The following is a 191,227-nucleotide window of genomic DNA, read 5'->3' as shown; positions in this document are numbered from 1 at the left end:
GGTGAGGCCAATTATAGAATTTTCGGGGAGAATGTCAAGGGTTTTTCTCAAAAAATTTCAACTTTTTTTCATTTTTTTTGAAAAAACCGCCAAAACCCCGCTTCTTGCCAGTCTGTCAACAGTATATTCACTATTCCCCGTTCCAGGGAAGCAAATGCTCGGCAAAATTTACGATTAAAAAGCGTCATGCGAGGCAGAAACGTCCTTCGTCGACCATATTCTGCCAATTAGTTTGCGAGCAAACTCGCGAAGAGCACTGCGGCCATGCTTATCACGGAAGAGCGATCCATCCGATTCGATGATTGCATACAAAATAACATCACCGCGTTTCGAGTCTACAACTGAAACCCTGCCACGGTAAAGCGCCTTCATCGATATGTCACGATTTAACGTACGGACGCTCAGCGGCATGATATAAATCTCAATGCCGTTACTCTCGCCTTCAACCCTTTCACGGGAAAGAGGGACGTCATCAACCTGGACCTCGGATATGTAGTGCGGTCGCAACTGTTCCATTTTACGCGACGAGAGCACCCAGAAAGAATCGGCCTTCATCTGCACCTGGATTCTCATGGAATCGACACGGAGCGAATCTGCATCATACTCTAACTTCAGCAGGAGAGCGATTTCTTCTCTGAGCACTTCTCCAAAATGCTCTCCAAACCAAGTTCCAAAATCGCCCTTGTAGGCTTTCCACTCCGTTCCAAACACTTCGTAATTATCAAGGAAGGGCTCCGAATAGTACACCTTCACATTCTTTACGTCGGCCCAGGTCTCTATCCACTCGTGTTCACGAAATACGCTGGAGGCATTCTTCGAATTTTCCGCCACGTAGACATCTGCAAGGGATTTTTTCTGGGCATAATCTTCCAGAACGCACCCAGCAAGGGCTACTGCAATAAGAACCGGAACTACCTTGTTGCAGATTGCAGACAAATTCATTATCGCATACCCTCTGTCAGCATTGACTTGGAGAACCCGGCGCTATAGCCGATAATGATGGCAATGCTATGCCGTATACCATCGACAGGACCATAGTCAGGGAAGTCCCGTGTTTCCGGCCTTTTTTCAAGGACTGTATCGGGCACATAGAGTTCTGCTGTTTCCAAGGTGATAAAGTAGCGGATGCGGAAAAACAAATCCACGAACGAAGTAAGGGGCAGCTTAAAGTCGACTTGCGCACCAAACTGTGGCCCAAACGCCTGAATGGTATAATCGGGGTCATCGGTCATCGTATAGTCGGCAACTCCAATCCCCGCTAAAACATCGAAGGTGACAAACTTAGATTCATAGACGGCCATACCGAGAAAGATCTCGAATTGCCCCATCAGGAATCCGAAACCATCTCCCTCCATTTCATGATCCGTGCCTTCCCACAGGGTCTTCTTCGGCCCTAGCCCTCCAGCAAAACCGAACCCGAACAGGACTCGCCATATCTGGATTTCTCCGTTGAAAAGAAATTCGAACGAAGCATTTACCGTTTCACCGTTTTCTCCGCCAAAGAAGGGAACTCCCCCACCAAGGCCCATCGAGAACATAAACCACTTCTTTTCGGCCCTGCGCGCATCCATGTTTGCCTGAGCATATCCCTCGGGAACGTATTCGCGAATCAACTCACCGTACGCACTTTGTGGATAACGTGCAAAAAACCTGTCGCGAGCCTTTTCCATAAAGTCATAGAACAAGCCAAATTCAGATTCTCCATGAGAATCTCTTTGTATATCGACAAGTCTCGACCTGGAATGCTTGACAATAATAGCCTCAAACACAATCCGGAATGCATCCTTAAGTTCTCGAGGCACATCGAGTTCAACGAAGCCATCTTCGACACCCGTGTAGTTGGCAAGCAGGGCAAGCGATTGTGCAAATGCGGAATCCTGTGCAAACGGATTGTTCCGACGCGAAAGGGAATCCTTTATAGAGCGCGCATTTTCCATAAGCCCGACAAGACCGGCCCAAGCAGCCGACTTGTCGCCATAGAACTGTGCGCTTACCGCATACAGCAAGAAAAGTTCATCGTAGGAGAAAAGCGTCGCATTGGAATCCTTAGACAACAGTTCAGATTCGAAAGAACGGAAAAAGTCACGGAGCGAGCCGGACGCGAACTGTCCGTAACATCCGATTTCGGAGAAACAGTTTATGGACTTTTCCAATATGGCGGCACGGCCTTCCACCAGGCTCCCTTCACGGGAAGCCCCCTCCACAGCATGGTCCCATTTGTAGGCGAAGCAGGGCGCAAGGGCCATAAACACTGTCAAAACAAACAATGCAAGCGCCTTAGGCATTCCCCACTTCCTTTGCAATTGCCGCTACGGGGTCTTCCGTCCGGTCAAGATCGACAGAGACCGACTCAACCTGCCAGCGGAACCATGTCAGTTGCCTTTTTGCGTAATTGCGCGTCTTCTTCTTGACATCATCGACGACCGCCGCGATTTGCCCCGCCGTATCAGCCTGCAAGAGTTCCCGGTAACCCAGGCTTTGCCATGCGGGAGCACTCAACGGGACATTCTTTGCCAGTTCACGAACTTCATCCTGCCAGCCGTCGGCAAGCATCTTGTCGACACGGGCATCGATACGCGCATAGAGATTCTCGCGAGAACGGTTCAGCCAGAAGACAGGGAGCCTGCCGATGCCGCCTTCGCGTTGCTTTTGCCATTCCGAAAGTTTGCGGCCAGTCGCATGGAACACCTCGAGGACACGGACAATGCGCTGCAGATTATGCTCGTCGACATTTACCATCGCCTCGGGGTCTACTTCGTGCGCCATTTTGAACAAACTATCAGTCCCCACCGAGAGCCCCTGGTTTTCGATTTCCGAGCGTACTTCCGAAGCGATTTTCGGAATCTGCGGGAGTCCAAGCATGAGCGACTGGAGATAGAGCCCTGTACCGCCGACCGCGATAAACTTGCGCTCGGGATTTGCGGCAAGCAGGCCCTTTACATTGGCGCAGAAGTCTCCCGCCGAAAACACCTTCTCGGGTTCGAGAAAGTTCACCATATGGTGCCTGACCCTCCCCATATCCGTCGCGGACGGCTGTGCGGTACCAATCGTGAACCCCTTATACACCTGGCGGGAATCGACACCGATAATATCGGCCCCATAACGCGCAGCCAGCTCCACAGCCACGCTCGACTTCCCTATTCCCGTAGCTCCTACGATGGCGAAAAGAATCGGCATGAAACGCAATATAATTATATTTGAATCCGATGAACAAAATCAAGCACATTCTAGCCATATTTATCGTACTCGCGGCAATCGCCACGCTGGCCTACGTGCTCCCGAAAACCGGTCTCGAGAATCTGCTACCCAAGCAGGATGCACCAGAAGAAACCGTCGCCGACACGACAGCGGCACAGGATACCCTGCCATTTATAGACCGTATGAAATCTGAACTCGAAGTTCTGCAGGCGCAGTATTCCAAGAGGAAGAATCGCGACGTGTGGACGCTCGGTAAGGGCCGCACCATCATCAACTACCTGCTGCAAGCGCAAAGAATCCTGGAAAAGAACGGCGGCAAGGTCCTGTACATGGAAGAAGTATTCAACGACAACAATGCTTTCCAGTCCGCACTGCTCGATGCACTCGACCCGAACGGCGACACGCTACACCTGAACTTGCAGGTATCCACGAACATATTCCGCGACAACGCATCGTACCTTTCCATCTCGTTCCAGGTGACAAAGCTCAATCCCGAAATCATCGTAGAACTCAACAAGCTCGACTTCCCCTACGACCTCCTCGTAACGCCGTTCGGGATGCCCGAAGGATTCTACCCCGACCTTGACAGGATAAAGGACAAGGAAATTGTACTTTGGCTCGTGATGGAATCGCAGAACCTGGATTCGAGGTATTCCAGAATGCGGCCAATTCGCAGCCACCACACGGAAGAACAGATCCGGAGCGCCATTTCAGACGCCAAGGCGCTCATTCCGTCGACAAGCGGTATCGCCACACGATTTGCAGAACAGGCCGTCGAACACAAGCCCCTGCTGCAGGCCGTTCTCAATGCGGCAAAGGAAAACGGCCTGTGGTTTGCCGACCTCTCGCTCAACAAGAAATCAAAACTGCTGGAACTCTGCCCCGAGCTCAACATGAACTGCAAGATTCTTTCGCCCTACAATCCTTCGAACAGCAGCCTGGACGACTACATACACCAGAAACTGCGCGGTGCCGCCAGAAGCGGCATGGGAGCGATGATACTCCCGCTTACGCTCGAAAGTATCGCCAAGGTAAGGACTATGAAGGAAAAAACTGCGGCGCAGGGCACCACGCTAATAAATTTATCTACCTTTATGAACACCAACAAGGAGCTTCCATGACCGTAAAACTAGGTGTCAACATAGACCATATCGCCACAATCCGCGAAGCACGCAAGATTCGCGAACCGGATCCGGTTGCTGCAGCCATCATCGCAGAACTCGCCGGGGCGCACGGGATCGTCGCCCACCTGCGTGAGGACAAGCGCCATATCCAGGACCGCGACCTGAAGCTCCTCCGCGGTACCATCGCCACCAAGCTTGACCTGCAGATTTCGACAAACCCCGAGATGGTCCAGTTCGCCATCAACGTGCAGCCCGACATGGTAACGCTCGTCCCCGAGAATAGCCAGGAAATCACCACCGAGGCTGGCCTGAATGTCGCCGCAAAAATTGACGAGATTGCAAAGATTGTCATGACACTCAAGAACAACGACATCGCGACGTGCATCTTCATCGATCCCGAGACCGAACAGGTGAAAGCGGCCAAGAAGGTCGGTGCGGACTTTGTCGAATTCAACACCATGCGCTACGCCACTGCCTGCGACCTTGGAAGCATCCAGGAAGTGAACCGTGAAATTTCGGCCATCCAGGACATGACCGTCCTCGCCAAAAAGTACGGACTGCGTATTCTCGCCGGCCATGGGCTGAACTACAGGAACGTCGAACCGATTGCCGCCATCGAGGGAATCGAGGAACTGAACATCGGTCACAGCATCGTCGCACGCGCCGCACTCATGGGGCTCGAACGGGCCGTGAAGGAAATGGTCGACATCATCCGCCGCGCAAGCACCTAGCCGTATTTACATACAAGATAAAGGCAAACCGACCTCGCCGGTCGGTTTTTTATTAGTAATCAGCGTATTCCACGTCTTGCAGCACAAGTCCCTGTGGAGGGGCCCAGGTGCGTTCGCCCTTGAAATTCTTCTCGAATATAGTCTTGACCGTACCTTCGGGATAGCGGCCGCGGCCCACATCAAAGAGAGTCCCGACCATCGCGCGCACCTGACGGTGCAAAAAGCGGTTGCCGCGGATATGGAACATGCATGTCCAGTCGTTCACGCGCTCGAGCCTAAACTCGGTCAGCGTGCAGAGCGTAGACTTGCCGTCGTTACGCGGAATACAGAAATCGATAAAGTCGTGTTCGCCAAGGAACGCCTGCGCCTCGCGCTCCATCGCACCGAGATCTAGCGACAGGGAGCCGCATTCCCAGCCGAAATCACGCATGAGTGCCACAGGGCGGGTAAATATCGTGTACTGGTAATAGCGAGAGACCGCATCGTAACGGGCATGGAAATCGGGCGCGCACGCCTGCAGGTCACGGATGCGGATAAGCCGCTTGGTAAGTCCGTTTATCGAACGTTCCGTCTTGAACGGGTCCAGTTCACCATCGAAATCAAAGTGGACACACTGCCCGCGGGCATGGACACCGGTATCGGTACGGCCCGAACCCACAATGCGGATTGGGGCTCGGAGTGCTACCGAGAAAGCCTCCTCGAGGGCGGACTGCACCGTCACGAACTTGGTCTTACCGGCTTCGTTCTGTTCTTGCCAGCCGTAAAACGCGCTTCCCAGATATTCGCAGCGGAACCGGTAGCGCATCAAGCCCCCGATTCGAGGGATTCCTTGATGACAGCCTCAACCTGTTCCTGCGGGATTTTCAACTGCGAGGCGATTGCCGACGCGGGGAAACCGCGGCGGGACATCTGCATAATCTTGGTTTTCTCGGTAAGTTCACGGTCGAAACGGCTTGTCTTGAGCGGGGATTTCGCCTGCAGGCTCGGATCGCCGGTAGAATTGTGGCTCTGGGCACGCAGTTTCATGGTGCGTTCGCGGGTAACGCCGCGCGGGGAGCGCAGGACATCGGAAAGCGACTGCATCGCAGAAGTGATGCGTTCCTTTGCCGTGGGCCTAAGCTGCGGGCGCGGGGCATCGAGGTCAGTCGTCAAAATCTTGTTCTCGGGCACGCCATGCTCGTTCTCGAACGCCATCTTGGGCAGTTCCTGTTCCTGGCTGGCAGCCGCATTCTCAACCTCGTCGATAATGGAGCGCTTTTTGGGGCGCGGGCGCGTAACGACAGTCGCATCGTCAAGCCCTTCCTTCGGCTCCTTGAAACGCTGTTCCGCCTTCACGGCCTCCATCTTGAGGGTCAGGACTTTCTTGCGGTGCGCGAGGAAGGCCAGCAAGATGATACAGAGGATAACGGCACAAACGCCGCAGGCTATCCAGATTACGGCCTCGTTGGACAAGCCAAACGGGTTGTTCGAAGGCGCAGGAGCGGGTTCCTTGCGCATATCGCCGAGGGCTTCCCATGAGGATTCCAGTTCACTGCGGATAGAAAGTTGCAAGTCGGGGTTACCCTGGGCTTCAAACAGCGCCACCTGCAGGGAATCAATACGGCTACGAGCCTCTAGATAGGCTTCCGCATCAAAGGACGACCTCACTGCAGGAAAATCAAGCAACAGATAGATACCAAGCCCTGCTGCCAGCACAAACAAGACAATAGGAGCAATAAACTTCTTCATACGCATGTAAATGTAGAAAAACGGAGAAACACAGGCGTGCGCCCCTCCGCCGAAACGGGCCATTTCAAAAAACGGGAACAATATTCTCGATTATTGCGGGGTGATGAGAACTTCTCTACACTTTATTGGCTTTTATTCAAAAAAAACGTGCCGAAGCCCGTTCAAGTGGGTATCTTTATGTTCAAGAACTCTTTGTTCTCCTCCTAACCCCAAAAAAAACATCCTGGCTTCTGGTCAGGATGTTTTTTTATGCTCTTGTAGGCAGGGCTAGCGCAGCGCGTCGACGGAAACAACCCTGTTCCCGCCATTGTTGATGGACAACTGCAGCGCCATCTGGGCGGTATAAATAAGTCCGCCCTCGTCCTGGGCATGGTCAGGCATGACAGACACGCCAAGGCTCAGGTTCGTAGCCAGGATGCCGTCGCCGTACGCAATCTGGAGCTGGGAAATCTCCCTGCGGATGCGTTCGGCGCGCTCAAGGGTTATCTTGCTATCGGCACCGGGCAAAATGACGCAGAGGACATTCCCGTCGTAACGGCACGGGATGTCTTCGGTACGGATAAACCCGGGCAGGCGCTGGCCCAGTTCCCACAGGAGCTGTTCGACCGCGTGATGGCCCTTTTCCTTGTTGATGGTCTCGATGGCATCGGGATACATCATGATAATGCCGATAGGAGTATTGTGACGGCGGGCGGCAGAGACCTCGCGGCGCAGGGATTCTTCCATATAGCGCCTGTTGAACAGCCCGGTAAGGCTATCGCGGATACTGTGCTGCTGGAACCGGAGATTCAGGTTCTGGTTTGCGACATACAGGCCGAAAGTTGCAGCCACGATGCTCACCTTCGCCTTCCAGAACTCGAGACTTTCGCCCTCGGGGAACTTGTCCACCTGGATACAGAGAATGCCAAAATGCTCCTCGAGGCCCTCGATAGGCGCACAGAACGATACTCCCTGCGGGTGATGGTGCAGGTGCGTACAGCCCCCGGTAAATTCTCCCGTGGTGAAGTTCGTGACCACGATATCGCCCACATTGAAGCTCGCGCATTCCGCCGGCATAATCGTATCGTCGCTGATGACGTAATCGCCAAAGGAAAGGATCTTGTGGAGTTCCGTCTGAACCCCGCCATACATGTAGAGGATGCCGGCAGCCTTCGGGAACAGTTCCGGAAGCGACTTTTCGAGCGCCTCGACCACCTCGGAGAACGGGCGATTCTTGAGGATATGCTTGCAGAAGGCGTTCCAGGCATCGAGAGGGAACACCTGCGGGGCTTCCTTGACCTGCTGCTTGAGGGCTTCGGCCGCAGGGACGGCGCCCGGCGGGAGAATGCTGTCGAAGGGGCTCTTCTTTTGCTGCTGGGCAGGGTGTTCAAAAGGCTGAACTTCGTCGCCGATAGAGGGCACGACAGGCACATATTCGGTTTTCGGGGCGGTATTCTGCGTATTGAGGAGTTCGGTGTAGTTTTCTTCGGCTTCGCGCAGCTTACGACAGCAGAGGCTGTGGTAGACCAGCCCGAGAACGGCGCCCCAGGCGCCAACGAGAACGAATTTCAGGTGCAAAGCCAAAGTCTTGTCGGGAATAAAATACGCCGCAACGACGCCACCCGCAAAGAACACAAGGCAAAAGAAATAAGAAAGGAAACTCATACCATAAATTTATCAAAAGAAACGCATTTTGTTCACAAGTAAATGAAAATTTCATGAAAAAGAGGCTTTTTAGGGCTCCCAAAACCGCGAAGGAGAATTTTTCCTAAATTTGAAATAATGACCATTCTCGAAAAAATCGCCTTAGCGTTACCCGCCGTTGAATCCCCCGCCCGTTACATGGGTGGCGAAGCGAACAGCATCGTAAAGGACCACAGCCAGATGCTCGCCCGGATGGCGTTCCTGTTCCCGGACACCTACGAGATAGGCATGAGCAATAACGGCATGCGCATCTTGTACCACGTGGTGAACCGCGAGCCCGACATGCTCTGCGAGGTGGCTTTTGCGCCATGGGACGACATGGCCCGCGAGATGAAGAAATACGATATCCCGCTGTACACGCACGCAAGCTACACGCCGGTACGCGACTTCGACGTCATCGGGATTACGCTCCAGACAGAACTGAACTTCACCAACGTGCCCTACGTACTCGAACTAGCGCGCATTCCGGCATGGCAGAAAGACCGCGGGGAAAACGACCCGATTGTCGTCTCCGGAGGGCCCGCGATGGCGAACCCCGAACCCGTGGCGGACTTCTTCGACGCCTTCATGATAGGCGACGGCGAGAAGGTGATGATCGAACTCTTGCGCTGTGTTGGCGAAGGGCGCAAAGCAGGACTCAAGCGTACCGAGATTCTTGCTAACTTATCCAAAATAGACGGCGTATACGTGCCGACGCTCCGCCCCGTAGTAAAGAACGAATTCGGCATGCTCGTGCCGGCAGAGCCCGCAAAGGGCAGCTACGAGCACACGAACGGGGTTCGCCGCCTGTTCATCCCGGAGATGGACCCGAAGGACTACCCCGTCAAAAACCTGATTGCCAACATGCAGCTCGTACACAACCGCTTCAGCGTGGAAGTCATGCGAGGCTGCGCACAGGGTTGCCGTTTCTGCCAGGCAGGCATCTGGTACCGCCCGTGCCGCGAACTCAACCCGGACGATGTCCTCGACATCGCGAAAGCGGGAATCCGCGCCACCGGCGAACGCGAACTCGGGCTCCTTTCGCTTTCTACCGCCGACTACAAGCCGGTGGAGGCCCTCACCGACTCCATCATCGACGACCCGTTTTTTGACACCGTCGACGTGAGCCTGCCGAGCATCCGCGTGAACAGTTTCGGCCAGACACTCGCCGGCAAGATTGCCGCCCTCAAGGGAGGCCGCAGCGCCACGTTCGCACCCGAAACCGGGTCCGAGCGCATCCGCAAGATGATCAACAAGACCATCAGCGACCAGGACATGTACGACGCGGCCGAGCACGCCTTCAGCAGCGGGTTCAACAAGATCAAGCTCTACACGATGATCGGATTCCCGACCGAGAACGAGGCCGACATGCAGGCTTTCTGCGACCTCATCTTCAACCTCGTGAAAATCGGGCGAAAATACAACCGCGAAATCCAAATAGCCGTTTCCATCGGAATCCTCATCCCGAAATCATTTACCGGGCTACAGTGGGCGCCCTTCATGGACAAGGAAACCGCCCTCAGGCACATCCGCTACGTGCGCGAAAAGTTCTTCAAGCACCCGAACGTGAAAATCAACTGGGCCAGCTGGGAAACAAGTTTCCTCGAAGCCGTGTACAGCCGCGCCGACAGGAGCCTCGCCCCCGTAATATACGAGGCATACAAACAGGGCATAATCTTCGAGAGCGACGCCTACCGCTTTGACTACAACAAGTGGCTGGGCGTGTGGGAAAAGTGCGGCTACGACACAAGCTGGGTGTACCGCGAACGCGAGAAGGACGAAGTATTCCCGTGGGACTTTATCCACGCAGGCACCTCCAAACAGTACCTGCGCCGCGAATGGGAAAAGGCCTTTGACCCGAATTCCGCACCTGTTCCGAACTGCAAGTGGGGCGACTGCCAAAAGTGCGGCATTCCCGGATTCGGAGCCGAAATCAAGCTTGCCGACGACCCCGTGCGCCACAAGGCGCCGAGCCGCACCCCCGAAGAAATCAAGCAGCTCGTCGCGGAGCGACGCCCGAAAAAGGCAGAAAGTTTCAGTTACAAGATCACCTTCAAGAAGGCTGGCCTAAGCCGGTTCCTACCGCACCAGAACATGCTCAGCTTCTTTGAGCGTACGTTCCTGTGTGCAGGGATTCCCGTCAAGTTCAGCGAAGGGTTTAGCCCCAAGCCTCGCATCTCGAACATGGGAGCACTCCCGTTAGGGCTCGAGACCTACTGCGAGATCATCAGCGTGGATTTGCTGCAGAAACTCGACATTTCACCTGAGAATCTCCCGAACCTCATGGCGCAGCTGAGCGAACCGTTCCCGCGCGGCATGGAAATCGTGAACATCGAGCCCCTCAAGGAAAAGCTCAGCAAGCATTTCCCGAAGGCGATGGTGTACCGCCACACGCCCGAAAGCATCCCCGCCGACCTAATGGAGCGGTTCAACGCGAAAGACCTCCCCATAGTCAAGAACCACCGCGGGCAGGAAATCAACCTGAACGAGCATGTACAGGGCATCGAAATTGCCGGAAAGACGATGCTCGTGAAGGTAAAATGCAATGACCAGGGCTGTACAGCGAGCCCGTTCGTAATTTTTGCAGGGCTACTCGGCATAGAAATCGACCCCGCGAAGCTCGACGAAGCGTCCAGACGCTTCCTAATTGCGAAAATCAGCATGGAATGGGGAAAAACGTAACCAAAAATTGCATAGACAGAAGCTTACAGATAGTTTATATTTCTTGAAGCAACTCAACAATATACACATAAGGAGTATGGTAAATGAAAAAGATTTTCCTCGCGGCCCTCACCGCAATGGCTCTCTGCAGCTATAGCTACGCTCAGGACGACGATGATGAATATGAAGACGAAGCCCCGGCAGCCTCCAGCGCCCCTGCGCAGAGCAGCTCCCCGGCAGCCCAGCCGGCAGCAGCCCCTGCCCAGTCCGGTGCAGGCTTCATGGGTCTCGGTCTTGACCTTCAGCAGACCTTCGGTGCCGGCATCCCGACCTTCTACCTGACCTTCAGGATCGCCCCGAACATGGAACTTTCCGCCATCTTGGGCCTCGTCCATCAGGGAGAATCTTCCACTGAATTTAAGGCCGGTGGCGAAGCCGACGGTAACGACGATGCAACAGCCCTGACCTTCGGTGTTGGCTTTGACTTCATCGCCGCCCAGATGCTCCTCCCCGTCCTTGTCGGCGGTGAAATCGTAATCAACCACCTCGGTGAAGACAACAACCGCTTCGACCTGAACCTCCTCGCCGGTTTCCGCGCCAACCCCGTGGCTAACTTCTACATCACCGGCAAGGCCGGCCTCGCATTCATGTACAACACTTCCGAAGATGCCAACGCGGAATACAGCCGCCTCAACTTCGGCTTCAAGACCCAGATCCAGTTGCACTGGTTCTTCATGTAATCGAGTCCCGATAAAAAGCTTAAAGCCACCTCGTCGAGGTGGCTTTTTTTGTATAGTTGCGGCCGCAAACCGCAAGTGACGAACTAGGCGTTCTTTACGCAGCGCACAGAAAGCGCATCCGACCTGTAGACGCCCTCGATATCCATGGATTCATCGGTGAGGCTCATACGGTAGGCGTTCGTGAGCCCGTATTCATCCTTGCACCAGAAGCGGGCGCGCTTGCCGAACTGGCAAAAACTGCCGTTATCGAAGCGGTAGCCGGCGGGCAGGGCGAAAAAGCCCAGGGAATCCGTGCCGGGCTCCTGCCAGACGCACTTGCTGCGGAGTTCACAACCGTTGGACTTGGAATCCAGGTTATTCATCAGCTGTTCCCATTCCTTGCTACTCGGGATATGCCAGCCCTCGGGCGCAATTCCCTGGTAGTTGTCGGCCTTGATCTTGCGGTACATTTCCATGTCGTTCGCTGGGGACTGCTCGCTAAATATCGCAGGGATGCCCAGCGCCGTGGTCCATTTATAGAGACGTCCGAACTTCTTCACGTTGGATTCATCGTTGCCGGCAGGGTAACTGTCCTCGGCGTTGTAGCGCAGGTTTTCGGCCATCCAGACCTGCCCCCCAATCTTGACGGTGCGGTAAGTTTCACCGTCGCGGGCATCCGTGAAGGAGCCGTACTTGAACTTGTTCGCGTTCTTGGCCAGGCAATCCTCGTAGGGCGTGGTATTCTGCGCCTCGGGGGATTCCTTCTTTGTAGCCTTGCTGACCCAGGAACCCAGGCAGAAGGCGGCAACGGCCACGACAACGATCGCGACTACAATGAAAACGACAAACGATACACTCATGAAGTCTCCTTTCCCTAAAAAGCCCCCTACTCGGCAGGCAAGATGATTTCGATGTGACTCGTACTCACGTTCAGGAAGTGGGTACGGAACAGGTCCTTGTCGTTCCTGTCGCTTACCTTGACCTGGGTAACCGCGATGAAGTCCTTGTTCTCGCGAATATAGTCGGTAAGGCGCTCGTCACGCAACGTGTCGATTTCGCCCGTAATGATAAAACTGTCGGTCCAGATTTTTACTAGCATAAGATAAATATAAAGTTTTTTTGGCTTTATAAGTAGAAAAAATCGTTTTTTTATTGCATTTTTCAAAATCTGAAGGTATTTTGTCATTGAAATAGATTTGCAAAGGAGACTATCATGGCTGCAAAAAAGAAACAAGTGATTTCAACTGATCCGGGCAAGATGATTTACCACAATATGGACTTTATCGACAGTGACAATGGCCGCCCCATCAGGATTATCGCCGAATTCATGGCTCCCAACCAGATTTTCCAGCAGGAAGGCGTTCAGAACACCATCGTATTCTTCGGTTCGGCCCGTACACTCCCCATGAGCGAAATCAAGAAGCGCATGAAGGGATGCAAGGACAAAAAGGAACTCGCACGCCTCAAGAGGCTCGAAGTCGTAGCGGAATACTACGACGCCGCACACGAACTGGGCGCAAAACTGGGCCGCTGGGCCAACAAGCAGCACAAGGGATTTGCCATCATGACAGGCGGCGGCCCCGGCATCATGGAAGCGGGCAACCGCGGGGCAAACGACGTGGGGACCTCTTCCGTCGGCCTCAACATCAGGCTTCCGTTCGAGCAGCACCCGAACCCCTATATCGACGACAAACTGAACTTGCAGTTCCGCTATTTCTTTATCCGTAAGTACTGGTTCATGAAGCTGGCCAAGGCCATGGTCGTATTCCCCGGTGGTTTCGGTACGCTGGACGAAATGTTCGAAATCCTGACCTTGATTCAAACAAAGAAATACGGCGACCGCATGCCCGTGGTCATCTTCGGCAGCAAGTACTGGAACAAGGTTCTCAACTGGAACTACCTGGCCGAAACAGGTATGATCGACAAGGACGACCTCAAGCTGTTCCATTTCTGCGATACTGTCGACGAAGCTTACGACGTTGTTACGAAAGCACTCGAAAAGACTATGGAATAATTTGTCCCTCGACAAGTTGAGGGACCTTATCTAAATTTGGGCCATGTTGCGAAATCTCTTGGCAGAATCATTGGATCGGTTGTCGCGAAACCTCGCGCTGCGCCCACACTATACAAAAGAAGAATACCAGCGCTGGTTCGACCAGAACCCCGAATTCCTACACAACGGGGCCATGGAAAAAATCGAACTCCTGGAACCGCTGACCCTCGAAGGTACGAACAACCTATACAGGGCGAACTTCTGGATAAAGCACCCGGGCGACAACCAGCATTATGGCGAACGCGAAATCGTCGTCAAGATCTGTAAGTTCTGGGCAGCACCGGGCAAGAACCGCCTGCACAGGCTGAACATGCTCCTGAGTGCGTTCCAGGACGAAATCCGCATCAACAACCTGATCCGCGCCACCAACATCGAAGGCGTGGTGCAGAGTATGGGCGGAGGCATTGCCGGCCGACACCCCTACCTGAAGATGGAATTCATCAAGGGTTGCGCGCTTGACCGAGTTTTCAAGACAAACTTGACCGACGACGAAATACTGCAACGCATCGCACAAATCGCATACCTCGCCAACACGATTAGCCAGTTGCACTACTACCAGGTCATCCACAAGGACTTGAAGCCGAAGAACCTGCTGCTGTGCCAAAACCCGCTACACCGGAACAACCACAAGATATTGATCTGCGACTTCGGCTACGCGCAAGCGAAACTCCGCGAGACGGTGAACGAATACGGTGGTCAGCTCACACCGTGCTACAGCGCACCCGAGCAAGCCATCATGGGCGAAAACCTCTCTTCGTCGGTAGACTATTTCAGTTTCGGAATCATCGTGCACGAGTTCCTGACCGGCTACAAGCTATTCCCGAAGGCGATGGACATATTCATCGAGGACGGACACAAGATTACCGACCGCTACCTGGAATACCTGAAGACAGGCCGTGAGAACCGCTTTAACGACAAACGGTTCCCCGAACTTGCGGAATGGATAGACAGGCTCACGATTTTCGACAGTTTCGAGCGCATGCAGAACTGTCCGAACCTTTTCGATATCGCCCACAAGCTGCGTGAACGCGTCAACGCGCAAGGATACCGCGACGTGAATACGGACTTCCTGTGGAACCAGCTAGGCGAATACGGCAAACGTTAAATGACGAGGGCAACACGATGCTTGGAATAAAGAAATACACGAAACGTCTGAAGGTACACCACTATATCGTGTTTGCCGTCGTTATCGCCATTGGCATATTCAATGCCGTCACAGCGCTTACGCCCGTTATCCAGCAGAGGGAACTCGAGAAGAACATCGCCCTTTCGTTCGAGAAATGGTGGCAAGAAGAAGGCATGCCGCAATTCAAGGTCATCGGACTGCCCGTAAACGACTCCGCAAGAGCAATCGAGTTCGAACAGTACCGTGAACGCGTACTTTCGGCCGGCAAGTCCTTCGACACCGAAGAGAGGATTAAGTCGAAGCGGAAGGAGTTCCGCGAATGGTGGGAAATTGGCGGCGGCAAGGAGCAGTACACCAAGGAACACGGCGTATACCCCAAGGAAGCTCAGTTCGAACGGGAACTGAACAAGTTCATCAAGAAATACACGGACCAGTTCCCGCGATATGCGATGGCTTTTGTCCCGAAGGACAGCGAGTACGAAAGGCTTTTCACCTGCTGGCTCCTTTTCCCGAGCTGGCCAAGCTTTGCGCTGTTCGCACTCCTCTTCCTGTTTGCGTATGCAAGGCTTAGCGACAGATGGGGCGTCATCGCCTCGCTGGGAATGTTCCTCGCGCTTGCCATATTTGGCGGATGCGTCATAGACTTTTTCACGGCGACAAGTTTCTTCAGCCCACACGTAGCCGAACGCTACATGGGCGCAAGCATCGCCATCGCATTCATGCTCGGTGCCACCGCTTTCGGGAATAGCCCCGGTAACGTGTCGCCCATCATCCGCGGAATCGCGATACTCGGAGTCATCCTCGATGTCACCGTCAACTGGATTGTCAATTCAGGAATCTTCGGGGCGGTAGGCTTTGCATCAATCCTGTTCTTCGGGCTCGGCGTACTTGCCGGCATCAAGATTCCCGCACGCCGCAAGAGCCTTGCCGAGCAGCGCAAGGATGCCCTGGAAATGCGCATGCAGCGGACCGCACAAAGGAACATTACCGCAGAGCGGCATGTAAAGACGCGCGAAAAGATTGACGAAGGATTCAGCGAGGCACAGAAGGGGCACTACGATGCCGCAAAGATATGCCTATGCCAGGCGATGACCGCGCTCCTGCAGGAACAGCCGCTGGATCACGAGACCCTGAAAAAGTTTGCCGAACGCATCGTAAGCCCGAGCCTGTTTATCGACGTGACGAGCACGCAGTGGATTGAATGGGGCGGGACGGCAAAGTCCCGAGGCTGCATGGATGCCGCGCTCTCGCTGCTAGAGAAAGGGCTCGCCCTCGAAAAGGACCCGAAGATTGCGCGTCGCGCACTCTACTCCGTAGGCGAAATACGTATCCGTTACGGAATCGAGCCCGACGAAGGCAAGCAACGTCTCGAAAAGGTCATCGAGCTTGGCGACGGCGACCTGCTCGCCACTCAGGCGAAACGGATGCTGGAAAAAACGGGTGTTTAAAAAAAATCCCCACCGGAGTTTACCCCGCACTTGATGCGGGGCGGGAATGACAAGAGAGCTTATTTCTCGTTGGCGAGGTAGGCCTTCCAGGTAGTCGCAATCAGCGTTTCCAAGTCGCTGTACTGCGCCTTCCAGCCGAGAACTTCGTGTGCCTTGCTGGGGTTAGCGACAAGCGTCGCGGGGTCGCCCGGACGGCGTTCCACAATGCGGTACGGGCACTTGCGACCGCTCACCTTCTCTGCCATATGGATAACGTCGAGCACGGAACTCCCCTGCTGCACGCCGAGATTCACAATCAGGCTCTTGTTGTTCTTCTGTAGGTAATCGAACGCCATCCCGTGACCAATCGCTAGGTCATTCACGTGGATGTAGTCGCGCACGCCCGTGCCATCGGGCGTATCGTAGTCGTTGCCGAACACGAGCAATTCCTTGCGCTTGCCGAGCAGAGCTTCCATCACCACCGGGATGAGGTTCGCCGGATTTTTCTCGAGCCCGTTGATGCGTCCCTTCACGTCGTAGCCTGCGGCGTTAAAGTAGCGGAGAGCCGCAAACTTGATTCCGCGCAGCTTATCGTACCACTTGAGGAAGCCCTCGATGGCGAGTTTCGTGTAGCCGTAGTAGTTTTCCGGGTCGGTCGGGTGTTCCTCGTCGACAGGCTGGTACTTCGGAGCACCGTAGGTTGCCGCGGAACTTGAGAACACGAAATACTTCACGCCGGCAGCGGTCGCAGCATTCAGGATGTTGATGGAGCCCGTAATGTTGTTCACGCTATATTTTTCGGGATTGATCATCGACTCGCCGGCAGCCTTGAAGGCGGCCAAGTGCACGAGGCCTTCGGGCTTGAAATTGTTCAGGAACTTTCCAATTTCATCGGGATTCAGGATATCGCCCTTCACGAAGCCCGCCTCGGGGAACAGGTTCTGCTCGAGACCGCTACTGAGGTTATCAAAAACGCAGACCTCGTGCCCGCGGTCGAGAAGTTCCCTTGTCGTGTGCGAACCGATGTATCCGGCACCGCCGATAACTGCAATCTTCATGTCTTTTCCTTTTTCAAACGACCGCTCACGCGGACTCGGTTATAAAATTAACATCCCGTCGCCATAGCTGAACAGCTTCATCTTGTTCTCGACCGCCATCTTGTAGGCGGCCAGCGTGTTTTCTCGCCCGTAGAAGGCCGAAACCAGCAATATGAGAGAACTCTTGGGCCAGTGGAAATTCGTCAGGAGCCCATCCACAATCTTATAGCGGTAGCCGGGATAGAAGAACGCATGCGTCACGCCTGTCTGCGCCTTCACGATTCCGTTATCGTCGGCAATCGTTTCCACAACGCGGGTACTTGTCGTACCGACAGTCACGACGCGGCCACCCGCAGCCTTCGCCTTGTTGATGATGTCGGCATTCTCCTGTGTAAGTTCGTAATGTTCGCCGTGCATCTTGTGCTGGGTAAAGTCCTCGACCGAGATGTTCTGGAACGTGCCCGGCCCTACGTGCAAGGTGACTTCGGCAACGTACACGCCTTTCGCCTTCAAATCGGCCAGCATCTGTTCGCTAAAGTGCAGGCTTGCCGTAGGGGCGGCAACGGCACCCGAGTACTTCGCGAAAATAGTCTGGTAGGCCTTCTTGTCGTCCTCATCGTCAGGGCGGTTTATATACGGAGGGAGCGGCACGTGGCCCTCGCGGTTCATCACCGCCTCGAGTTCCACGGGCGTCACCGCAAAACGCAAGATACGCGCGCCATCTTCGTGAATATCTTCCACCACAGCCTTCACGCCGGCAATCTCAAGTTCGCGTCCAATCTTGAAGGCCTTGCCCGGGCGGACCTGCGCCTCGTAGCGGGCACAGCCGTCTTCGGCCGGGATGAGCGACTGCACAAGGAGAGTTTCCACCTCTCCGCCGTGCAGCGTATGCCCGAATAGGCGTGCAGGGATCACCTTCGTGTTGTTCACCACCAGGCAGTCGCCGGGGCGGAACAGTTCAACAATCTCCGGCGCCTTCATGATGCGGCGCGGCCCGCCATCCTTGGGGCAATGCAATATACGCGTCTTGCCCTTGCCCGCCGTGCGGCTCGCAATCAGTTCCTTCGGGAATTCAAAAGTGTAGTCGGAAAGTCTATGGTCTTTCTCGATATTTTCCATCTTTACAAGCCTTCCTAGCCGTCCATTTCGGCCAAAGCCATCTTCATCTTCTGCTTAATCTTTTCGCGGAGCGACGCGGGTTTCAGTATGCGGATATCGGACGAGGATCCCATGAGCCAGTTCAAGAAATCCGGCGTGATGCGGAGTTTCATATCGACAATCATGTTCTTGTTGCGGTCAAGGCGCTTCGATATCGCCGGGTAAAAATGAGCGCGTTCGAACTGCGTCTGCAGCCACTTGCTCCTAATCTCGAGCGTGATATCCTCAGGTTTACTCGTATCCGTGTATTTTCCGAACGTATAGATGTAGTGGGTCCGCGCATCAAAATTGAACCTTGGCGAGGAATGGTTCGTCTCCGACATGCTCTCGATGTTTTCGAACAGGTAGTTCTTGAAGACTTCCTCACCCTTCTCGTCAACTTCACCCGCAACGAGGTAGAGCGTATCCATGCGCAAGATAACCTTGACCGGGAAAATCTCGCAGGTCTTGATTTCCTCTTCTGATGTCGACGGACGGTAACGGATCTTGAGCGCAAAACCTTCGTGAATGGCCTTGAGAGCGCGGTTCACCATGGCATCCTGAATCTTGTCGTCGCAGAACGGGCCGTAGTCCAGCACGTAATCCGGGTCCGTCGTGACTGCCTCCGGCTTGAATTCTTCAGGATCGGTCGTTTGCAACACGCCGATTACCTTGTCCAGAAGTTTCATGGTCTTGATATCCGGAGCAGATGTCGCCGGCAGGTTCTTCTTGATTTTCTCGAGCTGCTTGACCACGCTCTGATTGAAATTCGCCTGTTCCTCGACCTGGATAACATAGCGCGTCTCGCCTTCGCGCTTGATCTTACGAAGTCCGCAGTTTTCCTGCTCGATGACTTCGAGGTGGCGGAAAACCGTTCGCGGGCTACACCCGAGCGCATCGGCAAGCATCGTGACCGTCATCGGAGTTTTCAACTTCGACTTTATAAGGTTGATTTTCTCATATCCAGTTGCCATAAGCACTCCTTTTATCCCTCGACTACCCTGAGCCGGTTTTCAACCGAAGTGGAAAGCGACATCCTGACCGCATTGACAAACGCCATCTGCTTCTGCCACGCGGAATGGACTCGCCCTTCCAGCAAATACTTGTTCTCGACATACGAGACCTTGATTTTAGCACCCTGGAAGCGGGAATTCAGCGAATAGCTTTCTTCCATTTCCAGGCACTCGTTCCTATTCTGCATTTCCCGTTCGGGAATAGTGACCATGGAATAGGCCAGGTCCACAACGCCAGGGATCTCGGCGATGCGGTTTTCCAGATCCCTCGGGAAGGAATCCTCGAAACAGCATACCGACACCGAGACCTTGCCCCCCACGACACTCACCTTGTAGTCGAACACATTACGCCCGAACGACTCGAGCAGCGTGTAGACACGGTTCTCTATGAGGGAATCCGTCATTCCCGGTTCCGGAATAATCTTCGTAAAATCGACGCATCCGCGAATACGCGGCATGCTGTTCACGCACGCACGCAGCGAGCGCTTAATCGAGAAGTTTTTCACAAGGCCATTGAGATAGACTATGCCCTGCCCGACAGTCACCGATATACGGCCCGCATCTTCGGCAAAAAGCTGCTGCAGCTTGTTCTGCACAATCTCGCAAAGGCGCTCGTTCGGTAGATTCTGCGCTGTCTGCGGAAGCGTAATGAACAGCACAGACGCATCCTCGAGCAGCACGGCAAGTTTGTCCTTGTCTCCATCCTTCACAAGCCCCACCGCCACACCGAACTGATCACGAATGGCATGGTAAACGCAGTCTCCAAGGAGTGTCTGCGCGCTCTGAGCCGGCAACAAGCGGTACCCTTCGGGCGACTTCTCGTCGATATGTGCAAGGCGGTCGAGTTCGATTTTCTTGTCGGACCCGCCATCGTAACTCATGACGATGATTTCCTTGTCGCTCGTCTGGAAATAACTCCTGACCATTCCGGGCTTCACGGAGCCCCTAAAGTAGAGCCAGTTACCCACAGCGATGCGGCTGTTCCCGTAGACGCGGGTATATTCGCCGGCATCTTCCGGATGCGAAAAAGCAAACTCGTTAGAGAATGCGACGAAGGCGGATTCGCACTTCTCGCACACGCACAGGAGCGGCACATGCGATTTCATCCCGCCGTACGTAGAATACGGTTCGCGCGCATACAATCCATGAGCGGTGACCTTGCGGCACCGACAGCAGAACAACTGCTGGGAATGAATCCTATGCGGGAACTGGGAAAGCATTTCTCTAGCGCGCTATTTCATGAGAGGCATTGCCACGTCGATGCGGCGGAGAACCTCTTCCTTGCCGATGATTTCGAACATTTCCCAGAGGCCCGGGCCAGCGGTCACGCCAGAAACAGCGAGACGCGGAGCACCGACGAGTTCACCGACCTTGTGGCCGCAGCGCTCGGCGAGGTCATAAAAACCCTTCTCGATCACCGGGGTCTTGAAATCTTCGATGGAAGCGAGCATGTCACGCACAAGCGTAGCGACTTCCTTGGAACCTTCGCCAAAGTGCTTCTTAGCACCCTTTTCGTCGTAGGTCGTCGGAGCGACAAAGAAGTACACGGCCATCTCGGCCAAGTCCTGCACAAAGTGAGCGCGCGGCTTGAGCTGCTTCACGATTTCATCGAGGCGTGCTTCCGGTTCGTTGGAGAGGTCGATGCCCTTCGCAGCAAGGCCTTCCTTCATGATGCCCTTGAGGAACGCATCGTCGCACATGTGGATGTGCTGGCCGTTCATCCACTGCAGTTTCTTTTCGTCGAAGCTCGCGGACTTCGGGTTGATGCGTTCGAGCGTGAAGCTTTCGACCATTTCCTTGATGGTCATGACTTCGCGGTCGTCGCCCGGGTTCCAGCCGAGGAGAGCGAGGTAGTTCACAAGCGTTTCGGGCAGGTAGCCAAGGTCGCGGAAGTCGCCCACAGAAGCAGCGCCCTTGCGCTTACTGAGCTTACCGCCGTTCTTGTCGAGGATCACCGGCAGATGGCACCATACGGGCGGCTGCCAGCCAAAAGCCTTGTACAACAGTTCGTGCTTAGGCGTAGAACTAATCCATTCGTCACCGCGGAGCACGTGCGTCGTACCCATCAGGTGGTCGTCCACGACGCTTGCAAAATGGTAGGTCGGGTAACCGTCGCGCTTGATAAGTACGAGGTCGTCCAGAAGTTCGTTCTGGTAACTAATGTGGCCGCGAATCATGTCATCGAATTCGGTCACGCCAGTCTCGGGCACCTTGAAGCGGATGACAGCCTTTTCACCGGCAGCAATGCGGGCTTCGGCTTCTTCGCGAGTAATGTTACGGCAATGGCGGTCGTAACCCGTGACCGGCACGTGAGACTTTTCCTGCTCGGCACGGACTTCCTGCAGGCGTTCCTCGGTGCAGAAGCAGTAGTAGGCGCAGCCGGCATCCAAAAGCTTCTTGATTTCGCGGTGGTAAATGTCGAGGCGTTCACTCTGGAAGTACGGACCGCAGTCGCCCTCGCAACCCGGACCTTCGTCCCACTGCAGGCCGAGCCACTTCAAATCGCGCATCAGGTCGTGCAGCGCAGTCTCGTTATAACGCTTGCGGTCGGTATCCTCGATACGCAGGTAGAACGTGCCACCCATATGCTTTGCAAAGAAGTAGTTGTAGATGGCGGTACGCGCACCGCCCACATGCAGGTAACCCGTAGGGCTAGGGGCAAAACGCACGCGGACAGGAGACTTTGAACTGTTGCTGTTATCGGACATAATGTGTTTTTATCCTTGTTTAAATTTTTAGTCAATTTCCGTCAGTAAATATAGAAAAATGGTTTTCCCTACCCAGACGTGAAACTTTTTTCATAAAAAAAACGGCTTTTTTAAAGAAAAGACCAAACTTTTGGCAAAATCATGATATATATTGAAGTCATGCAGCCCCAAGCACTCAGACTTTCAGAGATTACGATTTCGAACCTGCGCTCCATCCAGCGACAGACTTTCCCGCTGAGCGGTTTCACCGCACTCATAGGTTACAACAACGCAGGCAAAACCAACATTTTGATGGGCATCAGATGGTTATTGTCACGTTTTTCGCTAGACATTTCCTTTTTTGACGACCCGAACAACCCCGTCGAAGTCGAGGGTGTTTTCGAAGGCATTACCGAAACGGTCCTCAACCGCCTAGGCGAAGACAAGGCCGCCGAAATCAAGCCCTTCCTATGCGGAGACAGAGTCCGCATCAAGAAAATCCAGCGCGTCCCCGGCGAAGTACCCGAGAACGTAGAGATCTGGGCTTTCGTCCCACCCAACCGCAAGACCGACAAGCGCAGGGACTGGGTGCGTACGGGCGATGCATTCAGGCACGCATTCAGCCGCATGTTCCCCTCCCCGATCGCCATCTGGGATTTCGAGGGCAACGAATCACTAACCAAGCTCCTGCACGAAATCTTCAAGCCTCTCGAAAGGCGCTTCGGCAACGAGTTCAACGATATCCTGAGCAAGTTCAGCGACATGCTCAGTCCCGGTGGCGAAAACCAGGCGGCAGAAATCCAGAGTTTCGACCACGACGTAAACGAGAAACTCAAGCCGCTATTCCCGAGCGTACGTGTGGAGCTGAGCATTCCCATCCCGACGCTGGAGACCTTCCTCAAAAAGGCCACCCTCAAGGTGATTGACGAAGACGACGGCTTCGAGCGCGATATCGACCGCATGGGAGCAGGAAGCCAGCGTGCCATCCAGATGGCGCTCGTGCGCTACCTCTCCGAAGTCAAGAAGCACCACAACAACCATTACCTGAGCCGCACCATGCTGCTCATCGACTCTCCGGAACTTTTCCTGCACCCGCAGGCCGTAGAACTTGTGCGCGTCGCGCTCAAGAACCTCTCGAACGAAGGTTACCAGGTGATTTTCGCGACACACTCCGCGCAGATGGTGACAAGCGAAGACGTAAGCACCTCGCTACTCATCCGCAAGAACAAGGAACGCGGGACATTCATGCGCAAGCGAATGGAAGACGCCGTCCACCAGGTCATCCAGGATGCACCCAGCCAGTTGCAGATGCTGTTCAGCCTATCGAACAGCAACGAACTGCTTTTCGCCGACTACGTGCTCCTTACCGAAGGCAAGACGGAATGGCGCGTACTTCCCGCGCTCTTTGAGCGCATTACGGGGCAGAGTTTCGCCCTCATCAAGTGTGCGCTCGTGCGCCAGGGCGGCGTAAGCAACACCCGCAAGAGCATGCAGGTCCTCGATGCCATGGATATGCCCGTGCGTTCCATTGTCGACCTGGACTACGCCTTCACTACGGCCACCCGCGACGGGTTCCTCGAGGCGAACGATCCCGACATAAAGTTCTGCACAAACCTGTTCCGCGAACTCGCATTCCACAACCACATGCGACTCGTGAACGGGCGTCCCGTGAACAAGCACAGCAATATTTCTGCCGCGAAGGCCTACGCCATGATGGCCGCCATGCCCGAAGCGGAACGCCCCATCCGAAACATCCACATGAAACTCCGCCAACAGGGAATATGGGTGTGGACCAAGGGCGCCATCGAAGAGCATCTCGGGCTCGAAGCCAAGAACGAGGGCGCCTGGAGCACCTTCATCGAGCGCTGCAAGTCGCAGAACTTTATACGCAACCTGCCCGACTACGACGGAATTCTCGCTCTCTGCCAGTGGATTATCGACGGCAGTCACGAGACATAAACATCAAGAAATCGCGATGTAGCTGCTTGTCGCCGTACTTGTCTTCGGCGCCAGGTTTCAAGTCGTCGGCAGTATAGCCGCTCGCGATACTTTCCAGCATCACCCTGCGTTCCGATTCATCGTAACGGAAACGGATGCGGAACGTGCGGTAGGCCAGTACACCCGTTCTTGCATTCTCGTCGATGGTCAGGCGCCGGCGCGAGCTGTCGAACACATCCTTCGAAAAATTCCCGCGAGAAAGTTGCACCCTGGCAAAACTGTCCAGGTCAAATTCGCTATGTTCCGCAATCCACCCGCCCTGCGCGGCAAATACCGCGGTCGTATCGACGGTCCACAAATCGCCTTCCTGTTCCTCGACCCAGCCTGCCTTCGCATTAGGGAAGGCGTCCGCCATCGGGATATACGGCTTGATATCGAGCACCGGAGTACCGCTCAGCAAGTCCGCTTCGTCTACATACAAAGTAAGGCCTTCAATTTTTAGGAGCCGCACGCAGCTGAGCCCGATAGGGTTCGGGCGGTAGGGGCTCCGGCTAGCGAAAGTGCCCACGCGGTCCTTGCCCTTCGGCGGCACTGGCGGCCGCGTCGTCGGGCGCCAACCCTCATTCTCGTGAAACTGGAATATGACCCAGATGCGCTCGAAACCTTCCAAGTCGCGGAGCGCCATCTCGTAGTTGTTCCCCGGAGCAAGTTCAATCCGGCCCGGATGCCCCGCAAACAGGCGCCCCTGCCGGGGAGCATCGTACTTGTACACGGCATCGCCGTAGAATGTGCCTATCGGGGTAAACTGCATGGCAGGAAAAGTAGAAAATTTCTAAATTTGCACGCGATGAAAGACAAGGCACAAAAACTGATTGAAAAGTACGAGGAACTGGAATCGGAACTCGGGAACCCGGATGTTCTCGCCGACCAGGCCCGCTACAACAAGATACACAAGCAGTACAAGGGTATCGAGAAGGCAGTGCAGAAGGCGAAGGAATACCTGCAGATGGTAAACGACCTCGCCGAATACAAGGCCGCACTCGGCGATCCCGACCCCGAGATGGTCGCCATGGCCAAGGCCGAAATTTCGGATATCGAAAAAAAGCTGCCGGGCGTGACCGACGAACTGCAGATTCTGATGGTGCCGAAGGATCCGTGGGACTACCGCAACGCAACACTCGAAATCCGCGGCGGTACCGGCGGCGACGAATCGGCTCTCTTTGCGGGCGACCTGTTCCGCATGTACCAGGGCTACTGCAGCCGCATGGGCTGGAAGATGACCATCCAGGATGCAAGCGAAGGCACCGTGGGCGGCTACAAGGAAATCCGCGTGTTCATCGAAGGCGACAGCGTGTACGGGACTCTCAAGTTCGAGAGCGGCGTGCACCGCGTGCAGCGCGTGCCCGAGACAGAGACGCAGGGCCGCGTGCATACGTCGGCGGCGACGGTCGCCATCCTCCCCGAGGCAGAAGAAGTCGACGTGGAAATCCGCGAAGCCGACATCCACATGGACACCTACCGTTCTTCGGGCGCTGGCGGCCAGTACATCAACAAGACGGACTCCGCCGTGCGACTCACCCATATCCCGACGGGCGTGGTGGTGAGCTGTCAGACCGAACGCAGCCAGCTGCAGAACCGCTTGCACGCCATGGAAATGCTGCGTTCCAAGATTCTTGACGCCGTCATCGCGAAGAAGGAACAGGAAGAGGCCGCAAGCCGCAAGGCCCTCGTGGGTACCGGTGACCGTAGCGCCAAGATCCGCACTTACAACTTCCCGCAGAACCGCGTGACCGACCACCGTATCGGCCTTACGCTGTACAACCTGGACAAAGTCATCACCGGCGACCTCGACGAGATCATCAACGGGCTCCAGATGGCGAACGCCCAGGAAAAACTCGGGAAGTTTAACGCCTAGCCGCATTCATTTTATAGGTAGATAGATGCCCACAAAGCCGCAGATGACCGTCCTCGAAATCCTGAACAGGACAAAAGTATTCTTCGAGAAGAAAGGCGTGCCCGACGCGCGACTCGACGCGGAATACATCATCTGCTTCGGGCTCGGCATCAAGAAGCGCATGGACCTCTACCTGAATTTCGACAAGCCGCTTTCCGAAGCGGAACTTGACAAGCTCCGCCCGCTGGTAGCGCGCCGCGCAAGTCGCGAGCCGCTGCAACATATCGTGGGCGACACGAGTTTCCGCGGGCACACCATCAAGTGCGACACGCGTGCGCTGGTCCCGCGCCCGGAAACGGAAGAACTGATCGACATGGCGAAGGAACGCCTGAAAGATAACGCCAGCCCGTTTATCGTTGAAGTCGGTACCGGGACAGGCGCCATCGCGATTGCCTGCGCGAAGGAAATCGAAGGAGCCCGCGTTCTCGCTACCGACATTTCAAGCGACGCGCTCGCGCTCGCGAAGGAAAACGCGGAAGCCAACGGCCTCGCCGAAACGTTGAAGTTCGCACAGGGCGACCTGCTCGACGCCGTAACGGGCGATGCCGTGACAACGGCCGCGGGCGCTACGGCGGCGAAAATCGACTGCCTTATCGCAAACCTCCCCTACATTCCCGATAGCGAAAAAGGCAAGCTCCAGCCCGAGGTGGACAAGTTCGACCCGGCACTCGCCCTCTACGGCGGACCCGACGGCCTTTCGCTTGTCCGCAAGATGCTCCAGCAGACCGAAGGCAAGCTTAATGCAGGCGCCCCGATCCTCCTTGAAATCGGGTCGGAACAGGCAGAAGTATTGCAGGCCGAAGCCGGCAACTACCCCTGGCTCGAATTTGAGGGAGCGCACAAGGACTTCTGCGGGAACGTACGCTTCGTAAGCTACAGGGCGAAATAAATCCTACATTCCGACTGCGCAGCCGAGGGCGCTGAGCACGTAGGTCTCGCTCTCCCCCATGCGGTAGAACGAAAGTAAATCGGAATCATCGACAATATCGTCCGTAAAACCGCCTAGCTGTAGTTGTTCGCCAATACGGCGCTTGAACGAGGAGAATCCCGAATCCCACGGGAAGCGTTCATTACGTATCATATTTTACCTCTTTTTCGAAAAAAGCCACACAGACAAGAAAGTGACTTTCTGAGCACCAAATATAAAATCACCGAATGTCAAAATATGACATTCTGGCATTTCCCCCAATTTTTTGTTTATTCGATGACGGTTGCGACAACCTTGGCATGGCCAGCCTTGTCGAGACCGATCTCCTTACCTGCAGCGACGCTCAGGTCCAGAATACGGCCATCCACATAGGGCCCGCGATCGTTCACGCGCACGACGACACTCATGCCGTTATCGACACGCACCACCTTGAGCTTGGTACCAAAGGGCAGGCTCTTGTGTGCACAGGTAAAGTCGTCCTGGTCAAAGATTTCCCCGCTCGCAGTCTTCTTCCCGTCGAAACCGGGGCCATAATAACTCGCCTCGCCGGTAATCTTCAGCCCGATTTCCGCCTTCTCGCCCGAGGCATACTGTTTTTCCGGAAACCGCACGTAACCCTTGCGCGAAGCAATCTTCGCGTTACCGGCGGCACAACCCGAAAGCAGGATAGACAGGGCGACGACACCCGCGATGCGGATGCACCCCTGAAAATGTCTATAAGAGAAAGCCACCGGATACTCCCGACTACTCGAAATCGTACATGCTGTTGTACGTATTCTCGAGGACTTCGTCTTCCTTGCTCTTGACTTCGGTCTGCTTTTCTTCGGGCTTCTTGTTCAACGCCTCGTAATACTGCGCCGAAAGCTTGTCGATGTGTTCCAGGCTCTGCTTCACGCGCTTGCGCAGGCGCTCGATATCGGCATCCGAGGTAATGCTTCTGTTGTTCAGCACGGTGGCAGCATACTGGCCCCACGGGGTCCTACCATGCTTGTCGCGGAGCACCTTGTAGGCCGCCGTCGCGCTATCAAGCCTTTCCGGATTCATCTGGTAGTAAACAGCCTTCATGTAGAGCGCCTGTATGCCGGATTCCGTCTCGGGATACTGCTGGTACAGGCTATCGAAAACATAGAACGCGTTCGCATATGCGCTGTCCACAAGTTCCATCTGGTCGAGAGGCATCTCCGAAGCCGTGGTCCACAGGCTCTCGGCACGCATATACATGTCCCGTGCCTCGTCGTCCGGCGTCTTCGCCGTAACCTTCATCCCGAGGTTCACCTGCGCCTGCTTGGCATACTCGGTATTCGGGTACTTCTCTATAACTTCCTTGTAGAGTTCCTCGGCCGTATCGGGATCGCCCTTGAATTCGTCGTATATAAACGCCCGCGCATACGATGCCCGCAGCACCTTCGCCGAATCGTCAGCATTCTCGATAATGCCGGTAAGGCGCGCGATGGCGCTATCCACTTCGGAAAGCTTGAACAGGAATAGTTCGGCAATCTGGAATTCGGTTCCAAAGAACCGGTCCATATTCGGAATCGAATCCTTCTGTACGCTGTCGTTCTGCTTGCGCATCGAAATCAGCCTGCGCAGAGCATCCCTGCGCTCGCGGCTCTTCTGCGCCCACTCGCTTATGGATCTCGAGATATAGCTGCTGTCGTAATAGACAATCGCCTTCTCGTAGTCAAGCGTCTTGTTCTGTTCGTAGTCACCAAGATTGAAGTAACTGCGCGATGCAAACTGCGACTTGGGATATTCCGTATTCACCTTCTGGAAAATCACGAACGCGTCCGGATAGCGGTTTCCCATCAGGGTCGCCTCGCCAATGCGCACCAGATATTCCGCCTGCTTCTTCTCGTATTCAGGATTCTTGTAGAGAGCCTTGTACTCGTCGGCGCCCTTCAAGTATTCCTTCTTGTTGATAAGGCATTCCGCGGCCTGTTCGCCGGAAGTCTGCCTCTCACGCACATTCAGCAGTTCAATCTCTTTCGCAGTGTAATGCTCGCGAGCCTTGTCCCAGTTTTCCTTCTTGTAGTAAAGGCCGGCCAGGCGGAAATGCGCCTTACCCTTCATGAACGGAGTGCCCGCAGTATCGGCAAGTACGGCCTCGAGCGCCTCGATGGCCTGATCCGGATGTTCGGACTGTTCGTCCAGAAGCGAAAGCAGGTTCAGTCCCTGGAAGTAGTACGGATGATTCTTATCGGCAATGACCGGCTCGAGTGCGAAACGGCTAATGTTATATTCAAGGTTCTTGTAGAGGCAGTAGGCACGCTGGTACTCAACAGTCCGCATGGAATCGTGGTCGGCAAAGTAGCGTTCGAACTCGTCGTACTTGATAATCGCCTTGCCCCACTCGCCCTTGTGGCGGAACGATTCGCCGATAAGGAACACGGCCTCGGCAGTACGCTTCTTGTTCTTGGGGAAGCGTTCCAGCACGCGGGAGCCCTTCTCGATGACCTTGTCGTATTTCATCCGCTCTTCGGTAGAGGGCGTAGAAGATTCCGCATCGGGCACACTGTCGAGACGCGCGGTACGCATCTCGGTAGCCTCGTCGTAAATGCGTTCCGCATTGAACATGTGGTTCAGGTATGCACAGCACGTGCAGCCTTCGAACAGGAAGGCCGCAAAAGCAAGCAGGGCATACGCCATGTAGCGGGATAAACGCATCGGTATAAAGATACAAAAAAGTAGGACGCGGGAAAAAGGCCCGAGTCTAGAATTCCTTCAGGTACGGGATGTAGTCGCAGAGCTTGAGGCCGGGCGGGAGCGCCGTCTTGTCAAAGCGCACCATGCGGATTTCAGAAGGCTTGCCTACAACGCGTGCAAGGATTTCGAAGTTGTCCTGCGTTTCCCACACCGATGCGTCGAGCACGGTGCTGTCGCCGCAGTCCGTCTCGCCGGTGCTGCTGCCGATACCCGAGATGCGGGAATTCTGCTTCAAGAGACGCGTAAAGATTTCGGGAGCCATTCCCATGTGGTTCGACTTGACCGACGAATCGGAAACGACCACGTGCACTTCGCGGAAATGGTTGAGCGAATCGAAAACCACCGTATAGGTATGCTTGTACGTGCCCTCATAGAAAGTTTCCTGCCACACGTTCGTCTTGATTGGCCTGAAGTTCCCGATGGCGTACTTCTTGAAGAATTCTCCCGGAGTCGCGCCATAGCGGACAAGGTAATGTCCGAGCATCGTCGTGAAGTCATGTTCCTTCGAGGGAGCATTCGTCCCCTTGATGCTATCGAGCGCGCGGTTCAGGTTCGCCGCAAGCCCGTCAGCAGCCGAGACCGGAGCAGGCTTCGTGACGTTCGACTCCTGCAAGCGCAGGCGGATATCCGGATATTCCGGGTCGCGGTTCAGGATTTCCTGGAACTGCGCGCGGGCGCGGTCGAACTCGCGACCCTTCAGGTACGAAAGCCCGAGGGCCTCGCGAAGCGGCAAGTTCTCGGGATAGCGTTCCACGAGCGGGGCAAGGATATCCACCGCCATCTGCGCGCGGTCTCGCGGAGTAAGGTTCACCGCGGCTCCCGTTCCCGGAGGGGACTTTTCGCCGAGAGTCGCCTCGGCTTCGGACGCCTTCTTGAAATTCGGGTCGAGTGCAAGGATCCTCTGGTAAATCCTGTCCGCCGCGTCAAAATGCCCGCGGTATTCGGCGAGGTAACCCTGCAGCAGGTGCAGTTCCATGTTCACCGGGAACTGCGTGAGCGCGTATTCCACCACGGCAGAGCAACTGTCCAGCTGGCCCTGGTCATGATAAAGTTTCGCCATGATCTCGTAGGCGCGCGGGTCGGCGCCGGCAGAAAGGCTTATCGCCGTGCGGCTTTCCGCGGCGGCCTGGGCAAGCCTGCCATCGCGCAGCAGGAGCTTGGCAAACCAAAGGCGCGCATCGTAAAGTGCAGGCGCCTTTTCGGCAGCAACCTGAGCCAACTGGATTGCAAGCGTAGTGTTTGAAGCGCGGGCAGCGAGGCGGCTCTCGATATACACGGCAACTCCACCCGGATAGCGCGCCTTGAGCATTTCGGCAAACTGCTTCATGCGGTAGTCCTCGCGTTCCGAAAGGGAGTCTTTTTCGAACAAAGTATTAAGTTCTTCCCACTGGACCTTGAGAATGTCCGGGTAGATCATCACGATGGATTCAAAAATCTCGATAGCCGCCTGGTAATTACCACCATGAGAAAGTTCTACCGCACGGCGGAGTTCGGCCTGCGTCTGCACCGGCAGCGAAGATACGCCCGCATTCAAATCGGGAGTATCGCCACGGGCGACAGAGCCCGCGGAAGGCAGCCCGAACGGCACGGCCTCGACCGAGACCTTGGACGGTCCGAATTCCTCGTATGCCTTGTAACCACCCAAAGCAAGTAGGGCTCCGCAGCACACCGCCAGAAACCAATATGCGGCCTTACGGGCCGAAGCCGACGAATGGGACATTAAAGCTCCAGGAAGTCCGCGAGTTTTTCTTTGTGTTCCTTGCTCTTCTGCAAACGGCGCAAGGTCTTGTTCTTGATCTGGCGGACGCGCTCGCGGGAGAGGCGCAGGTCTTCACCGATATCCTTAAGAGTCGTATCTTCCACGGTATCGAGTCCGTAGAACATGCGCAAGATTTCTTCTTCGCGACGCGGAAGCGAAGCAAGTGTCTCCTGGATGAGCTTCTTGCGTTCGTCCTTCTCCATGTCGTCGTCCTGGTTGCCATCGGACCCGAGAACGTCCATAAGCGTACTCACGGAATCCGAACTGCCGCCACCGACATCGTCGCCGATAGGCGCATCGAGCGAAATATCGACAATCTTTTCCATGACTTCGACGATATCGCGTTCGAACGGAGCAAATTCTTCCATCGAAATGGTCTTGTCGTAGTCACCGCCGTTGAGCATGAGTGCTCTCTTGAAGCGGTTGACCAGGGCAAGCTTGTTGGGCGGAATGCGAACCGCACCGACCTGTTCAAACAGCGCCTTCTGAATAGACTGACGGATCCACCACACGGCGTAGCTAATGAACTTGACGTCCTTGTCCATGTCAAAGCGCTTGGCAGCCTTGAACAAGCCAAGGTTTCCTTCGTTGATGAGGTCGAGAAGGGCGAGCCCCCTCCCCTGGTATTTACGAGCAACGCTGACCACAAAGCGAAGATTGCCGCGAATGAGCCGCTGAAGGGCAGACTTGCGAATTTCCTCGCTCTCGTCGGACCGGATAATCGTCAACAAGGCCATCTCCTCTTGCGGAGAGAGCGTCGGATAACGATTCAGGTCGCGAAAATAAAGCGCTTCGTTAAAATCACTCATAACCTTTACACCTGTCAATCCACGTAGTAGAAAACTTCGGTCAAACAAATATGGCTTTTTACGCCTTTTCCGTCAATTCTTTCAATTTGTCGTAAGGGTAAATTCCCGAATTGTGACCATCACTGAAGGTAAGCCCTGCAGCATAGCGCCCGATAGATTGCACCTTCTGTAGTTGAATATCACACGGAATTGTAGAATCGTCGAGCAACTTCTCGCCGGTATGTTCGTCGACACACAAAGCACAGGGGCAAGCCAACCGGAGTGCACGAATCGTGCATGCACCGCGGGAACCATCGCTCCACTCGAACCCGAGGCGTCCGTCCTTTGTTCTAAATATTTTCTTCGGCTGAATCATGCGTCCTCCACCGGAAGTTGTTCGAACTCGAAGTTGAAGTTCTTGAGCACGCCGTCGCCTTCAGCCTCAAACATCGCTAAAGTGCGCACCGTGGCATCGGCAGCCTGCATAAAGGCCTTCGCCGACTCGGAGTTCGGGTAACGGAGCACCGCCGGCGTACCTTCGTCACCGCAACCCGCCACCGCGGGTTCGAGCGGCACCTTCGCGATGAGCGGCACGCCCCAGCTCTTGGCAATGCGCTCGCCGCCGCCTTCACGGAAGATATTGTGGTGCTTGCCGCACTGGTCGCAAATGAAGTAACTCATGTTCTCGACAACGCCCACCACAGGAACGCCCACAGAATCGAACATCGCAAGCCCCTTGCGGCAGTCGGCGAGAGCCACCTCCTGCGGAGTCGTCACCACCACGGCACCTGCCATCGGGCAGTTCTGCGTGAGCGTAAGCTGGATGTCGCCCGTTCCGGGAGGGAAATCCACCAGCAGGTAGTCGAGCTTGCCCCACCGCACGTGATGGATAAAGTGCTGGATCATCTGCGAAACCATCGGGCCACGCCAGATGGTCGCCTTGTCGCTATCGGCGAACATGCACATGCTGACGATGCTGATACCGCCCTTCGCCTCGACAGGCGCAATCGTATTGTCGTCGAAAACCTCGGGAGCGCGATCGATACCGAACATGAGACCCATGGAGGGGCCGTAGATGTCGGCATCGAGGATGCCGACGCGGGCACCGGAAAGACTCAGGGCCATGGCGAGGTTCGCCGTCACCGTGGACTTACCCACACCGCCCTTGCCGCTTGCCACGGCAACCACATGCGAGACCTCGCCGATATACGAAGTCTTCGGTGCCTGCGTAGCGGCGTTGCCGCCATCTACTCGGCCCTGAGCGGTAAACGTCACCTCGACCTCACTCGCCCCGAGGCTCTTCACGATGGCTATACACTGGTCCTTGAACTTGTCGCGGATCGGGCATGCCGGCGTCGTGAGCCGGAGGTCGAAGTTCACCTTGTCGCCTTCTATTTTCAGGTTTTGGACAAAGCCGAGTTCCACGATGTTCTTGTGGAGGTCGGGGTCCTGCACCGCTCGCAAGGCATTCATGATAGTTTGTTCGTTCAGCACCATAATCTTTACCGTGTCGAAAATTTAGGCATACGCAAAAGATGCGTCATGCAGGGGGGCCATTCCTCTTCGTAGTGGCTCACGAGTATTATCGTCGTCTCGTGCGAGAGCAACTGCAGCAGGTTGAAAATCTTTTCGCGGTACTCGCCCTGTAGGCCCTGCGTAGGCTCATCGAGCAGAAGCACCTCGGGCGGGCGGATCGCGGCTCGTGCCATGAGCACCACACGCTTGTCTATCGGCGAGAGATTGCGGTAGCGCTCATGAATATCGCTAAAGCCCAAGTACTCCAGCCACTCCTTCGCCTTCGCGCGTTCTTCCCAGGTAGTGTTGTCCATCTTGCAGAGGTTCGGGGTAAAGCCCGTGCACAATACCTCTTGCAAGTTCAGGTCCTCGCGGTACTGGAGGGCGAGCTCCGGAGAGAAGAACCCGAGTTTCGCCTTGTGGTCCCAGATGTTGAGCCCGCGCCCGGGGCGTTCTCCTAACAAAGTAATATCGTTCTTGTAGATTTGCGGATGGTCCGCAGTAAGCATCCCGAGAAGCGTACTCTTGCCGGCACCGTTCTCGCCCATCACCGCCCAGTGTTCGCCCTTGCGTACCGTCCAGTTGAGGTTCTTGAGTACCGTCGTATCGCCGAACTGCACGTTGACGTTTTTCAGGTCGAAGAGAACTTTATCGTCATCCCCGCGGCCAACAGGCTCGTCATCCCCGCGGAGGCGGGGATCTCCCTTCGCACCGTGCAGTTCCACGATTTCGTAATCCTTCAGTTCCGCCTTCGTAAACTTGGGCTTCGCGGCAGCGCTCGGCAATTCGCCCGCATACTGCGTAAACGTCTTGTTCGCATACACGAATGCAGGTATTTCCGGCAGCAGTTCGTCTTCGCGGGCAAGGCGCACGGTAAGTTTCACGCCGGGGCGCTTCGAGAGTTCCACCACGCTCATGGCCAGGTGACTACGGTATTCGGGATCCAGCCCGCCGAACAAGTCATTGAAATAAATCCACTCGGGCTTTTCCATCCACATGCGCGCCAGCAGCACACGGCGCAGTTCACCATTCGAAAGGCTCAGCAACTTGCGTTCCAGAATTTCCGGCGAAAGTTCCGCTATCGCAAGCGCCTCGTCTATCTTTGCAGGGTCCGTCTCCGGCCAAGCCATGTCATCGATGTAGCGGTCCGTCTGCAAGAAGAACTTCTTCTTCAAAAGCAGATGGCGTACCAGCGGGGCTTCTTCGTCGTGCAGGCTAATAAACCGTTGCTGAAAGAACGGAGCGAGCGCATGCTGAATCTTGCGCTGCATCGCCTCCGACATCGTGGAGACATTTTTCTGCTGGTTCAAAAAATGAGTAATGACCCTATCCAGGTCCTCGCCTTCGGTGCTGAAAATCTGCACCTGCGGGAACATCTCGATCAAAGCTTCAAAGCGCTTGAATTCCATATATATAAAGATAGAAAATGAGGCAAGCAACGCTTGCCCCGCGCATACGCAAGAAACCTCCCCGGCCGCAAAGGCCGGAGAGGTTATTGGAGTGTGGATGAATTTCGTTTAGAACTTGCTGAAGAAATCCCAGGTAGTCTCGGGCACCCAAGACTTGTTCTGGCCCGGATCCTTGTGGTCCCAGATGTGGCCACCGGACTGCGTGCACCAGCGGACAGGGAAGCGTTCCTCGACAGTCGTGTAGTCGTAGCACTTGTGGGCCGCGTTGCGCTGGGCTTCCTGAGCCTGCTCGTTCTTCGCCTTTCCATTTTCGGAGTTGAGCGTCAAGATGATATCGCGGGCGGCGCGTCCCATCTCCGGAGTGCAGAGGTTATCGTCGAGGCCAAGCACGCCCATCCAGCCAATGCCCTTGTTCTGGCGCTGCGGGAGCCAGATGTTGCGTTCGGCAGTTTCGTACACGGCGACAGCGCGGAGCACGTCCTGATGGTTCCAAGAAAGACCGTTAGAGAACATGGAGCCGTAGCTGAAGCCCGTAGAGAACACGCGGCTAGAGTCAATGCAGAAATTGCCTTCGAGATAAGCGAGGAGCTCATCGAACAACAGGTAATCATCCTGAGCCCAGGGCGCCTGGTTTCCGTTGCCTTCGGGCGCCACAAAAATAACCGATTCATCCTTATCGAACGGTTTCAGGCCATAGTAGCCTTCGTCCTGCACGCCGCCGGCCCAGCCGCCCATGCACTGCATGCCAAAGATAAGCTTGTACGGTTTATTCTTGTTGTAGCTCTTCGGGATATCGATACGCACGGTGCGCGTTCCCTTGCTCCACTTGAAATCGATATACGGCTTGTCGCCACGATACTTGTAGTCGAGCCTAGTATCCTTGCCGCAACCACGCGTCGGGACAGGATCGTTCTTGAGGCCCCAACCGTAGGCATACTGCGGCTCCGGAGGAGCGGTCTTCTTGAGCGTAAGCGCAAGGGTCGTATCAAGATTATTGAGTTTCACGTTCAGCGTGTCGAAGCCATCGGCAACAACGCGAAGGTCGTCGCTATCGCCCACCTTGAGCAAGGCCTTCGCCGATGTCTTCGTGCCGAATGTCGCATTGAAGCTACCGTCGGCCGTGAAGCGGAAGTTCTGCTGGGCATTGCCCACGCGGACACGTGCGAAATACACGCCCTTCGCCTTCACGGAGGCCTTCATGTCGACCGTGCCGGAACCATAGAGCGTTTCGTTTAGCAGGCGGTTACCGACCATGTCGAAAACCTGCACGTGCACCGGAGAGCCCGAGCCCTGCGAGAACGAGAGTACCCCGCCGTTCACGGAGAGGTAGCCGACAGCCGCGCGCTGCTGGAACAGAGCGTCAGAGCCGCCTTCGCACCCCGGAGTGCCAGCAACGCACGGTTCGCCCTGGCCGAGAGAATCACCCGGAGTGACAGCCTCGTCCTGATGAATTGTGAAGGCACCGGTAGCATCGGTCTTTGTATCAAGAGCCTTGCCCAAAAGCGAAACGGAAGCGTTCTGAACAGCCTTCCCGCTTTCGTCCTTGACGGTTCCGGTGACAGTAAAAGCGTATGCCGCTGAGGCCATAGCAAGCCCCAGCGACACACTCGCGATGGAAAACATCCTCATACCAAAACTCCCTTTGAGTGTGTACTAAGAAACTATATTCCCACGCGCAGAAAGTTCACGGCCACAACCAAAGTAATATTGACAAAAAGTCCATGTACAAAAGTTTACATGGGCTTTTCCTTTTTTTTCGGAGAATTTGGGGTTATTTACTTGATTCCAAAAACACCCTTCTTCAAGGTACGCGCACCGGTATCAACCCGGACAAAGAAGCTGCCATGCGGCAAGCCACCCAAGCCTATCGAGGTCGCATTTCCGGTAAACACGCTGCTCTGCACCATGCGCCCCTGCATGTCGAAGATGCGGACAGTTTTCTGGCCCGGGGCCCCGACATCCACATAGAGGACGCCCGCCTCGACACGCAACGAGGCCGCAGCAGATGCGATTTCGGGTAAGGCCGTAGTACTGCTACTCGACTGCACCGCAGAACTACTGCTAGGCGGCAATACATAGCTGCTGCTCGGCGGCAAGGCGGAACTGCTGCTCACCTCTTCCGAAGAACTCGAAATCGGGTCCGGATTTTCCCATTCCACCTTGAACGTCACCGCGGAATCCGTCTCGACAATATCATAGATACGCAGGCCGAGGTTCTCGCCCGAATACGTAACAAACTGGTCAAACTCGACAACCTTCTTGTAGCCGGGGAACGGGTCCCCCATCAGGTTCGTATCCGTGAAGGGAGAATAGGAGAACCAACTCAATTTCAATCCGCTATCCTTGTCGGCGCGTATAAAGTTCATGCGATGATCGTCGCCCGTATTGACAATGTTGGTGTTGACCCAGGCGTTCTTGTCGTAGGCAATTCGCCAGACAAGCAGCCCGCTATTCGGCAGCGGAGCAATCTCATCGTATTTTGCACGGTAGTCCAGCACAAAGTACTCGTTCTTCCTGGACGAGGGGATGATAATGGCATCGTTCATATCGATACCGCGCAGAGTCACCTCGCCATTCACCTTGCGCAAGATGCGCGGAGTCAGCCAACCCAGGGAGAACCTCTCAAAACCGGTCAGGCGCGGGGGCGCACTTCCGCTCAATTCCAACGCATCCGAATAGGTATTGTACTCGCCCATATCCATCAGGCTCCAGATATACGGGGTCGAATAGTTATCGCCAGTTGTATCCTTCGTGTCGTAGAAGTCCGGAAGCCCGAGCACATGGCTGTATTCGTGAACCAGCACACCCATCCCCGCAAGGGCAGTCGACCTCGGGTTATTCACGTAGAGCACGCCGTTCAGTTCGCTAGAGCAGGCGAACTTTTCCACGTAGTAGCCTCCACCGACATTTATGGGCCACGTGTACCCCGCCTGCGGCCAGATGGCCTCTTCTATATCGGAATCCGCCTCGCCCACGCCGGCATAGATCATGTACACATAGTCTACGTACCGGTCTCCGTCGCGGTCGTACTTGCTAAACGTGACATCGCCCCGACTCTTAATGGCATTAATCGCCTCCTTGAGGGCCTCGTCCGGAATCTCGGACAAACCGTAGTAGGACTGCGATTTAGAAAGCGTTACCGGAGCCGCCACATCGAAGATCGGCTTGAGTTTCCCCATCGAATTCTCCACAAAGTAATCACGCACGCTCCAGCGCATTCCGTTTTCGGAATACCCTTCCTCGTTTAGGAAGCGCTGGAAGACCTGCTGCGGGTTTTGCGACGCGAACTTGACATCCGAAAATTCCACAAGGACCACCAGCACGTTACCCTCGCCCATCGTGACGACACTATCGAACGGTGGCCGCGTAGCCACGGAGAGCACGGAATCAAGCGCCGTGGAAGTGCGGGCAAAAGAACGGGCCGACCTGCGGAGCGGCAACACGTTCGATAGGGAATCCGCCTTTTTCAGATTATCCCTTTTCGCCTTCACGAACTTTCTGAGAATATCCTTCGGGTTGCGCTTTTCCAGGAACTTCTTCTCGACATCGCTGCGGTCACCCCGCTTGTGCAGCCGCACGCCCGTCGACACCCCCGATTCGTCGGCATAGTTCCAGAAACCGAGACTGTCGCGCACGACAAGATTCCCCTCTTCCGAAACCGTGTAATGGAGTTTTTCGTTACCGACCTTGCGGACAACCACTTCGGAACCATCGGGATTCTTCACCGCCATCGGATGCGGATACGCAGGAACCGCAAGACATTCACCCACAAGAGACATCACGAGGACCAGCAAAGGAGCCGAAACCTTTAGAAAACTCATACACTACCTCATTTTTAAAATAAGCTATTTCCACCCGTTCCGCTCATAAATTTTCCCCTGCGGAGTAAAGTTTCGTTGTCAAAATGTTAAAAGGAGGCCAAAACGGGAACTCCAACCACAAAAATTTATTAACGCAATTTGTGCGTTAAATAACAGAATCCGCGTTTATAGGCAACCAGGACACTCGGCTTTAGAGCACATCATGATACTATAAAAAGAGAAACATCGGCAAACTTAAAGAGCCACAACGGCCCAATTTAAGCCATTTTCACTATTTTTAACGCACGTTTTGCGTTATTTATGCGAATTTTTGGACTATTTTATCACGCACTATTGTTTATGCCGGGCAAAGAACCTACATTTGGCTGCACAACAAAGGAATCAACCATGTACTACGAAAGCATCAAAGTCCTCGACTGCACCATCCGCGACGGCGGCCTCGTCAACAAGCACGACTTCTCCCTGGAATTCGTCCGCCGCCTCTATACCCTCCTTTCCGCAGCCGGCATCGACTACATGGAAATGGGCTACAAGAACTCCCCCGAACTCTTTGACCCCAAGGAATACGGCCCGTGGAAATTCTGCGAAGACGACCTGCTCTGGAAGGTAAAAGACGGCATCGAATCCAAGATGAAGATGGCCGTGATGGCCGACGTGGGCCGTGTGAACATGGACGCCGTGAAGCCGGCAAGCGAGAGCCCCTACCAGATGTTCCGCGTGGCAAGCTACGTGAAGAACATCGACAAGGGCATCAGCATGGTGAACGCATTCCATGACATGGGCTACGAAACTACGCTCAACATCATGGCCGTGAGCCGCGACCGCGGTCCGGAACTTGACGAAGCGCTCCACCAGGTGAACGAAGAATGCAAGGCAGACATCCTGTACCTCGTCGACAGCTTCGGCGCCTTCTACCAGGAAGACATCGACAAGGAAATCACGCGCTACAGGAGCATCGTGAAGAACAAGCAGTTCGGCTTCCATGGACACAACAACCAGCAGCTCGCCTTCAGCAACACGATCCAGGCCATCATCGACCATGTCGACTACCTCGACGGTTCCGTGTCCGGCATGGGCCGCGGCGCCGGCAACTGCACCACCGAACTATTGCTCAGCTTCCTCAAGAACCCGAAATACGACCTGCGCCCGGTTCTCGACGCCATCCAGGAACTCTTCCTCCCGCTCAAGGAAAAGTACGAATGGGGCTACATCATCCCGCAGATGATCACGGGCATGCTCAACCGTCACCCGCAAGACGCCATCGCTGTCCGCAAGACGGAAGACAAGGACAAGTACCGCAAGTTCTACGAAAGAATGATTAACGATTAACTAATCTCTATCAATTTAAACAACGAAAAACGCAGACTCAATCGAGCCTGCGTTTCAAATTTAAAAGGCGATGCCGGAACGGTGTCCGGCATGACATATTGGGCGACTAGCGAACAACCTTGCGGTCGTCAGCAGTCATGTCGAGGAAGGCCTGGACAGTCATGGAACCCTTATCGCCGTCCTTGCGCTTACGCACAGAGACAACACCATCGGCAACTTCCTTCTCGCCGACGATGAGGAGGTACGGCACCTTCTGGAGTTCGCACTGGCGGATCTTGTAGCCGAGTTTCTCATTCGACTCATCCACTTCCACGCGGACGCCGGCGTTCACGAGTTCGCGTTCCACGGACTTGGCGTAGTCAACGAACTTCTCGGAAATCGGGAGCACGCGGGCCTGAACCGGAGCGAGCCACAGCGGGAAATCGCCCATGAATTCTTCGATAAGAATACCGAGGAAGCGTTCGATGGAACCGACGGCCGCACGGTGAAGCATCACCGGAATGTGCTTCTGGTTGTCCTTGCCGACATACTCGGCACCAAGGCGCTGCGGGAGGTTGAAGTCGACCTGGATCGTACCGCACTGCCAGTCACGACCGAGGCTGTCCTTCAGCGTGAATTCCAGCTTCGGGCCGTAGAAGGCTCCTTCACCCGGGTTCAAAATGTAGTCGAGGCCGGCGAGCTTGGTAGCTTCGGCGAGGGCGGCTTCAGCCTTGTCCCAAATTTCGTCGGAACCCACGCGCTTTTCGGGGCGGGTGGAGAACTTCACCACGATATCGTCGAAACCGAAGTCGTGGTAGATTTCCTTGACGAGGGCGCAGAAATCGGCCACTTCGCTTGCAATCTGGTCTTCGGTACAGAAGATGTGGGCGTCATCCTGCACAAAGCCGCGCACGCGCATCAGGCCGTGCATGGTGCCGGCAGGTTCGTAACGGTGGCACTTACCGAATTCGGCAAGGCGCATCGGAAGGTCACGCCAGCTGCGCAGCCCGGTGTTGAAAATCTGAATGTGGCAGGGGCAGTTCATCGGCTTCACAGCCATTTCCACGTCGCCAGCCAGCGTCTTGAACATGTTCTCGTTGTACTTGTCGGCGTGACCGGACTTGATCCACAAAGTCTTGTTCACAATTTCCGGCGTGATCACTTCGAGGTAGCCGCGACGGTCAATCTTTCCGCGGATGTAGTCCTTCAGGGCGTTCACCATCTTGGTGCCCTTCGGATGCCAGAACACCATGCCCGGAGAATGGTCTTCGATGTGGTAGAGGTCCATTTCCTTACCGATCTTGCGGTGGTCGCGCTTTTCGGCTTCTTCGAGGAACTTCAGGTAAGTTTCGAGACCTTCCTTGTCGGCAAAGCAGGTGCCGTACACGCGGGTCAGCTGGTCGCTGTTCTGGTCGCCGTGCCAGTAAGCACCCGACATCGAGAGCACCTTGAAATTCTTGAGCTTGCCTGTAGAAGGCACGTGGGGGCCGGCGCAGAGGTCTTCAAAGTTCTTGCCCGGTTCGCCAGTCACGTAGAAGCTGAGAGTACCGTCGCTACCTTCGCGGGCGAGAGCGCGTTCAGCGTTGTCCGTCTTGTACTTGTCGCCTTCGGTGCGCTTCAGGCCATCGGCGGCACTGACTTCGCAACGGGTAAACGGACGGTCTTCCTTGATGATTTCCTTCATGCGCTTTTCGATGCGCTCGAAATCCGACTGCTGGATCGGGGTCGGTGTCATCAAATCGTAGTAGAAACCCTTTTCGATAGCCGGACCGTAGGCGAGCTTGGTGCCCGGGAACAGGTCGCAGATGGCTTCGGCAAGCACGTGGCTGCAGCTGTGACGCAGGAGCATCAGTGCATCCGGGTCGTCATTGCTCGGCGTGATGATCTTGATGGTGCCGCTCTCGGTGAGCGGGCGCGTGAGGTCGAGGACCTTATCGCCGAGTTTGACGCCAAGCGCCTTGCGTGCAAGACCTTCGGAAATGCCCTTCGCAATTTCGAGGCCGGTGGTGCCCGATGCTACGGAACGTACGGAGCCATCGGGGAAGGTGAGTTCGATTTGAGACATAAGTAATCCTTTTTGTGGGCGGTTCTCGCCCGGTTCCCCAGAAATACGACATCTGGCGGTGCGCGCAAATGTAGAATTTGGCTTGCATTTCGGCAAATAAAAATGCCCGATTGTCACCCTGGAGCGCAGCGATAGGGTCCAAAAAGTGTCATTCTGACGCCGAAGGCGGAAGAATCCAGTCCTGATAATACAAAGGGGGAAGAATCCCCCTGATTGCAGCCCGCTACGCGGTCTTCCATCACCCCTTCGCCTAGGGGACTCGCCCCCTAAGACCCCGAAATGCTCTTTGGCAAAGTTTTTGACTATTTCTTTTGCTCAATTAAATTATCAGAGCATTCCGCAAGCTCTATCAAAAAGTCAATACAAGTTTTAAGTTTCTTTGTACCCACAGGTTGAGCTTTTTGTCCTTGTTTAAAAACACTAATTGAATTATGGGCCAACTCTCCACGGATAGCGGCAATATCATCTAGCTTTTTACAGCATTCATTTGAATCGTAATTAGTTGTTTTCCATTCTGTGGTTAAATCAAAACCTAAAAATTCTTTTGAAAGTTCTTTTATTCTAATTGTTTTGGGTGTTGCGTATTGACCTAGTGCATTTTCAATTTTTCGCGAATAAAAATCTCTAGGTATAAAATTACCAGTATCAGAATCATTCCAAGGCTTTCTAAATCGTGAGTATATAAACGTTTCCCATGCAGTAAAAGCTAATATGTATGCGGAACGACAAATTGCATTAGAATTATGTTTGTCTTCTTTTGCATCTTTTTTATTTAATTCGGATGCTAGAGCCATTAAACGTTTGGCATCCTCAATATCTTTTTTAAACTCTTTCAGCATTTCCGACATGATAGCGCTCCGGTTAATTTTTTAGATATAATAGTAATTCTATTGACACTGACAATCTATTTGTATATATTGTAGCTGATATTCGATAATCCTCGCGACAGTCGACATAGACCTTCGGGTCCGTACGTGCATTCGCGGCGGGGCGCATTAACCTTCTTGTTGATGCTGTTGGATAGCTGGTAGGAACACGACCTACTCGAGTGTGCTCGCTAAGGCGGGTGCCAAGTAACGCCGGGGAAAGCCCCCGCCAACAGAATCGCAAGATCATCCCATTCCGCGCAAGGCGTGGAAAATCTCAATACATAACAAATAAGCAAGGGCATGTTGCGCGCTGTTTTTCGGCGTAATCGCAACGGCCAGTCAAATTGTCGCCCAATGGTGACGGTTTTAATAGCGAGGCTATTCGATGACTTTGGAAGAACTCAAAAAACTGATTTCTAAAGATGAAACGAAGAATATTGAACTGAAAAAATCTACCGGCGAACTTCGAGAAGGCATGCATACGGCATGCGCCTTCCTGAATTCCGATGGCGGCGTTCTCGTTTTCGGTGTCACGCCTTCCTTGAGTATTGTTGGGCAAATCGTTTCTGAATCTACCCGTCGCGATATCGCGCAAGCGTTAGCGGGAATAGAACCTGCGGTCACCCCTGTTATTGAATATGTAGACATTCCCGACAAGGACAACCATCAAGTAATCGTACTGAGGTTCAATCCGTGGGTCTATGGGAATGACCCGTACACATTTCATGGAAGACCATACTATAGACTGGAAAGTGTCACTAAAGCAATGCCTAGGGATATGTTTGATGCTAGAATTCGGATCAACATGCCGCACAAATATTCGTGGGAAATGAGGGTGGCTGAGGGGTATTCTATAAAAGACCTTGATGTCAGCACAATTCGTGGCGTAGTCCGTCTCGGAGTCGAAGAAAAACGAATTCCGGTGGGGTCACTCAATGAGTCAATTAAAGTAATATTGAAAAAATGGAACCTGTTGGATGGCGACAATTTGCGGAACGCCGCTGTGTTTCTTTTTTCTAAGAGATTTTCGTATGATTATGAAATTCGAATGGCTCGTTTTAGAGGAACGGACAAAAATTACTTTATCGACAACCAGCAGGCTCATGGCAATTTCTTTGAACTGCTTGATGCGGGCATGTCGTTCTTTTTCAAGCATCTTTCTCTTAGCGGAGAAATCAAGGGGTTTAAAAGGGAAGAACACCTTGATGTTCCTGCAACGGCATTGCGTGAGGCTCTAATAAACGCCCTTTGCCATAGGGATTATGACATTTACCAGTGCTCTATCGGCATTGCCATATATGACGACCGTATAGAAATTGAAAGTCCGGGCTTGTTACCCCGCGAATTAACTCCCAAAACTATTAAGCGGTCGCATAAGTCGTATCCACGAAACGAGATTGTTGCGACGGTTCTCTATCAAATAACATACTTAGAAAAATGGGGCTCGGGAATAAAGCGCATAATGGATGCTTGCAAAGCTGAAGGTTCTCCACAACCCTTTTGGAGTGAAGAGGGTGGCTATACCGTGGTGACGTTCCCGATGAATAAACTGAACGGTAGGATTGTCACCCCAAATGAACCTCAAAATGAGCACCAAAATGAGCCTCAAAAACGAGCCTTAACTATTGAGAGTCTCATTGTTGAAAACGAAAGTATTAGTATAAACGCAATCGCAGAACGCCTGAATGCAGCTAGAATAACTGTTAGACGAGACCTCAAAAAACTTGGTTACGCTTGGGAAGGGGCGTCGAAAAATGGGCGTTGGGTGAAAAAGGAACCTACGTCCACAAGCTGGTAATGAACATAGGGCTTGCGTCGTCGGCTTTCTTGAAACCGCAATGCTCATAGAAGGCGAGTTCTTCGTTGTAGGCGACCACGACGATGCGGAGGTAATCCTTGTATATTTCATGTACCTTGTCGACGAGGACTTTTCCGATGCCTTTGCCCTGATATTCGGGGCGCACGAGCAGGTAATGCACGTAGGCGTTCATGATGCCATCGTCCATCGCGCAAATCATGCCTACGAGTTTGTCACCGTCCCAAGCTGAGATGACTGTCTTGAAATTCTTCATCGCGACGACGAGTTTGTCGGGGAAATGTCCCGAGGACCATTCGACGGAGAGGAAGAGGTCTTTTAAATCTTGTTCAGAAAATTCGTGGGTGTCTTTGTATTCGATGCTCATGTCTTACTTTTCCCACCTGCGATAAACGTTCGCGAGTATCGCACCCGAAATGTTGTGCCATACAGAGAATATGGCACCGGGGACGGTCGCCATGGCGAGGCCCGAGAACGCAGTCGCCGCAAGGCTTGTCGCAAGTCCGGAATTCTGCATGCCGATTTCGATGGAGAGTGCCTTTGTCTTGGGTGTAGAGAACTTCAGCAACTTGCCGAGGCCAAAACCGCAGCCGTAGCCGAGCAGGTTATGGAGTATCACGACGGCGAACACGATGGCACCCGTGGAGAGAATCTTCGCGGCATTGTGCGAGACGACTGCGGCCACAATCATCGCAATCGCAATCACGGAAACGAGCGGCAAGACCTTCACGGCGCGGACAGTCCATTTGCCAAAGAACTTGTTGATGATAAACCCGAGTGCAATCGGCACGATGACGACTTTCACGATGGAAAGGAACATCGCCAGCACGTCGACGTTCACGGTGGTGCGTAAGAGCAAATAAGTAATCGCCGGAGTCAGCACGGGAGCGAGCAGCGTGTTTACGCTCGTCATGCCCACGGAAAGCGCCACGTCGCCTTTCGAGAGGTAGGTGATGACGTTGCTGGAAGTGCCACCGGGGCACGTGCCCACGAGAACCACGCCCGCCATCAGTGCGGCATCGAGCCCGAAAATTTTGGAGAGCAAAAATGCGAGTGCCGGCATCACGATAAACTGCGATGCGCACCCGATGGTGATTTCCTTAGGGCGTGCAAATACAAGAGCAAAGTCGCTGAGCTTGAGCGTGAGCCCCATGCCGAACATCACGACCATCAAGAGGTAATTCACCCAACTGAGTTCAATCCAGAGGGTCGATTTCGGGACGAACAGCGAGAGCGCCGCGATGGCCAAAACCACGACCGCCATCCATTTGCCCACAAATTCACTGATTTTTTCAAGAACGTGCATTTGTAATCTCCAATTCAATTGCAAAAGATAGTCTTTTTTATTTATATTCAGCGCATGACCAATCTTATCAAGAAAGCTTTTATCGTTGTCGCCTTTTGTGGCGCATCGCTTTGCAGTTTCGCTGCAGACGTAAAACCTTACGTAAAAGCGGATGCGCTCCCGAATGCGCTCAACTTCTACCCGGCACCCCCCGATACCATGTCGCCGCAGTTCATGTACGATATGTCGCAGTACATTTGGGGCAAGACGATGCGCAAGGATTCCGCACGTGCGGCCCTGGCCGTAGCCCAGGCGGTAGAAACGGTCGAGGACATGGCCAAGATGTTCAGCGAACCCTTCGGCATGGAAATTTCGGCAAAGAAGACTCCTGCCATCATGAACCTGCTCGAACGAGGAATCCGGACGCTTAAGCAGGTGGGGAGCTTGCCCAAGAGGCATTACATGAGGCGCCGCCCCTACGACCGCTTTAACGAACCGACTCTTGTCCCTGCCGAAGAAGAGCGCCTGAGAACGAATGGTTCTTACCCGTCGGGGCATACCGTCCGTGCATGGTCCATGGCTTTGTTGCTGATAGAGGTGAATCCGTCCGCTCAGGATGCCTTGTTGAAATACGCATACGAATGGGGACAGAGCCGCGTGATTGCCGGGTTCCACTGGCAAAGCGACGTAGACGCCTCCAAGGTGCTTGTTTCGGGCGCCTACCCGAGCCTCCATACAAACGAAACCTTCATGGCCGACATGCGCAAGGCTCAGGCGGAATTCAAGAAACTTTCTGCCGCTAAGAACGGGAAGAAGGCGAAATAAGGTTACACGACCTAATCAAATTCGCCCAATCCAAACATCTTCTTGAAGCACTTTTCAAAATCGCTATTGAAGCCGTTATAGGTTTCAGCGCTGTAAACGACGTCGTCACTATTGCTAAACGCCACAGACTCGTGGTAGTTAAGGCTACAGCTTTTTTCGGTAATACTAAACGTCTCGTAGACACTCGTGCAAGTCCTTCCGTTTGACGTAAGCTTGTACGTAACAGAACGTTCATGGTAGCCCAACTTGGGGTTGACGACTTCAAGCAAGAAGGTCCGCCCATTCCGAAGGATTTCTATCGAGGTATTCGTCCTGTTGACTATCGTGTATTCGTACATCATCGGGTCATTGGACACCGGTTCAGAGAAGTACGCGATGCTTGCCGCACCAGGGCCATTGTACTGTCCATCCTGGGCGTCAAAAACCGCCGTCATCGACAACTGCATGCCGAACGTTCTTGTAAAGTCGAACGTACTTGCGAGTTCGCTCGTCTCCTTGAATGAGTCTCCGGAGATGGTAATTACCCTATTGGCCGTGAGGCCGCTGCTTTCGCCCGGAACCTCGTAGCCCAACCCGTTATAATAGCGGGCAACCCTCCATGTACCATCCAGTTCGCCAGGCGTTCCGGATGTTCTCACGAGCACAGACTCTCCCCCACTGTTTTTCAGGTAAAGCGTATCGTTAGAGAATGTATAGTCATACACAAACTCGTCAATATCTGCGGTCGGGTCCCATCTCATCCTTTTACTGTCAATTAGGCATTGACCGTTCGAATGCTGCCTAACCTGCTTGGATTCGGTGTCTATCTTGTAATAGTAGGTATCCTCTTCGCTGCCCCTGTCTGGCGGTTCATCCCAGCTAGATGTACTGCTAAACCCACAAGCAGTAAACGTGATTGCCGCAATAGAAGCTGCGGCCAAGCCAAAATATGTGAAATTATAAGAATGCATACATAGACTCCTTCATTTACAAGCAAATATATCTTTTTTTAGTTATGCGTAGAAAAAAAATCAAATTTCAATAGTTTCCTCGTCTCCCTTTATAAAAGAGACAAGGCGTTCTACCGTTTGGTCAAACTTGCTCTTTACAGAGCATTCCCAGACGGTGGCAACGCGGTAGCCCATCAGGGATAGTTTCCAGTTCGTCTTGATATCGCGCACCATATTATTCGTGAATTTTTCGTTCCAGAATTCGGGATTGCTCTTGGGGCGACTCGTAAACTTGCAGCCATGCTGGTGCCAGAAGCAGCCGTTTATAAATACAACTACGCCGTATTTAAGGATAAATAGATCCGGTGACCCGGGCAAATCTCGCCGGTGTAACCTGTAACGCAGTCCTGCGTCAAACAACGCCCGCCGTACAAGCAGTTCCGGCTGCGTATCTACGGAATGAACCGCCTGCATCATCTGCGAGCGGTTCATCGGGGTATGTCTCTTGCGCTTGCGAGGCATAGTTACGGGCTACATCTCTTCGAGTTCCTTGCCCTTCGTCTCCTTGATGAACTTAGCCACAAAGAAGATGCTGAAGATGGCGAAGAACGAATAGATGGCGTATGTCGGGCCCACGCCGATGCCCTGCTTGCCCGTAAGCACCGGGAAGCTCCAGGTGACGATAAAGTTCGCTCCCCACTGCGCAAGGCCGCAGATGGCGATGGCCACCGTACGGATGCGGTTGTTGAACATTTCGCCGAGCATCACCCACATGACCGGGCCCCAAGACACCGCGAAGAAGGTGATGTAGAGGTTTGCGGCAATGAGCGCGATGACGCCCGCAGCTCCGGGGAGGCTACCGTCAGCACCCGCATTCATGAAGCATATCGTGAGCGTGCTGAGCGTTACAGCCATACCGACGCTACCGATAAGCAAGAGCGGCTTACGGCCAATTTTGTCGATAAGCATGATGGCGGCGATAGTCATGACGAGGTTGATGGCACTCGAGATGACGCTCGTGAGGAAGGCGTCGCTTTCGCCGAAGCCTACGCTCTGCCAGAGCATTGTGCCATAGTAGAAGATGACGTTGATACCCACAAGCTGCTGCAAGATAGCAAGGCCGAGGCCTGCCCACAAAATCGGGGTAATGCGCTTTTTGCCACCAATCATTTCAAGCAGGTCGCTGAACTTGGAAGGTTTCTCGTTGCGGAAGGTCTCGTGGATGGCTTCAATTTCCTTGTCGACGCCTTCGGAATCAATCTTGGCAAGGACGCGCTTGGCGTCGTCAATGAGACCTTTGTGAACAAGGTAACGTGGCGATTCCGGAAGCCTCCATGCGGCAAGGCCGTAGAGCGCCGCCGGAATGATTTCGACCCAGAACATGATTTGCCAGGCCTTGAAGCCGCCAATAAACGTATTGTTCGCAGAACCCGCAATGCGTACGATGACGTAGTTCGAGAGGAGCGCTACGAAAATACCAATCACGATAGCGAACTGCTGCATGGAGCCAAGACGCCCACGCAAGTGCGCAGGAGCCGTTTCGGCAATGTAGATGGGGGCGATGATGCTTGCGACGCCGATGCCCACGCCACCGATAATGCGCCACATGATAAAGTCAGGAATGCCGAACGGAACACCGGAACCGATGGCACTAATCAAGAACAGGAACGAAGCCGCAAGCATGCAGCGCACGCGGCCGAAGGTGTCGGCTAGGCGGCCCGCAAAGAATGCTCCTGCTGCGGCACCGATAAGTGCAAGGGAAACGGACCAGGCGAGTTCATAGTCCGTTGCGTTAAAGTGGATTTTAAGGGCTCCGTTTGCACCGTTAATAACGGAAGAATCAAAGCCGAAGAGGAACCCGCCAATGGCCGCAGCCAAGGTAATCAAGATAATGTGGCCCATGTGCTCTTTTTTCTGGGACATGAAAACTCCTTTTTTGGAAACGTCTTATGGCTAAACTAGTAGAAACTGCGCAAAAAAGCCACTTTGAAAAGAATAAATAGCACAAAACGATATTCCAAGTTGGAATAAGGAAGGGGCTTCGCCGCTAAATTGCTAAATTTGAACCCGAAAATTTAATGATGGGCATGTAATGCCCCTGAGGTTCAAAAATGTTTCGTGAAGTAAAGAAAGAAGAGACCTTCCCGCAGATCGAAGAGCGTGTGCTCGGCTTGTGGGACAAGGATGAATCGTTCAAGAAGTCGCTGGACTCCCGTCCGGAAACCGAACCGTACACTTTCTACGATGGCCCTCCGTTTGCAACGGGCCTTCCGCACTACGGTCACTTGCTTGCCGGTACCATCAAGGATATCGTGCCGCGTTACTGGACCATGAAGGGCAAGAAGGTTCCGCGTGGTTTCGGTTGGGACTGCCACGGTCTTCCGATTGAATCTCTTGTGCAGAACGAACTCGGTCTCGCGGGCGTTGCCGAAATCCAGAAGCTCGGTGTGGACAAGTTCAACGAAACCTGCCGTAGTAAGGTGCTCAAGTACACCAGCGAATGGAAGAAGACCGTGCGCCGCATGGGCCGCTGGGTGGACTTCGACAAGGGCTACAAGACCATGGACAAGAACTTCATGGAATCTGTGTGGTGGGTGTTCAAGCAGTGCTTCGACAAGGGCCTCATCTACCAGGGCTACCGCATCCAGCCGTACAGCCCGGCTCTCGCGACTCCGCTTTCGAACTTCGAAACGAACCAGGGCTATAAGGACCGTCAGGACCCGTCCCTCACGCTGATTTTCCCGCTTAACACGGACGAAGCCAAGTTCAAGGACACGAGCATCCTCGTGTGGACGACGACCCCGTGGACTTTGTACTCCAACTTCTGCATCGTTGTGGGCCCGGACATGGACTACAACCTTGTGGAACAGGACGGCAAGAAGTACTGGATTGCCGCTAGCCGTACCGCCGCCTACTTCAAGAACCCGAACATCGTCGATACCTGCAAGGGCTCCGAACTCGTGGGCAAGGACTACGAGCCGCTCTCCCGCATTTCCGATGCGTTCGTGACGCCGGACCAGCTGTCCCGCCACTACAAGATTTACCCCGCCGACTACGTGAGTACCGAAGACGGTACCGGCGCCGTGCATACAGCTCCTTCCTTCGGTGAAGAAGACTTCCAGAAGGGCGCTGAGCTTGACCTCGGCCTTTTCGACCCGCTCGATACCGAAGGCAAGTTCACCGACAAGGTCCCGATGTGGAAGGGCCTCGGTGCGAAGGAAGCCGACAAGGAAATTATCCGCTACTTCAAGGAACAGGGCCGCGTGTTCAAGCAGGACGTGATTGTCCACAGCTACCCGCACTGCTGGCGTACCGGCGTTCCTCTGATTTACCGTGCCCTCAAGACGTGGTTCTTGAAGATTGACGCCCCTGTCACGAGCAAGGACGGCGTGACCAAGACCCTGAAGGAATGGATGGTCGAAAACAACCAGACCGTGAACTGGGTCCCGGACCACATCAAGAACGGACGCTTTGGCAAGTGGCTCGAAGGTGCCCGCGACTGGAACCTTTCCCGTAACCGCTTCTGGGGTACGCCGATTCCGGTGTGGCTCTCTGATGACGGCGACATGATTGCTGTGGGCTCCATCGAAGAACTGCAGCAGCTCACCGGCGTGAAGCTCGATGACTTGCACAAGCATTTTGTGGACAAGCTTACCATCGAAAAGAACGGCAAGGTCTACCGCCGTACGCCGGAAGTTTTCGACTGCTGGTTTGAATCCGGTTCTATGCCGTATGCCAGCCGCCATTACCCGTTCGAAAACAAGGAACTCGTGGAACGCAGCTTCCCGGCGGACTTCATTGCCGAAGGTTTGGACCAGACCCGCGGTTGGTTCTACACGCTGACGGTGCTTTCGAACGCTTTGTTCCAGAAGCCCGCATTCAAGAACGTGATTGTGAACGGTATTATCTTGGCCGAAGACGGCTCCAAGATGAGTAAGTCCAAGCGCAACTACCCGGACCCGAACGACCTCATCGAACGTACGGGTGCCGACGCTATTCGCTTGTTCATGATCAACTCCGCCGCTTTGAAGGCCGAAGATCTCCGCTTTAGCGAAGAAGGCGTGAAGGGCATCGTGAAGCAGGTGATGCTGCCGCTTTGGAACGCTGTGGCATTCTTTGTCTCTAACCACAACGCCGACGCCGCCAAGGGCCAGTTGAATTGGAAACCGGGTCAGGAAGTGAAGTCTGACAACGAACTTGACCGCTGGATGCTTGCAACGCTGCAGGATCTCGCCGCCAAGGTCGAAGTGGAAATGAAGGCTTACCGCCTGTACAACGTGGTGCCCGCCGTGATTGCCGCGGTGGATGACCTCACGAACTGGTACGTGCGCCGCAGCCGCCGCCGTTTCTGGAAGTCCGAAAACGATGGCGACAAGAACGCCGCCTACGCCACCATGTACAAGGTGCTCGTAGACTTCTCCAAGATTCTCGCCCCGTTCCTCCCGCTCCTCGCCGAAGAAATCTACCAGATTCTCGTTCGCGAAGTCGATGCCAACGCTCCGGTGAGCGTGCACCTCTGCGAATTCCCGAGCGCCGACAAGTCCCTGATGGACGAAAAGCTCGTGGAACGCATCGCCATGGTGCGTGGCATGGTCGAAATGGGCCGTGTAATTCGCGCTACGAACAACGTAAAGAACCGCATGCCGATTGCCAGCATGACGGTGGTTGCTCACGGCACCGAAGAAAAGAACGTCGCCGAGACCATGAAGGACTTGATCCTCGAAGAACTCAACGTTCGCGAAATGAAGTTCCTCGAAGACGAAACCAAGCTCGTGCAGCTCTCTGCCAAGCCGAACTTCCTTGCCATCAAGGCTAAGGGCCCGGATTACGCGAAGAACATGAAGGTGATTTCTGCTAAGCTCAACAGCCTTACTGTTGACGAAATCAAGGCTCTGCAGAATGGCGAAACCATCAAGTTCGACTTCGGTGAAGTCGGTGCCGACTGCCTGATGCTCAACCGCATCGTGGCCGACGGCATGGCCGTGGAAGCCAACCAGCACTTTACCGTGGCTCTGGACCTCAAGATTACGGACGAACTCCGCCGCGCCTGCGTGGCCCGCGAACTCGTGAACCGCATCCAGAACCGCCGTAAGGACCAAAACTACGCTATCTCCGACAAGATCGAAGTGACGCTGTTCTCTGCAAGCGAAGTCTTCAAGCAGGCTGTCGCGGAGAACGAGGCGTACATTGCCGGCGAGACGCAGGCCGTTGCCATCAAGTGGGCTGCTGCCGCCGATGGCCTCGAAGCCAACGACGCCGACGGAGAGGCGTTCGCCTTCACAACGGTCCGCGCATAATTGACAGGAATGTCATTCACGACGCCCTAATGTCATCCCCGCGCAGGCGGGGATCTTTTTTTATATTCATAACCATGAAGTTTGTTAGGAATCTGATTCTCGTTTTTATTCTCATTCTGCCAATGGAATCAAAAGCGGAATTTTTTCCCTTATTTTCAGAATTAAGGGACACAACAAACTCCGAAAAGCCCCTCCCTTTTTTTGCGTATTTCATACCTCTTCCATTTAATATTACGATTGGAGGTGGCTCTAATATGTTTTCTGTGGGAACAGACATGTTGTTTGCCGCTCCTCTTAGTGTAATATATGAGAATGAAACTACAAGGCCAGATTCCGTTGCAGGACCATGGACGCCAAATCATATTTTGGCATGGACGAATCGTTTTCGAATGATTTATGATTACAGCAACCATCAATACGGCTTTTTCTTTCAGCCGCATCTACGGTATCTCTACAAATGGATGCTTGCCGATATTGCTGTCGGCCCGGAAATCGGATGGCAAACAAAAACAGGATTTGAATGGGGAGCGTCAATAAGACTGAATAGCCTGTTGACGCTTTGTTTGGCGGATCTTGAATTCGGTTATTTTGCAAATACGAAAAAATATTATTTCAACGTATTGTTTGACTTGTCTATCAAACTGCTGATGGATTAATTTCTGGGCAGCGATGTCCATTTAGAATTATTCCGCGAATCCCGGAGGGGGCAGGTGCATGCCAGCCATCAGGAGTTTGTTGTCGCTTGCGTATTGCATGATGCGCTTGCGGCTTTCGGCGGATTTCGGTTTATCCATGTCGTAGTTGGAATTGATTTCGGGGTGGTCCTTTTGCAATGCGTAACCGTGCATCAGGTCGCCGACGATAAGCAGGTTCGCTAGCTGGAATGCGGTGTGGCCAGGCGTGTGTCCGACGGCGTCCATCGCTAGCACGCCATGGGGGAGCGTGTCACCGAATGCGAACAAGTGAAGGCTATCCTTGTAGAGCGCCATGATGTTCTTCTGCAAATCATTTTTCGGGATGTCGTTCATCCAGGCGTCATATTCCACCTTGCCCGCATACACGGCGGCGTTTTTGAAAGCCTTCGCATCGTTACCGGCGTCATCCTTTGCGACAAGGCCCGAGATGTGGTCCACATGGAAATGCGTAAGGTAGATAAGCCCGATGCTGTCGGGGTTCACGCCGAGAGCGGCGAGGCGCTTCTGGAGCTGTCCGCCGAAAGCCCCGAGGCCTGCGTCGAACAATATGTACTTGCCATCGACCTTCACGAGGAACGTGCTCACGCTGGCCGGGATGCCGTCGGGCATGTTCAGGCTGTTGTAGAGGGAGTCGCTCGCATCGCTGAAGAGGCTCCGCGGATTCAGTTTTTCGCCCTCGTTGTCCTGAATCCAGGTGACGCTCGCCCCATTTGAAAGCGTGAGCGTCTTGGTACCTTCGACCTGTGCGAAGGTTGCTGAGCCAGCCGAAGCATCGGCAGCGGGCGTCTCGGATTCCGCGACAGCGGTATTTGCCGGCGCGGCAGTTTCAGCGGTTTCCTTGGCGGTCTTGGTGTCGCTGCAAGCGGCGACAAGCATCGAAAGCGTTATTGATCCGAGGATAGCGAAAATTTTGTTCATGGCGACTCCTTGACACTGTAATAATAAGAAAAAACGGCTTTCGTTCGCAAGATATGTATCTATCTTTTAGGGCATGAGCGAAGAACTTGTACAGTGTGTCCGCACCGCCGGATTCGAGATGGAATACGCGAAGTTCGGCAACGGCCCGCGCGCCCTCGTGATTATTCCGGGGCTTGCCATCAAGAGCGTGATGAAATCCGCAGCCTCCCTGCAGGTGCCTTACAAGATGTTCACCGAGGGCTACACGCTCTACTTTTTTGACCGGCGCAAGGATGTTGACCCGGGTTACTCCCTCGAGGAGATGGCTCGCGACCAGGTGCTTGCCATGCAGGCGCTCGGCCTCAAGGACGTGGCGCTCTACGGCGTTTCGCAGGGTGGCATGGTGGCCCAGCATATCGCGGCGACGCACCCGGAACTCGTGTGGAAACTCGTGCTCGGCTGTTCGACATCGAAGCCGGAACCGGAACAGCTTGAAGTCATCGGGAACTGGGCGCGCCTTGCCCGCGCGCACGACCGCGAGGGACTCGTCGAAGCCTTCATCCGCGACTGCTTCTCGTCGAAGTTCGCTGAACGCTACAGCCGCGCGCTACGTGCCATGTACAAGGACGTTTCCGAAGCCGACATGGACCGCTTCGCCATATTCGCCCGCGAGTGCGATAACGTGGATACCGGCGACATGCTTGCAAGCATCAGGTGCCCGGTGCTCGTACTTGCCGCAAGCGAAGACCGCGTCGTTCTGCCTATCGCCTCCGACAAGATTGTGGCGCGGTTGAAGGCTGCGAATGTCCCATACGAATTCCAGATGTTCGAGGGCTACGGCCACGCCGCCTTCGACGAAATCAAGGAATACAAGGACCGCATCCTCGCGTTCCTGCAAAAGTAACAACCTGCAAATACATCTCCCTTAATGCGATAAGCATATTTAAAACAGCGATAAACACCTGATACCTAAGATGCGTCGGCCAAGGATGGGGAGGGTGCAGGGAGGGGCCCGTGCGGCCTTCGCAACTCTGAGCTGGGGCCCCTCCCGCAGCATTTTCATACTAAAAACCTCTTTTTCAAAAAAATCAATCACCCATTTAGGCTCAAAAGTCATGAAATGGATTGATTTTTTCTATTTTTCGACCCACTATGGCAAAAATTCTCTTTAAAAAACAGTTATCTCCTGCGGTATTCCAATTCCGCGTCGAGGCCCCGCTGATCGCTCAAGAGCGTAAGGCCGGCCAGTTCATCATCCTCCAGACGAACAAGGACAACGGCGAACGCGTGCCCCTCACCATCGCTGATGCCGACACGACTGAAGGCTCCATCACCCTGATTTTCCAGACCGTCGGTAAGACCACCACCGAACTTTCCAAGTTCGAAGTCGGTGACGATATCCCGGTGCTCGTGGGCCCGCTGGGTTCCCCGACCCACATCGAGAATTTTGGCCACGTGGTTTGCGTGTGCGGTGGCGTGGGCATTGCCCCGATGCACCCGATTGTCCAGGCCATGAAGAAGGCCGGCAACAAGGTCACTATCATCATGGGTGCCCGTAACGAGAGCCTCTTCCTCATGAAGGAAGAAATGACCGCCCTCGCCGACGAAATCATTTTCATGACCGATGACGGCTCCTACGGCCGCAAGGGTCTCGTGACCGAACCGCTGAAGGAACTCTGCGAAGACACGAAGGGCAAGCCCGACATGGTGCTCGCCATCGGTCCTCCGGTTATGATGAAGTTCTGCGCCCTCACCACCAAGCCCTACGGCGTGAAGACCGTCGTGAGCCTCAACAGCATCATGGTGGACGGGACCGGCATGTGCGGTGGCTGCCGCGTGACTATCGGCGGCAAGACGAAGTTCGTCTGCGTCGATGGCCCGGAATTCGACGGCCACGAGGTCGACTGGAACAACATGCTCCAGCGTATGGGCGCCTTCAAGCCCCAGGAACAGGAAGCCTTGCACCGCTTCGGTGCCAATGACGGCCACAAGTGCAACATTGATAAGATGGCTGACGCAAAGGCCAAGGAGAGCAAGTAATGTCTGAACATTTGACTCGTGAACAGTTGGACGCCGCCGCCAAGGTGGAACTTGAAAAGATTAACGCCCTCCCGAAGCCGCTCAAGCCGAAGGACAAGACTGCCATTCCGGCCCAGCCGATGCCGCAGCTTGAACCCAGCTACCGTGCCCGCGTGATGGAAGAAGTGGCTCAGGGTTACACCGAAGCTCAGGCTATCGTGGAAGCTAACCGCTGCCTCGCTTGTAAGAACCAGCCTTGCGTCGAAAGCTGCCCGGTGCACATCGACATTCCGGCCTTCATCGCAAAGATTGCCGAAGGTGACTTCAAGGCCGCTATCGCAAAGATTAAGGAAACCAGCTTGCTCCCGGCAATCTGCGGCCGTGTTTGCCCGCAGGAACGCCAGTGCCAGATGAACTGCACCATGGGCAAGATGCACAAGGACGTGAACCAGGCTGTGGCTATCGGCCGCCTGGAACGCTTTGCTGCCGACTACGAACGCAACAACGGTGGCGCCTCTGTGCCGGCCGTGAAGCCCGCTACCGGCAAGAAGGTTGCCGTTATCGGTTCCGGTCCTGCTGGCTTGGTCGTCGCTGCCGACGTTCGCCGCGAAGGCCACGACGTGACCATCTTCGAAGCTTTCCACAAGCTCGGTGGCGTGGTCCGCTACGGCATTCCTGAATTCCGTCTGCCCAAGAAGATCGTTGACAACGAAATCGAATCTCTCGCAGCCATGGGCGTGAAGTTTGAGACAAATTTTGTCATCGGTCGTACCCGCAAGCTCAAGGACTTGATTGAAAAGGATGGTTTCGATGCCGTGTTCGTCGGTACCGGTGCAGGCCTCCCGCTCTTCATGAACATCGAAGGTGAAAACCTCGTCGGTGTGTTCGCCGCTAACGAATACCTGACCCGCGCCAACCTCATGCGCGCCTACGACAAGGAACATGCCGATACTCCGATGTGGCCCGGCAAGAATGTGGTGGTTCTCGGTGGTGGTAACGTCGCTATGGACGCTGCCCGTATGGCTCTCCGTCTCGGTGCCGAAAAGGTCCGCATCGTTTACCGCCGCAGCATGAACGAACTTCCGGCCCGTAAGGAAGAAGTTCTCCATGCCCAGGAAGAGGGTGTCGAATTCTGCGTCTTGCAGAACCCGGCCAAGATTCTTGGCGACGAAGCCGGCCACGTTCGTGGCATGCTCGTCGACAAGTACGAACTCGGCGAACCTGACGAAAAGGGCCGTCCGCGTCCGGTCAAGGTCGAAGGTGCAAGCTTTGAAATCGAATGCGACACCGTGCTCGTTGCTATCGGTAACGGTTCCAACCCGCTTATCAGCAACACCACGCCGGAACTCTCCGTCGACAAGAAGGGTCACATCCTTCTCGAAGATGCAACCGCCAACAAGACCTTTATGGAGAAGGTTTATGCCGGTGGTGACATCGTGCTCGGCGCTGCTACGGTCATTCTCGCCATGGGTGAGGGTCGCCGTGCTGCCGCTGGAATTAATGAATTCCTGAAGAAGTAAGGAGATGGCGGGTCAAGCCCGCCATGACGTTTAAAACCCCCGCCCCAAGGGCGGGGGTTTCTATTCATTCCAAGTTGGGATAAGTCGCGTTTGGATTTCATTGACCGCGCGGGTTCAAGTGTGTATATTTCAAGCAGCGATGATTAAGATTCCTTTCAACCAGCCGCCCTTCGTGGGGCCCGAAATTGATTACGTAAAACAGGCCGTCGAAAGCGGACGTATTTGCGGCGATGGGCAGTTCAACCAGAAATGCCACGCCTGGCTGGAAAACAGGACCGGAGTTGCGCGGGCGCTCCTTACCACCAGTTGTACGCATGCGCTCGAGATGTCGGCGCTGCTTTGCGGCATACAGCCCGGCGATGAAGTCATCATGCCTTCGTTCACGTTCGTGAGTACCGCCGACGCCTTCGCGATGCGCGGAGCAAAATGCGTTTTCGTAGACATCCGGCCCGACACGATGAACCTGGACGAAAAACTCATCGAAGGTGCCATTACCGAAAAGACAAAGGTCATCGTACCGGTGCATTACGCCGGCGTTGCCTGCGAGATGGACACGATTAACGACATCGCTCGCCGCCACAACCTTTATGTTATCGAAGACGCTGCGCAGGGAATGATGTCTACCTACAAGGGGCGCTCTCTCGGTGCCCTCGGCGACTTTGGCTGCTACAGCTATCACGAAACCAAGAACTACAGCATGGGCGAAGGCGGCGCAATCCTCATCAAGGACAAGAAATACGCCGACCATGCCGAAATCATCCGCGAAAAAGGAACTAACCGCGTGCAGTTCCATCGCGGCGAAGTAGATAAATATACCTGGGTCGAGCTCGGTTCCAGTTACCTGCCGAGCGAACTGAATGCGGCATACCTGTACGCCGAACTCGAAAACGCGCAGAAGATTTACGACAACCGCATGGCCAGCTGGAACGCCTACCGCGAACAGCTGCAGCTGCTCGCCGACGCAGGCGATTTGCAACTCCCCTACATTCCGGCAGAATGCGTACACAATGCGCACATGTTCTACCTGAAAGTTGCCGACCTCAAGACGCGAACCGCACTCATCGCACACCTCGTGCAGAACGGAATTCTCGCTGTTTTCCATTACGTGCCGCTCCACAACGCCCCTGCCGGCAAGCGGTTCGGGCGATTCTACGGCGAAGACATTTGCACCACCCGCGAAAGCGACCGGCTGTTGCGCCTGCCCATGTTCTATGGCCTCAAGCCCGCCGACCTGGAATTCGTGTGCGGCAAAGTGAAGGAATTCTTCGGGAAGTAAGGGCCTGCGCATGACGTCCAAGAAGCTTCTCATTTTAGGCGGCGGCCACGCCGAAATCCCGATGATAAAGGCCGCCAAAGAACTCGGCTGGTACGTGATTACTACGGGTAACAACCGCGACGGTCTCGGGCACCCTTATGCCGACAAGACGGTTTTTGCAGACTTCAGCGACAAAGAAGCGATGCTTGAATTAGCACGCACCGAAGGTGTTCAGGCGGTTTGCTCCGGATGCAACGACTTCTCGTTGCTTTCGACCGTTTACGTGAGCGAAAAACTCGGATTGCCAGGGCACGACAGTTACGCGACAAGCCTAGAGATTCACCACAAGGACAAGTACCGCGCGCTCGCTACAAGGCTCGGCATCCCGACACCGCGCGCCATTACAGTTGATGTCGCAAACACGGACGCCGCAAGCAGCACTGAATTTGACAAAGCCATCGCAAGCCTCACCTACCCCATCATCGTCAAGCCCGTTGACCTCACCGGCGGCAAAGGAATCCACCGTGCGAACAACCCGGAAGAAGCACGCACCGCCTACAAAGACGCCTGCAGCCGCACACGGCAAGACCACATCGTGGTCGAGGAGTTCGTCACCGGCACAAACCACGGTTTTTCTGCCATGCTCGTGAAGAGCAAAGTCGCATTTGCATTCGCCGATAACGAGCAGTACTTTATGAACAAGTACATGGTGAGCGGAGCGAACTCGCCGAGCACATCGAGCAACGAGACTCTCGCAAAACTCCGCAACTACTGCGAACGCATTGCCAGCGATTTGCACTTGGTCGACGGCATTTTGCACATCCAGTACATCGAAAAAGCCGACGGCACTCCCGTAATCATCGAAATCTGCCGCCGCGCTCCCGGCGATTTGTACATCAAGTTCGTGCAATACGCCACCGGAATCGACTACCCGAAATTCATTGTGATGGCCGAAACCGGCGAAGATATTTCTGGCATCCAGGATAAGCCCACGCAGGGCTACTGGCTACGCCACTGCCTAATGCCAGGCCCCGAAATAAAAAAGGGCGATACCGTCCGCGAAGTCGTTTTCGACCCCGAAATCCAGGGGAATATCGTCGACAAACTGCTGTGGTACACACCCGGCGAAACCATTGCAGACAAACTAACATATAAGGCCGGAATAGTATTCTTCCGATTCAATACCTCCGAAGAAATGGCCGACAAGACCGCCAGAATGACGGATTTAGTGAAGATTAAAGTCAATTAACTTCTAGGAGATTCCGTGTCAAGCACGGAATGACGCAAAAAAGCACGGAATGACGATAGAAATAACGTCATGGCGGACCTGATCCGCCATCTAATATCCTATATTCAGAAATATGAAAAAGGAACCTTACCAGATTGCCTTTATCGGCGGCGGCATCAATTCCGCCATCGGCGAAGTCCACAAGGCGGCAAGCCAGATGGACGGTCATTTTGAATTGGTGGCGGGCGCATTCAGCACCCACGCCGAAACGAACAAGAAGACCGCCGAAGTCTGGGGCGTACCTGCCGAACGCACCTACGCAAACTACCGCGAACTCCTCGAAGCCGAAAAAGGCAAACTCGACGCCGTCGTAGTGCTTGCCCCCACCGACCTGCACAAAGATATCGTTATCGATGCACTCCGGGCAGGCTTCCCCGTGATTTGCGAAAAGTCGCTCGCCACAAGTTTCGAAGAAGGCGAAGCCATCGCGAAGGTTGTCGCCGAAACCAAGGGATTCTTTTGCACCACATACAACTACACCGGTTACCCGATGGTGCGCGAACTCAAGCAGTTCATCGCCGACGGCAAACTCGGCAAAATCCAGCAGGTGCAAGTCGAAATGCCGCAAGAAGGCTTTATGCGACTGGGTTCGCACAACGAGCCGCCCAAGCCGCAGGCCTGGCGCCTCAAGGATACCGTCATCCCGAAGATTTCGCTGGACCTCGGCAGCCACCTGCACAACATGATATACTTTTTGACAGGCGAGCGCCCGGAACGCATCGTTGCCGACCAGGCAACCTTCGGGCTTTTCCCGCAGATTGTAGATAACGTAGGGGCCCTTGCGCAGTACACCAACAACATGCGCGCGCAGGTCTGGTTCAGCAAGACGGCACTCGGCAACCGCAATGGCCTGCGCATTCGCGTGTACGGCAGTGAAGGCAGCGCCGAATGGTTCCAGCTGGAGCCCGAAACGCTCAAAACATGCGACCTGCGGGGCAACGTAAGCCTGCGCGACCGCACCGGCGACGTGAAAATTGCAAACCAGCAGCGCTACAACCGCTTCAAGGCGGGCCACCCTGCAGGCTTTATCGAAGCCTTCGCCAACTACTACAAAGATATCGCCGACTGCCTCAGGCAATATTTCGAGACAGGCCGTTTTACAAGCCAATATGTTTGCGGAATCCGCACATCGCTCGAAGGCCTTGCCATGATGCAGGCCGCCGCCCGCTCCGCACAGAGCAACAAATGGGAGAACGTATGAAACTCTCATTTGTAATTCCCTGCTACCGAAGCGAAAACACCATCGAGACCGTGGTGCAAGAAATCCGCGACACCGTCGCGACACGCACCGGCACCGATTACGAAATAATCCTGGTGAACGACTGCAGCCCCGACGGCGTGTGGCAAGTCATCAAGCGCCTCGCCGCCGAAGACAGCCATATCAGGGGAATCTGCCTCGCCAAGAACTTCGGGCAGCACTGCGCATTGATGGCCGGCTACGCACAAACTACCGGCGATTACGTGATAAGCCTCGACGACGATGGCCAAACCCCTGCCAGCGAAACATTCAAACTGGTTGACAAACTCGAAGAAGGCTATGACGTAGTGTACGGCTACTACGAACATTCCGCGCAGCACCTCTTCCGCCGCTTTGGCACGTGGGTCAACAAGAAAATGGCCGAAAACATCATCGGCCAGCCCAAGACGCTGCGCACTACGAGCTTCTTTATAATGCGCAAGTTCATCGTCGAAGAGATCGTGCGCTACCCCCACCCCTTCGCCTATATCAGCGGCCTTGTTTTCCGAGCGACCAAGAACTTGGGCAACGTCGAAGTCCAGCACCGACGCCGCATCGAAGGCGAATCCGGCTACACCATCGCAGGCCTAATCGGGCTCTGGATTAACGGCTTTACCGCGTTTTCCGTCAAGCCGCTCCGTGCAGCGACCTTCATCGGCATCCTCTGCGCCCTTGTGGGCTTTGGCGCAGGCATCTTCGTCGTTTACCAAAAGTTCATGCACCCCGAAGTTCCCGTGGGCTACACCAGCATGCTCGCCACGCTCCTCTTTGTGGGCGGCATGATTATGCTACTGCTCGGGCTTATCGGCGAATACGTAGGCCGCATCTACATCAGCATCAACCAGTCGCCGCAATACGTGGTGCGCGAACGGACATTCTAGGGCAAGCAAATGGCCGCGGCACAGACAAACGAATGGACAACAGTCATTAAGCCAAAGTCGAGCCTACTCTCGGTAGACTTCGGCGAAATCTGGCAGTACCGCGATTTGTACCGTATGTTCGTCAAGCGCGATATCGTCACGTGGTACAAACAAACTATTCTCGGCCCGCTGTGGTTTTTCATTCAACCCATCATGACCACCGTCATGTTCATGGTCGTGTTCGGCGGCATCGCGAAAATTTCGACAGACGGATTACCGCAGCCGCTATTCTACCTCGCCGGCATCTGCCTCTGGACATACTTTTCGGAATGCCTGAACCAGACGAGCAAAACCTTCATCGAGAACGCGAACATGTTCGGCAAGGTGTATTTCCCGCGCCTCGTGGTGCCGCTTGCCACCGTCACGAGCAACCTCGTGCGACTCAGCATCCAGATGGGGCTCTTTTTCCTGGTGTTCGCGTACTACATGATTTTCACCGACGCACCCGTGCACCCTAACTTGTACGCGCTGCTCACACCCGTGCTCATAGCGCTCATCGCCGCGCTCGCACTCGGCTTTGGCGTACTGTTCAGCAGCCTCACCACCAAGTACCGCGACCTCACATTTTTACTAAGCTTCATTGTGCAACTGTGGATGTACGCGACTCCAGTGATTTACCCGCTCAGCACCATCGAGGATCCGCGCCTCAAAATGCTCATGCAGGCAAACCCGCTCACCAGCATCATGGAAACGTTCAAGTTCGGCATGCTCGGCGTAGGCGAATTCAGCTGGGCCGCCCTCGGCTACACCGCCGGCTTCGCCGCCTTCATCCTGGCCCTGGGCGTAATCGTATTCAACAAGATACAGCGCACGTTCATGGACACGGTGTAAAGTGCAACGCACCTGCCGTGCTTCTACACCTTAAATCCCGCTTCAACCATGCATTTCTGCGCAAAGCAGTTGGCCTCATCCTCTTTTTCGGGGTAGTTGTGCGTAATTTCAATATTCTGCAGACAAATACCCTTCTTTCCGTGATACAGCACATGCGCCAGCTCATGGAAGAACGTAAACCACATCGTTTCGCGCTTTTTAAAACGGTCGTGCAACTGAATCAATGGCACATCCTTGTACCAGCGATACATACCATGTATAGGGGCGCTCTTGAAATTCTGCACGAACAGCACGCGAATTCCAATTTTACGGCATAGTTCCTGCAGCCCCGTCATACAGTCGTCAACAACCTCCGCCTCGGGCGTCCAGTAGGTAATGCGTTTTTTGCCCTTCGGGCGCACCTTGTTGGCCGCCGCAAACGCGATGATTTCGGGGAGTGCAGCCTTTAGGCGCTTGCGAACAGGAATCTGTCCCAATTTTTCCATCGGGTCCTGATCCGAAAGAATCTCGCCCCGACGAATCCATGCCGACATGGCATACGGGTCCTTGACCTCGGCAAGAGAAATGCGGAACGCCACCTTCAGGCGGGCATCCTTGTAGTAACCGTCCCACGCCTTGGGGGACGCCACCGCGAAAAATTTGAGGAGCGAAAGGCCCGATTTCTCATTATCTTTGTCTTTTTCCACCCAATCACGAGCATTCAATTCTGGCGGGAAAGATTTTCGCCACAAGGGTTGGTTTTCAAGCGTTGCCTTAATAAGTTCGCGTGAAAGGTATTCATCATAAGCAATTTGGCTACGCAGCCAAAACGAAGCTGGGATTTCTGTAACCATCTCCAACATGATTGCGACTTCCGGCATAATGCGGCAATTGCCCTGCAAAATATCATTCACCGCCTTGGGCGTATACCCCATACGCGCAGCCAAGTCATTCGCATCTAGGCCCATTTCTTCAAGTTTTTCAGCAAGATGCCGCCCAGGAGGCACCACAACAGCCAATTCATCACATCTATAAACCTGCATAAGAGCTCCTACTTATGATAATCTACAATTTCTAAGATAGAAACAGTTTGTTCCACAATCAATCCGACAATATTCCCGTCACTATTTAAAACCGGCTTGAATATAAGCCGATACGGATGATCCAAATCGCACGCCCATTGCCCCGCACGGTCGCCAACCAATTCATGAAAACGCCCCGCCACATATTTCAATGAATCCAAATCAACGGCTCGAAGCAAGGCGTCTATTCTTACCGAATAAACATCCGCACGACGTTGCCCCAACTTTCGCACAGCATAGGCCCTGTCGCCCGCGCAGCGAGCTAATTCTTTGTCTGCGAACACAACCTGCATTTCATCCTATTAATTTTACTGCACCTATAATATATATTAAAATTTTAAATAATGCAATAGGTGTAGTAATTTTTCTAAAAAAAATATATATTCGGCATGCACTGTCCCCGACAAAGGCAACCATTCGGAGGTAAAATGACAAAACGCATCAGATCATACATCTACACACAAGGCAAATTCGGGAAACGTATTCGAGAGACGCTGGATACCGAAAACAAATTCCTTTACTCACACGGACGATACCCCACTAAGATTACGGCAGAAGATTTACCTGACGATTACATCAAAATTCACAGTCGAGTCATTTGGTATATGGATGGATATCTCAAAACTTCGGGAATTGTAGACATCCAGTATCGTTGGACAAAAATCAACCATCTTTTTAAAGATGATTTCATTTACATCTCTTACAAAGAAAAGCTAAAAAAGGAAGTTGACAAATTCGGTTATGAAGACTACAGCAACTACGACGTTTGTATCTGCGGACCAGACATAATGAACATCATCCACGCCGCCGAAAAATACTCACATCTAAACATTTCGCATATACGAAAAGGAATCAGAGCAAAATGCAAATGGCTAAAAGAAAACAAGCCGGAATTCTATGAATTTTGCTTTGCTGGAAACGACAGGAACTTTTTTAAAGAACTTGACAAAAAATGGAAATAAAAAAGGTGAACCAAGCCGAAAACGTCATCGTCAGCCGTATTGCCGCCAGCATTAAATCTAATGTTACCGAATTCGGTATAAATAGGCCTACACCGCGACTTTGAACACGATGCCGCCCGTCACGTAACGGTGGATGATGGAATTGATGAGCGTCTGGTAAGGCATGCCCGCGGCCTTCGCCATTTTCTTGATGCCGTTCAAATCATCAAGCTGCATACGGATGGTGATGTTCTTCGCCGAAGCAGACATAATGTCAGCCCGAATCCGTTCTTCCTCTTCTTGCGGGAGCGGAACAGTTTCATCATTTTCCACCGCTTCCATCAAAGCGCGTTCTTCGTCATCAATCGGCTCATCTATGAATTTCGAGTTCGCCATTTTCAAACCTCCTTTGATACAAACGGCTTTTGAAAGCTGTCTTAAGGAAATATGTTCCATCGTTTTCCTCAATAAACGGAACGCAATGAACATACCCATCCACAAGAACAAGAAACATTCTTTGACCCTTATGTTCTGTTTGGTTATTAACCATCCTAGTGACAAATCGGCCCGCAAGGATTTCTTGCCTTACTGATTCCATATCGATGCTATGCTTCTGCTTGACCACGAGAGCCTTCCCCGGATCAAACCGCACCTTCATCTCTATACTTATAATATACATAATTTACAAATCCCCGTCAAGTATAATTCAATCGCTTTTACCCCAGAATGATGTACATTCGCGGCTTGAGCAGGTTCTTATAAGGGGATTTCTAGGTTTCTTAACCGACACAACGGTCACACCTTCTTTCATCTTTCACTCCTTCCCGCAAACAGGCTTGAAATTGCGGGTCTTTGATCAGTTTTCGTGCATGGTTTATGCACACTTGTGCACTACAATATACTTTTTCAAAACCTGTTTGTCAATAGGTCTGAGACAAATTTTTTTCAATCCCAGGGTCGGCACCAATAACACCATTTTAAGGGACCTGCCGGGACAGCGAAAAACGCGCGTTTTTCGCGCATTTTTTCCGATTTGGGTTCCCGGCAGTCCCTTTTAATCTATATTACTCAACAAGATGACCGCCAACGTCATTGCGAGCCTCGATAGAGGCGTGGCAATCCAGGGCGGTTTACTAAAGACCTTGAAAAGACCATGACCGCGATCGAGTTCGAGAACATCAGCAAGCAGTACCGCCTGGGGCTAGTGAGCACCGGGACGCTCAGCCACGACCTGAACAGGTTTTGACGCCTACGGCGTCCGCTCCTTGGCTCGGCAATAAGAAAGAACAAGTTCTTTCTTGCTGCACTCGCCTTCGGGCTACTGGCAGACCAAGGTGCTGCGCCGCGAGGACCCCTACCTCAAGGTGGGCGAAGTGAACGACCGCGCACACAAGGGCGCAAGCGAATACGTGTGGGCCCTGAAGGACATCAACTTGCAGAAACCCTTATCGCTCGGCCATGGCCAAACAAGTTTGGCCGCGGCTCTCGCTCATCGGGTTTTCAAGGTGGAACAGGGCGACGTCGTGGGAATCATCGGGCGTAACGGCGCCGGCAAGAGCACGCTCCTCAAGCTGCTGAGCCGCGTGACCGCCCCCACCACCGGCACCATCCGCGCACGGGGCCGCATCGCGAGCCTCCTCGAAGTAGGCACCGGATTCCACCCGGAGTAGTGTGCAAGGCGAGTGTCGCGGCGGGACGCTTGCGTACCGACATGATCGAGCCGCAGCCACAGACGCCGTAGGCGTCAAATGACCGGCCTTCCCGAATTATCTTAAATTTCTTGGGCGTTTCCCCGGCAGGCCGGGGTCGGGCCGTCGCGGTATAAAATTGCCGCCTCGCATGGCGATTTTCGAGCCTGTCCTGAGCGAAGACGAAGGATTCAGAGGGCCGAGAGTTGTTGACAAGCGGCCCTCCGAATGGCTTCGCCACCTCCGTCCCTAACGCAAGATTTCACAGAAGCAAATCATCTCTTAGGAGTATCTAAAATTTTTAACAAACTCTCGGTCAAACTGTTTAACATTATACACTTCTGCAGATTTATAAATATATGATTCTAATTTTTTCATATATTTTGCCCAATCAGAATCAGGCCATCTTTTTTTAGCCTTTCTAGCCTCTCGTATCTTGTATATTTCAAGATCATCTTTACCATCTGCTATGACCAAAATAAATTTGCAATATTCTTTGACAAAATTTAGTGGAGAAATGCCAGAAGGGCATGAACTAAAAGATTCGAACGAAAATGAATCGTTATTTTTCAGTTCCTCTAAAATTTTCAGTAACCAATAGACATTGGCATAAGACTTTTCAATGCACTTTTCTTTTGACGCGCCAATCTTTTGATTTTTAAATTCGATAAAATACCAAAAGCCATTTGAATCTATCAAAAAAGAATCTACTGACGCCGGAGATTCGTCCTCTTTTGTTGTGCCTGCAAAATGAATTTTTCTCACAACATCATGAGCAATCGCATCCATCGAAATAGAATTCAAGTCTTTGTATTTTGACATAAAAATCTTTACCGCATTGGCATCGTCTTCCGATGAATCCTGCAAAGATTTCTCTATTTGTATCGGACAGCCAACTTGCCGACAATAGTTTGTCAGCAAATTCACAAACGACTCATACATACTCATCATTCCACCCCGTGTTTTTCTTTGATTTCATCAATAAAAAAACTCGGTTGAACGAGATTGCTGTAAATCTTTTCCAATTGCCCCGTCACATTTTCAAACGAGACTAAATCAGAATCCTGACCACAAGAAGCAAAGTAGTATGAGCAAACATCACTTGTCTTGTGGATTTTGGAATACAAATCCAAGGCTTCCAAAAAATGGGAACTGTGCGTCGTCACAACAACAGTCAAATTGAACGTTTTCTGAAGAAGAACGATGATTTCGGCATACTTCAGCTGCCATTCAGGATGCAAATGAACCTCGGGTTCGTCCAAAATTAGAACATCCCTTTCTTTCAAGCCTTGATTCAAAAGGAGGCGTTTGATAATTGCGAAAGCTTTTAAACCCGTTGACAAGGAATTGACGGACAAGGCTTTTCCGCTTTTTCCCCTTCTGTACAAATATCCATCATGGGTGTTATCAATAGAACCAGGAGCAACCTCATCCAGTTCATCAAGAATCTTTTGCAAGCCCTCGCTAACAATCATTCTTGAAAGAGCCTCGTCCTCTAAGGTTTCATTCCTTCTTTTCTCATTTAAGGAAACGAGTTTATTTGTTAAATCCCTTACCCATGGAGATTCACGATTCTCATAAATTGTCAATTGATTCAATCGGTCCAATACGAATGGATTGTCAATATACGTGGCGGAATTTACCAAGGAAATTTCTCTACGCATGGACTCAAGAGAATCATCCTTAAATACTAATTCAACATACCTTTTTTTTACCAGCAATCCGACAATAGCATCGGCATCTGGGTTGTCAATATTATTAATTCGTTCATTGAAAATCTTTTGGAAAGCTAGCGAAACAACCGATTGCGCAACTTTTTCATCTGGAATAGTTAGGACTTTCTTTATCGACTCGGTAATTTGCGATTTCAAATCTTCATTGAATGTAATTTCAAACTCTTTTTGCTTTTTTTCAAGATCCCGTAGATATAAATCAACGGCATCTTTTTTATTTTCTGAAACAACCAACTCTTCAATAAAATCTAGCGTATATCTAAAAACACTTTGAGATATACTTCCATGCGAATTCAGATTATTCTGATGAAGAAGCGAAACGACTTCTTGTCGAATGTTACGCTTCTTCGCTTGAACAACGGACTTATCTATATTGGCAACAGCACTAAAAATTCCATAAAGAATCTTACCAACGGTACTTTTCCCAGTATCGTTCAAACCGGCAATCGCAGTTATGCCGTCCAACTTAATCTTGGCCGACTTTATCTTCGCGAAATTTTCAATGTTTAATTCCATTGGCACTTTCTCGTGGATATTGTGGTTGTGCACGTTTTCCCCAAATCTAGTTAACATATACACCCCCGTCAGCCACGCCACAACCCAAAACAACCCGTTGGTTTCTCAAAACCAGAATTTTGCCTTTACTTTCGCTCATTTTTCACTCCTTCCCGCAAACAGGCTTGAAATTGCGGGTCTTAGATCAATTTTTGCGCACGGCTTCTGCACGCTTGTGCACTACAATATACTTTTTCAAAACCTGTTTGTCAATAGGTCTGAGACAAATTTTTTTCAATCCCAGGGTCGGCACCAATAACACCATTTTAAGGGACCTGCCGGGACAGCGAAAAATGCGCGTTTTTCGCGCATTTTTTCAAAATCAAGTTCCCGGCACCCCCTTTTAATCTATATTACTCAACAAGATGACCGCCAACGTCATTGCGAGGCCGAAGGCCGTGGCAATCCAGGGCGGTTTATTAAAGACCTTGAAAAGACCATGACCGCGATCGAGTTCGAGAACATCAGCAAGCAGTACCGCCTGGGGCTTGTGAGCACCGGGACGCTCAGCCACGACCTGAACAGGTTCTGGCAGACCAAGGTGCTGCGCCGCGAGGACCCCTACCTCAAGGTGGGCGAAGTCAACGACCGCGCGCACAAGGGCGCAAGCGAATACGTGTGGGCCCTGAAGGATATCAACTTCAAGGTGGAACAGGGCGACGTCGTGGGCATCATCGGCAGGAACGGCGCCGGCAAGAGCACGCTCCTCAAGCTGCTGAGCCGCGTGACCGCCCCCACTACCGGCACCATCCGCGCACGGGGCCGCATCGCGAGCCTCCTCGAAGTGGGCACCGGATTCCACCCAGAGATGACCGGCCGCGAGAACATCTACATGAACGGCGCCATCATGGGCATGAGCCGCGCCGAGATTACCCGCAAGCTCGACGAAATCGTGGACTTCAGCGGCTGCGAACGCTACCTGGACACCCCCGTGAAACGCTATAGCAGCGGCATGACCGTCCGCCTCGGGTTCGCCATCGCGGCACACCTGGAACCCGAAATATTGGTGGTTGACGAAGTGCTCGCCGTGGGCGACGCCGAATTCCAGAAGAAGGCCATCGGCAAGATGCAGGACGTAAGCCGCGGCGAAGGCAGGACCGTGCTGTTCGTGAGCCACAATATGGGCGCAGTGAAGAATTTGTGTAAACGCGGGATTGTGCTTAATCAGGGGCAAGTGGCGTTTGATGGTAATGTAGAAGATGCCGTAGATTTCTACTCTAACCAGAACGCTTATAAAAAAATATGGAAAAAAGAAATTGCATGTATGGAAAATTTAGACAGCACAAAAGACGTCCAATTTTTTTCTATTGAATTTGCGAAGAAAAGCAATGAGTTTGCCTCAGACGAACCTATTGAATTTGTTTTTACTGTTTATGCAAATAAAACTGTAAACGAATGTCGTATTAATTTAACGGTCTTCTCTATAGACGGTTTTCCAATTGGTAGCGTTTCTAATACTCAAACATTCAAAATAAAAGAAGGAGAAACGAAAAAAATTTCTTTAACATTATGTGACCACTTTCTTGCAAAGGGGTTGTACGATGTTTCCTTTGCAACAGGCATTGGAAACTTTTTAACCTGCCAACGAGATTTTGATATCGTTCCGCATGTAATTGCTTTCGCAATTAGTCAATTGTCCGCAAGCAGACAAGAAGATGTTGCCCAATGGAATCGAGGTTGGGGGAATATTATTTGGAAAGGTCAAACTCATATAAAGGAATAAGAAAATGTCTTTGTTTAAATATTTTTTTATTGTTGTTCGCAACTTTATTCGCAATTTCCACTATTTAGGGGAATACGACCTTTTTACAAGATTTAAAGAACATGAGCCCATTGAGTACAGCGATTTTCGTCAAAGCGTCCTTCAATGTAAAAAACAAATTATTAGTAATTATTACAATATGCACCCCCTCGAAGCAGAAAAATACAACGAAGAACTAAATTATCTTAATTCCGTAAACTTAATAGATCCGTTCCCATATCCGACAATAAAAAAAATTTCCGAAGTGCATGTGGAATATGATTCAAAAAAAAGTAAAGTTTTCGTCATTCACAACGGAAAAAAAATGTACCTTCCCAAAGGTTGGTCGAAAGAAACCGCTTCCAAGTATTATCTTAGATTTATAGAACGCGAGAACATTTTAGGCGGTGATTTTACAACCAAAACACCTCATCAATATCAATCCAATCAAATTCATGTTGATAATGGTGATATTATAATTGATGCCGGTGCTGCCGAAGGATTATTCGCTCTAGATGTCATTGAAAAAGCTAAATTCGTTTATTTGTTCGAAGTTGATGAAGTTTGGATAGATGCTCTTAAAGCAACTTTTGAGCCTTATAAAGACAAGGTTTCTATAATTTCCAAATATTTATCCGGTGTAGATTCCAAAGATTGCACCACTCTATCAAGCGTTCTTCCCCAAACAACAGGTGAATCATATTTTATAAAAATGGACATAGAGGGCGAAGAAGAAAACGTTCTTCGGGCCTGCGAAACCTTTCTACAATCAAGCAACAAAATAAAGGTATCTTGTTGCACTTATCATCGAGCCGACCATGAAAAAGACATTCCACTGTTTTTGAAATCACATGGCTTCCAAACGGAGTTTTCTGATGGGTTCATGGTTTTTTACTGGGATCCCAATTTAAATATACCGTATTTTAGAAAAGGACTTGTCAGAGCTGTTCGTAATTGATCTGAAAAAAAAGACCGGTGATATTTACGTCATTCGAAAATGCGAGATTTCCTAGAAAATGAAATATTATGGGTCGTTCACTAAATCAAGCCTTTCTTTAACTAGAGATAGACTCATTCTTTTTAGAGAGTGAATCAATATGTAGACTATCTTCTTTTTTTCTGATCCCACCAATACCTAAGTTTAGCCGATAAAGTAGAAGATGATGTTATTTTAAAGATTTTTGCAAAAAAACGGCTAGACTTGCCAAAAGTTTTTATTTGAGCCCCAGCATTCCAATATGGTTGCGATGGGACGCCCCATACCAGTAACGCCAGAATGTCCTTTGCAGAATATTTCTTTGCAATGCGCGATTTCACACCAAAATCTTCTGATTGCAACTTTGAAATCATCTCATATTCCTGTAGTGATGGTGCTTTTTCTACAGAATTCATTTTTCTAAATCCACAACACAAGAATACATTATAATTTTCTTCTTCAGAAAAGTTAAGACGTGCGTATAATTGGGAAATTTTTTCCACTGCAATTTCATTTATCCGGATTAATTGATTCCCCGAAAACATAGCTTCGGCTTCAATCGGGAAGACCAACTCGTCATTCTGCTCATATGAAAGAACGCTTCCATCTTCATTCATAGAAGCATAATGCTCTAACAATGTTATAGCCAATTCCGAACAAACAAGACCTTGCCTTAGAAAAATAAATGCGTCATCTTTTTCGCCACCAACCATATATCCGCTTGTTACGCCAAAATAAAAAACATAAAATGGATTTTGCCCTTCTTTTTTTAGGATTTTATTTATGCAAACTCGCGTAGTCCCAATCCACCCCAAATCAACAAAAGCCTTTTTTACCTGATCCAATACTCCTTCTTGTCGCAAATATTTCAAAAAAACATTTCTTTTCTGAGAAGAACGCTGCCGTAATAAAGCAGAATCGTTTTGGGCAAACACTTTTATTACTTTCGGAATATTGGCGTTATTCAGCACCATATCTTCGGAAAAAGACTGTTGCCATATTGCGGACATTTCATCCCATTCTATTCCAAGATATGACAATGCGTTTGACAATTTCTGGTTTTTGGAATATCGGAAAAACCATTCCAATTCCTTTTCATCAGCGTTGTAGAATGAACACGGATAAATAGCTTTTCTAGAAAACTTAATATACCTCAGTTCAATATCAGGAAATCGAGATTGAAACTGTTCTGCTATTTTCAAAAAAATCCTCCCATCACGACCAATAAAATAAAGCCGTTTAAAGCCTCTCTTGTGAGATTCTTGTAAAACCTGGTAAACGTAAGGGACATATATACTCGCAACAAAATCAACAGCCAACGTGTATTCAATGCCATTTGGCAAATTTAAACGAACTGCGCGGCAAATCCCACAAAAATGTTCTACAGCAAGTTTACTCGCTGAATATGTGGATTCCCTAAGCCATTCCATTTCATCGCTGGAGAAGTCTCCATTTTTATAAAGTTGAGCGTTGAACCCTTTTTGGCGAGGCATTTCGTAATCAGCCCATGGGTTGTCTCCACAATGCTCCCATTGTTTCGGCGTTGATTTAGTAAAGTCTAATATTTTGTCAAACAGGCTGCCTTCATGTTTTGAAGCGTTCCATTCACATGAAATGGCTAATATATCTCCGTCTTTATAAAAACCATATTTTTCTAAAGTTTTTTTTATCAACGATGATGGAAGATACATATCCGAAAGAAATGCAATTTTTACGCCAGCTTTTCTAGCCTCTTGTACTTGTTTTAGTATTTGACCATTTGGATATAGCAATTCTTCTTGAACAGCCATTTCCAGTTCAATCAAATCGTTTTTGCTTAAGCCAAATGAAGATGAATCAAATTCGTCATACAATTGCGTAATGTTTGCGTTAGGATTATTTTTAAGCACCTCGCTTTCAATACGTTCTCGTTCAGCAAGAAAAGCTTTTTGCAAATGGATCTGGGCGTCACAAAACAAACGTTTTGACATTATGTCAAAAACTTTTTCTGGAGTTCCACAAAGCCTAATTAAGCAGGTGTCGAAGACATCAAATGATTTAAAACTATCCATAGCAAAAAAATAACTTAATTACGGCATCTATCTAACAAACAATACTTTTTTTTCTCAAAATAAAACATCCATCGCTCATGAATTCAAGAAATTTCACCATTTGCCCGTCAAAAATGGTAATTTTTCAAACTCTGGAATATTATATTTAGGATATGGAAACCTTAAAAGCCGAAGATATCTCGTCTTTGATAAAAAAATACAAAAACCTTAAATTGACACAGACAAAATATGCGCCGTTTTGCGGCATGGGCATTCACATTTTCCTTGGACTAGAAAAAGTCAAGCAGACCTTGCATCTAAGTAAGGCGTTCCTGGTTCTTGGACTGAGGATCTCGTAATATGAAAAACATCTTAATTTTGCATAATTCTCTTGACTACAATCAAAGTGGTGTAGAAAGAGTTTCTTTTTTGTTGAAAAAAGAATTATGCGACCATAATTATAATTGTTTTGAAGGCTGTATAAAAGGTGAAAATACAACTCATCAACAAGATGTATTCGAATACAACTTCAACGACTCTAGAAAAAAAGTTTCAGTTGACTTTTTAACTTACATTCAAAAGTACAATATAGACGTTATCATCATTCAGGGACTGTTTGATCCCAATATAAACCATGCAATGTCCTATTTGAAAAAAAGAGGCGTATGCAAAATTGTTTTTTGTTTGCATAATGCGCCATCTGCTCACAATAGGAAAAAGCCATTATCGGTAATAAACCGATTAAAGATTCTCATTTGGTATTTCGTAAAATTTCAAATGGTAATTTTTGATTTTCGCAATCACCGTATCAATATGTTGGGGCAAATGTACGATATTGCGAATAGATTCATTTTACTCTCCGACGCGTACGTCGAAGAATTCCGTAGTATCGTAAAAAGACAAGATGTTGGCAAAATCAGTTGTATAAACAACCCCTTAACCTTTCAACCTCAGCAATTGAATTTCATTCAAAAGAAAAAAGTCGCGCTCATTCTTGGTAGACTTGATGATTTTCAAAAAAACATTTCGGCAGCATTACGCATTTGGAAAATAATTGAGGATTCGGGCATCTGTGATTGGAATTTAATTATTGTCGGCTCGGGAATAGACGAACAAAAATTAAGGGATTACGCAAAAGGCATTAATATAAAGAATTACTCTTTTCTCGGAGCAACGTCAGAACCTGAAAATTTTTATATAGAGAGCCCCCTCTTTATGATGACATCTCGTTTTGAGGGTTGGCCAATGACTTTACTTGAGGCGCAACAATGTGGATGCGTCCCAATAGCATTCAACACCTTTGCTGCACTTCCAGAGGTTATTGAAAATGGAGTCAATGGTTATATCGTAGAAAAAAATGATGAATTGCAATTTGCTAAAAAAGTAATTGAACTAATAAAGAACGAACCTTTGCGGCAACAACTAGCTCAAAATTGCATAAACAAATGCCAGAACTATTCTTCCAAGGCAATCGGTGATAAGTGGGATTCTTTATTACAACGTCTTTAACAAGTGAAGGAGTTTGAAATGTTTGATATGTCTTATTTGAAAAGAGTTCTTTTCAATCTAATAAAAAATTTTCATCTTATGGGTAAATACAATATCCAAGATGATTATCTAAACAAGTTGAATGAAATTGATCGGTTGCGAGGTTTCATTGTTAGTTTGTGTTTAAAAAACATGCCTGAACTTGCTCAGCAATATTCTGACGAATTAGATTTTTTAGATAAAAAAAATATTCATGATATGTTTCCTTATGATCAGGTTAAGACTCTAGAATCTGATGAAATTCTTGTGGGTGTTGATAAACGCTATAAACTACCCTATGTTTTGCATAATGGGAAAAAATTGTTTTTTCCTGCATGTTGGAACCCCAAAGAAGTTTCCGAGAAATACAAATACTACATTGAACGAGAAAATCTGTTAGGGGGAGGATTCACTTCTAAAGCACCACACCAATACCAGTCGGAACAATTTAAAATTGAACCTGGAGATATCTTGCTAGATATTGGATGTGCTGAGGGCTTAATTGCATTAGACTCAATTGACGATTTGAAAAAACTGTATTTGTATGAGGCGGATCCTATATGGCAGAGACCTCTTCATGCTACGTTCGCTCCATACAAAGACAAGGTTGTAATAATCAACAAATGGGTCAGTGATAAAGACGATTCCACGTCGGTTACATTAAATTCCTCTGTAAAAGAAGATCCTATGGAGCATTTTTTTGTGAAAATGGATATAGAGGGCGCAGAAGAAATGGTTATAAAAGGAAATTCTGATTTCTTCTTAAATAGAAAAATCAATGTCGCTTGCTGTACCTATCATAAATACAATCATTACTCCACATTAAAGGATGTGTTCGAAAAATGGGGCTATTCCGTGTCCTCATCAGATGGATATATGCTTTGTTTTATGGACAACGTCTTCCAACCACCTTATTTTAGAAAAGGCGTCATTAGAGCCAGTAATATAAAAACTAGCAATACCTAGTTACTTCATTTTGGGAAATTTCATTTATCTCTAAAAAAAGAGACTATCGGTTCTAATGTATTTTTTTTTGCCGTAAAATACTGCCGACGATAGTACGAAAGGGATTTTTTTACTCCAAAAATTTTTATTCTCAATGCAAATATACCTACAATAAAAACGATTTTACTGAACAGATTTCTCCCGAAAATCTTATGTATACAAGAGGTCATTGTCATAATCTTTTTTTCAAAATCACTCAGCCAACTTCCAGCGAAATGGTGAATTGCATAAGTATTTGACGTTTCTTCAATCGCACCAGTATCTTGATTCATCGCCGTAAAAAAATCATACGAGAAAACATGTTCTTTTATTTCAGAAGTAATAAATTTGCTCATTATTGAAGGCAACGGTTTCGTATCAAGAGATCCGTCGTTACTTATAAAATGTCGATTATTGTAATAAGACAAGCAATTCCCGATAAATTGATTTTTTGGCTCGGCACCAAAGCAACCTGCTTCGAGACCATTCTTTTGTGGACTTTCATAACCAAAGACAACATGACTTTCCAAAAGTCTATTAAGGGATCTTTTTAATTCAATATCAGAATCTAAATAAAACCCCCCATAATTATAGACTGCCCAAAGCCTAATAAAGTCCGCCGCAAAAGCGTATTTCTTACTATTGAAGGCTTCTTTGACCCAAGGTATTGAATCTATATCAAAGTTATCCCTGTTCCAGAGAATGAATCTATAGTCAGGCAAGAGTTGATGCCAGGAATTGATATACCTGATGGATTCTTCTGGCATAGGGTCATCACTCAACCAACAATAGTGAACAATCTTTGGAATCATCGTCTATCTCCAAAATAAGCTGGACTGATTTTTCTATACATGATATACAGCCATGGACAAATGGAAATTAACTTAAATGCGATAAGCAGCAACAGGTTTGATTGTTTTAGCTTTTTACAGTGACTCCTGTAGTCATTTAATAATTTTTTTGCCATTTTTTCATCTTTCAAAATTTTCTTCGTCCCCCACCAACAATATATTTCTCGCATCAGCAACGGCGGCAAAAAAAATTCGGCTATCGCCCCTTCCCCCTTTTGACAAAAATAGTCTAACCCGTCATGAAAAGCTTCTACCATCTCAAGATGTTTCTCTCTAAAGGATTGCCCAAGGATGCTTTGAGGGTTTATACGATAGAAATATAATTTAGACGGGGTAAAGGCTATTTTTTTGGCATTGTCAATCATTTTATAAGTAATGAAAGCATCTTCATATAACTTTCCTACAGGAAACCTGATTGTGTTAAACAATTCTTTCTTGTATATTTTATTGCAGGCAGAAATAAACGGCATTGACAATTCCGCTTTCAATGACCCGTATCGCTTAAAACATTCATCTTTTGCCATTTCAACAAAGGGCAAAAAGTCATACATTTTTTCCAAAGGATTTCCTTCTGCAAAAGCACAAAATGAAGCAATCGATATATCTGCATCCGATTTTAACAAACCATTAAATAACAACTCAATATAATTCTTAGCAACGAAATCGTCGCCATCTATGAAAGTCAGAAATTCACCTTTGGCAATATCAATTCCTGCATTTCGCGCTACAGACAACCCCCCGTTCTTTTGATGAATGACTACTATTCGATTATCAAATTCGGCATATTCATCACATATCTTAGGACATTTATCAGGCGAACCATCGTCTACTAAAATAATTTCCAAGTTTAAATATGTTTGACCAATAATGCTGTCGACACAAACTTTCAAGTACCGTTCTACATTGTATACAGGGACAATAACGCTTATTAAAGGGGAGTCCATAATTACCTCTTGACGAAAGCCTGTAATTTACAGTAGCATGTTAAAAAAATTGACACAGTCCAATACTTTTTATTTAAGAGCAAATTTACTAAAAAAATTTCTAATAAGGTGAAATACGCCTTCTTTGTACGTTGTAGTATTTTTGTACACCAATTTTCATTCAGAATTATCTTTAATAGAGATACTTTCGTAACAAAAAACATTCTATTGTTCTTATGAAACAGGTCTTCTTTCAGTATTCCAAATAAATAGTGCACGAACAAACAATTTGCGGCATCAACAAAGCGTTGGTCTTTTCCCGTATTTTGCAACCACTCCTGTATTTTTTCAATCACAAACATGAAATACTTGTCGCTATTAGGGCGATATCTATTTTGCGCAGAGTCACTACTTTGTTCATAATTATAAAAACACCGCTTTGTATAGCCAATTCTCTGGAAATTATCTAAAGACAACGTATTGAACAGGACGTCTTCGCTGATAATCGTTTCTGTCGCAAAGCGAAGATTATTTTTTAGCAGTATTTCGCGTTTATAAAATTTTCCCCATGCGCTACCAACAAAACGTGTATTCGTTTTATAACTAAAAATCGGAGCCTGGGGAGCAAAGACCTTTATTTGAAGTTCTTCCTTTTGATTTTGAGAAAGCAATTCTATGTCTTTACCAAATAAATAGGTAGTGGTTGTTTTGCTTTTTTTATGATATTGCGCCGAATAGCAAAAAAGATCATAATCATACTTGGCATTTAAGTCGGCAAATAATTCACAGACGTTCGAATCGACCCAATCATCCGCATCAACGAAAGCAATATATTCGCCAGTCGCAAGTTCGATTCCCCTATTGCGAGCTGCAGACACGCCTTTTTCAGCGATGTCAACTACTTTCACACGTTCATCTTCCTTCGCCAGTTCATTACATTTACCGAGGCTCTCATCTGTAGAGCAATTATTAACCAAGATTATCTCTATATTGCCAAATGTCTGTTTTATTAGACTGCGGACACAGTCGTGCAAAGTCCTTTCTGCATTATAGACGGGAACAACGAATGAGATTAAAGGAACTTTTGTGATACACATCTTATTTTAAATATATATTTTCAACATGTCCTTCAAGCGCGCCATAACCTATTCCGTAGCTATCAACCTGTTCTTCTTGGCATTATGCCTTGTTTTTGGTGACCTCAAGTTCGGGGCGATTGACGACTACTTTATGGCAGCTAGGCTCTCCGGTGCATTGGGCACCGACTACAACCCGCACCTGATCTTCGTAAACGCCATCTACGGTTACGCCTTATTGCCTCTTTACCACCTTTTCCCGGAAATCGGGTGGTACTACATAGGCGAGATGCTCTCCGTTTTCCTGTCATTCACGGTCATCGGCTACGTTTTGCTGCAGCGTTGTGGCGAGCGGTGGGGAGCGATTCTGGCCGCGCTGTTTACGGCTCTGTTCGCGAGTGACTTTTATTTGGTGGTGCAGTTTACGCAGTGCGCCTCGATACTGAGTGCAGCGGGGATGCTGCTGTTCGCGTATGGGGTAGTTGAGTACAAGCGGAATTGCGATTGCCGCGCCCCTGACGGGGCTCGCAATGACATCAAAAAAACAGTCCCTTTTGCATTGGGTGTTTTGCTGATGCTGTGGGGCTCCGTGATGCGGTGGCAGGCCTTTTTGATGGGGATGCCGTTCTTCTGCCTCGGGATGCTGTTCATTTTCAAGGACTGTTGGAAAGTCAAGTGGCGGGTTATTGCAGGGCTAGCAATCTTGTTCGCGGGTGCATTCGCCATGCACAGCTGGGACCAGAAAATATACCAGGCCCCCGAATATGCCGACTTCGTTAAATTCCAAGGACCGCGCGTAACATTTGGCGATAACGGGAATTACAACCAGAATGCAGTGTATGAAGATGCCGAAGAACTGGGGCTTTCCGGAAAAGACATGCACATGCTATCAAACTGGATCATGTACGATACCGAAGTATTTTCCGTTGACAGCATCAAGCAATACTCCGACCTCATCCCCCCATACCGAACGAACAACCCCAAAGAATTGATACCCCGAGATCTGCTAAATGCGTTGGCGCATTCCCTGCGTTCGCCCTTATTTTGGACTTGGTTTATTTTGTGCCTACTGATTTACGCGACCAACCGCAAAAGATACATGTACCTGTGGTTGTCATTGGCTACGGTATTGGCACTTGTGGCATACCTACTCGCTATGGGGCGCCTCGTTTACCGCGTAGAAAGCGGTTTCTGGCTTTATGCGGCGGTACTCGCCATACCTCTTTTTGGCAAGTTCACCTTGAACGTTCCTCACAAATTGGTCTATTCTATCCTTGCCATTATTGCTGCTGCCAACATTTTTATCTACGCGACCTCAGGCGAAATGGTCCGCGACCCAAGTAGCGGCGCAATGCGTACCCTCGCCATCGAAGACACCACCGATTACATGCAAGTTTTCGATTACATCGATAGCCAGCCCGACAAGATGTTCCTGCTCAGCATGAACGCCTTTATGCGGTTTAGTCATCATCGCAACCCGCCTTACTTGGCGGAACCAATCGGGCAATACCGTCGCACGGTTTCTTTCGGCTATTGGACTCCGTACCTGCCCGAGGTCACGAATGCATTGAACGATTTTGGGGTAGCAAACCCCATCAAAGATGTTGTTCACGACAACGTAATTGTACTGAACGAGCCTCACTTGGTAGACTTTTTGCAACGGCACTATTACGACAGCGTTGCCGTGGACACCTTGAGAGAAATAGGCGAGATGACATTCCTAAAATATCGCCTTGTACAGCCGACCGATTCCGCAACAAAGGAGGCGGAATAATGAAACGCCTCCTGTATCCGCTAATCGCAAGTGCACTGATTACTATTGTGCCGTTCTTGCTCACATTCGAGAAGGGGCAAGACATTGTCCGCGGATTGTTTGGGTATGAATATTTTGCACTGCTGTTGCTTATCGTATTCGTAAAGAACTACATGTTAAAGGAGATCCCCGCCTTCGCGGGGATGACAAAGGGACGACTTCTCCGATTCTTTTTTTTCATTTTCATTCTTGCTTCGTTCACTATCAGCCTATTCTCTATCGCTTGGATTGACTTACAAAACCAACTCGCCATAAAGGGGTGGCCTACTGGTTGGTATGGCATTTTACCTTTTGCCACATGTGGCATTGCCATCGCTATAGTTTGGAAAATCAAACCATTCAAATTCAATACAATTTGCTTTATTTTATTCGTTGCACTGATGTTACACCTGGAAGCAAACAACCGTTACGCGGCTCAACCCTTGGCCCAATTCCCGACCATAGATTACCTTGAACGAATTGCTCCCAAGCCCGTACAGAGGAAACACATCGCCGAAGACTACAAGGCAAAATACATCGTCACAGACTCTGTCACCATTACACGGGATTATGTTGACTCGACCCGCAACAACGTGATAATCCTTGTAGAAAGTTGGGGTTTGCCACTCGATATGAAGCGTTTTGAAAAACAAATAAGTTTATTCAATGGCATCACAACCGCAGTCGGTACACATAATCGCATGTACAGCCGCACACGCACCGCCGAGCGAGAGGACCTTATGCAAACCTGCACCCGCGATTCCGTTACATTGCATCGTGATACAACTTTCTTGCCAAAAGTTTTTGCCGATACCGGATTCCAGACAACTTTCCTCTTTGGTGGCGACAGTCTAGAACATTACCGATACAAGTACATCAGGAATATCGGTTTTGGCGAGGTTATTTACGGGAAAACTACAAGCAAAGGTAAACAGCTTCGCGATACCGAGATAATCGCGAGAATCGATAGTATTCTAGCCGACACAACACAAAAACATTTTATTGCCTGGACCACAGCAGACACTAAATTCCCAATGTCGGAATTCCCGGACATATACTACAGCAACGCAGATGCAATTGACTCCGTATACAGTTCCAAACTGCATAACGATTTCATCATGATTGCCGATTTGGCTCGCCGGCACCCTGAAACACGATTCATAATCCAGGGCGACCATAACCCGATTTTATCCCCTGTTGGGTTCCAGGAGAAATTCTACAAGCGGTGGGTTCCGTTCATCGTGCTGAACTGACCTGCAAAGCACCGATCACAGTTTGTTGAACTTTTTCATTTCTTTGTCAAGGAACGTATCGACATATTTCGCATAAATTAGCGTCGTTTCTAGATTCCTATGGCCGAGCAACTTACTTGTTGCGGGCAATGGTATGCCAAGCGAAATGCACGTCGTCGCAAAGGTATGACGGGCAAGGTGACAATGGATATGCTTGAGATACCCCAGTTTTTTGGACGCCCTGCGAAGTGTCCGGTTAAAGTGCGAGTTTTCCACAACGTGGAAAACCTTACCCGACGGCATATTCTCCGGCAAAAGTAATCTCGCCTGCGGCGGAATAGGCACATAAACCGGGTCCCCGGTCTTGTGCATCTGCTTGCGAATTTTCCAGTCAAAAATCTCTCCCGCATCAAGAGACTTCAAGTCGCTGTAGCGGAGTCCAGTAAAACAACTGAACAGAAATACACGAACCACATCCTGCTCAGTTTCCGTCAGGAACTGCCTTTTATCATTAAAATTCAGGTAGAGCGACTTGAGCTCACGCATGGTCAGGAATCCCCGACGCGTATAAACACGACCGATCTTCACCTTGTCAAACGGGTTTGTTGCAATCAGGCCATCCGCAACCATCTTGTTCGTAAAAATCCGAAATACGGAAAGCGCCTTGTTGATTGTGGCGGGTTTATTCCCCAATTTTTGCAAATGAAACTTGTATTCTTGGACCAATGCAGGAGTCAAGTCTTCGCAATCCAACTCCGGCCTAAAATCTGCTATTTTCTTGATATTCCAATAATAAGTCCGCACCGAAAGCGGCGCAAGATTGTATTTTTCCTTCTCCAGATATTGTATAGCGACATCGCAAAAAAGCATATCGTAATCCTTTTTTTGATTGTTATTTTGTCCTTTAAAAGCGGCGGGCAAAGTTAGAATTATTTTGTTCCAACATAGCAGGAGAATACGTGAAGTTGCAGAATGCTTATATTGCTGAATCCGGAGACCAACTTGGCAACTGGTTCCTCATTGGTTATAAGGGCCCGGGCACTGTGACGACCGCCGGTTCTAAGACGACGGCAGAAACAAGTGCATCCACCAATTTTGTTTACACCGGTGAATTCGCTGGTTCCGTGGTTCTTGCTACAGGTGGTATAGGTTGGAAGGCCGCTAATAAGGCTAAGTTGAATGATTGCGCAGGCGATGGCGCGACATACAATTGGACGATAACGATTGCGGCTGGATCCGCTGCTGGTGAAGCAACGTATACGCCGAATGTCGCTAACGACAACTGCGAAACTCTCACTCCTAGTTTCAAGTCCATCAAGTAAAGAAAATGGATCTATAGCAAAAGAGACTCCTTAGGGAGCCTCTTTTTTTTGCATTCCTTTGAACTTTTTACTTTGCCAAAGTTTTGAATGATGGCGTAAGGACAACGCAGTCTTGGTCAGCAGCATTATTAGTTACTGCCGCACCTTCCTTAATTCCGGTAGACCATTCAAGCCCGTTTCCGTCCGTGGCTTTTTGAGTGAAAAGGCCCCATTCGGAGTTGACGGCACAGTCGTTGAGAGCGACAATAGCCTTCGCGGTCCACGACTTTGTCGCTGTCCCGTGAGCAGAAATTGCACTTGTTCCATCTGCCGTGTTTGCGACATTATCAGTATATTCAAAGACGTTTCCGTTAGGCATTTTGTAGCCAATAACAGCAAACTGGCCGAGAGAGGTATTTAATTCAGACACGAACGCATCCTGCAACTTCACGTAGGTTGTAGTTTTTTTTGTTTTCTTGTGCATTACATATTGACATATAGTATAAATAATGCTATATTATATGTAAATATGAAAAATGCGGTGGAAAATACGGGGAAATTGGCGGATTTCGCTCCGAGGGTGGGCGGGGTTTTCTCCCTTTCTGAACTAAGCTCTCTTTTCGATATTTCTAGCCAACAGGCGCTTTGGATTGCCGTCCGACAGTTCGAGGCGGTCGGTCTCCTGAAACGCTATTGTCGCGGAATTTATGTCGCCCGCGATTTCGATCCGCAGGTCCTTTCCGCTAAGGTCCGTACAGATTCTTACATCACGTTTGGTTCCGCGCTTGCATACCACAAACTCATTGGAACAGAAAGCCCTTTTCTGGTAAGTTGCGCGACTCCTTCAAGGGCGAGCGAATACGTCGGGGAGATTAATCTATCCTATGCGAGAATTTCCCCAAAACTCTGTTTTGGAACAATACTGCTTGAAAATGGCGTGCGAATGGCCGATGCAGAAAAGGCCGTGCTCGACACACTCTACTTTTACCAGCACAAGAAAAAATTTTATTTCAACATCTTCCAGGATGTCAATTATTCCGTGCTATCCAAAGAAAAGATCGACGCCTATCTAGAGAGTTTTGCCAATCCAAAGTTCAAAGCGTTTGCAAGGAATACGATAAATGGAAAAAATTGAAAGCACAGAAGCCCTGCTGGCGTGGATTGTCGATTTTTTCGCCGACAATTTCGGAAACTCCGCCATTCTCAAGGGTGGCATGTCGCTCAGGCTGATGCATAGCCCGCGATACACGAATGACGTCGACTACATCTTCGTCCCTTTCGATTCTAAGAAAGATGCGAAATCCCTTGTGGAAGGCGCCTTATCCCGAGTTGACGGTTTGCATTTTGAATCTACCATGAATTCAAAGGCCTTGAGGATTCTCGTAGAATACGGCGGGCGGCGGGCGCAAATTGAAATCAACGCTGAAAAGGAATGCCCGTCTATCCCGATGTCCTCGTCGCTACTCACGACTCCGTATGGTCGTCCTGCTAGAATTGTTCGCGTAATGGAGCCTGGCGTTTCGTTTGCGCACAAAATTGCAGCATGGAACGAACGAGAACTGATGCGAGATTTGTACGACGTCTATCAGTACGAGTCGTTGTTCAAGGCTGTGCCGCGAATGGACGTTTTACTCATGCGCCTGAAAAAGGCTCGTTCGTATAAGAATGTAGTCGCAGCCAAAGATTTGGACGGACTTGTCGACAAATTGAGAGTTTGCGCAGAAAACTTGACGGAAGAATCCTTTGGTGAACTCGTGCCGTTGTTGGAATCCAGTGAATTGGCCGGTCTATCTTTCAGAATAAGACCGGCAATTCTCGCACTTTGCGACAAACTAAAAAATCTCTAAGTTTTTGCCACAACCTACGTGAAGTTGCAGAATGCGTTCATTACGGAAACTGCTGCTTTGGGCAACTATAAAACCATCGGTTATGAAATGGCAACGACCACCAATTTTGATTATACGGAAATTGCGACAAACACCTCATGGACTAATGGAACCACGGCCCTTCCGACCTCCACGACTCCCGTGTGGAAAGCCAAGGCTAAGGTCGCTCTCAATGATTGCGATGTCAACTCGGAATGGCAGTTGAATGCAACCAAGCAGACTTCTGGTTCTGGTGTTGATTACACTGGTGGTATTGGTGACGGCGCCGCGGCAAAGATTGGAACGTACGCTGCTGATTGCGCACCTTTGACCGCGTCCTTCAAGACAATCGCTGACAACAACTAATAATTTTGGCTTAACAGCAAAAAAGAGAGTCTCCCGTAAAAGGAAGACTCTCTTTTTTGCTCTATGTTGTTCGAAAAAAAACATTTGTGCTTCATACTACGTGAAGTTGCAGGACGCCTTCATTGCAGAATCTGGCGATCAGATGGGAACGTTCACAGACATTGGCTATGAAATCGGTGACGCAAGTAACGAAACAACCGACTTCACGTATTCAACCGCAATCACCGCAAAGGGTGACATTGCACAAACCGCAGATGCATGGAAAGCGGCTGCAAAGTCTGGGTTGAACAATTGTGCATCGGGAGCATGGTCTTTGCAACTGGATCCCTCTAGCACTGGCAATGGCGCAGCTTGGACCGCATCTGTTTCCTCCAACGACTGCAAGGCGCTCACTCCTCGCTTCGAAGACTTGAGCCGTGGTACAGCAGCAACTGGTGGCAATAGCGGTCAGCAGGGTGGTCAGCAGGCTGGCGGCAACGGCTAGTTTATCTGAAGTTAATTAAAAGAGCCTTCCATTGGAAGGCTCTTTCTACATATATGAACATTTTTTACTTGCCAATAGTTGCGAAACTCGGTGTGAGTTCTGCACAGTTTGTTGTAGAGGTGAATTTAGAATCGCCACCAGAGGCTGCGTTGCCGGCGGATTCAACTTCAACCTTCCAGTTAAAGTTAGACGAAGATGCATCACCAGTTTTTGCTGCGCAATCATTCAGCTGAGCTTTATTGGCTGCCGCAAAGCCTACAACTTTAGTTGTATTTAAAGCCGCTGTATTGTTCGTGTACGAACCAGCATCGGCATAACTAAAATTGGTTGTACTCGATTTGGATCCTCCAGCTGTTGTACCATTGGTGTTATCACCAGGTCCCTTGTAGCCAATAATCTGCCAGTTGCCAACTGCAACAGCTTCAGAGATATAAGCCTGCTGCAACTTCACGTATTCTCCAGCGGCAGGGCCGACTTCAGAGGCCTTGGACTTGGCGATCATGCCGAACAGCTTGGGAACTGCGACGGCGGCGAGGATGCCCATGATCACGATCACGACCATCAATTCAATGAGGGTAAAACCTTGTTTCTTCATAGTGTACTCCTTGTTGTTTGTGACACACTTGTTTGAGTCCTGGCCCGGAATTGAGCGTTCGACTCGTTTACTTCCCTAATATACACAATTTTTTTCGGAAAAGCAATAGTTTTGTCAAACTTTTGTCATTTTTGTGTCATAACAACCTGGAGCAGACGCAAAAATTGCTTTTTTCGACCAAAATCGCCATTTTAGGGGTGTTTCGGATGCTTACAATTATAGATTTTTTTTCCAGAAATGGGAACTTTCGGCAAAAATTTATATTCCAATGTGGAATAAATCACGCCCCATTTGTCATGGTTTTGTCATTTGGAGCAAGCAAAAGAAATTTAAGAGGTCTAAATGCCGTTTTTGAAGTAAATTCGGCAATTTTCTCTTAAAAAAAGCTTAAAACCTCTTAAATTTTCGACAAACCTCTTAAAATTAAGAGGTTTTCATTTCGATAAGACCCATTTCTTAGACGCGTTATACCTAATTCGTCCCGCCATTCTGAGACTAGAATAGCGCATTATGGATAAAATAATTTTTTAAAGAAACGCGGCGACCGCTCAGCGGCCGCCACCAACTGTTTCTTTATATGAATACCTACAGTTTACCGAGGTCGCGGAGCATCTTTTCGTACTTGTCGGCACGAGCCTTTTCTGCGTCAGCCTGCTTCTGAATTTCGTCAGCACGAGCTTCTGCCGCGTCTGCCTGCTTCTGAATTTCGTCAGCACGATCCTTCGCCTCGAAATAACGCCTTTCAGCATCATTTGCACGCTGGCGTTCCTGGTCTACGGCGATGTCGATTTCCTGCTGCCAAGTCATATAGCGTTTCCTCGTTTCGTTGTCCGTCTGGTACCACTTCACCATCCTGTCAATCTTCTTGGTTTCTGGAGAACTCGGTTTCCTGGTGGCGAAATACTCCATATACTCCCTGATCGATTTCTCGGCGACGTCGCGGTACTTATTGAATATATAAAAATTTTTGAAGCAGAGGTCACCCAGTTCGATTTCCGGGTTGTCGACCTCGAGATTCTTGAACCTATAAACGGCTTTTCCCTGTCCGAAAATGTCCTCGGGACACAGGAACATGATGTATAGTTCCTTCAGGTTGTAGTATACCTCGCCCTTGTTCAGCGACTCGCTATCGCACATCGCCTGGTAATAGCGCGTCCGCTTGGGGATTTCCTTGGTATCTTCCATCTGCATTTCGATATCGAAACTGCGGAGGGTCTCGCCACCGGGGCCCGTTTCCTTCACAAAGACATCGTAGCGGATTCCCTTGTAGAAAGGGCTTACCTCGACTGTCTTTTCGGGTTCGGGATCCCTAAGTTCGTGAATCTTGATGCCAAGCACAGCTTCGAGGAAGGGCTTGGCGATTTCCTTGTGGCTGAACACCATGGCGAACATGAAACGGTCCGTGATGGGGAGTTGTTCAAAGGGTATGCGCTTATTTTCCATTTTTTCGTTTATGGCGGGAACGCCCCCGCAAAGGCGGATAGAGATGTCCCTATCTACCTATATAAACGGTTTCGCAGCGAAAATGAGCCAAACAGGGCGTGAAAATTTTGTTTACACAAGGTGGCGCGGGGCTCCCGCGCCTATTTTACCGATTAAGGACGAGACGGTTCGCACACCATACTTCAAAAAACAGTTGGCAAAATCAAGCAACAACTTGGCAAACTATTGCTTTTTGTTGGCAAACTTTTGCATTAACGAAAGAAGATGCAAGAGCAGCAAGCAGCGATATGTAAAGGGCTAAATCACAGGAAACTTAAAGGAAAAACGTTGACCTTTTCCGTCAAGGGCAGGTGCGTCTGCGCCAGGCAAATTACCGCGCCCTCGCCGACATTCACACCATTCTTTTCCAGGATATCAAAGTGTTTGATATCGTTCCTTGTAGGGTTAGACGTCTTCTTTATTTCTACCGGGTACAGCATGCCGCCGTCTTCCACAATCAGGTCTATTTCGCGCCTTTCCTTGTCGCGATAAAAGCTGACATTCGGTTGCCGTCCGTTGTGCCAGTACGTTTTCAGCACTTCCGACACAACGAAGGTTTCAAGCATTTCTCCGCTCTTGGCGCCAGCCTCCAATACTGCGGGCGAGGTCCAGCGCGTCAAATAGCAGGCCAGTCCCGTATCAAGAAAATACACCTTGGGCATCTTCGTCATCCGGTTCCCAATACTTTGTGCGTAGGGGTACAGCAGATAAACTAATCCCGAAGCCACCAGCAAAGAAAGCCAACGTTGCACCGTCGGCACATTCTTCCCGATATCCTTCGCTATGTCGGAATAATTCAGCAACTGTCCGGTTCTGGAGGCTACCGCCGTGATGAACTTCGTAAAAGAGATTTCTTCGCCCGCGTTAATCAACTCGCGGATATCCCTTTCGATATAGGTCTGGATGTAGGAACTGTAGAAATCCTCCCAGTCCATTTCGGGATTCTCGTACAGGGCCGGGTAACTTCCGCGCCATATCCGTTCGAAAATCTCTTCGTAAGTCATCACAGCCTTGTTTGAAGACTTCTTTTGAACCCATTGTGCGGTCGGCACAAACTTCTCGACTTCGGGAGCACCGCGCAGTTCGTCAATGGAGAACCCCTGCAATTGCAAAACACCCACTCGTCCTGCAAGACTTTCCGAAACGCCCCTCATCAAGCGGAACTGTTGCGAACCTGTCAGCCAGAACAATCCCTTCTCGCGTTTTTCATCTACGTAGGCCTTGATATAGGGCAACAGCTGCGGGGCATGGTGAACCTCGTCAATGAGAACGGGGGGCGGAAACCGCTGAAGGAACAGGTCAGGATTCTCCCGTGCCAGGGCCCGCAGCTCGAGTTTGTCCAGCGAAACATACCGCCGATCAGGGTCGCAATTACGGAGAACGGTCGTCTTGCCCACCTGACGCGGCCCCGTCACCATGACCACAGGGAAAGAAGCATTCATCCTCTTGATTGCGGTTTCTAGCGTGCGCTTAAAATATGCCATACAGCCCTCTTTTTGCTTTTCGACCATCCGACAGCCTGCTCGGCCCTGGTTTTGTTGACTAATATAATATTAAATATTAAATTAGTCAATACTTCTGACAAAAATTGCAGAAATAGGGTGTTTTGGCAAAAAAAAGCCCTGCTATCGCGATTTTGTCATTTGATAGCGAGAGCCGCGTCCACTTTTTCAGCAGGAACCCCAATAGAACGGAGGTATTCCGCAATCCTAGCCTCACGGGCGGCGTTCTTAGGAGGCGCGGTGGACTCTATCTCCACTTGAGATTCAACCGGCGCTTCGAGACAGCGCAATCCGTCAGGTACGAATCTATCAGAACCTGATACGGGATTCCCATTTCTTCAGCCATGTTCTTGAAGTATTCGATTGCAGTCGAGTTAAGCCTAATCGTAATCTGCTTCTTGAGAACCTTGGCATAGGGGTTCTTCACAGCCTTCATCTTTGAGAAGTCGTATTCCTTTTTCATAAACCGTCTCCTTTACGTTCGTTCCAATAGTACTGAAATTCCTTTTTTGTAGCTTTACGAGCACTAATTATGCGATGGACGATATGTTCAGCATCAATGCCACTGCGCTCAGTAAAAACAACAACCAGCGTTCTTAAGTTTGTCGACAAGCCAATAAGAATAGACCGATCTTCTTGTGCCGAATGTTCTGCGTCAAAAAACACCCTGGCATGTTCATCTTCAAAACATGTCTTGGCTTCTTCAAACGAAATGTCATGTTTCCTTTGGTTCGCAGCATTTTTCTTTTCGTCCCAGATGAATCCTATCTGCATATAGAACTCCTGGATATAATTATAATATAATTATATTCCACAAAGAAAGCAACATTTTCTTGCGGAAAGACAATGCAATCCATTTTATTGTCCTTTTGCGCGGCAATGCGACCGCTTCGCGGACAGGGAACTCCCCTATCTACCTATATAAACGGTTTCGCAGCGAAAATGAGCCAAATAGGAACTTTTTTTGTTCGCGGGGAGTGTTACGGACTAAATGCACACCCCCAGGCGTTTAGTCTGTAAATTTCTGCCTTTTTGTTAATTTATTTGTATCAAATTTAGGGTGTGCGACAGACTAAAAGCGCACCCCCTGCCATTTAGTCCGTAAAATTTCGATATTTTGGCGCGAAAAAGGGGCAAAAAGTGCCCTTTCGGGGCTTTTTGAGGCAAAATCAGGCATTTTTTAGTGCTTTTTCGTTAATTTTTACGGACTAAATGCGCACCCCCCGTTGTTTAGTCCGTAAGACCCCTCAAAAACGGGGTACATACAAAGTAATTTCGCTATGGGTAATTAAAAAAAAGATCCCCGCCTTCGCGGGGATGACGATGATGGTCGCTGTGTAACGCTAGAAAGACCCCCGCCTTCGCGGGGATGACATTCAAGCCTTACACCTCTTCGATAGAAGCGTGATACTCCTGAAGAGATTTAACAGCGCCGTGGCCGTTGCGGGCGGCGGCGATGCCCTTCACGGTGTTGTAGGCACCGGCGAGCGTCGTGATGTAAGGAACCTTGTACTTGATGGCGGCCTTGCGGATGGCGCTTTCGTCCTTGATGGCGTCGCGCTTTGCCCACGGCGTGTTGATGATGAGGTTCACCTGCTTGTTCAGGATGATGTCGAGGACGTTCGGGCGGCCTTCAGCAATCTTGTTCACCACTTCGCACTTGACACCGGCCTTCTCGTAGAACTTGGCGGTGCCTTCGGTTGCGTAGATCTTGAAGCCGAGCTTCTGGAATTCCTTGCCGATTTCGATGGCCTGTTCAGACAAGTTAACCTTGTCGGAGAGGCTAATCAACACGGCACCTTCGTTCGGGAGGAAGGAACCTGCGGCTTCCTGGCTCTTGTAGTAAGCGAGGGCGTAGTCATCGGAGAGACCGAGGACTTCGCCGGTGGAGCGCATTTCGGGGCCGAGAACCGGGTCCACCTTCGGGAACTTGTCGAAGGGGAACACGGCTTCCTTGGCGCCGTGGTGGTTGAACTTCTTGTCCTTGAGCTTGAGGTCTTCGAGCTTCGCGCCGAGCATCAGACGGGTCGCGAGGCGGGCCATCTGCGTGTTACAGACCTTGGAGACCAGAGGCACCGTGCGGGAAGCGCGCGGGTTTGCTTCGAGCACGAACACCTTGCCGTCTTCGATGGCGTACTGCATGTTCATGAGGCCGCAAACGTGGAGGGCTTCAGCAATCTTCCTGGTGTAATCCTTGATGGTTGCGAGGTTTTCCTTCGTGATGGTCACCGGCGGGATAATGCAGGCGGAGTCACCGGAGTGGACACCGGCAAGTTCGACGTGTTCCATCACGGACGGGATGTAAACGTGTTCGCCGTCAGAGAGAGCGTCGGCTTCGCATTCCAGAGCGTTGTGGAGGAAGCGGTCGATGAGGAGCGGACGGTCCGGGGTCACGCCCACGGCCTTCGCCACGTATTCGCGGAGCATGTTTTCGTCATAGATGACTTCCATGCCGCGGCCGCCAAGCACGAAGCTCGGGCGGATCATCACCGGGTAGCCACCGATCTGCTTGACGCAAGCGAGGGCTTCGTCGATGTTCGTGGCCATGCCGCTTTCCGGCATCGGGATGCCGAGCTGGTCCATCATCTTGCGGAACAGGTCACGGTCTTCGGCGATGTCGATGGAATCGATGCTCGTACCGAGAATCTTGACGCCTTCGTCGCTCAAAGCGCGGGCAATGTTCAGCGGGGTCTGACCACCGAACTGCACGATCACGCCAGCCGGCTTTTCCTTGTGGTAAATCTGGAGAACGTCTTCGAGGCTGACCGGTTCGAAGTACAGCTTGTCGGAAGTATCGTAGTCAGTAGAAACCGTTTCGGGGTTGCAGTTCACCATGATGGTTTCGTAACCCATTTCGCGGAGAGCCATTGCAGCATGGCAGCAGCAGTAGTCGAATTCGATACCCTGACCGATTCTGTTCGGGCCACCGCCGAGGATCATGATCTTCTTCGGGTTGGTGGAAGCGGTAGATTCGTCCTTGCAGTTGTAGGTGCTGTAGTAGTAGAACTGGTTTTCCACACCGCTCACCGGCACTGCGCACCAGCCTTCAACCACGCCGAGTTCGGTACGTTTCTTGCGCACGTCCTTCTCGCGGATGCCGAGAATCTTGGCGATGTACTTGTCGCTGAAGCCGTCCTTCTTGGCCTTGATGAGGAGTTCGTCGGAAGGCAGGCGACCCGGAGTCTTGAGCATTTCTTCTTCGAGTTCCACGAGTTCGCGCATCTGCTGCACGAAGTAAGCCTTTTCGTAGGTGGCGGCAAAGATTTCTTCGTCGGTAGCACCCTTACGGATGGCTTCGTACATCTGGAAGTGGCGTTCGGAAGAAGCGGTCTTCATCATTTCGAGGAGTTCTTCCTTGCTCTTCTTGTTGAAGTCCTTCGCAAAGCCGAGGCCGGAGCGACCGTTTTCGAGGCCGCGGATAGCCTTCTGGAGGGTTTCCTTGTAGGTCTTGCCGATAGCCATGACTTCGCCCACGGCCTTCATCTGGGTGCCGAGGCAGTCATCAACGCCGCGGAACTTTTCGAATGCCCAGCGAGCGAACTTGAGCACAACGTAGTCACCGCTCGGGGTGTACTTTTCGAGGCTTCCATCGCGCCAGTACGGAATCTGGTCGAGGGTGAGGCCTGCGGCGAGCTTTGCAGAAATGAGAGCGATCGGGAAGCCGGTAGCCTTGGAAGCAAGGGCAGAGGAGCGGCTGGTACGCGGGTTGATTTCGATAATCACCACGCGGCCGGTCTTCGGGTCGTGAGCGAACTGCACGTTGGTACCGCCAATCACGCCGATGGATTCCACAATCTTGAAGGCCTTTTCCTTCAGTTCTTCTTCGAGCTTCTTGTCGATGGTGAGGAACGGGGCTGCGCAGAAGGAGTCGCCGGTATGCACGCCCACCGGGTCGATGTTTTCGATGAAGCAGATGGCGATCATCTGGTTCTTGGAGTCGCGAACCACTTCGACTTCCAGCTCTTCCCAACCGAGGATGGATTCTTCGATGAGGCACTGGTGCGTCATGGAGAGTTCAAGACCGTTAGAGCAAATGGTGCGGAGTTCTTCCACGTTGTAGCAGAAACCGCCGCCTGCACCACCCATGGTGTAAGCCGGGCGAACGACGACCGGGTAGCCGATTTCGGCCACGATCTTTTCGGCTTCTTCCACAGAGTGGCAAATGCCGGAGCGCGGAGTATCGATGCCGAGCTTCTGCATGGTTTCCTTGAAGACTTCACGGTCTTCGCCGCGTTCGATAGCGTCGAGGTTCACACCGATGACCTTCACGCCGTACTTGTCAAGCACGCCGGCCTTGTTGAGGGCGCAAGCGAGGTTCAAGCCGGTCTGGCCGCCCAAGTTCGGGAGGAGGGCCTGCGGACGTTCCTTCTCGATGATCTGGGTGAGGCGGGCGACGTTCAGCGGTTCGATGTAAGTGGCATCGGCCATGACCGGGTCGGTCATGATGGTAGCCGGGTTAGAGTTCACGAGCACGATCTTGTAACCCTGTTCGCGCAGGGCCTTACAAGCCTGGGTGCCGGAATAGTCGAATTCGCAAGCCTGACCGATCACGATCGGGCCAGAACCGATGATAAGGACTTTGTCGATGCCTTCAATCTTCATTTTTTATCTCCGTTGAACTAATTAATTTTTAAACTCGGGTAAAAAAAATGCTGAACTAAAAAGTTCAGCAAAATCAGAAAAACTATTAACCTTGAAAAAACCGACTGCTGTTGCGCAGTGGATTGCGCAGTTCGGTTCGGTCTTCAACATTGCAAGAATTTGTTTCATCTTCTTGTCTGATTACTCAAGGTTTAAACTTGCGCAAATATAGACAAAAAGTGTAACACTTTCAATAGCAAAGCATAAAAAATGTAAAGGCCTAGACCGGCACGGCTACTCTACGACTTCCACGTCCTGCGTCGAGCAGAGGGAGGGATCGTCGAGGCAATCGTCCGTCGCTTCGCTGGAGGAATCGTTGCAGGCGACTAACCCCATGACAGACAATAAGATAAGGAGGGCGAACAGTTTTTTCATTTGTGCTCCTGTGTTTTTAGTGTATTGTAAATATACAAAAAGACGCCGTAAAGGCGTCTTTTTAAATGCGATCTCCAGAAGAATTACTTCTTGGCGGGAGCGGCGGCCGGCTTTGCAGTGGGCTTGGCTTCGGCAGGCTTGGCAGCCTTCGGGGCTTCTGCGGGCTTTGCTGCGGGAGCGGCCTTCTTGGCTTCGGCAGGCTTTGCGGCCGGCTGTGCTGCAGGGGCAGCTTCGCCTTCAGCCTTCTTTGCTTCTGCTTCGGCCTTCTTGGCCTCTGCTTCAGCCTTCTTTGCTTCGGCCTCGGCCTTCTTTGCTTCGGCTTCTGCCTTCTTTGCTTCAGCTTCAGCCTTCTTGGCTTCGGCTTCTGCGCGCTTTGCTTCAGCGGCTTCAGCCTTCTTCTTGGCCTCTTCTGCCTTCTTGGCTTCGGCGGCAGCCTTCTTGGCGGCAGCGACGCTATCGGCCTTAGCCTTCTTCACAGCGGCAATGCTATCCTGCTGGGCTTTCTTGGCGGCAGCAGCGGCTTTCTTTTCTTCCTCGGCTTTCTTCTTTGCTTCAGCAGCTTCAGCCTTCTTCTTTTCTGCCTCGGCCTTCTTAGCAGCAGCGACGCTGTCGGCCTTAGCCTTCTTCACAGCAGCGATGCTGTCCTGCTGGGCCTTCTTTGCGGCAGCTGCGGCCTTCTTCTCTTCTTCAGCCTTCTTCTTTGCTTCAGCAGCTTCGGCCTTCTTCTTGGCTTCCTCGGCCTTCTTAGCTTCGGCGGCCTTCTTCTTAGCCTCTTCAGCTTCGGCCTTCTTCTTGGCTTCTTCTGCCTTCTTGGCTTCGGCGGCGGCCTTCTTAGCGGCAGCGACGCTGTCGGCCTTAGCCTTCTTCACTGCGGCGATGCTATCCTGCTGAGCTTTCTTCGCGGCGGCAGCGGCTTTCTTTTCTTCAGCGGCCTTCTTCTTAGCCTCTTCGGCTTCGGCCTTCTTCTTGGCTTCTTCTGCCTTCTTGGCTTCAAGAGCAGCCTTCTTTTCTTCAGCGGCTGCCTTTTTGGCAGCGGCAACGCTGTCGGCCTTGGCCTTCTTCACTGCGGCGATGCTATCCTGCTGAGCCTTCTTAGCGGCAGCTGCGGCTTTCTTTTCTTCTTCAGCTTTCTTCTTTGCTTCAGCAGCTTCAGCCTTCTTCTTGGCTTCTTCTGCCTTCTTGGCTTCAGCGGCAGCCTTCTTTTCTTCGGCGGCCTTCTTCTTAGCCTCTTCAGCTTCGGCCTTCTTCTTGGCCTCTTCTGCCTTTTTGGCTTCAGCGGCAGCCTTCTTTTCTTCTTCGGCTTTCTTCTTAGCTTCGGCAGCTTCGGCCTTCTTCTTAGCTTCTTCCGCCTTCTTGGCTTCAGCGGCAGCCTTCTTGGCGGCAGCGACGCTGTCGGCCTTAGCCTTCTTCACAGCGGCGATGCTATCCTGTTTGGCCTTCTTGGCAGCGGCAGCAGCCTTGCGTTCTTCAGCAGCCTTCTTCTTTGCTTCGGCAGCTTCGGCCTTCTTCTTGGCTTCTTCTGCCTTCTTAGCTTCAAGAGCAGCCTTCTTTTCTTCGGCGGCCTTCTTCTTAGCTTCAGCAGCTTCGGCCTTCTTCTTTTCGGCCTCCGCCTTCTTGGCTTCTTCCTCGGCCTTCTTGGCTTCGGCGGCAGCAACCAGGGCAGCAGCTTCGGCAGCCTTCACCTGCTCGATGGAGTCGGCCTTGGCCTTCTTCACAGCGGCGATGCTATCCTGCTGGGCCTTCTTGGCGGCGGCAGCGGCTTTCTTTTCTTCAGCGGCCTTCTTCTTCGCCTCTTCGGCTTCAGCCTTCTTCTTGGCCTCTTCAGCCTTCTTGGCTTCGGCGGCAGCCTTCTTGGCGGCAGCGACGCTGTCGGCCTTGGCCTTCTTCACTGCGGCGATGCTATCCTGCTGGGCCTTCTTGGCGGCGGCAGCGGCTTTCTTTTCTTCAGCGGCCTTCTTCTTCGCCTCTTCGGCTTCAGCCTTCTTCTTGGCCTCTTCAGCCTTCTTGGCTTCAGCGGCAGCCTTCTTGGCGGCAGCGACGCTGTCGGCCTTGGCCTTCTTCACAGCGGCGATGCTATCCTGTTTGGCCTTCTTGGCAGCGGCAGCAGCCTTGCGTTCTTCAGCAGCCTTCTTCTTTGCTTCGGCAGCTTCAGCCTTCTTCCTTTCGGCCTCTGCCTTCTTGGCTTCAGCGGCAGCCTTCTTAGCAGCAGCGACGCTATCGGCCTTGGCCTTCTTCGCGGCAGCAATGCTATCCTGCTTGGCCTTCTTGGCTTCTTCTTCAGCCTTCTTTGCTTCGGCAGCGGCAACCAGGGCAGCAGCTTCGGCAGCCTTCACCTGCTCGATGGAGTCGGCCTTGGCCTGAGCAGCGGCAGCGCTATCGGCAGCAGCCTGAGCAGCGGCGGCACTGTCCGCAGCAGCCTTCGCGGCAGCAGAATCAGCGGCAGCCTGAGCGGCGGCGGCGCTATCGGCAGCGGCCTGGGCAGCACTATCCACAACAGCGGTATCAGCAGCCGTGGAATCAACAGCAGCGCTATCGACAACAGTAGAATCAACAACAGACGAATCGGCAACGACTGCAGTAGGTGCTTCCGGAGCAGGCTGTTCGACAACCTTCTCTACAACCGGAGCTGCCGGAACGGCTTCAGCGGCCTTCGGCACCGGAGTTCCGAAGAAGTTCACCTTGGCAAGGAAAATCATCATCACCCAGGAGAGCACGAGGCCGACAAGACCCATGACAACGCCCGTAATGGCCATTCCACGGGTATCGGTATAACCTGTAGAATGCGCAAGAGCGTTAGGCGGAGTAGAAATCGGGAGGCTCATACCGAGAGAGCTAGCAAACGCAACAGACACGAGCAGGGCGGTCACACCACCGAGGCCAACGAGATTGTCCTGGCAAGCGATACCCACGGCGCAGAGAATCGGAACAAGCAGAGTCGCAGTGGATGTGTGGCTCATGAAGTTCGCCATGAAAAGGCAGATGACACCGCAGCCAATCATCAGGACAATCGGAGACCAGCTTGCAAACGGAATCGTCTTGATCAAGTGAGCGGCAAGGCCCGTCGCATTGAGGCCAACACCAAGGGCAAAACCACCGGCCACGAGCCAGAGCACGTCCCAGCTCATCGCGTTCAAGTCCTTCTTGGTAATCACGCCAGTCAAGGCAAACACGGCCATCGGGATCATAGCAATCGAGTTATCGTTAATGCCATGGCCCGGAATGATCCAGATACCATCCTTGCCAATCACCCACAAAATCACGCACAGGGCAAAGGTAATGTACACGATGATGGCCTTGGGGCTCGTATCGAACTTGCCGGCACCTTCGATGTTCAGGACCATCTCCTTCATCTTGATGGGGTAAATCTTCACCAGCAAAAGCCAGGCAACGACCATAAGAATAAGCACATACGGAATACCGAATTCCATCCACTGACCGAAGGTCACGGGGTTCGCAACGAGGTCGCCACGGGCAACGGCGTCGTTCAGGGCACCGAGGGCGATGGCGTTAGGAGGCGTACCAATCGGGGTACCCATACCACCGATGTTGGCACCGAGCGGAATGGCAAGGGCAAAGGCGGCCTTACCGCGGTCATCTTCGTCGAAGAGCTTGAGCACCGGAGCGAGGATGGCAAGCATCATGGCGGCGGTAGCGGTGTTGCTCATGAACATGGAGAACACGGCGGTAATGAGCATGAGGCCGAGGAGCACGAACTTCGGGTTCTTGCCGAAGGGCTTCAGGAGCACGCGGGCCAGGTTCAGGTCCATCTTGTACTTGGTCGCGGCAGCGGCCAGGAAGAACCCGCCCAGGAAGAGCATGATGATGGGGTTCGCAAAGGTCCCCATGATGGACTTGTGGCTAATCATCGACACACCGTCCACGCGGAACGGCATGAGGGAAGAATCCGACATGGTGACAATCATCAAGACGATGACGAGCACCGAGGTGGACCAAATCGGGAACGGTTGGAGGATCCAGAAAAGCGCGGCCATGACGAAAACGCCGATGACGCGGATTTCGAGCGGATTCAGGAGTCCCATGGGGCTTGCGGCATCGAATCCGAGGGATTCGTAGGGCAAGAAGAGAGCGACGATGGCTAGCACCGACGCAATGATGAATTTGATGAATTTTGCCTTTGTCATAGTGCGCCCAAATTTAGAAAAAGGGCGCAGGTATGGCAAACAAGGGTCTACTTAAAGAGCACCCGGCGCAAGGCGACCTGGCCCGCCACGGAGACACGGACCATATAGAGGCCACGTCGCGGAACCGCAATCGAGACCGTATTGCGGCCATCGACCGCCCGGAGGGCCGTCTTCGCGACAGAGGCGCCCTTCATGTCGAACACGTCGACCTGGGCCCGCGAGCCGCCCATTCCGGCAGCATCGAAGGTGACCTGGAGCGAGCCGCCCGCCTGGACAGCGTTGAGCCCGCGGAGTTCACGCACCACAACCTTCCTTGCGGCCGGCGCCACGCGGATGGTCGCAGCCTTCGCCGTGGGGGCAAGGTCCACCGGGAGCCTTTCGCCCGCATGGAGTTCATGCGTCTCGCCGTCGAGAGTCACGAATACGCGCAGGCCCCTTTCGGGCAGGGCATCGGCGCCCGCAACTTCCAGATAGCCCCTGCGGCTGCTCGTAGCCGAGAGTTCCACGTTCCATTCGTACGCATTGCCCTCGGTTTCGACCTTCATGCACTTTTCAAGGCGCTTTCCGCCATCAAGAATAGAGAGATTGACGCGGTCGCCCATGCCGGCAGGCGGTTCCTCGAAATTCCAGGCAAACTTGCCTGCACCGAGCGTGTTGCGGGTATCCTTCTTGCCCTTCTCGTCGGAGAGCATAAGGCGCATATTCCAGCCCAAGCTTGTAACTCCGGACTTCGCCAGCTGCTTGGCCAGCGGCCTTGCTCTCTTGAGACTGCCGTCCAGTTGCACCGTATCCATGTAAATGGGATAAGGCGAGAGATACCCGTCGAACCTGGAACTATCGACCAGCTTCACCCAGACCGCCTCGTATGGCTTCAGGGAGGTCACTTCGTCGTACTGGCCCGTCTTCTCGTTCCAGCTCCTGTATTCCACGGCCGGGACAAGGCGACGTTTCATCTGTTCGGCAACCCAGTCATCGTCATAACCGTTGGCCTGCTGCTCATACTGTATTGTCTGCATGATAGGTAGTGTATCGACTTCGTAGCCATACAATTCCATGTCCCAGCCGTACGGGTTGGCCACGAGGTTCCAGCCGGTGTTCACGCTATCGAGCTGCCAGGTCATGGTATCGGCAAACGCATTGTCGCCCACCTTGAGCGGCCTACCCTCGATGGAATTGTACCAATAGCCAACGCCCACCTGCGGCTTGCCCTTCTTGGTGAGTTCCTGGTACTGCCAGTACGATCCGTAGTTCGCGCTTTCGTTCCACCAGTACACCTTCTCGTCGCCATCCCAGCCAAAACTTCCTATATCGGCACTCGCGAGAGCCACCATGTGCCAGGACTTGCCCACGGCAATCTCGCTCTTGACCTCGAAGGTACGTTCGAAGATGGTCGTATCCACACCATTGAACAGTGCCGCGCTAAAGAGGTAGTCGCCGGACTTGAGCGGGAACTTGTCCCAGTAGACATTGCAGTTCTTCGTGAAGCATTCGAACAAGGTATCTTCAACCGAGTTGCCGTCGTCATCTTCGAGTAAGATGTGGTACCAGGAAGTATCGCGCTTCGCGAAGGAGTAGACACTCACGTTAAACTGCACCGCATTGCCCGACTGCATCAGCACGGGTTCGCCACCGGCAGGGCTATTGTCCACGACAAAGTAGGCCGTCAGCTTGGCTCCGTCGACAGAGATGGCAATCGTATCGCCCTCCCTAAATTCCGTTACATAGCCCAGTTCGTCCAGCTCGACCTTATCGAGCTTGTAGCCATTTTCACCCACGCCGTGCACCGTAAACGTGCCGGCAAACTTCATAGGCGGCAAGATAATCCGGTTACCCTTCACGTCGAAGGTGTGTACGCGGGATTTCCCCGTAGCATCCGATTCGATAAGTTCCAGGCTGCCCTTATCGGATTCCGCGGTAACGCTCACATACATGGCCTGTGCCACGCACGAATCGGCTTCGCCCCAGACAGCGTAAAGTTTCTTATCGCTGGCGCCCTGATATATAACGCTTCCAGAATTAGCGGTCCTAAAGTCATAAGTCGGCGCATTTTCGCTGAAGGCCCAGCCCAGCACGCAGGCGTCCGCCGTATAGATCCAGGTCGGCACTTCGAACCACCTATTGGCATCATCAATAACCGTCAAGGGGTCACCCAGCGTATAATCCATGTCATAGAACAAGCCTTCCTCTCCCTTGTTCAGTACGAGTTCTATATCGACATACTGGGCGAAGTTCGCCGTCAGGAGGACCCCGTCGACAACATCCATCGGATAGATGTAGACAAGTTCATCGTTCAGTATGTCGAAATTCGAGGGCGTAAATCCACTATTTAAGTAAGTAACATCTACATTCGCAAGCACGTAGCCCTGCTTGGGCACCGACCCCACATGGAATACGAACGGACGATCTTCCTTTTTGCCTCTCAAATCTGGGATTGCGATTGAATTGTTTTTAAAGTCGTGCCTGAATATCACGGAATCACTCGGGTTCACCAACGCCTGCCAGAGGTAGACTTCGCCAAGGGTCGAATCACCACCGGCGTATTCCAGCGTTATCGTGGTCGTATCCGGATCATAACACATGGCCGACGTTTCGGGAGTACTCCACTTTCCATACAAGCTAAATGTTCCATCCTGAATAGTGACATTGTTCAGGAGATTTGCGTTCAACGCATCGGAAACAATGACGCTCGGTTCACTGGCAGTTTCCTTCCACCCGTCAAAGCAGGCCTTAGTACTGGACAGTTTCGGGAGTTTCACCGTCGAGGTATCCGCCCTAGAGTATGTCGTCAGATTATTCATATTGCCGGAAATAAACACCGGGAAATCACCCTCGTTCACATCGAAATTAATGTAGTAGGGAATCGCATCCATCTTGGGCGTCCACATCAGGACGTAGTCATAGCTAAGGCCCTTGGCCTTGACTGCTCCGATTGCCTTTGCCAGGCTATCCATATAAACCTGGTCAAGGCTATCGATATCCGTCGTCCATTTTACCAACTTGGTCGTATTCATGGCTGCAGACAAGGTATCGACAAAAGACTTCACATCTGTAAAGTAGGAGTCCGTAGCATTGACAGTTATTTCTGTGCCACAAATAGACGGAGGCATCTGGGCAAAATAGCAGGCCTGGATATCACTATCGTACCCCACAGCATAAGCCCAGAAATCAACCGTCCAGCCATGCAAATCAAATCCCGTTTCAACGCTAGCGCTATAGGCGGCAGGTAGTTCGTAGGCAATCATTGTACCGCCTTCATTAATTTTATCGACGTCAACTTGTCTGTAGTCGTAGTGCACGCCTTCCTTGTAACCAGAATAGGTCACCGTAATCTCCGTCTGCGTGCTGGTGTTTCCGACGGACGGTATTAGAGAAGGAGTCCTGTGCACATACCTTAATTGCACCACATTTTCTTGTGTCGGGCCGAGATAGTCCTTAAGCGCGTCTAGGACTTCAGTGTAAGAAACGATACCCGAAACGCCAATCGGAGTCGCCGGGCAGTTGGCTACAGTTCCATTACACTCCATAGTAACTTCTTCCACAGAATAAACCGTCGAAAAGGACTCGGAAAGCAAAGCCGCAGTCGGGACCATGTCCGTCGAGTTGTACCTTGAAACTTGTGTCTTGGGCAGCAAGGAATACACCGGCCCAAGCGAAGGGTCATCCATGTTTACAAAGTCACCCTGGGCATCCGAATACACCAGGTATTCAATCTTGACCATGTAATCCACGTCCATTCCATATTCAATATCCCCGGCAATATTGACATAGTTGAGATTTACCGACTGCAGCGCATCGACAATTCCGTACTTGGCGCTCAGGAACTTGACCTTATCCAAAAAATCGGCGCTTACGCTCCCGTCCTTTTCGGAATAGGTGATAAGGCTCAAGCTACTATCGCCTGTCGGCAAGCCACCACCATCAAATATCGGCGTCTTATAAAGGACACCTTCCTTTTGCAAGGCATCGATATCATCGGCCGACAAACTGGACTTGATTTGTGCAAGGCTTATTTCCACCTTGTACGCAGTGCGCGTATCCGTAGTCGATTCACATACGTGAGGGATTTTACCCTTTTCGCTTTCCCAGCAGATGAACGAAACCTTACCAGGAAAGGAACTCGAGTCAAGGTCATCGTAAAATCCCGAACCATAGCGGTCGACAGACTTCTTGCTCAGGATATAGGTGAGTTCACGCGAAACCATTGTCGAGTCGTCGAGCACACCGTTCTGCACTGAATCTACTACCGCGCCAGTAGAACTCGTAATAAGAATATTGCCGTCGCCGTTCAAGCCCAGCAGGCCCGTGGGCTCCAGCTTGGCAGATCCCGATTCGACAGCATTGCGGTAATTGTACCTGAATACATACGAATAACCACTAACAGAGCCATCACCGGCCGCCCAACCCGTTACGGCACCCCCGGCCAGAGCAAAGGAACCCATAGCATCCTTGGCGTCGACATCGTCTGTACCCTGATGGACGTTCGCATACATCACAATCTTGTCTTTAAATACAAATTCGGAAGAGCAGGAACCGATTACAAAGCCGACATTATCACTACCCGAACGGATGTTCCCGACACTCAGGTTATCGTACAGGTTCGCCCTATAATAGTCCAGTTTGCCAATCATGCCACCCACGCCAACTCCACTGGAAACTGTTTCCGCTGCAATATCGATATCGCCCTCGACATACGCCCTGCGGATCTCGACATCCCCTCCCGAAAAATCAGCAAGGCCAATAAAGCCACCCGCATAAAGCTGTTGCACACCAGTCGACGAAGTCGAAATGAGCGCTTGCCCGTCTGGAGCCTTAACCGTTGTCGAAGTAGACTTGAATGCTCCACATGGCGCAGTCCCATTTTTTACTTCGGCCTTGATACGCCCCGCCAGGCCGCCCGCATAGACAGTGCCCGAAGTCGCGGCTTCCATAGAAGCCGTGACCACATCGTTATCCGATACATACACGGCGCCTCGTTCATAATCGTTTGTTCCGTCATTAAACTCGCCGCCAAAGCCAATGAGGCCACCCATCGTCAGAGTGAAATTTTTCGTACTTGTGCTGGCAATGGAAACATCCACCTGATTATTACGGACAACAACGGAATCGCGATTTGATTTCGTTTGCGTCATCCTCGCCCTACCCACAAGGCCGCCAAAATACTGGTCTCCGTACCCAGCCGAAGAAATACGGGTCTTTACCGATCCGTTCAACACCTTGATGGTCTTGAGTAGAGAGACATCGCCAAACAGGCCCCCAACAAACAGGTCTTCGTCGTTAGAGGGCAAAGCCTCGTATGTCAAGGTGACATTGTTCGCTTCGCACTCGACACTCATGGTATCTGTCGCCATCGACCCGTTAAACACCACCATGCCCACAAGGCCGCCAGCCCTTGTACCGAGAGCGCTTCCCGTAAAGGTGGCCGAAACCGTATTCGACCGGAACGACAGCAATCCACTCTTGTGGGTCATTCTTCCAATGAGGCCGCCCGCCATCGGAGCGTTCAGTTCGACATCGACCTGCAGAATGGAAGCGACAAACTGGGGGTCCGTCGCGGAAGCGGTTGTCACAGAGTCAATGCCGAACAAGCCACCAGCCGCATCAAAGGAAAACACCTTCGATCTATCGACGGAAATATTCCCGAAAGTCACGTTCTTCGCTATCGCAGCGACGACACCTGCCGCGGCAATCCCCCTGTAAGCCGACTTTGCATTCACATAGGCATTGTCAAAATGCAGGTTTTGAATGTTACAGTCGTCTATATTGCCCAAAAAGCCTACCGTTCCCGTACCGATCTGGCAAAAATTACGGATAACATGTTCTACGCCGTCATAACGGCCATTGAATTCCTTCAGCGGCATGTATAGGGCGCCAAAATTAATCGGCTTGAAATCGTTCACGCAGGTGACTTCGGAACCATCGTCCTTATAGCCGCCAAATCCAGGTCCGTCTTCAGGTAAAACGTCACCCCGGTAGCAGGACTCGAAGCTGTCAACCGTGTATCCGATTCTATTGCCGTAACGAGGTCGTTCCACGAATCATACACCTCCGACGTGGTGAAAATGTCCCAGGTCGCATCGTCCACGGAGGCATACTGGCCGATGAAGCAGGCCACCTCGGGCGCCGCCGCCGTAGGTTCGCTACAGGTATACGCAAAGACACCGACATCCGAATTCGACAAATCTGCAGCAACCGATTCGACTGCAGAGCCAAGTCCAAGAATAGCGGAAAACACGATAAACTTCAAATTCAGCTTCATAGAGGCCTCACTTTTCATAGAAAATAAGAAAATTTTAAGGTATTAGGGGTGTCCGGGAGCACATTGTGTTGTAATTCACATCCTCCCCAAAACTTTTTGCTAGATTTCCGATGGTTCAATATTGTCGCCACACAAGGAGTTTAGGATGTTCAAAAGGGTTATTCTGGCCGTCGCGCTCGCCATCAGCGCTTCTTTTGCCACATGGGACTACTTCCCCATCCGCCCCGCAGGGAGCGGTACCGGCGAAATCGGGCTCTACTACGACTGGGACCACCGCTGGTCGCAGGCCGGCCTTTCGGCGGGCGCTCGCTTTTCGCTGCTTAGCGTCTTTGAAATTGCCGTCATGGGCTTTGGCTACCAGGTCTGGGGCGAAGACGACTGCGACGACTGCGTCAACGGCGGTGACGGCCTCCGTGACGTGACGATTGGCGGTAGGTTCCAGATCAACCCGATGGTCAGCGCCTTTATCGACGCCCACCTGCCTATCGGCCGCGAAGTGTACGACGGCTACAACACCACGCCCCCGGGCAACAACGAGTTCGCAATCTACTTCGGTGCACAGTTCTCCATGCCCATCAAGGAAGCTCCGGGCCTCAAGTTCGGTACGGAAGCGGGCCTCGACTGGGGTTTCGAGCACACCAACCCCTATGACGGTCGCAAGGGCTACGAACGCGGGCTCGAGATGCACCTCTCCGGCGAACTGGACTACACCGTACCTAAGTCGCAGGTCACTCCCTACCTCGGCATGCAATTCAAGCTCCAGCTGACCGAAGACACCTGGGAAGACGGCAACAAGGAAAGGGGCGACAACGACGACTTCGACGACGGACAGTTCAACCTGTGGCTCGGCGTCCAGGTCGACATCAGCAGCGCCATCTACGTGAAGGCCCACCTGAAGTTCCGCACCGGCGATATGGACGGCGAGGCGACCGGGCTCTACATGGCCGGCGGCTTCAATTTCTAGTTACGCCCTGCCAGCGGACTAAAACGGCCTTTTCGCCCGGTCTAGACTGCAACGAAAATCACACAACGCACGTTTTTTATTGCAAACGTGCGTTTTTTATATTATTTTAGTACAAAACCCTCAACAAAGGAACAACAATGCTCAAGAAAATCATTCTGGCCGCAGTCGTAGCAGCGACGGCCACCTTCGCACAGATCAACGTCGGTATCCATGCCGGCGTGGACATGAACACCATGTGGGGCGACGACGTCGAAGACGATGCCGCTACTGGCGTAGGCTTCAATGCCGGTGTCGGCATGAAGATTTCCCTGCCGCTCCTGCCGATCACTGTCGCACCGGAAGTCTTGATTGACATGCGCAACCTTGACATCAGCAAGAACGTCACCTGGACCGAATGGGCATTGGACATTCCAGTTCTCGTCCGCTTCTCCCTGCTCCCCATCCTCTACCTGGAAGCCGGCCCGGAACTCGCCATCAACCTTAGCGTTTCTGCCGAAGATGACGACGGCAACGAAGTCGAGTACGACGACGACGAATTCAACACCATGGAATTCGACCTCGTATTCGGCATTGGCACGGGCATCGTTCCGTTCGTCGACATCGACTTCCGCGTGATTCTCGGCCTCACCAACATCTACGCCGACTACGAAACCAAGCTCGTGACCGTCAAGGCTAAGGACGCATCTAACATGCAGTTCGCCCTCGGCGCCACCTACTGGTTCTAAGCCGTTTTTTCAAATAAACGCAAAAGCCCCCGCACCGACGGGGGTCTTTTTTATGGCATTTTATATTATATTTCTTGAAAACCTCTAAACAAAGGATTCAATATGCTCAAGAAAATCCTCCTAGCAGCAGTCGTAGCAGCGACGGCCACCTTCGCACAAATCAATGTCGGCGCCACCCTCGGTGCCAACCTGAGCACCCTCAAGGGCGACGACGCCGAAGATATTGGCACCAGCATCGGTTTCCAGGCCGGTGTCGCCGGCAAGTTCGCCGTACCCGTCATCCCTCTCGTGCTCGTGCCGGAAATCTTGATCGACATGCGCAACTTCAGCTATGATCCCGGTGCGGAATATAACATCACGACTTGGGCATTGGACATTCCCGTGATGGCACGCTTCTCCCCGATGCCCGTGTTCTATATTGAAGCCGGTCCGCAGTTCGCGTTCAACCTGAGCACCTCCTCCGACAAGGTTCTCGGCAAGGACATTTCCGACATCTTCGAGTTCAACACCTTTGAATTCGACTTCGTCCTCGGTGGGGGCACGGACATCCTTCCGTTCGTAGACATCGACTTCCGCGTCGTACTCGGCCTGTCCGACTGGATGTCCGGCTTGGTCGGCGAGAAGGGAGGCGACCCCTGGGACACTTCCAACCTGCAGTTCATGCTCGGCGTCACCTACTGGTTCCTGTAGACCCGCATAACGCGATATTGCAAAAGAGACGTGCCGCAAAGCACGTCTCTTTTTTTATGAAAGATCCCCGCCGGAGTTTACCCCGCACTTGATGCGGAGCCTCCAGGGTGACATTTTCTACTTCTATTTCACGTCGTATTCCGGAATCGGGAGGCTTTCGCCGGATTTCATGGCGGCGTCGAGCTTCTTGGACTTTTCCGGGTCGAGCCACCAGTAAACCGGGATGGCGTCTTCGCGGTTGAAGTGGTCCAGAACCTTCTCGGGAGTGCCGTAGCGGTTCCAGTAGAGGATACGATGGTGGTCGCACTGCCACATGAGCACGTACGGCACGATTTCGGCGAGACGGTTGTCGAGCGCCTTCAGGATTTCGTTACGCTTCGCGAGGTCGAATTCCGTCTTCTGGAGGTTGATTAAGCTATCGACCACCTTGTCCTGCACGCCGGCAAGGTTGTTCGTACCCTTCTGGAGAGCGGTTGCCGAAGACCAGCTGGCTTCGGGGTCGCGGAGGCGGCCAGCGCCCCAGTTCACCCAGTACAAATCGAAGTCGGCATCGTCCAAGCGCTTGCGGAGCGTGCTCTGGCTCATCTGCTCGATGGTCGCCACCACGCCCACCTTCTTCAGGTCTTCCTGGAACAGCGTGAGGTGGCGCAGGTCTTCCTGGCTCGTGATGAAGTTAATTGCAAACGGCTTGCCATCCTTCTCGAGAACGCCCTGGGCGTTCACCTTGTAGCCCGCTTCGGCAAAGAGGGCGCGGGCGCTGTCCGGGTTGAACGTGTAGAGCGGCGCCGTCGGGTTCTTGTTGCCTTCCCACAGGTCGGGGTAGTAGCTGTTCAGCAAGAAGTACTGGCCAAACATGTACTTCTCGTTCATCGCCTCGCGGTTTAAAAGCATGCTCAGGGCACGTCGCACACGCACATCCTGGAACTGCGGCTTACGCAGATTGATGGCCATGCCCTGGAAGCCGATGGGCTCCTTGTTGAAGATGCGCTGCTTCACGGCCCAGCCCTTCTTGACGGCATCGAAATCGGTCTGCTTCATCCAAATGCTGCTGGTGTAGATGGCGTAAGCGTTGAAGTCCTGCTTCTTGAAGGCTTCGAGCGCCTTCGTCTGGTCGTTCATGAAGCGGTAGCGGATCTTTTCGAAGTTGTACTTGCCGCGGTTCCAGTTCTTCTTGAAGCCCCACCAGTCGGCGCGGCGAGCGAGTTCTACGTAGCGGTCTTCGCGGAAGGTCTTGATCTTGTACGGGCCCGAAACTACCGGGAACTCGTAGCGGATCTGGTTGAAGTCCTTGCCCGCCCAGGCGTGCTTGGGGAACGCGAGCATGCCTGCGGCTTCCCAGAAGTTGCCCCAGTGGGATTCCTTCGCGGTCATCTTCACCGTGAGGCTGTCGACCACCTCCGGGCGGTCGAAACGGCTAAGCCCGACCTTGAAAATCGGCGTGAGGTTCTTCTCGTCCATGATGACGTCGTAGTAGTACTGCACGTCTTCGGCGGTGACGGGCTTGCCGTCGCTCCACCGGGCCCGCGCATCCACGTGGAAGGTAAACGTCTTGCCGTCTTCCGATACGCTCCAACTATCGGCGAGGATACCGACTTCGCGGTCCTCGGTGGAGTGCAGACTCACGAGCGGCTCGAACATCATGCCCATGAGTTCGGCAGAGAAACTGTTGTAGTCTTCCCACATGTTGAACGACTTCGGCATCGCGGAGCCCCAGAGGGTAATCGTGCCGCAGGGGCGGGCGTCCTTGGAGGCAATCGGGTCGAACTCGCCCGTGGCTTCCGGGTCCTGCGGCAGTTCCGGGCAGTTCAACTCGCCACCCGCAGCCTTCGCGGACTTAGAAGTTCCTTGCTCGTTGCAGGCGGTAAGGGCCATCGCCGATACCATCAGGGATACAAGTGCTACTCCATAAAACTTCATATTCTTCATTCTTCGTTCTCTCATTCTAGATGGCGGGGCTCCGCCCGCCATGACGATACCACGACAAGGGAGTTCCACACATTTCTCTTCCACTGTTCCTAAGGTCTAAAATACCTTTTGGGTTTCACGGGCTTTTCGGGTTCGGCAACTTCGGGGGCGTTCTTCGCGCGTTCTGCGTCTTCGGCCTTGAGCGCCGCAAGCGCCACGCGGGCAGCCTCCTGTTCGGCCTTCTTCTTGTTCGGGCCAACGCCACGGCCATACACCTTCCCGTTTACGCGCACCTCGGCGGTAAATTCCTTCTGGTGTTCCGGGCCTTCCTCGCCCACGATTTCGTATTCCGGGGATACGCGCAACGCGCCTCCCTGCGTGTACTCAAGCAGTTCGCTCTTGAAGTTCACGAAGTCCTCGGCTACGATGATTTCCTTTACACGCGGGAAATGGAACCTGTTGAGGATGGCGCGGACTTCCTCGAGCCCGCCGTCGAGGTACACCGCCCCGAGCACGGCCTCGTAGGCATCGGCCAGAATGCTTTCCTTGCCACGGCCGCCCATCTTCGCCTCGGCCTTCCCGAGCTTCACGTATTCGCTCAGGCTCCATTCCTTCGAGGACTGCGCGCACGCATGGCCCGAAACAATCGCGCTCTTCCGCTTGGAGAGGTCGCCTTCCGGGTCGTCGGGATACATCTTGTACAGGAATTCCGTGGTGAGCATGTTCAGCACGGAATCGCCCAGGAACTCCAGGCGCTCGTTGTTGCTCTCGTAGGGCAAGTCCCGCCCCGACAGGTAAGACCTGTGCACCAGCGCATGGGCCAGCAGCTCCGGATCCTTGAACCTGTACCCAAGCTTTGCCTCAAGCCCCTCACCGGACTTCTGGCGAAACCAGAGTTTCAGCAGTTTGTGCAGCATGTTCTTTTCTTCCAATATCTACTCCTTTTCTGCTCTCGAAAAGATATAAAAATACCCCGGGTTTGAACCGGGGAATTCGCCGTCCCGGCACAGGCCGGGAAATCCGCTCCGCCCGACCTGCGGGCGAAGTACACGGGGCATAAGAAGATTACTTCTTCTTTTCTTCCAGGAAGGCAACCACGTCGGAAACCTTCTGGAACTTTTCAGCGTCGGTATCCAGGATTTCGACTTCGAAAGCGTCTTCGAGAGCCATCACGAGCTCGACGCGATCGAGGGAGTCGGCACCGAGGTCGTTACCGAATTCAGATTCCATCTTCACGTCTTCGGCCTTGACTTCGAGCTTGGCGACGATGACGTCGGTGATCTTCTGGAAAATTTCTTCTTGTGTCATTATATACTCCGTTTGGATTGTTTGTTATAAATTTAGTAAAAAACGCCTAGGCGTTCAACCCCCCATCAACGCCCAGAATCTGGCCGGTGATGTAGCAGGCGTCGTCAGATGCCAAAAATGCGACCGCATTGGCCACGTCTTCGGGTTTTCCGATACGTCCGAGAGGGATTTGAGCTGCATATTTTTCCTTGGTGGCGTCGTCCATGGCGGCGGTCATGTCGGTACCGATAAAGCCGGGGGCGATTGCGTTCACCGTGATGCCGCGGGAGGCAAATTCCCTCGAGTTGGAACGGGTCATGCCGATGATGCCGGCCTTGGCGGCGGCGTAGTTCGCCTGGCCTGCCTGGCCACGCAGGGCGTTAATGCTCGAAATGTTGATGATGCGGCCGGTACGCTTGCCCATCATGGTGCGGGCGACGGCGCGGGTGCACAGGAACACGGAACGCAGGTTGGTGGCGATGACGGCGTCAAAGTCTTCGTCCTTCATGCGCATCAGGAGGCCATCGCGGGTAATGCCGGCGTTGTTCACCAGGATGTCGACCGTTCCCATGTCGGCGATAATCTGCTTGAACACGTCCTGCACGGTCTGGGAGTCGGCAACGTTGCATGCGTAGCTCTTGACCTGCACCCCAAGTTCGGCGGAAAGTTTGGCCGCCAGTTCTTCCTTGACCGAGGTGGAGAGGATGGCGACGTCGGCGCCTTCGCTCGCGAGCTTGGTGGCGATAGCGAGACCGATACCGCGGGAAGCACCGGTGACAATGGCCTTTTTACCTGTAAGTTTACCCATTTTATTACCCCTTTAAAGCCTGGAAGGCTTCGATGGTTTCGACCGGCGTGACCTTCACGTCGCGGCTAATCTTGCGCATCAGGCCCATGAGCACCTTGCCGGAGCCCACTTCGACACCCTGCGTCACGCCCAAGGACATGGCCTTGTTCATGCAGTCGTTCCAGCGGACCGGAGACACCAGCTGGCGCACCAGCAGGTCGGCAATTTCGGAGCCCTTCGTGACCGGTTCAGCAATCACGTTGGCGATGACCGGCTTTTCGACATCGTTAAACTTGGTCTTCGCGATGGCTTCGGCGAGGCCAGCCTGTGCGAACTGCATCAGCGGGCTGTGGAAGGCGCCGGAGACGGCGAGCGGGATGGCCTTGATACCGGCGGCACCGCAGTTTTCCACGAGTTTGTTCACGCCGGCGACGGCACCGGACACCACAATCTGGCCCGGGCAGTTGATGTTGGCGGGCACCACGGCGCCCACGTCCTTCACGGCTTCGCAAAGTTCAAGAATCTTGGCTTCGTCCTGGCCCATGATGGCGGCCATCGCACCCGGGTTCTTGCTACCGGCGCTGGCCATGAGTTCGCCGCGGGTACGCACCAGGCGGAGGCCCTCTTCAAAGCTAAAACCGCCAGCAGCGTAGATGGCGGAATATTCACCGAGGGAATGCCCAGCCACGTAGTCAAAGGCAAAGCCTTCGGACTTGAGGAGTTCCATCACCATCGCAGACACGGTAAAGAGAGCCGGCTGCGTGTTGTCGGTGCTCTTCAAAACATCTTCGGGGCCTTCGGCCATGAGCTTGGAGAGCGAGAAGCCGAGAATCTCGTCGGCCTGCTGCATAATCTTCTTGGCCGGTTCGAAAGTGGAGGCGAGGGTCTGGCCCATGCCCACGTACTGGGCACCCTGGCCAGGGAAAAGCAGAATCGTCTTAGACATTATATACATACCTCTGCGGTAGACCCGCATTTTTGTTCCCCCCAAATTTAAAAAAGAACAGTCCCGTTTCTAGGGTCGCGGGGCAAAAAGCACTCTTTACCCTCGTATGAAAGGAAAATAGAATGTTTTTGTAAGCAAGGGCCGGATTGGCAAGAAGATCCCCGCCGGAGCCTGCCCTCACGGAGGTGAGGGCGGGGATGACAATGAAGATGTCGGGGATGACAATAAAAAAAGAGACGGAACCTTGCGGTTCCGTCCCCAAAAGCCTTTTACAGACAAACTAACAGAAGCCTATTACTTGGCTTCGGCAGATTCGTCCTTGATGGCGGCAAGGCGTTCGTTGACGTTCTTGAATACACCCTTCTCGGCGTACTTGGCGGCGACTTCCACAGCCTTCTCGATAGCGAGGGCGTCGGAGCGGCCGTGGGCGATGATGCCCGTGCCGTTGAGGCCGAGGAGCAGGGCGCCACCGGTCATGCGGTAGTCCCACATCTCGTCGAAGCGGCGGCCAGCCGGAGTGTCGATAGAGCCGAACATCTTGTGGTGCATCTCGAAGAAGCCTTCAAGCATCTTCAAGACAACGTTGCCCGTGAAACCGGACGTAACGACCACGTCAGCGGCACCCATGATGAGAGTCTCGCCTTCGATGTTGCCGATGAAGTTCACCGGAGCGGCCTTCAGGAGCTGGTGGGCTTCCTGGAGCACTGCCGGGCCCTTGTGTTCTTCTTCGCCCATATTGAGGAGGCCAACCTTCGGCTTCTCGTAACCGAAGTAGGTCTCGGCGAAGGCGGAACCCGCGATGGCGAAATCGACCAGCGTGGAGGCACGTTCATCGACGTTCGCGCCGGCATCGACCAGGATGATCGGGCGGTCGGCGGTCGGGATAACGCAACCGATAGGCGGACGGCTGAACTTCTCGCTAGACTTCCCGAGAAGCATGAGGCAGCTAGCCATCATGGCACCGGAGTTGCCGGCGCTCACGGAGGCATCGACCATACCCTTCTTCTGCAGGGCGACGCAGGTCACCAGGCCGGAGTGGGGCTTCTTCTTGAGAACCTGCACGGGATGTTCGTCCATGGCGACCGGGTCCGGTGCATCGACGACCGAAATACCGTTGCCGGCATACCCGAGCGACTCGAGTTTAGCCTTGACCACGGCCTCCGGTCCGCACAGGACCACGTGCAGGTTGGCATTCTTATTGACGGCGTTTACCGCGCCTTCAACAACGACGTCGGGGGCAAAATCGCCACCCAGAGCATCAAGAGCAACTTTAACCATGAACATCTCCTTGCAACAAACGCTGCTTCAGCAAATTAGGCTTCGGCGTCCTTCATGTTGACAACTTCGACACCATTGTAGAAGCCGCAAACCGGGCACACGCGGTGCGGACGCTTTGCAGAACCGCAGTGGTCGCAGGTAGCCATAGCGGGAGCTTCCATCTTCCAGTGGGTACGGCGCTTGTCACGACGGGCGGTCGAGGTTTTTCTTTTAGGTACTGCCATTTTTAACTCCTATTTTCCATTTTGCTCTTAAGAGCCATGAGTTTTTCCCAGCGCGGGTCCATGGGCTTTTCGGCCTCATCGGCACCGTCGTCGGGCGGATTGTTTGATACAAAGATAAAATATTCGTCAGGATTTTTCACGGGCGCGACCGGTTCTTGCAGCAGAACCAGCTGTCGGATGCACTCGGATACATCTACGAAGTCCTGCCCCTGGGGGATCTTGTAGGCGAAGACATCTGCATCGTCCTCGTCCAGCTCCTGCTTTGCGATGGGGAGCCTCTCGACTTCCGCCACGACTTCGGTCGTGAACGGGCGGTCGAACAAATCCAGCGTCCTGGAACAGGTCAGAGTTTGCACTCCGGAGAGCGTACCGGTCACGAGACACTTACCGGGGCCTTCGGGGCTCACCAGCACCTCGGCTACCAGATCGCCCTTGAGGTGCAGTTCGTCGAAGATTTCGGGAGCGTCGGCATGGGACCAGACCACTCGGCGGTCTTCGGGTTCAGTAAGTTTCTGTGCGATATCGATTCTCAAAGTGGCCCAAATTTAATAAAATCGGGGGGCAAAGTCAAGGATTTGGGCCTACTTCTCCACCACACGGCCAGAGAGTTCGCGGAAATCGTCGCGGGCGTACAGCGTGACTCCCGGCGAAACGATATGGAACACCGACTGTTCGGCAAGCGTATCGAGATTGAACTTGAAGGAATCCAGACGGATGCGGTAACTGTCCACCGTATTGTCGAACGAAACTACATAGGGCGGGCGCGCAAGTTCGCCGCGCAGGAACATGCGGTGGAGCGCGCAGCCGACCTCGTCGTTCACCACGACCCAGGCATCTACATCTTGGGGGGCACTCGCCGCAAGGCGCGCGACAACTTCTTCAAAAAATGCCGGAGGTTCCTTGCTGAATTCGAACGGACTTGCGCGTTCGGCATCCACCGCCTCGAAAACATGCAGGCCCGACTTTTTGAGACCATTCAGGCGGTCGACTGACCAGGAACTCAAATGATACGGCGAAATGTAGGCGACATTCATGCAGCCGCGTTCACGCAAAAAACGCCCTACGGAGCGGCCCGGAAACTCGCCGAAGGCGAGGTTAAAGAAGGCATACCGCGGTTCCTTCTTCAGGGCACGCGGAATTTCGGAAAGCGGGTGTTCCCACCACACCGATATCGGGAAGCGCGTCCTTGCAAAAAGCATAAAGAGGCGGTTCGGTTTAAAGACGAGCATCGTGGAGAGTATCGCCCCGAAGGCATCGCGAAATGTCTCGGGCAACACGGCTTTGCCCGCCGAATCCAAGAACTTGCCTGAATCCTCGTGGTAACCGAGTACATGCACACGCAACTCGCGTTTTTCGGCCTCAGCATAAACTTTCTGCATGAATTCGAGTTCGCGATCTCCCAGGCAATAAAAATCCCCCGTCGGGTTTGAGCGCATTACCAAAAGGATTTCCTTTGCCTTCTGCGCCTGCACCGTGCGGAAGTAGAATCGACCGCGGCCACGGCGCGCGAGAATCCCTTCTGCCCGCAACTTTTCGAGCGTGCGCCTCATGGAGCCAACCGACGTTTCGTATTGCATACAAAGTTCCTTGATTGTCGGTAGCGGTGCATCCGTAGAAAAACGTCCGGACTTCCAGTCTTCTTGAAGCAAGCGTTCCAGGCGTTCCACGACCTGCTCGTGCACGAGAGGTTCCGGCACGGCAACCTTCGCCGCGCCCCAGAAATAACCATTGCCGTGTTCACCGTAAGCCTTCTTGGCCTCTATCAACTTGCGGTAGGCGCGGAACACCGTACAGGTCGACGTCGAAAACCGTTCAGCCACTGTCCTGACAGACGGAAGCCTGGCGCCATCCTTGAATTTAGAGGCTTCTAGCCACTTACAGATTTCTTCCACCGTCATTTGAGCCTCCTTTTTTCGGTCTCGAGTATTGCAGACAACATTGTTCACTTGTACGTACTAAATTTCGTATGACGCACATCACAAAATAATTTGTCTATACCGTGTTTCAAATCACAATCACCTGAAACACTAGATACACTTTGGAAAATAATAAAAAAAACGAAAGTGCGGCCACCGTCCGAGATAAAATATCTTTTACAATGCAAGGAGGTTATATGAAAAAAGAATTATTGCTCGGGGCGTGGGTCGGCGGTACAGGTCTCTATCCGCAACCCACGGAAGACAACATCCAATCCTTCCAGGCGCTGCAAGGCGGTCATATCGACCTGGTGAGCCTTTTTGCGCAATTCGACGTCAACTGCTGGGATTGGGTCGAGCAGTTCGCGGAAACAGCCCGTAAAAACGGCTCCACGCTCGTTGTCACGTGGATGCCGACTGGCTACAGCGCACACAAGATCATCGAGGGCGAAGCCGACCCCTATATCCAGCACTTTGCCAAGGGCGTCAAGAGCTACGGCAAGGAAATCTGGCTCCGGCCGCTGCACGAAGCAAACGGCGACTGGTACGACTGGGGCGTAGGCAAGCTCGGCGCAGGCAACACGGACGAGGACGTTGCGGAAGCATTCCGACACATCGTGCGGATCTTCAGGGAAGAATCCGTCGATAACGTAAAGTGGGTCTGGACGACCAACTCCTCGAACGTGGGCGAAAACACGACGTTCACGGGTACCTACCCTGGCGACGAATACGTGGATTACATATCCATCGATGGCTATAACTGGGGCAATAAAAAGTGCTGGTCCCGGTGGAAGAGCTTCTCGCAGGTATTCAAGAAGTCGTACACTGCGCTCTCGAACATCGACAAGCCGGTGTTCATCGCGGAAACCTCGTGCACCGAATCGGGCGGCAGCAAGGCCGAGTGGATTGCCGACATGTTCAAGGTGCTGCCCGCGGAATTCCCGAAGATTTTCGCCATCATGTGGTTCAGCCAGAGCAAGAGTTTTGAGGCGGACTGGGCGCTCGATACGTCGAAGGCCGCCGTGGACGCCTGGAAGGCGGGCGTCAACGCACTCGCAGGGTAAAAGTTTCTCCTTAAACGACACGTTCTCTCCTTAAAAAACCCTATTCCGGGCTTTGAAAAAAGCCCGGAATTCTTTTTTTTGCGAGCAAGAAGCGGCTTTTACGGACTAAACGTGCCTCCCTCGGGTTTTAGTCCGTAAAGAGCGCTAAAAACTCGTCACTTTTCGCAGCGATTTACGGACTAAATGCCCACCCCCCTGCCTTTAGTCCGTAATTTTGCAGGAGTTATGCCCGAAATCGGTGCATTTTGGTGCCAAAGCGCGACTTTTTTACGGACTAAACGGCCACCCCTCGGTCTTTAGTCCGTAAGGAGCACTAAAAACTCGTCACTTTTCGCGATATTTTACAGACTAAACACCCTACCCCCTGCCGTTAGTCCGTAAAAGGCGCACATTTTACACCGTCAACCCGTCGTCAGTCCGTAAAAGGCGCGGCGCCGGCACTTTTTCAGCCTTCAAACCGCCTTCAACCGCCTTCGGTAGACATCAGCCGCCTTCGGGCCGCGTTTTTCACGTCTGCCACCCGCCGATACATTAACATATATATATGTATCAAGAATTTTCGTCCCGTTCCGGCACCCGCAGTCCAAAATTCCGATTCGATGAACTAAATTTTGCCCGAAAAAATGCTCTGGACAGTACTCACATACGCGGTCATCGGCCTGCTGGTCACCTTCGGGCTGTTCTACCTGGCCCTCGAGGTGCGGTTCTTCCGTGCCCTGGGAGGCGTGCGCGAAGGGGAATCCGACGTGGAGCCCAAGCCGGACGTGAGCATACTGATTTCTGCCCGCAACGAGGCGGCGGGCATCCGCGCTACCCTCGATTCGGTACTCGCCCAGGACTACGCCGGCAAATGGGAAGTCTGGGTCGCCGACGACCGCAGCGACGACGACACCCCGAAAATCCTCGCGGAGTATGCAGCGCGCGACCCGCGGCTGCACGTGCTCACCATCAGGGAGATTCCCGAGGGAGTTAGCCCCAAGAAGCACGCTCTCAGCCAGCTCATCGAAGCCTGCGATGGCGAAATCCTCTGCCTCACCGACGCCGACTGCATCGTGAAGCCCACCTGGGTCGCCGGAATCGTCCGGGAATTCGAACCGGGTATCGAACTCGTGGCCGGGCACTCCTACATCCCGACCGAACCCGGCAAGTCGAAAGTCATCGTGTGCATGCAGGCTGTCGAGACGCTTATTTACCGCGTGGCAGGCACCGCGGGCCTCGCGATGCACCTGCCCCTCACGAGTACCGGCAACAACCTCGCCTACCGCAAGAGTTTCTTCAAGAGCGTCCACGGGTTCGACAACGTCATCAAGATCCAGAGCGGCGACGACGACCTCCTGATGCAGAAACTCGCCGCAGACCGCCCCTGGGCCATGCGCTACTGCATCGCCGAATCTACCTTCGTGACCACAAGCGGCAAGGAGACACTCCACGAACTCTGGGAACAGCGCAAGCGCTGGGCCTCGAAAACCATCTACTACACGCCGAAAATCGTGTTCGTGCTCAGCATGGTGTTCCTGTTCCTCACCATGCAGTGTGTCGCGGCGATTCTCGCGCCGTTCAGCCTCGAAATTCTCATAGCCTTCGCGGCCACCTTCGTGGCCAAGTGCGTCGGCGACCTTGTCCTAATATTACGCGGGCTCAGGATTTTCCGGCAGGAGCACCTGCTCAAGTGGTGCATCCCGGTCGAAATCATCCACGCCCCCTTTACCGTGCTGGCCGTACTCTTCGGCCTGTTCGGGCGCTTCAAATGGAAATAAGCAATGGCAACGACTAAGAAAACGACTGAAAGTGCAAAAACTGCGGCAAAGACCGCGACCAAGACTACAACGAAGAAGGCAGCCAAGGCTACCGGCGAGGGAATCACCCTCATCATCGCCGAAAAGCCGAGCGTCGCCGCCGACCTCGTGAAAGTCCTCGGTGCAAAGTCGTTCAAGAAGAACAACGGTTTTTACGAAAGCGACACGACCATCGTGAGCCACGCCATCGGCCACCTGGTGACCATCGCCGACCCGAAAGATATAGACGAGCGCTACAAGGCATGGGACATGAAGACGCTCCCGATGCTCCCCGAGAAGTTCCCGCTCGTCGCCACGCCCGCCACCAAGTCGCAGCTTTCCATCGTAGGCAAGCTCATCAAGAGGAAGGACGTGACGACCATCGTGAACGCATGCGATGCGGGCCGCGAAGGTGAACTGATTTTCTTCTACATTCTCGACTACGTGCTCAAGGGCAAGTTTACGGGCAAGACCATCAAGCGCCTGTGGATGCAGAGCATGACGCCTGCCGCCATCAAGGATGCCTTCGAGCACCTTCGCACCGCAGAGGAGATGGAAAACCTGAAAAATGCGGCCCTCTGCCGTAGCGAAGCCGACTGGCTCGTAGGCATGAACGGCAGCCGCGGCCTCACCGCGTACAACAGCAGCATGGGCGGGTTCCAGATTACGCCGTGCGGCCGCGTGCAGACCCCGACGCTCGCCATCATCGTGAAGCGCGAAGAAGAACGCCAGCAGTTCAAGCCGCAGAAGTTCTGGACCGTCGAGGCCGACTTCGACAACGACGGCAACGCCTATCTGGGCAAGTGGTTCACCGCCTCGAAGGAAGAGGGCAAGGACCGCGTCAAGCAGATTTTTGACGAGAAGAAGGCAGAGGAAATCCTCGACAAGTGCAAGGGCAAACCCGGCAAGATCGAGGAGACGACCGCCCCCAGCCAGCAGAAGTGCGGGCAGCTCTACGACCTCACCACGCTCCAGCGCGAGGCCAACAACCGCTTCGGCTTCAGCGCGAAGACGACCCTTTCGATTGCTCAGGCCCTGTACGAAAAGCACAAGGCCACGACCTACCCGCGTACCGACAGCCGCTGCCTGCCCGAAGACTATGTGGCCCCCGTGAAGGCGACCCTCGGGAAAATCGAGGGCCCGCTCGCCAAGTTCGCGCAGGAGGCTCTCGACAAGAACTACGTGAAGCGTACCCCGAAGGTTTTCGACAACACGAAGATTTCGGACCACTTCGCCATTATCCCCACGGGTGTCACCCCGAAGGGACTCTCCGAAGCCGAAGAGAAAATCTACACGATGATCTGCCAGCGCTTTATCGCGGTATTCTTCCCGCCGGCACAGTACCTGAACACCACCCGCATCACGACCGTCGAAGGCGAGACGTTCATTACCGAAGGCAAGATCCTCGTGGACCCGGGATTCAAGGCAGTTTACGGCAAGGATAGCGACGAGGAATCGAACATCCCGAAACTGAAGGGTAACGCCGCCAAGACGCTCGACATACGCGCCGAAGAAGACTTTACCAAGCCGCCTGCGCACTACACCGAAAGCACACTCCTTTCCATGATGGAGAGCGCAGGCAAGCTCGTCGAGGACGACGAGCTGCGCGACGCCATGAAGGAGCGCGGGCTTGGTACGCCGGCAACGCGCGCCGCCATCATCGAAAAACTCGTAAGCGACAAGTACGTCGTCCGTGACGGCAAGGAAATGATCCCGACGGCGAAGGCTTTCGACCTCATCAAGGTGCTCTCGGCCATGAACTGCGAGGCCCTCACGAGCCCGGAACTCACCGGCGAGTGGGAATACAAGATGGACCTCATCAGCAAGGGCAAAGAATCCCGCGAGAACTTCATGAAGGGAATCGTCGACATGACGAAGAACATGGTGAAGAACATCAAGGGGTTCAAGGAAGAGAACACCACCGGCGAGGCAAAGTTCAGCCCGGTGAACGGCAAGAAGGTGTTCGAGACCGTAAGCCGCTACACCACCGAAGACGGCATCGTCATCCGCAAGATGATCGGCGGCAAGCACCTGACCGATGAAGAAATCGTGGAACTCCTCACCAAGCGTAAGATTGGCCCGCTGACCGGCTTCCGCAGCAAGCGCGGCGCAGAATTCACCGCGGTGCTCACTATCAACGACCAGAACAAGATCGAGTTCGTTTTCGACGAGAAACCCGAAGAAATCGAGATCGGCGAGAAGGTGGGCAAGTCCCCCATCGACAACACCGACATGTTCGAGACGCTCACCGGCTACGTGAGCCAGAGCTACATCGACAAGAAGCCCTCGGGCCTGAACCTGCCCAAGGTGCTCCTCGGCAAGGAAATCCCGCTCGAAGAAATCAAGAAGCTCCTCGCCGGCGAAAAGACCGCTCTCATCAAGGGCTTCCGCAGCAACAAGACGCGCAGGCTCTTCGACGCCTACCTCACGCTCGAGAAGGGCAAACTCAAGTTTGACTTCCCGCCGCGCGAGTTCAAGCCGCGCCGGTTCTTCAAGAAAAAGGAAGCATAATTGCACTCCGTCCGTTCTGCAATACTGGCCATCGCGATAGCTTGTTCCATGGCAGTGGCGCAGGTTTCGGCAACGAACAATCCGTACAACCTTCCGGCCGAACTTTTCGGCCTCTGGAACTCGCTCACTCTCGAAGAAAAAGTCGGGCAGATGATTATGGTGTACATGACGACCCCGAAGTTCGTCACCGAGAACCACTTCGGCGGAGTGCTCGTGATGAACCCGCACCTCTCAAACGTCAGGCAGTTCGGGCGCACCCTCACCAGCATCACCACAAAGGCGAAGGTTCCGCTCCTCGTCACCATCGACCAGGAAGGCGGCAGCGTGAGCCGCATCGGCAAAATCGACCGCAAGTGGGAAAAGACCCCGAGTGCAAAGGAATTACGCGAGCTGGATCCCGAGGCTATCGAGCGCATCGCAGGCGAAATCGGTAACACGCTCAAGGAAATCCGCATAAACCTGAACCTCGCCCCCGCAATCGACCCGCCCTCCGACATCAACGGCAAGGAGACCTTCATGGAGCACTGGGGCCGTTCCTGGGGCGGCATCGGGAATGCAGACAAGGTTCGCGCATTCGTAAAGGGAATGAAGGCAAACGGCATAACGAGCGCCTCGAAGCATTTCCCCGGCTACGACAGCGAGACGAACAGCGATCTGCAAATGGCCGAAAGCGAGGCGACCGAAGAGACCATCCGCAACAACGTCGAGTTCTTCAAGGCGCTCGCCACGGATGTCCCCATCATCATGATGAGCAGCGTTCGCTACAGGAAAATCTCAAACGCGCCCGCAGTCTTTGAACCGAAAATCGTGAAGATGGCCCACGACATCGACGACGATATCGTGGTACTTACCGACGACCTGTGGGGAACGAATCTGCGTTCATGGATAAGCGGCACCGACACCCTCGAGGACCCCTACCCCGCATCCGAATTCAGGAAGGTCGTGATGGCCGCGCTCGATGCCGGCAACGACATGTTCATGACGACCTACCCCGTGAAGGCGGTCGACATGAAAAACACGCTGGTCGAACTCGCCCAGCAAAATAAGGATTACCTTATCCGTATCGAAAAATCCGTCGCCCGAATTCTAAAGATGAAGTTCCGGGCAGGGATTATCAGGAATTAGAGACTATGATCCGCGCCTTCTTGGGCTTCGAGAGGTTCTTCACCTCTTTCAGGATCTTTTCCGGGCCGACCTTGTTGTAGGCAAGTTTCAGAATCTCGGCACAGGCAAGCGTGTCGGCCATCGCCCTGTGGTGGTTAAAGTCCGGCAGCCCGAGGGCCTCGGTCAAGTTGTGCAGACTGTAGCTCACATGCCCGGGGAAAACCTTGCGCGACAGCTTCACCGTGCAGAGGCGCGGCGGGTCGAACGCAATGCAGCAGCGCTTCATCTCTGTCCGCATGATCTTACTATCGAACATCACGTTGTGCGCCACGAAAATGCGCCCGTCCAGAAGTTCGGCAATCTCTTCTGCAAGTGCCTGGAACTGCGGGGCTCCGCGAACCATCTCGTCGGTAATGCCCGTAAGGTTCTGCACGAACGGCGTAATCGGCACACCCGGATCCACGAGACTATGGAACTCGCCCACCTGCTCGACTCCATCGAGCAGGGCTATCCCTATTTCGGTAATGCGGTTCTCGTCACCCGCTCCGCCGGACGTCTCTACGTCCACGACGGCGAATTTTAGTTCACTCAGGTTTTCCATTACCTGACCGGGACATCGATATCGAGCGTTGCATGATTCTTGCGGTCCTCGACGCGGGCCTTCATCACCTTGGCCTTGGGGCGCCCATAAAGGGGCACGACCAGCAGGTTCGAGACTCCGGCATCTTCGCTGGCCTTCGCTTCGGTATCGCGCACCGTCTTCGTGAATATCGGATTCTTTCCCGTATCGTAGATGGAGTAGGTCAGTTCACGTACCAAGCCCGGCTTGATCTGCTTGGTCGGGACCTGGAAATAGATGTAGCCGCCCTTCGGGACCTTGCGCAGGCTATCCCGGATTTCTTCTTCGGTAGCGAAGTCCGCCTCGAGCGCCATGCGCACGTTCTTCTTCACCTTGTCGGCGCCCTCGTACATCACGGAAACCTCGAAGCGCGCATCCTTCGGCACGGCGGATTCACGCACGTCCCTGATTTTCGCATTGTTCTGGTAGTATTCCCAGCGGCCATTGTCGTGCAAGATTACGGTAGAACCGTTGGAGGTCGTAGCGATAATGTCTTCTGCTAGGGATGGCGCCACGCAAGCCGCTACGGCAAATACGGCAAGGCATAGAGAGCGCAAAAAGCTAAACTGCATATAAGAATCCTGTTTACGGGTTTACCATCCTAACCACCAAGAATATATATAAAAACAATCAAAAACGATTCTGTTATAAATATTTTCCCTAGCCGTAGGGCAAAAATTCTAATATTCCGCGCATGCCTGGAAAAATCCGATTTGCGCCAAGCCCCACGGGCTACCTGCACGAAGGCCACCTGCTTTCGGCTCTATACGTGTGGGCTGCCGCGAAAAAATGGAACCTTTCAATCCACTTACGCATCGAAGACCACGACCAGAGCCGCGCACGCCCCGAATACATCAGGAGCATCTACGAGGACCTGGAATGGTTCGGGTTCGAATACGACAGCGACAGCATACAAAGTAACAGAAAGCCCGTCTACGAGGCAGCCCTCGAAAAACTCAAGCGCGAAGGCCTCGTTTACCCCTGCTACTGCAGCCGCAAGCAGCTCGAGGCAGAAAACCCCAAGAGCGCGACCGGCGAAATCGTTTATAGCGGGAAGTGCCTGCATGCCGCAGAAGCCCACGCAGCCGACGCACCGCATAACCTGCGGGTCATCGTTCCCGACGAGACCATCCACTGGCACGACCTGCGGCTCGGCGACTTCGACGAGAACCCGAAAAAGCAGTGCGGAGACTTCCCCATACGCGACCGCGACGGGCAATGGACCTACCAGTTCGCCGTATGCGTCGACGATATAGACGAAAGCATCACGCATGTCGTGCGCGGCGAGGACATCCTGAGTTCTACCGCCCGCCAGATTGCGCTGATGCGCATGCTCGGGCGCGAGACGCCGCCTGCATACCTGCACCACCCCCTTATCGTAGACACGGCCGGCAAGAAGCTTTCCAAGCGCGAGCTCGCCCACAGCCTGCGGCAGGACCGCGAAGCGGGCCTAAGCAGGGAAACGCTACTCGGGCGGGTATGTTTCAAGGCGGGCCTTGCCGCCTCGCCCGCGCCTATCGGGCTTGCCGATGCTATTTATTTGATATATCAGATTCTGTAAACACTCTAAAACACGAAAAAATCTTATATTCATAGCATGTCGCACGTTACACCATCGTCCGTCGTTTTGAAGATATGTCAAGAAGCAGCCCTTTATGACAACAAGGACCGCTTGCTCCATTTTTCGACAAAGTACGAGTTCCAGACGCCGCTCCTGCTCGAGGCAGGCGACGCCTTCTATGACAGGTGGTTGCAATCCGGTTCGACACTCCCGCTCGATTCCTTCCTCCCCGAATCGCAGGGCTTTACCGCCCAGCAGAAAAAGGAACGTACCGAACTCTTTACCCGCGTTTTCAAGGACAAGGCCCAGGACTTCGGCAAGTCCGACCTGTACCTGCTCCTCGGGTTCCTCAAATGGGACGGCAATGCGCTCGCCCCGACCCTGCTCGTGCCCGTCGACGTGAGTCCCGACTTCAAGTCGCTATCGCTTTCGAAGATGCCGCCCTTGGAGAACATCGTGCTCCGCGAAAGGCTCGCCGACATGTCGCTCCCGAAGGCCGAAGACGCCACCGTCAACGGGCAATTCAACATCCAGCTTTACTTTTCACTTTTTGAAAAGGCCGTCGCCTCCGAGCGCAACTGGAAGTTCACTCGCCACGGCATCTGCCTCGCCTTCCTCAATTCCAGCAGGCTCCGCCTCAAGAAGAACATGGAGGATTTCTACGGCGACAAGCGTATCGACAGCAACTCCTTCGTGAGTTCGCTCCTAGGCGAAGACGGTTTCCAGGTCAAGGAATCCGTCTTTGACGACGCCGATTTCGACCAGCTGTTCAACCCGACCGAGCACCATTTCCTCTACACCACGGACTCGCACACGACGAAGGTCACCATCGACGCGCTCCAGGAGAACACGCTCGGTTACGCCATCCAGTCGCTCCCGGGTACGCAGAAGATGCGTGTTGCCGCAAACATTGTCGCGGAATCCCTCTCCAAGGGCAAGGACACGCTCGTCATCACGCGCCGTGCCGTCACGCAGCAGACATTCAACCAGACATGGAAACCGCCGTTCAGGTCGTACGCCGGCCCCGAACGCCATACGCTTGTCGACCAGGTGAATGCGGCCAGGAACTATTTTGCCTCTTACTACAGGGCCGTGAACCGCGAGGTCGAGCCCTCGAAGACGAGCCTCACCAATATCCTTGCCGAGTTCACGCAGACCCCGAAAATCCGCGGCAAGTACATGGATTCGATTTTCCAGGAATCGAACACGCTCAACTACAAGCAGTTCAACGCCCTGCGCAATACGCTACAGCAGATTGTAGACATCTACTTCAAGCAGAACGGGCTTACTGCACGCAGGACATTCGAGAACGTCACCGCAAACGACCTACCGCCAGAAAAGCGCGACGAGATCCTCAAGGCATTCGGCGAAGCCGAAGAAAAGGCCAAGACGCTCGGCCCGCTGGTAGAGCTCTTCGAAAAGGAGAGTTTCTTCCCGACAGGCATATACCTGCCGCTACTCGCCGAGGTCATCGCGCTCATCCGCAAGAACTTCGACGCGAACACTCCGGAATTCGAGAACTGGGATTTGAAGTCCTCCAGCTGGAGCGCCTACCAGGACACGCTGCGTGCGCTCCCCGAAGCCGGCGACAGCTGGGTCCGCTACCACAGGCAGACATCCGACATCTACACCGACAACGCCGTCGACGAGAATATCCTCTCGTTCCGTGACGAATTCGAGGACAGCCTGAAGGCGACCCTCAAGGGCCTTTCCGACCGCTACCGCAATTCGCGCAAGCGCCTGCTCAAGGTGCTCAAGCACCCGAAAGACGTCACATCGGATGCACACCTGCTCGACCTTATCGACACGCTCATCGAGTTGCAAGAAAACAAGCGCGCCTACAAGGATACCGCGGTTCTCGGCAACCACCTGCTCGGCAAGGACTGGCTCTACGAGAAATCCAACTGGGTAACCCTGAACGCGAAGATTACCTACCTGTACAACTTCCGCGAGAAGTTCAAGGACGATCCGCATTTGGAACTGATGCTCTCCCTGCTCGAGCACTGGCACCAGTTCAAGCAGTTGTTCCCGCAGTTTGCCGACTTTGACCAGAGCATCCAGGACCTGCTCTCGACAACCCGAATCCTCACCAAGGAACTCGGGCTCGACACCCCGCTCGAAAGCCTGAGCTTTGACAAATGCCTTGCAAAGATTAGCCAGTGGAAAACAAGCTGGGGCAGTCTCGAATCGCACCTGCAGCTCACGGCACTCTTCAACCAGGTTGAGGAATACGGCTGCAAGAGCCTGCGGCAATACCTGCAGAACCCGGGCGCCATCAGCGACGAAATTGTCCAGGCCTGCACGCACGCCTGGGCGGGCACCCAGGTGCAGCTCATCAACAAGAACTTCCCCGAGATTTTCGCATGCGCCCCCAAGGCGCACACGCAGCAGAGTAAGCAGTACCGCACGTTGCTCGACCAACTTTGCAACGCGAACTTCCGCGAAGTGCACGCCATCGCCGATACCGGCAAACTCACGGTACTGAACATCGACGAGGCGTTCACCCAGAGCAAGGACTACCAGTACGATACCGTAATCCTCCTCGACGCGGACTGCATCTCGGTCGCCGAGGCCATGCCGCTCGTACTGCAGGGCAAGAAGACTATCCTTATCGGCAACCCGCACGTGCCGACCCTCGAGGAGCAGGCATTCGACGCCTTCCTCGACGTGACTCCCCCGCACACGACGTTCTTCCTCGAGAACATCATGACGGCGGCACTACGCAGGGGCATCCCCACGCGCGAACTCTGGTTCTCGGATTTCTATTCCGACCCCACGCTGTTCCAGTTTGCGAACGACCGCATCTACAACGGCGGCATCAAGCAGTTCCCGCTCCCGATGAAAAAGACCCCGCGGCGCGATTCCCTGAAGATTATTGCAGACAAGGTAAAGGACATCGCGAAGGCCGCGGTACAGCACGCCGAAAAGCACCCCGGGCAGACCCTCGGGATTATCGCCTTCAGCGAAGCGCGTTGCCACGAGATCGAGGCCGCCATCAAGGCGCTCGTCACCAAGGGTTCCGCTGCCGACATGTTCTTCGCGCAGACAAGCCCGGCCATCAGTTTCTACGTGAAGACACCCGACAGGGCCACGGACAAGTTCCGCGACGTCATCTACGTACTTGCCGAACCCGAAGGCATCGACAAGAATTCTGCCGAACGCAAGCTTGCCGTCTGCACCACGCTCGCCCGTCACGAGATGCAGGTGTTCTCCACCAAGCACGATATCGACATTCAGGCGAATGCCAAGCCCGGACTGCTCCGCGACTGGATTGTCTACCTTGCGAAAAAGAGCGTCCCGGCATCGAACGACTCGCATATCGCCGATTCCGTCTTGCGCCCGCAGGTCATGGACCTGCTCGCAAACGAAAACGTCAAGGTCGAACCGAGTTTCGCCGGCAGCGGCATCCCGGTCGGGCCTATCGTCATCGACGCGAACAACAGCAACCGCATTCTCGCCGTCATCGAGGACGACTGCACCACCGAGCGCTTCCGTGAATCCGTAGAAGACCGCGAATACGTGCGCCCCGTGATGCTACGCCAGCTGGGCTGGAAGGTCATCACCATCTGGACTCCGTTCTGGTACGTGTCGTACAACGACGAGGCAAGCCACATCGTCACGACGATCGCTATCGAGCAGAGCGTGGCGCCGCCTCCCTCCGACGAAGAAAATTCCAGCGAAGAATCCGCGCAGAGCACTCCGGAAATCGCGACGGTACCGTACCAGGCGATACACCCGAAAATCGAGGGTACCGCACACGACAAACCCATCGCGGAACTCGACGCCATCGCGCTTATCGTGCAGATGAAGTTCTACGTAGACCACGAAGCCCCCATCCACGAAGAGCTTCTGCTTTCGCGCCTGTTGCATTTGCACCACGTGGACCGCGCAGGCCCGATGATCCTCAAGGCGCTGAACGAGGCCATCAAGCAAGGGTGCCAGAGGCACAAGTTCATCAAGACCGGAAAGTTCTTCTACTCCACGAAGGACACGCCAGTCGTACTCAGGGACAGGAGCGCACGGCCCGCCAGCGAGCGCAAATTCGCCTACGTGTCGCCCGAGGAACGCGCGCTGTTACCTGCATCGATGGATGAATTCGCCATCAAGCAGTTGCTCGGGCTTGAATAAGAAAAATTAAAACGCCTCGTCAATACGAGGCGTTTATTGTTCATAGAAGCGTAATGTATTAGCGCAGCTTGACTACGAGCGCATTAATATTATAGACAGAGAGTTCGCGGGCCTTGTCGTCGGCGGCCTTCTTGCTGGTCCAGCCACCGCCACGGAGCTTGTAGAACGGAGCCTCGAACACCACCTGGATATTGTAGCCGGTAGAGGCCGCAATCTGAGCCCTGCGACGTTCTGCCGCATCGAAATCGCCCACGGCTTCGAACTGCAGCACGTAATAGCCGTTACCCTTGGATTCCTTGCCGTCCTTAGCCTTCGACGGGATCGAGGTGGCCGAGACGTTCGTCGTGTCGCGGAGCGACGGACTCAGTTCGGGCTTGTATTCCTTACCACGGAAAAGGGAATCGATGTCGGTCGGGTCGCCCGCCCACGCGATAGACGCGAGGAGTGCGCAGGCCCAGAAGCAAATAGCAAAATTTCGCATGCGCTAAATGTAGAAAAAAAGAACCCCGCCCAGGGGCGGGGTTACAAAACTATGTGGGTCTGGACAAGTGTTACTTCACCTTACCCTTGCCGCGCTTCACGCCCCAGACTTCGGTCAGTTCCTTCTTGGCTCTCTTGCCCTTGTCGCCAAGCTTCACGTAAGACGTGAACTTGGTGATGTAGGCACCGGTACCCACCAGACGGTGGTTCTCGGAAACCATGTTCCAGGAGATGTAGAAGTTACGCGGGTTCTTGACGCAGTCACCCGGCAGGTTCTGCGACGGGTCAGAGGAGAAGAACGAATCGGTACAGGCGATCGAGCCGCCCTGGTGGGCAACAAACGCACCGAGGTTCGTGTAGTAATCGACAGAGTAGTAGAACTTGACATCACCCTTGTTGACCGTGGCATATTCTTCCTTGGACCCAATGATGGAGCCCATGTCGGACTGCACGAAGTGGCCAAGCGTACCCGGGTAGTTTTCCTTGACGAAGTCGATGTTGTCGCTCGTCTTGATCGGGATAACATTGCCCACAGGAGTGGTATCGTTCACAGAACTCGGGTCGGCGTAGTTGTAGCTGATTGTCGTAACGGCAATCTTGGCGTCACCCACGACTTGTACCCACGGAGACGGCAGGCGGTCCGTCGAATTGTAGTTCGTCGGAGAGTTCCAGTGCCAGTCGGCATCCGTAGGCTGACGCAGCGTATCGGCACCGGCAGCAGCACCGTTCAGGGTATCGGTCCACATGAACGTGTCGGCACGGAAGCGGATGTAGTCGCCCACGTGCGGAGTCGGGCTGTTCGGGTCAGAGTTGTTGTAACGCAGGGTCAGCGTAGCACTACGGTCCTGCGGGCTAGCCTGAGACTTCACGTGGATGTAGCGCTGCAGCGGGTCAGCGATATCGATTGCGGAGTTCAGGTAGTAGGAGAATGCCTCCTTACCCTTAGACGCATCGGTAACCACGACCGGTTCAGAAACTTCGATCTTCACCTGGTCAAACATGCCGCCATCGCCTTCGTTCGTTGCACGGGCCGAGATGATAATCGGAGCCATGCGGTCGGTAAGGCCCTTCTCGAAGAAGGTCTTGGCTTCCTTGCCCTTCCACTTGTAAACCGTGAACGAGGCAATCTTGTCTTCGGGGTTCACCAAGGTCTTCACGTCGGCCGTGAAGGTGGAATCGATGGCGAACGCAAGTGTACGGCCATTATCCGGGCTCTTGGTGTATGCGACGCGGATAGCAGTAGAATCGAACTGCGTGGAGCACCACATTTCCGTATCCTTCTTGTTGTTGGAAATGCCCATTTCGTACGGATTGATCTTCTTCTGCCTGCTCCTGTCGTCTTCGAACTTCAAGCAGATGTAAGTCGGGATAGAGTCCGGATGGAACGCACGGTCATAGATAATAGCCATGGAGTCGGCCTTACCATCCAGGTACTCAGCAGATTCAATATGGAAGTCGGTCGGAATGTTCATTTCGCCAAGCGGCTCGCCCTTCACGTCGAACATGTCGACAATGAGCGGCATCGGTGCAGGCGGCTTGTAGAAGTGCATGTTGGTATAGGGCGAACTGATGAGCGGGCAGTCCGGAGAACCGATGACCATGCTCGCCGCCTCGGTCGCGTATTCCTGGTTCGAACGGATACGGATAAGGTACACGCCCTCGTTGAATCCGATAACCGGGTTACCGTCCTTTGTAGTGCCGTCAGCATATGTGTACTGTCCGGAACCGACGATACCCGTAGAAGTAGAATTGCCAACGAAGTCAAGAGCGTAGTAGCATTCCTTACAGATCTCGTTTGTAGACGGGTCTACGACCAGCAGGTAGAAGTCGACATCAGCGCTCACCCAGTGGAAGTATTCTTCGCCGTTTTCGTCGACATTCGGGTCGGCAGGAGGATTAATCGGCGACCAGGTAATCACATTGCCTGCAGCATCGGTAGAATCCGGGTTAGCAAACACGAGGCGCGGGGCATAGAACTTGAGCGTAGCGCTGGTCGGGCCAACCGTGGCGGTAATCTCTGTCGGGGAGGCCGTGAGGCCGGCCAGCGGGACATCGACCCAGAAGGTATCGATACCGTCGTCGTTCACCCTGCCGGTGTACGGGATCGTGAGAGGCTCGGTGCCGTCCTGCGTCTTGTAGAGGGTTGCACCCGCCGACAGCTTGAGTTCGTAGGCCTGGCCCTTGGCGGAAATGATATCCACTCCACCGTATTCATCCGGAGCGGAGATGTAAATCGGGATGCGCTTACCGGCAAGGGACTCGCCGACAAACTTCCACTGCGTACCAGAATCATACTTGAGGCCGATTTCACCGTCAACGTTGTCAAACGTGACATCCTTGGTGACAAGGCCGAGGTTACCCTTAACCTTGAACTTGAACGGTTCCGTCTTGCCGTCAACCGTAATCTTCAGATAGTAGGTACCCGGAGCAAGTCCGGTAATCTTGTCCACATCGATAATCGGGACCTTCGGGTTGGTGAGGTTGATACCACCATGGACAATGCCTCCGAGCGGGAGTGCGGCACAGTCGCTGCAGCCCGTCGGGTTCAAGCCACCCTTCTTGGTCACGATAGAGTAATTGACGTTCGTCGAGATAGCATCGCCACATTCCTGGGTCGTTTCCTGGCCACCGCCAGCGGTACCGAGAGCGACGGAGGCACAGTCACCGGCGCCAGTCTTGAGCACGCAAATGCCCAACTGCAAACCGCTAGACACAGGGGTCGTTTCGAGCTGGATACCGGTAGCCTGCTTGATGTACATGTTCGTCTTGATACGCACGTTACTCATGTCGGTACGGCGGTCACAGAAGAAGATATCGATGTTGTAATCCTGGCCCGGCACCAGTTTGCCATGCAGGCCGTTAAGGGTATCGAGCTTGACATAGCCCGGAGCGGCAAGGTGGGTACCACCGAGGTCCACGGCCAGTTTGTAGTCGATAAACACCCAAATGTCATCGTCGCCACGGAACGAGAACTGCATGCCGTTGCGGTAGGTGAACTTGGCGTGGGACTCAAAGCAGAACATCTGGTTGTTATCGCCCTTGATACGGGCATCCCAGGTAGAGTTGTCGTAAACGTTAGGATGCTTACCATCGCCAAATTCTTTATCAGAGACCGGATAGAGGTCGATGTATGGCAAGCCGGTTGTCGGTTCAATGGCTGACCAGTCAGAAACACCAGGAAAGAGCGTCTGAGCCTTCTGTGAAATTCCATTTTGAGTAGGTGTTTGCCCTTGTTCACCGATACCATACCTCACGTTACCGAGGCCTTCACGCAGCGTAGCGGCTGTCTTACAATCACCTGCGCAGGTACCGAGTCTTACAGAGTCCGCAAGGTCGTTCAGGATAGTAAAGGCTCCGGTCGGTTCGTTATAGCTATCGTATTCCCACAGGCCGTCCTTCGCGAGCTTGAACACCACGTCGCGACAGTGCTGGGAGTTAATACCCGGAGTTTCCTTGAACATGACATCGAAAGCTTCCTGGCTGACAAAGCATCCGCTAGCCGCATTGTAGACAGGCTTTCTGGTAGCCGTATCCAGGATGGAATTGACGATTCCCGTGGTTACGCCAATGCAGGGCACAGTGTTGTCTTGTCCATTGCCGGGGTAATTATACTTGGCAGTTGCAGAATAGCACTTATTGGAAGCCACATTGGGGTAAGCGTCACAGGTAAAGGCTCCATGCATGGAGGCATCGGTATCATAAAGGATTGCGGCCAGCTTGTAGGAGCAGGTTCCTTCAATGCCCGGGTCCGTCGTAAAGATACCCTTGGTGGAAGGATCGTCAAGTTCGTCGAAATCGGCAACAAAATAAATCTTGTCGGCATCCGGGAAGGCATCGAAGAACGTCTGCATCGGGAACGGCGTCAGCGCATCCGCATCGGCACCATCAAGGCCGATAGCCTCGTCCAGTTCCTCGTCACCATCCGTAAGGATGATCAAGTTGTCCGGCAGGGTTTCGTCGAGCCACACGACATAGTACCAACCACACATATTGGGGTCGGCCCTCATTTCCTTACGGCTGGCATAGGTACCATCCGGAGAATACATCGGCACGGTGCCCTTCCATTCCGCGTTATCGGGAACGAGCACGTAGAAATACTTGATATTGGGCTTGGTGTATTGGACAAGCGTCGTACCCGGTTTCTTGGGGTGTTCCATCACCCAGACATCCGTAGCGCCCTTCACCGACGGGCAGGCGATGTCACGGCCATTCTTCGCTACGTTCGGGTCGTAGGCGGCAGAACCATCCCACACGCTAGAGAGAATGTAATGCATCGGCTTCGCTGCCGATGTTTCCGCAAGGGTCTGCAGGGCGAACATTGTTTCCTGAGCTTCAGGACCTGCCAAGGACAAGTCATAGTCATAAAAACCCGTTGCGGCATTATATCTTGTAGCCGCAATTCCACCCTTACTGCCAGCTTGATCAGGGATGTTGTTCATGGCCACGAAAAATGCAGTCGGCCAGTCATCGGGCTTCTTGAAGTGCAATGTACCCGTACATGCAGACCACGCACTCTGGGCAGCCATCAACAGGAGAGAGGCGCTCAACACCCACTTCCACAAGCTGTTCTTTGTGTTTTTCATCGTTTTTGTTTCCATCAATGGTTTTCCTTCCAACTAAGCATACCAAAAAGACCGGCTTTTTTATATGCCACACCGTCCTCAAATTTATTCTTTTATTTGCCAAAAAGCCAATAATTTTTCTTTTTTTTTGCCTAAATCCCGGTTTTTTTTGTAAACAAAAAGTGAATTAACTAGTTCCCGTGTGAAAAATCACAAAAAACGGCATCCGCTTTGTTACTCAAAATTTACAAGCCTGTAAAAACGGGCCGGAAGTCATCACAAGAGGAGGTCTTTTACTACATTTTAAAACAACAACGGAGCCACTATGCAGGACCTCGACCAGACCATCGTCACCCCGGGCAAGACCATCAAGTTCGAAAAGATCGAACTGAGGCCGCACCTGATTATCCTGTACCCGCAAACGCAGTTCAAGCAGATCGCCCTCGAAAAGGGGACGGTTACCCTCGGCCGCGGTCAGGATGCCGACATCAGGCTCGACGATGAACTCGTGAGCCGAAAGCACTGCACCCTGACATTCGACGGCATCAACGTGACGGTAGAAGACCTGGGGAGCACCAACGGCACGTTCGTAGACGGGCAGCCCGTCACCCGTACCGTGCTCGACTCGGACAACCGCCTGCAACTCGGCAAGATGGTGATGAAGGTCGAATTCAAGGACAAGAGCGAAGAGGCTTTTGACCGCGCGCTGTACGAGGCGGCGACCATCGACCCGCTCACCAAGATTAGCAACCGCAGGAACTTTTTTGACAGGAGCCTCGGTGAGCTCGCTCTCGCCCGCCGGAACAACTACTTTGTCCACACCATCATGGTGGACGCAGACCACTTTAAGCACGTGAACGACACCTGGGGACACCAGTGCGGCGACATGGTGCTAAAGGAAATCGCCCGCATACTGAACGAAGAAAAGCGCGAATGCGACCTGCTCGCCCGCTACGGCGGCGAAGAATTTTTATTGCTGCTCGCGGGCATCGGGCCCGAAGACGCCCGCAAGAGCGCAGAACGCCTGCGCGCCGCCATCGAGAAGCACCGCTTCTCGTGGAAGGATACCATTATCCCGGTGACGATTTCGCTCGGGCTTTGCACCAAGCAGGGCGAAGAAATTCCGAAGATCGAAGAGATGATTGCCGAATCCGACAGGCTGCTCTATATAGCGAAAGAAGGCGGTCGCAATCGCGTCGCCTTCGGGTAGTTTCATTTTATTCCTAATTTCTACTCTAAGCGGTAGATTTTAATGTCCTTGATGTAGAACGTACGTTCCTTTTTGCCGAGGTTCAGTTCGAACCTTGCAAACGGCGTGCTCTCGCTCGGGGTAAATTCCTTCTCGAACGAGTGGCCCGAAGTCTTCACAATCGGGTGTTCCATGAAGCCCACCGTCTCGTAGTCATCGTACGTGCCAATACGGGCGGTAATCTGACCTTCGACATTCGACCAGATGGTAAACACGCACTTGTACTTTTTGCCGGCGACAAGGGCCACGTCTTCTTGAATCAGCTGTACACTATACGAATTGCTGCCACCGTTAGTCACATCAATCTTGAGAACGTGGCCGCCCTTTTCGTTAAGGACCGTAGCCGTAGCGACACCGCGCAACTGCGTGAAGAATATCCAATAGTCCAGGCCGTTAGAGAAGTCTCCATTCCGAATGGTGTTATCGCTCATCGCGCCAATCACGCCATCCCAAATATCCTTCACGAAGTCTTCAACAGCCATGCCCTGGGCATCCGTATAGCTGTAACGCAGCGGGCGGAAACTCGGAACGAAGTTCTTGTTCAAGGCCTGCCACAGTGTAATATTATTCGCATTGTCCAGGTGGATGATTCCGTCATCGGAGACTTCCGCCTTGGAGAAGTCTACCCCTTCGGTAAAGCAACGCACGTGGAACGCTACAGACAAATTAGCAACACTGTCGGATGACAAGTCAATCTGCGAGAGGTGGTAGCGCATACCGACCCGCTGGAACCCGTTGAGGTCGTATTCAAACGGGACGTACTCACCATCGAGCAGCACGCGGCCACGGATAACCGAGTTCGGCCCCTCGGGCTGGAACGACACGCCAATTTCCTTCAGGTATCCATCGTCGTCGAGGTTGATGGACTTGAACGGCTCGTCGACCGAGGTACCTTCCGTGAACGAAATCGGCAGCTGGGACTCGGGAACGTCTTCGCTAGGCCAGACCGGGCGGCCCTTCTCCTTGATATCGTTGGAGACGGCCACATAGTAACTTGAATACGAGCGGACTTCGACCAGTTCCATTGCAAATGAATCAAGCAACACCGGTTCTTCGTCCTTGGCCTGCTTGCGGAGCGAACCAGGAACAACCTCGGCATAGTCTACCGAGAAGTCAGCTGTCAGCGCGAGCGCGGGGTTTCCTATCTCAATTCCAGAAAGAGGTTCCGAACCTCCACCGGAAGAACATCCGATAAAGAAAGACACCGCTAGCACGGAGCACGCTAAGAACCCATTAAACCGCATCACACTCCTCGAGTCAGCGGGAACAGCTGTATATTCACCTGCACCACATCATCACCCTCGCCGGGCTTTGCAGAGAAATCTAGTAGTTCCTTGCGCATGAGTTGGATATGTTTCTTCAAATTGGGGAAATCTTCGCGCTTAATACTGAACGTTAGTGCAGATACATCGCGTTCCGCACTCGGGAGGGAGCTCAGCATGTTGCTCGAAATGCGCAGCATCTGCTGGTGATAGAGCTTGACCATCATGTCCTGCACCTCGTCGTCGGTGGTAAGGAGCGGGTCACGCTGGCGGTATCCGTTGGCGGTTTTCACCAGAAGGCCCGTTTCCAGCAGAAGTTCCAAGGATTCGGTGACCTGAGACGGCGTCACCAGACCGCGAAGGCGCTTGCTGACCAGGTCGGGAATGGGCTTGAAGCCCTTGAGGCCCACCATCTCGAGAATCACGGAATGGTGCCATTCCCTGAAGATGCGGAACTGGGCCTTGTCCATCTTGTGCAGCTTGGAACGCGGGCTTGCCTTGAGCAACTGCGCGTAGTAGACCTGCTTTTCGGTGTCGTTCTGAGCCTGGTTGAAGAACACGAGGCTTTCAAAATAGGCGGCCCTCTGCTTTTCGAGACCGAGACCCTGGATGATCTTGAGCACGGTCCCCTTCGTGATGTTGCGCTTGCCGTCGATAGTAAGCTTCAAGTGGGCGTGGCTAGAAAGCCCCGCCTTCTCGGCAAAGAACCGCAAACTGAAGGAGGGCTGCGTATGCTTCTTGTACTCGTAGTAGTCGCGAAGGTACACCCTGAAGTTGGTGTACTGCAGCACATCCGGTTCGGTTAATATTTTTTTCTCTCCGTTGTCCATACCTATAAGATAGCAGTATCAATCTGAGAAATGCAAAAATAAATGTACTTTCGCGTTTACCCAAGTAACCAATTTCGTAACCATTATTTAAGAAATTTTGGCTTTTTTAGGCGAATTTCGGCAATTTTTGTGGCTACCGAACCGTTTTCAGCGGTCTTTCGCCAGGCGAGAAAACCGCAGGTGGTCCTCGAAATGCCCGTTGATGAACTCGTACTCGCGGCAGGTGCCCTCTGGCAAGAAGCCCGCACGGGTGGCGACCGCAATGCTTGCGGGGTTATTGACCGAGGCCGAAATATCGAGCCGGTTGAGGCCGAGTTCCGTAAACGCATGGCGGGCAAGCAGGCGAAGCGCCTCGGTTGCTAGACCGCGCCCCGTAAACGGTTCACCCAGCCAGTAACTGACGCTCGCGGAGCGGTGCTGCGCCTGGATCCAGCCGAGCATGATAACGCCGGCCAGTACAGGCTTTAAACTGTCCGTCGGTTTTAAACTGTCCGCGCCCTTCTCGAAGATGCCCCAGCAGGCACCGTTCGCCATGTCGGCCTGGATTTCCCACGTGTCGATGCGGGACTCGACATCCTCGACGCTGGTACATTCCGCGGGCCACGGCAGATGGCGGGCAAGGAATTCGCGACTACCATCTATCACAGGGTAGAGCGCGGGCGCATCGGGGCCGTGCAGCAGGCGGAGCGTAACACGCTCGCCTTCGATAGCGATATCGGGTATTTCGGTCAGGAAGTCTTCCATGCGGGTACATATATAGAAAAACCGCCGGACGAATCCGGCGGGTTTTCAGTGCGGATGAAAGGACTTGAACCTTCATGCCCTTGCAGGCACTAGAACCTGAATCTAGCGTGTCTACCAGTTCCACCACATCCGCGTGGTGCACCAAATTTTGAAAAATTCGCCCGTTTTGTCAAGGGGTAGGGCAGTTATTTCTTGGTTTGGACGGCATCCCGTATCCAGTCGAGGTGCTTTTCGCGCCAGTACGACCAGTCGTGCTCGCCTGCGGGGTCAAACCGGAGCATGCAGTCCGCCTTGACCTCCCTGCAGAATTCCTCTATCCAGGGCCTGGCCTCCCCCGCCGGGAAAAGCCTGTCGTTGCCGCCCTGCAAAAAGCGCCACCTGCCATCGCGCATCCTGGAGTTTGCACCGGCAAGCATGCGGGCCTCGCCCAGCAACTTGCCGAACGAACTTGCGAGCAGACGATCCTTCACGCGGCGCTTGCCCTGCATGGAATAGACGAGCACGCCCAGCGCCCCGTCCGAGACGCCGACCAGCGAGACTTCGCCCACCGGCGAGCCACGACGTGCACCGACCGAATCCAGCGCGGCATCGACAGCAGCCAACATCGCTCCCGTAGCCCAGTGCCTGTCCCTGCACGCCGATGCGCTCACCACGACTACATTCGGGAAAAGCTTTGCGAAGTCGTCGCCCGCAACATAGCCCTTCTCGCAGTTACCACTTGTCATGCCGCCATGGAACCACACGACGACACTGGACTTTGCCGCATGATGCGGGAAACTCGCCTTGGAAGATTTCGGTTGTGGCGGCCACCACACGCCCGTCGCGCTCTTGACGAACATTTTGCTCTCTTGATCGATGAACTGAACCGTGAGCGAGTCTGGCCTGCCGCCCGCCCAGGCGCTTACGCAACAAGTCAAGGCTACGAACAGCGCGACAAGCCTACGCATGGTCTATACCCGACGCACGAGACGCTTTTTCGTCTTGATTCCCAAGACAAGGAAAACGACCATCCCGATAAAGCTGAAAAGGACTATCCCCGCGACCACCAGCAAGTGCTCGATCTGATAGTCCGCAATCTCTTCCCATTCCAGCCCGCCATCCTTCGTAGATATCGACTGCACCACGTACACCTTGTCGGTAACGCGCGCAGCCCATATTTCTAGCGGGATCTGGGCCGCATCGGGGCTTGCAAAACTGAACCATTCCGAAAGGTCGTCGTTCAGTTCCTGCGAACTGTAGAGAATGAAGGTCGCATCCTTGTCCCCGTTTATCTGGAAATACGTCTTGTCCAGGAACGGGATGTTCGTACCGCCAAAGAGGCTCGGGATAGAGGCATGGCTAAGCGTGCCATAAAAAAGATGGGGCTCGGCTATAAAGCTGCGCACCACGAGATGCGTACTCGAGACGCACCACGCAATAATCAGCAGGAACAACAAAGACGTGTTCAGATAAACGTATTTACGCGATTGAAAAAAGAAAGGCATAACAAACTAGTTTTTGGACCTGAATATAAAAAAGAATGTCGAGAGCAGCAGGACCAAAGTAAGGAAATAGAACACCAAAGGTATCTTCGCCTTCAAGGTAATCTCGTTCAGGCTTTCTTGCTGGAAAAACTGTATGAGGTCTTCGCTCGCTAGCACGGTCTCGTGGTTGTCGAGGCGGTTCCAGGCAAGGGCGAGTTCCACGTTCTCGTCCAGGAGGCCCTTGATGCGAAGGGCTAGCGAATCGGGAATATCGAGGCCCTGCGGGAGCGTTACCGGGAACCCGTAGCGCGCAGAATCAAGCACCGCAAGCAGCGGGTACGAGACGTTGCCCGGCAGGAACACCGCTTCGGCGTAAATCTTGTCGAAGGAATCGAACCACGCACGACGGACAGGCAGGTAACGGCGCACGCCGGCCACCTTCGAAAGCACGCGGCGTTCAAATTCGTGAACCGAATAGGGAGGAGGCGCAGCAACTCCCTGAGACGAGAAGGTATCCATCTCGCGCGAGAACGACACTGCAAGTTCACGCAGCGACATGGACTGCGAAAGCACCTTCATGGTATCGTTCGTGTAGCCGCACCGGACGGCATTCATGGAGCGCATGAGTTCCATGTCCATGAGTTGGTAGTCGGAAAGCGACTTGATATAGCGCGAATAAACTATGATGTCCGGCTTCTGGGAAATATAGAACAGCGCCGTAAGCCCGAGCGTAAGCAAGATAATCAGCCAAACCCACGGAGTCTTGAGCTTCGCGTTAAAGGTATCGGCGATGGTCCTATTTTTATTTTCGTCCACGACTAGAAATTACCTTTTTTCTACTTTGATGGGCATGCGCGGGAAGTTTTTTTCGACATTTTTGACGTTTTTACCGCTTTTGGGCATCTGTGGCGGGCTTTGCTGCTGCACCATCGAGCATGCCGAAGAGCAGATTGTCGAAAAACACGTGAACGGTACAAAGAAAACCTCCGTGTGGGTGTACCCCGACGGCGAAATTCTCAAGCGCAACGAGTGGTACGACAATGGCATCAAGGAATTCGAGATCCAGTACAAGAACGGCGTACCGCATGGCAGCATCAAGCGCTGGACCGTACTCGGCGACGTAGCGCTCGACGGCGAATACAAGAACGGCAAGCGCGAAGGGACGTGGACAAGCTACTTCGTAGAACGGCTGAACTCCCGCCGCAAAGAATCCGTGCGACACTACAAGGACGACCACCCCGTGGGCGACTGGGAAGGTTGGCACTTCAACGGGAACAAGGCTTTTGAGGAACACTACGACGACAACGGGAACCCTACAGGCGTATGGAAAAAATGGCATGAGAATGGCGTGCTTGCCGAAGAAAACAGCAACTGTCACAACGAAGAAGAAACCGATTTTGACAAACTACAACCAACACCCGGATTCCTCAAACACTATAGTCGAGACTGCAAAATCCTTGAAGACTATGAATGCTTCATGGGCAAAAAACAAGGCAAGTACAAACTATACTATGAATCGTATGGCACCCCAGATTCTTCTGCCGAAAACTGTAACAACGCCAAAATCCGCGAAGAGGGCCTCATAGACGATTTAGAATGCGGTTCCGATTTGTTCCCCACAGCACTCTATAGGGCGGATGGTTCTATCATAAAGAAAGTGGAGTACCATGCCGATGATTGCGGCTACTCCCCATCCCGAGTTTCATGGTTTGACGAGCACGGAAACCTACTCAGGGAAACGGTGTTCAAAAACCATACCCATTTCGGATGGGACGGAATCGTCTACGGACTATGCGAAGAATCCACCAAACATTTTTGCGCTGAAACTTCATTTGTTCAATTTGCAAACCCCTACGGCACCTTGGACAGCAGCACCTTGAGCCAGAAAGACGCCTTCACGCAGAGCATCGGCAAATACAAGGCCAACGTCCGTTACATAAAGCCGGATCACAAGTTGCTCTATGAGGAATACTGGGATTTTAGCGACAATCCAGAATGGAAAGACAGTGGACCGATTCTCCTTGTTAGCCGCAGTTTCTACCCCGACAGCATGGGCGGCGGAATGGCTAGCGAAGGCTTTTGGGGAAACCCTTCCGTCGAAGGCGAATCCAAACGGCACGGCGTATGGCGCAACTGGTACCCGAACGGAATCTTGAAAGACAGCCTCAACTACGTGAACGGGGAACGCGTCGGCGAACAATTCGGTTACGACAGCACCGGCAAGCTCACGATACATAAAACAGAGGCCGGCAAGAACCGGCCCGTAATCATGCACATACCGGGAGAAAAATGAGACGCAAGGATAGAGAAGTTACAGGCGACGAGAATATCGCAAAAATTATCGAGCAGTGCACGACCTGCCACATTGCGATGGTGGACGATGCGGATGCGGGCATGCCCTACGTGATTCCGATGTCGTTCGGGTATAGCCTGGAGGATGGCGTCCTGGAACTGTACTTCCACTGCGCGCATGTCGGCAAAAAACTCGACTGCATCCGCAAGAATCCGAATGTGGCGTTCAGCATGTGCGTCGAGAACCGCATCGAGATTCACGAAGATGTTTATTGCAAGAGCGGGCGCTTTTACGCGAGCGTTGTCGGGCAGGGCAAGGCCGAAATCGTCGAGGATAGCGCCGAGAAATGCCGCGGGCTCTCACTCCTGATGGAACGGCAGGCCGCAGGAGCCGCGCACGGTTCAAGTTCCGCGCAACCTATGCACGCGACCCCGCACAAGTTCGAATTCACGCCCGCGCAGGCCGCCGCCGTGACCGTCCTCAAGATAACGAGCACGAACTTTACCGGGAAGGCGAAAAACGACAATGCTCAAAAGTGCTAGTAAAATATTGGCGTTAGCCTTGGCATGTTCTGCCCTCTGTTGGGCGGAACAAATGCTAAATCTTACTTTGTATGTTACAAAGAACTATATGGCCATATACGCACTCGGAGGGTGGACTAAAGATTTTTATTACAGAGCAGCACCCGATTTGTATGAGAGCCGCTACATTTCGCTTCACAAAGAAAAAGAAGATGATGCCGGACACATCGTATGGGCGCTTTATTCCGAAAAGAACGGCATGCTGGATAGCGTGATTGTCGATGAGAACGGCGAAATCTATTCAGCCGTTGGCCGCGGCGAAGGCGGGATATGGCCTCCCCATCTGAAGCACAAGCTCACACAGCACAGGGCCGATAAAATTGTCGTTGCCCCTTTATCCATATTCGATAAAGTTCTTAAGGAACTGCATATATCTCGTCATGTATCGAAATCTGATACAACCGATATTTTCATTATTTTGGACCCGAATAGAATCGCAGAACCTGATGATAATAGAGAAACCTTCTTGAATAAAGTTCGAACCTACAAGCCGCTGATGCAGATGATAAAAGACGAAGGATTTGCATACCTCACCATCGCATTTTCAAGCGACTTTGATGAAAACAAATTTGACTATAGTGATGTAGCGATTTTAATCCAAGATATATATAAGACTTTGGAGTTAGAAGTACCGCCTCGTCGAGAACGCACATTTATTCAGCCACTTTCAGCTAGAGATCACCTTATCATAAAAGATAAAGAATTACTCGAAAAAATCAATAAAATTCTAAAGGATGTGTTGGACAAAGATAAAACGACAATTCGACCGCAATAGTTTTTGGGGGTCTTAGGGGGCAGGCCCCCTAGGCGAGGGAGTAGCGGATGCCACAAGGAGATCCCCGCCGGAGCCTGCCCTGAGCATGTCGAATGGGCGGGGATGACATGGGGCAGAAGCGAGGGGGAGACCTCCCCCTTTCCCATTATTTTTCTATCTTTGAGGCCACTATGAGTGAAGCTATTAACAATGTGAAGCAGGCGTTTGACGCAGAACTTGCGCAGACCGACCTTACGAACCAAGAAGCCGTCAACAATCTCCGCGTGAAGTACCTGGGCAAGAAGGGGGCCGTCACCGACCTCATGAAGCAGATGGGCACGCTCAGCGCCGAGGAACGTCCGGCTTACGGCAAGCTCGTGAACGAACTTAAGGTCGCCGTCTCCGAGGCCATCGACAAGGCTATCGAGACCGCGAACCAGGCTGCGCTCCAGAAGAAGCTGGAAAGCGGCTTTGTAGATACCACGCTCCCGGGTGCAGGCATTCCGGCGGGCAGCACGCATCCGCTTTACGACGTGCGCGAAGAGATTATCGACTTCTTCAGCCAGATGGGTTTCGAGGTGGACTTCGGTCGCGACATCGAGACGGACTGGTACAACTTCGAAGCCTTGAATACGCCGCCCGACCACCCGAGCCGCGACATGCAGGACACGTTCTACGTGGACGACAAGGTGATGCTGCGTACGCATACTTCTGGCACGCAGATCCACTACATGGAAACGCACAAGCCGCCGTTCCGCATGATTGCTCCGGGCCACGTGTTCCGCGTCGATAACGATGCGACCCACGCCCCGATGTTCCAGCAGTGCGAAGGCCTCGTGGTCGACGAGAACATCAGCTTTGCAGACCTCAAGGGCGTGCTCCAGGTGTTCATGAACAAACTTTTCGGCGAAGGCGTCAAGACGCGTTTCCGCCCGAGCTTCTTCCCGTTCACGGAGCCGTCTGCCGAAATGGACGTGAGCTGCGTGTTCTGCGGTGGCAAGGGTTGCCGTCGCTGCAAGGGAACCGGCTGGATGGAAATCGGCGGTTGCGGTTCTGTGGACCCGAACGTGTTCAAGAACTGCGGCATTGATTCCGAGAAGTACACGGGCTTCGCTTTCGGTTTCGGTCTTGACCGTATCGCCATGCTGCGCCACGCGATTCCGGAAATCGGTTTGCTGACGAGCAACGACCAGAGATTCCTGAGCCAGTTCTAGCTGGAAAGACAGTATGAAAGAAGCGGGCTTTGCGGCCCGCTTTTCTTGTATAAAAAGATCAATAAAAAAGATCCCCGCCTTCGCGGGGATGACAATTGTTGTGCAGGGATGACGCGTGTTACTTGCAGCGGTGGAAGTCGTCTTCCACGCGGATGATGTCGTCCTCGCCGGTGTATTCGCCCACCTGAACTTCAACGATGACGAGCGGGAGCTTGCCTTCGTTCTGCAGGCGGTGAACTTCACCCACCGGGATGTAGGTCGATTCGTTCGGGCGCACGTAGAAAACCTTGTCGCCGACGGTACAGGTGGCGGTACCGCTCACCACGACCCAGTGCTCGGAACGGTGCAGGTGCTTCTGCAGGCTGAGGCGCTTGCCCGGCTTGACCACGATGCGCTTCATCTTGTAGCGTTCGCTGGATTCGAGCACGGAGTACGTACCCCACGGGCGGCTAACAGTCTGCGGAACGTTGATAAGGTCGGAGCCGCGGGCCTTGAGTTCTTCAACGACTTTCTTCACCTTCTGGCTGCTGCTAAGCGGTGCCACAAGGAGAGCGTCCGGAGTATCGACGATGAGCATCTTGTCGAGGTCGATTGTCGCGATGGCACGCTGCGTTCCCAGCACGAGGGAGTTCTTGGAGCCCACCGCAATGTGGCGCGGGTTCACGTTGTTGCCATTGTTATCGTGCGGGTATTCTCCGTACAAACTATCAAAACTTCCAAGGTCGCTCCAGCCAATGTCGCTCGGCACGACCTTCACCTTCTTGGACTTTTCCATCACGGCATAGTCGATGGAGTTGCTCGGGATGGCGAGCATGTCGTCGCGGTCGATGCGGATGGGTTCGCCTTCTTCGACCAAGGCCTTGTCGAGCGCAGCCTTCGATGCGGTGAGAATGTCCGGGGAATACTTCTTGAGTTCCTCGAGGAAGGTCTTTGCCTTGAAGCAGAAGATGCCGCTGTTCCAGTAGAAGTTGCCTGCCACCAGGTACTTCTCGGCAGTCGCGAGGTCAGGCTTCTCCACGAAACGCTTCACGTTCTCGCCGTCGGCCTCGATGTAGCCGTAACCGGTCTCGGGGCTGGTCGGCGTAATGCCGAAGGTCACCAGGTTGCCGGCCTCGGCAAGTTCCTGCGCACGGAGCAGGACCTTCTTGTACTCGTCCTTCTTGCGGATCACGTGGTCCGAGGGGGACACGAGCACGATGGTATCGGGCTTCATGGTAAGGCAAGCAAGCGCAATCGCTGGCGCGGTGTTGCGGCCCACGGGTTCCAGCAGGAACTTGCTACCCTTGTGGCCTTCGGCTTCGAGCTGGTCCTTCGCGAGGAAGAACTGGTCGGCGTTGCTGACAATGAACTGCGACTCGCACACGGCGGAGTTCGTGACGACCGTCTTGCGGAACAGGGACTGCCCGTCGAAAAGCGGCGCAAACTGCTTGGGCATCAGGGAACGGCTCACGGGCCAAAGGCGCGTGCCCGAACCACCACAAAGAATCAGGTTAATCATAACACTAAACCTCTATCGTTATCGGCCCTACTTGCCGTTCATTATAAGTTCTATGTTGCGTGCCGCACCGATACCACCGTACACACCGTTGACGGTCGGGAGAATCAGGTTGACAATGCGGTTCCAAGTTGCAAGACCAGAAGCATCGACATACACGATATCGCGCGGATTCAGGTTGAACCGTTCGGCCATAGCCAGGGCCATCGCATTCTTTGCATCCAGATGGAACACGTCAATCTGCTTTTCAGAAGTGTTGCGGATGACATAGACAGACCTAGAAGATGCATACGTCGTCTGCAGGCCACCGGCATTTGCCAGGGCTTCCACCAGAGAGAGCTTACCCTGATTCACGTTCACGGCACCCACGCGATTCACTTCGCCCAACACGAATACGCGATTCTCTTTCTGCGTTTCGGTAAGAGTCGGGATGAAGATCTGGTCGTCGGGTTTGAGCAAGATACGGTCAAGCGGGAGATTCGACTTGAAAGCGTCGAGATAATTGATATTGTAGACCTTGTCGCCACGGCGCAACTGCAGCATGGCAGGGTCGGCCTCTTCGGCAAAGCCGCCCACGGCAGCGATAGCCGTAGGAATCGTCATCGGATTTTCGTTAAAGGCGACATAGCCCGGCTTGTTCACAGCACCGGAGACAAACGCCTTGAGGCTGTTGTAGCCCGTAACGCGGACATCGACCTGCGGGTCGTTCAAGATCTTGTCAGAAAGGCGCTTCGTGATTTCGGCACGCAGTTCCTGGGCGGTGAGGCCGGCAGCCTTGATTTCGCCCGCATAGGGGTAGAAAAGCGTTCCATCCGTCGTCACGCGCTGGCCGGCAGGCTGGTACTGGCCCATCGGGGACGTCAGTTCGGGGTGTTCCCAGACAACCACCTGAACCATGTCCAGAGGACCGATGCGGTATTCCAAGTTCGGCAGAGAATCGACAATCAGATCGGAAAGCGCATTGTTGTCGGCACTCTCGGTATCGGTGGCGGCACCGGCAGTAAATTCACCCTGCTCGATAGAATGGATGAACACCTTCGCCCCATTATACTCTGCGGAATCCGACGGAAGCGACATCTGCATGTGGGGCCCCATGGAGCACCCAGTCAGGGCGACAGCCACCCCAGCCATCAAACCGTTCAACTTCTTCATTATTTGTCCTCGCTCTGTTTGATTTTTTCAACCCAGTAGGGAGTAAGCTTTGATATAAAGTTCCATGCCAGCACGAAAGCATTTTCAGGACGGCGGTATGGGTCCGGTACGTCCACCTGCTGTGCTTCGCCATAGCGAAACACCTTGCCTTCGAGCCAGGGATACTTATGCAAAAGTTCCCTCTTATGTCCGTTTTCCATCACCAAAATCAGGTCTGCCCACTTAAGGATGTCCAGATTAATCTGGCGGGCGCGATGCGCACTCATATCTACGCCATGTTCCATGGCAATCTTCTGGCTAATCTCGTGAGCAGGATGATCGACAAGGGCCCCCAGCCCCGCACTCATCACATTATATCCATCCCCGAGCCCCTTCTTGAGAAGGTATTCTCCCGTAGGGCTACGGCAGATGTTTCCAGTACAAACAACAAGAATGTTCTTCATTATAGACTAAAATAGAAAATTGCGCATCGGTTACAGTTCGAAAGCGAAGCCCAAGTCCTTAAGGAGCGGGTTCTTCGTGTCCTTCTCGGAGAGGAGCGGTTCGAAACCGTTGCCCACGGGCCACTTGATGCCTATCGCGGGGTCGTTCCACATGAGGCCGCCTTCGTCTTTCGGGTCGTAAAGGCGGGTACACTTGTAGACAAATGTCGCCGTCTCGCTGAGCACCACAAAGCCATGCGCGAAGCCTTCGGGAATGTAGAACTGCTTCTTGTTCTCGGAAGAAAGCACAACGCCTTCCCACTTGCCGAACGTGGGGCTACCCTTGCGCAGGTCCACCGCCACATCGAAGACTTCGCCATCAATCACGCGGACAAGTTTGCCCTGCGGGTTCTTCTTCTGGAAATGGAGCCCGCGTAGCACGCCCTTCTTGCTCTTGGATTCGTTGTCCTGCACGAATACCATGTTCAAGCCGGCAGCGTCAAATTCGCCCTTGTTGTAGGTTTCCATGAAGTAGCCGCGCTGGTCGCCAAAGACCGTCGGCTCGATAATCGTCACGCCCTCGATAGAGGTTTTGATGAAGTTGAATTTTCCCATTATCTGTTTCCGTACATTTTTTCGTAATACTTTTCGTAATCACCGCTCGTGATATTGTCCAGCCATTCCTGGTTGTCGAGGTACCAGCGCACGGTCTTCTCGATGCCTTCTTCGAACTGCAGGCTCGGTTCCCAGCCCAACTCCTTCTGGAGCTTGGTGGAATCGATGGCGTAGCGGGCATCGTGGCCCAGGCGGTCCGTCACGTAGGTGATCAAGTTCAGGTCTTCGCCTTCGGCACGGCCGAGGAGCTTGTCGACGGTCTTAATCACGACCTTGATGATGTCGATGTTCTTCCATTCGTTGAACCCGCCGATGTTGTAGGTTTCGGCAATTTTGCCGTTGTGGAAAATCACGTCGATGGCGCGGGCGTGGTCTTCTACGAAGAGCCAGTCGCGAACGTTTTCGCCCTTGCCGTAAACAGGCAGCGGTTTCTTGTGGCGGATGTTGTTGATGAACAGCGGGATCAGCTTTTCGGGGAACTGGTACGGACCATAGTTGTTGGAGCAGTTCGTCACGATGGTCGGCATGCCGTAGGTGTCGTGGAACGCGCGAACAAAGTGGTCGGAGCCCGCCTTACTAGCAGAATACGGGGAGTGCGGCGTGTACTTAGTGGTCTCGTAGAAGAAGTCGTCGCCGTAGGCCAGGTGATGCTCGGAACTGGAGGCCGTCGTGGTGAACGGGGGCGTAATGCCTTCCGGGTGATTCATCTTCAAGGCACCGTAAACTTCGTCGGTAGAAATATGATAGAAGCGCTTGCCTTCGTACTTTTCCGGGAGACTTTCCCAGTAGAGTTTCGCAGCCTGCAACAGGGAGAGAGTGCCCATCACGTTCGTCTTCGCGAAGGTGAACGGGTCCTTGATGGAACGGTCCACATGGCTTTCGGCAGCCAGGTGGATGATGCCGTCGACCTGTTCATCTTGCATAAGCTTGTAGAACGCGTCGAAGTCGCAGATGTCCATCTTCACGAACTTGTAGTTCGGCTTGCCTTCGATGTCCTTGAGGTTCGCGAGGTTGCCCGCATACGTAAGCTTGTCGAGGTTGATAATCTTGTATTCGGGATACTTGTTCACGAAAAGGCGAACCACATGGCTCCCGATAAAGCCCGCACCGCCGGTAATCACAATAGAACGTTTCATAGACTAATACCTTATCTTTCCTTCGGCAACCTTGCGCAGATGCTGGCCATATGGCGACTTGCCGTACTTGGCCGCAGATTCCAGCAGTTTTTCCTTGGTAATCCAGCCGTTCACGTAGGCGATTTCCTCGACTGCGCTAATCTGGATGCCCTGGCGGTTCTCGACCATCTTCACGAACTCGCCCGCCTCGATGAGGCTATCCATAGTTCCGGTATCGAGCCACGCGAATCCACGACCGAGCAGTTTTACGTCGAGTTCGCCCCTGTCGAGATACGTCTTGTTGAGGTCGGTAATCTCGAGCTCGCCGCGGGCGCTGGGCTTCTGGGCCTTCGCGAATCCGGCAACACGGTTGTCGTAGAAGTACAAGCCCGTAATCGCATAGTTGCTCTTGGGTTCCTTCGGCTTTTCTTCCACCGAAATCACCTTGCCACTCTTGTCGAATTCCACCACGCCGAAACGTTCCGGGTCTTCGACGTAGTAGCCAAACACGCTCGCGCGCCCCTTTTCTTCGGCATTCTTCACCGCAGCCTTCAGGAGCGGGCTGAAGCCATTACCATAGAAGATGTTGTCACCCAGGACCATCGCGCAGCAGTCGTTGCCGATGAATTCCTCGCCCAGGATAAACGCCTGCGCAAGGCCATCGGGGCTCGGCTGCACCTTGTAACTCAGGTTGAGGCCCATCGCGGAACCGTCACCGAGCAGGCGCTCGAAATTTGGCAAGTCCGTCGGGGTAGAAATAATCAGGATATCACGGATACCCGCAAGCATCAGCGTCGACAGCGGATAGTAAATCATCGGCTTGTCATAAACGGGCAAGAGTTGCTTACTCGTGACCATGGTCAGCGGATAAAGACGGGTTCCGGAGCCTCCGGCAAGTACGATTCCTTTCATAGTGCTTCCTGTTATTGGGGCCTTGACTATAAAATGTAACAAATTCGGCACTTTCAGAAAAAAACTATCTTTAGGCGCATGAGTGAAAACGCCCGCAAACCCCTGAAAGATTTTATACCGCAAGCCAAAAACGGAGAGGTCGCCTCCGAGGACTTGCTCGAAGCTTTCATGGAATGGGCGGAATCACGCGGAACAACGCTTTACCCCGCACAGGAAGAGGCAATCCTCGAGCTCCTGGACGGCAAGAACGTCATATTGAATACGCCCACGGGTAGCGGCAAGTCGATGGTCGCGCTGGCGCTCCATTTCGAGAGTATCGCACACGGCCGCAAGAGCGTGTACACCTGCCCCATCAAGGCGCTGGTGAACGAGAAGTGGATGGCGCTCTGCAAGGAATTCGGCGCCGAGAACGTGGGGCTTTCGACCGGCGATGCGACCGTGAACCACGATGCGCCCATCCTGTGCTGCACGGCGGAAATTCTTGCCAACATGGCTCTCAACGAGGGGGAAAAACTCGACATCATGGACGTGGTAATGGACGAGTTCCATTACTACTCCGACCGCGAACGCGGTGTCGCCTGGCAGGTACCGCTCCTCACACTCCCGCAATCAAGATTTCTGCTGATGAGCGCGACCGTCGGCGCGACAGAATTTTTCGAACGCGACCTCACGAAGCATACCGGGCGCGAGACTGTGACCGTACGCTCTACGCAGAGGCCCGTACCACTCGACTTCAGCTACAGCACCTCCGAGATTTCGACCGAAGTGCAGAAACTTGTAAACGAAGGCAAGGCACCCGTTTACGTGGTGCACTTTACGCAGGCCGCGGCCGCAAGCAACGCGCAGAACTTCATGAGCCTCGACCTGTGCAACAAGGAAGAAAAGCAGGCAATAAACGAGGCCATCAAGGAAGTGCGTTTCAGTAGCCCCTATGGCCCCGATGTCAAGCGCTGGCTTAAGCAGGGAATCGGCCTGCACCATGCCGGGCTCCTGCCCAAGTACCGCATCCTCTGTGAAAAGCTTGCACAGAAAGGCTTGCTGAAAGTCATCTGCGGCACCGACACACTCGGCGTAGGCGTGAACGTCCCAATCCGCACGGTACTCTTTACGCAGCTCTGCAAGTACAGCGGCGACAAGACCGCAATTCTCACTGCACGCGACTTCCACCAGATTGCGGGACGCGCCGGCCGCAAGGGATTCGACGACGTTGGCTACGTGGTGGCGCAGGCTCCCGAGCATGTTATCGAGAACTTGAAACTCGAGGCCAAAAGCCGCCAGACCGGAAAGAAGTTCCAGAAGCGCAAACCGCCCGAGCACGGCTATGTGCCCTTCGACGAGAATACATACAAGCGCCTGATTGACGCCCAGCCCGAACCGCTCACCTCGAGCTTCCGCGTAGACCACGGGATGCTCCTGAACATACTGAGCCGCGAGACCGACGGCTGCCGCGCCATGCGGAATCTTTTGAAGGACTGCCACGAGAGCGCGGCGAGCAAGAAGCAGTTGCAGCACCGCGCCTTCATGCTGTTCCGCAGCCTGGTGGAAAAGAAAATCGTGGAGTTCGTCCCCGCAGTCGCTCCAGGTTACAGCCACCTGCGCGTAAACATGAACCTGCAGGACGACTTCGCGATGAACCAGCCGCTTTCGCTGTACCTGGTGGACACGCTCCCGAAACTCGACAAGGATTCGCCGGAGTACGCGCTCGATGTAATTACTTTGTGCGAAAGCATCGTTGAAAATCCCGAGGCGATTCTGCGCATCCAGTTAAGCAAGGCACGCGACGCCCGCATGAACGAGCTTAAGGCGCAAGGCATGGAATACAACCAGAGGCTCGAGGAACTCGACAAGGTCGAATACCCCAAGCCGCTGCGCGACTTCATTTACGATACGTTCAACGCCTTTGCGGAAGTTCACCCGTGGGTCGACGTGAACGTAGAGCCCAAGAGCATCGTACGCGAAATGTTTGAGAACTTCAGCACGTTCAGCGGTTACGTGAAGCAGTACAACCTGCAGCGCATGGAAGCCATCCTGTTGCGCCACCTGAACTACGTGTACAAGGTCCTTTCGCAAACCGTTCCTGACGGCTACAAGAACGAGGAACTCCTCGAGATGCAGGACTACCTGGGCGACATGATCCGTCGCGTCGACTCGAGCCTGCTGGAAGAATGGGAAAAGATGGCGCACCCCGAAGACTACCAGAAGCGTCTGGAAGCAGGTACCGCCGAAGACGAAGCCGAGAAGGCCTTCGGTGCCGACAAGGCCGCCGCCGACATTACCTACGACAAGAAGCGATTCCTCAACATGGTCCGCCAGCGCATTTTCCAGATTATGGGAAGCCTTGCCAAGCAGGATTTTGCAGACGTTCTCGACAGCCTTGCCGAAGACCTGGCCGAAGGCGAACTGCTCGCCGATGCAAAAGGCACGCCGTGGACCGAAAAGCGCCTACTCGAAATCATGGCGAGCTACACTGCGGAGCACCACAAATTCCGCATGGACGTGGAAGGCCGCGCACTTGCCCACACCATCGTCACTTACGAAGGCGACACGATGCATGTACAGCAAATGCTCCAGGACGAAGAGGATTTCAACGACTGGAGCATCGATTTCGATATCAGTTTGAGCGATAGCCGCGAAGCGGGAATGCCGCTTTTGAAACTCGCGAGAATCGGCGAAGCGTAGGAAGCGGGCTGCCGCCCCTAATACTGTGTTTTCAAGACAAAGTTTCGCTTATTCAGGAGCTTGACAACCTTTTCCAATAGCTCTAGGGTTGCAGCATCGTCCTTTGCTTCCACCTTCCCTTCAATTTCACTGAGCAGGCCCACGATTTCATCTTCCTGAATCTTCACGCTTTCAGAAGTCTTGATGGGGCTTGTATGCGCAATGGTATACACATCGTTGATCTTGTCCTTCAGCTTCTGGTCAGCAGCAATGGACTCGATATACTTCAGTGTTGCAGAGATTGTCTTTATGAAGCTGTTCTGGGCATCGTGCACGGCCTGCTTCTTAGCGATCGTATCGTTCATAAGCAAGTTCGATGCAAGAATGACAACGCAGGCAACCGTCACAATCACCTGAAGCGGCAAGACGACTATATTGCCAAATTCCTTGTCGATGAGCATCTCGTACGCCAGAACCGCCAGCATAAGGACAAACTCAACCGCATAGTAGGCATATGCTATTGAAAGAGACGTGAGCTTGGACTCGTACGCCGTCTTCCCTTTCGCTTCAACCACCGGAACGACCAGGGTCGCTATGCAGGCGATGTGCAGAAAGGCGTAGCAGGTCCACACGGGTGCCGAATGGTCACTCCCCGTCGCAAAGAAGAAGATGATATTGAAAGCGACCAGAAACGCCAGGCTTACAATAAGTGAAAGAGTCTTCGTCATAACAGAGTTCCTTCTATTACATCGAGCTTAGAATTTCCGCCTTCTTGGCATCGTATTCGGCCTGTTCGATCAGCCCGGCATCAAGCATCTTCTTTAGCTTAGCGAGCGTTTCCATAGGATCCGGAGCGGCTGCAGCCGGTGTGGGAGCCGGCGCTGCAGGGGCCTGCATACCCGGCTGCATGCCCGGTTGCATTCCAGGCTGCATACCCGGCGCAATATTCGGGTTGAACATCTGGGCGGCCATATTGCCAAATGCGTTAGCAGCAGCGACACCCATGCCAAGGCCCGCACCCATCTGCCCGGCAACGCTTCCGGGGTTGGACGCCATCGCCTTAAGCACTTCTGCCGACTGCTGCTGGGCCCAATTAATGCCCAGCGTATCGAGGGCGACCTTCTGGGCCTGTGCGCCCCTGATGGTCTCGATCTGCTTCATGCCGATCTGGTCATACTTTTCACGCAGGCCGTTCTCGTCGTCGATGTCGATTGCTGCAATCGCAAAAGCAGCGCACTTCAGGCCGTAAGCCTGCAGAAGTTCATGGACCTTGGGCTGGATAAGCTCGGAGAACTCGTCAAGACGAGCGTCAATCCCAAGAACTTCCGTCTCGCTTGCGCTCAGTTCCTTAGCCACAGCAGACTTGATCTTGCTCTGGAACTGCGTGATGAAGAACTTGTTCATGTCCTCCTGTGTGGCACACTGGATGTTGTTACCGACGATAGTCTCCAGGAACTTTGCCGAATTGTCGACCTGGATCTTGTAGGAGCCGCGGGCACGGAGCTTCGTTGCAATCTGGAGGACCTTATCGCGGACCTGGATGGGCGAATCCGTACCCCACTTGATTTCAACGCTGCTGGCCTTGCGGACAAAATAGACCACGCAGTTGAAGGTGCTGATACCACCGGAAAGGGCGTTCCTCAGGCGGCTCAGGAAAGGATAGTTGTTGGTCGAAAGCTTATAGGTTCCGTTTTCAAAGACCTGTTCGATTACGCCCTGGTTCACGAAGATGGCTTCTTCACCAGGCATCACGATAAGGGTCGAATTTGTGTTAAAGTCTTCTTCCGGCTGGCGCCAAAGTAGCAGGTTGCCATCGCCGGTATTCTTGATGACATCAACCCAATGTTTCTTTCCGCCTGCGTAGGCAGCTTCATTCGGATTTCTAGAAAACAGTCCCATGTTTCTTCCTTTTTTTGTTGTTTAAACGATTACGGATAATCAATCCTATACTTGTTGCCATGACATCTTCGACATCTGTCAATGATTTTTGGCACACCCCGCATTACGCCATACTTGTTCAATGCCAGAACGGCATATTCGGAGCAGGTGGGCTTGAAGAGACACGACCGGCGTTTTTCCTCTGGCGAAAAGCGCTGATAGACGTGCACAAGCCCTATCAAAAAAGTTTTCAAAAAGAACGACAGCATTATCAGGAACGAGAACAATGCCAGAGCAAGAAAAAACCTTTCGGGGTTTGCTGACATTTCCTGCTGTGCAACAGCAAGCACACGTTCCAGGTAATGGTCAAACAGGTAGAATAAAACGCTCGTCAACCCAACAACGGAACTTAGGAAGATCAAGCACCACTTCAGCATGGTAAAAATAGTGACATGCGGGCGCACCAGGACCTTGTTCAGCACGTAGTCTTCTGCTTCGATCTCTTCTTCCGTCTTCCTTGGCGGTTCTTCACCATCCTCTAGAACAGGATGTATGGACTTATTCTCAAACATGCTAAAAATAGAGAGCCCAACCCCAGCGTGTAGAGTTGAGCTCTCCCAATCTATTCCTTAGTTGTTCTTCTTGTCGCGAATCATGCCCTTCATGGCCTTGACGCCATTAACCTGTTCTTCCGACGTAACCGTGTAGGCACAGGACATCGTGTCACCAGGGACAACGACTTCAAAGAAGCAGCTCTTCTTCGTCCAGCGGCCTTCCCTGTCGATGGTTTCATCAAGGGATTCGGTCACCTTCACAGACGTAATGTCCTTGTACTGGTATTCAAATGTCGTTTCTTTCTTGCTGTTGCCATCCAGATAGAACACGCACTGGTATGCCAGCAGGGAGGTCTTGCTGAAGAACACCCAGGTTTCCTTCCAGCCCGTAGAACGGACGAAGAAGTCGTCGCCCAGCTTGAACTTGGCATCGTCAAAGATGTAGCCCGCGAAATGAATCGGGTCGGCTTCTGCGACTTCCGTCTCGTCCACCTGAAGAGCTTCCAAGGCCTTTGCCCTGAAGTCTTCCTTTTCAACGATCTTCTGCACGAGGGCATCGTAATCGGCATCAGACAGGAAATGCTTGGACTTCTTGCCAAAGCAGCCCTTCTTGTCGTCATCGAAGTACGGACGGGTTTCTACGGTAGGCATCTTGCTCTTGAAGCAGCCCTTTCCTTCCTCCTTTTCTTCCTTCTTCCCAAAGCAGCCCTTGGGTTCAGCCAGGTTTTCGTCGCTGAAGTAGAAGGCGGCCATTCTCTGGTCATCCGTTCTGAAGACGTTCTTGCGGTACTCCATGTTGAAGAGTTCACCCGCAAGTCCTTCTTCCGAGCCACCTTTTCCGAGAAGATTTAGCAATCCCATAATATGCTCCTTTGTAGTTTAGGAAAGTTTTAAAACAGAAGGGATTTCCTGCTTTAATATTGTGAAGAGCTGTTCGACATCGGCGGGCGAAAGACCGTCCGCATTTGCCTGCGCAAGGCATTCATCCCATTTCGGAGATGTATTCAGGAACTTGCGCTTAAAGAAGTCGTGCTTGATATAGGCCTGGAAGTATCGGAAAATACCCCTTTCTTCAATCATCAGAGCAGCATTGATATACGTCTCAATCCTATCGATATCCTTACGGGGAGTCACAAAGGGCTTATTTCCCGCAAGGATGCATGCCGCGGCATAGAGATACGTTTCAGGGTTGTTCAGGTCGCGCTCGATGGCCTTATCAAACTTTTCCAGGGCCTTGTCGTAGAAGCCCATCTTCAGGTAGCAGAAGCCAAGCGAGTTGTTCAGCTCGGCGCTATCAGGATCTTCGGTCAGGTTGCTCTCGTAGGACTTTGAATACTTGCTAACGTTCGCAGCCGTCATTTTGAATATGTCGGACATGGTGGTAACGATAATCGGGCCATGGCACCATTCACATTCCTTCTGGTTTATCTGCACTCTTGCGCCGCAGCCAGGACACGTTTCAATATGTACTTGAGACATTCATCTTCCTTGTTTGTTTATGTTTACATAAGCAATCTATGTAAAAAAAAGTAAGAAGTACGTCACATAATGTAAATATTTGTAAACATTTGTAACTCATTGACAGTCAAGGGATTCGCCGATTCTAAATCGTATGCGAAATAAAATTTCGCCACTTTCACCCTTCCAATACTTTTATATCTTTATCATCATGCAAAACTTAAACGGCAAATTCGCGGCAGTACTCCCCGCAGGAGGGCTCGGCAAACGCATGGGCGGCAACATTCCCAAACAGCTGATGCTCCTGGGCGGCAAACTCGGCGAACTTATTGCCTGCAAAATGAAGATTGTCGTAGGCGGTGCGGAGCGCTGGCAGTCCGTAGAGAACGGCGTGAACGCACTTACAAGCAATGCGGAATTCGTTCTGGTCCACGACGTGGCACGCCCCTTAGGGCCTCGCAATGACAATCCCTATTAGGTTTAATTAACCTTTCCGCCGAACTCGAAGCCAGCTTCTTCAACGGCCTTCTTGAGCGCCGCCTCATCGACATCGTCTTCGTCGTGCCACTTGACGAGCAGTTCCTTGCGGCTCACGTCGGCTTCTGCAAACAGAACATCGTCCAATCCGCGCACCGCCTTCTCGACACAAGCCTTGCAATGGCTGCAACTCATGCCATTCACGCGGTACGTGCGCACTACCGGTTCGTCGTGGTCACAATGAGCATCGCCATGTTCATGGCCATCATGGCAGTGGCATTCACCTTCGCCATGCTCGTGATGGTGTTCGCCGCAACCGCAGCTTTCATCTCCACAGCCGCAATGGCCGCCGCAACCCTTGTGTGCAAACTTCGCATAGATCATGAAGAACGCGAGCAACGCGGAACACACGTAGTCAAACACACCGAGGGCTCCATGGCCGTGGCATTCGGCAGAACCGTGCGGGAGCATCGCCGAAAGGAACGTATCCATGAAGAACGTATCGACAATCAGGCCGAAGCCGATTGCGCCAACCGCAATGGAAAGCAGGTAGGCAACAAGCGTGCGCTTGCCGAAAGCCTTCCCTACCACGAGCATGCTCGCGATACTCGTCGCAGGCCCGGCCATCAAAAGCACCAGAGCCGCACCGGGAGTAATTCCCTTCGCCACGAGAGCGAGCGCCAGCGGAATAGAGCCCGTCGCGCAGGTGTACATCGGCATCGCCAACACGAGAACCGCCAGCATGCAGAGCAGCGGGTAATCACGCAGCGTGAGGAACAGTTCGTTCGGGACAAACGCCGAAATCAAGGCGCCCAGCACAAGACCGATGCAGAGCCACTTGCTCACATCGCCCACCATGTTCACAAGCCCGTAGCGGAACGTTTCTACCACCTTCTGCCAAAAACTCATCGAGTGCACATCGCGCACTTCGCAACCGCAGCCATGTCCACCGCACCCGCAATGTTCATGCTCGTGATGGTCATGATGCTCGTGTTCACCGTGGTCATGTTCATCTTCTTCGCAATGCCCACAACCGCAATGATGGTCGGTATCGCAGTCGTCAAAGTCGACGATTTCATTTTGCACATGGACATTTTCAGATTCACCGCGCGTAGCGATATTCGTAAACACGCCACCAAAGAGCGCCGTCACGAAAGCCGCAATCGGGCGCAGTATCGCGAAAGGCAGGCCGAGCAGCGAGTACGTCGCCAGAATGGAATCCACGCCCGTTGCCGGAGTCGAGATGAGGAAGCTTACGCTCGCTCCCTTGCTCGCGCCTTCCTTGCGGAGCGCAATCGACGTAGGAATCACGCCGCAGCTGCAAATCGGGAGCGGGACGCCGAAAAGCGCCGCCCACAGAACAGACATGAAATTAGACTTCGAAATCTTCGGGACATACAGGTGGTTCGGCACCCACACATGCAAGATTCCCGCAAGCAAAAAGCCGAGCAGCAAGAACGGCGCCATCTCGGAAAACAACGTGATGAATTCGTGTACAAATTCTCCAAAAATATTTGCAAACAATTCCATATTTACTTCCCCTTCTTCTTGTGAAGGATGTGGGTCAGGCCCGTGTTGAAAATTTCACCGATGTGTTCATCGTCGAGGGCATAGAACATCTTGCGGCCTTCGCGGCGAGGCTTCACGAGGTTCGCCGTGCGCAGGATTCTCAGCTGGTGGCTCACTACGGACTGTTCGAGCCCGAGCATGTCGGCAATGTCGTTCACCGAAACATCGTGTTCCATCAGGAGCTGGATAATGCGGATTCGCGTCGTATCGCCGAAAATGCGGAAGAATTCCGAAAGTTCGAACAGGGTATCGAGATTCACGTTCTGCATGGCCTCACCTCGCCGTTTTAGTTATTTCGAATTTTTCGCCGTTTTGATATATGAACACATATTCATATTTTCATATTTAGATAAAAACAAGCGTTTCGGCAAGGGGTCCGGCACAAAAATCCCATTTTTTCTACATTTTTAGGCATGGCAGGTGATAATCCTAACACGAAAAGCACTCCGGAAGCCCTCAAAGGGCGCTTCGCGGCAGTCCTCCCCGCCGGTGGACTCGGCAAGCGCATGGGCGGCAATATTCCCAAGCAACTCATGCTCCTGGGCGGCAAGCCCGTGTACCGCTACTGTCTGGAGACCTTCCTCAACATGGACGAAATCGCCGAAGTCGTGATGGCCGTCCCCGCCGACTGGAAGGATCATTTCGAGAAGGATTTCTCCCACCCCAAGCTGAAAATCGTTGTGGGCGGAGCCGAACGCTGGCAGTCTGTCGAGAACGGCGTGAACGCCCTCACGAGCAGCGCTGAATACGTGTTGGTCCACGACGTGGCGCGTCCCTTCATCAGCGAAGAGATTATCCGCAATGTGTGCAACACGCTTGTCGAAAAAGGCAGTTGCCTTGTGGCCAAGCCCGCAGTCGACACCATCAAGATTGCAAAAGACGGCAAGGTCGAAAGCACAATCGACAGGAATACCGTGTGGCTCGCGCAGACCCCGCAGGCAGCCTCCATCGCGCTGCTGAAAAAACTCTACGCGCGCATTGCCGCCGAACCTCTGGACTTCACGCCCACCGACGAGGCGAGCATCCTCGAATACTTCGGCGAGAACGTCTACATCGTGAAGGGCAACGCCGCGAACGACAAGCTCACCACGCCCGAAGACTTCGAGATTTTTACCAAGCGCACACGCTAACCGTGCACGATATTTTTTATATATTGTTATTGCAATACACTAATCCTGCTGACAGCGTATTCGATCCGGGCAGGAAGTTTAACTATCTGCTTGACGCCGTCCTCCCTCCGCGTGGTGCGACTAGCCCGCGGCTCGAGGACAGGAACCCTGTGGGGAGTCCGGCCCCATGGCGAGCAACGTAGAGTTCCACCCGCTATAACGCGGGTGCATTTTCAACAAAAAAAAAGCACTTTAATGCCGCATCATCACGGCAAAGGAATACCTATGGAACAGGAAGAATTTGTTCCCGACTACGCACAGATTTCCCGTGATATCTGGATTCAGCAGACTTACGAAGAAATCAAGAAGCGCACCTATCTCGACCCGCTCTACGACGCCGCATTCAAGGCGTTCCTGAGCGACGAACAAGCTCTCATCAACTTCTTGAACGGAGTCTTCAAACTGGAAGGCGACAACCGCATCACCGCCGTCACCATCAAGAATACGGAAGTAAACATCCTTTTCCCGCAGGTCAAAACGTTCAGGCTAGACATTCGCGCCACGACCTCGACCGGCTTCTGCATAAACGTGGAGATGCAGAAGGCGAAGCACAGCCGCTTCATCGAACGCATCCTTTTGCAACACAGTGCGTTCATGCTCCAAAGCAAGCACGAATGGGATCAGGAATTCTTCAAGGAGCCCGCAAGGGAACTCACCGACGAAGAGCGCACCCAGCGCTACGACCTTCGTTACGAATTCCCGCCCACCTTTGCCATCTGGATTTGCGACTTCCATCTGGAAAAGCAGTCCGGATACCGCGGCACCTGGGCTATACGTAACGAGCAGGGCTTGACACTTTCTGAAAAGGTTAAGTATATTTTGTATGACCTGACGCAGTTCAGCAAGAAGCGCGAAGAAATCAATACCGCCGAGGACCGCTGGCTCTACCTGCTCAAGAACGCAGGTTCATCCGACGACCTCCCCGATTTTGATGACGGCGTTATCGCGAAAGCAATCAAGCGCCTTCTTGTGGGAACCGCATCGGAAAAGCTCTTGAAGGAACAGGCAAAGAACATGGTGATGACCGAAGAAGAACTGGACTATCTGGCCTCGCTGAAGGTCCGCGCCCGTGCAGAGGGCAAGGCAGAAGGCTTGGCTGTGGGCAGAGCCGAGGGCAAAGCTGAAGGTCGCGCTGAAGGCATCACCGAAGGAGCCAACAGCAAGGCCCGTGAAACAGCCGCAAAGATGCTAGCCAAAAACAAGCCCATTGACGAAATCGCAGAGTTCACCGGCCTTCCGGAATCTGAAATTCTCGCGATTAAGGCCGAGCCCGCTCAGTAAATTCACAACATCAACAAATTTCAAAACAGCATTACGGACTAAACACAGCCCACCCATTGTTTAGTCCGTAAACCCCTCAAAAAACAGCCGAATTGTGCCAAGTCAAGCGACAACGCGCAAAAAAGAAACCCCGCCGAAGCGAGGTTATGAAATTTAGTGTTTGCGTTAATTATTCTACTGTTACAACCTTTGTGCAAACTCGTGCCGCGGCAGGAGCTTGTCCCTGGGTACATTCAATACTAAATGTCGTCGTTGCATTAACCGTATAGGTCATCGTTCCTGTAGTAAAATTCTGGTTTTGATCACCATTTCGCCAGGTTCCATTTATCTTAAAACCACAAGAATTCGCCTGAGCACCCCAATTGGTATTTGCAGTTCCCGAGAATGTTATCTGAGTCCCTGCAGAAACAGTTTCTGCAGTAACACTGCAACTAACCGGAGGTGCAACAACAAATGTCGGCAACGTTGCACAAGGATTATACCCGTCCTTTTCGAAAGTGCAAATATATTTTCCAGGTGTAGTTGGCGCCGTAAAGTTCACGTTATCACAAGACCCACCCGTTCTGCAAGTTGGCGTAGTTAAAGTTTTTCCATCGCATATCATAGGAATTTGAATATCACTAGTCGGAGCCGGGTTCATCCCAGAAACAGACAGGACCAAATTCTGCTCTCCCGCCATAACGCTATCTTTACTCACAGCACAAGTAGCATTGCCTCCGCCAGTATTTCCTGCATCATACTTCACAGAGCAATCATGTGATGTTGATCCCGCTTCATTTGTCAATATCACTGTATACGCCTTAGTTGTAGCACTAGTTACTGAAGCATCCGTGAAAGAATTAAGAGCTCCATTCTTGTAAGCAGAACCATACGAAGAGGTTCCTTCAACAACATAAGAGCAATCTTCTTCGTTCTCGCTACATCCAGTAACACTTCCCAAGACAAAAGCGACTGATTGACCAACCGTCACATCGGTTGACACAGGACAAGCAAATCCAGGCACATTCATGGACAACGAAACAATACAATCCGTCGCTTCGCCATTCACAAACAATACATACTTACCATAATCACTTATGGTAAAGTTGTAGGGCGAAGTTCCAAGATTCTGCCCAGACGCACCCGTCAAGGAAGTCGTATCTCCCCTATATATCCTTTTCACTTGATATGGGCAGGCATTATTCACACATGGATTTGATACTTCCACATGGAAGTTTCCGTTATTAGAACATGACAACCCTATATCAGCAACCGTAAGACTTGCTGTACAAGATTGTTGATACTCATCATCATCATCCATCACATAAAGTACATACGATTCACTTTGGGCGGTAAGAGTTCCCTGAATATTTACCGGTTGATTACTACCACAACTCGTTGTACCACCAGCAATGCTATCCGTTCCAAGCATCAACTTATACTTACGATTACAGATGTCAATACCCTTTTCATGTACGGAGAATCTAAACGTCGCCTGTGCACCCGGCTGAGTAATGTTTGCGTTATCGAAATTACATTCCGTTCTCACATCTCCACTATTGCTATTGCTCTTTTCTTGAATCTCAAAACTCGTTTCACAATCAGCAAACGGATAAGAGGAGCCAACCGGACTCTTGACCTTATAGGTATATGTACCCGCAGGATAGTCGGCGGTAGCGGTAGCCCCTTCACCAGAAGGCGTACTGCCGTTGCCATCAGGCGTTACATTAATCGTTCCACTACCCGATTTCGGATAGCCATCCAGCATAGCATCGCCAATATAGACTTCGTACTGACAGCCACCAGTGGGGCAACCATCAAGGTTTATATTGAGTCGCGGCAGGCCATCGCCCTGCTTTTTCGGCGAGCCCGTCACACTACAAGAACGCGTAACGCTACCAATAATCGACGGGGTTACATCGCAAGACTTCGAGGCCATCGAGCCAGTTTTGTTCACGATGGACGCCGAAATGTCGTACCTCTTGCCCTGGTATTCCGCATAGGGATTATCCGCCTTCTCGAACAGAATCTTTTCACTGGACTGATTCGGATTAGTGTCTGTCGTATCGAACACGGTCGCACCATCAACCTTTGCCTCGGCACCGTATGTAGCGACGTTATCCTTGTTTTTGACGTCAATCAGAATGGTCCACTTGCCATCTGCAAAGTCAGCAGTACAACCCTCAATATCAACCGCGTTCTTACAAGAAGCAACAACACTCTTCACCGTAAGCGCTGAATTCGTACGATTCTTGAACACAATCTGCGTAACCTTTTCCGGGTCAAAGCCATCCATACCGGCGGTCATCGCCGTATCTACACTAAAGCGGCCAACCTTGCTCGTCACAATGATGGACTTGCTGGCATAGCCCTGAGCGCCCCAACTGCTATTTTCACTTATCAGCCAGACTTCCACGTCTATGCCGGAATTCTCGTTGAATTCAACAGCAATAGAGGTTCCACGCAAGTTAACGGCATTCGTCAAGGAAGCCGTGGTCTCCTGCCCAGCCGAAAGAGTCAAATTAGCCGCATCCGTAATTTCAACGAGGTCAGAACACTCTTTGATTACCCCTGTCCAGAACGTTCCGCAATGGGCGCGTTCGCTCTCGGTTTCCTGCGCCCAGGGAGCATCTTCCGAATTAACCGAGCATTCCAGCCAGGCCTTAGCCGTCTTCACATCGGTCGTGCCTTCCTTATAGCCATGCAATCCATTCGTTTTAAAGTTGTAGCCATTCGACGGGCACAACGTCTCAGTGGTTGCCGAGCCAGAACAGGCGTCCGCTCCGATGTAATAGAACTTTTCGGTACAACCGCTATACTTCTTTGTATCAAACCATCCCGAATGACCTATCCACGGCTTTACATAGGTTTCCGTCGGAATCACGCCATCTGTGGCCACAGCCGCAAAGGAGCACTTGACCGTCGGGTAAGTATCGTGACATTCCGCCGAATAGGTATCACTCTTCCAGCCAATACCGTAAAGCTTGAAGCTGGCATCGGCAAGGCCGAATCCGACAAACTCATGGGCGACGTCCATGTAACTAGTACCAATATCATTCAGATTGAACACCAGGTCGTATTCCGTCGGACTCCCATAGTAGTTGCCCGTAAATGCCGCGATGGCAAGGTAGCCATCGATACCGATTGTCGCAGACATCATTATCATGCTCGAGGAATAGACCGGAGCAGGATTGTTGTTAGCATCCTTCAGCACACCGTTCAAGCACCTACCGCTATTGTTGCACAGTTGTGCTTCCAAGTAGCCGTTCTGCCCGATGAACATATTCAGCATCAAGTATTCACTACCTGTCGTATTGGAATGCAGCAAGAATCCCGACTTGGAAATTTCCTGCGAATTGCGGTTGTGACTCGAGGTTTCCCTAGGCAACTGGAACAGAGCCTTCAGGGTTCCGTATGTACCCGCATTTACCGTACTCAAGATGGTGACAGGATCGGCGGTGCTACGGCCCGAGCGGTGCAGGGAAATATTCCCAGACACCACATCGATATCGCCCAGCCTGCCAGAGACCAGATGCCACTTGGACTTGGTGAACACACCACTACCGTCAACTACGCCAACACAGGTCGCATCGGCGGCATCGCCACACTTGTCGACACAGTACTCCGTCTCGGCATAACTGCACTGGAGAGTACCGGACTTGAATTCGTCGAAGAAACAGTGCCTATCGGCCTCGTTGAAATGCGCATACACCACCGAGTTATCGTCCTTGATGGTAAATGCATTATATGTTTCGCTAGAAATCGGATCTGTGACGGGGCAACTAATACCGGAACAATCCCAGTAGTTGAACTTGGGATAAGAGGTCCTATTGATACTCAACGTCACCGACTGGCCGCTAAATGCCGTCACATAACAAGACTTGTCATCACCAGATTCACTGTACTTACATTCAGACGGAGTGTTATCGACACTAATCGATATCACGGGGTCGTCCGTTATCTGGCCCACAAATGTCAACTTGATGGTACGCTTGAGTGCCTTCAGGCTTGCACGGAGCTGTTTTGTATCGTCCGCATTAATTTCCGAAACATCGATAGTTTCATTGGGAACAATCGCCACGCAATTCGTAATGTCGTGGCCGGCAAGTTGCAACGTGCCCGAGCCGCCAACGATAAGGTTCCAGCGAGAGTTCTTGATTTCTGTACCATAGGTGATGCCTGTCGGTTCAACCCATGTCTCATTCGTGGTACAATTGGGCCAAGCGGACTCGCCTCGTTGCCCTTCGGGCGGGCAATTAGCCGGATGGTCGCTACAGTAGTTAGCGATATCCGTCGCCGTGACTTCTTCCCTGTCGAGCGTTGCGTTACTCGCCATGTGTACCATTGATGTATAGGGGCTACCAATGCTGTAATTCTCGCCCGTGAGCAACTGGAAGGTGATGGAGCCATGCGTTGCTTCGGCATCCGTCGTCACCGTAAACAAATCCACTACCTTGTTCGTAGACGCATCTCCCTGAATGGGGAAAACACACGTCGTCGTTCCATCCAGCTTTTGCCCAGAGGATTCCAGCGTGTAACTCCAATGGTCATCAGCACTCGGGCAATTCACAGCCAACGATACCGACGGCGTATTCGGGGGTACAACCACCTGAACAGTCTTGCTGCCACCTGCCGTAATCTTCTGGTCAGGATCAACAAACGTTATCGGCAGGGAGCCGCGGTGATTATTACCGATAACCACCCAGAACGGGACATCATCATAGCCGCCTGCCTTGGCAGTACACTTGTAGATGCCCTTGGAAAGCGCCGTTCCCGAATACAACTTGCCCGAAGTAGGAATGCCGCCTGCAGCGCCGATACAGGAGTTGACGCTCACATCGGCCTTCTTCAACGTGGAGCCATTCAGCGGGAGCACGTTGTAGTAGTCCCGCAGTTCGCCGAACGGGTCGGAGGGCAGGTAGAGCACACGCGGAAGCACGATAAACGACGGAGAAAGAGTTGCCTGGTTGTTGCTAGTAGGCAGAGCCTCGTTGTTCTCGTACTGGGATTCCAAGGTCACGCCCAGTTGCGGGGCCATCGAAATATAGTACGCATCCGTTCCATTCGACGGAGTCGAGGACTCTTCTTCTTCACCAGACGTAGATCCCGAAGGATCACTGCTACCACCAGAGCCTCCGCTACCAGTGCCACCACAAACAGTACCGTCGTTCGGGCATATAACGCCCGCAGCCGACAGGTCATCTACCAGTTGCTGGTTGTACGTGAGCGAGGAAGACTGCAACTTGCCAAGGCCAGCGCAGGATTCCGCCGTTGCATAGATAGTTCCGGTCAGATTGAACTGGTTACCAGAACCGATGTCACCCTCCGTGTAGATGAAGTAATTCGAAACCGTCACGTCGTTGAGCGTGTTGGCCCCCTTTTCCAAGTACAGGAGAACCGAGGAGCCTTCTGTTGTTGGCGGAAGTTTCGTATAGAGCGCGTCCTGGGCGATAATGATGAACTTACCATCTAACGTTCCCGCAGGGTTCGTACTGTTCGTACCACCGGAAACCTTAACCACTAGGTATCCATTGTAGAGATTCGTCTCCCGCTTGGTCGCATCGTTCTTGTTCTCTTCGTAGCACTGGTTCAGCTTGGTTACAAGGTCACCATTGTACCTTGTAATACTGGCCGCGCAACCCTTGCTTGCGTAGGGTTCGAACTTAGCCCTGGCCGTAACCAACACGTCATCGACCTTGTACGAAGATCCGTCGCACCCGGGTTTCTTTTCCCAGATAGAGTCACAGCTATCCTTCACCGCCTCGGCACATGTCGGTTTGACAGAAGGCGGAGTATTCGTCACAGTTCCATTAGACATGAACCAAGGCGTCACACCACACTTGGGACGATACCTATTTAATTCATTTCCGGGACCCATGCCTGTCTGGTCCGTACAGTAGGGCGAGCCGGTCGGCTTGCCGCCCTCGTAATTCAAACGTTTACGTTCATGGCCTTCATAGCCATCCCAGAATCGTTCGCCATCAACAAAGTATGTCAAGACATTGACTCCGCCCGGAGCCGACGTTTCACAGTATTTTGTTCCAAACATGTTTGTCGCCCAACTAGTACACCATATCCAGTATTCATCGACAAAGTCATCCAGCGTAACATCCGTATGCCCCGGTTCCAGATAATAGGAATAGTACAGTTTATCCTTAGATTCCCTTTCCGGATACGGGGAATAAGTATACCCCTTCCACTTTTCTCCAGGCCCAACATCGAGTTCGCCATGTGGGCGTTCGTTATCGCAATATCCATGGTTTGCATCAGGAGCCATCACTCCAGGTTTCAAGTTGCACTTAATGATGCGGCCCTCTGTTTCCGTAAATGTCTTGTTTTCAACCATCGCGGCGTATTCGCTCCACGAATGCCCGCTCTTTATGTAGACGGTCTTGCCCACGCCACCCAGAACAATCTTGTCGTATTTCGCATAGTTATCCCCATCCGAAGACAGGTTCGCCTCGGCACAAGAAATCAGGGTATACGTTGCCCACCCAGTCATTTCCCATATCTTGCCGCCGCTCGTGCAAGTAGTCGTAGTTTTCTGGCAACCGCCTCCCCAGCCCCAGCTGGGGCAGAATTCCCTCTCGCAGGTACATCCGCTATACTTAATGGTGCCATACCAGATGTTCTGCGGGCCCGGCATCCACACATCACCTTTGCTTTCAAACTTATAGTTCGTACCCTTCGACAATATATGGGCATCTTCATCAAGGCAAAGGTTCCCGCCAAAGGTCATATTCTTTGACGACTGAGCCGTCTGCAAGTTCCCGTTCAGTGTGACATTCCCGTCTATTATGAACTCACCTGCCGAACTGGGAGTCACATCGCCGTCGAAATACGCATTGCCAGAAAGATGTCCCATGTTGCCGGTGAAATTCTTGCCGACATAGATATCCTTACCATTTAAGCCCTGGTTTTCGGGATTCATATTTCCGCCCACACAGGCCAATTCTCCGATACGGACATCGTTACCCGTAAGGTCTGCGTTTCCGGTCACCACGAACTTCTTCTCAATCCCCTGCGGGTTTCCATACCAGTTACCGTTAACGATAGCCGATGTCATCGTGAGGGAACCGGCACCATCGTAACTTCCGCCAAAGTATGCATAATCGAACGGGATTTTCTTTTTAGGATGCTCCTCTTCGGGGAGTGTAACCTGGTACAAACCGTTCACATTGAAAATGGCAACTTCGCTATGCCTTGCACCGCCGCTCGCTTCACCAGACGACAAGATCTTCAACTTATACGTGGAACCATCTGTAGGAGCATTCACGCCGACCAGCCAGACGTGATGATTCTGCCCAGGGCGCTGCAACGAGCGCAGATTCGCATCGAGGTTAATAGGAACGTAGTTCCCATCCTTATACTGCTTGACAAGTGCGCCGACATCATTTGCATGGAATGTCATCCAAGCGCGAGCATTATCGATACCCGCAATAGCGCTCTGGTACGCCATCTGTTTCTGCAGGCGCGAACCCGAGGAACGGCCTTCAGAAGTCAGCCACTTGTAAGTAGCCGTTGCAGCGATTGTCGCCACAAGCATGAAGAGCAAAACGGTGACAAGAGAGACACCCGCCCTTGGCGACAGATTCTCGCCTGCGCGAGAATGACGATGCTGTTGTAATTTCTTATCCATACATTCTCCTAGTCAGTGGGGCCGTTGCTCGGGATAGGCACGACAACTTCGCTGCTACCACCTTCTCCATTGCGCTCAATTTTTAGTGTCAACTTGAGCGCCTTGATATTCTTCTTGTCGTTCTTGTGAGATTCAGGGTTGTATCCGTTATCGAATACATAATTCGTTCCGGCAACCTTCTTCAATTTCAAGTAAGATATTTTAAGCCTTCCCTGATGAACCAGGGGAGAATAGCAGGCAAACGTGAACGCCAGACACACGTTTTCAATCTTTTCCGGAACAGTGAAGCGCATGGTACGCTTGCCGCTACCCTTGCTGGCATCGAGCGGCGGGAAAAATAGGAAGTCGTCGATCAGTTTAGCGCCACCCTTTCTCGGGAAGTCGCCCGTAGTCACGCTCCTGAATCCAACAGACATGTGGTCCACCCCAGGAACAAAGGAAAGGCTCCTGTTCTTTTCGTCTCCTACTCCGGTCGGAGGATCCACATTGAAGGAAATCTCGTACACCTGCCCTTCCTCAAGGGTAATCTTCTCACAAGCGCTCGCCCACGTGTGCGTCCCTTCCAGTGTGTTATTCTCCATAGCAAGGACCTGGTTGAGTTTCTGGCTTGTCTCCTCAATGACATCCTGGGTCGTATTGTCGAAATTCGAGAAGAAATTGGTCAGGACGACACTTGTTCCTCCAACGCCCGCTTCTCCAGTTGCACTTGCGGTCGAGAGTCCCACGTATTTCATGTCACCCGACCTTGAATAGAAATTGAAGGTTCCACCCGCATCGGAAGCAGGGAACACCTGTTCGTTAGCGGTTTCCACGCTGGGCTTTGCCGCCTGGACAAGGAAAGTCTCGACTCCCGAGGCCATTTCGATTCCATCGGGAGATGAGCCGACATCTGCACACGGGTCATCATCGGTAAGAGTCAACCCGGCCTTCTTCTCGATAAGCTTGCAGGAACGCTTGAGAATCTTATCCTCCACATACCAGCGAACTTCTTCGGTAGCCTGGTAATAGCCGTTTGCATCATAGCGAAGGCGACGTATGGTCAAGTCGCTGTAATTGCTGCTGGAAGATATCCGGAACGAGGACTGGTCCACATTGCTAGACGAGGAATTCGTCGGGTCCATATAGACGGTGGTATGAACCGCACCAAAATTATTACCGGCATCCGTAGTACCGGCTTCCATCGAACTCTTCGCGCCGGTCTGCGCGACGTCCGTCTTGAACAAGGTCGCCACGTTCTCTGCCACCTCGGATGCCTTGAGCATGCTCTGCGTACGCACGCGTATCTTGGTCGAGTTGCTGAACGCCTGGCCCGCCACAATGACCACTATACCCAAGATGGCGATATACACCAAGAGTTCGACGAGCGTGAAGCCCGCCTTGCGAAGTAGCATCTGACTGTGACTGGTCTTTTTCATTCTCTACCTACCGAATTACCGTCGACATGTTGATGGACTGCGTGGAACCCTTGAACTGCCAGGACACCTGCACGTTCACCTGCTTCGCGAACACATGGTTTACCTTTTCGAGACTCGACGAATCCGTCACGACATAGTCCGATGTCGGCATGACGGTCACCGTCGGGGTATAGTCGATTGTCGCCTGTCCGCCGCCCACCTTGTCACCGCGGTCCCACGAACGCGAGATCGCACCCCAGTGCCACACATAGTTGCCGGCGGCATCCAGTTCATCTTCATCGCCTTCGGCCGGCGGTATAGACGGGTCCGGGATCGACGCAAGCCCGATACGGTTCAGGGAATCGATAACCTGCTGTGCCACCTCGATGGCGCCGTCACGGCCGCGTATACGCAAGAGCGCCTCGCGGTTGCCTGTCTGCATGTGGAGGACAGCCATGTACAAAAGCCCGAGAACCACCGCGGAGATAAGCACTTCCGTGATACCGAAACCTTTCTTGCTCTTCAGATTCTTACCCATAAAACCCACCTAGAATTCAAACCAGCTGTTTTCGCTTCCGCTGTCGTAACTCAGCTTGTAGTACATCGGGAACCTGCTCGGCATCTTGATAGAGGCGGCAAAGCGGTCCGTTTCGCCATACCGGACAAGGAAGCAGCCCGTAGGTATCGGCGACACGCCCACCTTCGGCACGAGTTCCATGGATGTCTTCGGGCTTCTCTGCGACTCGCCCAGTTCCGGGCAGTTCACGTTGTTGCTCGCCGTTATGAACTTGTTGCCGGCCTCCAGGACAAGCTGGTTCAGCAGATTCCCTTCCTCGAAGGTGCTGCCACACGCGCCCTTGTAAAGCTTCATGGTATGTTGGTTCGAGACGACAACGCACAACTTCTCGTTCAACCGCGTCGCTTCGTTCGCCGCGCTCTGCACAAATGCGGTCACGTTGATACCCGCGTCCTTGATGCGGCTGTTCGCGACGGCACCACGGAGACTAGCCACTCCCATACCGGAGAGGACGCCAATGATGGCGACCACCACGAGCGCTTCGACCAAAGTAAAGCCGCGCTTATCCGAACACGCATTCAACATACACTCTCTCCAGCGAAAACCGTAACTCTTTGACTTACAAGAAGTTAGTAATTTTCGTATTTTCCAAGTACGACAAAACACGCATAAGGCGCCATTCGGCGCCCCTGCTATCTCGAAATATATATATAAAAACCCGAAAGCGGTAAAGTTTTATTTACTCATGTGAGGAAATTCGCCTAAAAGTGCGATTTTTCGTTTTTTTTACGCAATTTCGGGGTTCTGACGGCCGATCCGGCCCTACTTCTTTTTGAGCTTGCCGAAGGTGGACTTTCCGTTATAGCAGGCCACCGCCCCCTTCGCGCATTTCATGGGGTAGTCGGACTGCTCGTTCACGAACACTTCCCTCACCACCTCCTTCATGCTCGCGTTTGCACTCGAACGGTATGTGACGGTGTACTGGACATCGGAATCGCGCGTCCATACGAACACCTCGATATCGATCCCGAAGCCGCTAATGCTGCCCGAGATGCGGAAGCCGTAGGGGATTTCCTTGACAGTGAGGGGGGATTCGGGCGGTTCGAAGTCCAGATCCTTCCAGGTGGCGGCAAGGCCCTGGTCACGCATCCAGAACCAGCCGGAAGCATCGCCATTGCTGTTGGCGTCTTCAATGGCCATGTTCAGGCTAGTTACATAGCTGTCGCGGATAGAAGCGAGCTGTTCCCTGAATTCATCGTAAATATCGCCGGCAAAAACGGACCCGGCCGAAGCCAAGAGGATGGCAATTGTCAATGCTAAACGTTTCATGTCCACAATCTAGCAATTTGTTCGCACTCAGGGAGCATACCGATTCCGTTATTTTTTGTATATTTGGCACGCACACCTGCCCGGGTGGTGGAATGGTAGACACTGGGGACTTAAAATCCCTTGGGGGCAACCTCGTGCGGGTTCAAGTCCCGCCCCGGGCATTAACCTTTAGGGCAATACCATGATCGAATTCTATCCGAACAGCATCTACTACCCGCGCGAAGCGGTAGAGGAAAAACTCGCGAAAGGCGAACTTGAACGCACCGAGAAGCACCTCATGGGCTGGACGGAACGCCACCGCGGTGAAATCTGGGACTGCGCCCGCGACGACTCGGACAACCCGAGCGACGAGGTGCTGCTCGACAACCTGCGCGCCCTGCTGCTGTGCAAGGGCAGCCTCCAGCCCGCCGCCGAGATGGGCGACATGATCAAGGAAATCACCAAGGAAGTGTGGTACAGGAACGAGGACGCTCCCGAGGCTCCCGACCTGGTCGCTGCCGAATGGCGCGCGAAGTACCTGACCAAGTGGCGCGAAGCCCGCATGTTCGAGGCGTTCATCCTCATCGAGAAGCGCACGGAACAGCTGCTGAAAATTCTCAAGGGCTAACAGATCCCCGGTCAAGCCGGGGATGACGATGTAAGCCAACAAGATCCCCGCCTTCGCGGGGATGACGATGCTGGTTAGCGGGGATGACGATGCAGGCTAATTAATGGCGCGGAAGCGCACAGGGAGCCACAGTTCCGTCGTACCCGATTCACTCTTCCTGTATCGCCAGTAGGCCTCGATGTGCAGGCGTATCGCCTCGCCCAGCGACTCGTCCTCGGCGTTCGTGAACTCTATCCCGTTACAAACGAAGTTGCCCAGCGAATCGATTGCCAGGCGAAGCCCCACCACCACATCGTCGGAATGCCTATGCTTCTTGAAATAGGCCTGCGCAATCCAGTGTAGGCCTGCTGACCGGCCTTCGAAATAGGTGTAGAGTTTTTCGATGTCGCGGTCGGCACTGTTCGAGAGCACCAGGATATCGTCTACCGCAGGCAACTCGACGCGACCGTGAAAGGTTCCCGGTTCCTCGGGCTCGACTTCCTCGACGACTTCTTCCTTGGGCTGAGGGGGAGCAACCCTCCTGAGCTCGCGGTAACCTTCATATACGATATAAGCCGCCAGGACGGCGACCGCGAGAAACGAAAAGAGATAGGGCAACAGCTTGCGCATACAAATCTACTCGATGGACTTGATGCAGAGCTGCAAGGTCTTCTTGTTGTTGAAGTAGTTCCACGTAGGCTCGAACACGACCGTAGCCTTGCGGGTCTCCTTGAGTTTTTCCTTGCACTTGCCGAGCCCGAAGGCGATTGCCGAGAACACGGGGCTACCCGCCTGCGAAATTTCGAGCTGGAGGTGACCACCGCGCAGTTCCTTGACCTTGTGGACCGTGACATCTTCGGCCTTGAACACGGGGTACGGGAAGTTCCCGCCGAAGGGTTCCATGCGGTCGAAATAATCGAGTACGGTCTTGTATATGCGGCTGCGCGTTCCCTCGACAACGAGTTCGCGCAAGGCAACCACGATGTCGTAGCTGCGCGTGCCGCATTCCGCAGGCACTCCGCCGGTATAGCCCTGCTCCCTTGCAGAGGCATCCAGGCGCCCGCGCAGTTCGTCGATCTTGTCTGCAGGGAGCGAGAAGCCGGCTGCGTTCGCATGGCCGCCCCAGCGGTCGAACAGGTCCCTGCTTTCGTGGAGCGCCCTGTGCCAGTTGAAACCTGGCACGGCGCGTGCGCTAGCATGCGCCATGCCGTCCACTATAGAGAGGACGGCGGCAGGGCGCGAAAATTCCTGCGCGAGCTTTGCAGAAACAATCCCGATGACGCCCACATGCCAGCCGGGGCCGTCCACCACAAGGACCTTCGGGATCTCTTCACCGTAGATTTCCTTGACGCGCTTCATCGCCATCTCGGTAATTTCCGCTTCCTTCTGCTTGCGCTTCGTGTTCCAGTCCTTCAGTTCGGCAAGCAGCTGCGGGGCACTCGTATTGTCGGGGCACAGCAGCAGCTTGAGCGCGGGGTCGGGCTTTTCCATGCGCCCGGGCGCATTCAGGAGGGGCGCAAACTTGTACATCACGTCGATTCCGCCCACGCAACTCCCGGGCTTCATGAGCGATGCGTAAAGAGCCTGAATCCCTGGCAAGCAGCTTTCTTGCAGGCGGCGCAGCCCCTTCTTGGTAAACATCCTGTTCTCGGGCGTCATCTGCACGAGGTCGGCCAAAGTTCCAAGCGCCACCAAGTCAAGCATCTCTGCCGGAGAGGGCATCCCGAGGCGTTCGTACAGCGCACATATAAACTTGTACGAGACACCGACACCGCAGAGCTCGGGATTGGAGTAAGAGTCACCTTCCTGGTGCGGGTCCAGGAGAACGTCGCTCGGAGGGAGCGCGTCGCCCGAAGGCTGGTGGTGGTCAATGACCATCACGTGCATCCCGAGTTCCCTGGCATGAGCGATTTCGTCGTTCGCCGTAATGCCGGTATCGACCGTCACCACGTAACGTGCTCCGGCTTCAAACATCTCGTCGACCGCAGAAACAGAGAGGCCGTAGCCGTCACCGAACCTGTTCGGCAGTCTCCAGTCCGTCTCGATTCCAATCTGCGCAAAGCTCCGCGAAAGGAGCGTTACCGAGGTCATCCCGTCTAGATCGTAGTCGCCGAAAATAAAGATCTTCTGCTTTTTTTCGCGAACGTCGAGAATCCAGCGCACGGCGTCTTCCATGCCCTTGATGCCCCACGGCGAAAGTTCGGCTTCGTCACCCTCGCTCAAGATACGGCTCGCGGCAACAATGTTGCACACGCCCCTCGAGACAAGGAACCTTGCCACCAGATGGGGAATCTTCAGTTCCCTCGCAAGGGTTGAGGAGACGGTATCCAGCATTACTTGGAACCCTCGAAAAGTTTTATCGCGAGCGACTGCAGGCACACCATCGGCGATGTGCGGCGGCTCGCAATCCTCGATATCGTTTCCTGCACGGTCGCAAGCGCGATTTCGAGTGCAGTGGCATCGATACGCGGGAAGGCGTCCATATCCAGCTGCGCCATGGTATCCGGGAGCCTAAGCGGTGCGCCCGATTCCTTGCGCATGATATCGGAAATGAGGAACGAGAGGACCTCCAGGAACCCGTTCGCCTCGGCGACCTCCCCGAGGGACTCGTCCTCGAGCCTGTCGAAGAGTTCGGCGTATTCGTTCCTGAGGCTATGCACGACAAAGTCCGCGGCAAGCCTGCATTGCGCCTGGGCGTGGTCCACATAGTAGAGCGCCTTTCCCGGCGAACCTTCCGCAAGCCCGATCACGTCGGCAGAAACACTTTCCTCGTCGGCGTCGGGCCCGAGCATGCGCAGGGTCTCCTGGCGGACCTCCGCATCGCTCAGCGAGAGCAGGTGCAGGGCGAGGCAGCGCGAGCGTATCGTCTGCAGCAGGCGGTCGCGCGAAGAGACGGTCAAAATGAAGTACGTATCGGGCGGGACATCCTCGAGTGTCTTCAGGAAGGCGTTCGCGGCGGAATCGTTCATGCGGTCGGCCTCGGCCACGATGACCACGCGCACGCGGTCACCCTTCATGGCGAACGAACCCGTCATCGAGCGGATGAGGCTCACGGAAATCTCGCCTGCCGCGCTGAAGATATCCGTGCGGTAGGGATTCGCGATAATCTGCTCGATATATTCCTGCTTGATATCCTGGATTGTCTTCGCCTTGCTGCCCGCAGAGACGTTGTCGGCGCTCCTGGCCTGCACTTCCTTGGATTCCATCGGGAACAGCCAGTTGTCGGTCACGCCCGGGTCGGCGGCCATCTTGCAGCCAAAGCAGTGCCCGCAGGGGCGCTCGTTTGCGTCGGTACACTGCAGGGCCTTCGCGATTTCCATGGCCAAGGCCTTCTTGCCAATGCCCCCCGGGCCATCGATGAGGATAGCCTGCGGGAATCGGTTCTCGCGGAGCGCCGCCATCACGCGGATACGCTGGCGTTCCTGGGACACGGGACCATTTAGCCGATAGTTAATCATTTACTCTTCAACCACTGAAGCGGGTCCACCGTCTGGGTGCCCTCGCTAACTTGAAAGTACAATTTAATTCCATTTAGGCTCGCGATATCGCCCACTTCGCCAATTTCTTCGCAATTACGTACTTCTTTGCCTTCCTGCACGCGAATGGAACGCAGATGCCCGTACACGGAGTACGTTCCGCCCTCGTGCTCGATAATCACCGAGGGTCCGCGACCATCAATCTCGGCGACCATCGCGACCGTACCCGCGGCCGCGGCACGAATGGACTGGCCACGCTTTCCGCGAATTTCCACGCCGAGGTTCCTCGTGGCGATATGCAGCACGGGGTGTTCCTGCAGGCCGTAGTTGCTGATGACCTCGCCTTCGAGCGGCATGCACTTCGGGCCCTTGACCGAACCTGCAATCGTCTTCTTCGGCTTCTCCACGACCTTCTTCTCTTTTTCCTTCTCTTTCTGCTTCTTCTTGCGGGCGGCTTCCGCCTTGCGCTTTTCTTCGGCCTTGCGTGCGGCCTCGATTTCCTTCTTGCGCTTTTCCTCGAGCTTCTCGATAAGTTTCTGCATCACCTTCTGGTTGCGTTCGAATTCCTGCAACGCCCTCTGCTGCATCGCCTTGTCGTGCTTGAGCGAAAGGAGCATCTTTTCCTGGCTACCCACCTGGTTCACCAGTCCCTTCTCCTCGCTCGCCTTCTTTGTGCGCAGGCGGTTCAGTTCCGCAAGGTGTTCCTCTTCGCTGCGCTTCTTCTCGTCGCGCTCCTGCACCATCGAGGTGAGAGTTTCCACCTGTATGCGGTCCTCGTTCAGCACATGGTGCACCCAGTAGGCCTGGCGTTCGGGGTTCCCCTTCTGCGTAAGCAGCTGATACAGGACCTCTGCATCGCTGTAGCGCCCGTTCACGTAAAGCTTGCGGACTCTCTTCTTCATCGCCTCCTTGCGCACGGCAATCTTCTGGTCAAGCGAGTCGATATCGCGCGAAAGCTGTTCCACGGCCTTCTGCACTAGTGCCTCGTTCTTCGAGAGTTCGGTAATGTATATGCGGGTCTGGTTCAGGTTCTGGTCCAAGAGCGAAAGCGTGTTGAGCACGCCCTTCTCCTCGGTCTCGATGAGGGCCAGTTCCTCGCGCTTTTTGGCGAGGTCCGATTCCAGTTTCTTGAGGGCGGTACGCTGTTCCTTGATTTGCGCATCCGTCTTTTTGGGGGCGGCAAGCGAAACACCGACAAGCAGGCAGAGCAGGGCGACAAGCAAACGCATCGGCTAATCCCGTTCGTTCCGTTTCGCAAGCAGGAATTCCTGGACGGTGCGGTAGCTGAAGTAGGCCGAAATGAGCGTCACCAGCAGCACGACCAGGCAGAGCAGGCTTCCAAGGCCGCCGATATTCGCAGCAACCAGCGGGACAGCCTGCGCGACGGATTCCATAATGGCAAGGAGCAACACGACGGCAAGGCCGCTACCGAGGAACCCCTGCATCACGCCCTCGAGCACGAAGGGGAACTCGATGAAGAACGGGCTTCCGCCGGCATACTTCATGTTCTCGACAAGCAACCTACGCGACATGAGCGAAAGGCGCACCGAATTGCAGATGATGAGCGAGAGCGTCACCAGCAAAAGCAGGCTCAGGCACACCGGCCAGAACACCATCTTGAATTTCCATTTCGAGACGCGGGTCGCCCAGTCCACCGGGGCCTGCACCTCCTCAAAGTAGCCTTCGCGCGACAGGGCGTCCACCGTCTCCTCGAGGGAAGCCGGATTGTGCAGTTCCTTCGCCAGCTTCAAGCGGAAAAACGGAGGAATGGGGTTCTCGTCCACAAGGTCGAGCATCTCTCCCGGGAAATGCCTGCGGAAATCGGCCAGCGCGGAATCGGCACTCACGAACTCGACCGAATCCACTCCCATGAGATGCTCCATGCGGGCCTGGATCGCCGCGACGGAATCCTCCTGTACATTTTCGGGCAAGAAGGCCTCAACCGTATACAGGGAACCCTCGGCCGACAGCACGCGGGCAACGGCCCCGAGGACGGTCAGCGACGACGCGAGAAGGAGCGAACACAGGAAAATCGTCAAAAGCGAGGGCAGAATGACCGTACGGTGCTGCTTCCACCCACGAAAAGATTCCGATATTAGATACCTAAGTTGTCCGAACACGACGTGAATATAACTAAATTTTAGGTGGTCTCCGCAGGACTCCTATGAAACATATCGCATTAAAGATTACGGCATTCATATTCGGGATAGCGCTCTGGCTCTACGTCGTCTCGCTCAACACCTTCAAGGTGGATATCGACGTTCCCGTCCGCCTCGTACGACTCCCCGAAATGCTCGCCATAGCCTCGAAGCCTCCGCGCACCATGAACGTGACGCTCGAGGGCGAGCCGTTCGATCTCATGCGACTCCGCTCAAAAATCAAGAGCGGCGACACAACCATCGCGGCCATCATCGTCGACCTGCAGGATGCCGAACTTGGAGCCACCCGCAGGGTCGTCAACGAGAAGAACTTTTCCGCACCCGGCTTCCCTAACGTCAAGTTCATCGAGCCCGACGACCAGCGCCTGTTCATAGACCTTGACCTCGACACGAAAATCGAAAAGAGCGTGCCCGTGCATGCAATGGTCAGCTTCGATGCCGCCACTGGATACATAATGACGGACGCCCCGAAACTCGAACCGGACTACGTCACCATCGCCGGCGCAAGGAACGTCATCACACGCATTTTCGAAATCCCGACGGACACGCTCGCGTTCGACACCCTCACAAGAGACGCGAAGTTCTCCGTCCCGCTGGACTTCAGCCAGTTCCCGTCACACGTGGCGCCTGCGGATTCCTTCACCACCGTTTCTGTCAGCATCCAGAAAGTTGCAAAAAAATCGTTCAACGATATCCCGGTGCAGCTCATAGGCATGTTCGACAAGAAGACCTTCGTGCTGAAGCCGAACAAGGTATCCGTCGAGATTACCGGCGGCGACCGCACGCTTGATTCCATCAGCAAGGAACACCTAGAACTCTTCGTGGAGTACAACCGATTCCAGATCGAGGACGTAGACAGCCTCGCCCCGACGGTAAAGCTTTCACTCCCCGCCAACGTGAACCGCGACATGTCCATCAAGGCCATTCAGCTCTCGCCCGACAAGGTGTCCCTGCAAGAAATCAAGGAAGCAGCACCGGCTGTCGCCGATTCCCTGGACGAAGAAACCGAGGGCACTCTGGAATGATCTGGCTCGGCATCGAATCGAGTTGCGACGAAACCGCATGCGCCATCTTGCAAAGCGACCCGCTCAAGGTCCTTTCCAACCCGCTTTACAGCCAGATTGACGAACACGCCCTGTATGGCGGCGTCGTTCCCGAAATCGCAGCACGCGCGCACCTGCAGAAAATCGCCCCCATCGCGGAGGCCGCAGTCAAGGAAGCAGGCATCGACCTCAAGGACATCGAAGCCATCGCCTACACCACGGGCCCGGGACTCATGGGACCGCTCCTCGTGGGCGCAAGCTTTGCGCGGGGCCTCGCACGCGACCTCTCTATACCCGCATACGGCATCAACCATCTCGAAGGGCACCTTGCAGCCGCGTGGCTCAGCAACCCCGACATCGAGCCCCCGTTCCTCACGCTCACCGTCTCCGGCGGGCACACGGAACTCGTGATGGAGGAACCCGGCTTCAAGTACACCAGCATCGGGCGCACCCGCGACGACGCGGCCGGCGAAGCCTTCGACAAGTGCGGCAAGCTACTCGGGCTCAAGTACCCCGCGGGCGCAACCATCAGCAGGCTCGCCCAGGGCAGGGACCGCCACTTCGTGGAATTCCCGAGAGCGCTACACTCCCGTGAGAACTGCGAATTCTCGTTCAGCGGGCTAAAGACCGCGGTGCTGCGCTACACCGAGACGCACGATCCGGAATACATCCAGAAAAACCTCGGCGACATCTGCGCTTCGCTCGAGGACGCCATTGTCGGGAGCCTCGTCGAGAAAACCATCAACGCGCTCAAGAAAACCCGCATGAAGACACTCGTGATGGGTGGCGGCGTGAGCGCGAACGCCTGGCTTAGGACAAGGTTGCAGGACTACTGCGGCAGGCACGGGATCCGCTTCTGCGTGCCCGACAGGAGCCTCAGCACAGACAACGGAGCTATGATTGCCGCAGCCGCCATACGGCGCGAAAGGCAGGGCCTGCTCAAATCCATCGACGTGGTGAAACCCTGGATGCCATTGGCCCCCTAAACTGCTAATTTAGACGCAAAAAAGGGGATTTTCCTCACGTACTTTTGCGCGACTCTTTTCTTTTCACTCTCCTGATGCTATATTATAGACATGTTTACGGGAATGCGTAAAATCCTCATCTGTACCGGAGTGCTCGCCTGCACCCTGTTTACGTTCGCACCCGCAGACGATATCGACGTGAACAAGCCCGTCAGCGACGCCCAGATATTCCGTCCGGAAAAGCGCGAGACAAGGGTCGAACTCGTCGATTCCAGCAAGAGCAATTCCATCAAGCTCAACGTGGACATCTTCGGAAGCCTCGACGTTCAGTCGTACTACATCCTTTGGGACAACGTCGACCTCTCCGAAGACATCAAGAAGATGATGACCACGCGCGATTTCGCCCGCGACGAGTTCTTCATGCAGAACATCGACCGCGAGCAGTTCGAGCAGGAACGCATGTTGCAGCTCTTCGAAGACCGCAAGCGCGACTTCTTCGCGATATTCCCCGAAGAGGCGCTCAAGGAACTGCAGGAGCAGAAGGAAGACGAGGAATAAGTCCGCTTTGTCATCCCCGGCTCCGACCGGGGATCTTCATTTGAAAATGTTTTCATCCGAATCAAGATTCACGGACTGGCACCTTACAGGCTTCGGCAGTGCGCCCGCCCTACTCTACGACAGCATCGAAAGCACTCACAGCCTTATGAAGTCGCTCGCCGCAGCGGGGGAAATCCCTCCCGGGACGCTCATTGTCGCCGACTCCCAGAGCGCTGGCCGCGGTCGACACGAACGCACATGGAATTCCCCCGCCGGCAAGAACCTGTACTTCAACATACTCATCCCGCTTGACGGCATCCTCCTGAAAGACGCCCCGCAGATAACGCAGGTGGCGGCGATTACCTTCGCGGAGACTTTCCGCAACCTGCAGGAATCCGGCGAAAGCACAGGACTCGGCAACAAGGAAATCGGCAAGGTGACCGTCAAGTGGCCCAACGACATCCTCTGCGGCGTGAGCAAGTTCTGCGGGATTCTCGCGGAATTAGTTTATATAAAATCCAACACGTCCGGAATTGCGCCGGCACCCACCATCAGCATGGGAGTGGGAATCAACGTGAACAGCGACGCAAGCGACTATGCCACTCTAGGCAGAGCCGTGACGACGCTCAAGGAAATCGCGGGCCGCAAAATCAACCGTGAAAAATTGCTGCAGACGCTTATCGCGAACCTGGAACGCGCCATCGGGCAATTCAAGGCCTTCGGGATTACCCCGTGGGTTGCAGCCTGGCGCAAGATGGACCAGTTCATCGGTGCGCGCGGCACCATCGTCGTGAACAACCACTGCACCGACGAAAATCGCGATGGCGGAACAGGCGTGCAAAAGAAAAAAGGCCGCATCGCCGACATGCGCGCCGACGGCAGCCTCTTATTCGAATGCGATGACGGAACTACCGAGGTCGTCTATTCCGCCGATCTGGAAGTGTAGAAGCAGACACAAAAAATCTGCACTAAGAAGCCTCTTTTATTTTTAGACTCTTTTTTAGTTTTTTTATCAACGCTGCTAGCCGTTCTTCAGGATTATCTGATGCGGCATAGGTCTCGGAATGATGAGTCTTATATATTTTTGCAACCTCATCGTTTTTTGTCAGCCATGAATAGATAACCCCAGCAAACAAAGGCTTCGTCACCATATGAAGTGTTTCGGCATCTTCTATAAAGCCGGCTTTCCATCCATTTAATTTCAACGCAGCGCACCGGTTACAATTAACCACGCTCACATCTGGAGTACAAGGAGTTTTTCCATCGCACCCTATGCACATGCTAATTTCGGCATTCTTTATCTGATTGTACAAATTCGATATATATGTCCATTGGCTAACAAAACGGGCATAATACGAAGTATAAACTGCAGCATAGATGCCACAATACTTCCACCATTCATCTAGCAGTTCCAAACGGGCATCAAGATCCCACCATTCCAAAGTAAAAATACGGTCCCAGGGAGAAATATCCCACCAAAGTCCACGATGGACAACTAGAACAAACAAGGAGATAAAGGACCCTGTAATCACCGTTCTAATAAAAACGGCCAAGCCGCCATTATGGACTTTCTTAAAGACAATTTCCGCAAACACCAGTTGCTGAATAAACAACGAAATACCACGAAGTATCCACTTCACAATAAAAACCACCAATGCTATTGTAAAACTCAATGGGAACATAGCACACAATAGGACGCAAAGCAGCAAAACAAATTTTAATGACGCCATATTTCGCTTCCTAAAGTGTGCCGACCCGTTCTTTTTACCTTATATATTACAGACTACTAGTCATCCTTACTCATTTTCTCCCTACATTTACCACACATCTCATCATGCGGGAACAGGGCTACATTCACCCTAAACTTCCTTCCACAGCAGCAGCACGTCCGATATCTCCACTTCGGATTCTGCTCCGCATATTCAACAGCATCATTTCCACCAATACTCATATATTACTCCTTTTGTTTCTGTAGACTGAAAACTATCTTATTTCATTCCCTTTCCCAAGCATAAAGCACATAAAATTTCATACAAATTTCTTACACAACGTTGTATACAACCCAAAACCCACAAAAATACCCCAGCCGCAATGGCTAGGGTTCATTTTTTATCGTTTTTTAAAAAAACGGCCTTACTTCCGCTTTCCCTTGAAGAACATGCTCCCAGCAAGGGACACGGCGAGCACCACAATCATGGCGGTCAGCCCCATATCGGCAAGGCCCTCGTATTCCCCGGCAATTCCGGTTTCGATAAGGACAATCATCAGCAGGGCAAGCACGGCCGCCGTACCGCCCATGTGTTCGAACATCTTGATCTTGTCTTCGAGGGTAAACTTCCCGTTCGTCTTCTTAATAAAGGGCATTGACATCGCCTCCCAGGCAAATCCACACGATGAGCCCCGCCATCACGAGCACGCTTATGGCGACATTCGCCAAGAAGAAGTCGCGGTTCATGGCATCGAGGTCATCGGACTTGCGGAATAAGTGAATGTAAAGGACCGCGGCGGCCATCAGGGCGGTCACCACCCACCAAGCGGCACCGACGCCCCAGACAAAGCCGAAGGCGACGCACAGGGCGAGCATCGCGATATGGCTCCAGAAAGCTATCTGCAGAGCGCGCTTGCGGCCAAAGCGCGCAGGCACAGACTTGAGCCCCATCGCGCGGTCAATTTCTTCGTCCTGCGTGGCATAGATGATGTCGAAACCGCCCATCCACAGCATGAGAATCACAAGCAGGAAAATCGGGAAGACGGCAAACTCGCCGCGCACGGCTATCCAGGCGCCCAGCGGGCTCATCCCTATCGCAAACCCGAGAAACCAGTGGCAAAGCCAGCTGAAGCGTTTCCAGTAAGAATAAGAAAGCAGCAAAAGCCATACGGGCAAAGCGAGCAGGCCGGCCAGCGGCTGCAGCAATGCGGCAAACAGTACAAAAAGCACACCGTTCAGCACGAGGAACGCAATCACGGATTTCTTGCTTAGGCGGCCCGCCGGCAAGTGGCGCCCTGCCGTGCGCGGGTTCTTCGCGTCGATATCGGCATCTGCAATGCGGTTAAAACTCATGGCGCTATTGCGGGCAGTCACCATGCAGCCCACGATAAGCGCAATCATCTTGGCGGCAGCCGCCACCTCCATCCCGCGGAAACCGTTGGCGGCAACCCACATGGAACCGATGGCAAACGGCATCGCGAAAAGCGAATGGCTAAAGCGAACCAAGTGACCGAACTCTAATATTTTCTTCAGCATACAGGACCCCCGCTCCACGGTTTCACGATCTTGGCACAATCCTCCACCGAAGCTGCGCCCAGGTGTTTCAGGATTTTTGCTACGACGGTATCTACGAGTTCCTCGATAGATGCGGGCTTGCTGTAGAACTGCGGCGAGGCAGGCACAACAATCGCACCGGCGCGCGTCACGCGTTCCATGTTCTCGATGTGGATCAAGTTATAGGGCATCTCGCGGGGTACGATTACCAACGGGCGGCGTTCCTTGAGGCAAACATCCGCAGAACGCACCAGCAGGTTATCCGAAGTCCCCGCCGCAATGCGGCCAAGCGTGCCCATGGAGCACGGCACCACGGCCATGCCCGCATAGTCGGCAGAACCGCTCGCGCATTCCGCAAAAAAGTCATCCACGTTAAATACTTTATCTGCAAAATCAAAAAGCGATGCCTGACCTTCGTATTCCACGACTTCGCGGCCGGGCGCCGTCACCACAAGCGAAACCTCATGATCAAGGCGCTTCAGGTACATCGCCGTACGCGTGGCATAGATTGCCCCGCTCGCACCCGTCACCCCGAGGACATAGCGGCTCATCGCGCACCCCCCGCGGTAGCCGACTTGCGACGCAAAAGCACGCGGTACGCCACCCCGAAAAAGCAGGGTTTCACATGCACGAGTTCAAAGCCGTTCTTTTCGGCAAGCGCGACAAAGTCTGCCACCGGTAAAAAACGGATAATAGAATTCACCAGATACTCGTAGGCATCGCGCTTGCTGAACACTGCTCCCAGCACCGGGATGAACAGGGGCGCAAGGCACTTGTAGAAAAACTTGTTGAACACATTACGCGGGGAGAAAAATTCGAGCACCTGCAGGTACCCGCCATCGGCAAGCACGCGTGCGGATTCCCGGAGGCCGCCCTCCGCATCGGGCAAGTTGCGCATCCCGAACCCGTTCAATATGACATCGAAAGTCGCATCCGCAAAAGGCATCTTCATAGCATCAAGCTGCACGGGCACCGCAGTCGTTTTTTTGTCCGCGGCCCCCTTCAGCATGCCGTACGAGAAATCGCCAAGGATGGCGACATCCTGCACGCCATTGAACTTCTCGTAGGTCGCAGCAAAATCGCCCGTCCCGCCACACAGATCTAGCAGGCGCTTGCCAGGCTTCATGCGCTTCAATTCGCGGCAGCAACTCCTGCGCCACAGAATGTCCTGGCAGCCACTCAACGTATGATTCAAGAAATCATAACGGTTGGCGATATCGTCGAACATCTTGCGCACGGGGCTTTTCATGCACACAAATTTAGAAATATCGCCTTTGCGGGGATGACAGTTTAAAAAAAAGCGCGGGCTTCAAGCCCGCGCAAATCCTTTCCCGAAACAGCAAGCCTTACTTGAACTTCGCCGTAATCGTCAAGCCATCGGTAATCGTTGCACGGCAGGTTTCCGGCTTGCCTTCCACAGCGGTGCAGCCAGACCAGCTATCGAATACGGATCCGCCAGACGGCACAGCAGTCAGTTCAATATCGTTTCCGCTAAAGAACTTACCCGAGTACTTCGTAGAAGTGGCCGTGCTTCCCGGAAGGTTCATCCCTTCCATCAGCACCTGGCCGCTACCGTTCGAAGAAATCGACACCGTGACCATGTCATGGACCTTGAATTCGCTCTGGTACTGTTCCTTGATTATACGGTCGCGCTCTTCAGCCCATTCCCTAATGCTCGAGTTGGAAACCGTGAACGAGCCGTAACCGCGGTCCGTCTGTCCGTTTTCCTTAAGGTCCCTGTCTGCTTCGGCTTCATCGATGGAACCGGCCATCTTCGAGCGGACACTTTCAATCACATCGGCATTCAGGTATTTATGAAGCATCACAGAAGAATGGTTGATGAACAGGCGCTTGAAATCGGAGTTCTTGATCAGGCGCGTGTAGAGCACATGGAAGCAATGAGCCTTGTCACCCTTGAAATCCTTTTCGCTACCCGTGTAGCACTTTCCGCTGGAACGTCCACCCTGCTTGACCCAGTCAAACATGTTCGTGCTCTGCTCGAAGCCCTGTACGTTCCACTTCCAGTCAAATCCGTGGTCCAGGTCGTAGACCATGAACTTCCAGTTCTGACCAGGAGCTTTCCAGACACGCACGTTGTTGTTCGGCCAGTCACCGTTATGGATATAAATTTCGGCGGCCATGTAGTCCGCAAAGTTGCCGACATCCATCATCGTCTTGATATAGGCGTAGTTTTCGTCAGCCCTCTGCTTCGCCACTTCGGAGCTATCTTCAGTCTTACCGAAGTCGTTGTTGGCGGCATATTCAAGCATGGCAATGTATTCATCGGGAGAACCGTTGCTTGCCGTGACCGTCTCGGTAAGGTGCTTCAGCATCGTCACGGTCGAAGCATCAATACCGTAGTTCGACTCGATATAGTTCTTGTTGAAGCGTTCGCGCATGTCGTGAATGCCGAAGTACTTGCCGTTGTAGTACACCACTACCTGACGGCTACGCTGGTAGTCAATACCGCTCCCTTCGAGGATGGCCCCACCGAGTGCGTCGGCAAAGTAGTCGCTCACGAAACGGTTACCATTGTTGCGGAGGTTGAATCCCTTGTACTTGTCGTCGTCCTTTTTGCGGGTATCGAACAGCGAGTAGTGCAGCCAGCCATCCTGGTATTCCTCGCGCATCACGACAGCGACAGACTTCTTGCGTTCAAGGCGGCTGTAGTTACCCATCATCGAGATGCCGGCATCGATTTCCCAGGTATTGGACGAGGAATTGCTGCCTTTATCAAAGTATTCCACATGCACGGGGTACTCGACATCCTCGTACAGGCCTGCAGGAGCCGATTCCGGATTATCCGCATTCGTGCGACCGGCCTCCGGCTGGATGTAGTGCTTGTTGAAGAATTCAGGATCCACGCTGATAGCGACAACCGGCATACGGACCGACTGGTTGATAAAGAACGTCTTGGTCACCACTTCCTTGGAAAGCGTTCCTTCCTTGAATACGGCACAGCGGAACGAAGTGCTGTTCGTGAAGGTTATCGGGCTATTGAATTCCTGGGAATTCGCCGTCGGGACAGAACCATCCTGCGTGCAGCGGAGCTTGACTCCGGACGGCAGCGACGGCGGGTTGATAGTCACCTGGTCATTGAAGAAGCCACCCTTTATCTGGCTCAGGTCGAGAGAGGGAGCCATGGCATCGTAGGCCTTGGAATTCGTGTTCGGCGCTTCCGGAGTCGGCTTGTCAAAGTACTTCCAGACACCGCCATCCGTAATACCCCAGCTCACGTCACCCGAACTGATTGCAGGATACTCGACCGAGTCACGGATACCGTACTGATCGTCAATCAGGAATACCTTGCCGCCATCCTTCTCAATCTTCCAGTTCGTATGGAGGCGCGGATGCTTCCCATCGGAATCGCCACCGTTAGCGATCTCGACAACATTCTTCTTGTCGCAGAAGATGACGCGGAAAGACTTCGAGGCAATAATCTCGTCACCAAAGACCCACTTACGCGGCTTCTCGCGGCTTTCGACAAGAGAATAACCCTTCAGGTTCGCCGATTCACTGCCGGCATTGTAAATTTCGACCCACGCCGGATCCTCACCGTTTTCGTCGAGCCAGCTCAGGTTAAGCGGAGAGATTTCGGTTATCACGAGAGCGGAATTGCCGACCCAGTAAGCGACCGAATCCTTGGGCTTACGGACATGAATCGTGTCGTAAACCGTATCGCCATTAACAATCTTGCGAATGGTATCAATATCAGTTTCGGAAGAACTCGAAACACCCGGTTCTCCACCGCTGGAATTACCACCACCGTTAGAACCTGCAGATTCTATGGGAGGGACAATGGGACCAGTAGATTCCCCATCAGAACAGGCGTACAATCCAAGAAGCAACGACGCGACAGCGAAGATCCGGACAAAGTTTTTTCGACGCATAGAACTGCCTATAAAAGAATTGACAATAACGGGACCCCACAGTCCCATCCGAACCCAATCAAAACATCCAACCTTAAATTTAGAAGAATTTGAGCAAAAAACAAAATATTTTCGGTAATATTCTATTTACCCTTGACAAACATCACGTTTTCTTCTATCTTTGGCTTACCAAATGGTTCTGTAGCTCAGTTGGTAGAGCAGTGGACTGAAAATCCGCGTGTCGTTGGTTCAACTCCAATCGGAACCACGAAGCCCCCGACGAAAGTCGGGGGTTTTCATTTTTCCAGAAAAGAAATCTCTCCGAAAGAAAAACGGAACCCTTTATCCCGGGTTCCGTAAAGTTTTCACAACACAGGCGCGCTTGCTAAACAGCGGCGGCCTCGAACTTCGCACGAGCCTGCCTGAAACACTCGAAGATATCGTCCCAGTGTTCCACGAGCACGTCCACCAGTTCCGGTTGGAACTGGAACCCACGCTGCTTGATGAATTCTTCCTTGACCTTTTCCTCGGGCCACGCGGGCTTGTAGCACCTCGGGCTCGAGAGGGCGTCCAGCACATCGGCTACAGCGCAAATACGGCCCGCCAGCGGGATTTCCTCGCCCTTTAGTCCACGCGGGTAGCCCTTGCCGTCCCAGCGTTCGTGGTGGGAACCGGCAAGCAATGCCGAAAACTTCAAAAGATCGCGCTTGGACTTGAGGAGAATTTCCTCGCCCTTGATGGCGTGGGACTTCATCACCTCGTATTCATCGTCGGTAAAACGGCCCGGCTTGTTCAGGATAGCGTCGGGAATACCCACCTTACCCAAATCGTGCATCGGGGCAGCAAGCTTGATGCGTTGAGCCTCCATTTCGGGAAGCCCGTAATACTGCGCCAACTTGTAGGAGATTTCGGCCACGCGCTGGATATGGTCACCCGTCTCGCGACTTCTGGATTCGGAAACATCACCCAGGATATGAATCAGTTCTTCCTGTGTGGCTTCGAGTTCGTCCTTGGAGTCCTCGACCGCCGACGTGAGGCGCGCCGATTCCACTGTCTTTGCGGAATAGACTGCCGTAAGCGAAAGCCTTTCGAGGTCCTGACTAGAGAAAATCTTCTGGTCACCCTGCTTGTTTATGGCCTGGAACACGCCCATCACCTTGCCCTGCGAATCGAACAGCGGCACAGTCATCACCGAAGTCGTGCGGTAGTGCGTCTTCTCGTCGCTCCTATGGTCGAACCTAGGGTCAAGGTAGGCATCATCGATAAGCAGCGGCTCTCCGTTCTTCACGGACCAGCCGACAAAGCCGGCGGCAATCGGAATGCGAAGCTGGCTCACCCCATGAGCGACCTTCGTCCACAGTTCCCCATGTTCCTCATCGGTAAGCCACAGGGAACAGCGATCCGCCATAACAATGGAGCGCCCCATATCGGCCATAAGCACGAGCAGGTTATCCATCTTCCTTTCGGCAGCAATCTTGGGCATGTACGAGAACAGAAGGTCCAGGACCCGCTTGTTCTCCATCACTATATTATCGGACATGTTCTCCATGCTGAAAAATTAGTTAATAATTGCTTACGGCAATGCCACCGGGGAAAAACCAATTGACGAATGTCCTTTAGTTTTTTATTCTTTGCGCTGATTTTGGAGGAATAGGCTAATTGGTAAGTCAGCGGTCTTGAAAACCGCCGCCGTAAGGCTTGGGGGTTCGAGTCCCTCTTCCTCCGCTAAGAGCTCCCCCAGGGAGCTTTTTTATTTTCCTTTCCACATAAATCACACGTTCCACTCCATCTTGCAGTCCGCGACAAAGTCCATCGTCGCCGTGACAGGCTCGTCGTAAAGTAGCGTGCAGACCTTCGTATCGAGCGGGAAATCGCGCCCGAATGCCGAAATACACGACGATGTTGTCGCGCCGGTCGTGAACACGTCGTCGACAACGAACACCGTACCACGGCGAGGCAGTTCGCGCGGCAACCTGCGTTCAAACGCACCGGCCACATTCCACTCCCGCTCCTCGCGCGAAAGTTTTGTCTGTGAAACCCTGAATTCCCTGCGCGCAAGCCAGTTGCACACACGGCCTCCCGTAACGGTCGCTAATGCGGCAGCAATCCTCTGCGCCTGATTGTAGCCACGCTCCCTGTACCTTGAACTGTGGAGCGGAACCGGGACAAAGTAGTAAGGCCTTGCCAGTAGCGCAATCGACTGCGCCACGCCGCCTTCGCCTACGGCAGAGGAATGACGCACCAAATACGACGCCATCCCCGAGAGGCCCTTGTACTTGAGCGCATGTATGAGCCTGCGCGTAAGCGGGCGCATCGGGAATAGACTCATGGCATCTGGGCCAGGGAACGAGTATTCCCGCGACTCGCGCAAAAGTTCCTCCCTGCACGCAGGGCAAAGCCACGGATCGAGCCGTTCGGAAACACTACCGCATCCGAGGCACTCCATGCCAAATAGAAATCCAGAACAACGACGGATAAATTCCATAGCGAAACCGTCCTCCTATACAT

Annotated in this window: 159 protein-coding genes, 4 tRNA genes and 2 pseudogenes; 62 read left to right on the top strand and 103 right to left on the bottom strand. The window is 53.0% G+C overall.

The genetic code is table 11. The annotated features are described in order from the left end of the window. Positions 1-174: 174 nt before the first annotated feature. From B7994_RS07270 to miaA, 3 genes are read right to left on the bottom strand one after another with little or no spacing between them, the layout of a single operon-like run. Positions 175-942, bottom strand: a complete 768-nt coding sequence (locus B7994_RS07270; protein ID WP_088637790.1) for a hypothetical protein — start codon at positions 940-942, stop codon at positions 175-177. Further along, complete coding sequence (locus B7994_RS07265) at positions 942-2,285, bottom strand: hypothetical protein (RefSeq protein WP_088637789.1); 1,344 nt, start codon at positions 2,283-2,285, stop codon at positions 942-944. The genes B7994_RS07270 and B7994_RS07265 overlap by 1 nt, the downstream gene beginning before the upstream one ends. Beyond that, positions 2,278-3,177, bottom strand: coding sequence for a tRNA (adenosine(37)-N6)-dimethylallyltransferase MiaA (gene miaA, locus B7994_RS07260; protein ID WP_088637788.1), 900 nt, complete (start codon positions 3,175-3,177; stop codon positions 2,278-2,280). The genes B7994_RS07265 and miaA overlap by 8 nt, the downstream gene beginning before the upstream one ends. Positions 3,178-3,206: 29 nt before the next feature. On the opposite strand from miaA, the gene B7994_RS07255 reads away from it, so the two are divergent. Continuing rightward, positions 3,207-4,319: a divergent polysaccharide deacetylase family protein gene (locus B7994_RS07255; RefSeq protein ID WP_088637787.1), complete on the top strand. Its 1,113-nt coding sequence runs from the start codon at positions 3,207-3,209 to the stop codon at positions 4,317-4,319. Then, complete coding sequence (locus B7994_RS07250) at positions 4,316-5,053, top strand: pyridoxine 5'-phosphate synthase (RefSeq protein WP_088637786.1); 738 nt, start codon at positions 4,316-4,318, stop codon at positions 5,051-5,053. The genes B7994_RS07255 and B7994_RS07250 overlap by 4 nt, the downstream gene beginning before the upstream one ends. Before the next feature lie 52 nt (positions 5,054-5,105). Here the strand turns inward: B7994_RS07250 and truA are convergent, their stop codons facing one another. The 3 genes from truA to B7994_RS07235 form a co-directional block, all read right to left on the bottom strand. Then, positions 5,106-5,858: a tRNA pseudouridine(38-40) synthase TruA gene (gene truA / locus B7994_RS07245; protein ID WP_088637785.1), complete on the bottom strand. Its 753-nt coding sequence runs from the start codon at positions 5,856-5,858 to the stop codon at positions 5,106-5,108. After that, positions 5,858-6,781: a hypothetical protein gene (locus tag B7994_RS07240; protein ID WP_233143103.1), complete on the bottom strand. Its 924-nt coding sequence runs from the start codon at positions 6,779-6,781 to the stop codon at positions 5,858-5,860. The genes truA and B7994_RS07240 overlap by 1 nt, the downstream gene beginning before the upstream one ends. 267 nt (positions 6,782-7,048) lie before the next feature. Further along, positions 7,049-8,425, bottom strand: a complete 1,377-nt coding sequence (locus B7994_RS07235) for a GGDEF domain-containing protein (RefSeq protein WP_088637784.1) — start codon at positions 8,423-8,425, stop codon at positions 7,049-7,051. Positions 8,426-8,542: 117 nt separating this feature from the next. Here B7994_RS07235 and B7994_RS07230 point away from each other — a divergent pair, with 117 nt between their 5' ends. Together B7994_RS07230 and B7994_RS07225 are read left to right on the top strand one after the other, a co-directional pair. Beyond that, positions 8,543-11,125: a TIGR03960 family B12-binding radical SAM protein gene (locus B7994_RS07230; protein ID WP_088637783.1), complete on the top strand. Its 2,583-nt coding sequence runs from the start codon at positions 8,543-8,545 to the stop codon at positions 11,123-11,125. 83 nt (positions 11,126-11,208) lie between these two features. Further along, positions 11,209-11,844 carry a hypothetical protein gene (locus B7994_RS07225; protein WP_088637782.1) on the top strand — a complete coding sequence of 212 codons (636 nt, stop codon included), beginning with the start codon at positions 11,209-11,211 and terminating at the stop codon, positions 11,842-11,844. A gap of 83 nt (positions 11,845-11,927) precedes the next feature. Here B7994_RS07225 and B7994_RS07220 read toward each other — a convergent pair whose 3' ends face one another. Further along, a complete protein-coding gene (locus B7994_RS07220) occupies positions 11,928-12,683 on the bottom strand; it encodes a fibrobacter succinogenes major paralogous domain-containing protein (RefSeq protein ID WP_088637781.1) in 756 nt (251 codons plus the stop codon). 26 nt (positions 12,684-12,709) lie between these two features. Next, positions 12,710-12,922, bottom strand: a complete 213-nt coding sequence (locus B7994_RS07215; protein WP_072809161.1) for a hypothetical protein — start codon at positions 12,920-12,922, stop codon at positions 12,710-12,712. 114 nt (positions 12,923-13,036) lie between these two features. Between B7994_RS07215 and B7994_RS07210 the strand changes: the two genes are divergently transcribed. The 3 genes from B7994_RS07210 to B7994_RS07200 are packed head-to-tail and all read left to right on the top strand — an operon-like array spanning position 13,037 to position 16,450. Beyond that, complete coding sequence (locus B7994_RS07210; protein ID WP_088637780.1) at positions 13,037-13,837, top strand: TIGR00730 family Rossman fold protein; 801 nt, start codon at positions 13,037-13,039, stop codon at positions 13,835-13,837. 43 nt (positions 13,838-13,880) lie between these two features. Beyond that, a complete protein-coding gene (locus tag B7994_RS07205; protein WP_088637779.1) occupies positions 13,881-14,981 on the top strand; it encodes a protein kinase in 1,101 nt (366 codons plus the stop codon). Positions 14,982-14,998: 17 nt separating this feature from the next. Then, positions 14,999-16,450, top strand: coding sequence for a hypothetical protein (locus B7994_RS07200; RefSeq protein ID WP_088637778.1), 1,452 nt, complete (start codon positions 14,999-15,001; stop codon positions 16,448-16,450). Between the two features lie 59 nt (positions 16,451-16,509). Here the strand turns inward: B7994_RS07200 and galE are convergent, their stop codons facing one another. The 5 genes from galE to gltX are packed head-to-tail and all read right to left on the bottom strand — an operon-like array spanning position 16,510 to position 22,324. Beyond that, positions 16,510-17,487 (bottom strand): UDP-glucose 4-epimerase GalE, encoded by a 978-nt coding sequence (gene galE / locus B7994_RS07195; RefSeq protein ID WP_088637777.1) that lies wholly within the window; start codon positions 17,485-17,487, stop codon positions 16,510-16,512. Between the two features lie 39 nt (positions 17,488-17,526). After that, positions 17,527-18,585, bottom strand: a complete 1,059-nt coding sequence (queA, locus tag B7994_RS07190) for a tRNA preQ1(34) S-adenosylmethionine ribosyltransferase-isomerase QueA (protein ID WP_088637776.1) — start codon at positions 18,583-18,585, stop codon at positions 17,527-17,529. Between the two features lie 14 nt (positions 18,586-18,599). After that, positions 18,600-19,577 carry a YafY family protein gene (locus B7994_RS07185; RefSeq protein WP_088637775.1) on the bottom strand — a complete coding sequence of 326 codons (978 nt, stop codon included), beginning with the start codon at positions 19,575-19,577 and terminating at the stop codon, positions 18,600-18,602. An 11-nt stretch (positions 19,578-19,588) separates the two neighbouring features. Continuing rightward, the gene (locus tag B7994_RS07180) at positions 19,589-20,836 is read right to left on the bottom strand and encodes a BON domain-containing protein (protein WP_144063791.1); all 1,248 of its coding nucleotides are present in this window, start codon (positions 20,834-20,836) and stop codon (positions 19,589-19,591) included. 12 nt (positions 20,837-20,848) lie between these two features. Continuing rightward, positions 20,849-22,324 carry a glutamate--tRNA ligase gene (gene gltX / locus B7994_RS07175; RefSeq protein ID WP_088637773.1) on the bottom strand — a complete coding sequence of 492 codons (1,476 nt, stop codon included), beginning with the start codon at positions 22,322-22,324 and terminating at the stop codon, positions 20,849-20,851. Between the two features lie 159 nt (positions 22,325-22,483). Between gltX and B7994_RS07170 the strand changes: the two genes are divergently transcribed. Then, on the top strand, positions 22,484-24,262 hold the full coding sequence (locus B7994_RS07170; RefSeq protein ID WP_088637812.1) for an ATP-dependent endonuclease: 1,779 nt from the start codon (positions 22,484-22,486) through the stop codon (positions 24,260-24,262). Here B7994_RS07170 and tsaA read toward each other — a convergent pair. Then, positions 24,237-25,052, bottom strand: coding sequence for a tRNA (N6-threonylcarbamoyladenosine(37)-N6)-methyltransferase TrmO (tsaA, locus tag B7994_RS07165; protein ID WP_088637772.1), 816 nt, complete (start codon positions 25,050-25,052; stop codon positions 24,237-24,239). The genes B7994_RS07170 and tsaA overlap by 26 nt on opposite strands. Positions 25,053-25,088: 36 nt before the next feature. Here tsaA and prfA point away from each other — a divergent pair, with 36 nt between their 5' ends. Together prfA and prmC are read left to right on the top strand one after the other, a co-directional pair. Beyond that, on the top strand, positions 25,089-26,156 hold the full coding sequence (prfA, locus tag B7994_RS07160) for a peptide chain release factor 1 (RefSeq protein ID WP_088637771.1): 1,068 nt from the start codon (positions 25,089-25,091) through the stop codon (positions 26,154-26,156). A gap of 25 nt (positions 26,157-26,181) precedes the next feature. Next, entirely contained in the window at positions 26,182-27,084 is a 903-nt protein-coding gene (prmC, locus tag B7994_RS07155) for a peptide chain release factor N(5)-glutamine methyltransferase (protein WP_088637770.1), read from the top strand. 3 nt (positions 27,085-27,087) lie between these two features. Here the strand turns inward: prmC and B7994_RS07150 are convergent, their stop codons facing one another. From B7994_RS07150 to B7994_RS07105, 10 genes are all read right to left on the bottom strand, one after another. Further along, positions 27,088-27,276 (bottom strand): hypothetical protein, encoded by a 189-nt coding sequence (locus B7994_RS07150; protein ID WP_088637769.1) that lies wholly within the window; start codon positions 27,274-27,276, stop codon positions 27,088-27,090. A gap of 116 nt (positions 27,277-27,392) precedes the next feature. Next, positions 27,393-27,854, bottom strand: coding sequence for a septal ring lytic transglycosylase RlpA family protein (locus tag B7994_RS07145; RefSeq protein WP_233143101.1), 462 nt, complete (start codon positions 27,852-27,854; stop codon positions 27,393-27,395). A gap of 13 nt (positions 27,855-27,867) precedes the next feature. Next, on the bottom strand, positions 27,868-29,787 hold the full coding sequence (locus B7994_RS07140) for a tetratricopeptide repeat protein (RefSeq protein ID WP_088637768.1): 1,920 nt from the start codon (positions 29,785-29,787) through the stop codon (positions 27,868-27,870). A gap of 46 nt (positions 29,788-29,833) precedes the next feature. Next, on the bottom strand, positions 29,834-31,546 hold the full coding sequence (locus tag B7994_RS07135; protein WP_088637767.1) for a lipopolysaccharide assembly protein LapB: 1,713 nt from the start codon (positions 31,544-31,546) through the stop codon (positions 29,834-29,836). Beyond that, entirely contained in the window at positions 31,546-32,394 is an 849-nt protein-coding gene (locus B7994_RS07130) for an RNA polymerase sigma factor RpoD/SigA (protein WP_088637766.1), read from the bottom strand. The genes B7994_RS07135 and B7994_RS07130 overlap by 1 nt, the downstream gene beginning before the upstream one ends. A gap of 58 nt (positions 32,395-32,452) precedes the next feature. Continuing rightward, a complete protein-coding gene (locus B7994_RS07125; protein ID WP_088637765.1) occupies positions 32,453-32,749 on the bottom strand; it encodes a DUF971 domain-containing protein in 297 nt (98 codons plus the stop codon). After that, entirely contained in the window at positions 32,746-33,870 is a 1,125-nt protein-coding gene (locus B7994_RS07120; protein WP_088637764.1) for an Mrp/NBP35 family ATP-binding protein, read from the bottom strand. Before B7994_RS07120 ends, B7994_RS07125 begins: the two co-directional genes overlap by 4 nt. A gap of 5 nt (positions 33,871-33,875) precedes the next feature. After that, positions 33,876-35,297 (bottom strand): ATP-binding cassette domain-containing protein, encoded by a 1,422-nt coding sequence (locus B7994_RS07115; RefSeq protein WP_088637763.1) that lies wholly within the window; start codon positions 35,295-35,297, stop codon positions 33,876-33,878. 108 nt (positions 35,298-35,405) lie between these two features. Further along, positions 35,406-36,926, bottom strand: a complete 1,521-nt coding sequence (locus B7994_RS07110; RefSeq protein ID WP_088637762.1) for a T9SS type A sorting domain-containing protein — start codon at positions 36,924-36,926, stop codon at positions 35,406-35,408. A 146-nt stretch (positions 36,927-37,072) separates the two neighbouring features. After that, the gene (locus B7994_RS07105) at positions 37,073-39,118 is read right to left on the bottom strand and encodes a M6 family metalloprotease domain-containing protein (protein WP_088637761.1); all 2,046 of its coding nucleotides are present in this window, start codon (positions 39,116-39,118) and stop codon (positions 37,073-37,075) included. A gap of 387 nt (positions 39,119-39,505) precedes the next feature. Between B7994_RS07105 and B7994_RS07100 the strand changes: the two genes are divergently transcribed. After that, positions 39,506-40,447 (top strand): aldolase catalytic domain-containing protein, encoded by a 942-nt coding sequence (locus B7994_RS07100; RefSeq protein ID WP_088637760.1) that lies wholly within the window; start codon positions 39,506-39,508, stop codon positions 40,445-40,447. Between the two features lie 106 nt (positions 40,448-40,553). On the opposite strand, the gene thrS is transcribed toward B7994_RS07100, so the two are convergent. Both thrS and B7994_RS07090 read right to left on the bottom strand, forming a co-directional pair. Beyond that, a complete protein-coding gene (gene thrS, locus B7994_RS07095; protein ID WP_088637759.1) occupies positions 40,554-42,491 on the bottom strand; it encodes a threonine--tRNA ligase in 1,938 nt (645 codons plus the stop codon). Between the two features lie 302 nt (positions 42,492-42,793). Further along, positions 42,794-43,339, bottom strand: a complete 546-nt coding sequence (locus tag B7994_RS07090) for a HEPN domain-containing protein (RefSeq protein ID WP_088637758.1) — start codon at positions 43,337-43,339, stop codon at positions 42,794-42,796. Positions 43,340-43,745: 406 nt separating this feature from the next. Between B7994_RS07090 and B7994_RS07085 the strand changes: the two genes are divergently transcribed. Next, positions 43,746-45,158 carry an ATP-binding protein gene (locus B7994_RS07085; RefSeq protein WP_088637757.1) on the top strand — a complete coding sequence of 471 codons (1,413 nt, stop codon included), beginning with the start codon at positions 43,746-43,748 and terminating at the stop codon, positions 45,156-45,158. Here B7994_RS07085 and B7994_RS07080 read toward each other — a convergent pair. Further along, positions 45,139-45,543 (bottom strand): GNAT family N-acetyltransferase, encoded by a 405-nt coding sequence (locus B7994_RS07080; RefSeq protein WP_088637756.1) that lies wholly within the window; start codon positions 45,541-45,543, stop codon positions 45,139-45,141. The genes B7994_RS07085 and B7994_RS07080 overlap by 20 nt on opposite strands. A 3-nt stretch (positions 45,544-45,546) precedes the next feature. After that, the gene (locus B7994_RS07075; protein WP_088637755.1) at positions 45,547-46,482 is read right to left on the bottom strand and encodes a bile acid:sodium symporter family protein; all 936 of its coding nucleotides are present in this window, start codon (positions 46,480-46,482) and stop codon (positions 45,547-45,549) included. A gap of 54 nt (positions 46,483-46,536) precedes the next feature. Between B7994_RS07075 and B7994_RS07070 the strand changes: the two genes are divergently transcribed. Further along, on the top strand, positions 46,537-47,286 hold the full coding sequence (locus B7994_RS07070) for a phosphatase PAP2 family protein (RefSeq protein ID WP_088637754.1): 750 nt from the start codon (positions 46,537-46,539) through the stop codon (positions 47,284-47,286). An 11-nt stretch (positions 47,287-47,297) separates the two neighbouring features. Here B7994_RS07070 and B7994_RS07065 read toward each other — a convergent pair whose 3' ends face one another. From B7994_RS07065 to B7994_RS07055, 3 genes are read right to left on the bottom strand one after another with little or no spacing between them, the layout of a single operon-like run. Next, positions 47,298-48,236 (bottom strand): hypothetical protein, encoded by a 939-nt coding sequence (locus B7994_RS07065; RefSeq protein ID WP_088637753.1) that lies wholly within the window; start codon positions 48,234-48,236, stop codon positions 47,298-47,300. A 60-nt stretch (positions 48,237-48,296) separates the two neighbouring features. Continuing rightward, the gene (locus tag B7994_RS07060; RefSeq protein ID WP_088637752.1) at positions 48,297-48,737 is read right to left on the bottom strand and encodes a very short patch repair endonuclease; all 441 of its coding nucleotides are present in this window, start codon (positions 48,735-48,737) and stop codon (positions 48,297-48,299) included. A gap of 9 nt (positions 48,738-48,746) precedes the next feature. Then, a complete protein-coding gene (locus B7994_RS07055; protein ID WP_088637751.1) occupies positions 48,747-50,138 on the bottom strand; it encodes a sugar porter family MFS transporter in 1,392 nt (463 codons plus the stop codon). A 188-nt stretch (positions 50,139-50,326) separates the two neighbouring features. Here B7994_RS07055 and ileS point away from each other — a divergent pair, with 188 nt between their 5' ends. Next, positions 50,327-53,512 carry an isoleucine--tRNA ligase gene (gene ileS / locus B7994_RS07050; RefSeq protein WP_088637750.1) on the top strand — a complete coding sequence of 1,062 codons (3,186 nt, stop codon included), beginning with the start codon at positions 50,327-50,329 and terminating at the stop codon, positions 53,510-53,512. A 74-nt stretch (positions 53,513-53,586) separates the two neighbouring features. Further along, on the top strand, positions 53,587-54,168 hold the full coding sequence (locus tag B7994_RS07045; RefSeq protein ID WP_144063790.1) for a hypothetical protein: 582 nt from the start codon (positions 53,587-53,589) through the stop codon (positions 54,166-54,168). 27 nt (positions 54,169-54,195) lie between these two features. Here the strand turns inward: B7994_RS07045 and B7994_RS07040 are convergent, their stop codons facing one another. Beyond that, positions 54,196-55,125 (bottom strand): MBL fold metallo-hydrolase, encoded by a 930-nt coding sequence (locus B7994_RS07040; protein WP_088637748.1) that lies wholly within the window; start codon positions 55,123-55,125, stop codon positions 54,196-54,198. A 73-nt stretch (positions 55,126-55,198) separates the two neighbouring features. Between B7994_RS07040 and B7994_RS07035 the strand changes: the two genes are divergently transcribed. From B7994_RS07035 to B7994_RS07000, 8 genes are all read left to right on the top strand, one after another. Continuing rightward, entirely contained in the window at positions 55,199-56,008 is an 810-nt protein-coding gene (locus B7994_RS07035) for an alpha/beta fold hydrolase (RefSeq protein ID WP_088637747.1), read from the top strand. 248 nt (positions 56,009-56,256) lie between these two features. Beyond that, the gene (locus B7994_RS07030) at positions 56,257-57,144 is read left to right on the top strand and encodes a sulfide/dihydroorotate dehydrogenase-like FAD/NAD-binding protein (RefSeq protein WP_072809080.1); all 888 of its coding nucleotides are present in this window, start codon (positions 56,257-56,259) and stop codon (positions 57,142-57,144) included. Next, positions 57,144-58,643, top strand: coding sequence for an NADPH-dependent glutamate synthase (gltA, locus tag B7994_RS07025; RefSeq protein WP_073323109.1), 1,500 nt, complete (start codon positions 57,144-57,146; stop codon positions 58,641-58,643). The genes B7994_RS07030 and gltA overlap by 1 nt, the downstream gene beginning before the upstream one ends. Before the next feature lie 139 nt (positions 58,644-58,782). Further along, positions 58,783-59,919, top strand: coding sequence for a dTDP-4-amino-4,6-dideoxygalactose transaminase (gene rffA / locus B7994_RS07020; RefSeq protein ID WP_088637746.1), 1,137 nt, complete (start codon positions 58,783-58,785; stop codon positions 59,917-59,919). Between the two features lie 10 nt (positions 59,920-59,929). Beyond that, complete coding sequence (locus B7994_RS07015; RefSeq protein WP_233143100.1) at positions 59,930-61,147, top strand: acetyl-CoA carboxylase biotin carboxylase subunit family protein; 1,218 nt, start codon at positions 59,930-59,932, stop codon at positions 61,145-61,147. Between the two features lie 112 nt (positions 61,148-61,259). Beyond that, positions 61,260-62,387 carry a Gfo/Idh/MocA family protein gene (locus B7994_RS07010; protein ID WP_088637744.1) on the top strand — a complete coding sequence of 376 codons (1,128 nt, stop codon included), beginning with the start codon at positions 61,260-61,262 and terminating at the stop codon, positions 62,385-62,387. Then, positions 62,384-63,304, top strand: coding sequence for a glycosyltransferase family 2 protein (locus B7994_RS07005; protein WP_088637810.1), 921 nt, complete (start codon positions 62,384-62,386; stop codon positions 63,302-63,304). The genes B7994_RS07010 and B7994_RS07005 overlap by 4 nt, the downstream gene beginning before the upstream one ends. Positions 63,305-63,313: 9 nt before the next feature. Next, a complete protein-coding gene (locus tag B7994_RS07000) occupies positions 63,314-64,174 on the top strand; it encodes an ABC transporter permease (RefSeq protein ID WP_088637743.1) in 861 nt (286 codons plus the stop codon). A 23-nt stretch (positions 64,175-64,197) separates the two neighbouring features. Here B7994_RS07000 and B7994_RS06995 read toward each other — a convergent pair whose 3' ends face one another. Next, complete coding sequence (locus tag B7994_RS06995) at positions 64,198-65,196, bottom strand: ImmA/IrrE family metallo-endopeptidase (protein WP_088637742.1); 999 nt, start codon at positions 65,194-65,196, stop codon at positions 64,198-64,200. Positions 65,197-65,204: 8 nt separating this feature from the next. Beyond that, entirely contained in the window at positions 65,205-65,528 is a 324-nt protein-coding gene (locus B7994_RS06990) for a type II toxin-antitoxin system RelE/ParE family toxin (RefSeq protein WP_088637741.1), read from the bottom strand. A gap of 135 nt (positions 65,529-65,663) precedes the next feature. Here B7994_RS06990 and B7994_RS06985 point away from each other — a divergent pair, with 135 nt between their 5' ends. Then, positions 65,664-66,197 carry a hypothetical protein gene (locus B7994_RS06985; protein WP_088637740.1) on the top strand — a complete coding sequence of 178 codons (534 nt, stop codon included), beginning with the start codon at positions 65,664-65,666 and terminating at the stop codon, positions 66,195-66,197. An 87-nt stretch (positions 66,198-66,284) separates the two neighbouring features. Here B7994_RS06985 and B7994_RS06980 read toward each other — a convergent pair whose 3' ends face one another. Beyond that, a complete protein-coding gene (locus B7994_RS06980; protein ID WP_088637739.1) occupies positions 66,285-66,572 on the bottom strand; it encodes a hypothetical protein in 288 nt (95 codons plus the stop codon). Positions 66,573-67,329: 757 nt separating this feature from the next. On the opposite strand from B7994_RS06980, the pseudogene B7994_RS14390 reads away from it, so the two are divergent. Further along, positions 67,330-67,843, top strand: a pseudogene (locus B7994_RS14390) (ATP-binding cassette domain-containing protein); the annotation flags it as partial. Positions 67,844-68,146: 303 nt separating this feature from the next. Here B7994_RS14390 and B7994_RS06965 read toward each other — a convergent pair. Further along, positions 68,147-68,791, bottom strand: a complete 645-nt coding sequence (locus B7994_RS06965; RefSeq protein ID WP_144063789.1) for a hypothetical protein — start codon at positions 68,789-68,791, stop codon at positions 68,147-68,149. A 20-nt stretch (positions 68,792-68,811) separates the two neighbouring features. After that, positions 68,812-70,170, bottom strand: a complete 1,359-nt coding sequence (locus B7994_RS06960; protein ID WP_144063788.1) for an AAA family ATPase — start codon at positions 70,168-70,170, stop codon at positions 68,812-68,814. 421 nt (positions 70,171-70,591) lie between these two features. On the opposite strand from B7994_RS06960, the gene B7994_RS06955 reads away from it, so the two are divergent. Both B7994_RS06955 and B7994_RS06950 read left to right on the top strand, forming a co-directional pair. Further along, the gene (locus B7994_RS06955; RefSeq protein WP_088637735.1) at positions 70,592-71,875 is read left to right on the top strand and encodes an ABC transporter ATP-binding protein; all 1,284 of its coding nucleotides are present in this window, start codon (positions 70,592-70,594) and stop codon (positions 71,873-71,875) included. A gap of 4 nt (positions 71,876-71,879) precedes the next feature. Continuing rightward, positions 71,880-72,851 (top strand): FkbM family methyltransferase, encoded by a 972-nt coding sequence (locus tag B7994_RS06950; RefSeq protein ID WP_088637734.1) that lies wholly within the window; start codon positions 71,880-71,882, stop codon positions 72,849-72,851. A 146-nt stretch (positions 72,852-72,997) separates the two neighbouring features. On the opposite strand, the gene B7994_RS06945 is transcribed toward B7994_RS06950, so the two are convergent. After that, a complete protein-coding gene (locus B7994_RS06945) occupies positions 72,998-74,920 on the bottom strand; it encodes a hypothetical protein (RefSeq protein ID WP_144063787.1) in 1,923 nt (640 codons plus the stop codon). A gap of 339 nt (positions 74,921-75,259) precedes the next feature. Between B7994_RS06945 and B7994_RS06935 the strand changes: the two genes are divergently transcribed. Both B7994_RS06935 and B7994_RS06930 read left to right on the top strand, forming a co-directional pair. Further along, positions 75,260-76,408, top strand: coding sequence for a glycosyltransferase (locus tag B7994_RS06935; protein WP_088637731.1), 1,149 nt, complete (start codon positions 75,260-75,262; stop codon positions 76,406-76,408). A gap of 18 nt (positions 76,409-76,426) precedes the next feature. Then, the gene (locus B7994_RS06930) at positions 76,427-77,392 is read left to right on the top strand and encodes a hypothetical protein (protein ID WP_088637730.1); all 966 of its coding nucleotides are present in this window, start codon (positions 76,427-76,429) and stop codon (positions 77,390-77,392) included. A 20-nt stretch (positions 77,393-77,412) separates the two neighbouring features. Here B7994_RS06930 and B7994_RS06925 read toward each other — a convergent pair whose 3' ends face one another. Genes B7994_RS06925 through B7994_RS06915 form a run of 3 tightly spaced genes read right to left on the bottom strand, consistent with a single transcriptional unit; the run spans position 77,413 to position 80,281 of the window. Beyond that, entirely contained in the window at positions 77,413-78,222 is an 810-nt protein-coding gene (locus B7994_RS06925; RefSeq protein ID WP_088637729.1) for a glycosyltransferase family 32 protein, read from the bottom strand. After that, a complete protein-coding gene (locus tag B7994_RS06920) occupies positions 78,219-79,205 on the bottom strand; it encodes a glycosyltransferase family 2 protein (protein ID WP_088637728.1) in 987 nt (328 codons plus the stop codon). Before B7994_RS06920 ends, B7994_RS06925 begins: the two co-directional genes overlap by 4 nt. A 2-nt stretch (positions 79,206-79,207) precedes the next feature. Beyond that, complete coding sequence (locus tag B7994_RS06915) at positions 79,208-80,281, bottom strand: glycosyltransferase family 2 protein (RefSeq protein ID WP_088637727.1); 1,074 nt, start codon at positions 80,279-80,281, stop codon at positions 79,208-79,210. Between the two features lie 25 nt (positions 80,282-80,306). On the opposite strand from B7994_RS06915, the gene B7994_RS06910 reads away from it, so the two are divergent. Together B7994_RS06910 and B7994_RS06905 are read left to right on the top strand one after the other, a co-directional pair. Beyond that, positions 80,307-82,034 carry a hypothetical protein gene (locus tag B7994_RS06910; RefSeq protein WP_088637726.1) on the top strand — a complete coding sequence of 576 codons (1,728 nt, stop codon included), beginning with the start codon at positions 80,307-80,309 and terminating at the stop codon, positions 82,032-82,034. Then, positions 82,034-83,305, top strand: coding sequence for a hypothetical protein (locus B7994_RS06905; RefSeq protein WP_088637725.1), 1,272 nt, complete (start codon positions 82,034-82,036; stop codon positions 83,303-83,305). Before B7994_RS06910 ends, B7994_RS06905 begins: the two co-directional genes overlap by 1 nt. Positions 83,306-83,320: 15 nt before the next feature. On the opposite strand, the gene B7994_RS06900 is transcribed toward B7994_RS06905, so the two are convergent. Continuing rightward, positions 83,321-84,205 (bottom strand): site-specific integrase, encoded by an 885-nt coding sequence (locus tag B7994_RS06900; RefSeq protein ID WP_233143098.1) that lies wholly within the window; start codon positions 84,203-84,205, stop codon positions 83,321-83,323. A gap of 38 nt (positions 84,206-84,243) precedes the next feature. On the opposite strand from B7994_RS06900, the gene B7994_RS06895 reads away from it, so the two are divergent. Then, positions 84,244-84,606 (top strand): hypothetical protein, encoded by a 363-nt coding sequence (locus B7994_RS06895; RefSeq protein WP_088637724.1) that lies wholly within the window; start codon positions 84,244-84,246, stop codon positions 84,604-84,606. 67 nt (positions 84,607-84,673) lie between these two features. Here the strand turns inward: B7994_RS06895 and B7994_RS06890 are convergent, their stop codons facing one another. Continuing rightward, positions 84,674-85,069, bottom strand: a complete 396-nt coding sequence (locus B7994_RS06890) for a hypothetical protein (RefSeq protein ID WP_088637723.1) — start codon at positions 85,067-85,069, stop codon at positions 84,674-84,676. A 45-nt stretch (positions 85,070-85,114) separates the two neighbouring features. Here B7994_RS06890 and B7994_RS06885 point away from each other — a divergent pair, with 45 nt between their 5' ends. The 4 genes from B7994_RS06885 (at position 85,115) to B7994_RS06870 (ending at position 87,300) form a co-directional block, all read left to right on the top strand. Beyond that, complete coding sequence (locus B7994_RS06885; RefSeq protein ID WP_088637722.1) at positions 85,115-85,720, top strand: hypothetical protein; 606 nt, start codon at positions 85,115-85,117, stop codon at positions 85,718-85,720. Beyond that, entirely contained in the window at positions 85,707-86,432 is a 726-nt protein-coding gene (locus B7994_RS06880; protein WP_088637721.1) for a nucleotidyl transferase AbiEii/AbiGii toxin family protein, read from the top strand. The genes B7994_RS06885 and B7994_RS06880 overlap by 14 nt, the downstream gene beginning before the upstream one ends. A 57-nt stretch (positions 86,433-86,489) precedes the next feature. Then, entirely contained in the window at positions 86,490-86,816 is a 327-nt protein-coding gene (locus B7994_RS06875) for a hypothetical protein (protein WP_158213100.1), read from the top strand. 142 nt (positions 86,817-86,958) lie between these two features. Beyond that, positions 86,959-87,300: a hypothetical protein gene (locus B7994_RS06870; protein ID WP_144063784.1), complete on the top strand. Its 342-nt coding sequence runs from the start codon at positions 86,959-86,961 to the stop codon at positions 87,298-87,300. A 64-nt stretch (positions 87,301-87,364) separates the two neighbouring features. Here B7994_RS06870 and B7994_RS14385 read toward each other — a convergent pair whose 3' ends face one another. The 9 genes and pseudogenes from B7994_RS14385 to B7994_RS06815 all read right to left on the bottom strand — a co-directional run bounded on the left by B7994_RS14385 (position 87,365) and on the right by B7994_RS06815 (position 106,069). Continuing rightward, on the bottom strand, positions 87,365-87,895 hold the full coding sequence (locus B7994_RS14385; RefSeq protein ID WP_088637718.1) for a type IV pilin protein: 531 nt from the start codon (positions 87,893-87,895) through the stop codon (positions 87,365-87,367). Positions 87,896-88,480: 585 nt separating this feature from the next. After that, positions 88,481-89,338: an Rpn family recombination-promoting nuclease/putative transposase gene (locus B7994_RS06860; RefSeq protein ID WP_088637717.1), complete on the bottom strand. Its 858-nt coding sequence runs from the start codon at positions 89,336-89,338 to the stop codon at positions 88,481-88,483. A 302-nt stretch (positions 89,339-89,640) separates the two neighbouring features. Continuing rightward, positions 89,641-90,861, bottom strand: coding sequence for an ATP-binding protein (locus tag B7994_RS06850; protein ID WP_088637808.1), 1,221 nt, complete (start codon positions 90,859-90,861; stop codon positions 89,641-89,643). Between the two features lie 265 nt (positions 90,862-91,126). After that, on the bottom strand, positions 91,127-91,342 hold the full coding sequence (locus tag B7994_RS06845) for a CopG family antitoxin (protein ID WP_088637715.1): 216 nt from the start codon (positions 91,340-91,342) through the stop codon (positions 91,127-91,129). Then, complete coding sequence (locus B7994_RS06840) at positions 91,339-91,653, bottom strand: BrnT family toxin (RefSeq protein WP_088637714.1); 315 nt, start codon at positions 91,651-91,653, stop codon at positions 91,339-91,341. Before B7994_RS06840 ends, B7994_RS06845 begins: the two co-directional genes overlap by 4 nt. 609 nt (positions 91,654-92,262) lie before the next feature. Next, complete coding sequence (gene carB, locus B7994_RS06835) at positions 92,263-95,481, bottom strand: carbamoyl-phosphate synthase large subunit (protein ID WP_088637713.1); 3,219 nt, start codon at positions 95,479-95,481, stop codon at positions 92,263-92,265. Positions 95,482-95,754: 273 nt separating this feature from the next. Next, complete coding sequence (locus B7994_RS14065) at positions 95,755-95,895, bottom strand: hypothetical protein (RefSeq protein WP_158213099.1); 141 nt, start codon at positions 95,893-95,895, stop codon at positions 95,755-95,757. Between the two features lie 2,666 nt (positions 95,896-98,561). Beyond that, positions 98,562-100,037: pseudogene (locus tag B7994_RS14445) on the bottom strand (DASS family sodium-coupled anion symporter); the annotation flags it as partial. Positions 100,038-100,084: 47 nt separating this feature from the next. Next, on the bottom strand, positions 100,085-106,069 hold the full coding sequence (locus B7994_RS06815) for a hypothetical protein (protein ID WP_144063783.1): 5,985 nt from the start codon (positions 106,067-106,069) through the stop codon (positions 100,085-100,087). 369 nt (positions 106,070-106,438) lie between these two features. On the opposite strand from B7994_RS06815, the gene B7994_RS06805 reads away from it, so the two are divergent. The 3 genes from B7994_RS06805 (at position 106,439) to B7994_RS06795 (ending at position 108,672) form a co-directional block, all read left to right on the top strand. Further along, entirely contained in the window at positions 106,439-107,257 is an 819-nt protein-coding gene (locus B7994_RS06805; RefSeq protein WP_088637710.1) for a transporter, read from the top strand. Between the two features lie 137 nt (positions 107,258-107,394). After that, the gene (locus B7994_RS06800) at positions 107,395-107,982 is read left to right on the top strand and encodes a porin family protein (protein ID WP_088637709.1); all 588 of its coding nucleotides are present in this window, start codon (positions 107,395-107,397) and stop codon (positions 107,980-107,982) included. 102 nt (positions 107,983-108,084) lie between these two features. After that, positions 108,085-108,672, top strand: a complete 588-nt coding sequence (locus tag B7994_RS06795; RefSeq protein WP_088637708.1) for a porin family protein — start codon at positions 108,085-108,087, stop codon at positions 108,670-108,672. A 123-nt stretch (positions 108,673-108,795) separates the two neighbouring features. Here the strand turns inward: B7994_RS06795 and B7994_RS06790 are convergent, their stop codons facing one another. The 9 genes from B7994_RS06790 to B7994_RS06745 form a co-directional block, all read right to left on the bottom strand. Continuing rightward, on the bottom strand, positions 108,796-110,598 hold the full coding sequence (locus tag B7994_RS06790; RefSeq protein WP_088637707.1) for an extracellular solute-binding protein: 1,803 nt from the start codon (positions 110,596-110,598) through the stop codon (positions 108,796-108,798). An 89-nt stretch (positions 110,599-110,687) separates the two neighbouring features. After that, entirely contained in the window at positions 110,688-111,509 is an 822-nt protein-coding gene (rnc, locus tag B7994_RS06785; protein WP_088637706.1) for a ribonuclease III, read from the bottom strand. Between the two features lie 133 nt (positions 111,510-111,642). After that, positions 111,643-111,885, bottom strand: coding sequence for an acyl carrier protein (gene acpP, locus B7994_RS06780; protein WP_088637705.1), 243 nt, complete (start codon positions 111,883-111,885; stop codon positions 111,643-111,645). A gap of 46 nt (positions 111,886-111,931) precedes the next feature. After that, entirely contained in the window at positions 111,932-112,672 is a 741-nt protein-coding gene (fabG, locus tag B7994_RS06775; protein ID WP_088637704.1) for a 3-oxoacyl-[acyl-carrier-protein] reductase, read from the bottom strand. Positions 112,673-112,676: 4 nt separating this feature from the next. Next, the gene (gene fabD, locus B7994_RS06770; RefSeq protein ID WP_088637703.1) at positions 112,677-113,597 is read right to left on the bottom strand and encodes an ACP S-malonyltransferase; all 921 of its coding nucleotides are present in this window, start codon (positions 113,595-113,597) and stop codon (positions 112,677-112,679) included. 294 nt (positions 113,598-113,891) lie between these two features. Next, complete coding sequence (gene plsX / locus B7994_RS06760; RefSeq protein ID WP_088637806.1) at positions 113,892-114,875, bottom strand: phosphate acyltransferase PlsX; 984 nt, start codon at positions 114,873-114,875, stop codon at positions 113,892-113,894. A 35-nt stretch (positions 114,876-114,910) separates the two neighbouring features. Then, complete coding sequence (gene rpmF, locus B7994_RS06755; RefSeq protein WP_088637701.1) at positions 114,911-115,099, bottom strand: 50S ribosomal protein L32; 189 nt, start codon at positions 115,097-115,099, stop codon at positions 114,911-114,913. Between the two features lie 2 nt (positions 115,100-115,101). Next, positions 115,102-115,632: a DUF177 domain-containing protein gene (locus B7994_RS06750; RefSeq protein ID WP_198957833.1), complete on the bottom strand. Its 531-nt coding sequence runs from the start codon at positions 115,630-115,632 to the stop codon at positions 115,102-115,104. 48 nt (positions 115,633-115,680) lie between these two features. Then, positions 115,681-116,997: a GntR family transcriptional regulator gene (locus B7994_RS06745; RefSeq protein ID WP_088637699.1), complete on the bottom strand. Its 1,317-nt coding sequence runs from the start codon at positions 116,995-116,997 to the stop codon at positions 115,681-115,683. Between the two features lie 215 nt (positions 116,998-117,212). Between B7994_RS06745 and B7994_RS06740 the strand changes: the two genes are divergently transcribed. From B7994_RS06740 to B7994_RS06725, 4 genes are all read left to right on the top strand, one after another. Further along, positions 117,213-118,079, top strand: coding sequence for a glycoside hydrolase family 26 protein (locus B7994_RS06740; protein WP_233143097.1), 867 nt, complete (start codon positions 117,213-117,215; stop codon positions 118,077-118,079). 623 nt (positions 118,080-118,702) lie between these two features. Then, a complete protein-coding gene (locus B7994_RS06735; protein WP_088637697.1) occupies positions 118,703-119,836 on the top strand; it encodes a glycosyltransferase in 1,134 nt (377 codons plus the stop codon). A gap of 3 nt (positions 119,837-119,839) precedes the next feature. Beyond that, positions 119,840-122,365, top strand: coding sequence for a DNA topoisomerase III (locus B7994_RS06730; protein WP_088637696.1), 2,526 nt, complete (start codon positions 119,840-119,842; stop codon positions 122,363-122,365). Beyond that, complete coding sequence (locus B7994_RS06725) at positions 122,366-123,490, top strand: glycoside hydrolase family 3 N-terminal domain-containing protein (protein ID WP_088637695.1); 1,125 nt, start codon at positions 122,366-122,368, stop codon at positions 123,488-123,490. Here B7994_RS06725 and B7994_RS06720 read toward each other — a convergent pair. Together B7994_RS06720 and B7994_RS06715 are read right to left on the bottom strand one after the other, a co-directional pair. Continuing rightward, complete coding sequence (locus tag B7994_RS06720; protein WP_088637694.1) at positions 123,480-124,070, bottom strand: PolC-type DNA polymerase III; 591 nt, start codon at positions 124,068-124,070, stop codon at positions 123,480-123,482. The two genes, B7994_RS06725 and B7994_RS06720, sit on opposite strands and share 11 nt — an antisense overlap. Continuing rightward, entirely contained in the window at positions 124,070-124,660 is a 591-nt protein-coding gene (locus tag B7994_RS06715) for a hypothetical protein (protein ID WP_088637693.1), read from the bottom strand. The genes B7994_RS06720 and B7994_RS06715 overlap by 1 nt, the downstream gene beginning before the upstream one ends. A gap of 122 nt (positions 124,661-124,782) precedes the next feature. Between B7994_RS06715 and B7994_RS06710 the strand changes: the two genes are divergently transcribed. Next, positions 124,783-125,649 carry a glutamate--tRNA ligase family protein gene (locus B7994_RS06710; RefSeq protein WP_088637692.1) on the top strand — a complete coding sequence of 289 codons (867 nt, stop codon included), beginning with the start codon at positions 124,783-124,785 and terminating at the stop codon, positions 125,647-125,649. A 36-nt stretch (positions 125,650-125,685) separates the two neighbouring features. Continuing rightward, positions 125,686-129,777 (top strand): hypothetical protein, encoded by a 4,092-nt coding sequence (locus tag B7994_RS06705; RefSeq protein ID WP_088637691.1) that lies wholly within the window; start codon positions 125,686-125,688, stop codon positions 129,775-129,777. Positions 129,778-129,835: 58 nt separating this feature from the next. Here the strand turns inward: B7994_RS06705 and B7994_RS06700 are convergent, their stop codons facing one another. Then, positions 129,836-130,258: an SPOR domain-containing protein gene (locus B7994_RS06700; protein WP_233143094.1), complete on the bottom strand. Its 423-nt coding sequence runs from the start codon at positions 130,256-130,258 to the stop codon at positions 129,836-129,838. A gap of 70 nt (positions 130,259-130,328) precedes the next feature. Further along, positions 130,329-134,840, bottom strand: coding sequence for a fibro-slime domain-containing protein (locus B7994_RS06695; RefSeq protein WP_158213098.1), 4,512 nt, complete (start codon positions 134,838-134,840; stop codon positions 130,329-130,331). 304 nt (positions 134,841-135,144) lie between these two features. Between B7994_RS06695 and B7994_RS06690 the strand changes: the two genes are divergently transcribed. After that, complete coding sequence (locus tag B7994_RS06690) at positions 135,145-136,029, top strand: GGDEF domain-containing protein (RefSeq protein ID WP_088637689.1); 885 nt, start codon at positions 135,145-135,147, stop codon at positions 136,027-136,029. Positions 136,030-136,049: 20 nt separating this feature from the next. Here B7994_RS06690 and B7994_RS06685 read toward each other — a convergent pair whose 3' ends face one another. The 7 genes from B7994_RS06685 to B7994_RS06655 form a co-directional block, all read right to left on the bottom strand. Further along, complete coding sequence (locus B7994_RS06685) at positions 136,050-137,312, bottom strand: carbohydrate binding domain-containing protein (protein WP_088637688.1); 1,263 nt, start codon at positions 137,310-137,312, stop codon at positions 136,050-136,052. After that, positions 137,312-138,160 (bottom strand): TIGR02147 family protein, encoded by an 849-nt coding sequence (locus B7994_RS06680; protein ID WP_088637687.1) that lies wholly within the window; start codon positions 138,158-138,160, stop codon positions 137,312-137,314. Before B7994_RS06680 ends, B7994_RS06685 begins: the two co-directional genes overlap by 1 nt. A 147-nt stretch (positions 138,161-138,307) precedes the next feature. Next, the gene (locus B7994_RS06675) at positions 138,308-138,904 is read right to left on the bottom strand and encodes a GNAT family N-acetyltransferase (protein ID WP_088637686.1); all 597 of its coding nucleotides are present in this window, start codon (positions 138,902-138,904) and stop codon (positions 138,308-138,310) included. A 49-nt stretch (positions 138,905-138,953) separates the two neighbouring features. Next, positions 138,954-139,037: transfer RNA gene (locus tag B7994_RS06670), tRNA-Leu, on the bottom strand. 52 nt (positions 139,038-139,089) lie between these two features. Then, on the bottom strand, positions 139,090-139,851 hold the full coding sequence (locus tag B7994_RS14060) for a hypothetical protein (RefSeq protein ID WP_158213097.1): 762 nt from the start codon (positions 139,849-139,851) through the stop codon (positions 139,090-139,092). A 3-nt stretch (positions 139,852-139,854) separates the two neighbouring features. Further along, positions 139,855-140,340 (bottom strand): hypothetical protein, encoded by a 486-nt coding sequence (locus B7994_RS06660; protein WP_144063782.1) that lies wholly within the window; start codon positions 140,338-140,340, stop codon positions 139,855-139,857. A gap of 54 nt (positions 140,341-140,394) precedes the next feature. Further along, the gene (locus tag B7994_RS06655) at positions 140,395-141,183 is read right to left on the bottom strand and encodes a hypothetical protein (protein WP_233143092.1); all 789 of its coding nucleotides are present in this window, start codon (positions 141,181-141,183) and stop codon (positions 140,395-140,397) included. A 34-nt stretch (positions 141,184-141,217) separates the two neighbouring features. On the opposite strand from B7994_RS06655, the gene B7994_RS06650 reads away from it, so the two are divergent. The 4 genes from B7994_RS06650 to pheS all read left to right on the top strand — a co-directional run bounded on the left by B7994_RS06650 (position 141,218) and on the right by pheS (position 145,209). Beyond that, positions 141,218-142,660 (top strand): toxin-antitoxin system YwqK family antitoxin, encoded by a 1,443-nt coding sequence (locus B7994_RS06650; protein WP_144063781.1) that lies wholly within the window; start codon positions 141,218-141,220, stop codon positions 142,658-142,660. After that, the gene (locus B7994_RS06645) at positions 142,657-143,202 is read left to right on the top strand and encodes a pyridoxamine 5'-phosphate oxidase family protein (RefSeq protein WP_088637683.1); all 546 of its coding nucleotides are present in this window, start codon (positions 142,657-142,659) and stop codon (positions 143,200-143,202) included. Before B7994_RS06650 ends, B7994_RS06645 begins: the two co-directional genes overlap by 4 nt. Then, the gene (locus B7994_RS06640; RefSeq protein ID WP_088637682.1) at positions 143,186-144,016 is read left to right on the top strand and encodes a hypothetical protein; all 831 of its coding nucleotides are present in this window, start codon (positions 143,186-143,188) and stop codon (positions 144,014-144,016) included. The genes B7994_RS06645 and B7994_RS06640 overlap by 17 nt, the downstream gene beginning before the upstream one ends. Positions 144,017-144,186: 170 nt before the next feature. Continuing rightward, positions 144,187-145,209, top strand: a complete 1,023-nt coding sequence (pheS, locus tag B7994_RS06635) for a phenylalanine--tRNA ligase subunit alpha (RefSeq protein WP_088628650.1) — start codon at positions 144,187-144,189, stop codon at positions 145,207-145,209. 118 nt (positions 145,210-145,327) lie between these two features. Here pheS and B7994_RS06630 read toward each other — a convergent pair whose 3' ends face one another. The 6 genes from B7994_RS06630 to rfbA are packed head-to-tail and all read right to left on the bottom strand — an operon-like array spanning position 145,328 to position 150,920. Then, the gene (locus B7994_RS06630) at positions 145,328-146,707 is read right to left on the bottom strand and encodes a mannose-1-phosphate guanylyltransferase/mannose-6-phosphate isomerase (protein WP_088637681.1); all 1,380 of its coding nucleotides are present in this window, start codon (positions 146,705-146,707) and stop codon (positions 145,328-145,330) included. A gap of 27 nt (positions 146,708-146,734) precedes the next feature. After that, the gene (locus B7994_RS06625; RefSeq protein WP_088637680.1) at positions 146,735-147,856 is read right to left on the bottom strand and encodes a polysaccharide biosynthesis/export family protein; all 1,122 of its coding nucleotides are present in this window, start codon (positions 147,854-147,856) and stop codon (positions 146,735-146,737) included. Beyond that, positions 147,856-148,299 carry a low molecular weight protein-tyrosine-phosphatase gene (locus B7994_RS06620; RefSeq protein WP_088637679.1) on the bottom strand — a complete coding sequence of 148 codons (444 nt, stop codon included), beginning with the start codon at positions 148,297-148,299 and terminating at the stop codon, positions 147,856-147,858. The genes B7994_RS06625 and B7994_RS06620 overlap by 1 nt, the downstream gene beginning before the upstream one ends. Before the next feature lie 30 nt (positions 148,300-148,329). Then, the gene (gene rfbC / locus B7994_RS06615; RefSeq protein WP_088637678.1) at positions 148,330-148,893 is read right to left on the bottom strand and encodes a dTDP-4-dehydrorhamnose 3,5-epimerase; all 564 of its coding nucleotides are present in this window, start codon (positions 148,891-148,893) and stop codon (positions 148,330-148,332) included. Further along, entirely contained in the window at positions 148,893-150,029 is a 1,137-nt protein-coding gene (locus B7994_RS06610; RefSeq protein WP_088637677.1) for a dTDP-glucose 4,6-dehydratase, read from the bottom strand. The genes rfbC and B7994_RS06610 overlap by 1 nt, the downstream gene beginning before the upstream one ends. A gap of 3 nt (positions 150,030-150,032) precedes the next feature. Continuing rightward, positions 150,033-150,920 (bottom strand): glucose-1-phosphate thymidylyltransferase RfbA, encoded by an 888-nt coding sequence (gene rfbA, locus B7994_RS06605; protein WP_088637676.1) that lies wholly within the window; start codon positions 150,918-150,920, stop codon positions 150,033-150,035. A 78-nt stretch (positions 150,921-150,998) separates the two neighbouring features. Between rfbA and B7994_RS06600 the strand changes: the two genes are divergently transcribed. Further along, positions 150,999-153,599 (top strand): RNA helicase, encoded by a 2,601-nt coding sequence (locus B7994_RS06600; RefSeq protein WP_088637675.1) that lies wholly within the window; start codon positions 150,999-151,001, stop codon positions 153,597-153,599. Positions 153,600-153,616: 17 nt separating this feature from the next. Here the strand turns inward: B7994_RS06600 and B7994_RS06595 are convergent, their stop codons facing one another. The 5 genes from B7994_RS06595 to B7994_RS06575 are packed head-to-tail and all read right to left on the bottom strand — an operon-like array spanning position 153,617 to position 157,489. Further along, complete coding sequence (locus B7994_RS06595; protein WP_088637674.1) at positions 153,617-154,306, bottom strand: hypothetical protein; 690 nt, start codon at positions 154,304-154,306, stop codon at positions 153,617-153,619. Between the two features lie 16 nt (positions 154,307-154,322). After that, positions 154,323-155,477, bottom strand: a complete 1,155-nt coding sequence (locus B7994_RS06590) for an SPFH domain-containing protein (protein WP_088637673.1) — start codon at positions 155,475-155,477, stop codon at positions 154,323-154,325. Positions 155,478-155,506: 29 nt separating this feature from the next. Then, positions 155,507-156,028: a membrane protein insertion efficiency factor YidD gene (gene yidD / locus B7994_RS14170; RefSeq protein WP_198957832.1), complete on the bottom strand. Its 522-nt coding sequence runs from the start codon at positions 156,026-156,028 to the stop codon at positions 155,507-155,509. A 57-nt stretch (positions 156,029-156,085) separates the two neighbouring features. Further along, positions 156,086-156,871, bottom strand: a complete 786-nt coding sequence (locus B7994_RS06580) for a hypothetical protein (RefSeq protein ID WP_088637672.1) — start codon at positions 156,869-156,871, stop codon at positions 156,086-156,088. Positions 156,872-156,889: 18 nt separating this feature from the next. Beyond that, entirely contained in the window at positions 156,890-157,489 is a 600-nt protein-coding gene (locus B7994_RS06575) for a tetratricopeptide repeat protein (protein ID WP_141398409.1), read from the bottom strand. A gap of 190 nt (positions 157,490-157,679) precedes the next feature. On the opposite strand from B7994_RS06575, the gene B7994_RS06570 reads away from it, so the two are divergent. Then, positions 157,680-157,946 carry a 2-C-methyl-D-erythritol 4-phosphate cytidylyltransferase gene (locus B7994_RS06570; protein WP_144063780.1) on the top strand — a complete coding sequence of 89 codons (267 nt, stop codon included), beginning with the start codon at positions 157,680-157,682 and terminating at the stop codon, positions 157,944-157,946. Positions 157,947-157,948: 2 nt separating this feature from the next. Here the strand turns inward: B7994_RS06570 and B7994_RS06565 are convergent, their stop codons facing one another. Both B7994_RS06565 and B7994_RS06560 read right to left on the bottom strand, forming a co-directional pair. Next, positions 157,949-159,475, bottom strand: a complete 1,527-nt coding sequence (locus B7994_RS06565) for an SO_0444 family Cu/Zn efflux transporter (RefSeq protein WP_088637669.1) — start codon at positions 159,473-159,475, stop codon at positions 157,949-157,951. A gap of 2 nt (positions 159,476-159,477) precedes the next feature. Further along, positions 159,478-159,783 carry a helix-turn-helix transcriptional regulator gene (locus tag B7994_RS06560; RefSeq protein ID WP_088637668.1) on the bottom strand — a complete coding sequence of 102 codons (306 nt, stop codon included), beginning with the start codon at positions 159,781-159,783 and terminating at the stop codon, positions 159,478-159,480. Between the two features lie 144 nt (positions 159,784-159,927). On the opposite strand from B7994_RS06560, the gene ispD reads away from it, so the two are divergent. Further along, complete coding sequence (ispD, locus tag B7994_RS06555; RefSeq protein WP_088637667.1) at positions 159,928-160,644, top strand: 2-C-methyl-D-erythritol 4-phosphate cytidylyltransferase; 717 nt, start codon at positions 159,928-159,930, stop codon at positions 160,642-160,644. A 264-nt stretch (positions 160,645-160,908) separates the two neighbouring features. Beyond that, positions 160,909-161,964, top strand: a complete 1,056-nt coding sequence (locus B7994_RS06550) for an Rpn family recombination-promoting nuclease/putative transposase (RefSeq protein WP_088637666.1) — start codon at positions 160,909-160,911, stop codon at positions 161,962-161,964. A gap of 169 nt (positions 161,965-162,133) precedes the next feature. Here the strand turns inward: B7994_RS06550 and B7994_RS06545 are convergent, their stop codons facing one another. From B7994_RS06545 to B7994_RS06525, 5 genes are all read right to left on the bottom strand, one after another. Next, positions 162,134-169,582, bottom strand: coding sequence for a hypothetical protein (locus B7994_RS06545; RefSeq protein ID WP_144063779.1), 7,449 nt, complete (start codon positions 169,580-169,582; stop codon positions 162,134-162,136). An 8-nt stretch (positions 169,583-169,590) separates the two neighbouring features. Further along, positions 169,591-170,997, bottom strand: coding sequence for a type II secretion system protein (locus B7994_RS06540; RefSeq protein ID WP_088637664.1), 1,407 nt, complete (start codon positions 170,995-170,997; stop codon positions 169,591-169,593). Between the two features lie 7 nt (positions 170,998-171,004). Further along, entirely contained in the window at positions 171,005-171,514 is a 510-nt protein-coding gene (locus B7994_RS06535; RefSeq protein ID WP_088637663.1) for a hypothetical protein, read from the bottom strand. Positions 171,515-171,523: 9 nt separating this feature from the next. Continuing rightward, complete coding sequence (locus tag B7994_RS06530) at positions 171,524-172,078, bottom strand: Tfp pilus assembly protein FimT/FimU (RefSeq protein WP_088637662.1); 555 nt, start codon at positions 172,076-172,078, stop codon at positions 171,524-171,526. A gap of 237 nt (positions 172,079-172,315) precedes the next feature. Beyond that, entirely contained in the window at positions 172,316-172,822 is a 507-nt protein-coding gene (locus B7994_RS06525) for a hypothetical protein (RefSeq protein WP_144063778.1), read from the bottom strand. 78 nt (positions 172,823-172,900) lie between these two features. Here B7994_RS06525 and B7994_RS06520 point away from each other — a divergent pair. Together B7994_RS06520 and B7994_RS06515 are read left to right on the top strand one after the other, a co-directional pair. Next, positions 172,901-172,983: transfer RNA gene (locus B7994_RS06520), tRNA-Leu, on the top strand. Between the two features lie 20 nt (positions 172,984-173,003). After that, a complete protein-coding gene (locus B7994_RS06515) occupies positions 173,004-173,429 on the top strand; it encodes a hypothetical protein (RefSeq protein ID WP_088637660.1) in 426 nt (141 codons plus the stop codon). A gap of 96 nt (positions 173,430-173,525) precedes the next feature. Here the strand turns inward: B7994_RS06515 and B7994_RS06510 are convergent, their stop codons facing one another. The 5 genes from B7994_RS06510 to B7994_RS06490 are packed head-to-tail and all read right to left on the bottom strand — an operon-like array spanning position 173,526 to position 179,004. Continuing rightward, entirely contained in the window at positions 173,526-174,038 is a 513-nt protein-coding gene (locus tag B7994_RS06510; protein WP_088637659.1) for a hypothetical protein, read from the bottom strand. 6 nt (positions 174,039-174,044) lie between these two features. After that, positions 174,045-175,742, bottom strand: coding sequence for a single-stranded-DNA-specific exonuclease RecJ (recJ, locus tag B7994_RS06505; protein WP_088637658.1), 1,698 nt, complete (start codon positions 175,740-175,742; stop codon positions 174,045-174,047). Then, complete coding sequence (locus B7994_RS06500) at positions 175,742-176,866, bottom strand: DNA polymerase III subunit delta' (RefSeq protein ID WP_088637657.1); 1,125 nt, start codon at positions 176,864-176,866, stop codon at positions 175,742-175,744. Before B7994_RS06500 ends, recJ begins: the two co-directional genes overlap by 1 nt. Further along, a complete protein-coding gene (locus B7994_RS06495) occupies positions 176,863-178,113 on the bottom strand; it encodes a murein hydrolase activator EnvC (protein WP_088637656.1) in 1,251 nt (416 codons plus the stop codon). The genes B7994_RS06500 and B7994_RS06495 overlap by 4 nt, the downstream gene beginning before the upstream one ends. A 3-nt stretch (positions 178,114-178,116) precedes the next feature. Further along, positions 178,117-179,004: an ABC transporter permease gene (locus B7994_RS06490; RefSeq protein WP_088637655.1), complete on the bottom strand. Its 888-nt coding sequence runs from the start codon at positions 179,002-179,004 to the stop codon at positions 178,117-178,119. A 44-nt stretch (positions 179,005-179,048) separates the two neighbouring features. Between B7994_RS06490 and B7994_RS06485 the strand changes: the two genes are divergently transcribed. The 4 genes from B7994_RS06485 (at position 179,049) to B7994_RS06470 (ending at position 182,534) form a co-directional block, all read left to right on the top strand. Further along, positions 179,049-180,068: a YbbR-like domain-containing protein gene (locus B7994_RS06485; RefSeq protein WP_088637654.1), complete on the top strand. Its 1,020-nt coding sequence runs from the start codon at positions 179,049-179,051 to the stop codon at positions 180,066-180,068. Beyond that, complete coding sequence (tsaD, locus tag B7994_RS06480; RefSeq protein WP_088637653.1) at positions 180,065-181,072, top strand: tRNA (adenosine(37)-N6)-threonylcarbamoyltransferase complex transferase subunit TsaD; 1,008 nt, start codon at positions 180,065-180,067, stop codon at positions 181,070-181,072. Before B7994_RS06485 ends, tsaD begins: the two co-directional genes overlap by 4 nt. A gap of 90 nt (positions 181,073-181,162) precedes the next feature. Further along, complete coding sequence (locus B7994_RS06475; protein WP_233143091.1) at positions 181,163-181,609, top strand: hypothetical protein; 447 nt, start codon at positions 181,163-181,165, stop codon at positions 181,607-181,609. Positions 181,610-181,655: 46 nt separating this feature from the next. Beyond that, positions 181,656-182,534 (top strand): biotin--[acetyl-CoA-carboxylase] ligase, encoded by an 879-nt coding sequence (locus tag B7994_RS06470; protein WP_088637652.1) that lies wholly within the window; start codon positions 181,656-181,658, stop codon positions 182,532-182,534. Between the two features lie 22 nt (positions 182,535-182,556). Here the strand turns inward: B7994_RS06470 and B7994_RS06465 are convergent, their stop codons facing one another. The 6 genes from B7994_RS06465 to B7994_RS06440 all read right to left on the bottom strand — a co-directional run bounded on the left by B7994_RS06465 (position 182,557) and on the right by B7994_RS06440 (position 188,740). Continuing rightward, complete coding sequence (locus B7994_RS06465) at positions 182,557-183,270, bottom strand: hypothetical protein (protein ID WP_158213096.1); 714 nt, start codon at positions 183,268-183,270, stop codon at positions 182,557-182,559. A gap of 451 nt (positions 183,271-183,721) precedes the next feature. Beyond that, positions 183,722-183,952 carry a hypothetical protein gene (locus B7994_RS06460; protein WP_088637650.1) on the bottom strand — a complete coding sequence of 77 codons (231 nt, stop codon included), beginning with the start codon at positions 183,950-183,952 and terminating at the stop codon, positions 183,722-183,724. Beyond that, positions 183,939-184,832 carry a 4-hydroxybenzoate octaprenyltransferase gene (locus B7994_RS06455; protein ID WP_233143089.1) on the bottom strand — a complete coding sequence of 298 codons (894 nt, stop codon included), beginning with the start codon at positions 184,830-184,832 and terminating at the stop codon, positions 183,939-183,941. Before B7994_RS06455 ends, B7994_RS06460 begins: the two co-directional genes overlap by 14 nt. Next, on the bottom strand, positions 184,826-185,401 hold the full coding sequence (locus tag B7994_RS06450; protein WP_088637649.1) for a UbiX family flavin prenyltransferase: 576 nt from the start codon (positions 185,399-185,401) through the stop codon (positions 184,826-184,828). Before B7994_RS06450 ends, B7994_RS06455 begins: the two co-directional genes overlap by 7 nt. Then, complete coding sequence (locus tag B7994_RS06445; protein ID WP_088637648.1) at positions 185,398-186,099, bottom strand: ubiquinone/menaquinone biosynthesis methyltransferase; 702 nt, start codon at positions 186,097-186,099, stop codon at positions 185,398-185,400. The genes B7994_RS06450 and B7994_RS06445 overlap by 4 nt, the downstream gene beginning before the upstream one ends. A 97-nt stretch (positions 186,100-186,196) precedes the next feature. Continuing rightward, on the bottom strand, positions 186,197-188,740 hold the full coding sequence (locus B7994_RS06440) for a CotH kinase family protein (protein WP_158213095.1): 2,544 nt from the start codon (positions 188,738-188,740) through the stop codon (positions 186,197-186,199). Between the two features lie 174 nt (positions 188,741-188,914). Here B7994_RS06440 and B7994_RS06435 point away from each other — a divergent pair. Then, positions 188,915-188,987: transfer RNA gene (locus tag B7994_RS06435), tRNA-Phe, on the top strand. Between the two features lie 117 nt (positions 188,988-189,104). Here B7994_RS06435 and B7994_RS06430 read toward each other — a convergent pair. Then, the gene (locus B7994_RS06430) at positions 189,105-190,259 is read right to left on the bottom strand and encodes an HD domain-containing phosphohydrolase (RefSeq protein ID WP_233143087.1); all 1,155 of its coding nucleotides are present in this window, start codon (positions 190,257-190,259) and stop codon (positions 189,105-189,107) included. 104 nt (positions 190,260-190,363) lie between these two features. Between B7994_RS06430 and B7994_RS06425 the strand changes: the two genes are divergently transcribed. Continuing rightward, positions 190,364-190,444: transfer RNA gene (locus B7994_RS06425), tRNA-Ser, on the top strand. 46 nt (positions 190,445-190,490) lie between these two features. Here B7994_RS06425 and B7994_RS06420 read toward each other — a convergent pair. After that, positions 190,491-191,204 carry a ComF family protein gene (locus tag B7994_RS06420; protein ID WP_088637645.1) on the bottom strand — a complete coding sequence of 238 codons (714 nt, stop codon included), beginning with the start codon at positions 191,202-191,204 and terminating at the stop codon, positions 190,491-190,493. Between the last annotated feature and the right edge of the window lie 23 nt (positions 191,205-191,227).

Source organism: Fibrobacter sp. UWR2 (assembly GCF_002210285.1).
GTDB lineage: Bacteria > Fibrobacterota > Fibrobacteria > Fibrobacterales > Fibrobacteraceae > Fibrobacter.
This window is presented reverse-complemented; position numbering and strand designations above follow the sequence as displayed.

What these genes read in the sequence shown, in the direction of transcription:
- B7994_RS07270 (WP_088637790.1), bottom strand. Translation starts at nt 942, where the DNA reads ATGAATTTGTCTGCAATCTGCAACAAGGTAGTTCCGGTTCTTATTGCA.
- B7994_RS07265 (WP_088637789.1), bottom strand. Translation starts at nt 2,285, where the DNA reads ATGCCTAAGGCGCTTGCATTGTTTGTTTTGACAGTGTTTATGGCCCTT.
- miaA (WP_088637788.1), bottom strand. Translation starts at nt 3,177, where the DNA reads ATGCCGATTCTTTTCGCCATCGTAGGAGCTACGGGAATAGGGAAGTCG.
- B7994_RS07255 (WP_088637787.1), top strand. Translation starts at nt 3,207, where the DNA reads ATGAACAAAATCAAGCACATTCTAGCCATATTTATCGTACTCGCGGCA.
- B7994_RS07250 (WP_088637786.1), top strand. Translation starts at nt 4,316, where the DNA reads ATGACCGTAAAACTAGGTGTCAACATAGACCATATCGCCACAATCCGC.
- truA (WP_088637785.1), bottom strand. Translation starts at nt 5,858, where the DNA reads ATGCGCTACCGGTTCCGCTGCGAATATCTGGGAAGCGCGTTTTACGGC.
- B7994_RS07240 (WP_233143103.1), bottom strand. Translation starts at nt 6,781, where the DNA reads ATGAAGAAGTTTATTGCTCCTATTGTCTTGTTTGTGCTGGCAGCAGGG.
- B7994_RS07235 (WP_088637784.1), bottom strand. Translation starts at nt 8,425, where the DNA reads ATGAGTTTCCTTTCTTATTTCTTTTGCCTTGTGTTCTTTGCGGGTGGC.
- B7994_RS07230 (WP_088637783.1), top strand. Translation starts at nt 8,543, where the DNA reads ATGACCATTCTCGAAAAAATCGCCTTAGCGTTACCCGCCGTTGAATCC.
- B7994_RS07225 (WP_088637782.1), top strand. Translation starts at nt 11,209, where the DNA reads ATGAAAAAGATTTTCCTCGCGGCCCTCACCGCAATGGCTCTCTGCAGC.
- B7994_RS07220 (WP_088637781.1), bottom strand. Translation starts at nt 12,683, where the DNA reads ATGAGTGTATCGTTTGTCGTTTTCATTGTAGTCGCGATCGTTGTCGTG.
- B7994_RS07215 (WP_072809161.1), bottom strand. Translation starts at nt 12,922, where the DNA reads ATGCTAGTAAAAATCTGGACCGACAGTTTTATCATTACGGGCGAAATC.
- B7994_RS07210 (WP_088637780.1), top strand. Translation starts at nt 13,037, where the DNA reads ATGGCTGCAAAAAAGAAACAAGTGATTTCAACTGATCCGGGCAAGATG.
- B7994_RS07205 (WP_088637779.1), top strand. Translation starts at nt 13,881, where the DNA reads ATGTTGCGAAATCTCTTGGCAGAATCATTGGATCGGTTGTCGCGAAAC.
- B7994_RS07200 (WP_088637778.1), top strand. Translation starts at nt 14,999, where the DNA reads ATGCTTGGAATAAAGAAATACACGAAACGTCTGAAGGTACACCACTAT.
- galE (WP_088637777.1), bottom strand. Translation starts at nt 17,487, where the DNA reads ATGAAGATTGCAGTTATCGGCGGTGCCGGATACATCGGTTCGCACACG.
- queA (WP_088637776.1), bottom strand. Translation starts at nt 18,585, where the DNA reads ATGGAAAATATCGAGAAAGACCATAGACTTTCCGACTACACTTTTGAA.
- B7994_RS07185 (WP_088637775.1), bottom strand. Translation starts at nt 19,577, where the DNA reads ATGGCAACTGGATATGAGAAAATCAACCTTATAAAGTCGAAGTTGAAA.
- B7994_RS07180 (WP_144063791.1), bottom strand. Translation starts at nt 20,836, where the DNA reads ATGCTTTCCCAGTTCCCGCATAGGATTCATTCCCAGCAGTTGTTCTGC.
- gltX (WP_088637773.1), bottom strand. Translation starts at nt 22,324, where the DNA reads ATGTCCGATAACAGCAACAGTTCAAAGTCTCCTGTCCGCGTGCGTTTT.
- B7994_RS07170 (WP_088637812.1), top strand. Translation starts at nt 22,484, where the DNA reads ATGCAGCCCCAAGCACTCAGACTTTCAGAGATTACGATTTCGAACCTG.
- tsaA (WP_088637772.1), bottom strand. Translation starts at nt 25,052, where the DNA reads ATGCAGTTTACCCCGATAGGCACATTCTACGGCGATGCCGTGTACAAG.
- prfA (WP_088637771.1), top strand. Translation starts at nt 25,089, where the DNA reads ATGAAAGACAAGGCACAAAAACTGATTGAAAAGTACGAGGAACTGGAA.
- prmC (WP_088637770.1), top strand. Translation starts at nt 26,182, where the DNA reads ATGCCCACAAAGCCGCAGATGACCGTCCTCGAAATCCTGAACAGGACA.
- B7994_RS07150 (WP_088637769.1), bottom strand. Translation starts at nt 27,276, where the DNA reads ATGATACGTAATGAACGCTTCCCGTGGGATTCGGGATTCTCCTCGTTC.
- B7994_RS07140 (WP_088637768.1), bottom strand. Translation starts at nt 29,787, where the DNA reads ATGCGTTTATCCCGCTACATGGCGTATGCCCTGCTTGCTTTTGCGGCC.
- B7994_RS07135 (WP_088637767.1), bottom strand. Translation starts at nt 31,546, where the DNA reads ATGTCCCATTCGTCGGCTTCGGCCCGTAAGGCCGCATATTGGTTTCTG.
- B7994_RS07130 (WP_088637766.1), bottom strand. Translation starts at nt 32,394, where the DNA reads ATGAGTGATTTTAACGAAGCGCTTTATTTTCGCGACCTGAATCGTTAT.
- B7994_RS07125 (WP_088637765.1), bottom strand. Translation starts at nt 32,749, where the DNA reads ATGATTCAGCCGAAGAAAATATTTAGAACAAAGGACGGACGCCTCGGG.
- B7994_RS07120 (WP_088637764.1), bottom strand. Translation starts at nt 33,870, where the DNA reads ATGGTGCTGAACGAACAAACTATCATGAATGCCTTGCGAGCGGTGCAG.
- B7994_RS07115 (WP_088637763.1), bottom strand. Translation starts at nt 35,297, where the DNA reads ATGGAATTCAAGCGCTTTGAAGCTTTGATCGAGATGTTCCCGCAGGTG.
- B7994_RS07110 (WP_088637762.1), bottom strand. Translation starts at nt 36,926, where the DNA reads ATGAGGATGTTTTCCATCGCGAGTGTGTCGCTGGGGCTTGCTATGGCC.
- B7994_RS07105 (WP_088637761.1), bottom strand. Translation starts at nt 39,118, where the DNA reads ATGAGTTTTCTAAAGGTTTCGGCTCCTTTGCTGGTCCTCGTGATGTCT.
- B7994_RS07100 (WP_088637760.1), top strand. Translation starts at nt 39,506, where the DNA reads ATGTACTACGAAAGCATCAAAGTCCTCGACTGCACCATCCGCGACGGC.
- thrS (WP_088637759.1), bottom strand. Translation starts at nt 42,491, where the DNA reads ATGTCTCAAATCGAACTCACCTTCCCCGATGGCTCCGTACGTTCCGTA.
- B7994_RS07090 (WP_088637758.1), bottom strand. Translation starts at nt 43,339, where the DNA reads ATGTCGGAAATGCTGAAAGAGTTTAAAAAAGATATTGAGGATGCCAAA.
- B7994_RS07085 (WP_088637757.1), top strand. Translation starts at nt 43,746, where the DNA reads ATGACTTTGGAAGAACTCAAAAAACTGATTTCTAAAGATGAAACGAAG.
- B7994_RS07080 (WP_088637756.1), bottom strand. Translation starts at nt 45,543, where the DNA reads ATGAGCATCGAATACAAAGACACCCACGAATTTTCTGAACAAGATTTA.
- B7994_RS07075 (WP_088637755.1), bottom strand. Translation starts at nt 46,482, where the DNA reads ATGCACGTTCTTGAAAAAATCAGTGAATTTGTGGGCAAATGGATGGCG.
- B7994_RS07070 (WP_088637754.1), top strand. Translation starts at nt 46,537, where the DNA reads ATGACCAATCTTATCAAGAAAGCTTTTATCGTTGTCGCCTTTTGTGGC.
- B7994_RS07065 (WP_088637753.1), bottom strand. Translation starts at nt 48,236, where the DNA reads ATGCATTCTTATAATTTCACATATTTTGGCTTGGCCGCAGCTTCTATT.
- B7994_RS07060 (WP_088637752.1), bottom strand. Translation starts at nt 48,737, where the DNA reads ATGCCTCGCAAGCGCAAGAGACATACCCCGATGAACCGCTCGCAGATG.
- B7994_RS07055 (WP_088637751.1), bottom strand. Translation starts at nt 50,138, where the DNA reads ATGTCCCAGAAAAAAGAGCACATGGGCCACATTATCTTGATTACCTTG.
- ileS (WP_088637750.1), top strand. Translation starts at nt 50,327, where the DNA reads ATGTTTCGTGAAGTAAAGAAAGAAGAGACCTTCCCGCAGATCGAAGAG.
- B7994_RS07045 (WP_144063790.1), top strand. Translation starts at nt 53,587, where the DNA reads ATGAAGTTTGTTAGGAATCTGATTCTCGTTTTTATTCTCATTCTGCCA.
- B7994_RS07040 (WP_088637748.1), bottom strand. Translation starts at nt 55,125, where the DNA reads ATGAACAAAATTTTCGCTATCCTCGGATCAATAACGCTTTCGATGCTT.
- B7994_RS07035 (WP_088637747.1), top strand. Translation starts at nt 55,199, where the DNA reads ATGAGCGAAGAACTTGTACAGTGTGTCCGCACCGCCGGATTCGAGATG.
- B7994_RS07030 (WP_072809080.1), top strand. Translation starts at nt 56,257, where the DNA reads ATGGCAAAAATTCTCTTTAAAAAACAGTTATCTCCTGCGGTATTCCAA.
- gltA (WP_073323109.1), top strand. Translation starts at nt 57,144, where the DNA reads ATGTCTGAACATTTGACTCGTGAACAGTTGGACGCCGCCGCCAAGGTG.
- rffA (WP_088637746.1), top strand. Translation starts at nt 58,783, where the DNA reads ATGATTAAGATTCCTTTCAACCAGCCGCCCTTCGTGGGGCCCGAAATT.
- B7994_RS07015 (WP_233143100.1), top strand. Translation starts at nt 59,930, where the DNA reads ATGACGTCCAAGAAGCTTCTCATTTTAGGCGGCGGCCACGCCGAAATC.
- B7994_RS07010 (WP_088637744.1), top strand. Translation starts at nt 61,260, where the DNA reads ATGAAAAAGGAACCTTACCAGATTGCCTTTATCGGCGGCGGCATCAAT.
- B7994_RS07005 (WP_088637810.1), top strand. Translation starts at nt 62,384, where the DNA reads ATGAAACTCTCATTTGTAATTCCCTGCTACCGAAGCGAAAACACCATC.
- B7994_RS07000 (WP_088637743.1), top strand. Translation starts at nt 63,314, where the DNA reads ATGGCCGCGGCACAGACAAACGAATGGACAACAGTCATTAAGCCAAAG.
- B7994_RS06995 (WP_088637742.1), bottom strand. Translation starts at nt 65,196, where the DNA reads ATGCAGGTTTATAGATGTGATGAATTGGCTGTTGTGGTGCCTCCTGGG.
- B7994_RS06990 (WP_088637741.1), bottom strand. Translation starts at nt 65,528, where the DNA reads ATGCAGGTTGTGTTCGCAGACAAAGAATTAGCTCGCTGCGCGGGCGAC.
- B7994_RS06985 (WP_088637740.1), top strand. Translation starts at nt 65,664, where the DNA reads ATGACAAAACGCATCAGATCATACATCTACACACAAGGCAAATTCGGG.
- B7994_RS06980 (WP_088637739.1), bottom strand. Translation starts at nt 66,572, where the DNA reads ATGGCGAACTCGAAATTCATAGATGAGCCGATTGATGACGAAGAACGC.
- B7994_RS06960 (WP_144063788.1), bottom strand. Translation starts at nt 70,170, where the DNA reads ATGTTAACTAGATTTGGGGAAAACGTGCACAACCACAATATCCACGAG.
- B7994_RS06955 (WP_088637735.1), top strand. Translation starts at nt 70,592, where the DNA reads ATGACCGCGATCGAGTTCGAGAACATCAGCAAGCAGTACCGCCTGGGG.
- B7994_RS06950 (WP_088637734.1), top strand. Translation starts at nt 71,880, where the DNA reads ATGTCTTTGTTTAAATATTTTTTTATTGTTGTTCGCAACTTTATTCGC.
- B7994_RS06945 (WP_144063787.1), bottom strand. Translation starts at nt 74,920, where the DNA reads ATGGATAGTTTTAAATCATTTGATGTCTTCGACACCTGCTTAATTAGG.
- B7994_RS06935 (WP_088637731.1), top strand. Translation starts at nt 75,260, where the DNA reads ATGAAAAACATCTTAATTTTGCATAATTCTCTTGACTACAATCAAAGT.
- B7994_RS06930 (WP_088637730.1), top strand. Translation starts at nt 76,427, where the DNA reads ATGTTTGATATGTCTTATTTGAAAAGAGTTCTTTTCAATCTAATAAAA.
- B7994_RS06925 (WP_088637729.1), bottom strand. Translation starts at nt 78,222, where the DNA reads ATGATTCCAAAGATTGTTCACTATTGTTGGTTGAGTGATGACCCTATG.
- B7994_RS06920 (WP_088637728.1), bottom strand. Translation starts at nt 79,205, where the DNA reads ATGGACTCCCCTTTAATAAGCGTTATTGTCCCTGTATACAATGTAGAA.
- B7994_RS06915 (WP_088637727.1), bottom strand. Translation starts at nt 80,281, where the DNA reads ATGTGTATCACAAAAGTTCCTTTAATCTCATTCGTTGTTCCCGTCTAT.
- B7994_RS06910 (WP_088637726.1), top strand. Translation starts at nt 80,307, where the DNA reads ATGTCCTTCAAGCGCGCCATAACCTATTCCGTAGCTATCAACCTGTTC.
- B7994_RS06905 (WP_088637725.1), top strand. Translation starts at nt 82,034, where the DNA reads ATGAAACGCCTCCTGTATCCGCTAATCGCAAGTGCACTGATTACTATT.
- B7994_RS06890 (WP_088637723.1), bottom strand. Translation starts at nt 85,069, where the DNA reads ATGCACAAGAAAACAAAAAAAACTACAACCTACGTGAAGTTGCAGGAT.
- B7994_RS06885 (WP_088637722.1), top strand. Translation starts at nt 85,115, where the DNA reads ATGAAAAATGCGGTGGAAAATACGGGGAAATTGGCGGATTTCGCTCCG.
- B7994_RS06880 (WP_088637721.1), top strand. Translation starts at nt 85,707, where the DNA reads ATGGAAAAAATTGAAAGCACAGAAGCCCTGCTGGCGTGGATTGTCGAT.
- B7994_RS06870 (WP_144063784.1), top strand. Translation starts at nt 86,959, where the DNA reads ATGGGAACGTTCACAGACATTGGCTATGAAATCGGTGACGCAAGTAAC.
- B7994_RS14385 (WP_088637718.1), bottom strand. Translation starts at nt 87,895, where the DNA reads ATGAAGAAACAAGGTTTTACCCTCATTGAATTGATGGTCGTGATCGTG.
- B7994_RS06860 (WP_088637717.1), bottom strand. Translation starts at nt 89,338, where the DNA reads ATGGAAAATAAGCGCATACCCTTTGAACAACTCCCCATCACGGACCGT.
- B7994_RS06850 (WP_088637808.1), bottom strand. Translation starts at nt 90,861, where the DNA reads ATGGCATATTTTAAGCGCACGCTAGAAACCGCAATCAAGAGGATGAAT.
- B7994_RS06845 (WP_088637715.1), bottom strand. Translation starts at nt 91,342, where the DNA reads ATGAAAAAGGAATACGACTTCTCAAAGATGAAGGCTGTGAAGAACCCC.
- B7994_RS06840 (WP_088637714.1), bottom strand. Translation starts at nt 91,653, where the DNA reads ATGCAGATAGGATTCATCTGGGACGAAAAGAAAAATGCTGCGAACCAA.
- carB (WP_088637713.1), bottom strand. Translation starts at nt 95,481, where the DNA reads ATGAAGATTGAAGGCATCGACAAAGTCCTTATCATCGGTTCTGGCCCG.
- B7994_RS14065 (WP_158213099.1), bottom strand. Translation starts at nt 95,895, where the DNA reads ATGAAAAAACTGTTCGCCCTCCTTATCTTATTGTCTGTCATGGGGTTA.
- B7994_RS06805 (WP_088637710.1), top strand. Translation starts at nt 106,439, where the DNA reads ATGTTCAAAAGGGTTATTCTGGCCGTCGCGCTCGCCATCAGCGCTTCT.
- B7994_RS06800 (WP_088637709.1), top strand. Translation starts at nt 107,395, where the DNA reads ATGCTCAAGAAAATCATTCTGGCCGCAGTCGTAGCAGCGACGGCCACC.
- B7994_RS06795 (WP_088637708.1), top strand. Translation starts at nt 108,085, where the DNA reads ATGCTCAAGAAAATCCTCCTAGCAGCAGTCGTAGCAGCGACGGCCACC.
- B7994_RS06790 (WP_088637707.1), bottom strand. Translation starts at nt 110,598, where the DNA reads ATGAAGAATATGAAGTTTTATGGAGTAGCACTTGTATCCCTGATGGTA.
- acpP (WP_088637705.1), bottom strand. Translation starts at nt 111,885, where the DNA reads ATGACACAAGAAGAAATTTTCCAGAAGATCACCGACGTCATCGTCGCC.
- fabG (WP_088637704.1), bottom strand. Translation starts at nt 112,672, where the DNA reads ATGGGTAAACTTACAGGTAAAAAGGCCATTGTCACCGGTGCTTCCCGC.
- fabD (WP_088637703.1), bottom strand. Translation starts at nt 113,597, where the DNA reads ATGTCTAAGACGATTCTGCTTTTCCCTGGCCAGGGTGCCCAGTACGTG.
- plsX (WP_088637806.1), bottom strand. Translation starts at nt 114,875, where the DNA reads ATGGTTAAAGTTGCTCTTGATGCTCTGGGTGGCGATTTTGCCCCCGAC.
- rpmF (WP_088637701.1), bottom strand. Translation starts at nt 115,099, where the DNA reads ATGGCAGTACCTAAAAGAAAAACCTCGACCGCCCGTCGTGACAAGCGC.
- B7994_RS06745 (WP_088637699.1), bottom strand. Translation starts at nt 116,997, where the DNA reads ATGACGGTGGAAGAAATCTGTAAGTGGCTAGAAGCCTCTAAATTCAAG.
- B7994_RS06740 (WP_233143097.1), top strand. Translation starts at nt 117,213, where the DNA reads ATGAAAAAAGAATTATTGCTCGGGGCGTGGGTCGGCGGTACAGGTCTC.
- B7994_RS06735 (WP_088637697.1), top strand. Translation starts at nt 118,703, where the DNA reads ATGCTCTGGACAGTACTCACATACGCGGTCATCGGCCTGCTGGTCACC.
- B7994_RS06730 (WP_088637696.1), top strand. Translation starts at nt 119,840, where the DNA reads ATGGCAACGACTAAGAAAACGACTGAAAGTGCAAAAACTGCGGCAAAG.
- B7994_RS06720 (WP_088637694.1), bottom strand. Translation starts at nt 124,070, where the DNA reads ATGGAAAACCTGAGTGAACTAAAATTCGCCGTCGTGGACGTAGAGACG.
- B7994_RS06715 (WP_088637693.1), bottom strand. Translation starts at nt 124,660, where the DNA reads ATGCAGTTTAGCTTTTTGCGCTCTCTATGCCTTGCCGTATTTGCCGTA.
- B7994_RS06710 (WP_088637692.1), top strand. Translation starts at nt 124,783, where the DNA reads ATGCCTGGAAAAATCCGATTTGCGCCAAGCCCCACGGGCTACCTGCAC.
- B7994_RS06705 (WP_088637691.1), top strand. Translation starts at nt 125,686, where the DNA reads ATGTCGCACGTTACACCATCGTCCGTCGTTTTGAAGATATGTCAAGAA.
- B7994_RS06700 (WP_233143094.1), bottom strand. Translation starts at nt 130,258, where the DNA reads ATGCGAAATTTTGCTATTTGCTTCTGGGCCTGCGCACTCCTCGCGTCT.
- B7994_RS06695 (WP_158213098.1), bottom strand. Translation starts at nt 134,840, where the DNA reads ATGAAAAACACAAAGAACAGCTTGTGGAAGTGGGTGTTGAGCGCCTCT.
- B7994_RS06690 (WP_088637689.1), top strand. Translation starts at nt 135,145, where the DNA reads ATGCAGGACCTCGACCAGACCATCGTCACCCCGGGCAAGACCATCAAG.
- B7994_RS06685 (WP_088637688.1), bottom strand. Translation starts at nt 137,312, where the DNA reads ATGCGGTTTAATGGGTTCTTAGCGTGCTCCGTGCTAGCGGTGTCTTTC.
- B7994_RS06680 (WP_088637687.1), bottom strand. Translation starts at nt 138,160, where the DNA reads ATGGACAACGGAGAGAAAAAAATATTAACCGAACCGGATGTGCTGCAG.
- B7994_RS06675 (WP_088637686.1), bottom strand. Translation starts at nt 138,904, where the DNA reads ATGGAAGACTTCCTGACCGAAATACCCGATATCGCTATCGAAGGCGAG.
- B7994_RS14060 (WP_158213097.1), bottom strand. Translation starts at nt 139,851, where the DNA reads ATGCGTAGGCTTGTCGCGCTGTTCGTAGCCTTGACTTGTTGCGTAAGC.
- B7994_RS06650 (WP_144063781.1), top strand. Translation starts at nt 141,218, where the DNA reads ATGCGCGGGAAGTTTTTTTCGACATTTTTGACGTTTTTACCGCTTTTG.
- B7994_RS06645 (WP_088637683.1), top strand. Translation starts at nt 142,657, where the DNA reads ATGAGACGCAAGGATAGAGAAGTTACAGGCGACGAGAATATCGCAAAA.
- B7994_RS06640 (WP_088637682.1), top strand. Translation starts at nt 143,186, where the DNA reads ATGCTCAAAAGTGCTAGTAAAATATTGGCGTTAGCCTTGGCATGTTCT.
- pheS (WP_088628650.1), top strand. Translation starts at nt 144,187, where the DNA reads ATGAGTGAAGCTATTAACAATGTGAAGCAGGCGTTTGACGCAGAACTT.
- B7994_RS06630 (WP_088637681.1), bottom strand. Translation starts at nt 146,707, where the DNA reads ATGATTAACCTGATTCTTTGTGGTGGTTCGGGCACGCGCCTTTGGCCC.
- B7994_RS06625 (WP_088637680.1), bottom strand. Translation starts at nt 147,856, where the DNA reads ATGAAGAAGTTGAACGGTTTGATGGCTGGGGTGGCTGTCGCCCTGACT.
- B7994_RS06620 (WP_088637679.1), bottom strand. Translation starts at nt 148,299, where the DNA reads ATGAAGAACATTCTTGTTGTTTGTACTGGAAACATCTGCCGTAGCCCT.
- rfbC (WP_088637678.1), bottom strand. Translation starts at nt 148,893, where the DNA reads ATGGGAAAATTCAACTTCATCAAAACCTCTATCGAGGGCGTGACGATT.
- B7994_RS06610 (WP_088637677.1), bottom strand. Translation starts at nt 150,029, where the DNA reads ATGAAACGTTCTATTGTGATTACCGGCGGTGCGGGCTTTATCGGGAGC.
- rfbA (WP_088637676.1), bottom strand. Translation starts at nt 150,920, where the DNA reads ATGAAAGGAATCGTACTTGCCGGAGGCTCCGGAACCCGTCTTTATCCG.
- B7994_RS06600 (WP_088637675.1), top strand. Translation starts at nt 150,999, where the DNA reads ATGAGTGAAAACGCCCGCAAACCCCTGAAAGATTTTATACCGCAAGCC.
- B7994_RS06595 (WP_088637674.1), bottom strand. Translation starts at nt 154,306, where the DNA reads ATGACGAAGACTCTTTCACTTATTGTAAGCCTGGCGTTTCTGGTCGCT.
- B7994_RS06590 (WP_088637673.1), bottom strand. Translation starts at nt 155,477, where the DNA reads ATGGGACTGTTTTCTAGAAATCCGAATGAAGCTGCCTACGCAGGCGGA.
- yidD (WP_198957832.1), bottom strand. Translation starts at nt 156,028, where the DNA reads ATGTTTGAGAATAAGTCCATACATCCTGTTCTAGAGGATGGTGAAGAA.
- B7994_RS06580 (WP_088637672.1), bottom strand. Translation starts at nt 156,871, where the DNA reads ATGGGATTGCTAAATCTTCTCGGAAAAGGTGGCTCGGAAGAAGGACTT.
- B7994_RS06575 (WP_141398409.1), bottom strand. Translation starts at nt 157,489, where the DNA reads ATGTCTCAAGTACATATTGAAACGTGTCCTGGCTGCGGCGCAAGAGTG.
- B7994_RS06570 (WP_144063780.1), top strand. Translation starts at nt 157,680, where the DNA reads ATGCAAAACTTAAACGGCAAATTCGCGGCAGTACTCCCCGCAGGAGGG.
- B7994_RS06565 (WP_088637669.1), bottom strand. Translation starts at nt 159,475, where the DNA reads ATGGAATTGTTTGCAAATATTTTTGGAGAATTTGTACACGAATTCATC.
- B7994_RS06560 (WP_088637668.1), bottom strand. Translation starts at nt 159,783, where the DNA reads ATGCAGAACGTGAATCTCGATACCCTGTTCGAACTTTCGGAATTCTTC.
- ispD (WP_088637667.1), top strand. Translation starts at nt 159,928, where the DNA reads ATGGCAGGTGATAATCCTAACACGAAAAGCACTCCGGAAGCCCTCAAA.
- B7994_RS06550 (WP_088637666.1), top strand. Translation starts at nt 160,909, where the DNA reads ATGGAACAGGAAGAATTTGTTCCCGACTACGCACAGATTTCCCGTGAT.
- B7994_RS06545 (WP_144063779.1), bottom strand. Translation starts at nt 169,582, where the DNA reads ATGGATAAGAAATTACAACAGCATCGTCATTCTCGCGCAGGCGAGAAT.
- B7994_RS06540 (WP_088637664.1), bottom strand. Translation starts at nt 170,997, where the DNA reads ATGAAAAAGACCAGTCACAGTCAGATGCTACTTCGCAAGGCGGGCTTC.
- B7994_RS06535 (WP_088637663.1), bottom strand. Translation starts at nt 171,514, where the DNA reads ATGGGTAAGAATCTGAAGAGCAAGAAAGGTTTCGGTATCACGGAAGTG.
- B7994_RS06530 (WP_088637662.1), bottom strand. Translation starts at nt 172,078, where the DNA reads ATGTTGAATGCGTGTTCGGATAAGCGCGGCTTTACTTTGGTCGAAGCG.
- B7994_RS06525 (WP_144063778.1), bottom strand. Translation starts at nt 172,822, where the DNA reads ATGAAACGTTTAGCATTGACAATTGCCATCCTCTTGGCTTCGGCCGGG.
- B7994_RS06515 (WP_088637660.1), top strand. Translation starts at nt 173,004, where the DNA reads ATGATCGAATTCTATCCGAACAGCATCTACTACCCGCGCGAAGCGGTA.
- B7994_RS06510 (WP_088637659.1), bottom strand. Translation starts at nt 174,038, where the DNA reads ATGCGCAAGCTGTTGCCCTATCTCTTTTCGTTTCTCGCGGTCGCCGTC.
- recJ (WP_088637658.1), bottom strand. Translation starts at nt 175,742, where the DNA reads ATGCTGGATACCGTCTCCTCAACCCTTGCGAGGGAACTGAAGATTCCC.
- B7994_RS06500 (WP_088637657.1), bottom strand. Translation starts at nt 176,866, where the DNA reads ATGATTAACTATCGGCTAAATGGTCCCGTGTCCCAGGAACGCCAGCGT.
- B7994_RS06495 (WP_088637656.1), bottom strand. Translation starts at nt 178,113, where the DNA reads ATGCGTTTGCTTGTCGCCCTGCTCTGCCTGCTTGTCGGTGTTTCGCTT.
- B7994_RS06485 (WP_088637654.1), top strand. Translation starts at nt 179,049, where the DNA reads ATGAAACATATCGCATTAAAGATTACGGCATTCATATTCGGGATAGCG.
- tsaD (WP_088637653.1), top strand. Translation starts at nt 180,065, where the DNA reads ATGATCTGGCTCGGCATCGAATCGAGTTGCGACGAAACCGCATGCGCC.
- B7994_RS06475 (WP_233143091.1), top strand. Translation starts at nt 181,163, where the DNA reads ATGTTTACGGGAATGCGTAAAATCCTCATCTGTACCGGAGTGCTCGCC.
- B7994_RS06470 (WP_088637652.1), top strand. Translation starts at nt 181,656, where the DNA reads ATGTTTTCATCCGAATCAAGATTCACGGACTGGCACCTTACAGGCTTC.
- B7994_RS06465 (WP_158213096.1), bottom strand. Translation starts at nt 183,270, where the DNA reads ATGTTCCCATTGAGTTTTACAATAGCATTGGTGGTTTTTATTGTGAAG.
- B7994_RS06460 (WP_088637650.1), bottom strand. Translation starts at nt 183,952, where the DNA reads ATGCCCTTTATTAAGAAGACGAACGGGAAGTTTACCCTCGAAGACAAG.
- B7994_RS06455 (WP_233143089.1), bottom strand. Translation starts at nt 184,832, where the DNA reads ATGCTGAAGAAAATATTAGAGTTCGGTCACTTGGTTCGCTTTAGCCAT.
- B7994_RS06450 (WP_088637649.1), bottom strand. Translation starts at nt 185,401, where the DNA reads ATGAGCCGCTATGTCCTCGGGGTGACGGGTGCGAGCGGGGCAATCTAT.
- B7994_RS06445 (WP_088637648.1), bottom strand. Translation starts at nt 186,099, where the DNA reads ATGAAAAGCCCCGTGCGCAAGATGTTCGACGATATCGCCAACCGTTAT.
- B7994_RS06440 (WP_158213095.1), bottom strand. Translation starts at nt 188,740, where the DNA reads ATGCGTCGAAAAAACTTTGTCCGGATCTTCGCTGTCGCGTCGTTGCTT.
- B7994_RS06430 (WP_233143087.1), bottom strand. Translation starts at nt 190,259, where the DNA reads ATGTCCGATAATATAGTGATGGAGAACAAGCGGGTCCTGGACCTTCTG.
- B7994_RS06420 (WP_088637645.1), bottom strand. Translation starts at nt 191,204, where the DNA reads ATGGAATTTATCCGTCGTTGTTCTGGATTTCTATTTGGCATGGAGTGC.